Source organism: Calothrix sp. NIES-2098 (genome assembly GCF_963875125.1).
Lineage (GTDB): Bacteria > Cyanobacteriota > Cyanobacteriia > Cyanobacteriales > Nostocaceae > Aulosira.
This window is the reverse complement of record NZ_CAWNKJ010000001.1, coordinates 8,095,970-8,326,655: the sequence shown is the minus strand read 5'-3', so window position 1 is coordinate 8,326,655 and position 230,686 is coordinate 8,095,970. Positions and strand designations below refer to the sequence as shown.

Annotated in this window: 187 protein-coding genes, 1 tRNA gene, 1 other RNA gene and 3 pseudogenes (2 of these 192 cut by a window edge); 103 read left to right on the top strand and 89 right to left on the bottom strand. The window is 41.0% G+C overall.

The window, feature by feature from the left end:
- Nucleotides 1-613 carry the 5' portion of a protein kinase domain-containing protein gene (locus tag AACU33_RS35015; protein ID WP_096594839.1) on the bottom strand. The gene continues 1,424 nt to the left of window position 1, outside the view, so 613 of the gene's 2,037 nt are visible here — the first part of the coding sequence; its start codon is at nucleotides 611-613; its stop codon lies beyond the left edge, outside the window.
- Between the two features lie 499 nt (nucleotides 614-1,112).
- On the opposite strand from AACU33_RS35015, the gene AACU33_RS35010 reads away from it, so the two are divergent.
- Entirely contained in the window at nucleotides 1,113-1,577 is a 465-nt protein-coding gene (locus AACU33_RS35010) for a CYTH domain-containing protein (RefSeq protein ID WP_096594838.1), read from the top strand.
- A 9-nt stretch (nucleotides 1,578-1,586) separates the two neighbouring features.
- Here the strand turns inward: AACU33_RS35010 and AACU33_RS35005 are convergent, their stop codons facing one another.
- The 8 genes from AACU33_RS35005 to AACU33_RS34970 form a co-directional block, all read right to left on the bottom strand.
- Complete coding sequence (locus AACU33_RS35005; protein ID WP_096594837.1) at nucleotides 1,587-3,746, bottom strand: FHA domain-containing protein; 2,160 nt, start codon at nucleotides 3,744-3,746, stop codon at nucleotides 1,587-1,589.
- Nucleotides 3,743-3,946, bottom strand: a complete 204-nt coding sequence (locus AACU33_RS35000) for a DUF6760 family protein (RefSeq protein WP_096594836.1) — start codon at nucleotides 3,944-3,946, stop codon at nucleotides 3,743-3,745. Before AACU33_RS35000 ends, AACU33_RS35005 begins: the two co-directional genes overlap by 4 nt.
- A complete protein-coding gene (locus AACU33_RS34995; protein ID WP_096594835.1) occupies nucleotides 3,889-4,272 on the bottom strand; it encodes a hypothetical protein in 384 nt (127 codons plus the stop codon). The genes AACU33_RS35000 and AACU33_RS34995 overlap by 58 nt, the downstream gene beginning before the upstream one ends.
- Before the next feature lie 88 nt (nucleotides 4,273-4,360).
- Nucleotides 4,361-4,705, bottom strand: a complete 345-nt coding sequence (locus AACU33_RS34990) for a hypothetical protein (RefSeq protein WP_096594834.1) — start codon at nucleotides 4,703-4,705, stop codon at nucleotides 4,361-4,363.
- 11 nt (nucleotides 4,706-4,716) lie between these two features.
- Nucleotides 4,717-5,211 carry a phage tail protein gene (locus AACU33_RS34985; RefSeq protein ID WP_096594833.1) on the bottom strand — a complete coding sequence of 165 codons (495 nt, stop codon included), beginning with the start codon at nucleotides 5,209-5,211 and terminating at the stop codon, nucleotides 4,717-4,719.
- Nucleotides 5,212-5,230: 19 nt separating this feature from the next.
- The gene (locus AACU33_RS34980) at nucleotides 5,231-5,692 is read right to left on the bottom strand and encodes a phage tail protein (protein WP_096594832.1); all 462 of its coding nucleotides are present in this window, start codon (nucleotides 5,690-5,692) and stop codon (nucleotides 5,231-5,233) included.
- A 147-nt stretch (nucleotides 5,693-5,839) separates the two neighbouring features.
- Nucleotides 5,840-7,501: a phage tail sheath family protein gene (locus AACU33_RS34975; RefSeq protein WP_096594831.1), complete on the bottom strand. Its 1,662-nt coding sequence runs from the start codon at nucleotides 7,499-7,501 to the stop codon at nucleotides 5,840-5,842.
- Nucleotides 7,502-7,532: 31 nt separating this feature from the next.
- The gene (locus AACU33_RS34970; RefSeq protein WP_096594830.1) at nucleotides 7,533-8,372 is read right to left on the bottom strand and encodes a Pvc16 family protein; all 840 of its coding nucleotides are present in this window, start codon (nucleotides 8,370-8,372) and stop codon (nucleotides 7,533-7,535) included.
- A gap of 495 nt (nucleotides 8,373-8,867) precedes the next feature.
- Between AACU33_RS34970 and AACU33_RS34965 the strand changes: the two genes are divergently transcribed.
- Both AACU33_RS34965 and modA read left to right on the top strand, forming a co-directional pair.
- Nucleotides 8,868-11,333: a hypothetical protein gene (locus AACU33_RS34965; RefSeq protein WP_096594829.1), complete on the top strand. Its 2,466-nt coding sequence runs from the start codon at nucleotides 8,868-8,870 to the stop codon at nucleotides 11,331-11,333.
- A gap of 294 nt (nucleotides 11,334-11,627) precedes the next feature.
- The gene (gene modA / locus AACU33_RS34960; protein ID WP_096595492.1) at nucleotides 11,628-12,422 is read left to right on the top strand and encodes a molybdate ABC transporter substrate-binding protein; all 795 of its coding nucleotides are present in this window, start codon (nucleotides 11,628-11,630) and stop codon (nucleotides 12,420-12,422) included.
- A 50-nt stretch (nucleotides 12,423-12,472) separates the two neighbouring features.
- Here the strand turns inward: modA and AACU33_RS34955 are convergent, their stop codons facing one another.
- The 5 genes from AACU33_RS34955 to ruvC form a co-directional block, all read right to left on the bottom strand.
- Complete coding sequence (locus tag AACU33_RS34955; protein WP_096594828.1) at nucleotides 12,473-14,212, bottom strand: R3H domain-containing nucleic acid-binding protein; 1,740 nt, start codon at nucleotides 14,210-14,212, stop codon at nucleotides 12,473-12,475.
- 40 nt (nucleotides 14,213-14,252) lie between these two features.
- Nucleotides 14,253-15,407: a circadian clock protein LdpA gene (gene ldpA, locus AACU33_RS34950; protein ID WP_096594827.1), complete on the bottom strand. Its 1,155-nt coding sequence runs from the start codon at nucleotides 15,405-15,407 to the stop codon at nucleotides 14,253-14,255.
- Between the two features lie 292 nt (nucleotides 15,408-15,699).
- A complete protein-coding gene (locus tag AACU33_RS34945; RefSeq protein WP_096595491.1) occupies nucleotides 15,700-17,040 on the bottom strand; it encodes a hybrid sensor histidine kinase/response regulator in 1,341 nt (446 codons plus the stop codon).
- A gap of 210 nt (nucleotides 17,041-17,250) precedes the next feature.
- Entirely contained in the window at nucleotides 17,251-18,594 is a 1,344-nt protein-coding gene (locus AACU33_RS34940) for a DUF3131 domain-containing protein (protein ID WP_096594826.1), read from the bottom strand.
- A gap of 468 nt (nucleotides 18,595-19,062) precedes the next feature.
- Nucleotides 19,063-19,554: a crossover junction endodeoxyribonuclease RuvC gene (ruvC, locus tag AACU33_RS34935; RefSeq protein ID WP_096594825.1), complete on the bottom strand. Its 492-nt coding sequence runs from the start codon at nucleotides 19,552-19,554 to the stop codon at nucleotides 19,063-19,065.
- A gap of 172 nt (nucleotides 19,555-19,726) precedes the next feature.
- Here ruvC and AACU33_RS34930 point away from each other — a divergent pair, with 172 nt between their 5' ends.
- Both AACU33_RS34930 and tsaE read left to right on the top strand, forming a co-directional pair.
- Nucleotides 19,727-21,097 (top strand): gluconeogenesis factor YvcK family protein, encoded by a 1,371-nt coding sequence (locus tag AACU33_RS34930; RefSeq protein ID WP_096594824.1) that lies wholly within the window; start codon nucleotides 19,727-19,729, stop codon nucleotides 21,095-21,097.
- Entirely contained in the window at nucleotides 21,087-21,569 is a 483-nt protein-coding gene (tsaE, locus tag AACU33_RS34925) for a tRNA (adenosine(37)-N6)-threonylcarbamoyltransferase complex ATPase subunit type 1 TsaE (protein WP_096594823.1), read from the top strand. The genes AACU33_RS34930 and tsaE overlap by 11 nt, the downstream gene beginning before the upstream one ends.
- A 1,045-nt stretch (nucleotides 21,570-22,614) precedes the next feature.
- Here tsaE and AACU33_RS34920 read toward each other — a convergent pair.
- Both AACU33_RS34920 and AACU33_RS34915 read right to left on the bottom strand, forming a co-directional pair.
- Entirely contained in the window at nucleotides 22,615-23,796 is a 1,182-nt protein-coding gene (locus tag AACU33_RS34920; RefSeq protein ID WP_096594822.1) for a patatin-like phospholipase family protein, read from the bottom strand.
- Between the two features lie 264 nt (nucleotides 23,797-24,060).
- Complete coding sequence (locus AACU33_RS34915) at nucleotides 24,061-25,380, bottom strand: dihydroorotase (protein ID WP_096594821.1); 1,320 nt, start codon at nucleotides 25,378-25,380, stop codon at nucleotides 24,061-24,063.
- A 243-nt stretch (nucleotides 25,381-25,623) separates the two neighbouring features.
- Between AACU33_RS34915 and lepB the strand changes: the two genes are divergently transcribed.
- The 6 genes from lepB to AACU33_RS34885 all read left to right on the top strand — a co-directional run bounded on the left by lepB (nucleotide 25,624) and on the right by AACU33_RS34885 (nucleotide 34,916).
- Nucleotides 25,624-26,265 (top strand): signal peptidase I, encoded by a 642-nt coding sequence (lepB, locus tag AACU33_RS34910; protein ID WP_096594820.1) that lies wholly within the window; start codon nucleotides 25,624-25,626, stop codon nucleotides 26,263-26,265.
- 167 nt (nucleotides 26,266-26,432) lie between these two features.
- Nucleotides 26,433-27,218: an MOSC domain-containing protein gene (locus AACU33_RS34905; protein WP_096594819.1), complete on the top strand. Its 786-nt coding sequence runs from the start codon at nucleotides 26,433-26,435 to the stop codon at nucleotides 27,216-27,218.
- A gap of 556 nt (nucleotides 27,219-27,774) precedes the next feature.
- Nucleotides 27,775-30,978 (top strand): hybrid sensor histidine kinase/response regulator, encoded by a 3,204-nt coding sequence (locus tag AACU33_RS34900; protein WP_096594818.1) that lies wholly within the window; start codon nucleotides 27,775-27,777, stop codon nucleotides 30,976-30,978.
- Nucleotides 30,975-32,810, top strand: coding sequence for a two-component system response regulator (locus AACU33_RS34895; RefSeq protein WP_096594817.1), 1,836 nt, complete (start codon nucleotides 30,975-30,977; stop codon nucleotides 32,808-32,810). The genes AACU33_RS34900 and AACU33_RS34895 overlap by 4 nt, the downstream gene beginning before the upstream one ends.
- A gap of 653 nt (nucleotides 32,811-33,463) precedes the next feature.
- Nucleotides 33,464-33,985, top strand: a complete 522-nt coding sequence (locus tag AACU33_RS34890) for an HPP family protein (protein ID WP_339376454.1) — start codon at nucleotides 33,464-33,466, stop codon at nucleotides 33,983-33,985.
- 178 nt (nucleotides 33,986-34,163) lie between these two features.
- A complete protein-coding gene (locus AACU33_RS34885; protein ID WP_096594815.1) occupies nucleotides 34,164-34,916 on the top strand; it encodes an N-acetylmuramoyl-L-alanine amidase in 753 nt (250 codons plus the stop codon).
- Nucleotides 34,917-35,631: 715 nt separating this feature from the next.
- On the opposite strand, the gene AACU33_RS34880 is transcribed toward AACU33_RS34885, so the two are convergent.
- Together AACU33_RS34880 and mnmG are read right to left on the bottom strand one after the other, a co-directional pair.
- Nucleotides 35,632-36,933: a hypothetical protein gene (locus tag AACU33_RS34880; protein WP_096594814.1), complete on the bottom strand. Its 1,302-nt coding sequence runs from the start codon at nucleotides 36,931-36,933 to the stop codon at nucleotides 35,632-35,634.
- A 211-nt stretch (nucleotides 36,934-37,144) separates the two neighbouring features.
- Complete coding sequence (gene mnmG / locus AACU33_RS34875) at nucleotides 37,145-39,088, bottom strand: tRNA uridine-5-carboxymethylaminomethyl(34) synthesis enzyme MnmG (protein WP_096594813.1); 1,944 nt, start codon at nucleotides 39,086-39,088, stop codon at nucleotides 37,145-37,147.
- A 200-nt stretch (nucleotides 39,089-39,288) separates the two neighbouring features.
- On the opposite strand from mnmG, the gene AACU33_RS34870 reads away from it, so the two are divergent.
- Nucleotides 39,289-40,194, top strand: a complete 906-nt coding sequence (locus AACU33_RS34870) for a D-alanyl-D-alanine carboxypeptidase family protein (protein WP_096594812.1) — start codon at nucleotides 39,289-39,291, stop codon at nucleotides 40,192-40,194.
- 35 nt (nucleotides 40,195-40,229) lie between these two features.
- Here AACU33_RS34870 and AACU33_RS34865 read toward each other — a convergent pair whose 3' ends face one another.
- Nucleotides 40,230-40,424, bottom strand: a complete 195-nt coding sequence (locus AACU33_RS34865; RefSeq protein ID WP_096594811.1) for a type II toxin-antitoxin system HicB family antitoxin — start codon at nucleotides 40,422-40,424, stop codon at nucleotides 40,230-40,232.
- A gap of 150 nt (nucleotides 40,425-40,574) precedes the next feature.
- Nucleotides 40,575-41,138, bottom strand: a complete 564-nt coding sequence (locus tag AACU33_RS34860; protein WP_096594810.1) for a hypothetical protein — start codon at nucleotides 41,136-41,138, stop codon at nucleotides 40,575-40,577.
- 297 nt (nucleotides 41,139-41,435) lie between these two features.
- On the opposite strand from AACU33_RS34860, the gene AACU33_RS34855 reads away from it, so the two are divergent.
- From AACU33_RS34855 to AACU33_RS34845, 3 genes are all read left to right on the top strand, one after another.
- On the top strand, nucleotides 41,436-42,011 hold the full coding sequence (locus AACU33_RS34855) for a TIGR04376 family protein (protein WP_096594809.1): 576 nt from the start codon (nucleotides 41,436-41,438) through the stop codon (nucleotides 42,009-42,011).
- Between the two features lie 319 nt (nucleotides 42,012-42,330).
- Entirely contained in the window at nucleotides 42,331-42,900 is a 570-nt protein-coding gene (locus AACU33_RS34850; protein ID WP_096594808.1) for a nitrate transporter, read from the top strand.
- A gap of 173 nt (nucleotides 42,901-43,073) precedes the next feature.
- Complete coding sequence (locus tag AACU33_RS34845; RefSeq protein WP_096594807.1) at nucleotides 43,074-45,185, top strand: O-linked N-acetylglucosamine transferase, SPINDLY family protein; 2,112 nt, start codon at nucleotides 43,074-43,076, stop codon at nucleotides 45,183-45,185.
- A 90-nt stretch (nucleotides 45,186-45,275) separates the two neighbouring features.
- Here the strand turns inward: AACU33_RS34845 and AACU33_RS34840 are convergent, their stop codons facing one another.
- Both AACU33_RS34840 and AACU33_RS34835 read right to left on the bottom strand, forming a co-directional pair.
- Nucleotides 45,276-45,470, bottom strand: a complete 195-nt coding sequence (locus AACU33_RS34840; RefSeq protein ID WP_096594806.1) for a heavy-metal-associated domain-containing protein — start codon at nucleotides 45,468-45,470, stop codon at nucleotides 45,276-45,278.
- A gap of 28 nt (nucleotides 45,471-45,498) precedes the next feature.
- Nucleotides 45,499-46,146, bottom strand: coding sequence for a DUF305 domain-containing protein (locus tag AACU33_RS34835; protein ID WP_096594805.1), 648 nt, complete (start codon nucleotides 46,144-46,146; stop codon nucleotides 45,499-45,501).
- A gap of 372 nt (nucleotides 46,147-46,518) precedes the next feature.
- Between AACU33_RS34835 and AACU33_RS34830 the strand changes: the two genes are divergently transcribed.
- From AACU33_RS34830 to AACU33_RS34820, 3 genes are all read left to right on the top strand, one after another.
- Nucleotides 46,519-47,958 (top strand): RtcB family protein, encoded by a 1,440-nt coding sequence (locus AACU33_RS34830; protein ID WP_096594804.1) that lies wholly within the window; start codon nucleotides 46,519-46,521, stop codon nucleotides 47,956-47,958.
- A 363-nt stretch (nucleotides 47,959-48,321) separates the two neighbouring features.
- Nucleotides 48,322-48,621 (top strand): hypothetical protein, encoded by a 300-nt coding sequence (locus AACU33_RS34825; RefSeq protein WP_096594803.1) that lies wholly within the window; start codon nucleotides 48,322-48,324, stop codon nucleotides 48,619-48,621.
- Between the two features lie 34 nt (nucleotides 48,622-48,655).
- On the top strand, nucleotides 48,656-48,799 hold the full coding sequence (locus tag AACU33_RS34820) for a hypothetical protein (RefSeq protein ID WP_339376452.1): 144 nt from the start codon (nucleotides 48,656-48,658) through the stop codon (nucleotides 48,797-48,799).
- Between the two features lie 108 nt (nucleotides 48,800-48,907).
- On the opposite strand, the gene AACU33_RS34815 is transcribed toward AACU33_RS34820, so the two are convergent.
- A complete protein-coding gene (locus AACU33_RS34815) occupies nucleotides 48,908-49,984 on the bottom strand; it encodes a PstS family phosphate ABC transporter substrate-binding protein (RefSeq protein WP_096594802.1) in 1,077 nt (358 codons plus the stop codon).
- Between the two features lie 124 nt (nucleotides 49,985-50,108).
- Entirely contained in the window at nucleotides 50,109-51,305 is a 1,197-nt protein-coding gene (locus tag AACU33_RS34810; RefSeq protein WP_096594801.1) for a serine/threonine-protein kinase, read from the bottom strand.
- 538 nt (nucleotides 51,306-51,843) lie between these two features.
- On the opposite strand from AACU33_RS34810, the gene AACU33_RS34805 reads away from it, so the two are divergent.
- Together AACU33_RS34805 and AACU33_RS34800 are read left to right on the top strand one after the other, a co-directional pair.
- Nucleotides 51,844-52,224 carry a type II toxin-antitoxin system HicB family antitoxin gene (locus AACU33_RS34805; RefSeq protein ID WP_096594800.1) on the top strand — a complete coding sequence of 127 codons (381 nt, stop codon included), beginning with the start codon at nucleotides 51,844-51,846 and terminating at the stop codon, nucleotides 52,222-52,224.
- Entirely contained in the window at nucleotides 52,221-52,646 is a 426-nt protein-coding gene (locus tag AACU33_RS34800) for a type II toxin-antitoxin system VapC family toxin (RefSeq protein ID WP_096594799.1), read from the top strand. Before AACU33_RS34805 ends, AACU33_RS34800 begins: the two co-directional genes overlap by 4 nt.
- Nucleotides 52,647-52,767: 121 nt before the next feature.
- On the opposite strand, the gene AACU33_RS34795 is transcribed toward AACU33_RS34800, so the two are convergent.
- The 3 genes from AACU33_RS34795 to AACU33_RS34785 all read right to left on the bottom strand — a co-directional run bounded on the left by AACU33_RS34795 (nucleotide 52,768) and on the right by AACU33_RS34785 (nucleotide 56,477).
- Entirely contained in the window at nucleotides 52,768-53,391 is a 624-nt protein-coding gene (locus AACU33_RS34795) for a cytochrome c oxidase subunit 3 (protein WP_096594798.1), read from the bottom strand.
- A 117-nt stretch (nucleotides 53,392-53,508) separates the two neighbouring features.
- The gene (gene ctaD, locus AACU33_RS34790) at nucleotides 53,509-55,245 is read right to left on the bottom strand and encodes a cytochrome c oxidase subunit I (protein ID WP_096594797.1); all 1,737 of its coding nucleotides are present in this window, start codon (nucleotides 55,243-55,245) and stop codon (nucleotides 53,509-53,511) included.
- Nucleotides 55,246-55,382: 137 nt separating this feature from the next.
- Nucleotides 55,383-56,477 carry a cytochrome c oxidase subunit II gene (locus AACU33_RS34785; protein WP_096594796.1) on the bottom strand — a complete coding sequence of 365 codons (1,095 nt, stop codon included), beginning with the start codon at nucleotides 56,475-56,477 and terminating at the stop codon, nucleotides 55,383-55,385.
- 418 nt (nucleotides 56,478-56,895) lie between these two features.
- Between AACU33_RS34785 and AACU33_RS34780 the strand changes: the two genes are divergently transcribed.
- The 4 genes from AACU33_RS34780 (at nucleotide 56,896) to AACU33_RS34765 (ending at nucleotide 60,030) form a co-directional block, all read left to right on the top strand.
- Nucleotides 56,896-57,870, top strand: a complete 975-nt coding sequence (locus tag AACU33_RS34780; RefSeq protein WP_096594795.1) for a COX15/CtaA family protein — start codon at nucleotides 56,896-56,898, stop codon at nucleotides 57,868-57,870.
- Nucleotides 57,871-58,067: 197 nt separating this feature from the next.
- A complete protein-coding gene (locus AACU33_RS34775; protein ID WP_096594794.1) occupies nucleotides 58,068-59,027 on the top strand; it encodes a heme o synthase in 960 nt (319 codons plus the stop codon).
- Between the two features lie 599 nt (nucleotides 59,028-59,626).
- On the top strand, nucleotides 59,627-59,869 hold the full coding sequence (locus AACU33_RS34770; protein ID WP_096594792.1) for a type II toxin-antitoxin system HicB family antitoxin: 243 nt from the start codon (nucleotides 59,627-59,629) through the stop codon (nucleotides 59,867-59,869).
- Nucleotides 59,869-60,030, top strand: a complete 162-nt coding sequence (locus AACU33_RS34765; protein WP_339376450.1) for a hypothetical protein — start codon at nucleotides 59,869-59,871, stop codon at nucleotides 60,028-60,030. Before AACU33_RS34770 ends, AACU33_RS34765 begins: the two co-directional genes overlap by 1 nt.
- A 196-nt stretch (nucleotides 60,031-60,226) precedes the next feature.
- Here the strand turns inward: AACU33_RS34765 and AACU33_RS34760 are convergent, their stop codons facing one another.
- Entirely contained in the window at nucleotides 60,227-60,703 is a 477-nt protein-coding gene (locus AACU33_RS34760; RefSeq protein ID WP_096594791.1) for a MarR family winged helix-turn-helix transcriptional regulator, read from the bottom strand.
- Nucleotides 60,704-61,190: 487 nt separating this feature from the next.
- Between AACU33_RS34760 and AACU33_RS34755 the strand changes: the two genes are divergently transcribed.
- Together AACU33_RS34755 and AACU33_RS34750 are read left to right on the top strand one after the other, a co-directional pair.
- Entirely contained in the window at nucleotides 61,191-62,507 is a 1,317-nt protein-coding gene (locus AACU33_RS34755) for an efflux RND transporter periplasmic adaptor subunit (RefSeq protein ID WP_339376449.1), read from the top strand.
- Between the two features lie 142 nt (nucleotides 62,508-62,649).
- On the top strand, nucleotides 62,650-66,003 hold the full coding sequence (locus AACU33_RS34750; RefSeq protein WP_096594789.1) for an efflux RND transporter permease subunit: 3,354 nt from the start codon (nucleotides 62,650-62,652) through the stop codon (nucleotides 66,001-66,003).
- A 189-nt stretch (nucleotides 66,004-66,192) separates the two neighbouring features.
- Here the strand turns inward: AACU33_RS34750 and AACU33_RS34745 are convergent, their stop codons facing one another.
- Entirely contained in the window at nucleotides 66,193-67,704 is a 1,512-nt protein-coding gene (locus AACU33_RS34745; RefSeq protein ID WP_339376448.1) for a serine/threonine-protein kinase, read from the bottom strand.
- Nucleotides 67,705-67,854: 150 nt separating this feature from the next.
- Nucleotides 67,855-68,034: a hypothetical protein gene (locus AACU33_RS34740; protein ID WP_339376537.1), complete on the bottom strand. Its 180-nt coding sequence runs from the start codon at nucleotides 68,032-68,034 to the stop codon at nucleotides 67,855-67,857.
- Between the two features lie 308 nt (nucleotides 68,035-68,342).
- Between AACU33_RS34740 and AACU33_RS34735 the strand changes: the two genes are divergently transcribed.
- Nucleotides 68,343-68,651: a hypothetical protein gene (locus AACU33_RS34735; protein WP_096594787.1), complete on the top strand. Its 309-nt coding sequence runs from the start codon at nucleotides 68,343-68,345 to the stop codon at nucleotides 68,649-68,651.
- 96 nt (nucleotides 68,652-68,747) lie between these two features.
- Here AACU33_RS34735 and AACU33_RS34730 read toward each other — a convergent pair whose 3' ends face one another.
- The 6 genes from AACU33_RS34730 to AACU33_RS34705 form a co-directional block, all read right to left on the bottom strand.
- Entirely contained in the window at nucleotides 68,748-68,960 is a 213-nt protein-coding gene (locus tag AACU33_RS34730) for a type II toxin-antitoxin system HicB family antitoxin (protein WP_096594786.1), read from the bottom strand.
- Nucleotides 68,944-69,210: a toxin HicA gene (locus AACU33_RS34725; protein ID WP_096594785.1), complete on the bottom strand. Its 267-nt coding sequence runs from the start codon at nucleotides 69,208-69,210 to the stop codon at nucleotides 68,944-68,946. Before AACU33_RS34725 ends, AACU33_RS34730 begins: the two co-directional genes overlap by 17 nt.
- A 452-nt stretch (nucleotides 69,211-69,662) precedes the next feature.
- Complete coding sequence (locus tag AACU33_RS34720) at nucleotides 69,663-71,408, bottom strand: NAD+ synthase (RefSeq protein ID WP_096594784.1); 1,746 nt, start codon at nucleotides 71,406-71,408, stop codon at nucleotides 69,663-69,665.
- 100 nt (nucleotides 71,409-71,508) lie between these two features.
- Entirely contained in the window at nucleotides 71,509-72,255 is a 747-nt protein-coding gene (locus AACU33_RS34715; RefSeq protein ID WP_096594783.1) for an NUDIX hydrolase, read from the bottom strand.
- Nucleotides 72,216-72,818: a nicotinate-nucleotide adenylyltransferase gene (locus AACU33_RS34710; RefSeq protein ID WP_096594782.1), complete on the bottom strand. Its 603-nt coding sequence runs from the start codon at nucleotides 72,816-72,818 to the stop codon at nucleotides 72,216-72,218. Before AACU33_RS34710 ends, AACU33_RS34715 begins: the two co-directional genes overlap by 40 nt.
- A gap of 1 nt (nucleotide 72,819) precedes the next feature.
- Nucleotides 72,820-74,235: a nicotinate phosphoribosyltransferase gene (locus AACU33_RS34705; protein ID WP_096594781.1), complete on the bottom strand. Its 1,416-nt coding sequence runs from the start codon at nucleotides 74,233-74,235 to the stop codon at nucleotides 72,820-72,822.
- A 432-nt stretch (nucleotides 74,236-74,667) separates the two neighbouring features.
- Between AACU33_RS34705 and AACU33_RS34700 the strand changes: the two genes are divergently transcribed.
- Nucleotides 74,668-74,820, top strand: a complete 153-nt coding sequence (locus tag AACU33_RS34700; RefSeq protein ID WP_339376447.1) for a hypothetical protein — start codon at nucleotides 74,668-74,670, stop codon at nucleotides 74,818-74,820.
- Between the two features lie 274 nt (nucleotides 74,821-75,094).
- Here AACU33_RS34700 and AACU33_RS34695 read toward each other — a convergent pair whose 3' ends face one another.
- Nucleotides 75,095-76,519 carry an LCP family protein gene (locus tag AACU33_RS34695; protein ID WP_096594780.1) on the bottom strand — a complete coding sequence of 475 codons (1,425 nt, stop codon included), beginning with the start codon at nucleotides 76,517-76,519 and terminating at the stop codon, nucleotides 75,095-75,097.
- Nucleotides 76,520-76,801: 282 nt separating this feature from the next.
- Entirely contained in the window at nucleotides 76,802-77,239 is a 438-nt protein-coding gene (locus tag AACU33_RS34690; protein ID WP_096594779.1) for a hypothetical protein, read from the bottom strand.
- Nucleotides 77,240-77,348: 109 nt separating this feature from the next.
- On the opposite strand from AACU33_RS34690, the gene AACU33_RS34685 reads away from it, so the two are divergent.
- The gene (locus AACU33_RS34685) at nucleotides 77,349-78,527 is read left to right on the top strand and encodes an AI-2E family transporter (protein ID WP_096594778.1); all 1,179 of its coding nucleotides are present in this window, start codon (nucleotides 77,349-77,351) and stop codon (nucleotides 78,525-78,527) included.
- A 135-nt stretch (nucleotides 78,528-78,662) separates the two neighbouring features.
- Here the strand turns inward: AACU33_RS34685 and AACU33_RS34680 are convergent, their stop codons facing one another.
- Both AACU33_RS34680 and AACU33_RS34675 read right to left on the bottom strand, forming a co-directional pair.
- On the bottom strand, nucleotides 78,663-79,991 hold the full coding sequence (locus AACU33_RS34680) for a serpin family protein (protein WP_096594777.1): 1,329 nt from the start codon (nucleotides 79,989-79,991) through the stop codon (nucleotides 78,663-78,665).
- A gap of 596 nt (nucleotides 79,992-80,587) precedes the next feature.
- Nucleotides 80,588-82,204, bottom strand: coding sequence for a S8 family serine peptidase (locus AACU33_RS34675; protein ID WP_096594776.1), 1,617 nt, complete (start codon nucleotides 82,202-82,204; stop codon nucleotides 80,588-80,590).
- A 179-nt stretch (nucleotides 82,205-82,383) separates the two neighbouring features.
- Here AACU33_RS34675 and rpe point away from each other — a divergent pair, with 179 nt between their 5' ends.
- Nucleotides 82,384-83,091 (top strand): ribulose-phosphate 3-epimerase, encoded by a 708-nt coding sequence (gene rpe, locus AACU33_RS34670; protein ID WP_096594775.1) that lies wholly within the window; start codon nucleotides 82,384-82,386, stop codon nucleotides 83,089-83,091.
- Between the two features lie 138 nt (nucleotides 83,092-83,229).
- Here the strand turns inward: rpe and hpsJ-A are convergent, their stop codons facing one another.
- The 7 genes from hpsJ-A to AACU33_RS34635 form a co-directional block, all read right to left on the bottom strand.
- Nucleotides 83,230-83,955, bottom strand: a complete 726-nt coding sequence (gene hpsJ-A, locus AACU33_RS34665; RefSeq protein WP_339376446.1) for an HpsJ-like protein, cyanoexosortase A-associated — start codon at nucleotides 83,953-83,955, stop codon at nucleotides 83,230-83,232.
- Between the two features lie 177 nt (nucleotides 83,956-84,132).
- Nucleotides 84,133-84,345, bottom strand: a complete 213-nt coding sequence (locus tag AACU33_RS34660; protein WP_096594774.1) for a hypothetical protein — start codon at nucleotides 84,343-84,345, stop codon at nucleotides 84,133-84,135.
- Nucleotides 84,346-84,942: 597 nt separating this feature from the next.
- Nucleotides 84,943-85,668 (bottom strand): PEP-CTERM sorting domain-containing protein, encoded by a 726-nt coding sequence (locus AACU33_RS34655; RefSeq protein WP_096594773.1) that lies wholly within the window; start codon nucleotides 85,666-85,668, stop codon nucleotides 84,943-84,945.
- Between the two features lie 646 nt (nucleotides 85,669-86,314).
- Nucleotides 86,315-86,836, bottom strand: a complete 522-nt coding sequence (locus tag AACU33_RS34650; protein ID WP_096594772.1) for a hypothetical protein — start codon at nucleotides 86,834-86,836, stop codon at nucleotides 86,315-86,317.
- A gap of 74 nt (nucleotides 86,837-86,910) precedes the next feature.
- Entirely contained in the window at nucleotides 86,911-87,351 is a 441-nt protein-coding gene (locus AACU33_RS34645; protein ID WP_096594771.1) for a hypothetical protein, read from the bottom strand.
- A gap of 240 nt (nucleotides 87,352-87,591) precedes the next feature.
- Nucleotides 87,592-87,774, bottom strand: a complete 183-nt coding sequence (locus AACU33_RS34640; protein ID WP_096594770.1) for a CsbD family protein — start codon at nucleotides 87,772-87,774, stop codon at nucleotides 87,592-87,594.
- A gap of 420 nt (nucleotides 87,775-88,194) precedes the next feature.
- Nucleotides 88,195-88,665, bottom strand: coding sequence for a hypothetical protein (locus AACU33_RS34635; protein ID WP_096594769.1), 471 nt, complete (start codon nucleotides 88,663-88,665; stop codon nucleotides 88,195-88,197).
- Nucleotides 88,666-88,914: 249 nt separating this feature from the next.
- Between AACU33_RS34635 and uvrB the strand changes: the two genes are divergently transcribed.
- The 4 genes and pseudogenes from uvrB to AACU33_RS34615 all read left to right on the top strand — a co-directional run.
- Nucleotides 88,915-90,912: an excinuclease ABC subunit UvrB gene (gene uvrB, locus AACU33_RS34630; RefSeq protein ID WP_096594768.1), complete on the top strand. Its 1,998-nt coding sequence runs from the start codon at nucleotides 88,915-88,917 to the stop codon at nucleotides 90,910-90,912.
- A 127-nt stretch (nucleotides 90,913-91,039) separates the two neighbouring features.
- On the top strand, nucleotides 91,040-91,270 hold the full coding sequence (gene vapB, locus AACU33_RS34625) for a type II toxin-antitoxin system VapB family antitoxin (protein WP_096594767.1): 231 nt from the start codon (nucleotides 91,040-91,042) through the stop codon (nucleotides 91,268-91,270).
- The gene (locus AACU33_RS34620; RefSeq protein WP_096594766.1) at nucleotides 91,267-91,653 is read left to right on the top strand and encodes a type II toxin-antitoxin system VapC family toxin; all 387 of its coding nucleotides are present in this window, start codon (nucleotides 91,267-91,269) and stop codon (nucleotides 91,651-91,653) included. Before vapB ends, AACU33_RS34620 begins: the two co-directional genes overlap by 4 nt.
- Nucleotides 91,654-91,698: 45 nt before the next feature.
- Nucleotides 91,699-91,908 (top strand): annotated as a pseudogene (locus tag AACU33_RS34615) (Uma2 family endonuclease); the annotation flags it as partial.
- 445 nt (nucleotides 91,909-92,353) lie between these two features.
- Here AACU33_RS34615 and AACU33_RS34610 read toward each other — a convergent pair.
- The 3 genes from AACU33_RS34610 to AACU33_RS34600 all read right to left on the bottom strand — a co-directional run bounded on the left by AACU33_RS34610 (nucleotide 92,354) and on the right by AACU33_RS34600 (nucleotide 94,538).
- Nucleotides 92,354-92,974, bottom strand: coding sequence for a tetratricopeptide repeat protein (locus AACU33_RS34610; RefSeq protein WP_096594765.1), 621 nt, complete (start codon nucleotides 92,972-92,974; stop codon nucleotides 92,354-92,356).
- 198 nt (nucleotides 92,975-93,172) lie between these two features.
- A complete protein-coding gene (locus AACU33_RS34605) occupies nucleotides 93,173-93,868 on the bottom strand; it encodes a Uma2 family endonuclease (protein WP_096594764.1) in 696 nt (231 codons plus the stop codon).
- A gap of 76 nt (nucleotides 93,869-93,944) precedes the next feature.
- The gene (locus AACU33_RS34600; protein WP_096594763.1) at nucleotides 93,945-94,538 is read right to left on the bottom strand and encodes an acyl carrier protein phosphodiesterase; all 594 of its coding nucleotides are present in this window, start codon (nucleotides 94,536-94,538) and stop codon (nucleotides 93,945-93,947) included.
- Nucleotides 94,539-94,785: 247 nt separating this feature from the next.
- On the opposite strand from AACU33_RS34600, the gene AACU33_RS34595 reads away from it, so the two are divergent.
- Nucleotides 94,786-95,499: a rhomboid family intramembrane serine protease gene (locus AACU33_RS34595; RefSeq protein WP_096594762.1), complete on the top strand. Its 714-nt coding sequence runs from the start codon at nucleotides 94,786-94,788 to the stop codon at nucleotides 95,497-95,499.
- A 142-nt stretch (nucleotides 95,500-95,641) separates the two neighbouring features.
- Nucleotides 95,642-96,319, top strand: coding sequence for a rhomboid family intramembrane serine protease (locus AACU33_RS34590; protein WP_096594761.1), 678 nt, complete (start codon nucleotides 95,642-95,644; stop codon nucleotides 96,317-96,319).
- 382 nt (nucleotides 96,320-96,701) lie between these two features.
- Here the strand turns inward: AACU33_RS34590 and AACU33_RS34585 are convergent, their stop codons facing one another.
- Nucleotides 96,702-97,475 carry a hypothetical protein gene (locus tag AACU33_RS34585; protein WP_096594760.1) on the bottom strand — a complete coding sequence of 258 codons (774 nt, stop codon included), beginning with the start codon at nucleotides 97,473-97,475 and terminating at the stop codon, nucleotides 96,702-96,704.
- Between the two features lie 96 nt (nucleotides 97,476-97,571).
- Nucleotides 97,572-97,946: a hypothetical protein gene (locus AACU33_RS34580; protein ID WP_096595489.1), complete on the bottom strand. Its 375-nt coding sequence runs from the start codon at nucleotides 97,944-97,946 to the stop codon at nucleotides 97,572-97,574.
- 195 nt (nucleotides 97,947-98,141) lie between these two features.
- On the opposite strand from AACU33_RS34580, the pseudogene AACU33_RS34575 reads away from it, so the two are divergent.
- Nucleotides 98,142-98,273: pseudogene (locus AACU33_RS34575) on the top strand (SAM-dependent methyltransferase); the annotation flags it as partial.
- 73 nt (nucleotides 98,274-98,346) lie between these two features.
- Here the strand turns inward: AACU33_RS34575 and AACU33_RS34570 are convergent.
- From AACU33_RS34570 to AACU33_RS34560, 3 genes are all read right to left on the bottom strand, one after another.
- The gene (locus AACU33_RS34570; protein WP_096594759.1) at nucleotides 98,347-100,035 is read right to left on the bottom strand and encodes a fasciclin domain-containing protein; all 1,689 of its coding nucleotides are present in this window, start codon (nucleotides 100,033-100,035) and stop codon (nucleotides 98,347-98,349) included.
- Nucleotides 100,036-101,619: 1,584 nt separating this feature from the next.
- Nucleotides 101,620-103,305 (bottom strand): M14 family metallopeptidase, encoded by a 1,686-nt coding sequence (locus AACU33_RS34565; protein WP_096594758.1) that lies wholly within the window; start codon nucleotides 103,303-103,305, stop codon nucleotides 101,620-101,622.
- An 82-nt stretch (nucleotides 103,306-103,387) separates the two neighbouring features.
- Nucleotides 103,388-104,953, bottom strand: coding sequence for a hypothetical protein (locus tag AACU33_RS34560; protein WP_339376445.1), 1,566 nt, complete (start codon nucleotides 104,951-104,953; stop codon nucleotides 103,388-103,390).
- 402 nt (nucleotides 104,954-105,355) lie between these two features.
- Between AACU33_RS34560 and AACU33_RS34555 the strand changes: the two genes are divergently transcribed.
- The 14 genes from AACU33_RS34555 to AACU33_RS34490 all read left to right on the top strand — a co-directional run bounded on the left by AACU33_RS34555 (nucleotide 105,356) and on the right by AACU33_RS34490 (nucleotide 121,548).
- The gene (locus AACU33_RS34555) at nucleotides 105,356-107,005 is read left to right on the top strand and encodes a FecR family protein (protein WP_096594757.1); all 1,650 of its coding nucleotides are present in this window, start codon (nucleotides 105,356-105,358) and stop codon (nucleotides 107,003-107,005) included.
- Between the two features lie 342 nt (nucleotides 107,006-107,347).
- Nucleotides 107,348-108,727 (top strand): glutathione-disulfide reductase, encoded by a 1,380-nt coding sequence (gene gor / locus AACU33_RS34550; RefSeq protein ID WP_096594756.1) that lies wholly within the window; start codon nucleotides 107,348-107,350, stop codon nucleotides 108,725-108,727.
- 70 nt (nucleotides 108,728-108,797) lie between these two features.
- Entirely contained in the window at nucleotides 108,798-109,214 is a 417-nt protein-coding gene (locus AACU33_RS34545) for a hypothetical protein (RefSeq protein ID WP_096595487.1), read from the top strand.
- 202 nt (nucleotides 109,215-109,416) lie between these two features.
- A complete protein-coding gene (locus tag AACU33_RS34540) occupies nucleotides 109,417-109,980 on the top strand; it encodes a 3'-5' exonuclease (protein WP_096594755.1) in 564 nt (187 codons plus the stop codon).
- A 685-nt stretch (nucleotides 109,981-110,665) separates the two neighbouring features.
- A complete protein-coding gene (locus tag AACU33_RS34535; RefSeq protein WP_339376444.1) occupies nucleotides 110,666-112,234 on the top strand; it encodes a PP2C family protein-serine/threonine phosphatase in 1,569 nt (522 codons plus the stop codon).
- Nucleotides 112,227-113,369, top strand: a complete 1,143-nt coding sequence (locus tag AACU33_RS34530; RefSeq protein WP_096594753.1) for an AEC family transporter — start codon at nucleotides 112,227-112,229, stop codon at nucleotides 113,367-113,369. Before AACU33_RS34535 ends, AACU33_RS34530 begins: the two co-directional genes overlap by 8 nt.
- 40 nt (nucleotides 113,370-113,409) lie before the next feature.
- On the top strand, nucleotides 113,410-116,823 hold the full coding sequence (locus tag AACU33_RS34525; protein WP_096594752.1) for a response regulator: 3,414 nt from the start codon (nucleotides 113,410-113,412) through the stop codon (nucleotides 116,821-116,823).
- Nucleotides 116,824-117,636 carry a GAF domain-containing protein gene (locus tag AACU33_RS34520; protein ID WP_096594751.1) on the top strand — a complete coding sequence of 271 codons (813 nt, stop codon included), beginning with the start codon at nucleotides 116,824-116,826 and terminating at the stop codon, nucleotides 117,634-117,636.
- Between the two features lie 18 nt (nucleotides 117,637-117,654).
- Nucleotides 117,655-118,428: a phosphosulfolactate synthase gene (locus AACU33_RS34515; protein ID WP_096594750.1), complete on the top strand. Its 774-nt coding sequence runs from the start codon at nucleotides 117,655-117,657 to the stop codon at nucleotides 118,426-118,428.
- On the top strand, nucleotides 118,425-118,826 hold the full coding sequence (locus AACU33_RS34510; RefSeq protein ID WP_096594749.1) for a VOC family protein: 402 nt from the start codon (nucleotides 118,425-118,427) through the stop codon (nucleotides 118,824-118,826). The genes AACU33_RS34515 and AACU33_RS34510 overlap by 4 nt, the downstream gene beginning before the upstream one ends.
- 176 nt (nucleotides 118,827-119,002) lie before the next feature.
- Nucleotides 119,003-119,392, top strand: a complete 390-nt coding sequence (locus AACU33_RS34505) for a response regulator transcription factor (protein ID WP_096594748.1) — start codon at nucleotides 119,003-119,005, stop codon at nucleotides 119,390-119,392.
- A 176-nt stretch (nucleotides 119,393-119,568) separates the two neighbouring features.
- A complete protein-coding gene (locus AACU33_RS34500; RefSeq protein ID WP_096594747.1) occupies nucleotides 119,569-119,907 on the top strand; it encodes a carbon dioxide-concentrating mechanism protein CcmK in 339 nt (112 codons plus the stop codon).
- 9 nt (nucleotides 119,908-119,916) lie between these two features.
- A complete protein-coding gene (locus AACU33_RS34495; protein WP_096594746.1) occupies nucleotides 119,917-121,086 on the top strand; it encodes a pyridoxal phosphate-dependent aminotransferase in 1,170 nt (389 codons plus the stop codon).
- 24 nt (nucleotides 121,087-121,110) lie between these two features.
- A complete protein-coding gene (locus AACU33_RS34490) occupies nucleotides 121,111-121,548 on the top strand; it encodes a secondary thiamine-phosphate synthase enzyme YjbQ (RefSeq protein ID WP_096594745.1) in 438 nt (145 codons plus the stop codon).
- 69 nt (nucleotides 121,549-121,617) lie between these two features.
- On the opposite strand, the gene AACU33_RS34485 is transcribed toward AACU33_RS34490, so the two are convergent.
- Entirely contained in the window at nucleotides 121,618-122,295 is a 678-nt protein-coding gene (locus AACU33_RS34485; RefSeq protein ID WP_096594744.1) for an SDR family oxidoreductase, read from the bottom strand.
- 1,161 nt (nucleotides 122,296-123,456) lie between these two features.
- Between AACU33_RS34485 and AACU33_RS34480 the strand changes: the two genes are divergently transcribed.
- Nucleotides 123,457-124,374, top strand: a complete 918-nt coding sequence (locus tag AACU33_RS34480) for a UbiA family prenyltransferase (RefSeq protein ID WP_096594743.1) — start codon at nucleotides 123,457-123,459, stop codon at nucleotides 124,372-124,374.
- A 150-nt stretch (nucleotides 124,375-124,524) separates the two neighbouring features.
- The gene (locus tag AACU33_RS34475; RefSeq protein ID WP_096594742.1) at nucleotides 124,525-125,907 is read left to right on the top strand and encodes a cytochrome P450; all 1,383 of its coding nucleotides are present in this window, start codon (nucleotides 124,525-124,527) and stop codon (nucleotides 125,905-125,907) included.
- 119 nt (nucleotides 125,908-126,026) lie between these two features.
- On the opposite strand, the gene AACU33_RS34470 is transcribed toward AACU33_RS34475, so the two are convergent.
- Complete coding sequence (locus AACU33_RS34470; RefSeq protein ID WP_096594741.1) at nucleotides 126,027-131,639, bottom strand: ATP-binding sensor histidine kinase; 5,613 nt, start codon at nucleotides 131,637-131,639, stop codon at nucleotides 126,027-126,029.
- Nucleotides 131,640-132,066: 427 nt separating this feature from the next.
- On the opposite strand from AACU33_RS34470, the gene AACU33_RS34465 reads away from it, so the two are divergent.
- The 7 genes from AACU33_RS34465 (at nucleotide 132,067) to AACU33_RS34435 (ending at nucleotide 142,361) form a co-directional block, all read left to right on the top strand.
- The gene (locus AACU33_RS34465; RefSeq protein ID WP_096594740.1) at nucleotides 132,067-132,465 is read left to right on the top strand and encodes a hypothetical protein; all 399 of its coding nucleotides are present in this window, start codon (nucleotides 132,067-132,069) and stop codon (nucleotides 132,463-132,465) included.
- A 402-nt stretch (nucleotides 132,466-132,867) separates the two neighbouring features.
- Nucleotides 132,868-134,661 (top strand): WD40 repeat domain-containing protein, encoded by a 1,794-nt coding sequence (locus tag AACU33_RS34460; protein ID WP_096594739.1) that lies wholly within the window; start codon nucleotides 132,868-132,870, stop codon nucleotides 134,659-134,661.
- A 619-nt stretch (nucleotides 134,662-135,280) separates the two neighbouring features.
- A complete protein-coding gene (locus tag AACU33_RS34455; protein WP_096594738.1) occupies nucleotides 135,281-135,853 on the top strand; it encodes a PEP-CTERM sorting domain-containing protein in 573 nt (190 codons plus the stop codon).
- A 272-nt stretch (nucleotides 135,854-136,125) separates the two neighbouring features.
- Nucleotides 136,126-136,443 carry a hypothetical protein gene (locus AACU33_RS34450; protein WP_086691328.1) on the top strand — a complete coding sequence of 106 codons (318 nt, stop codon included), beginning with the start codon at nucleotides 136,126-136,128 and terminating at the stop codon, nucleotides 136,441-136,443.
- Between the two features lie 255 nt (nucleotides 136,444-136,698).
- On the top strand, nucleotides 136,699-138,426 hold the full coding sequence (locus AACU33_RS34445; protein ID WP_096594737.1) for a succinate dehydrogenase/fumarate reductase flavoprotein subunit: 1,728 nt from the start codon (nucleotides 136,699-136,701) through the stop codon (nucleotides 138,424-138,426).
- Nucleotides 138,427-138,639: 213 nt separating this feature from the next.
- The gene (locus AACU33_RS34440) at nucleotides 138,640-141,618 is read left to right on the top strand and encodes a PAS domain-containing sensor histidine kinase (RefSeq protein ID WP_096594736.1); all 2,979 of its coding nucleotides are present in this window, start codon (nucleotides 138,640-138,642) and stop codon (nucleotides 141,616-141,618) included.
- A 392-nt stretch (nucleotides 141,619-142,010) separates the two neighbouring features.
- Nucleotides 142,011-142,361, top strand: a complete 351-nt coding sequence (locus tag AACU33_RS34435) for a DUF760 domain-containing protein (protein WP_096594735.1) — start codon at nucleotides 142,011-142,013, stop codon at nucleotides 142,359-142,361.
- A gap of 117 nt (nucleotides 142,362-142,478) precedes the next feature.
- On the opposite strand, the gene AACU33_RS34430 is transcribed toward AACU33_RS34435, so the two are convergent.
- The 4 genes from AACU33_RS34430 to pilM all read right to left on the bottom strand — a co-directional run bounded on the left by AACU33_RS34430 (nucleotide 142,479) and on the right by pilM (nucleotide 147,816).
- A complete protein-coding gene (locus AACU33_RS34430; protein ID WP_096594734.1) occupies nucleotides 142,479-144,923 on the bottom strand; it encodes a type IV pilus secretin family protein in 2,445 nt (814 codons plus the stop codon).
- Nucleotides 144,924-145,179: 256 nt separating this feature from the next.
- Nucleotides 145,180-145,944, bottom strand: coding sequence for a pilus assembly protein PilO (locus AACU33_RS34425; RefSeq protein WP_096594733.1), 765 nt, complete (start codon nucleotides 145,942-145,944; stop codon nucleotides 145,180-145,182).
- Nucleotides 145,941-146,705, bottom strand: coding sequence for a PilN domain-containing protein (locus AACU33_RS34420; RefSeq protein ID WP_096594732.1), 765 nt, complete (start codon nucleotides 146,703-146,705; stop codon nucleotides 145,941-145,943). Before AACU33_RS34420 ends, AACU33_RS34425 begins: the two co-directional genes overlap by 4 nt.
- A 4-nt stretch (nucleotides 146,706-146,709) precedes the next feature.
- Nucleotides 146,710-147,816 carry a type IV pilus assembly protein PilM gene (gene pilM / locus AACU33_RS34415; protein WP_096594731.1) on the bottom strand — a complete coding sequence of 369 codons (1,107 nt, stop codon included), beginning with the start codon at nucleotides 147,814-147,816 and terminating at the stop codon, nucleotides 146,710-146,712.
- 140 nt (nucleotides 147,817-147,956) lie between these two features.
- On the opposite strand from pilM, the gene AACU33_RS34410 reads away from it, so the two are divergent.
- Nucleotides 147,957-149,258: an ABC transporter substrate-binding protein gene (locus tag AACU33_RS34410; RefSeq protein WP_096594730.1), complete on the top strand. Its 1,302-nt coding sequence runs from the start codon at nucleotides 147,957-147,959 to the stop codon at nucleotides 149,256-149,258.
- A gap of 67 nt (nucleotides 149,259-149,325) precedes the next feature.
- Here AACU33_RS34410 and AACU33_RS34405 read toward each other — a convergent pair whose 3' ends face one another.
- The 5 genes from AACU33_RS34405 to AACU33_RS34385 form a co-directional block, all read right to left on the bottom strand.
- Nucleotides 149,326-150,396 (bottom strand): sensor histidine kinase, encoded by a 1,071-nt coding sequence (locus AACU33_RS34405; RefSeq protein ID WP_096594729.1) that lies wholly within the window; start codon nucleotides 150,394-150,396, stop codon nucleotides 149,326-149,328.
- Nucleotides 150,397-150,402: 6 nt separating this feature from the next.
- Nucleotides 150,403-151,569 carry an FIST signal transduction protein gene (locus tag AACU33_RS34400; RefSeq protein ID WP_096594728.1) on the bottom strand — a complete coding sequence of 389 codons (1,167 nt, stop codon included), beginning with the start codon at nucleotides 151,567-151,569 and terminating at the stop codon, nucleotides 150,403-150,405.
- Between the two features lie 375 nt (nucleotides 151,570-151,944).
- Nucleotides 151,945-153,201 carry a bifunctional folylpolyglutamate synthase/dihydrofolate synthase gene (locus AACU33_RS34395; protein WP_096594727.1) on the bottom strand — a complete coding sequence of 419 codons (1,257 nt, stop codon included), beginning with the start codon at nucleotides 153,199-153,201 and terminating at the stop codon, nucleotides 151,945-151,947.
- Nucleotides 153,202-153,329: 128 nt separating this feature from the next.
- The gene (locus tag AACU33_RS34390) at nucleotides 153,330-153,455 is read right to left on the bottom strand and encodes a photosystem II protein Y (protein ID WP_096594726.1); all 126 of its coding nucleotides are present in this window, start codon (nucleotides 153,453-153,455) and stop codon (nucleotides 153,330-153,332) included.
- 201 nt (nucleotides 153,456-153,656) lie between these two features.
- A complete protein-coding gene (locus AACU33_RS34385) occupies nucleotides 153,657-154,193 on the bottom strand; it encodes a gamma carbonic anhydrase family protein (RefSeq protein WP_096594725.1) in 537 nt (178 codons plus the stop codon).
- A 242-nt stretch (nucleotides 154,194-154,435) separates the two neighbouring features.
- Here AACU33_RS34385 and AACU33_RS34380 point away from each other — a divergent pair, with 242 nt between their 5' ends.
- The 7 genes from AACU33_RS34380 (at nucleotide 154,436) to AACU33_RS34350 (ending at nucleotide 162,160) form a co-directional block, all read left to right on the top strand.
- Nucleotides 154,436-154,948 carry a TIGR02652 family protein gene (locus AACU33_RS34380; RefSeq protein ID WP_445291804.1) on the top strand — a complete coding sequence of 171 codons (513 nt, stop codon included), beginning with the start codon at nucleotides 154,436-154,438 and terminating at the stop codon, nucleotides 154,946-154,948.
- A gap of 173 nt (nucleotides 154,949-155,121) precedes the next feature.
- Complete coding sequence (locus AACU33_RS34375) at nucleotides 155,122-155,547, top strand: VOC family protein (RefSeq protein ID WP_096595486.1); 426 nt, start codon at nucleotides 155,122-155,124, stop codon at nucleotides 155,545-155,547.
- Nucleotides 155,548-155,688: 141 nt separating this feature from the next.
- Nucleotides 155,689-158,514, top strand: a complete 2,826-nt coding sequence (locus AACU33_RS34370; protein WP_096594723.1) for a M16 family metallopeptidase — start codon at nucleotides 155,689-155,691, stop codon at nucleotides 158,512-158,514.
- A 71-nt stretch (nucleotides 158,515-158,585) separates the two neighbouring features.
- Complete coding sequence (locus tag AACU33_RS34365; RefSeq protein WP_445291803.1) at nucleotides 158,586-159,005, top strand: cupredoxin domain-containing protein; 420 nt, start codon at nucleotides 158,586-158,588, stop codon at nucleotides 159,003-159,005.
- Nucleotides 159,006-159,243: 238 nt separating this feature from the next.
- A complete protein-coding gene (map, locus tag AACU33_RS34360) occupies nucleotides 159,244-160,071 on the top strand; it encodes a type I methionyl aminopeptidase (protein ID WP_096594721.1) in 828 nt (275 codons plus the stop codon).
- A gap of 387 nt (nucleotides 160,072-160,458) precedes the next feature.
- Nucleotides 160,459-161,115, top strand: coding sequence for a hypothetical protein (locus AACU33_RS34355; RefSeq protein ID WP_096594720.1), 657 nt, complete (start codon nucleotides 160,459-160,461; stop codon nucleotides 161,113-161,115).
- A gap of 301 nt (nucleotides 161,116-161,416) precedes the next feature.
- Nucleotides 161,417-162,160 carry a CpcT/CpeT family chromophore lyase gene (locus AACU33_RS34350; protein WP_339376443.1) on the top strand — a complete coding sequence of 248 codons (744 nt, stop codon included), beginning with the start codon at nucleotides 161,417-161,419 and terminating at the stop codon, nucleotides 162,158-162,160.
- A gap of 143 nt (nucleotides 162,161-162,303) precedes the next feature.
- Here AACU33_RS34350 and AACU33_RS34345 read toward each other — a convergent pair whose 3' ends face one another.
- Together AACU33_RS34345 and AACU33_RS34340 are read right to left on the bottom strand one after the other, a co-directional pair.
- The gene (locus AACU33_RS34345) at nucleotides 162,304-162,642 is read right to left on the bottom strand and encodes a type II toxin-antitoxin system death-on-curing family toxin (protein ID WP_096594718.1); all 339 of its coding nucleotides are present in this window, start codon (nucleotides 162,640-162,642) and stop codon (nucleotides 162,304-162,306) included.
- Nucleotides 162,642-162,839: a DNA-binding protein gene (locus AACU33_RS34340; protein ID WP_096594717.1), complete on the bottom strand. Its 198-nt coding sequence runs from the start codon at nucleotides 162,837-162,839 to the stop codon at nucleotides 162,642-162,644. Before AACU33_RS34340 ends, AACU33_RS34345 begins: the two co-directional genes overlap by 1 nt.
- A gap of 176 nt (nucleotides 162,840-163,015) precedes the next feature.
- Between AACU33_RS34340 and purL the strand changes: the two genes are divergently transcribed.
- Together purL and purF are read left to right on the top strand one after the other, a co-directional pair.
- The gene (gene purL / locus AACU33_RS34335; protein WP_096594716.1) at nucleotides 163,016-165,364 is read left to right on the top strand and encodes a phosphoribosylformylglycinamidine synthase subunit PurL; all 2,349 of its coding nucleotides are present in this window, start codon (nucleotides 163,016-163,018) and stop codon (nucleotides 165,362-165,364) included.
- Nucleotides 165,365-165,619: 255 nt separating this feature from the next.
- Nucleotides 165,620-167,119 carry an amidophosphoribosyltransferase gene (purF, locus tag AACU33_RS34330; protein WP_096594715.1) on the top strand — a complete coding sequence of 500 codons (1,500 nt, stop codon included), beginning with the start codon at nucleotides 165,620-165,622 and terminating at the stop codon, nucleotides 167,117-167,119.
- Nucleotides 167,120-167,182: 63 nt separating this feature from the next.
- Here purF and AACU33_RS34325 read toward each other — a convergent pair.
- Nucleotides 167,183-167,932 (bottom strand): annotated as a pseudogene (locus AACU33_RS34325) (Uma2 family endonuclease).
- A 181-nt stretch (nucleotides 167,933-168,113) separates the two neighbouring features.
- On the opposite strand from AACU33_RS34325, the gene AACU33_RS34320 reads away from it, so the two are divergent.
- From AACU33_RS34320 to AACU33_RS34310, 3 genes are all read left to right on the top strand, one after another.
- Nucleotides 168,114-171,965 carry a PAS domain-containing protein gene (locus AACU33_RS34320; protein WP_096594714.1) on the top strand — a complete coding sequence of 1,284 codons (3,852 nt, stop codon included), beginning with the start codon at nucleotides 168,114-168,116 and terminating at the stop codon, nucleotides 171,963-171,965.
- Nucleotides 171,966-172,118: 153 nt separating this feature from the next.
- On the top strand, nucleotides 172,119-175,295 hold the full coding sequence (locus tag AACU33_RS34315; protein ID WP_096594713.1) for a DEAD/DEAH box helicase: 3,177 nt from the start codon (nucleotides 172,119-172,121) through the stop codon (nucleotides 175,293-175,295).
- Between the two features lie 5 nt (nucleotides 175,296-175,300).
- Nucleotides 175,301-176,140, top strand: a complete 840-nt coding sequence (locus AACU33_RS34310) for an SWIM zinc finger family protein (RefSeq protein WP_096594712.1) — start codon at nucleotides 175,301-175,303, stop codon at nucleotides 176,138-176,140.
- Nucleotides 176,141-176,174: 34 nt separating this feature from the next.
- Here AACU33_RS34310 and AACU33_RS34305 read toward each other — a convergent pair whose 3' ends face one another.
- Nucleotides 176,175-176,732 (bottom strand): Uma2 family endonuclease, encoded by a 558-nt coding sequence (locus AACU33_RS34305; RefSeq protein WP_096594711.1) that lies wholly within the window; start codon nucleotides 176,730-176,732, stop codon nucleotides 176,175-176,177.
- Between the two features lie 153 nt (nucleotides 176,733-176,885).
- On the opposite strand from AACU33_RS34305, the gene AACU33_RS34300 reads away from it, so the two are divergent.
- The 3 genes from AACU33_RS34300 to AACU33_RS34290 all read left to right on the top strand — a co-directional run bounded on the left by AACU33_RS34300 (nucleotide 176,886) and on the right by AACU33_RS34290 (nucleotide 178,148).
- Nucleotides 176,886-177,095: a hypothetical protein gene (locus AACU33_RS34300; RefSeq protein WP_096594710.1), complete on the top strand. Its 210-nt coding sequence runs from the start codon at nucleotides 176,886-176,888 to the stop codon at nucleotides 177,093-177,095.
- Nucleotides 177,092-177,358, top strand: a complete 267-nt coding sequence (locus tag AACU33_RS34295) for a type II toxin-antitoxin system RelE family toxin (RefSeq protein WP_096594709.1) — start codon at nucleotides 177,092-177,094, stop codon at nucleotides 177,356-177,358. The genes AACU33_RS34300 and AACU33_RS34295 overlap by 4 nt, the downstream gene beginning before the upstream one ends.
- Before the next feature lie 403 nt (nucleotides 177,359-177,761).
- Nucleotides 177,762-178,148 carry a cupin domain-containing protein gene (locus AACU33_RS34290; RefSeq protein WP_096594708.1) on the top strand — a complete coding sequence of 129 codons (387 nt, stop codon included), beginning with the start codon at nucleotides 177,762-177,764 and terminating at the stop codon, nucleotides 178,146-178,148.
- A 79-nt stretch (nucleotides 178,149-178,227) separates the two neighbouring features.
- Here the strand turns inward: AACU33_RS34290 and ftsH are convergent, their stop codons facing one another.
- Entirely contained in the window at nucleotides 178,228-180,165 is a 1,938-nt protein-coding gene (gene ftsH, locus AACU33_RS34285) for an ATP-dependent zinc metalloprotease FtsH (protein WP_096594707.1), read from the bottom strand.
- 81 nt (nucleotides 180,166-180,246) lie between these two features.
- A complete protein-coding gene (locus AACU33_RS34280; RefSeq protein ID WP_096594706.1) occupies nucleotides 180,247-180,915 on the bottom strand; it encodes a DUF1614 domain-containing protein in 669 nt (222 codons plus the stop codon).
- A gap of 271 nt (nucleotides 180,916-181,186) precedes the next feature.
- Between AACU33_RS34280 and AACU33_RS34275 the strand changes: the two genes are divergently transcribed.
- A complete protein-coding gene (locus AACU33_RS34275; RefSeq protein WP_096594705.1) occupies nucleotides 181,187-181,378 on the top strand; it encodes a hypothetical protein in 192 nt (63 codons plus the stop codon).
- A 91-nt stretch (nucleotides 181,379-181,469) separates the two neighbouring features.
- Entirely contained in the window at nucleotides 181,470-182,618 is a 1,149-nt protein-coding gene (locus AACU33_RS34270; RefSeq protein WP_096594704.1) for an AI-2E family transporter, read from the top strand.
- A 124-nt stretch (nucleotides 182,619-182,742) separates the two neighbouring features.
- Here AACU33_RS34270 and AACU33_RS34265 read toward each other — a convergent pair whose 3' ends face one another.
- Entirely contained in the window at nucleotides 182,743-184,395 is a 1,653-nt protein-coding gene (locus AACU33_RS34265; RefSeq protein ID WP_096594703.1) for a mechanosensitive ion channel, read from the bottom strand.
- Between the two features lie 266 nt (nucleotides 184,396-184,661).
- On the opposite strand from AACU33_RS34265, the gene AACU33_RS34260 reads away from it, so the two are divergent.
- On the top strand, nucleotides 184,662-185,111 hold the full coding sequence (locus tag AACU33_RS34260) for an SRPBCC family protein (protein WP_096594702.1): 450 nt from the start codon (nucleotides 184,662-184,664) through the stop codon (nucleotides 185,109-185,111).
- A gap of 83 nt (nucleotides 185,112-185,194) precedes the next feature.
- On the opposite strand, the gene AACU33_RS34255 is transcribed toward AACU33_RS34260, so the two are convergent.
- Nucleotides 185,195-186,013 (bottom strand): SirB1 family protein, encoded by an 819-nt coding sequence (locus AACU33_RS34255; protein WP_096594701.1) that lies wholly within the window; start codon nucleotides 186,011-186,013, stop codon nucleotides 185,195-185,197.
- A gap of 874 nt (nucleotides 186,014-186,887) precedes the next feature.
- Here AACU33_RS34255 and AACU33_RS34250 point away from each other — a divergent pair.
- The 5 genes from AACU33_RS34250 to AACU33_RS34230 all read left to right on the top strand — a co-directional run bounded on the left by AACU33_RS34250 (nucleotide 186,888) and on the right by AACU33_RS34230 (nucleotide 194,266).
- Complete coding sequence (locus AACU33_RS34250) at nucleotides 186,888-187,568, top strand: DUF642 domain-containing protein (protein WP_096595485.1); 681 nt, start codon at nucleotides 186,888-186,890, stop codon at nucleotides 187,566-187,568.
- A 248-nt stretch (nucleotides 187,569-187,816) separates the two neighbouring features.
- The gene (gene atpD, locus AACU33_RS34245; RefSeq protein WP_096594700.1) at nucleotides 187,817-189,265 is read left to right on the top strand and encodes a F0F1 ATP synthase subunit beta; all 1,449 of its coding nucleotides are present in this window, start codon (nucleotides 187,817-187,819) and stop codon (nucleotides 189,263-189,265) included.
- Nucleotides 189,266-189,353: 88 nt separating this feature from the next.
- On the top strand, nucleotides 189,354-189,767 hold the full coding sequence (gene atpC, locus AACU33_RS34240; protein WP_096594699.1) for an ATP synthase F1 subunit epsilon: 414 nt from the start codon (nucleotides 189,354-189,356) through the stop codon (nucleotides 189,765-189,767).
- 300 nt (nucleotides 189,768-190,067) lie between these two features.
- The gene (locus AACU33_RS34235) at nucleotides 190,068-192,185 is read left to right on the top strand and encodes an SPFH domain-containing protein (RefSeq protein ID WP_096594698.1); all 2,118 of its coding nucleotides are present in this window, start codon (nucleotides 190,068-190,070) and stop codon (nucleotides 192,183-192,185) included.
- A 287-nt stretch (nucleotides 192,186-192,472) separates the two neighbouring features.
- Entirely contained in the window at nucleotides 192,473-194,266 is a 1,794-nt protein-coding gene (locus tag AACU33_RS34230; RefSeq protein WP_096594697.1) for a serine/threonine-protein kinase, read from the top strand.
- Between the two features lie 10 nt (nucleotides 194,267-194,276).
- Here AACU33_RS34230 and AACU33_RS34225 read toward each other — a convergent pair whose 3' ends face one another.
- Complete coding sequence (locus AACU33_RS34225; RefSeq protein ID WP_045870192.1) at nucleotides 194,277-194,576, bottom strand: 30S ribosomal protein PSRP-3; 300 nt, start codon at nucleotides 194,574-194,576, stop codon at nucleotides 194,277-194,279.
- Nucleotides 194,577-194,720: 144 nt separating this feature from the next.
- On the opposite strand from AACU33_RS34225, the gene AACU33_RS34220 reads away from it, so the two are divergent.
- From AACU33_RS34220 to AACU33_RS34210, 3 genes are all read left to right on the top strand, one after another.
- Nucleotides 194,721-195,515, top strand: a complete 795-nt coding sequence (locus tag AACU33_RS34220; protein WP_096595484.1) for a TIGR01548 family HAD-type hydrolase — start codon at nucleotides 194,721-194,723, stop codon at nucleotides 195,513-195,515.
- 93 nt (nucleotides 195,516-195,608) lie between these two features.
- The gene (locus AACU33_RS34215) at nucleotides 195,609-197,000 is read left to right on the top strand and encodes a cytochrome P450 (protein WP_096594696.1); all 1,392 of its coding nucleotides are present in this window, start codon (nucleotides 195,609-195,611) and stop codon (nucleotides 196,998-197,000) included.
- Between the two features lie 37 nt (nucleotides 197,001-197,037).
- On the top strand, nucleotides 197,038-197,811 hold the full coding sequence (locus tag AACU33_RS34210) for a phytanoyl-CoA dioxygenase family protein (RefSeq protein WP_096594695.1): 774 nt from the start codon (nucleotides 197,038-197,040) through the stop codon (nucleotides 197,809-197,811).
- A 131-nt stretch (nucleotides 197,812-197,942) separates the two neighbouring features.
- Here AACU33_RS34210 and AACU33_RS34205 read toward each other — a convergent pair whose 3' ends face one another.
- From AACU33_RS34205 to ruvB, 3 genes are all read right to left on the bottom strand, one after another.
- Nucleotides 197,943-199,229 carry a glycosyltransferase gene (locus AACU33_RS34205; RefSeq protein WP_096594694.1) on the bottom strand — a complete coding sequence of 429 codons (1,287 nt, stop codon included), beginning with the start codon at nucleotides 199,227-199,229 and terminating at the stop codon, nucleotides 197,943-197,945.
- A gap of 10 nt (nucleotides 199,230-199,239) precedes the next feature.
- Nucleotides 199,240-200,046 (bottom strand): tetratricopeptide repeat protein, encoded by an 807-nt coding sequence (locus AACU33_RS34200; protein ID WP_096594693.1) that lies wholly within the window; start codon nucleotides 200,044-200,046, stop codon nucleotides 199,240-199,242.
- A gap of 144 nt (nucleotides 200,047-200,190) precedes the next feature.
- The gene (gene ruvB / locus AACU33_RS34195) at nucleotides 200,191-201,294 is read right to left on the bottom strand and encodes a Holliday junction branch migration DNA helicase RuvB (RefSeq protein ID WP_096594692.1); all 1,104 of its coding nucleotides are present in this window, start codon (nucleotides 201,292-201,294) and stop codon (nucleotides 200,191-200,193) included.
- Nucleotides 201,295-201,536: 242 nt separating this feature from the next.
- Between ruvB and hisF the strand changes: the two genes are divergently transcribed.
- From hisF to AACU33_RS34180, 3 genes are all read left to right on the top strand, one after another.
- Complete coding sequence (hisF, locus tag AACU33_RS34190) at nucleotides 201,537-202,310, top strand: imidazole glycerol phosphate synthase subunit HisF (RefSeq protein ID WP_096594691.1); 774 nt, start codon at nucleotides 201,537-201,539, stop codon at nucleotides 202,308-202,310.
- A gap of 100 nt (nucleotides 202,311-202,410) precedes the next feature.
- Nucleotides 202,411-202,602 carry a hypothetical protein gene (locus AACU33_RS34185; RefSeq protein ID WP_096594690.1) on the top strand — a complete coding sequence of 64 codons (192 nt, stop codon included), beginning with the start codon at nucleotides 202,411-202,413 and terminating at the stop codon, nucleotides 202,600-202,602.
- A gap of 110 nt (nucleotides 202,603-202,712) precedes the next feature.
- Nucleotides 202,713-202,785, top strand: a tRNA-Ala gene (locus AACU33_RS34180).
- 88 nt (nucleotides 202,786-202,873) lie between these two features.
- Here the strand turns inward: AACU33_RS34180 and AACU33_RS34175 are convergent.
- The gene (locus tag AACU33_RS34175; protein WP_096594689.1) at nucleotides 202,874-204,691 is read right to left on the bottom strand and encodes an N-acetylmuramoyl-L-alanine amidase; all 1,818 of its coding nucleotides are present in this window, start codon (nucleotides 204,689-204,691) and stop codon (nucleotides 202,874-202,876) included.
- A 206-nt stretch (nucleotides 204,692-204,897) separates the two neighbouring features.
- On the opposite strand from AACU33_RS34175, the gene AACU33_RS34170 reads away from it, so the two are divergent.
- Nucleotides 204,898-206,520, top strand: coding sequence for a CTP synthase (locus tag AACU33_RS34170; protein ID WP_096594688.1), 1,623 nt, complete (start codon nucleotides 204,898-204,900; stop codon nucleotides 206,518-206,520).
- A gap of 345 nt (nucleotides 206,521-206,865) precedes the next feature.
- Nucleotides 206,866-207,288 carry a hypothetical protein gene (locus tag AACU33_RS34165; protein ID WP_096594687.1) on the top strand — a complete coding sequence of 141 codons (423 nt, stop codon included), beginning with the start codon at nucleotides 206,866-206,868 and terminating at the stop codon, nucleotides 207,286-207,288.
- A gap of 120 nt (nucleotides 207,289-207,408) precedes the next feature.
- On the opposite strand, the gene AACU33_RS34160 is transcribed toward AACU33_RS34165, so the two are convergent.
- Nucleotides 207,409-207,789, bottom strand: a complete 381-nt coding sequence (locus tag AACU33_RS34160) for a hypothetical protein (RefSeq protein ID WP_096594686.1) — start codon at nucleotides 207,787-207,789, stop codon at nucleotides 207,409-207,411.
- A 223-nt stretch (nucleotides 207,790-208,012) separates the two neighbouring features.
- On the opposite strand from AACU33_RS34160, the gene AACU33_RS34155 reads away from it, so the two are divergent.
- Complete coding sequence (locus tag AACU33_RS34155) at nucleotides 208,013-208,312, top strand: hypothetical protein (RefSeq protein ID WP_096594685.1); 300 nt, start codon at nucleotides 208,013-208,015, stop codon at nucleotides 208,310-208,312.
- Here AACU33_RS34155 and AACU33_RS34150 read toward each other — a convergent pair.
- From AACU33_RS34150 to AACU33_RS34140, 3 genes are all read right to left on the bottom strand, one after another.
- A complete protein-coding gene (locus AACU33_RS34150) occupies nucleotides 208,223-212,962 on the bottom strand; it encodes an NB-ARC domain-containing protein (RefSeq protein ID WP_339376442.1) in 4,740 nt (1,579 codons plus the stop codon). The two genes, AACU33_RS34155 and AACU33_RS34150, sit on opposite strands and share 90 nt — an antisense overlap.
- A gap of 31 nt (nucleotides 212,963-212,993) precedes the next feature.
- A complete protein-coding gene (locus AACU33_RS34145) occupies nucleotides 212,994-213,443 on the bottom strand; it encodes a hypothetical protein (RefSeq protein ID WP_096594684.1) in 450 nt (149 codons plus the stop codon).
- A 185-nt stretch (nucleotides 213,444-213,628) separates the two neighbouring features.
- Nucleotides 213,629-214,177: a 2'-5' RNA ligase family protein gene (locus AACU33_RS34140; protein WP_096594683.1), complete on the bottom strand. Its 549-nt coding sequence runs from the start codon at nucleotides 214,175-214,177 to the stop codon at nucleotides 213,629-213,631.
- 218 nt (nucleotides 214,178-214,395) lie between these two features.
- Between AACU33_RS34140 and AACU33_RS34135 the strand changes: the two genes are divergently transcribed.
- The 5 genes from AACU33_RS34135 to queF all read left to right on the top strand — a co-directional run bounded on the left by AACU33_RS34135 (nucleotide 214,396) and on the right by queF (nucleotide 216,329).
- The gene (locus AACU33_RS34135; RefSeq protein ID WP_096594682.1) at nucleotides 214,396-214,662 is read left to right on the top strand and encodes a YciI family protein; all 267 of its coding nucleotides are present in this window, start codon (nucleotides 214,396-214,398) and stop codon (nucleotides 214,660-214,662) included.
- Between the two features lie 36 nt (nucleotides 214,663-214,698).
- Nucleotides 214,699-214,795, top strand: an RNA gene (gene ffs, locus AACU33_RS34130) — signal recognition particle sRNA small type.
- Between the two features lie 25 nt (nucleotides 214,796-214,820).
- On the top strand, nucleotides 214,821-215,210 hold the full coding sequence (locus tag AACU33_RS34125) for a phasin family protein (RefSeq protein ID WP_096594681.1): 390 nt from the start codon (nucleotides 214,821-214,823) through the stop codon (nucleotides 215,208-215,210).
- Between the two features lie 222 nt (nucleotides 215,211-215,432).
- Nucleotides 215,433-215,828, top strand: a complete 396-nt coding sequence (locus tag AACU33_RS34120) for a hypothetical protein (RefSeq protein ID WP_096594680.1) — start codon at nucleotides 215,433-215,435, stop codon at nucleotides 215,826-215,828.
- Nucleotides 215,829-215,936: 108 nt separating this feature from the next.
- A complete protein-coding gene (gene queF / locus AACU33_RS34115; RefSeq protein WP_096594679.1) occupies nucleotides 215,937-216,329 on the top strand; it encodes a preQ(1) synthase in 393 nt (130 codons plus the stop codon).
- A 39-nt stretch (nucleotides 216,330-216,368) separates the two neighbouring features.
- On the opposite strand, the gene pstS is transcribed toward queF, so the two are convergent.
- The 3 genes from pstS to AACU33_RS34100 all read right to left on the bottom strand — a co-directional run bounded on the left by pstS (nucleotide 216,369) and on the right by AACU33_RS34100 (nucleotide 219,742).
- Complete coding sequence (gene pstS, locus AACU33_RS34110) at nucleotides 216,369-217,421, bottom strand: phosphate ABC transporter substrate-binding protein PstS (protein ID WP_096594678.1); 1,053 nt, start codon at nucleotides 217,419-217,421, stop codon at nucleotides 216,369-216,371.
- A 167-nt stretch (nucleotides 217,422-217,588) separates the two neighbouring features.
- Nucleotides 217,589-218,998 carry a cytochrome c biogenesis protein gene (locus AACU33_RS34105; RefSeq protein ID WP_096594677.1) on the bottom strand — a complete coding sequence of 470 codons (1,410 nt, stop codon included), beginning with the start codon at nucleotides 218,996-218,998 and terminating at the stop codon, nucleotides 217,589-217,591.
- 3 nt (nucleotides 218,999-219,001) lie between these two features.
- Entirely contained in the window at nucleotides 219,002-219,742 is a 741-nt protein-coding gene (locus AACU33_RS34100) for a cytochrome c biogenesis protein CcdA (protein WP_096594676.1), read from the bottom strand.
- Between the two features lie 348 nt (nucleotides 219,743-220,090).
- Here AACU33_RS34100 and AACU33_RS34095 point away from each other — a divergent pair, with 348 nt between their 5' ends.
- Entirely contained in the window at nucleotides 220,091-220,810 is a 720-nt protein-coding gene (locus AACU33_RS34095; protein WP_096594675.1) for a hypothetical protein, read from the top strand.
- 150 nt (nucleotides 220,811-220,960) lie between these two features.
- On the opposite strand, the gene AACU33_RS34090 is transcribed toward AACU33_RS34095, so the two are convergent.
- Both AACU33_RS34090 and AACU33_RS34085 read right to left on the bottom strand, forming a co-directional pair.
- Nucleotides 220,961-221,707, bottom strand: a complete 747-nt coding sequence (locus tag AACU33_RS34090) for a gamma-glutamyl-gamma-aminobutyrate hydrolase family protein (protein WP_096594674.1) — start codon at nucleotides 221,705-221,707, stop codon at nucleotides 220,961-220,963.
- Complete coding sequence (locus AACU33_RS34085) at nucleotides 221,700-225,218, bottom strand: eIF2A-related protein (protein WP_096594673.1); 3,519 nt, start codon at nucleotides 225,216-225,218, stop codon at nucleotides 221,700-221,702. Before AACU33_RS34085 ends, AACU33_RS34090 begins: the two co-directional genes overlap by 8 nt.
- 391 nt (nucleotides 225,219-225,609) lie before the next feature.
- Here AACU33_RS34085 and AACU33_RS34080 point away from each other — a divergent pair, with 391 nt between their 5' ends.
- The 3 genes from AACU33_RS34080 to AACU33_RS34070 all read left to right on the top strand — a co-directional run bounded on the left by AACU33_RS34080 (nucleotide 225,610) and on the right by AACU33_RS34070 (nucleotide 226,920).
- Nucleotides 225,610-225,897 (top strand): hypothetical protein, encoded by a 288-nt coding sequence (locus AACU33_RS34080; RefSeq protein WP_339376440.1) that lies wholly within the window; start codon nucleotides 225,610-225,612, stop codon nucleotides 225,895-225,897.
- 206 nt (nucleotides 225,898-226,103) lie between these two features.
- Nucleotides 226,104-226,340: a hypothetical protein gene (locus AACU33_RS34075; protein WP_096594672.1), complete on the top strand. Its 237-nt coding sequence runs from the start codon at nucleotides 226,104-226,106 to the stop codon at nucleotides 226,338-226,340.
- A 226-nt stretch (nucleotides 226,341-226,566) separates the two neighbouring features.
- Nucleotides 226,567-226,920: a TRADD-N-associated membrane domain-containing protein gene (locus AACU33_RS34070; protein WP_096594671.1), complete on the top strand. Its 354-nt coding sequence runs from the start codon at nucleotides 226,567-226,569 to the stop codon at nucleotides 226,918-226,920.
- Nucleotides 226,921-227,011: 91 nt separating this feature from the next.
- Here AACU33_RS34070 and AACU33_RS34065 read toward each other — a convergent pair whose 3' ends face one another.
- Nucleotides 227,012-228,079 carry a TolB family protein gene (locus AACU33_RS34065; protein WP_096594670.1) on the bottom strand — a complete coding sequence of 356 codons (1,068 nt, stop codon included), beginning with the start codon at nucleotides 228,077-228,079 and terminating at the stop codon, nucleotides 227,012-227,014.
- Nucleotides 228,080-228,851: 772 nt separating this feature from the next.
- Here AACU33_RS34065 and nifJ point away from each other — a divergent pair.
- Nucleotides 228,852-230,686, top strand: the 5' portion of a protein-coding gene (gene nifJ / locus AACU33_RS34060) for a pyruvate:ferredoxin (flavodoxin) oxidoreductase (RefSeq protein ID WP_096594669.1). Its footprint extends 1,732 nt past the window's final position; the window shows 1,835 of its 3,567 coding nt (coding positions 1-1,835); the start codon lies at nucleotides 228,852-228,854; its stop codon lies off the right edge, out of view.

Below are 230,686 nucleotides of genomic sequence, written 5' to 3'. Positions count from 1 at the left end.
AACCAATAGAAGTACCGATTTTATTTTGGACTCTTGCTGTTAATTGCTTTGAGGAGCCAAAATCTATCAAGCATAAGCGTCCATCACTATGACGCCGAATAATATTTTCCGGTTTGAGATCTCGGTGAATGACGCCGCGATCGTGAATAAATTTGAGGATAGGGAGCAAATCAAGTAAAATAGCTTGAATTTCCTTGTCCTTATATGTCTTACGTTGCTGCAACTCGGTTAACAAATTATCCCCATTGATAAACTGCTGCACTAAATATAGGCAGTGATCTTGCTCAAAATAAGCTAAGAGAGTGGGAATTTGCGGATGTTCTCCGAGTTGTTGCAGTCGTTTGGCTTCTTCAGCAAATAACTCCATTGCTTTTTTCTGCGACCAAGTTCCTTGAAACTTTGGAGCTAATTGCTTAATTACACAGCGTTCGTGTAATTTATCTACATCTTGTGATAAATAAGTTCTGCCAAATCCCCCCTCATCGGAAAGCACTCGAATAACACGGAAGCGATTTCTTAAAAGTCCTGTGAGTGGGGTATTACAAGCTTGGCAAACCTTATTTTCATCTGAATTTAGTGGATTTGAGCAATCGGGATTTAAGCAGCAGATCATCATTTGACAGGCGCTACTGCATGACAATTTATGCTAAGTTCAACCCATAATTTCCCTGATAATCGAACTGGCTCTCGCGTACTTTTGGTAGAAAATCCCTGTGTTGGGGAATAGGGGATTACTTAATATAGTCAGCGTTTGTAGATTATAGTCAATTTTCCCCTAATTGAGGAAAATTACAAGAGTCAGTAGTATTAATTCTTGATTATATAATAATCTGCTTTTAATGTCTTGAGGAAATTTGGCTTGTGGTAAATTAGCTGGAATATTATTAATCAATAAATGTTTGAAATTTTACCCAAAATTAGTTAATGTGACTACAAAATTTTTGATTTTTAAATATATGATTTATCTCTAATTTGTAAAATCTATCTAGGAAAGCTAGTGCTTGAACGGTTTCTCAAGAAAATATTTTTGGTCGCTAGACTTTCAGTATAGGATGTTGACATTGTAATTTTTGATAGATTTAAAATATATATGACAATTCATCTAAACTACAATGGCAGCAGAAATAGAGCGCAAATTTTTGGTCAAAGAAGATAGCTGGAGAAAGCTAGCTGAGGGTAGCCGATTTGTTCAAGGATATATTTCTACAGCGAAAGAAGCTACTGTACGTGTTCGTATAGTAGGAAACCAAGGTTACTTAACAATTAAGGGAATCAGCGTCAAATATAGCAGGTCAGAGTTTGAGTACCCAATTCCGCTTGCAGATGCTCAAGAAATGCTTGATACTTTGTGCGATCGCCCTTTAATTGAGAAAGTTCGATATAGGATAGAATCTGGTGATTTGATTTGGGAAATTGATGAATTTGATGGTGTCAATAAAGGACTGATAATAGCAGAAGTAGAACTTAGCGACGAACAACAACAGATTGAACTACCAAGCTGGATAGGTGAGGAAGTTTCAGACAACCCCAAGTATTTCAACAGCAATTTAGTTAAACATCCCTTTTCTCAATGGTAATTCTGATTATTAATGCTCGAATAAATGTTTAATATAATGTACGATCGCCTCTGCGGTTAGTATATTAGTTGCGAGTAGAACTTGGTTAATATTGCAGCTTCTTAACAGCGCTTCTTCATTAGCTTGTCCAGGCTGAGGTACAAGAAAATCTCTGAGGAAAATTACTGCTAAAACTTCTCCTGAGTTTACCAAGGAATTAATTGTTTGATATCCTCCAGAAGTGGCTGCTGGAATTTGTTGACTAATAGTTATTCCTGCCTGTTGGCGTAAGGCTTCACTAATAGATGGCCAAGCCACAGTACTACATTTTGAGAAAAACTCTTGATGCTGAGTCACAAAATCAGCTAGTTCTGATTTTTTGGTTTCGTGAGCGATGAGAACTATATTTTTTTGCACGATATTTTGCTGTGGCTCGCTAACAGGTAATTCTTCGGTAATTTCATCAGTTTCTACTGTTTCTATTCCAAAAATTTCTTCAAGAGTTTGACTAATTGACTCAGGTGTTGAACTAGTTAATTCCGGCATGGTTTCATCTTCTAGTTCTTCAGTCATCGGGCTAGATATAACATCTATTTCTTCTGTTATTTCTACAGATTCGATATTCGTTGACGCTGAAGCTTTATCGACTGTTGAAGGTATAAAGCCAACAGCTTCTACAGTTTCTAAATCTATATTTTCTGCGATCGCGTCTTCCGTATTTGTGGAACTTACATTAACATCTTGATTGCTTAAACCTTCTAATTCTCCGATTTCGTTGATTTCTACAGGTGCTTCAATCGGCAAAGACAGTTCGCTCACATTTTCTGAAGTACTGATATCGACAACTGGATTGTTCACAGATGGCGACACTTCATGCTCTATTTCTGATGGTTCGCTAACTATGTCTTCATGGCTAAACTCTGGAGTAAAGCTATTGAAAAATTCTGGGGCTTCTACGGCTGCAATATCTACTTTGAAAGTATCTACAGCATCAGTGTTAATAGCCTCACTAATTTCGCTTGCTGCTTCCGATTGTTGGCTGACAATATCGCGTGGTTGCACATTAGTGAATTCTTGAAGAATTTCTGCCACATCTGCGGGTACTTCACTCGTTGTTTCTGGTGGCTGGCTAACAATATCCCGTGGTTGCACGTTCGTAAATTCTTGGAGAATTTCCGCATCCCAATCAATGTCTTGCTCATTAATCTCTGCGGGAACCTCACTCACCGCCGGAGATGGTTGGATAACTATCTTACGCGGTTGTACAATCGTAAATTCTTGCGGAATTTCCGCATCCCAATCAATATCTTCCTCGTTAATCTCAGAGGTAACTTCACTCTCCGCTTTTGCTTCGGGGGTAACTAAATCTTGGGGTTGTATGAAGGTCGCTGCTTCTACGGCTGGAGTTTCATTCACCGCTTCTGGTACAGGGCTAATTAAATCCTGAGGTTGTGCGAAGGTGACTTCTTCTGCAACTGGTGTCGCTGCATTTATATCTACATCATCGAGATCTGCGGGAACTTGATTCACCGCCTCTGGTATCGAACTAATTAAATCTTCGGGTTGTACAAAGGTAACTTCTTCTGCAACTGGTGTCGCTGCATTTATACCTACATCATCGAGATCTGGGGAAATTTTGCTAACTGGTTGAGGAGTTTCAATAATATTTTCTAGTATGTTAATTGATTCTTCTAATTCTGCAATTTCTAGTTCGCCTTGAGGTTGACTAAGTTCTTCAGCCGATTCCGAACTAATTTGCTCTGGTGCTTGATTAGTTACATTAATATTATTGACATCTTCATTAATCCGCCAACCAGAAAACAGTGCCGGATCTATAGTTCTAAATACTGTCTCTGGCAATTGTTCTGACAACGGAACCATATCTTCCACAGTCATCACATAATCGCCAATCCGGATTACGTCTTTGTCTTTCAATAAGAATGGTCGATTTTTTTCCGCTAATTTGCCATTAATTATTGAACCATTCCTACTACCAAGGTCGCAGAAATAGTAATTTCCGCTTTGCAGAAAGAATTTGCCGTGTACCCTACTTACATCAGGACTGTCTAATACCAAATCAGAATCAGGAGCACGACCAATAATGCATTCGCCTTTTGGTGTAGTTGCTACCGCTAAATCAAGTTCGTTAACTTCATTGAGTGTTGGTGAGTAGTTAACTTTAATTTTCATAATAATTTTTCATTAATTTTATTAATTTCTGTAACCCAGCGCTGACGGGTTTTATGTTCTAAATTTAAAATATCATTTTGTGACCAGTGGAAATGGTAAGCAATAAAAGCTACCTCCTCATATAAGGTATCAGAGGGGTAGCTTACGACTCCCCCGCTAGTTTTAACTCCACTGAATATTGAGTATTGCAATGGGGACATTGTGTGGGTATTTGTACATTTCCTTGCTGATTAATTCGATTATAAAATTCTCTCAGATAGGCAATATCGTGAAGGAGCAATCCTTCTAGTAAATCAGGACTGACAGAGTTTAAACTACCTAAGCGGGTAATAACACGTGCCAGCATTACCAAGACACTATAAGCAGGATTTTCTTGAACTTTGCGTTCTTGTTGTACCACAATTTCATCTTTAGCAGTAGCTAAACGCATCACACCGTGACGATGAACTCGGTTTTGACTATCAATCAATCCACGAGGAAGAATGAAGGTAAATTCAGTGTTGAGAGTATCTTGCTTGCGACCCATACCAATTTAGATTTTAGATTCTGAGGGGTTAATTGCTGAGATTCCCGACTTCTTGTAGAAGTCGGGAATCTCACCGTTGATCGTTGGTTTAAGAAGCTGAATTTTGCAAGACGTTGGCTGTATTTTCTGATTGGGGAATTGAACTTTCCAAGCCGTTGATTTGACGGTAAAAATCTTGGAGATAATTTAAATCTTGGGAGAAAAAATTTTCCACGATCGCAGGAGTGACTTCCGAGAGAGCACCCAAGCGAGTAATTACCCGTGACAAGATAATAATCGTAGCATAAGCTTCGTTAGCTTTGACTCGTGGGTCGCGCAATGGTGCAATTTCGTCTATCGCTGTCGATAACCGCATGACGCCTTTGCGGTGGAGATTACCTTCTGAGTCTAGATACCCTTTAGGCAATGTAAATTCAAACTCTGTCGGAAACATAATCCTCCTGATTACTTCACGCGCTTAAATTCCTCGAAAGCAATCTCCAGTTCTTCAATATGAAAATCAGTGCTGCGGGCGTTGAAATCAGCCATTTTATAACTAGCTGGCCAAGCACCTGCTAATTCAAATCTCGCTTCTTCTTTATTGGCTTGACTGTAAATAGACAAAGCCATGAGTTTTCGTTGCTTTGCCCATTTACCATTTTGCACTTCTTCAAACCACTTCCAAAAAACTATAGAGTTAGATATCGTACCTCTACGTAGAGTGATATTGCCACTTTTAACATTTCCAGGAAGCTTGGTTCTGACCACTAAACCTTTAGCTGCTGCTGCCCACTTATTAGGAGTGACTTCAGTAATTTCAATCGCATCTTGCGTTCTTTTAAAACCTTGACACTCTAAAAAGTAGCAATCGCTATTATCTTTTTGACCGTCTAACGTCAATCCTAAATAAAAGCGATGGGCTGTCAGAAATTCTGGGAGTTTTTCACCTGCTTGAACCACTTTTTTTCACAGTTAAAACTTAACTAACGCGTTCAACACCCTCATGCACTAATTCGATTGTTTCGTTTGCCATCTCACCACTAGAAGCTGTTAATGTCGGGCCTGTATATTTCACAGGGTAGCAATTAATAATATTCCAACGCGCCACTTCTTTGAGTTGCTGATTGTAAGCAACTACCGAAGCTGATTTACGATTTTGATCCCACTGACGAGGTTTTCCCATATCCTCGTTACACTTTTTGTACCATTGGTAAAGGTCTATATCAGCAGTGGCAATTACCTTAAGTGTAATATTCGTAAATTTGGTGACGGTAGGAGTTGCTTGTCGCCAAATTTTACCGCCTTTTGTAGAGCCATGTACTTCTTGTGCGGGCGTATTTTCTACACCTAAACCGCTAATTTCTTTAATAGATTTCTCTGTAATTCCGTCTGCTTCAAAATAAAACAGACAAGCAGCTAATAACTCAGGTTGACCAGGCATGACTAAACTCCTTATGAATTAATAATTAGTAAGTAGAAGGCAGTGGGCAGAAGGCACAAGGGAAGAAAGTTCTTGGTGATTCTTTATATCAAAACTCAAAAACACTCGCTCAAACTAGATTTATTAGTTTTGAATTTTGAATTGATATTATTCTTCATCTTCAATGCCATTCCATTGGCTAATGCGGAAGATGACAAACTCCGCTGGTCTGACTGGACAAACACCAACTTCGATATACAAACGTCCCAAAATTCTTGTTTCTGGTGGGTTTAATTCCTCATCGCATTTGACATAAAATGCTTGTTCAGGTGAAGCACCAAACAATGCACCTTCACGCCAAATTCGTTCTAAGAAATTACTCACAGTGCGCTTTACTCTTGCCCACAAATCTTCATCGTTGGGTTCAAAAACTACCCATTGAGTACCCAATTCAATTGATTTTTCAATATAACTAATCAACCGCCGCACGCTAATATAACGCCACTCAGTTTTATCTGGTTCAACCAGAGTTCTGGCACCCCAGATGCGGATACCGCGATTGGGAAAGGTGCGAATACAGTTAATTCCGAGGGGGTTTAAAAGTTCCTGTTCGCGGAAGTTGGTTTCATAAGCCAAACCAATTACTCCTCTGGGTACTTCGTTGGCTGGGGCTTTATAAACGCCTCTGGTTTCGTCGGTGCGCGCCCACACACCCATGACGTGACCGCAAGGAGGTATAAGAATTGGATTACCGCGATCGCGTGGATTGGGAACTTTGATCCAAGGATAATATAGAGCCGCAAACATCGAACGGCGGTTAAATCGATTCAACCACTCCACTACTTGTTGGGGCTTAGTATGTTCTGGTGGTGGGTCGATTAACACCATGCGATTGGGTGGATTGGGAATATCACCACTCGCAGAACCTTCACACATACTAATCATCAGTTCCATGATGCCGTGGATTTGATCCAAGTTCATCACTTGCGCTTGATAAGCCCGCATTAAATCGGGACAAGCTAGCATGGTGATTTCATCAATTTCAAAAATCCCTCTTACCCCTGTGCGATCGTCGCGTACCCCTTCAAAATCTTGGGAAAATCTATCGACTGTCTGAGCAACAATCGGTGGCGCTAGTTCATACTGGCCATTAGTCGGACGACGAGATAGAGGCTGTCCAGTTTGAGAAATATCTTCTACGTTGACGTACATCGAATTTCTCAAGGCTGTGACTGCGTAAGTTGCTACCTGGGCAGGAACTTCGCGGTTCATCGTTAAGTTCTCATATTGTTCGAGAATTTCATCTCCCCGGCGAATTTGCACTGTAAAGTATTCGCCTGTATTGGGTGGCGGTTCTCCTTCCGTACCTTCAGGTAAAGCACGAGGGCCGCTATCACTAATCAAAATATTAATCGCACCGCCTGCTGCTTGTTCGGGGCGCAAAGTAAACCGGATCGCTGGACGATTGCCGCGACCGCTAATCCTCAGGGTTGCGGGTTCTTGGCTGGGAGGCTTGGGTGCGCCTGGTAATTGCGTACCAATACTTGTTACCCAGCAGCGACCGCCACCATTCATAAAGTAGCCATAGACCGCAAAGGGTAAATAGGCGTTGAAATCGGTAAAGCCATCCGAGTTAGGACGGGCAAAATAGTTAAGATATTGCGTCCAATTGGTGATTAACATGGGCTTGAATAGTTCAGCCCCATCGCGAATATCTTCGGTAAAGCCGACAAACCCACCAACTGCGGTACTCACACCTTCTATCGGTCGGCTACCTCGATCTATTTCTTCGACATAGACACCAGGTGCAAAGTAATCAAGTCTAGCCATGAAATTCTCTCCAAGTCAGTTAAAAAGTTAATTATTCAGGAGTTAGTAAGATTTCTTTGAAGCTATAACTTTGGCTATCCACCAAGACATTGACATTCTGGGGTAAATAACCAGGACAATTTACTGTCAAAACATAATTACCTATACGAATGTCTTCAAAAAAGAACAGTCCTTCTTTATTGCTGGCTGCTGATTTTGTAGTTCTTTGCACAGTTACTTCTGCTTCAATTAAAGGCAGATTGGTGACTGCGCTTTTCACCATACCTGCGATCGCCACCCGCTTAGTCACAACTGTGCTGTTGCCATTTTCACTCAATTGATTTTGCAAACTGAAAATTCTCTCCCAAACCAGCGGTACGAGGGTAGATTGCGGTTCAACTGGGATCGTGGTTGTAACATACAAAGCCGAACGCAAAGGCACATTCAGCGCACTCCATAACGAACCAATCTCAATTGGCGGATCTATAGCAACTGTTAAAGACAAATTGCCGTAACCTCGCAACTCTGGAACCAAATACTCTTCTTGCAAAGAGCGATGGCGCAGCAGTACAGTTAAGGCTTCGCTGAGTAGATGATGTTCGCCTAAGGCTGTTCTATCCCAAGCTGTTAATAGCATTGAGACATCAAACCAACTAGGCGACCAACTCACAGCTTTTGGTTGCAACCCGCGTGAGGGTTTGCGTTCAACTTGCCTACCGGATTGTTGAAACTGCTTACTCTCACGAATGTCATAGATGTACAAATTGAGAGTTGGCCCTGCACCCTCTTCTCGACGATTACTGGGATGGCTAAAGTCAATTTGCTCTGTACTGGTGAGTGAGGTTCCTCCAGCTAGAATTTCTGCTAAAGTTTGAAGAACGAAGATAAGCATGAAAGTGTGGTGCTGGTAGCGAATCCAGATGTATCTAGACTATCTACACCCACCTGCTGAAGTTAATTAGACTTTTGTCGAGATTTTTTTGAGCGATCGCGTCAGAGATAGTATCTTAATTTTTGGCGATCGCGATCGTGAGTTAATTAAAATCAAGTCCTCTAAACCAAGTTCAGAACTTGACGTATAAAGCAACGCTGATGCAAGTAAGACAGAATAGATAATACCTTAGTCGTGTATTCTCTTCTTAATTACACGCCTTCTCTGTTCTGCTAACAATCATCTTTATTGTCAATTTATTAGCATAAATCAACCAGCAAAATAAATGTATGTAAACTACCATCCGCTAGTTTACTTCTTGCACAAAAGCACGTAAACTTATGTGAATACTGAAACACAGTTCGTCAGTGTGTAGCCCAGATATTTTTAATTATAAATATCATTTTTGGGTAATTATTAAGACCAAGTTATGAGATAATTAACATCTTTAATCTCATGCGTGTAATACTTACTGCTATTTTTACTGTTACGGCTTTTGCTTTACAGGAGTTTCGCTATGCGGCGAAAGCGGCTCCTAAGCAGACTAGCTCGATCGAACAGTCTTCTCAATTGACCGAAAATTTAGAAAGACAAGTTAATACAACCACAGTACCAAGCCCCAACCAGCCAGAACAGGTCGTTAATAAGATAGTTCCAAATTCTACCATTTCTAATAATATTTTTACACCTCATATCCAGGAGATTGCTGTTAGTTTATCACCTGGACAGGTAATGCGTTTACCATCTCATATATTACTCGATGACGACTTACCAGAAGAATCCAGCAAATATAATATTAAAGTTATTAGCTCAACTTCTAAACCCAGCCTCAAAGTTAATATTTTTTCTTGCCAACAACAAAATGATGCTTGCTTAATTGGCATAATTAATGCAGATTTTCTGTTTAATATAGATATAGAAACAGAGTTAAAGCCATATCATAAAATAGCTAAATCTGTTATTTTATCTCATAACATTCAAGGATATTTATTAGAATCGACAGGAAAAAATACTTCATCTAGTTTCTCTCATTTGATCTGGCAACAGGATAATCAAATTTATAAAGTCAGTTTTAGAACAAAATCTCAGCAAGAACTGTTAGCAATAGTTAATTCAATGGTTGAGGCTACACCGATTAGTAGCACAAATAGCTTAAATGAAACCATTGCACAACCGGGTAAGCTACAAGCGCAAATTGAAGACTCGCCAAAGAGTAGTTTAGTGATTCCTAGCCGTCGTCCTGTATTAACTACAGCTGAACAGTTGCGCCAAGGAGAGATTTTAACCACCATTAGACAACGCCGCTTTTTCACCCCTGGAGGCGATCGCGGTGACGGACTGACCGATCAACCTACTATTGGATTTAGTTGGGGTGTCACCGATAATCTAGAACTAACTTTTGATGCACAGACAGTTGATAATTCTGGCCCGATTACTCAAGGTATTTTTAATGCTCAACGAGTTAATCGAGATTTAGTTACTAACAGAAATGCAGGGACAAATTTCTTTCAAGAGTTAACTTTACAGGCTAAACAGCGACTTTGGCAAAATGAAAACGCTACACAAGCCTTAGGCGGTGTAATTGCTGTTTCTATAGGATATGGCGGTCGTCCTTTTCAGTTTTTGAATGCTAATGATGAGGTTGTCGCTTCAGGAAAAAATCAACAAACAGTTTTTTCTCTAGAACTGCCATATACCATTACACCTGATGAAAATTGGCAATTTACTTTATCGCCTAAGGTAGCTTTTTTACCTGAAGATAATGCTTTATATTTAACCAAACCTCCTTTACCAAATTCTGGCTCTTTTGGTACTACATTTGGTCTGGCAGGAGGTGTAAGTTATAAACTAAATTCACGTTTAATATTATGGGGTGATGCCTTTGTACCCTTTACAGGTAATAACACAATTAACCGCGATACAGGCTTACCTAGTCGCACCATTGCCTACAATGCGGGTTTGAGGTATGTCGTTAATCCTCGATTGTCTACAGATTTATTTGTTTCTAATACTTTAGGCAATACAGGCCCTTTGTCTATAGTGGCAGATAAAGAGTACACTGCCATAGGCTTTGGTGTAAATGTGTTACCAGGTATCACTAGCGCCAACCGTCGCTACCCAGCACATTTTGGTTCAACTCAGCAACCACCTCCAACTACATACGCTGGATTTAGTTCTTTAGATGGGGGTACAGTTCCTCAAAATCAATTATTACTAAGTTTACAAGGCGGAGGACAGGGTATATTATCTAGCATTCGCTACGGGATACTAGATGATTTAGAAATTGGTGCTTTTCTAGATTATGTACCAGGTACTATAGATGAGTCTTTATTAGGATTTAGCGGTAAGATTCGCTATTTGCATCAAGCTGATGGCGACCCATTTACATTTAGTATTGCCGGAACGATCGCAAGGGCAAATAATCCTTTTGTAAACTTTACAGAAAATAATCGCAATCGCTTTCAAGAACTAGGATTGCGAAAAGCGGGATTTGCTTTTAGTAATGAAAAATATGAACAAGGAGAATTATTTGTCATTACTCTCTCAACTCCCATACATTACCAATTTGCTGGCGGAAGTGCGACTTGGCTAACTCCGATTTTAGGTTTTGTACAACGTAGGGGATTAGAAATTGCGGGATTTAATGTCGGCGGATCGGTTCCTTTGGCTAAAAATTTGCAGGCGATCGCAGAGTTAGGCTTTGATTTAGCAGGTAAAGGTAACGGTTTTAATGGCGATCGGCGCGAGACAATTATTCCTTGGACTGTAGGTTTGCGTTGGCATCCTGGCTTGTTGTCAGGGCTGCAATTAGAAGCATACCTCACCAATCGACTTGGTTCTAGCCCTTTTGATAGCTTAAGAGTCAAAGCTGACAATGAAACGGCAGTAGGTGTTGGGTTACTGTTACCTATTCAATTTTAGGCGCATGGGGGAGCCAGTGCGTTGCGGAGGACACTGCGTTGGGCGGCTCTGCCGACTTGAAGCAAGTGTCCGTTGGGGTTCCCCACGTTGTAGCAACTGGCGTCATTGGGCATTGGTCATTTGTCTCCCTTGCCTCCCTTGTCCCCTTTCTTCTCACACTCCCCACACTCCCCACACTTCGCCTGTGTCATCATGTTAGGAAACTATTACCAATTTACTTGGTAGATTTGCGGCGATCTTGGTAGGATTTTACCAACCTCAATTTTTGAAAAAATGCGCGATCGCACTTTGGCTATGAACAGAAGACGAATTCTCGCTTTGATTGGTACAGCAATTGCTAGCCTAGTATTGACAATTAGCTTACCAACATTGGCACCCTCGCCAGTAGTCGCACAGTCTAATACCAACCTTCTGGTGTCTGCTGCTGCTAGCTTGAAAGATGCATTAGAAGAAATTAAGCTTCTGTACCAACAAAGTCAGCCAAACGTCAATATTAGTTACAACTTTGGGGCTTCTGGCGCTTTACAGCAACAAATTGAGCAAGGCGCACCCGCAGACATATTTGTTTCTGCGGGTAAAAAGCAGGTTGATGCTTTAGAACAAAAAGGACTTCTGCTTGCAGGTACTCGTACAATTCTGGCAAAAAACCGCCTAGTCTTAGTTGTACCCAAGAGTAGTGTAGGTGTAACTAGCTTCTACAATCTCAAAGACTCTAAAATTAAAAAAATTGCGATCGGCGAACCGAGAAGCGTACCCGCAGGACAATATGGCGAACAAGTGCTTCAGAAGTTGAAACTTTTACCCCAAGTCAAATCGAAATTAGTTTACGCTAACAATGTGCGCCAAGTTTTAGCTGCTGTAGAAAGTGGCAACGCTGATGCAGGTTTAGTTTATATTACAGATGCCAAAATCTCTGACAAAGTAAAAGTCGTAGTCGCTGCTGACGAAAAATATCATTCTGCGATCGTTTATCCCCTAGCCGTACTCAAAGGTAGTAAAAATGCTGCTGCGGCTAAAGATTTTGCTCAGTATTTAACTAGTACTCAGGCCAAGGGTGTACTTCAGAAATTTGGTTTTATTCTGCCTTAACGTCCAAAAATTTACCCCCTCTTGGAAGTAAAGAGGGGGTAAAAGTGAGGTTAAGCCGGATAAATCCTTAAGCGGCGATTTGGTTCTTCACCAAAACTATGGGACTTGAGCCGATAATGTTCTACCAACTCATGTTGCATTTTGCGGACTTGGGGAGAACGGGGCAATAACTCCACTGGTTGTCCTTTAGGAATAACTATCTGTTCTACTGCCAGCCTAGCTTCTTCTAGGGCATCCATTTCGTCATCGCTACCACTGTGTAAAAACAGTTGCAGTTCTCGGTCATCTGCGATTTCTGGGTCGTCAATGTTCAGCAAGCGCCGCAAGCCACGGGTAATTTGCGGAATCGTGCTGGATTTAATCATGTGAATGGGTACATGACGGGCTTTGGCCATTTGCCTTAATTTGGCATGGTTTTTGACGTGCGATCGCAGTGCCAAAATTGCATCAGCACTATCGATATCTTTTGTCAATACCACTGGCAAAGATAGCACGCTGATTACCTGTTCTAGTTGATGGCGGCTAACACCATAGGGGTAAACGTGCAGTGGTAACTCTTCGCCATTTGGGCCTGGATGTTTGCTAGCACTAAAATCAATGGTTTCTGCGTAATTAAAAGACTCATCTAGCAAGCGGTCAAATTCACTACGCCCAGTAACTCTTTCCCTCTCTACAGAAGGCGGTGGTAAGGCTACCATTTGTCCAGATGAACGCCAACCATTAGCCTGTCGAGATCCAGAAAAAGATTCCTCCCCGGCTGCTTGATGTCCGCTACCGCGACCGTTAACTACCGAGAGTTGGCGGGTAATAGAAACCTTGCCATGTTCGTCAACAGTTCTAGTTTGCGGGCTTGGCTGGCGTCCCCTCAGCAGAGTATCTACCGTGTCAGCAACACTTTCGTGTACTACCCAGCGTTGGCGTTCTAACATTTCCACAGCAATCTCAAAGGTAGGAGGAGCTTTGCGTTCCAAAACAGTCTTTTGACTGCCTCGGCGTCTGGCTTCGTCATCTCCTAAAGTCACCGCTTGGATACCCCCCACCAAATCAGACAGCGTGGGGTTTTTAATTAGGTTTTCTATCTGGTTTCCGTGCGCAGTACCTACTAGCTGCACGCCTCGTTCCGCAATGGTACGAGCTGCCAAAGCCTCCAGTTCTGTGCCAATTTCATCAATCACGATGACTTCTGGCATATGATTTTCTACTGCTTCAATCATCACTTGATGCTGAAGCTCTGGATGAGCTACTTGCATTCGTCTGGCGCGACCAATAGCGGGGTGGGCAACATCTCCATCCCCAGCAATTTCATTGGAGGTGTCGATAATTACTACCCGTTTATTGAGTTCATCAGCTAAAACACGAGCAATTTCCCGTAAGGCAGTAGTTTTACCGACTCCTGGCCGCCCCAGCATCAGAATCGATTTACCAGTTTCTACCAAATCGCGAATCATGCCAATGGTGCCGAATACCGCCCGACCGACCCGACAAGTCAGACCAATTATCTTACCGGTGCGGTTGCGGATGGCGCTGATCCGGTGCAAAGTTTGCTCAATTCCTGCCCGATTATCTCCGCCAAAGGTTCCGACTCGCTGAATGCAATCATCTATCTGTTCTTGAGTTACGGGCTGTTCGCTCAGATACTCAGCTTGATTAGGAAAGCGAGCCTCTGGGCGACGACCCAGATCCAAGACTACTTCAACTAAACTGTCTCGTTTAGGATGATCTTCTAATACTTGCCGTAAGTCTTGGGGCAAAATGTCTAACAACTTTTGGAGATCGTCTGTAATCGTCATGCTTTCTATGGTGACGTTTTTAGAGATAACGAACGAGCGATTAGCGCTCCTGTTGTGACTTGAGCTGGGAAACGAGAGAATGGGCAAGCTCTACAGCCTGCCAGAGCAATACATCGTCTTCTTCCAGGCGGATAGTCGCCTTAACATTGGTGTTACTCACCTCCTTATTTTCTAACTGTTCAAGAATCGGTGACAGCAGTACGCGGGCGTAGCTACCGTAGGCCACCCCTGAGATGGAGGCAGAGGGGCAGGGGGCAGGGGGCAAGGGAGAAAGCTCTTCTTGTCTGCTCTCTTGCTCCCCTGCTTCCTTCAGCAATCCCATCGCCTTTAACTTGGCAACGGTGTAGCTATTGGTGCCGCCTGCTAACTGCACATATCCCGGTAACTTAGCTGCCAAAACTTTTTGTCCTAATTTCACCGCTGCTAAAGTTGTGCCGTCGCCTATATCACCACTCATCGGACGGCCATCGGTCTGCCAAATTAAGGCATTAGGACGCGGGTGGATCGAGTCATAGAGTGCATAAAGGTAATCAATCATCCCTTCGCCATCGGGACAGCTAATCGCTACTAATTTTAATCGATCGACCCACGGTGAAATTGCTTGCCATAGTCGCTGAAATTCCGCAAACCGCCCAATTTGTGTATGAATTTCTACAGCATCTACTCCTGTTGACATTACTAATGGTGCGATCGCTCCTGGCGTTGACATATATGAGCTTGTATAAATTATATCATAGGGGCAAACTGGTATGCAACGACCGCAGCCGTAGCACTTTTGTGATACTACACCTGAGTAGTTATCTTTTATACCATTAAACACAATTGCTTGTGCCGGACAAATTTTCTCACAGGGACGAGGGCAGTCTTTTGGGCACTCAGTCGCATTAAACTCTGCTTTGCGAAAATGGGGGTCTTCTCCATCATTGAGGCTGACCATCAAAAATGGTAAGTTTCCTTTATAGCCAAAGCCTCGCTCCTGAGCTTCCTTAGCTAGATTCCTGGCTACTTGCAACGCTGCTTGCGCTGCTGCAATCACTGCGGGATCGGCAGCCACATCTATACAGTCAGCGCCCGCCAAAGTGTAGGCTAATGTTAAACTTCTGACCGCAGGCAGATGTTGGAAACTGGCTCCACAGATGAGCTTGAACCAGTGACCTTCCTTGAGGGATTGTAAAGGGGTAAACAGATCAGTCACTCTTCTATTATGCTTTTATGGGACTGAAAAATGTAGTCTCTTATAGAGAAAAAGTCCGGATTTCCTCATTTCTACTTCTGAGGGATTTTACCCAGCCATTGCAGATTCGGCTGTCAACCCTTGCAAGAAATAGATTTCACTGTTTCTTCAGTATGATGTGTGCCCTTTGGCTTTGATGACGAAATATAAACAAAAAGTATCAATAATACAATATCAAAGCACTCGATCGCAGCGAGTATCAGCGCTACTGAGTGTATTCCCATTCAATGCGTTTAAGCATATTAAGGTATATTTAAGTGTATTCAGGTTGATATACAGGAATTTCCAACACAAACTTAGCTCCTTGTCCTGGGGATGAGGAACAACCAATCTGTCCTTGATGCTTTTGCACGATAATTTGATAGCTAATGGACAATCCTAGCCCGCTGCCTTTGCCTACGGGTTTTGTGGTAAAGAATGGATCGAATAAACGCGATCGCAACGATTCTTCTATACCAGGGCCATTATCTGCGATCGCAATCTTGACTGTATTCGCCGCTGTCACCTCTGTATGAATGTTAATTTGCGGATTTGCTGTTGATACTGTCAAGTTAAAATCATGCTCATCTTGCTGTTTCTCAGTTGTTTTCCAATTCCTCGCCCAGCTATCTAAAGCATCAATCGCATTAGTCAACAAATGCATAAATACTTGGTTTAATTCACTGACGTAACAAGTAACTAAGGGTAAATTTCCGTAATCTTTAACTATCGCAATAGCCGGACGTGACAAAGTTTCCCGCAGTCGATGTTCTAACATCAGCAAAGTGCTATCGATGCCTTCATGGATATTAACTTGCTTCATGACAGCTTCGTCGTGTCTGGAGAAGTTTTGTAGTGCCAGTACAATGTCTGTGATGCGTTCTGCACCTCTATGCATAGCACCCATGAGAGTTTGCAGATCCTGAGTGACAAAATTTAAATCTATATCTTTGACTATTTTTTCAATCTTCGGAGTAGGTTGGGGATATTCTTGTTGATATGCAGCAATAATATTGACTAAATCTTGGATATACTGACCAGCATATTGGAGATTGCCATAGATAAAACTGATCGGGTTATTTACTTCATGGGCAATCCCAGCTACTAATTGCCCTAAGGCTACCATCTTTTCGTTTTGAATTTGTTGAACTTGAGCAGCTTTTAAACTCTCAAGAGCCTCTTCTAATAAAAGATTTTTTTCTTGCAGTTTAATTTGGAACAATCGTAAATTAATTTGATTTTCAATTCGCAAGATAACTTCTGCACCATGAAAAGGTTTAGTAATATAATCAGCACCTCCTACATCAAAAGCTTTGACTTTATCTAGAACATCATCTAAGGCACTTATAAAAATCACAGGCACATCAGCAGTAATTTTGTCGTTTTTAAGTTGCTGACAAACTTGATATCCATCCATCTCTGGCATATTAATATCAAGTAAAATCACATCAGGTAAAACCATACGGCAGGCAGTAAGTGCCAGTTTTCCATTTAAAGCTTTGCGCACTTCATAGCCTTGTGCTGTTAACATTGCTGATAGCAGACGCAAGTTATTTGGTGTATCATCAACCACCAAAATATTGCCTTTATGATTGTTGTTACTATTTAAAGTCATTGGGAAAGAAACTATAACTGGAGAATAAACAACCACGTCCAAAAGGCACATGGTTTTTGGGCATTGCTAACCCTTCTCCATGCCCTATACTGCAAATGGTAAAGCGGCTGTTCTCCTCACTCATGAATGAATGAAGTATCTCGCCGCTGCCAATCAAAGATAAAAAGAGGAAATACATATTTTGACAAATTGTTAAGCCTGTCTTCTCAATTAAGAAGACTTTTTAGCAGCAGGATTTGGTGATTTTACTCCAGCCCAAACAGTAAGTGGCTGTCCAACCTGTTTATAAAGCAAACTCTCAAGAATTAAACCGTTATTATTAGCAGTTAAGGCTTGATTAGGCTGCTTCAAAGACTCATAAAAGCCGTTATACCATCCCTTATCTGACTTGAGATTTGTGAGTACAAAATTAAATAATTGGCGAGTATAAGCAGTGTTATAAAGTACATGCCAGCCGATAGCGACTTTAGTACTGAGGAACCGCAAATTATTGTATTTTGTGTGAGTATCGGTAATTGTCGCCCAAGCTTCACCATTAACAAACAAGCTGTTGTAAACAAAGTAGGGAGGACGATCTAAGCTATCTTGGGTAACAGCTGTTAATTGTTTCGTGGTGAGATAGCGAGCTTCTTGAGCAGCTAAAATGCGATCTGCATAAGCTTTAGGTAAAACTTGAAATCCAGTTTCAATGCCATCAAGAATATAAGGTTCGCTGAGAACGTAGTTATTTGCTCCGGAGTTTTCATAGTTTCGTTGGTCGTAAGGTACACCTTTGCCGTAGAGATTAGCAAAGGCCACATGGGATTGATAATTTAATGCCTGCTTAACATTCAATCCCCACATTTTTAGACCATAAGCAGCATAATTCTCATAACCTAAGCGTCCTTCTTGATGATACTGCTCTTTACCTTTGGTCAAGGTAGTACCATACATTTGTCCGTTGTTTGTCAGACGTTGAACTTGCCAATGCTGCCAGACAGCTTCTATTTTCGATTGCAAGTGTGGATATTTTGCTTCGACAATCTTGAGCCAGATCGCCATTCGTCCTAAATCAATAGCTGACCAGCCAATTTCTGCTTTTGTTTCTAATTGATCGTGATTTATAGGTATTAAAGTTTGAGAATTGTAGACTTTATTAGGCAGTTCCCCCTTATACAAAGGCATAGATGCTAGAGTCTGCAACATTCGACTCATCTTAGCTTCAAATTCTAATGCAGATAGAATTTTGAGTTCTCTAGCACTGACCAAAGCAGCGCAAGCAGCTGCTTGATCCCACATTGTTACAGAAGTAAATCCATCAACCGAGTTTACCAAGCCAGTGGTATCGTTCCAGTTACGCTGGAAGTATAACCAAGCCTGTTGAGCGATCGCATTTTCTTCTGGTGTTAACGAGCCAACTCCAGGTGCAATATAAGCAGTTTTACTGACGATCGCCTGACTAGGAGTAATCGGCGTACCAGGTAAAACCAACGATTGAGCGTCAAGTTTGGCAATTGCGTCTACGGCATTACCAGAGGTATCAGAGTGAGATGTTGAAATTTCCGTTTTTAGCACAGTACCAGTACTATAAAGCAGCTTAGACTAATAATTGAAACTAGCGATAGCGATTATAGCTGTAACTACCCCTTCTACGAAAGCTAGTATAGACTAAGCTTTTAGACGGTGAGTGAATTTCATGATGTCGTTTTGTATATAAGCTTTACGTATTAATTATTACTTTTTGTTAAAATAAGAAATTTCTCTACTATCGCAAGAGAAATGAATACACAGTAGCACTTAAAACTTTAACTGTAACTACCCGAAGACAAAAAGCTATGTGATGCAGTTGCGATCGCACAATGGGTTTGCAGAGTGGTATGTATTATTACTATCGGTAGTATCAGCCAGATGATAAACGGTTAGATAAGCGCAGCAACCTTGCTGGGTCTTCTTTTGTTGCTAATCAAAATCAAATTGTTGTTTGAATCTGTCTTGTTCTGCCTGTGATTCTTTGTTTTGAATTCAGAATTTATTAGCCTGAAATTAAACTTGAAACCACGCGGTTAAAGCTACCGCCAAAGCATCTGCCGCATCATCTGGCTTAGGAATTTCCTCTAAATTTAACTCCCGCGCTACTGCCTCTTGCACTTCATACTTTTCAGCATTACCATATCCCGTTAACGCTTGTTTGATTTGAGCCGGGGTAAACTCCACATAAGGAAGACGACGCTGTGCTAACACTAACATGAGTACACCCCGCGCTTGTGCAACCAGAATAGTACTTGACATACGATAGAAGAATAACTTCTCAATCGCAACCAAGTCAGGTTGTATCTCTTCCATTAGGGTGTGCAAATCGTCAAATAAGGTACATAAGCGTTGTCCCATTTCCGCATCCGCAGGCGTAGTGATGACGCCAAAATCTTGCATCTGAACGGTTGTTTCTTGGATCTTAGCTGGATTTTGTTTGCAGGTAATTACCCCAAATCCTAAAATCGCCAGCCCTGGATCTAATCCTAAAATACGTTTTTCCATTCTATTCGCTTTTACCACACAAGGTATTTTCTGACTGGCAATGCTGGCAACTTTGACGACTTACTCAAAGTCTATGGGAATGAAAAATTGTCATAAGTCTATGCTTGGTGTTTCAACCAGGTAGTGTACATTTTCTGTTAATTATTATTTGTCCTACTGCTCTGAATCAGCCATGTCAATTGTTTTTCTCAGACAAGCCCTCCACGCCCTGCAACAGCAGTCGCGCAGCCGCACTTCCCATCGAGTGAACCAGTGGTTCAAGTGGTTATCTCCTGGATTATCAGTCAAACGTTGGTTACTAATCAGTGTTGGTGGTGTGCTGCTTGCGAGTTTGGGGTTGGCGATTTGGATTAAGCTGACCCCGATTTTTTGGGCAATAGAATTGATTAGGGGGTTTTTAGGATTCATTACTGACATCTTACCCAACTATATCAGCGGCCCCTTAGTACTGCTGTGCGGCTTACTGTTGCTACTTTGGGGGCAAACTCGTACCGTAGGCTCAATTACCAAAGTACTCAGGCCAGAAGGCGAAGAGGAACTGATTGATGTGCTTTTAGCACATCACCGATTGTACCGAGGTCCAAAAATAGTGGTGATTGGTGGTGGTACAGGTCTTTCGACTTTGCTGCGGGGACTGAAAACCTACAGCGCCAATATTACCGCCATTGTAACTGTAGCTGACGATGGTGGATCTTCGGGGCGTTTGCGCCAAGAATTTGGAGTACTACCACCAGGGGATATTCGCAATTGCTTGGCAGCATTAGCAGATGAAGAAAAATTACTTACAGAATTATTTCAATACCGCTTTCGGGCTGGGGATGGTTTAAGCGGCCATAGTTTTGGTAATTTATTTTTAACGGCGATGAGTGATATTACTGGAGATTTGGAACGAGCTGTTGCGGCTAGTTCCAAAGTCTTAGCCGTTAGGGGTCAGGTTTTACCAGCTACCCTCAGCGATGTTCGTTTGTGGGCAGAATTAGCTGATGGTCGCCGCATTGAAGGAGAATCTAGCATTCCCAAGGCTGGCGGTAGAATTGTCAAAATTGGTTGTATTCCTGCTAACCCTCCAGCCTTACCCGCAGCTATTAGAGCAATTAAAGAAGCTGATTATATTATTATTGGCCCTGGTAGCCTTTATACGAGTTTGATTCCTAATTTATTAGTACCAGAAATTGCTGATGCGATCGCTCAAACAGACGCCCTTCGCATTTATGTCTGCAATATTATGACTCAACCAGGGGAAACTGAAGGATATACAGTTGCCGATCATATTAGAGCAATTGATGCAGCTACTGGCAATAGGCGGTTATTTGATGCTGTACTAGTACACAAAAAATCTCCTTCCGCTACCTCACTTATCCGCTACGCGCAACAAAATTCTCACCCCGTATTTTTAGATCGAGAGGATGTAACTCGTTTAGGACGAAGAATTGTCCCTGCTAATGTTTTGTTTGAAGATGAAACAGGTTATGTTCGTCACAATCCTGAGAAACTAGCAAAAGTCTTGTTGCGGTGGTACAGTGGAGCGCATCATGGCAAATAAAATTGTGCTTGCAGATGCAGAAGCTACCTTAAATTTGGGTATTAGTTTGGGGAAATCTCTAAATGCTGGCAGTGTAATTTTACTTGAAGGTGATTTAGGCGCTGGTAAAACTACTTTAGTGCAAGGTATCGGCAAAGGTTTGGGAATTTCTGAACCAATTGTCAGTCCTACTTTTACGATTATTAATGAGTACGCAGAGGGAAGGCTTCCTCTTTACCACTTGGATTTATATCGCTTAGAATCACAAGAGGTTGCTGCTTTAAACTTAGAGAGCTATTGGGAAGGGTTTGAAGTTACGCCAGGAATTGTGGCAATTGAATGGGCAGAACGAATGCCTTACAAACCAGATAGTTATATTAGTATCTATTTGACTTATGGTAATGAAGGCGATCGCCAAGCTCAAATAACTTCATACAATTACTCTATTAGCGAAGTCATTGCCAATATCGCACCCGAAATTAAAGAATACTGAATTGTGACATTGTACAGTAAGATATTTTTGCATAAATTAGGCAGAAGAGAGCATTTTTGTTTTTCCCTTCTGCCTTAATTTTTGAGAATTTTTTGTCTTTTCTATTTAATTCAATTCCAGCAAATAGATAATATAGAATCTATATTTATGCTATCTGCCACTACCACGTTCATCAGAATTATTAGAATCATCAATTAACATATGTGCCTCAATCTCTCCCAAAATCAACAGCATAAGTAAACATCAGAAAAAGGATGCTTGATCGGCATCTACTATTTCTTGGCTGAATTCATGACTAGTACATCAATGCAGAAATTAAACTACCTTGAAGAACAGTGTAAAAGCGCGATTTTTGCATCTTAACTACTGTATTTAGGCGGAATATTTTCTCACTGAGAATGGCAAATTTATTTGCTGAAAGTTGCTAATCTATTGGCAATATGCTTTTTCATTCTGAGATTACCTTGATAATTTGGATGTTTGATTTTGTTGAAATGATTGTTGGGTAATTTCTACTTGAATTTGTTAAGCATTAGTCAGCTATTTAGCTGCATTTGGCAAATACAGCCAATATTTTTTCTAAATGACACAGTTTAAACTCTGTCATTTAAGCATATATAGAGCGATACTTATTTGAAAACAGAGTTTTTACAGAACAGATTCAAATTTATTTATGCAAGCTATGTTTATTTAATGTGTGCCATAAATAGTAAAGTACTTAAATGCCGAAAAAATGCCGATAAAAGTTGAAAATACTTTGATATATTTCAGGGGTATAACTTAGATGTATACCGACTATTTACATAGAAGTCCAATATTTATACAGAAAATATTTATATTATTAAATAGTCGTTATTCTAAAATCAAATTATTATTACTTAAAAATAGAATACTTATTTTATAAATAGATAGAGTTATTACTTATATTTTTATAAAAATTATTTTTTACTTCGTAAAAATACTCGAAAATCTCGTATGTGTACGAGATTTTTCTCAAATTTAATATTTTGCTTTTTATTTCTAAATATCTTTCTAAGTAGATACACTAGTTAATAGCAATAAAAGAGGCGATCGCATCTTTGACATTAGGGCCTACATCATCTCTTGTATAGTAAGTATGTCCTTGATGAATAAATGCCGATGTAGCATCTATCAATTGTTGAATCACCTCTGGGCTGGCGTCATCAATTTCCTCGCTAACTTTTTTGCCTGTGTATTTGTTTTTTCGCTCTTCTGGTCGCAATATAATGCGAGTATCTTTATATGTCTCTCCGGATTTAGCTTTAAATCTCTCATTTAAATCAAACTGAAGGCGTAAATAACGTTGAGATTCATATCCACCCATAATTTGTCGGCAAATAGTGCTATCAATTTCAGAGGAGGGTTCCATAAAAATATCAGTAATATGTTGCGCCCAGTCTAAGGGCTTCCATTTGTGTACTTGCCCAAATTGATATGGTTCGCCAGTTTGTCCTGTTCCAATAGAAAGAATGGCGATGTCTTTCATCTGAAGATTTTCTAATTTATATTTGCGTTTCGTTTCTCTTGAGACAAGTAAATCTGAAGAATTACTAATTCTCATTGCCAAACTCAAAGCTGCTAAAGCAGGATTATTAGCTGATACTCCACCATCGATATGCGGGAACACCCAGTTGCCAAATTTCTGTTTATTGACAGGCTCTAATTTATATGGTGGAAAAAACGTAGGAGCAGATGCAGAAGCAACGCATATCTCCCATAAATAACATTCATCGTACCAACGGTAGCCTAAATCGGGATGACAATTTGTAAAAAACGTTGTGTTGCGATAGAGGGTATCGTAAGCCAGAATCAAAAGCATCGGACTCTCTACATCTTGTATTCGCTTATATCCCAACTTATCTATTAAGACTTTAATCAGCCCTTCATGAGAATATTTGCTTGGTGAAAATGCTTCGAGAATTTGTTGAATAAATGATGGGAATATTTGATAGCGGTTTTTGAATTTGAGTGGAAATATCCGCTTACCTTCATTAATATATAGATCTATCAGTTCTGTACTCGTTTTACCTACAGCAATTCCGGCTGCTAAAATTGACCCAGTAGAAGTACCAGCAATCAGGTCGAAGTATTCATTTAAATTCTGACCTTTCTGCTTTCTAATTTGTTGTTCAACTTCTTGGAGTATGCGTGCTGAAATGACTCCACGCATACCGCCACCATCTAAACTGAGAATTTTGAAAGACATATTTATTCTCCTTATTTGTCCATATAGTAATTTTTTGGATATACTGCTTCAGGCAATTAATTACTACTAAAAATTTTCAGCATGAAAAACTTTGTCGCTTACAGAGAATTTATCGACTGATAAATTCTCTGTAAGCGACAAGTTTATACGCTCAAATAATATCCAGCAATGGCGCTGATATACCTAAAGTTGGTCAGTACTACCAAAACCTTCAGGTATAAGGATTTATAGTTGTACAGTACGTAAGTTGGAAATAAATCTGAGCTACAAGAAAGTTAAAGCTTGACCGCGAACTTCTGTATTTAACTTGCCTTTGTCATAGACAATTTCACTACCAACAATAGTTGTGACAGCCCATCCAGTCAGATCCCAACCTTCAAAGGGACTCCAACCGCATTTAGTTAACAGTTCTTCACGCCGGACTGGGCGGTAAGTATTTAAATCTACAAGTACTAAATCAGCATCATAACCTGGAGCGATCGCACCTTTGTTAGGAATACGATAGGCCTCAGCCACAGCTTTGGACATCCAATTCACAACTTGGGCAACCGTACACTGTCCTTCCATTGCGGCGGTTAACATCAAAGCGAGGGACGTTTCTACCCCAGGCATTCCAGAGGGAGTATTCGGATATTCTTGAGCTTTTTCTGCTAAGGTATGGGGTGCGTGATCTGTGGCGATAAAGTCAATCACACCATCTCGCAAAGCTTGCCACAAAACTTGATTATCATGAGGCGATCGCAAAGGTGGATTCATCTGTGCTAAGGTGCCAATTTTTTCATATGCACTCGTATTTAATAATAGATGCTGTGGTGTTACCTCTGCTGTCACCCAACTTGGTTTATCTTGACGCAGCAAATCCGCTTCTTCGGCGGTTGACATATGCAGAATATGGAGGCGACGCTGATATTTTTTAGAAAGTTTTAATGCTAGCTGAGTTGCCAACAGTGCCGCTTGATTATCCTGAATTTGGGAGTGAATTGCCGGATCGTGAATCCCCGCAAACTCTTGGCGACGTTGGTTAATTCTAGATTGGTCTTCAGCATGAACGGCAATTAAGCGATCGCCTTGAGCAAAGATTGCCTCTAAAGCTGCTTCTTGGTCAACTAATAACTGACCGTGCATTGACCCCATAAAAATCTTAATTCCTGGTGTCGGCTTGGCAGTCAGTAAATCTGGCAGATTCTCTGCTGTAGCCCCAATAAAAAAGCCATAATTAACTAAGCACTTAGTGGAGGCACGTTGTAACTTATCGTCTAAAGTTTGTTGGTTAGTGGTTAACGGACGCGTGTTAGGCATTTCCAGAAAGGAAGTTACGCCTCCTTTGGCGCAAGCACAACTGGCGGTGAACAAATCTTCCTTGTGTTCTAGTCCAGGTTCGCGGAAATGCACTTGCGGATCTATGACTCCTGGCAACAAAGTTAACCCAGCAGCGTCAATTTCTGTAGTAGGCGTTAGTGTTGAGATTTGTGGTGCAACTTCGACTATTTGGCGATCGCGCGTCAGCACATCCCCAACCATAAATTCACCATTAGGTAGAATTATCCGGGCGCGACGAATCAGTAAACTTTTTGGAGATGACATGGAATTAATAATATTGGGATAGAGGACTATGCATAACAGAGAACTATCTTTTTAGGTTAAACTTGGTTGCACTCTTAGTAGTCAATTTTTGCCGCAATTGGGAAAAAAGTTTATTTTTAACTATGTATATTCCTGTAAAAATGGCAACATAACTATAAAAACACGGTTCTCCTACTTAAGTCTCAACAATAATATTCCCTTGGCAAGTTAATTACAGCATCTTATCTTTACTTCAGTAATTTCATGCAAAATCAAGTGCCCGAGCAAAATTCTAGTCAACAACCCGATCATTCTTGGATTGCAGAGCTAGGTAGAACAGTTATATTAAGCATAGTTCTAGCCCTAGGAATTCGTACTTTTGTTGCCGAAGCGCGCTGGATTCCTTCTGGCTCGATGGAACCCACTTTACATGGGACTCCAAACCAGTGGGAGGCAGACAAGATAATTGTAGATAAATTGAAGTACAAGTTTTCCCAACCGCAACGCGGAGACATTGTGGTCTTTTCGCCTACAGACGAGCTAAAAAAAGAACAATACCAGGATGCCTTTATTAAACGTGTTATTGGCTTACCCGGAGAAAAAGTAGAACTCAGAAACGGCAAAGTCTATATCAACAACAAACCCCTCCAAGAAGATAAATACCTGAGCAGCCAACAACGCACATCAATTGATGTTTGCACCTCAGGACAGCAGCCGCCTTTTCTAGAAAAACCCCAGACCATACCCCCAAACTCCTACCTAGTTCTAGGTGATAACCGTAATAGTAGCTACGATAGCCGTTGCTGGGGTGTTGTCCCGGAGCAGAATATTATCGGTCGTGCGGTGCTGCGTTTCTGGCCGCTGAATCACATAGGTGGCATTGATAAATCACCGCTATATCCATAGTTAAAAACAATATATTGATGCGGAAGCTTGGCTATTTGATGGGCAATTGAATAATCTTGCTACATTAGATAAGCAAGAGCAGAGTTGTCAATTGGGGATTTTAGTTTTGAGATTTGCGTCTAAAATCCCAATCCCTCAATTAGCTATCTCCAAATTCATCCTGATTAATGCCGTACCTAGCAAAAATTTTACTCTATCCAATTAAGTCTTTTGATGGCGTAGAGGTTGAGAGCGCAAAAGTTCTCCCTAGTGGTTCGTTAGCATATGACCGTGAATTTGCTCTTGTGGATGAGCGCGGTAATATTGTCAATGGCAAACGCCACGCCAAAATTCATTTGTTGCGAGCAAAATTTGCACTCTTAGATAGAACTATATCTCTGCAAATCCCAGATAGTGAATCACCACAAGTTTTTCATCTCGATCGGGAACAGCAGCTACTAGAGGCAACTTTGAGTGATTTTTTTGGGTTTGCTGTAACATTGCAGCAAAATTCACTCATGGGTTTTCCTGACGATCGCAATTGTTCCGGGCCGACAGTAATTAGTACGGCTACTTTGACGGAAGTAACTTCTTGGTTTCCTGGTATGACGGTGGAACAAATGCGCCGTCGAATGCGTGCCAATATAGAAATCGGCGGTGTACCAGCATTTTGGGAAGATCGGTTATTTAGCAGCCACAGCGATGAGACCGTTTCTTTTCGCGTAGGAAATGTCAGTTTTTTAGGAATTCAGCCTTGTCAACGTTGCGTAGTCCCTACCCGCGATCCCGATTCCGGACAAGCTGAGACCAATTTTCAAAAAATATTTGTGCAACAGCGACAAGCAACCTTTCCAGATTGGGTCGCCTCATCTCGGTTTAATCACTTTTACAGATTAAGCGTCAATACCAGACGATCGGACTTATCATCTGCCAATAGTTTACAAATTGGCGACGAGGTTGCAATATTTCCTTAACGTTATTAATCTTTCTTTAAAAAGAAAATTAAAAAGCAAAAATATCCAAAATTTCTTTACTATTTAACCGCCTATATTATCTAGTAATTTTCCCAGTTTTGTAATTGAATATGTATGATTGTTTGCCACACAGCAGAGTTTTAGAGACTTGATACTCAAGTGCAAAACAATTCAAATTGAACTAAGATTTCTGGTGTCAATTGTGACAGTGAATCTAGAACTGGATACTGTAGTTAATTGGTTAAATTTCAACCAATATGGATGCGAATACCAACGGGTATAAACATAATTTTGCACTTCATCGGAGAAAATCTGCTGATGCATACTAGGAAAAACTCAGTAAATTAGCCTGTTATAACACAAATTCCAGATTGAGGAGGGGAGACACTAAATTATTAAAAAAAATAGATTAAACATATAAGTGCTATTTTTTATACAAAAATCGACAAAATGCTTTAGGGCATTTTTCCAACAAAAGTAGTACTGACCCCGATCCTACTTGTAGCTTATATGGCAACACCCCCTAGCGTAGCAATGGGGACAATATCAACCAAAAATGTTATCTAAACTTCAGACAGTCCAATCTCTCAACCGCTTAGTTGAGAAAGCTTCTATAAATATGATGCCCCTAAAATCTGCTGTGATTGTGCCGATTGTGGTGCAATTTTGTGGATTAGTGGGACTTGTCAGCTATCTGGTGTTGCAAAACGGACAAAAAGCGGTGACAGAAATTGCAACTCAGTTAGCTAGTGAAATCTGCGATCGCATCGAACAACACCTTGATAAATACTTAACGACTCCTCAGCAAATTAATCAAGTTAACTGGGATGTCATGCAGCTAGGTTTGCTCAATCTTAGCGACTTGGAAACCACCAAACATTACCTTTGGAAACAAATGCAGGTTGCGGATATTGGCTATAGTAAGTTTGCCAATCCCAAAGGTGAATTTATCGGGATTGAACGCCTCAATGACGGCACACTATTAATTAAGGAGATTTCTCAAAAAAATGGTATTGGTAAACTTTATGTTTACACTACAGATCGGCAAGGCAATCGCAACGATCTCAAAGAAATTAAAAATTACGATCCGCGTCTAGAAGCTTGGTATATAAATGCAATTAATCTGGGCAAGCCCTTCCGAAATAAAATTTATCAATGGGAGAATAAACCAAAAATTATCTCCCTATCTTCCAGCTATCCACTTTACGATCGCACTCATAAATTAGTTGGAGTCATTGATATCAATTTGCTTTCGTCAAAAATTAGTAACTTTTTAGCTAAATTAAAAGTTGGCAATGGTGGCAGAGCCTTTATATTAGATCGTTCTGGACCGATCGTAGCTTCCTCAACACCAGAACTACCAGACAATATTATTCGAGGCGATCGAGATTCCTTAATCGAATTCACAACTACATATTTACAGCAACGATTTGGTAGCTTAGGGTTTGTAGTTGGCAAACAACAGATTAGCTTTACCACCCAAGGAACACGCTATTTTGTCAAGGTAAAAAATTGGCAGGACGAGTTTGGTCTCGACTGGCTGATTGTGGTGGTAATTTCCGAAGCTGACTTTATCAAACCAATTTACCCAAACAACACTACTATTTTTTTGTATCTAGTCACCTTTTTAATAGTTGCACAATTTGGTATTCTGACTGCGCATTGGTTAATTAAGCTAATTATGCAATTCAATAAATCAGCTAAGTGGAAACGGACAATAGAAAATAACCCTATCGAGGAACAAGCAAAATTAACTAAATTATCTGATATAGAAAATCAACAGCAAGAGTCTACTGCTAGCTTTCAAGCACAACATCCAATCTTAAATCAAGTCTTATCTGAAAATCAGAGTCAACCAACTAAGTTTTTTACAGCTATACCCCTTAGTAGTACGAATGTAGCTGGAAAGCAGCTTGTAGTTAAATATCGCTTACCTGGATTGAAAGCCTCACCAGGGCAAAGCCTGAGAGTTAAAGAGTTAGAAGTTCGCGATTTAGATAAGACGATGCCGATAGAAGCTGTAAGAATTCCTAAATATGACGAATTAGGCAATATTGCTGCTACCATTCCTAACTATTCTGATGTTACCCAACCTCAACAAGCAGATAAATTATTAACACAATACAATCGCCTTTTAGAATTACAAGTCAAAAAACGTACCCAAGAACTCTTAAAAGTTATTCAACAACTACAAAGTACCCAAAAACAGCTGATTCAATCGCAAAAAATTGCAGCTAGAGGCAGATTAGCAGCCGAACGAGCAAACCGTGCCAAAAGCAAATTTCTCGCCAATATGAGCCATGAATTGCGTACTCCCCTCAATGCTATTCTTGGTTTCACCCAGGTGATGAGCAATGATAATTCTTTATCTGCTGACAATAAAGAGAATTTGGCGATTATCAATCGTGCTGGCGAGCATCTCCTCAATTTAATTAACGACATTTTGGAAATGTCTAAAATCGAAGCTGGTAAAACGACTTTTAATGTCAACAGTTTTGACTTAATTCGTCTGTTGAAAAGCTTAGAAGAAATGTTTGGTCTGCGTGCTACTTCTAAAGATTTACAACTAGTATTTGTCTGTGCCCCCGATTTACCTCAATACGTACAAACTGATGAAAGTAAACTGCGGCAAGTTTTGCTAAATCTTCTGGGCAATGCTATTAAGTTTACTCATAAAGGTAAAGTGACACTACAGGTAAGCTGGGAAGCAGGCGAGCAAGACGATCTGCGGCTATTTTTTGCAGTCCAAGATACTGGGCCTGGTATTTCTGCGGAAGAAATTGACATTTTATTTGAAGCTTTTGCCCAAACCGAAACTGGTAGAAATTCTCATCAGGGAACAGGGCTAGGCTTAACTATTAGCCGTAAATATATACAAATGATGGGTGGAGATATTACTGTTAATAGTACTCTAGGTGAGGGAAGTAAATTTATTTTTGATATTCAAATTAGCCCAGCTTCAGCTAGTGAAATTCGGATTCAGCAAGGTCAAAACCAAGTAATTGGGTTAGCACCGGATCAAGAAGAATATCGTATTTTAGTAGTTGACGATGTTAGAGATAGTCGGTTGGTGTTAGTGAAAATGCTGACAGCTATCGGCTTTAGCGTTAAGGAAGCTAGTAACGGTCAAGAAGCGATCGCTCAATATCTGGAATGGCAACCCCACCTGATTTTTATGGATATGCGTATGCCAGTTATGGACGGCTACGAAGCGACGAAAGCGATTAAAAAACAAATAGAGTATCAACAGGACATCTTACCACCCCATCTGGCAACACGCAGAATGGTTGTCGGTCAACAGTTAACAGTGCCAGTATGTACCGCTAGGGAAACCAAACACATCCCGGTGATTATCGCCTTAACTGCCAGCGCTTTTGAGGAAGAACGACAGAAAATATTATCAATCGGTTGCGATGATTTTATTCGCAAGCCATTTACAAAAGAAGTATTACTAGAAAAAGTCAGCGAACATCTGGGCGTAAAATATATCAGCCCAGTAGAGACTGTAAATACAGCTGCTAGTCAACAAACCGAGATATTTCCTAGCGAAGCTGAACTCATCTGGCATTTGTCGCAAATGCCTCCACAGTGGTTAAGAAATATACGTCATGCCGCAGCTAGCTGTAGCGATGACATGATTCTAGAGTTGCTTGAGCAAATTCCCCCAGAAAAAAGTCAACTTTTACGGCTTTTCCGGGATTTAGCAAACAACTATCAGTTTGAAAAAATTATGGAATTGACTAGAACAAACGCAGAATGAACTACGAGCGGTTAGACCCTGAGAAAAAAGATATTTTGCTGATTGACGATATGGCAGATAACCTGCGAGTTTTATCCGCACTGCTTACCAGAGAAGGATATAACGTTCGCAAAGCTTTAAACTGGCAAATGGCTTTAACTGCTTGTCAAACAGTATTACCAGATTTGATTTTACTTGACATTATGATGCCGGAGGTTGATGGCTATGAGGTTTGTCAGCGTTTTAAGGCTTGGGATCTGACTGCTAATATTCCAGTGATTTTTATTAGCGCCTTAGATGATGTTTTTGATAAAATCAAAGCTTTCAAGGTTGGGGGTGTAGATTACATTACCAAACCTTTTGAATTGCAAGAAGTGTTGGTACGCGTCCAAAATCAATTGGCATTGAGAGCCGCACAACAAGAGGTTGTCAAGCTCAACGTCGAACTCGAACAAAGAGTAAAACAGCGCACTGGGGAACTCGAAAAAGCTCTGCAAAAACTCCAGGGAGAAATTAAGAATCGTCAGCAATTGCAAAGTAAATTGTTAGATATAGCGTTGCATGATTCGCTGACTGGTTTACCAAATAGAGCTTTGTTTATCCGGCGTATAGAAAATGCTTTAAATTGTGCTAAACAACAATCTAATCATCAATTTGCTCTACTTTATTTAGATTGCGATCGCTTTAAAGTTGTCAATGATTCTCTAGGACATTTGGTAGGGGATGAATTACTACTAGCCATATCTCATCGGCTACGCACATCTTTAACACCGATGGATACTATAGCTAGATTAGGCGGTGATGAATTCGGCATTTTGATAGAAAACGCCACAGATATTAATATGGTCATTGAGGTTGCCGAACGTATTCTCCAGCAGCTATCAATCCCATTTAAACTCACTCGATACGAGGTATTTATGAATGCCAGTATCGGTATCGCTTGGGGAAATAAAGACTACGAGCGCCCAGAATATTTACTTCGCGATGCTGACACGGCAATGTATCGTGCTAAAGCTTTAGGAAGAGCTAGATATCATGTTTTCGATCCGATAATGTATCAAGAAGCAATCCAGCTTTTAGAGATAGAAAACGATCTGCGCAGAGCTGTAGCACGGCAAGAATTTATTGTTTACTATCAACCAATTGTTTCTTTACTCACAGGCAAAATATCAGGTTTTGAGGCGTTAGTGCGTTGGCAGCATCCACTACGTGGTTTACTTTTGCCAGCAGAATTTATTCCTGTAGCTGAAGAAACAGGTTTAATTAATGCTATTAATACCTGGGTGTTACAGTCAGCTTGCCAACAATTACATTTATGGCAACACGACCCAGCAATACCAGAATCCCTAACTATCAGCGTCAATTTAAGTGCTAGATTATTTTACCAACCAAATTTAATCGCCCAAATTGATGAAATACTTTATGAAACTAAAGTAAATCCAGAAAACTTAGAACTGGAAATTACCGAAAGTGTAATTATGGAAAATAGTCATGCAGTCAAAACTATTCTTCAACAATTACAAGAGCGCAGAATTAAGTTAGTTATGGATGATTTTGGTACGGGTTATTCATCTCTCAGTTACCTGCATAGCTTTCCTTTAAATGCGCTGAAAATTGACAAGTCTTTCGTCAAGCGGATGCAAGAAAATCAAGATGATTTGGGTTTAGTACCCGCGATGATTGGCATTGCAGACTCAATGGGGATGAGAGCGATCGCAGAAGGAGTGGAAACCACAGAACAGTTAGCTCAGTTGCGCAGTTTAAACTGTGAATTCGCTCAAGGATTTCTATTTTCTCGACCGATAGAACAGCAATCGGTTCTGAATTTACTCACAACTGCACCACGATGGTAAAAATTGATATTTAATACAGTTTATTTCAGCATTATTGTTGTAATTTTGGGGCAATGTAGAGACTTGAGAGTACTGTCTCTACATTCGTTTATGGTCTTAACTGAACGTAGTATTTTCTATATCAAAAGATAGATGACTCATGACCAAGTAACAGCTTAAAAAGCTTTTCCAATCTTGCTAATTAGCTATTTATAAGTAATATTTATGAGATAGATGACTTTTTTCTATATGTTAGAACTCTAATTTTACAAATTTAAAGGAATATTAAGTTTAAAATGTTATGTAATCCTGACATTCAATAATAATTAAACAAAGTTCTTAAGTTTGCATTCATGGGTAGAGAGCAATCTTCCCCTAAAAATGCTGATTTATGCAGGATAAGCCTTGTTTTTCGCATTGAGATATAAGGCTAATATTGCATTGCAGATTCAGCATTTATCTAAACTTGAGACATTTTTTCGCCAATAAAGTCGGAGTCATTTCCTTTGTTAATTTCTCAATTTGAGAGTAGGCAAGGGAAGTATTGTGCAGCTAACTTTTCTGAGGTTGCTGCTTTTTAATGTGGTTGTTGATGAAGTTTATAAAAGACTATGCTACCCAAAGAGCGAATTAATTACACATATCTGCCCAAGTTCAATTACAAAAGCGTTTCCTTGAAATGGAAAAACTACTGTGTTAAGCTCTGCGGGAGCAAGCGTTCAGTTCCTTTAGATAGACCCCATCACATACATATTTTCTGGTCTTGGCTTGGTAGTTTTATCGGCATAGCAGCAACTGCTTATCTATCTGTTAAAACTAATTCTCCTTTGCTGATGGCTCCCTTTGGTGCTACCAGCGTTTTAATATTTGGTATACCTGACAGTCCTTTAGCCCAACCTCGGAATGTGATTGGCGGTAATTTTATCGCCGCCCTAGTCAGCCTCACTATTTTGCATCTTTTCGGTTCGGAACCTTGGGCGATGGGAATGGCGGTAGCCACAGCTATCGGGATGATGCAGCTGACTGGTACTTTACACCCGCCTTCGGGAGCAGTTGCATTAGTTGTGATGATGACAAAGGCTCAATGGCAATTTCTATTCACACCAGCACTAGAAGGTTCGATAATTCTGGTACTCTGTGCCGTAGTTTTCAACAATCTGGCACACGAGAGGACTTATCCTAAGTACTGGTTGTAAGCCACCATATCAGATTTTGAGCAGCAATCTCGGTGCTAAAGTTTGCTGCTCCTACAATTAAGACATACCAACTATTTCTTGCCAGTCTTCCGTATTTTAGGCGATCGCTCTTGGATTACTATATGGAATTGTTCTTGTAGACAAATTTCCTTCCCAGCTAGTCACCAGGAGATCGGTTATGAAATTTGGTATTGATATGGGGCACAATTGCCCGCCTGATACAGGAGCATTAGGTATCAAGAAAGAAGATATTTTAACTAAAGAAGTCGGTACGCTGCTCATACAAAAATTAACAGCAGCTGGTCATACTGTGATTGATTGCACTCCTAAAACAGCTAGTACTGTTACCGATTCTCTGCTGCAAAGAGCTAATAAAGCGAATGCCAATAATGTAAATATTTTTGTTTCCATACATTTTAATGCATTCAACAGTAAAGTTAATGGTACGGAAGTTTTCGCTATTAGTAACGCTTCTAAAGGTATAGCTCAATCAGTTCTCAATGAGATTGTGAAACTTGGATTTAATAATAGAGGTGTGAAAAATACCAGTTTATCTGTCTTGAGAAATACCCATATGCCAGCTATTTTAGTGGAGTGCTGCTTTTGTGACTCTCAAACAGATATGGATATCTTTGATGCTGAAAAAATGGCTGAAGCCATCAAAGATGGATTAATTGGTGAATCAAAGGAAGATACAGTCAAAGCTGATAAAGAGCGGGTTTTAGAAATTACAACGTCAACTCTTTTAAAACCATCGACAGATCAATCATCAGATCTACCTAAAGAATCTCTAATTGAGATTCCTCCTGGCAAGTACTCAGTATTAGATGCTCGTTTTGAAGAACATCATTATTGGGTGAAGTGGCCTGATAAAACTAAAGGAAACCGAGATACGCATTTCGTTTTTGCTGGACACTGTAAAATTGTCTAACAAGATGATGCAGCAACTCTAAGAAAAGCTATCAATCTATAGCAGAAGGTTTAATGAATTCGTAGTCAGTAAGTAGGTGGGCGCGAAAATTTATAACTACGTCATTGCAAACGGAGAGAAGCAATCGCAAGGGTTTTGAGAGATTTACATTCCGTTAGATAGTTAGGTTTATTCATGCCTACCTACTTACTTTAGTTAGTGCTTGGTAAATTCAACAATGTTCGCGCAGCTTAACCGTAGGGTAAGCCTGACTACGAATTTATTCTTTTCGCAAAATTAATGCGCCAGACCACTATAAGCAATGCTTCCTTGCGCTCTGCGAGTATACACATATGCGATCGCAATCACTCCCCGATTAGGATATTAATCACCGCACATTTACGCAGAAGTATCTATATTATGAATGCCATCGATTATGTTTAATTACCGAGTTTATTGTGTAATGAGGTGTCATACCCCTGATAACAAATAAGGGAAATTACTGTATTATTAGTCAGATAAGTCAGATGAAAATATTTTCTGGCAACAATAACTAGTAAATACAAGTAGCCGACTAACAAGGTTACAACTTTTGACCGCAGGTTTTCATTTTTACTTAGTGGTATTGTATAGCACGCCATGAGATTAAGTAGGTAAGGCACAAGCCCTACCTATGATGAATCTGCATTTCAATGAATTGTAAAGTTCTAGATTTTTGCCAATAAAAGTAAGCTTTTTACAGCTTCTGTCCCGTGTAAATCGATCGCACTTCGCCATTCCGACGCACGATCGCTTCACCGTTATTCACATCTACTAGCGTCCAACCACTAGAGCCAATGCTTTCACCAATCTGAAAGCGGCGCGTCACGCCATCAATTTTAAATAAAGCCGCAGATTTAGTTCCTAACTCTAGTATGCCTTCTAGAGTATGGCTAGGTGCAGCAGCCTCTGTAACAGTTGATGCTGCCTGTTGTTGAGATGCGGAATACACTGAGGCTGTAGCCGTAGGAAGTTGTGGTGGTGCAGCGCGAAATGGCACAACTGGTAATGTTGGCAATAAATTGGAGGATTGCCCAATTGCAATCGGTGCAGTTCGTACATTCACAGGTTTAAGATCTGTGCGTACCGCAGCAGCAAACATATTGACGTTCACCGGCTTGGCTGGCTTGCGCACTGAACCTAAAGCGTTTTTCACAACACTAGGCTGAGATGCAGTCTTGACTGGTGTTACGAGTTGAGGAATACCAGGAAGCAGCGGTGGTGCATAGCGCATTGGCGAAGGTGCTTGATAAACGGGGATGTATATGCGCTCAACAATGTTTTTTGCGGCTTTCGGGGCTGGTAGTGTATTGTTGGCTGTCAGAGATGTTGGTAAGAGCAGATTTTTTTGCTCGCTAGCCAAAGCTAAGGCTGGTGACTTGGAAGTTTCGCTAATGGCGATTCCTGGGTTGGCGTAGCTTTGATTATTTTTGTTCTGTTGCTGCTCAATGACTGACAATGCACCTAACATATAGTCAACCAATTCCGCTTGGGCATCAACTTTTGGCTGTAACTGGGTTGGTGTTGCCTGAAAATATGCAGCTGTGATTGGCTTGAAGGTTAGGAAAGTTAGCACCTTCGAGTTGAGCAGGTAGATAATACCAGCGATCGCCACGCCGACAATCGTTGTCCCGACAATCAGTAATCTCCCCACAGGACGCCTGGTTTTCTTCAGCTTGCGAGTAACTGCTTTTTTCACAGGCGCATCAACTACAACCTTATTCAATGGTTTTTCCCTAATTTGGGAGACTCCTTGTATGGTTTGGAGTAGTTCATTTGGCAAGACAATCTGCGGGACTTGAATTGTTTGTAGAGGTACATACCCTACATTCACAGTTTGGGAAGCAAAATTCCCACTAGCATCTAGAACATTGTCGATATCGGCAAAGATTTCATCCATCAAGCCATCAGCATAAACATCTATCGTCCAAGGCTCGTTGGCGATCAAGTCTTCTGATGGTTCTGGAATAATCAGATGAGTGCTGGCTTCTTTTAACATAAGGCTTTTGGGTGGTAGCTGCGAGGACGGCTCAATACCGCCTCTACTGCCTGGGAATCAGGATTTTCTGTGAAATGTGCAATCTTCCGTCTTCGTAGACTGGTCGATTGCTCTTTGGTATTAAATTCAACTTAGAATCCAGAGACTGCTGATGATGCCAGTTCTTAATCCATGTCATCTATCATACCCAATCTCTTCCCTACTACTATACTCATGCTTCATGAAGTTTTTTTGAAGCCAACGCTGGAAACTCTGACTGGTTCTTTGTTTTACGTAATTCTAGATATATTAATAAAGCATTAATATCTGCGGGGTTTACGCCACCAATACGTGCTGCTTGACCGATAGTAAGTGGTTTTACTTTACTTAACTTTTCTCTGGCTTCCTTAGAAAGGGTATCAATTTTTGTGTAATCTAAATCCGCAGGTAACTGACGGTGTGCCTGACGGGCAATCTGTTCAATCTGATTTTGTTGTCGCGCCAGATAGCCAGAATACTTGATATCAATTTCTGCACCTTCTTTTTCTACAGCGTTGAGGCTGGGGTTTCCCAGTCCATAGCGATCGAGGTGGACATAATGGAATCCCGGACGCCGCAGCAAGTCAGCTAGAGTAATTGAGCCTTTAATTGCTTGTTGGGTATCAGCTGCGATCGCCACTCCAATTTCATCGTGTTCTTTCACCCTGGTGGCGTGTAGTCGTTCTTTTTCGGCAATAATCTGTGCTTGTTTGCGCGTATATAAATCCCAACGGCGATCGTCAATTAAGCCAATTTCTCGTCCCAACGGTGTTAATCGCTGGTCGGCATTATCAGAACGTAGTATTAAGCGGTACTCAGACCTGCTCGTAAGCATACGGTAAGGCTCGCGTAAATCCTTCGTACACAGGTCATCAACCAAAGTACCTATGTAACTTTGCTCGCGCGGAAACACAATCATCTCCTGACCGCGGGCAAAGCGTGCCGCATTCACACCCGCCACAAATCCTTGGGCAGCTGCTTCTTCATAACCTGTAGTGCCGTTAATCTGTCCCGCACAAAATAGCCCCTCAATCTTTTTCGTCATCAGTGTGGGATAACACTGAGTTGCAGGCAAATAGTCATATTCAACCGCATAAGCCGGACGCAGCATGACACAGCTTTCCAAACCAGGTAGACTCCGTAACATTTGCAGTTGCAAATTTTCCGGCAAACCTGTGGAAAACCCTTGGATGTAAAGTTCGGGAATATCCCTACCTTCTGGTTCAATAAATATTTGATGGCTTTCCTTATCGGCAAAGCGAACAATCTTATCTTCAATACTGGGACAATAACGCGGGCCTTTCGCTTCTACCCAACCACCGTATACAGGCGATAGATGTAAATTTTCTTGAATCAGGCGATGGGTTTCAGGGGTGGTACGGGTGATGTAACAAGGCATTTGCTCTCTTTCTACCCAAACTTCCGGGTCAAAGCTAAACCAATGCAATTCTTCATCCCCTGGTTGGAGAGTCATTTTACTGTAATCTACCGATCGCTTGTCTACCCGTGCTGGTGTACCTGTCTTCAGTCTTCCAGTTTCAAAGCCTAGACGATTTAAAGTCTCAGTTAATCCTTCAGCGGCAAATTCTCCCGCCCTTCCCGCAGCCATTGACTTGTTACCAACCCAAATCTTTCCGCCTAAGAACGTACCTGTTGTTAAGATGACTGCTTTACATTGGAACGCCACACCAAAGTAAGTCTGAACGCCAATGACTTCATCATTAGCGCCTAACACTAAGTCTGTTGCCATCCCTTCGCGGATAATCAAGTTCTCCTGATTTTCCACAATACTCTTCATGACGGCGGCATATTCTCGCTTATCAGTTTGAGCGCGTAATGCCCATACCGCAGGCCCGCGTGAAGAATTGAGGATGCGCTTTTGTAGGTAGGTACGGTCTGCCATCTTCCCAATTTCCCCACCTAAAGCATCAACTTCATGCGTTAATTGGGATTTAGCTGGCCCGCCAACTGCTGGATTGCATGGTTGCCAAGCGATTTTATCTAAGTTCAGCGTCAATAGCAGAGTCCGACAACCGAGGCGGGCAGTAGCAAGGGCTGCTTCACAACCGGAGTGACCTGCACCGACGACAATGACATCAAAAGCGTCTTGAAATTCAATAGAATTGTGCATGGTCATACTTACAAATGGGAAAAGCTGAGAGTTATTTTCAATTTTAACCGATACCGTAGTTTCATGGATGTGCTTTTACAAGTCATAAGTTAATACATTGAAGATGCAAAATTCACAATAAAAACCTAAAAACTACTATTAGGAATTATACTGGCTAGTAACTTTGCGTAAGCTGAATGGGAAGCAGTTAAGTCAGAAAAATATGTATGAAATTATCGAATAAGCGTTCTAGTATTTTAGAAATTATCTTCCAGAAGACACAACGAAATCTGCGTAAGATAACGTTTTTTACTATTCTTTTCTTTATTTCTTTTGCTTTAGTTGCTAGTAATGGGATTTCTCATTACCAATCTGTTATTAATACTGCACAATTCAATAGTTGCTCAAGTGCTAGTTCAATTCCATGTATAGATACTCCCCAACCGCTAATATCACCCACACCAATTACACCATTTACTCCCGATCCACAGTTAAACGAACAGCAGCGTTTTTTGTCTGTTATTGCTAATAAAATACCAACAATTCCCCAGCCTGGTACTTTTGAATATATATTGCTGCGTAAATATGGAGCAGCATTTGTCAATCAAGAGCCAGAAATTAAACTACCTCAAAATGTTATCTTTACTAATGAGCAGGAAACTAAGGAATTTCAATCAACTCTCACCACGATCAAAGTTGATGGGACTAATGATTGTTATTTACAACAATCAGCAGGATTAGCTTTAAATAAAGCGAAAGCAATCCAAAAAATTCCGCTTAAATCAGGTTATGGTAGCGGTGATTGTACTCGCACTTTCACCACTAATTTAAGATTTTGGCAAAAATACGCTAACGATAGAACTTTAGAGAAAGTACGCCAAGGTAAAGAAACAGCAATTCTAGGAGTAGTTGCACCACCGGGAACATCACAACATCTTTGGGGATTAGCGATTGATTTACGCATATCTAGCCAGAAGCAAAGACAAGCTTTACATCAAAATGGCTGGTTTCAAACTGTAGAAAGCGATATTCCCCATTGGACTTATTTGGGTTTAACCGAAGAACAATTACCTCTATTTGGCTTTAAGAAAAAAATTGTGAGAGGAATTACTTATTGGTTAACACCAATCTGAGCGAGTACAATTTAAAGGAGAAAAAGGCAATCAGCTTATCGAATCTCGACATAACGTAACTCTGCATTTTGAGTTAATTCTTCTACAGTTTCTAGATAGGCTTTAATTGCATCTTTGATATTTTCTAAAGCCTCTTCTTCGGTTTCTCCCAAAGTCCAACATCCTGGTAAAGCAGGGCACCAAATAGCATATCCTAACTTTGTTTTATTTAACTTGACTTTGTAACGCATATCTAAATAACCGCTTTTGTCTGTTATTTTATATCGTTAAATTAAACAAAAATCGATCTTTTTATACAGCACAAACTGAAAGTATGAGTTTATGAGAATAGAATTGAGGATTTGTTGACACAAATCCCACTTATAACGAAAAAATCAAGTCTATTGAGATTGATAAGGGGAAGCGACAAATTGCAGAAATTTCAATTGATTGTTTTCCCATTTATAGTAAAAACGCCCAATTCCTTTTTCTCCGTCCTTACCTCCAGCTTGACCAACAATGATGAGTAACTTGCTATTGGCTCGATAGTGTAACCCACCATCTGGTCTAGGAGGACTATATCCAGCACCGCGTTGGTCGTGATAGCCATAAAGTTGAGTGGGTAGATAAACCTGACCCGTTTTGAGATCGACGATCGCAGCTGTATCTACACCACCCATAGCCCGATTGAGATGAGGGGCGATCGCATAATGACCTGCAAAATTCGTACCTTTGTTAACAGTCGCGTTCAGTTGCGGTTCGTAGTCTTTGATTTCTTGCGTACTAACGGCTAGTGCAGCAGGTTTTCCTTGAAATACTGGTTTTGCTGGATAATTCTTAAAATGCGGTTGTTGAACGCGAGACTTTTGCTGCACGGATACTGCCATTATCGATCCACTTTCTTGGACTACAGTTAAGCCCATGACTGTAGCCAAAGCAGCAATAATAAAACTACTTTTTAACATTAAATGCGTACTCTACTAACAATTATAATTAACTTGTTTAGATTAGCTACAAGCTCAAGTTATATAATTCCTAGAAATTATCTTTAGTCTGTTATGATTTTGCAGAGAAATTATAATTTACTTATGTAAATTTCACCTGTATCTTTAGTTATATTTTAGCTAGTTGAAGAGCATATTTCAGGATAAAACCCGATCGAAGGATGAAAGCTACTTTATAGTGAACTGTTACAAGTAGCTTTTCTCCCACGATAATAATTACTACAATAAAGTCACACACCTGACTCTGGAGTTCTAACAGTGGGCTTATTTGATGATTTAAGTCGGTTTCTGGAAAACCGTTTAGAAGAATTCTTGCGTAATAATCCCCATTTGGAATTAGAAGCGCTGTTAGAACAGCTGCGCGAGCAAGAGGAAGATACGTTAAAGCTGGTTGCAGATTTACAATTACAAGAAAAGCGATCGCAAGAGGAAATTCTCTCCACCGCGCAAGAAATTCAGCGTTGGCACATCCGCGTTCAAAAGGCGAAAGCTGCTGGTAGAGATGATTTAGCCATTGCAGCGCAAGAAAGAGAAGCAGCCTTATTGCGCGAGGGAAATCAGCGCTGGGGACATATGCAAGGGTTAAAAGAACGCATTAACCAATCGAAGGAATTATTACACAAAATTCAAGTTCGACGCCAAGAAGTTCAAGCCAAAGCTACTGAGGCGCAAACAGCACGTGCAAAAGCTCAAGCTCAACAGCGCTTAGAAACAAATGGGTGGTCAAAATCAACAAGCAGTTATTCTAGTAATTTTGACGACTTAGAAGAAAAGTTTCGCCGTTGGGAAACTCAGGATGAATTAGAACAAATGAAACGGAATCTTGGGAAATAATTTGTTACCAGTAATCAGTACATAGATTACTGATTACTGGGTAATACTATTCAATTATATTTAATAGAAAATTTTGATTATTTGAGTTATACAAGAAAACGTCATTGTGAGCAAAGCAATCACAAGTATTTATCCAAACTTGATATTACACGCATCTCAAAAGTGAATTATTGAAATTTTATTTAATTTATTAAGTTAGCTTGCAATTTTTGTTAAATTTGACTTAAACAGACTTTTACAACTTCTTCATTGTTTGTTTATTCACCATTTCTTGCAATTGCCGCAGTATTCCCTAGACTTTCCAAATGAGAACTGAGGCATGGAACACAGTATATTCCTAGATATTTTATCTAGCCTGCAAAGATTATTTGTTGGTTACATTCCAGCCGCTATTTTAGGTAGTTTCATCGGCTACGTAATCAGTATAAATAACACAATTTATCAGCTATTTAAGCGGATATTTCAAATCCCTCATAGTATCCCTCCTATAGCCTTACTACCAATTGCGCTCATTTTATTTAAGGATAGTGAAGCCGCAGCCGTGGTTGTAATTTTCATTGGCACACTCTGGTCAATGATTGTGAATACTGCAATAGGAATGCGGCATTTTTACAGACAAAATAATAACTTTCGAGCAGCAATATTTCATATATTTCATGCTTTAAAAGTAGGCATTTGGGTAGCATGGTTTACAGTTATTGCTACAGAAATGTTAATCGGGCCAAAAGGGCTTGGCTTACTAGCCTGGGATGCTTATAAAATTGGCAACACTAATTACATCGTCCAGGCAATACTTTACATTGGTGTTATCGGCAGTTTACTCGATCAGCTTTTAGACATTAGTGGCTATCTTCTGGTGCAAATTGTCTCAGGTAACAGATCTGCTTAACAATTACATAATTATCCATCAAACTATCCCCATATTGGGATAGCTAGATATTCCAGCAAGGTGTTTAGAGTCTGTAGCGCTAGATGATGCTAGTGGCAAGTTTACAAATCAAATAGGAGTGCATATAGTAGTGCCTATATGTAAGGAAACTTACCATTAGTTGTAATAACGCTATGTTAATTAATGAATTAAGAGATATTAATTGTATTATTTTTCCTGACTGGTCTAATTTAGAAACAGCGATCGCAGAAGATTTGATAGATGTTCTCAGAACTCTTTGCGCACATCCAAATAGACAAGATATCACATTACTAATTGATAGTCAAAGTTTATCGACTGAACTACAGGATAGTGCTAACTCCTTGCTTTTTGAGATAGCTCTGAAACTGAGTTTAGAAGAGGCTGTTTTTGAAGATCTGAATGTAGGGCTTACGGGTCAATTAACCACACAAGAATGGTCTGTAATTAAATCGCTAATTAACTTTCGTATTCCTATAAAAAACGAGGATCGCTACATTATCCAGCAACCAGAAATTGCACAAATTCCTCTATGTAATTTGTCAGAAATTTGCCAGCACACTGTTTATGAAGCTGCTCGGCTAGAATCTTGGCGCAGATGGGGTGACTATTTTGCAGATAGTGAATCACCCGACAATGCTATTCCTTATTACACATATTATTTATCCAGTTGTCCGCACCAGATTGACTATTATCTAAAACTCAGTAATGTTTTGTCTAAAACTGGTCAGATACAAGCGGCTATCGAAATATTACAGAATGGAATTACCAATTGTCCTCAAGCAGAAGAAATCTATTTCTGGATGATTATTAGCCTCAAGCAAAGCCACAAGTATTTGGAAGCTCGGAATTTTGCACAGCAGGCTACGGAAAAGTTTCCTGAAAACTATGTATTTAAGATGTTAAGCCATCTGATGTTGCCAGAAATTTATCATACTCCTGAGGAGATTGATACTTATAGGAAAGAGTTTCAGGATAGGCTAGAAAAACTTACTCAAGAACTAACTCTAAATAGCCTTGATGAACAGAAAAAAGCCTTAATAGGAATCAGCCATCATACCAACTTTTTTCTGGCATATCAGGGAAAGAATGATGTATTTCTACAGCAGCAATATGGACAACTAGTTCACAAAACTATGGCGGCAAATTATCCGCATTGGGTTCAAGAGCGTCCGATTTCTGCTATTAGCAATAATCGGCGCATTAAAGTTGGCTATCTTTCCTATTTTTTATGTGGCTGGAGTGGCACAGTTTTATTCTTGAACTGGCTAAAATATGCAGACAATCAAAAATTTGAAATTTATTCCTATCATATAGGTCATCAAATTGATGCGGCTACTCAATTATTTCAGTCCTATAGTGCAAAGTTTTATCATTTGCCAAATAGTTTAGAACAGGTTTGCCAACAAGTTATTGATGACCAACTTGATGTGTTAATTTTTCCAGAAATCGGAATGGATGCTACAACACTATGTATTGCTGGACTGCGTTTAGCACCAATCCAATGTATGGCTTGGGGACAACCTGTTACTTCTGGATTGCCTACCATTGACTACTTTTTATCGAGCGAACTGATGGAACCTATGAATGGGCAAGAGCATTACACAGAAAACCTTGTGCGTTTGCCCGGTGTTGGAATTTCCTATCCTACTATTAAAGTTGACGCAGTTCGCCGCCAGCGATCATTTTTTGGATTGCGAGAAGATGCTATTGTCTACATCTCTAGTCAAGCTGCCTATAAATATTTACCGCAACACGATCGCATTTATGCAGAAATCGCTCGTCAAGTTCCCAATGCTCAGTTTATGTTTCTCCGTCAAGGAATTCCTCAAGAACGCCTCAAACGTGCATTCGCATCTGTTGGCTTAGACAGTCAAGACTATTGTGTATTTTCTCCGGTTTTACCCCGTGAGGATTACTTTGACTTGCTTTCTTTAACAGACATCTATTTAGATACATTAGACTGGGCAGGTGGAAACACAACACTAGATGCGATTGCTTGTCACTTACCGATTGTCACTTGTCCGGGTGAGTTGATGCGTGGGCGTCACTCCTATGGTTTCTTGCAAGCTATCGGTGTCACAGACACAATTGCAGATGATACTCAGCAATATATTCAAATTGCAGTTAGATTAGCGGTAGATTCTGATTGGCGATACTCAGTTCGTCAAGCTCTTAAACGTTCAATCAACGTTCTTTTTGACAATCCTACTGCTACTCAGAACTTAGAAACATTTTTGCAGCAGGCGATCGCTTTAAGAAAATAAAGCAATTTCAACCCCGATTTTCCTGTAATTAAGTTTAAAATTTTGTAGAGACGTTATATTTAACGTCCCTACACTCAGGGCTGTAAAGAATTAGGCAGCGGGATAACCAGCAGCAGCTAACGCTTCCTTAATAACGGTTTCCGAAGCTTGAGTCTCTACACTCACAAGCTTAGTTTTCGGATCTGCCTGAATATTAGCATTGGCATCGACTGCTTTCAGTGCATTGGTAATATTGTTTGCACAAGCCGAACAAGCCATGTTAGGAACTGTGAGTTTAAGTGTCATAAGTTTAAGATATCAAAGGAAAAACCGATCAAGACCAAGCTTGATACCATTGCTGCATTTGCTGAATTTCAGCAGTTTGCGATTTGATGATAGCTTGAGCAAGGTCACGAATTTGTGAGTGAGTAGCTCTATTGAAAGCCATTTGCGACATCATCACAGCTATTTGATGATGGGGAACCATCTGACGGATAAATTCTTTGTCGAAATCAGTGGCATTTTTCAATGACTCCAGATTCATATTCATAGCCATCATGCCTGAATGCATAAACCCCTGTCCCCTACCGTGGTGCATTCCCATTCCCATACCATTCATAGAATTAGCAGGAACATCAGTGCCGTACCACTGTTTGTACCAGGCTTTCATCTGCTCGATTTCTTTGGTCTGATCTGCTTTAATCGCTGCTGCCAATTTTTTAATTTCCGGATGTTTCGCTTTTTGCAAAGCTAGATCCGCCATTTCGACCGCATCTTGATGGTGAGGAATCATCATTTCGATGAAATGCGCATCCATCTCTTGTCTCCCACGCATCTGCTGTGACATGGTGTTGTTCGCACAAGGAGGAGATGTCAATGAAGGTTTTGGTTGAGCGTTGGCGCTATAAATAATCGATCCGCTTGTAATGGCGCTACCAGCAAGTAAACCTAAAAGTCCATAAACTACTGGTTTGCTAATCATATTCTTGCTCCTTTTGCCAAAGGAACGATCGCTGTTGGGGCTTCTCTGTTCAAAATCAGAAAGATTTTTGGCTGAGATTTACCTTAACTTCATCCTAAAATCTCTACCCCACTGGAGAGTCAAGGGTGTATTACAAATTTTTTGCTAAATTTAAAATTTGTTTACAAGCTTTGTCTGGCTGCTATTTTCAGGTAACATCACGTACTACAAAATTCTTGTCAACCGATCAAAAGTTATGTTATGAAGGTTATATCACCTGTTGTTTTCCCCCCAAACCTGGGAAACCACAGCTATTGAGACGCGGCTGCTGAACCCAAGTCTCCTAACCTCTTCAATACCAAAAGTCTTTTTTAAGACTTCTCAGGAATTTTCATGCAGCCAAAAAATCTTCAACGTCTCTTGCGTGCTTTATCGCGTCAAGGTTTGGATGTTAGCTATAGCAATAGAACTTATTCTGTCCGCTTAAATAATTATCCGGATGCACCAGTAGCAGAAGTCCTACTACCTGAAGGCTTCCCTGTAGAAGCTAAAGCACTGAAGCAGTTAGCAAATCTTGCTAGCGTTCGCCATCCAGCTGGGGGATGTGTTTGCCGTGCCTGTGCTACGCCTGACTTTCACCCTGGTGATGCGGGTGTTGCCATTGGTTCAGTTGTGGAAACTGTCGGTCAAGTCATTCCTGGTGCTGTCGGTTCTGATATTAATTGTGGGATGCGTCTCCATGTTGCCGATTTAACTATCGATGAATTTCTCGCCAAACGAGATTTATTTGTCGAACGCATGAAAGGAGATTACTTCTTCGGCACGCGTGATGTGACAATGACAGCTCGTGCAATGCGCGCATTGTTTCAATATGGGGTTCCCGGTTGGTTGGATGTCATGCTGGATAAACCTACGGGGAGTGTAGTTAAATCTGATGTGCAACAACTAGCCGAAGAAAGCGATCGCATCTTCTTAGGTGGTTCAATGGATGGTAACTGGCAACTTGCACCCGCAGAATTAGTTCCCGATGATGGGCTGGTACGCGATGGCGGACTAGCAACTATTGGTTCTGGGAATCATTTTGTTGAAGTACAACGGGTGGATAAAGTTGAAAATCGCGCACTTGCTCATGCTTGGGGTGTGCGTGAAGGACAGTTAGCTTTTATGATTCACTCTGGTTCGCGGAATGTGGGTAAGTACATCGGAGGAATGTGGCGAGATAGAGCAAAAGCAACTTGGCCCAAAGGTTTGAAATATCCCGAATCTCAGATTTTTCCCATTTCTACTGCTTCTCATCCCGAATTAGTCGCCAGTTACTTAGAAGCTGAAGCAACTGCTGCTAACTATGGTTTTATCAACCGGCTACTGTTAGCAGAACTACTACGCCTGCGTTTGCGGGAAGTTTACGGTGATGTGGAAGCACCTCTAGTTTATGACTTACCACATAACATTACTTTGCCCGAAGGTCAGGGTTGGGTAACGCGCAAAGGTGCTTGTCCAGCTTATGCAGAGCAACCTGTGATTATTCCAGGTTCAATGGGTGCTTACTCTTACTTAATGGTAGGGAAAGGCAATCCTGCATTTTGCAATTCTGCATCGCATGGTGCGGGGAGAGTAAAGTCGCGTTTTGACCTCAACCGCAAAGGTGCATCTCAAAGTGAAGCTGAACTGGGATTAACTGGAGTTGACTGCATTACCTTACGAGAAGAACGCCGCATTGAGGAAGCACCAGCCGCCTATAAACCGATTCAATCTGTGATTGATGTTCAGGTTGAGGCCGATATGGTGGGTGTAGTGGCGCGGTTGAGTCCCGTGTTGACTTTTAAAGCATAGACAATCAGTTTTAATGTAGCACTTTTCAACCTATAAACAAAAAGCCCCCAGTAATTACCGGGGGCGTTCATCTTTATTCCCACTAAAGAGGATCGCATTTCTGAGGCTCGGATTAAAGCTCTTTATGCAATTAACGCATCAAAATAACACAATAATTGCATTATATGGATAAATCGGTTAATTGCAATACAACTTTTGCATAGGAAAAAGACAAATAATCCTGAGCGTTAAGTACGGGGAGTAGTACTCGATCGCTAAAGTTGTAGCCCCTGTTTTAGATGGATTCAAGCGAAATCTTATAAGAACTGCTGTGCTAACCACAGCTAAATGTTATGATTTCCCGCAAACGACACTTCATATCGTATGAACGGGATCGGATGTGTGACTCTTTTGCTGCTATTGATACTCAATTTCTCAGTAGCGCTTCCGGCTGCTGCATCTGTATGCCGAAACTACAATGGACATCATGTATGCATTCTCAGCATCCAACGCAGCGCTAAAAATTACTGGGAATACAAAGCTTCTTTTAGTGTTGATGATGTAAAAACACCCATTGAAGTTTATAACTGTCGCTCTAGAGTGAAGATTCAAAAAAATGGGACTGTTGTACCGTTTGGCGACAAAGACCCAGGTGAACTGATATGCAATTTCTTCAAGAAGTAGCTTTCATCTCTTCTGCGCGGTAAACACACCCCAAATGACAAAGACTGTAAAGCCTAAATATGCAGATACAGTGAGCCATTCTTGCCAGTTACTAACTAATCTCAGTGGTGGGGTATCAAATAGAAATATGTTTATCATGAGCGATCGCACACAAAGCTTAACTAGCAATCGATTGTAAAACGTTGGGGGATGGATTTCCCTGGCGTTTGCTGCAATGCGAAAAATACATTAAATAAGGGCGCAAAGCTTTGCACCCCTACATTTTTGTAATCTGTTTATTACAGATCTACTGGCGTACCCCAACGAAACCAGCTTGCTCAATAGCCTGTTGTCCTTGGTCGGTCAATAAAAGATTTGTATAAGCATCACCAGCTTTCTGTTCTTCACCTTTGTTCTGTTTAATAATCACAAACAAATTAGTGGTGATGGGATAGCTACCATTCTTGATCGCTTCAGTATTTATCTGATTGCGTTGACGCGGACACTGTTCAGGTGATACTAAAGGTTCTCGGTATGGAGAAACGAAATCAGTAGCAGTACGACCTAGTGGCAAAGGTTTCACGCTACATTGAGGTACAACTGCACGGGCAGAAGCGTAATATATACCACCGGGAGTTTTGCTGAGTTGGCGTAATGCATCTGTAGTTGAGTAAACATACTTAACATTAGAGCCAAGTGCTTGTTTCTTCAAATCACTATTGCTAGAGAAAATGATTGTGTCTGCATTCTCTGGTCGTTGAGAAAAAGGAGTGATTGGTAGATTTGGCCCCCCTACCTGATTCCAGTTAGTCAAGTGTCCCAAATATATCTGCTGTAATTGGTCAACTGTTAAACCAGGTAGTTTCAGCGATGGATTAACTACAACTGCTATTCCATCAATACCAACCTGACGTTGTGCAAGTGTAAAACCTTGCTGTTTCGCAATAGCTTGTTCTTCATCTGTGAGAGGACGAGAAGACTGAACAAAGTCCAATTTTCCCTCAAGCAACATCCGAATACCTGAGCTAGAACCGGGGCTACTATTAACAGGGTCTAGGTAGCGCAACTTAAGTTCAGGGCGAGCGCTCAGGATTTGCGAATCTACTACTTGTCGAATAGGTGCCCAAGCTGTGCTACCACCATAATTGAATGAGTCGGTTGGAACATCAGCAAGCGACCCAAAGGTGGATGCAGCATTAGAAGTGGGTTTTAAAGCTTGGTTAGAAGAATCAGCGTTATTGCGAGACGCTAACTCAGGCTTGAGCAACCACCAAAGCAGCCCGCCAATCACCATAATTGTTAGGACTTTGCCAATAATTAAACCTCTAAGAAAGATGGCAACGTCTCCCTTAATCAAAGCTTTTCCTTGGTTTGTGTTATCCATATTATGAATGTTTCTGATTTACATTGAGCCTACAAAAATCACTGGTTTGAATAATCAAAGCACCCTGTAATTATTAGTTTATGACTCATACATTGAGATTTAATCTGCTATTTTGTAGTTTTTATTAACCTTTATCAATTACTGGTTTATCCACATAAGTAGAATGTGAGTCAACAAACTTTTCTATAAATGTATTTATTGGAGTAGGTTGATTTGGCGGCGATACACTCATGCGCAAAAATGTATATATTAAAACTAGAATTAATCCACTAGTAATAATTCCCAGACCCATCCCCAGTAGCAAAATAAATTTCTTATAAACTCGTAAAGATTCATGTTCGGCATTGTCATATTTAGCACTAGATTCCGAGTACTGTGGTAACGCCATATCGGGAATCAGTGCTTGCAAAGCTTCTGCTGCGGATTGGTAGCGCTGGTTATGGCGTTCGCGAACCATTTTGTCTAAAACATCTGCTAGGCGATCGCTTACCTGCGCCTTGTCACGCCAGATAACTTCTCCAGTATCGGGATCTTCTTGTAATTGCTCAGGCATTAAACCTGTCAAAGCTTGAATCCCAATCATTCCTACTGCATAAATATCGCTGCTCAGTCTTGGCTTTCCTTTAGCTTGTTCGCTTGGCATATAGCCAGGAGTGCCCACAGAAATTGTCAGGGTAGCTCCCCTAATACCTACTTTTTTAATACTGCCAAAATCAATCAGCACAATCTTGCGATCGGAGTGCCGCCGCATGATATTTTGCGGCTTAATATCGCGGTGAATAATGTTGTGTTGGTGAACGAAGACCAACACTTCCAAGATATCTTTTAATAAATTAAAGACTACTTCTTCTCTTAGAGGTTTACCTCGGACAATTTCTTGAGTTAAGTCATAACCGTCAATAAATTCTTGAACTAAATAGAAATCCCCATCTTCATGAAAATGAGCAAATAATGTCGGAATTTGGTTATGGTTGTTGCCTAGCTCATATAAACTTTCTGCTTCGCGATCGAAGAGGTTTTTGGCAATCGGTACAACAGCAGGATGAGGATGTTTAGGATAAAAATGCTTGACAACACAATGAGGTTGCCCTGGTAAATCTAGATCGATAGCTAAGTATGTATCGCCAGATCCCCCCCTAGCTAGGAGTTTGACAATCTGAAAGCGATTTTTCAATATTTTTTTACTTAAAGGAGATTCCTGATCGCTCAGTGTTTTGTCTGATAGCAAGTAAGTAATACCACCAGATACTCTAGTCTTTAACTTTGACACAGTATCGTAGCGATACCGGAGTGTTTTTTTAATGCGAGGGTACTGACGCATTTGGCGTATCTACCTACTAAATTGCTAACAAGTTATAGTTTTGTTGTAGAGCCTGCTTGAGGTTCTGCCTTATCATCTGCTTAGTTGCTTGATATTTATTTTCTAAAATTTTTCCAAGCTTGGTATTAGTGTTCGCCTAATTCTAAGATTGGTGACATGGTTAAATTATTTGATTTATATAGGTATTTAAACCGAGAAAATGTATGAGGTTATTTTACCAAAAACTTACATCACGATGTAATTTTTTGGACTGATTAATTAATATCTTGGCAAGATTAGAGTTATAAATGCCAAGTTTCAAAAGCTTGTGGCAAACACACTTCCATATAACATACTCCTACACTGCCTTTCAGTGAGGCTGCTTGGGTATGAAGTTAATGCGATCGCATCATCATATTATGTAACTCTTGAGGATGGAGTACGTAGAAGCTATGCTTCTTTGCGGTAGATATTGGCTGGTTCCACAGCTAAATTTCTAGCGGATCGGCAACGGATTTACAATATATCTAGCCACGACAAGACAAAGTAGAGAAATTTGATGACTATTAATTTGCCAAAAAATATAGCTAATGACTCATCCAAACTTAACTATTCAGTATTAGTAGAAGCCAAAGAAGGCGGATATCAAGCAACAGTTTGGGGTTTACCAGACTGTCAGGTATTTGCACCAACGCGCGAAGAAGCGCTATATAATTTGCACGAACTTGTGAATAATCGATTACAAAATGTAGAAATTATTGTTCAAGAAATAGAAGCACCAAAAACCGAGCATCCTTGGATGAAATTTGCAGGTATGTTTAAGGACGATCCAATGTTCGATGAGGTTTTGGCATATATTGATGAATATCGTCGAGAACTTGATGCAGAAATGGCAGAAAATTCTCGCAAATTTGATGCAGAAGAGAGAACAGAAGCGTGAGTTTGTGGATATTGGATACGGATTGTGTCTCGCTTTTTCAAAATGGACACCCTATTGTTAGTAATCGTATTGGTACAACGTCTCCTGAAAACTTAGCCGTGACAATTATTACATTTGAAGAACAGGTTCGTGGAAGATTTAATGTAATTAGGCAAGCTGATTCTTTGGATAAATTGGTAATAGCATACTCCCGGCTGCAAGCGACATATAATTACTTTCTCAGTATTAATTTACTTCCCTTTAGCCAAAAAGCTGCTAATTGCTATGTAGAATTGCTGCGTCAAAAAATCCGTATTGGTACGCAAGATTTAAGAATAGCGTCAATTGCAATTTCTCATGATGCTATTTTGGTAACGCGGAACGATCGCGATTTTTCTTGCGTACCTGGGTTGCGGTTTGAAGATTGGACGCTGGGAAATTAGCGCGATTGCACGAAATTATCTTGGTAACACAAACCGCCTCACTCAGTACTACGGATAAAAAAACCCCCAAGGCGGGGGTCGGGTAGTTATTCGCGTGGAGTGAACAACTACTTACTATTACTTAGAGTAGATACAACAATCCGAAAAGAATAATCCAAATCACGTCCACAAAGTGCCAGTAAATTTCCGCAGCTTCAATACCGAAGTGATGTTCGCTACTATAATGACCCGGACGGCGCGATCGCCACAATACAGCTAGAATCGCCAAAACGCCAAGGGTAACGTGCAAACCGTGAAAGCCAGTCAAAACATAAAATGCACTGGCAAATAAATTGGTAGTTAAACCAAATTCTAGATGGGTGTATTCATATACTTGACCTACCAAGAAAATAGCACCCATTGCGGCAGTAATTGCCAACCAAGTACGGGCACCGCTTGTATTATTCTTTTTGATCGCAGTGTCAGCATTGTGCATGACAAAGCTACTAGCAATTAGATTGACGGTGTTAACTCCAGGTAGTAATAGTTCTAATTCTGGCGTGCCAGCGGGCGGCCATACAGGTAAGGTAGAACGGAAAGCTAAATAAGCTCCGAACAAACCCATAAAAATCATCCCCTCAGCAATTAGGAAGACAATTAGCCCAAACAACCGATGGTCTGGATGTCCTTCATGAGCATGGGCGGCTTCCGCACTGTGGTGATGATTCAGTTCTGTTTGTGCTGTGTCAATAGTTTGACTTTGCATGAATCTTGAGTGTTAGAGGATAGGTGAGAGTTAGGTGTGGGGAGTGTGGGGAGTGTGGGGAGTGTGGGGAGTTTTCTTCCCCATCTCCCGATTTTCCCCATCCCCAATGCCCTACGCTTATTCTTTTTCAGCAGTGATTGATGGATATGGCTCGTCAGGTTCGGCTCTTAATACCGAGTTCACACCAGCAGACAAAACTGGATTGGGGTCTGATAGGGGTACACCTTCTTTAGCCCTTTCCAAGCCGTAGTCATAGGGGCCTGTAGCCAGTACTGGGAGTTCATCAAAATTCTCGATCGCTGGCGGTGAAGTAGTCATCCACTCTAAGGTTAGTCCCCGCCAAGGATTATTACCAGCTTTTTCTCCGTACAACCAACTCCAAATTGCGTTGATGATAAAGGGAAATGTCGAAACTGCAAGTATATAAGCACCGTAAGTGCAGATTTCGTTCAAAAACGTGAATTTAGGGTCATATTGGGCGACACGGCGGTTCATACCCATCATCCCTAACTTATGCATCGGTAAGAACGCCATATTCAAACCGACAATGGTCAAGACAAAATGAACCTTACCCCAAAATTCATTAATCATCCGCCCTGTCATTTTGGGAAACCAGTGGTACATCGCCGCATAAATGCCCAGCACGCTACCACCAAACAGGACGTAATGTAGGTGTGCGACTACAAAATAAGTGTCGTGGACGTGAATATCAAAGGGTACAGCTGCCAACATGACGCCGCTAATCCCGCCAATCACAAAGGTGCCGACAAACCCCATTGCAAACAACATGGCAGTATTGAGTTGGATTTTACCGCCCCACATTGTTCCCAACCAGCTGAAAATCTTAATTCCTGTAGGTACGGCAATGATCATGGTGGTGATCATAAAGAACATCCGCAACCAGCCAGGGATACCGCTGGTAAACATATGGTGCGCCCAAACAATTAGCCCTAAAAAGCTGATAGCTAAACTGGAGTAAGCGATCGCTTTATAGCCAAAAATCGGCTTGCGAGAATGAACCGGGATCACCTCAGAAATTGCCCCGAAGAAAGGCAAAATCATGATATAAACCGCTGGGTGCGAGTAAAACCAGAACATATGCTGGTAGACAACCGGATCGCCACCCCCAGTTGGGTTAAAGAAAGTCGTGCCGGCGAATAAGTCAAAAGCCAGCAGAATTAAACCCGCAGCTAACACTGGCGTTGATACCAACACCAGCGCTGAGGTGGCAAATATTGACCAACAGAACAAGGGCATTTGATGGAAACCCATGCCTGGGGTACGCATTCTGAGGATAGTAACGAGGAAATTAAGTGCGCCCAGAATTGATGATGTCCCTAATACCAAGACACTCATAATCCAAATGCCCTCACCTACTTGACCTGTTACCAAGCTCAAGGGAGGGTAAGAAGTCCAACCTGCATCTGGTGCGTCTCCTACCACTAAACTAGCGATTAGCAGCAAACCAGCAGGCGGGATCATCCAAAAGGCCACAGCATTTAGTTTGGGGAATGCCATATCCTTAGCCCCAATCATGAGGGGAATCAGGTAGTTAGCAAACCCCGTACCAGCTGGCACAATCCACAAGAAAATCATGATTGTGGCGTGCAGCGTAAATAAACTGTTGTAGACTTCCGGCGTCACAAAATCTACTTCTGGGGTACGTAGTTCTGTACGCACTAAGTCAGCTAAAACGCCGCCTATACAGTAAAAAATGAAGGTAGTAACTAGGTATTGAATGCCAATTACCTTATGGTCGGTATTAAAGGTAAAGTAATCTTGCCATTTTCTCTCCCCTGGTTCTTCAATCCGGGCAGGAATATTGGCAGTTTCTTGTATTTGAGCTTGGGTCATAGGGTTTTTTGTCCTTTGTCCTTTGTCATTTGTCCTTTGTCATTTATTTGATGACTAATGACCCTTCGGGTTCACCAGTTGCTCATGGGGGAAACCCCCAAGACCGCACTGGTTCACCAATGACTAATGACCAATGACTAATGATGAGCAGGGTGAACTTGATTGAGTACTTCAGGTTTAATTCCCATATCCTTTGTGTAGGGAGCCAGGAATTCATGAGGGGATAGATCGGCTGGGTTCAGAGCAACGGCTTGATTCAGCGTTTCACGGCTAGCTACTTGCTGCTCTTGCATCCATGTGTCGAAATTTTCTTGGCTTTGTACAACCACTTGTGTTCTCATTGCACCGTGGTAAGGGCCACAAAGTTCAGCACAGATCAGAGCATAATCACCTTCTTTGTTGGGTGTGAAGCGGATCTCGCTCTGTCTACCAGGGATAACATCTTGCTTCAAGCGAAACTCTGGCACCCAGAAAGCGTGGATGACATCATTGGCTGTCATATTGACTTGTACTTCACGCCCAATGGGAACGTGGAGTTCGCCTGTGGTTACGCCTGTTTCTGGATAGGTAAAAATCCAGGCGTACTGAAGACCGGTGACGTTAATTGCCAATGCTGGGGGTTTCCCGGCTTTGTCTGGAGTTCCCCCAATGGTGGGAGAAACAATCCCGATCCCCGGAGCGTTTTGTTTTTGCGGAATTTGGTCAGCATTGCGGACTGCGGCGGTAGCTGGGTCTTGCATCGCCTCATCAGATTTTTGCTGATTGAGATTGGGTTCTGTGCTGGGAGGCGTATCGTTTAATGTTGCGGCAATAGCTGCCCCAGGCATATTCATCGACATATTTTGAGTAATTGGGGCTTCATGTACAGCATGGGGATCGAAGCCACCAATTTCGTTGTAGACATCAAAACTGTATACAGAAATACCAATAACTATAATCGCTGGGATCGCCGTCCAGAGTATTTCTAGAGGTACGTTACCTTCCACCGGTAGCCCGTCTTCATTGTCACCAGGTCGCCGCCGATATTTAATAGCAGCGTAAATCAAAACACCTTCAACAATTAGAAATATGCCTGTGGAGACAATCATCATTGTGTTAAACAAACCATCAACTAAGACGGCTTCATCAGAGGCTGCTGTTGGCAACAGACCGTGATTTTGACCGTACCAAAGGCTGACTAGCGTTAGCACAATGCCAATGAGTAATGTCCAGATCGAACTTGGAATTTTCACGGCTTACTTGAATGAATTTACTACGTTATCTCAAAGCTGCACACTTACTAAGGTAGTGCAGTCCATCAATTCTGGGCTATTAAGGTCTGAAATTTTTATTAATTTTTTAGGCTACATAAATATTTTTGAGTAAAAGAGTTTTATCAGATATTGCCAAGGATAGATGTGAATCATGGGAAAAATTTAAGAATAAATTTAGATAGTAAACTTTATTGCAATCAAATAACTCTCAACAACTTGAAAAATACCTAAAGCTTTTGGCAAAAAGTACCAAGAGCGATCCAAAGTGTAGGTGAAAAGTATAACTGAAAGCTAATCTATCAACTCTAGTCGTATACGCTAGGGTGGAGATGAGTCGTGACTGACAAACTAATAATTTTAAGTAGCTCTACTCAAGAGTGGGCAGAAGGTATCGTTCATGAACGAATTTGTCCTACAACAACAAAATGAAGCAGCAGATTCCAAACCACCAGAAATGATTCGGCGTTTGGTTTGGAAGATCTGCATCGCCACCTTAATTTTGATGGCAATAGGCAGTGCTACGCGAGTGATGAACGCAGGACTTGCTTGCCCAGACTGGCCTTTGTGTTATGGAGAATTAGTGCCAGCCAAGCAAATGAATTTCCAAGTATTTTTGGAATGGTTTCATAGATTGGACGCAGCTTTGATTGGTGTCAGCGCGATCGCACTTGTTGGTCTATCTTGGTGGTATCGTCGTGCTTTACCTCAATGGTTGCCTTGGGCTTCCACATTTGCCCTGTTTTTAATCGTCTTCCAAGGCATCTTGGGAGGTCTCACCGTCACCGAACTGTTACGGTTTGATATTGTCACTGCCCATTTAGGAACAGCGCTGTTATTTTTTATCACCTTACTGATTATCGGTACAGCACTCACCCCTTACCAAGGTACTGGCAACGTTGGCAATTTACCTTGGTTGGGTTTATCAGCCGCTATTTTGGTTTACCTACAAAGTCTACTAGGTGCCTTGGTAGGGTCTCGCTGGGCACTTCACCAGTGTTTGGGTACATCCCAACTTTGTACGGTGATGTACAGCCATATCTTTGGCTTAGTACCCCCCACAGTCGCAACCTTGGCAGTAGTCTTGATATCTTGGCAAAGACCAGCACTGCATCCAGCTTTGCGACGACTGGCAAATATGGCAGGTGGCTTGCTGCTACTGCAAATTCTCTTGGGCGTTGCCACTTTTAAATTACGCCTACAAGTCGAGCCGCTTACCGTCACTCACCAAGCTGTAGGCGCAGCTTTACTCGGTACTTTGGTAGCTTTCACCGTCCTAGCATTACGCGACTGGTTTGCTAGCCGCGAACCCAACACATACCCTGTGGCTGTAACCGTCCCTGCCACCAACACACCAGCGAATGGATCGCATTGAATATTGGGCATAGGGCAAACAAGGAGTGTGGGAGGATAAGGAAAATGGGGGAGAGCTAAGTGGATTCGCTTCTCCCCACACTCCCCACACTCCCCACACTCCCCCCTCTCCCCTCCACCCTCCCTTAGCCTCAGTGGCGATTCGGTATGAGCAAGGGCTGTACATAACTTGTTGAAAAATCAGGAAATAGAGCCAAAATGATTGAGACTAATGTCTCTCGCCACCACGAGACATTTCTACAGGTAATTCAAAGTTACTACCAGCTAACTAAGCCGCGGATTATTCCGTTGCTGTTAATTACCACTGCTGGCAGTATGTGGATTGCTGCTAAGGGACAAGTAGATTTAGTGCTGTTGCTAGTAACTATGACTGGCGGCACTTTGGCTGCTGCTAGTGCCCAAGCAATTAACTGTATCTACGATCGCGATATTGATTATGAAATGGAACGGACGCGCCATCGTCCGATTCCTTCCGGTAAGGTACAGCCCAGAGGCGCTTTGATTTTTGCGATCGCTCTGGCTATGATTTCTTTTACCTTACTGACAGTTTTCGCCAACCTCCTCGCCGCCCTCCTGGCTTTCGCTGGCATAGTGTATTATGTTGTAGTTTATACCCACTGGCTCAAACGCCATACTACCCAGAATATTGTAATTGGTGGGGCAGCTGGGGCAATTCCGGCATTAGTAGGTTGGGCTGCTGTTACAGGTACGTTAAACTGGGGAGCATGGGTTATTTTTGCCAGCGTCTTTCTCTGGACACCGCCTCATTTTTGGGCTTTAGCATTGATGATTCGCGATGACTACGCCAAGGTGGGAATCCCCATGCTGCCTTTGGTTGTAGGCGATCCCGCCACAGTGAAGCAAATTTGGTACTATACTTTGGCAACAGTAGCTACCACACTGTTACTGGTTTATCCGTTACACGACAGTGGCATTGTTTATGGAGCGATCGCTCTTGGTTTAGGTGCTGTATTCATTCACAAAGCTTGGCGCTTACTACAAAACCCAGAGGATCGGACGATTGCCAGACAGCTATTTCTCTATTCCATTTCTTACATGATGCTGTTGTGTCTGGGGATGGTAGTTGATAGCCTCCCGATTACCCATCATCTAATAAATGCCGTAGCAAGTCAGCTGCATTTAATTAGCCAGATGTAGAGATGTAGGACAGAAATTATTGCGATCGCGTTGTCTAGTGTTGAAAGCGCGATCGCCTTAATTTTTAGCCTGAATATTACTACCTTAAGCCTGAATTAGACGATCTTAAGTCTCGATCGGACGGCATTAAGCGTTAATGTTACGCGATCTTGCACGATCGTGACGACACTAAGCGTTAATGTTACGCGATCTTGCATGATAATGAGGGCATTAAGCGTTAATGTTACGCGATCTTGCATGATGATGAGGGCATTAAGCGTTAATGTTACGCGATCTTGCATGATGATGAGGGCATTAAGCGTTAGTGTTACGCGATCTTGCATGATGATGACGACTCATGCCTGAATGTGGTGATCGCTCATTAAACAGTAATCTTCCGTGCGATCGCACCATGAGTCAATCTAATTGATTCCGGCTGTTTTTGATAAAATATTAAACATCTAATAAATTGTGGAAATTGACCGAAAATACCCCCATACAGCGCAATCACCTGTTTATGGAGCTATTTCAACAATTACACGCCGTTTTATAGCTAATAACTCTAAAATTTAACTATTGTAAAGGGAATATAGTAATTATATTCAGTCTCAAAAATAGAAATGTTGACAGATTACATCAATACAGCAATGCACAAAGCAACTTATGAGTTGCTGGAAGATAGAACTTTTTATAGTGAAATTCCTGAGTGTCCAGGTGTGTGGGCAAATGCTGCGACACTAGAAGCTTGCCGGGATGATTTACAAGAGGCTCTGGAAGGGTGGATCGTTTTAGGATTACGTTTGGGTCATACTCTACCGATACTTGACGGAATTAACCTGAATGTCCAGAAAGAGGTTGCCTAATGCCACCTTTTGGAGCAATCAATCGGCAAAATCTAATTCGTTATCTCAAAGATGCAGGATTTGATGGGCCTTATTCAGGTGGGAAACATCAGTACATGCTAAAAGGTGAATTTAAGCTAACAATTCCTAACCCGCATCAGGGAGAGCGCAAGCTTACTTAATAGAATATTACGTCAAGCTAATCTCAGTAGAGAAGATTGGGAAGCACTATAAGTCAACTGCCCCATCCTCGCCTTATAGATGCTATAAATTATCGCGATCGCATTGCCAAGTGTTGAAAGCGCGACCGCATCTAGAAATTTAAGACATCAGTTGCTAAAAATTTTAAATTATCAGATATTTTCAGTTAAAAGCCTACTATTCCGGCATTACCGATTCAAAAGTACTACTCAATACTGTTAAACCTTCTACCACACTCCTCATTTGTTCTTCTGGTAGGTTAGTTAAAACAGAGGCAATTCTGGCACTCGTCAAGGTGCGAATTTGTTGCAGATGATACTTGCCTGCCTCCGTTAAATTAAGTAGCACATGACGACGCTCTTGGGGATTTTCTACTCGACTGACCAAATTTTTGTTTACGAGACGGTCTGTAAGATTTGAAGCTGTAGCTCTAGTTACACCTAAGTGTTCCGCCACTTGGGAAAGAGAAGCGCTTGGGTGACGGTCAAGGAAAGCCAACGCTCGAAATTGCGGTACTGAAAGTGATTCTGGCAGAAAAGCAGCATTGCGCCGCATCTCTGTGCGAAAGAACTTAATGATGGTCGGAATTGTTTCCATCATTTTGGCAGCGCATTGTTCCGGGGTTATTTCGGGAGCTAGTTGTTTGGGAATCATACAATTTTAGATTTGGGATTTTGCGAAGAGTTGAGGCGATCGCGCAACTGAGTACCAAATCCGGTTTAAATATCCCGATTTGCTAAAGTTGTCAGGACAAAGCGGGGTAGTAAATGCGGGTTTGGTAGGAGTTTTTGCGTCAAAACCTTTATTTGTCAGGCTTTGACTCCTCTTACTCAGTCTACCTAAGCGACTCTGTAAAAACCTGATGGTTTATGCATTAGATAGCAGGAAGCTTCTTGTAAGTTTTTGGCAGACTCTACCATAAATGGTTCTAGAGATAGATGTTTGGCTAACAGTTAGCATAGCTAATTAATTTTAGCTAATATTAAGTGTGGGTTTTTCAAACATCTGTTAAACATTTATTCAGAGGCTCTCATTAATGCTGTCGCTGGTCAGTATGAGATATTTATCTCTTAGGTTTAAGACTCGACCTTTTTTAGAAGCTCAAAAGCTCATTTTGCCGAACCATTTGAGCAGGGGAATCGTGCTGTTCAGTTTAATTGTGTTGTGTGGTTGTACGGCTACTGAAGCACAGTCCAATAACCAAAAAGGCAAAAATCAGCAGCGTGCTGTACCTGTTGTAGTAGCGACAGTAACCCGTAAAACTATACCTATGGAGTTACGACAAACAGGAACAGTAGTAGCTTACTCAACTGTCGGCGTAAAGTCGCAAGTTGCAGGGCCGCTGACAGGAGTTTATTTCCAAGAAGGTCAGAATGTTAAAAAAGGTCAACTGCTGTTCAAGATAGATTCTCGACCGCAGCAAGCCGCCTTAATGCAAGCGCAAGCTAATAGAGAAAAAGCGATCGCGCAGGTAAAACAGGCGCAAGCTAATCTTTCTAAAGCGATCGCGCAAGTTAATCAAGCCAAAGCTAATCTCCTCAAAGACCAAACCCAAGCGAAAAACGCCCAAGCCCAAGCACAACGCTATGGTACGCTTTTCACTCAAGGCGCGATTAGCAAAGAGCAAGCAGAACAGTTTAGTACTGCATCTGATGCTCAAAAAGCCACAGTAATCGCAGATAAAGAAGGTATTGCCAACACCATTGCCGCAGTTGATGCTGCAAAAGCCGACTTAAATAATGCCAAAGCCGAAGTTAGCGCAGCCGAAGCCGCAGTTGACAGCGCTAAAATCGCACTTTCTTATAATTCAATTTTTTCCCCAATTAACGGGCGTACAGGCAGCTTGAAGGTGAATCAAGGCAACTTGGTAAAAGAGAATGATACCAACCCCTTAGTCACAATCAGTCAAATTAGCCCAATTTACGTCACCACTTCCCTACCGCAACGCCTACTGCCAGAACTTAACAAATATCGGGCACAAGGAAAAATAGCAGTAGATGCTTACATTCCCAAAGACGAACAGCGTCCCGAACATGGCGAACTGTTCTTTGTAGATAGTGGTGTAGATCCCACAACCGGAACTATTCAACTTAAAAGTAGCTTTGCCAACAGCGATGGACGCTTATCACCAGGTCAATTTGTCAATGTAGTTGTCCGGCTAACACAAGAACCCAACGCCATAGTTGTACCAACCACAGCCATCCAGACAGGACAACAAGGGCAGTTTGTCTATGTATTGAATCCTGCCGACCAAACCGTAGATATGCGTCAAGTTGTCGTCGGTAACGCAGTTGGGAACGAAACAGTGATTCAGCAAGGGCTAAAAGAAGGCGAACAAGTCGTCACTGACGGACAATTTAACCTCAGACCAAAAGCCAAAGTGCAAATTAAACAGCCAGTAGGCACCAGACAGGGGTCAGGAGGCGCTAACCAAGGAAATCAAAACCCCTCACAATAACCTTTAATTTGTAAATATTTATACTTTTTTGTCAGTTGTCCTTTGTCATTGGTCATTTGTTCTTCTCCCCCTTGTCTCCCCACACTCCCCACACTTCCCACCCTCGCTGCTCCCTGCTCCCTGCCCCTCTGCATTCCCCAATATGAACATCTCTGCACTATTCATCCGCCGACCGATCATGACCACACTCGTGATGCTAGCCATCATGCTGTTTGGTTTGATGAGTTATCAATTGCTACCAGTAAGCGACTTACCTACCGTAGATTTCCCGACAATTCAGGTGTCAGCTAGCTTACCGGGAGCTAGTCCTGAGACCGTAGCTTCGTCGGTAGCAACGCCATTAGAGCAGCAATTTTCGAGTATTGCTGGTCTGGATTCAATGAATTCTACGAGTTCTTTAGGTTCGGCACAGATTACGCTGCAATTTAACTTGAGCCGGGATATAGACAGTGCAGCTCAAGATGTGCAATCTGCGATCGCCAAAGCAGCGCGGCAGTTACCAACTAGTATGCCTAACCCGCCATCCTACCGCAAAGTCAACCCCGCAGATTCACCTATATTATATGTAGCTTTAAACTCCACAGCACTGCCATTGTCAGAAGTGGATAAATACGGAGAAACAATGCTAGCCCAGCGTCTTTCAATGGTTGATGGCGTAGCGCAGGTACAAGTTTATGGTTCGCAAAAATACGCCGTGCGGATTTATCTAGACCCCCAATCTTTGAGTGCTAAAGGATTGGGAATTGATGAAGTAGCAGATGCAATTTCTAAAGGCAATTCTAATTTACCTACTGGTAATCTTTACGGACAAAACCAAAACTACACTATTGAATCAAATGGACAATTAAATAACGCCGAAGCTTATAGTTCTTTAGTAGTTGCTTATCGTAACGGTGCGCCAATTCAATTAAGAGAATTGGGTAAAGTATTTGATAGTGTCGAAAACGATAAAGTCGCCAGTTGGTTTAATGGTAAGCGGGCAGTTGTTTTAGCGATTCAACGCCAACCAGGTAGCAATACTGTCGCAGTTGTAGACGCAATTCAGAAAATTTTGCCCAGCTTCCGCGAGCAAATTCCGGCGGCGATAGATATGGAAATTCTCTATGACCGTTCCCAATCTATTCGCGAGTCAGTAAATGATGTCAAATTTACCTTATTCCTCACCATTTGCTTAGTAGTTTTAGTAATTTTTCTATTTTTACGCAACATTTCAGCTACCATCATTCCCAGCTTGGCTGTACCTTTATCGCTAGTAGCAACCTTTGGGGTAATGCTATTACTTGGTTATTCACTGGATAACCTTTCATTGATGGCGCTTACTCTCGCTGTTGGCTTTGTGGTAGATGACGCAGTAGTAATGTTAGAAAACATCGTGCGTCACATGGAAATGGGCGAAAATCGAATGCAAGCAGCCCTGAACGGTTCCAAAGAAATTGGTTTTACCATTTTATCAATGACAATTTCCTTGGTAGCTGTTTTCATTCCTATTATGTTCATGGGTGGTATTTTAGGAAGGCTATTCAGCGAGTTTGCAGTTACTATCAGTGTCTCAATTTTAGTATCTGGATTTATTTCTCTCACCCTGACACCGATGCTTTGCAGTCGTTTTCTGAAGCATGAAGGTGAGCATAAAGATCCAAATCATGGAAATATTAATGGAAGCAATGTCCATGCTTTCTCTAACGACGAGCATTTTCATGAAGGCAATGGCCATGCCATATCTAACAATGGACATTTTGAGAATGATAATGGTCATGAAATATCCAATGATGGACATTTGCAAGCAGAAAATAGCCACGACCTATCCAATGATGGTAACGGACATCAAATAAATAAACCCAAAAAACAGAAAGCTAAAAATTGGAAACGTCGCCTTTATAATGCTTCGGAATGGGTATTTGATACGATGCTGCGGGGTTACGAAGCAACTCTCAAGCTATCAATGAAATATCACCGCACAACGATGATACTTTCGGGCGTAATTTTGGTTGCAACAATATATTTATTTGTTGTTGTTCCCAAAGGCTTCATTCCCAATGATGACACCGGACAGTTAAGCGTCAGCACAGAAGCGGCTCAAGATATTTCCTTTGCTGAGATGGTGAAGCATCAACAAGTCGTAGCCAAAATTGTACGTCGCAACCCCAATGTTGAATCCATTAACTCTAGTGTCGGTGCAGGTGGAGCCAACGCCACAGCTAACTCAGGACGCATATTTGTCAAATTAAAACCCCATTCTCAACGCCACAAAAGCGCCGATGAAGTAGCAGAAGAACTAAGACCGAAACTAACTGGAATACCAGGAATTAGAGCCTTTGTGCAAAACCCGCCATCTATCCGTTTGGGCGGACAACAAACAAAAGCGCTATATCAATTTGGACTCTCTAGCCCAAATTTACAAGAGTTGTATCAATATGCGCCAGCTTTAGAAGCAAAATTGCGACAAATGCCAGAATTGCAAGATGTTAATAGCGACTTGCAAATCAAAAATCCTCAAATTAACGTCCAATTTAATCGCGAACAAGCAGCAACTTTTGGATTAACAGCGAATCAAATTGAAAGCACACTAAATAACGCCTATGGTACTCGTCAGGTTTCCACAATTTATGCATCTGACGGTCAGTATCAAGTAATTATGGGAGTAGACCCACAATATCAACTAAGTCCCAACGATCTTGATTTATTAACAATTCGTTCTAGTAGCGGTCAAGAAGTACCATTAAATGCAGTTGCAACTTTGAGTAAAGGAGTTGGGCCATTAACAGTTAACCATTCTGGACAGCTTTCTGCTGTGACTATTTCCTTTAACCTCAAACCAGGAGTATCCCTTGGTAGCGTTACTGGAACTATTGAAAAGTTAGCTCGTGAAACATTACCTGCAACTATTAGTACCAGCTTCCAAGGTACAGCGCAGGTGTTTCAATCTTCGCTTTCTAGCTTGGGATTTTTGCTGTTAATTGCGATTGCGGTAATTTACCTTGTGTTAGGAATTTTGTATGAAGATTTTATTCACCCAATCACAATTCTTTCTAGTTTACCTTCAGCGGGATTTGGTGCTTTGCTCACCTTGATGCTATTTGGTGTTGATTTAAATATCTACGCTTTTGTGGGCATTATTATGCTAGTTGGTATCGTTAAGAAAAACGGCATTATGATGATTGATTTTGCAATGGATGCCCAACAAAACCAAGGTAAAACGCCGTTTGATGCCATATATGAAGCTTGTGTGGTGCGCTTCCGCCCGATTATGATGACCACAATGGCAGCATTGATGGGTACTTTACCAATCGCACTCGGTTTAGGTGCAGGTGCAGAATCTCGTCGTCCTTTAGGTTTAGCTGTTGTGGGTGGGTTATTATTTTCTCAACTACTAACGCTTTACATTACTCCTGTGTTTTACACCTACATGGAATCCCTGCGGAAGCAGTTGAAGAAAAACGATAAAAAGCAGAAGCAGAAAGTTAGACAGGAGAAAGAAAAGGCTGAAGTATTATAGTCTTGTAAGGTGGGCAATGCCCACCCTACGAAGTACTATAAAGTGCGATCGCACCCTAAGCTAATCTCAAACTTTACAACTACGTTAATCAAATTAAACTGTAGGGTGTGTTATCGCTTTAGCGAAACGCACCATCAGCAATTCTGGCTGTAGACACAATTGAATTGCTTTATTATTCTCTAATCCATATTACTCAGAAAATAAACCAAGTAAACTTATTATTAATGTTATTTTTATCCCACAAGCACCAAAACATGGTAAATGTCCCTTTGGTGCTTTTATGGAGAAGTTAACTTCATCAAACCATAGAGGTGTCTTTTCCTCAAAGAATAAATCTGCATTAAACAATAATATCTTACGTAAAATTTTAGGACGCAACCATCCTACTTGCTCTCCAAAATGACGCAAAGTATTTTCATTTGTCTCCTGTGCTCCTCCAAGATTTTGCCAAATTCTCTGCTGTACACTGAAGCCAAAGTGCTGATTACTATATTTAAGCCAGAGTTCATCAATAGCGCGAATATCTACGTAAGGAAACTTATTAATGTCTTCTATGTATAGTGTACCTTGCTTCTCTCTATTACTTATTTTGAGCATGACATTTAAAGTTTCTTCATTAGCATCTTGCCATCTTCTAGCTATGAGTAAATTTTCGAGTCTTGTATAATCAACTCCGATTGTTGGAATATTAGAGCAAACCTGTACACGATAATAAGGTGGTACTGTTGGCGATGATTTAAAATATTCTGGAGTAGTGTTGATATTTAAAGCTGCTATTACTTGTTCAGCAGATTGATAGCGTTCTTTAACATAATCCTGAAGCATATTGTCTAAAACTTGTACCATAGTAAGAGTAATACTAGTGTTAGGTGGTAAGCGTTCTCTCCATATCCATTGAGCTTTCAAAGCATCATATAGCTCATCATAAATATCTTCTTTAGGCAAACAATTGGTTAACAACCTAATACAAGTCACGCCTAAGCTATAAAGGTCACTTGCTGGAAAAACTTGACCACGTATTTGTTCTAATGGTGCATATCCAGGTGTACCAATTGTAGTTCCTACTTGGCCAAGTATTGTTCGCGTTGCTTGTTTAGAAACACCAAAATCAATTAACATCAATTTGCTATCATATTGACGACGCATGATATTTTCTGGTTTGATATCGCGGTGAATTACTCCTCGTTCATGGATAAATTGAAGAACTGGTAATAAATCAGTCAAAAGTTGAATTATCTTTTGTTCGCTAAAAACTCCCTGCTGTTGCAATTCTTCTAGTAAATTGTGCCCTTCAATAAACTCTTGTACGAGATACAAGCGCTTATCCTGTTCAAAATAAGCAATGAGGCGGGGGATTTGGGGATGCTCGCCCAAATCATACAAACGCTTCGCTTCTTGCTTAAATAATTCCGTTGCTTTCTCTAATGCTGATGTTCCTTGCACTTGTGGAAAAAATTGCTTAATCACGCAAGGTTCATCCATCCTATCTGTATCCCTAGCTTCATAAGTCTTGGCAAATCCACCCTCACCCAAAAGCCTAATCACGTGGAAGCGATTGCGGAATAGTGGTGTAAGTGTTTGTCCACACTGAATGCAAAACTTATTTCCGTCAGGATTAAAGGTATTTGAACAATTAGAATTGGAACAGCAAAGCATATCTGAGAATCTATCAGTAGATTGTGATATTTTCAGTTTTCCCAATTCTGCTTGCTGGATGGGTAGTGTTAATTAACTACTGTCGCCCCAGACAGGAAATTGGCGCTTTCATGCAGGAAACACTGGACAAGGTGCTTGTTCTTGTAAATTCTCTGGTTTACTCCATGTGAAAGGAGCTTTTTGCGCCGCAGACATCTACAAAAACCGCTTGACTCGTGTCATCGCAACGTAAAGTAAACGGTACTGTTCAGCACCTGTACCACAACCCAAATCTAGAATTCTTGTTGGCTGAGACTTAATTGCACTAATTAACTGCTTGCGAATCCAAGTTTCATTTGGTGGAGAAGCAAAAGCTGTCACAGACTCGTAAGTCATCGCTGCTACCGAATTTAAATAATCACCTTCAATCCCGTGAAAATTCTGGCTGCTGTAATAGTTAGGATAAATTAAGTTTGCTTGACGCCAGACATCGCACTCTTTGTCCCAATCGATAGTTTCATACCAGCGTAGTTTTTCATCTCCAACTAGTCGGCGAAGCAGCGACTTGAGAAAAAATCGCCCAATTGGGTTATCAATTATTGAAATAGCAACCTCACTTCTTGCGATCGGTCAAATATAGCAATCTCAAATCATTTGTGGGAAACTACTTAAAAGAATCACAAATCAAATATAATTTCTATATCATGAATTTCCAAGCTATAAAGCAAACAATTTCACCTATTATAAAAGTTATATCTATAGTTTTAATAACTAGTGCGATTGGCTTAGAATTATGGAATATTTATGCGATCGCAAATAATATTTCAGTACCCAGCAGTCTGAATCCAATTTTTTGGATTGAGCGCTTTGCTGTAAGCTGTCATTTAGTTGAGGCTGTTATAGCAGCTTTTTATGCACCTTCCAAAAATAAGTTGCCAATACAATATGCTACTTACACTTTTTTTGTTGGTACGCTTGGGTTATTAGAATTATTTGAGCGACAAGATAAATAAACCAATTTATCATACAGGATTTAAGGTTTCAAATGATTTGAATACACATTTTGTAGGGTGGGCATTGCCCACTCTAATAGTAAAACTTTTCTTCACTTAGGTAGTCACTGAACGTAGTTTAGGGTCAGGAATTTGACGCCCTAATCTTTGAGCAATTTCTAGCCATTCTTGCATAATGATTTGGACATTTTGTAGTGCTGCTTGATAAGTTTCCCCATCAGCAGCACATCCGGGTAGTTCTGGAACTTCGGCAATAAATGCTTGGTCTTCTTCGCTCCAGTAGAGAATTATTTCATAGCGAAGGTTCATTTTTAATTCCTATCTGGTACTTCAGAATGACTGCACGCACTAGTTTCACTTGGTAGGCTTTAGCTTTGCCTTTTTTATGTTGTAGGTTTAAGATTTCTTGGATATCTTTTTTGGTAAAGATATAATTTCCACCACGAATTTGCTCATCAAAGCCTAGTCTGTTTAATAGTTGCCATAGTTGAGCGAAAGGGATTGCTGTATCAGAAGTCCCCGCTAGGATTTTCGCTAAGATTGGGTCTGGTTGACTCACGTGTTTGAGAATGTTTAACTGCTTCTATAGTCTCATATTTATTTGAGAGTGTCTTGCTGTTTTGATAAATGTAATACAATGCTACTTGCAAACACTCAATGTCTCACAAATCTACATTTATTTTTGCAGATGAGTTTGCTTTTTGTAAATTGAACTGAGAGTAGGAGAAGGTAAAGATGAATTTGATATTTAACGCAGCTTAATCACTCCGAAAAAATAAAAATCACATGAGGTTTTGAAGTTGGTATCGCTGTGCATCAGGGAGTGAATTTTTTAAACGCAGAGGAACAGTGAGAAAGGCGCAGAGGTACGCAGAGTATTGATAATGCCAATTTGCTAGTATGACTATTTGACTTTTTACATAAGTTAGAAATTTGGATATTAACCACAGATAAATAAGTTTTTATCTGTGGTTAATTTTTGTCTTGATTCGGGTTTTTGCAAGATGTCTACTATATTCGCAAATTGTCATCTTTGCCATCCCCACCTACTAAGGTTGGAGGAAGGCTGGTTTTAGCTTGGGAGGCATTTTTTAAAGCAGCCCAGCTACTAGCAATTGGCATTCGCCAACCCGTACCAAAAGCGCGATCGGTGATTTTTAAGCCTGGGGGTGCTTGTCGGCGTTTGAATTCGGCACGGGCAAGCATTTGGACAACTCTGTCTACGATTACTGGGTCGTGTCCGGCAGTGACTATTTCGGCTGCTGATTGGTGTTTGTGAATCAGGCGTTCTAAGATGTCATCTAAAATTTCATAGGGTGGGAGAGAATCTTGATCGACTTGGCCTGGTTTGAGTTCAGCGCTGGGTGCTTTGGTAAGGACATTTTGCGGAATGATTTCGCCCTTACGGTTTAACCAATGGCAAATTGAATAAACACGAGTTTTAGGAACGTCTGCAATTACTGCTAACCCGCCATTCATATCACCATAAAGGGTACAGTAACCAACCGCCATTTCTGATTTATTGCCGGTAGATAAAAGCAGATAGCCGAATTTATTAGCGATCGCCATTAATAAGTTACCCCGAATTCGCGATTGCAGATTCTCTTCAGCAATGCCAAACTCTGTGCCAGCAAATAACTCCGCTAAGGTGCGATCGAAGGTTTGCATGGGTTCGGCAATTGGTAAGATAGTAGTTTTTATACCTAAATTTTCCCCTAATGCCAAAGCATCGCTGATGGAATGTTCGGAACTGTAGGGAGAAGGCATCAAGACACCGAAGACATTTTCTTTACCAAGTGCAGCCACAGCGATCGCAGCTACTAATGAGGAATCAATTCCCCCGCTTAAACCCAATACTACTTGAGAAAATCCACACTTACGGGCATAATCGCGCACGCCTAAAACCAAAGCCTGCCAAATCTCTTCGTCTTCAGACTGAAATAAGGGTGCTAATTTACCTGTCTTAAAATCCCGTTGTTTTTCGTCAAATTCAACTATTACTAAGTCTGCTTCAAATCCACGGGCACGAGATACAGTTTCACCTTGGCGATTTAAAGCAAAACTGCAACCATCAAATATCAAGTCGTCATTGCCACCGACTTGGTTAGCATAGAGCATCGGCTGTTGAAAACGTACCGCGCTATGCTTGAGCATGAGTTCTCTAAATCTCTGCTTGCCGACAGTGTAGGGTGAGGCAGACAAATTCACAATCAAATCGACACCCAAAATTGCTAAATCCGCGATCGGGTTGACTGCATAAGTGCGTTTGCCCCAAAATTCCTCATCATTCCATAAGTCTTCGCAAACAGTGACACCAATATGGATATCATCTAAGGTGAAATAGTTAGCTTGTAACCCTGGTTCAAAATAGCGGTATTCGTCAAATACATCATAAGTAGGTAAAAGCCGCTTGTGAAAAACTTGCTTTACCTGTCCGCCAAGCAATAAAGCAATGCTGTTAAATAAAGACTTACCGCCTGTAGAATGGGCTTTGAGATTTTCTTCTACAGTTCCTACCAAAACAGCTAAATTTGGCGGTAAATCTCTCGCCAATTGTTTCAGGGTAGTATTCATCGCCTCTACAAAACTAGGATTTAGTAATAAATCCCTTGGAGGATAGCCGCACAAAGAAAGTTCTGGCGTTAGTAGCAACCGCGCACCAGATGCTACTGCTTTTTGCGCTGCTTGCAGAATTTGTTGGGCATTACCTGTTAAATCACCAATTTTAGGATTAAGTTGAGCGATCGCAATTTTCATAAGTTTAGGGTCAAGGGTCAAGGGTCAAGGGTCAAGGTCAATAGTTAATGGTCAATGGTCAATGATTTTGACTTTTGACTCTGGACTCTTGACTTTGCAGTTAAATAAATACCAAAGGCTTATCCTTAAAGGGTGCAAAAGCTTCGGCGTCAAATTTATACAAACTCGCCGGACGACCAGCACCACGGGATACCTTAATTCCGGTATCGCACAAAAAACCTAACTTGAGTAGACGCGCCCGAAAATTAGAATAATCAGAGAAGTTTTCGCCTAAAACTGTGGTGTATAACTGATATAAATCATTTAAAGTAAACATTTCTGGTAAAACTTCAAAAGCTACCGGACTGTACTCCAATTTGTTGCGCAGCCGTCTGTGTCCGTAAGCTAAAACTTGATTATGGTCGAAAGCTAATTGAGGTAATTGTTTCACAGGATACCAAGCTATACCAGTGACGCCATCGGCAATTAGTTCTGCTTCTTCAAACCGCACTAGGGCAAAATAACTCACCGAGAGATAACGCACGCCATAACTATCAGTGGCTTCTCGCGGATCGCGATTCGGGCCGCCAAAGGTATATAACTGCTCTAAATAGAGATTGTTCACGCGGATTTTTTCAGCCATGATTCGATAGGCAGCATCTTCTAAAGATTCGCCTTGACGAACCAAAGTACCGGGAAGACTCCAAGAATTTAAAAATGGCTCCTGTTGTCGCATCACCAGAAGCACAAGCAATCGATTTTGGGCGGTATCTACAGAAAAAATTACATTATCGACACCAACTTTAAAATCAGCCAAAGGTTGTTGATTTACCGGAGTTGGAAACTTTTTGTGGTTGCGTCCTGGCATTTGTACAAATGCTCTCGATTAATATAAGCGACGATAGAGGGGGTAAGCGCTTGGGAATCTCCATGTTCGCGATAGGCTGTTGAGGAAATATCTAGTCCAGTCAAGCTGGCGATCGCAATTTTCCCGCCTAGCTTTTGCACTCCCTCTAAACTAGACTCATCTATCGCATATCCCGGTCGCGGCACTACTAATAATTGCACTTGCCGCAACAAATCTTCAACTTGATACCAACGGGGTAGTTGACTCAGTAAATCTGAACCAATGACCAAAGTATACTCAGTATCTTCACCCCAACGAACTTTCGCTTTTGCGACTGTCTCTAGGGTGCGGAAACTACTTAGTTCCTGTTCTAAAGCAATATTGTGCTTTGATGTCTGGATATCCGCAATCAACAATTGCAACATTGCTGCCCGATGTCTTAATACTGTTTGATGGTTTTTAAAAGGATTATCCGCCGCCCAAACCGCTACCCAATCGTAACGCTCAGACAACCAACTAAGAATCTCCTGATGTCCAGCAGTTGGTGGATCGGCACTAGTACCAAACAAAGCAATTCTCTTCATCTTACTTCTGTGCCTCTGCGATTCGTTTGTGAGTTTGTTGTGTCAAATCTTGCAACTCAGCAGAAATCTCTACATTTACTGATACAGGACGATCTAATCGCCGTGTTTCTGGCAGTAGACTAGCGACTGAGGCGGCGGTACGGTGGCGAATTGTTGCCAAAGACTCTGGCGGTTGCAGAGGTTTCCCTTGTTTCATCACCAGTTGCAACAAAGGTTCTTCACCCAAAGGCGTTTCTATAGCTAATCCCAATCTATCTACTTTGATTGTGCCTTCAGAGAACGAGCGAAAAATTTGCTTGCGTCCGGGATAGGTAGCTTTGTCACGGGATTCTTTCATGACAGGGATACCATCAATTTCGACAAGTTTGTAAACTCCATTGACAGGCTTACCTGTAACTAGTCGCGTTCCCAATCCATAGCCATCAATTTCTGCACCCTCTGCTTTTAATCTGGCAATTTCCCATTCATCCAAATCGCCACTAGCAAAAATTGTCACATTAGGAAGAAGCGATCGCACTTGTTTGGACAAACTCACCAAATCTCCAGAGTCTAGCCTGACTCCAGTTAAATGCATTTCTCCGGAATTGACTTTTTCGGCTAATTTTTGGGCAGCTGCGATCGTATCGTAAGTATCAATCAACAATGGCGCACCCGGAAAATATCGATGAAAGGCGCTAAAAGCTTGTGCTTCAGTACCTTCCATTGCTGATAGTGCCATAACCAAGGCGTGAGCCATCGTACCACTTGGCTTTTGATTGAGTTGTAGTGCGGCTAACACATTAGAAGTTGAATCCAACCCTCCTGCTAAGGCCGCCCGCGCCGCCCACAACGAACCTTGGGGACTAAATGCCCTTCTCGTACCAAATTCTAAAAGTGTTGCTTGTTCTCCGGCTACATCCCTAATTCTTGCTGCTCTGGTGGCAATTAAGGTTTGATAATTAATCGTATTTAATAAATAGGTTTCTACTAACTGTGCTTGCCAAAGCGGCGCTTCAATCCGCAAGAATGGCTGATTGGCAAACACGGCGGTTCCTTCTGGTACTGCCCAGACATCTCCAGTAAAACACCCTTCGGCTAGCAACGACCAAAAGCGATCGCTTGCATGGCTAAAAATTCCCGTCGCTTGCAAAGCTGCTATTTGTGAGGAACTAAAACGCAATTTTTCTAAATATTCCAAGGCTTGGGTTAGCCCCATCGCAATTAAATAGCCAAAATCTTCTGGTAACTTCCTCACAAATAACTCAAAGCTGGCTGGTTTCTGTTCTACACCTTCACCTGTATAACAAGCAGCCATCGTTAGCTGGTAAAGGTCAGTCAAAAGGCTGTAATCAACAGCCGCAAAATTTAGTTCCTGGTTGGGGTAACTTTGCTGTTGTTGATGGTTTGGATATATCTCCAAGTCCGGGAAAGTAGTCATACCGGAGCGTCCTTACAAGAATGCTTGTTATATTTATGGTAGTTTTTACCATAAATATTGTCAAGTCTTATTTAGCCGCTTCGATTTTTGGGGATAAACGAACAGATTAATCGAATTTTCACACTTTATTTAATATTTTTTAATAGTTATAGTTAACAATATAGAAAGTTACTGGCTAGAAGTATAATGAAATGTAACGATAGATTTTTTTTAAATTAGCAGCATCTTTGTGAGAGCAGTTTAAAAAAATAGGTGTTTACAATTAGAATTAAACGCAGAAGTTGAGCCTGCAAAGAAGCTTAAGTATTGCAAACATATCTGTAAAAGCATTGCAGAGGTTGTTGATATATTGAGGATTTAAGCAAGCGCAGAATAACAGAACTAAAGTATAGACATCAGCAATTAAAGCAACTCTAAAAAGGGGTTAAGATTATGGCTATTTCCAGAATCATCGCTAGCATAACCCAGTTTATTTCTGAAGCTGCAATGCGGATTTTTGGCCCTAATGATGATGCTTATCCTGCGATCGGTGTTCAACCATTTACAGGCGATCCTTACAAAAAAGGTATGGCAGATTATTGGTAAATAATAGATTAGTCATAATGAGATATTTCCAAATTAATAAACTAAAGGCGTGAGTAAAAACTCACGCCTTTTTGTTTAATAATGTAGAGATGCAGTAGGCCAACCCCTTCAGTAAATTCTAAATAGAGAATTACCATAAATTTTGGGGCTTGTATTCTTTTTTGAATTTTACCTAAGTTGAATAGGAACTTAACAAAAGTCAAATTTTAATTTAGGTAGTGCAGCATGATAATTAAAAGCTAATTAGAGTCTCTCATCAGGGCTATAGCAATGTTTAAGGTTGAGTAGACTTTTCTAGCAGAGCTTTTTGTTGCAACCAATCTTTGCCCACTTGGATACTAATATCAGAGGCGAGATTACCGGTGCTTTCCACGCGTACTTCACCAAATCCTAAGGTATCGCGAATGGATGCGGCGCTATTGCCATCACCTTGTTGAGCAACAATATGAGTCACATCGAGAGGTTCGCTCCAAGGCTTAGATACATAAATATTGCGATATCCAGCTTTTTCCAACGATCTGATTAAAGGTCGTAGAGTAGCAGAATCGCTACCTGTGCTATCTTGAATTGCTACACGCACAGAACTTGGTTCAATAGTTTGTTGTTCTTGTGCTTGTTCTGATTCCACGCCATAATGTTTTGCCATTAATTTGGCGATCGCACTTCTATTTGGCAACCAATAGCTAGCATCAAATTCACCTTTCTCGCTAAAGCGACCAGGTACCATTAACATTTGCATATTTGAGCGATTGGTACGCGCCCCAAAACCCACTAGTGCTGCCAACTCTTCAACAGTCAAGTTAGTATCTATGTGTTCTTTAACTACATCAAGCACTTTTGGCAATCTAGCTACAGTTCCCAGATTAAGTGACTGATCCATCAAAGCACGGAGTACCATTTGTTGCCGCTGAATCCGTCCTATATCTCCGAGTTCATCATGGCGAAACCTTAATAATTGCAGTGCTTGATCGCCATTAAGATGTTGTTTACCTGCCTTCAAATTGATGTACAAATGCTGGGAATCATCTTGATACTTCATATCTTTGGGAACGTAGGCTGTCACCCCACCCAGAGCATCAATTAATTTAGCAACTCCCAAAACGTTAATCCGGATATAGCGATCGATTGCTACTCCATTTAAGAGATTGCTGACAGTTTTTGCAGTTAAGGCAGGCCCGCCTTCGAGATTGGCGTGATTAATTTTTTGCATTCCATGCCCTTCTATTTCTGTGCGGGTATCTCTAGGAATAGAAAGCATGATCATTTTTTTTGTCTCTGGATCGAATTTGATCAAGAGCATGACATCGGAAAGACCATCAAAGGAGTTTACCTGAGGCAAGTACTTCAGATTTTTAGTTTCGGCGGGAGGATTTTGAATATCTGGTGGAAGTACGCTCATTCCCATAATTAAAATATTTACAGGACGAGTTAATTCTGAAAATCGCAACCCACCTCCAGAAATGCGATCGCCATCGAATACTGCTTCTTCTTGGGGGCTAAGTTGGGCTTGTTGCAAAGGCGTACTAGTCAAAGAAACTGCTAACAGTGCCCCTGCTGTAGCTGAAACCATCGCAATACCGCTCATACCCACCCAAAACCATAACCAACGTCCTGATTTAGAGTTTTGGGCAATTTTCTTGCTAGCTTTGGAGACCTTTGCTGATGGGTTTTCTTCCGCCGAAGTTCTTTGAGTGGTCACAGATATCCTCACACTTAACGATCGAATTGGTACATTTGCAGACTAATAAATATGCAGACAAATCAAACCATACTAGCTAATTCTTAATTATTAGTGCTAACTTTTTTATTGTTGTGTCAACCACAACACTTATAGCAGTCTTTTTCTGTTTTTTCGATAAATTGGATGATGTGTTATTGCAGTATGACAACAATAAACGACTTTGACCAGATCTCTGAAGATATAATCTTTAAATCTGGCAAAAAATTAAGTAAAACTACTGGCCTAATTATCACCCAGCATTTAAGATAAATACTTGCCAACTACTCGCTCGGCAAAGCGGCTAAACCCTGGCAAACGGCTAGATTTGCCCTGAATAATCCGAAAAATTAACCAAAGACTTATCAAAAAGTACCCAGAAGTCAAAAAGCTATTGAGGATTAACAGTCGCATTCCCAACAATTCTGAATTCTCAGCCCCGGTTGCTAATAACAGATATCCCAAAAACCAGGTAAATGCCAAAGTAATAGACAGGCGACTTGCAGCTAGTTGTTCCCGACTTCCTTGATGGCGATAGAGAGTCCACAAAGAAGGGAAAAAGCCAATCACTGGAATTAGATAGATCAGCAGCTGGGTTTTAGGGGTGGCTGAGTCTAGGAATTGGTCGTGGGGTTGTCCCCCTTCTCCCCAGTCCCCGCGATCGGATGCCGACGAATTGTGATTTGATTGAAAATTTTCCATTTGGTTGATTCTAATCCTAAACTAGGAGGATGAATGAGAGTGATGTAGTTAGAGATAATAAGCTGTAAAGAAGGATTTTTATTTAGTTCTATCCTGTAATCGGCTAAAGATGCAGACACGCAAGCTACTCGACTGGTGGGAAACACTAACACCCATAGCGCGGATCGGAGCGATCGCGTTATTTATTCCGCTGTTAGTACTTAATGGTTGGGCCATTTCGTCAATTTTTAATTATTTCCACTCCTTGATAGTCATTTTAGTCGGAGCCTCAGTGCTAGCATTTCTGCTCAACTACCCCGTTAGCTGGATGGAGCGTCACGGTGCGAGGCGAGAGCCGGTTGCTATTTTAGTGTTTTTATTGGCTTTATCAATTTTATTAGCCTTGGGTGTCACCCTGTTTCCGCTAGCCCTTACCCAAGCACAGCAACTAGTGGCTCGCTTACCGGAGTTAATTGACTCAGGACGTTCCCAGCTGATGCTGTTAAACGAGAAAGCAGAAGTTTTTGGCTTACCGATCAACCTGGATGCGCTAGTCGTGCAAATTAACGATCGCGTCAAGGGACAATTGCAAGCGATCGCCGGACAAGTTCTCAATCTAGCTGTAGTCACAGTCACTAGTTTGCTAGATTTTGTCTTGACGATGATTTTGACTTTCTATCTTTTACAGCATGGCGGTGAACTCTGGCAAAGTTTAGTAGAATGGCTACCCTCAAAATTTCGCGAGCCTTTCTCCCAAACAGTACGCCTGAGCTTTCAAAATTTCTTTATCACCCAGCTGATTTTATCTACCTGTATGGCATCAGCTCTCATTCCGACATTTTTGTGGTTGAAAGTGCCATTTGGTTTGTTATTTGGCTTAACTATTGGCATTATGGCCCTCGTCCCCTTTGGCGGTTCTGTCGGGATTGCCCTAACTACCTTATTAGTGTCGCTGCAAGATTTCTGGATGGGGGCTAGAGTTTTAATGGCAGCAGTTATCGTCCAGCAAATTTTGGAAAATTTAATTGCACCCCGGATTTTAGGGAGTTTTACAGGTTTAAACCCAGCTTTAGTAGTAATTTCAGTTTTAACAGGGGCGAGAATTGGGGGTCTTCTAGGTGTAATTGTCGCAGTACCCACTGCTGTGGTGATTAAAACCGCTATCAGTGTCATACGTCCTGCGGCACTGAATGGCGATGCTGATGAATATGCCAATTCTGGGGAAATAGCTGCAACCGTTGCACCAGAAGCATCCCCAAAAGCTGAAGCGAAAAATCCCCTGAGCGTATCTGAAGCTACATCACCGTAGTGAAAGCAGGGAGTTCTGATGGAAAAGAGGCGAGAAGGGAGACAAGGAAGACAAGGGGGCAGTGGGAGATGAAATACTTGACCTTTGACCTTTGACTTTGGACTCTTGACCAATGACAAATGACTATTGACTTTCCTACTCTGGGTTCATAATTGAACCCATAAACAACACGCTACCTGTTTGATTATCCCGAATAGCACAAAAGAAGGGGCGGTCAACAATCATTTTGAATGGTTCTGGCTTTTGCATAGCAGATGTTGGCACTATTCCTACGGAAGTTGCGGCGGCTGCTTCAGTACCTTCTTCGTTGACTTCCACAAAAGTTTTATGCTTCACCTGGCTAATTGCAAGGTTTTTACCGATACCAGAGAAATTAGCTTTATTGGTAAAAGCCTCTTCCATACCTAAAGCTTTTAATGCATCGTTGAGGGTAACGTCGTAGTCAGTTTTAAACCGAGGTAAACGAATCAATCCTTCCCGCCGCCGGAATTGAGCCATCCATTTTTCCCAGTTCTCAGCATTTAAGTTCTGGTAGAAAGCTTGCAGGTTTGAGTTTTGTTTAGGCAGAAAGATATATAAGCTAACTTTACCATCTTTACCATAAGGTAAGCTTAGTGCCTGAAATTGTTCATTTTCTTGATATCGATAGTCGCCATCTTGCGACATCATCGGGTGTTGTTTTTGCTGTCCAGATGCTAAGTAAAAAGGCAATGTAGCAGTTTGACTTTTATCAAATTCGTTGCTCCATTTTCCCTTAAAGTATATGGCATTAATCAGAAATAGCATTTGATCTGGATCGATTCTATCAACTATTTTGTTGATTTTTCCTTGCGTATTATCTTTGACCCAGTTATTGATAGTATTAGGTGCTGCCGCATCTTGAAAATTTAAATTCGTTACCTGAGCTTTATAGAATTCCTGGTTTCTCTGAAGAAAATCTGGCTGTAAGGTGGCATCTTTATTAGCCCACAGCGAGTTAGCAATAGTCAGTTTGACGTTAGCATCAGGATTTTCTAATAGCTTCTTCAATGCTGTGTAAGATGAGTTAATTTCTGACAAACTCATACCCTGTAATTCTAGGGTTTTCGCCATAGCTTTTTGTGTAGAGCCGCTTGCCCCATTGTAGGTCATGGCTAAGGCGATCGCTACACTCGAAGGCGAAACAAAAATGTTCTTTTCACCACTTTCGTGTTTCAGAACTTCTGAAAATAGTTTGAAGCCAAATTTATTGTTAGCATTAACTAATTTTGTATCCGGGGTAGCGGTTTTTTTTGGCAAGGGTAACTCGGAATTAGGCAAACGAGATTGGGCTAGTGCGCTCGTATCTCCATTAACCTGAGAACAGCCTATTACACCCAAAAGCACAACGCCAGCAGCCGCTAGCACATAACGTCTTCCTAACCGAACACCGTAACGTCTTTGCAGGAAATTTTCTTTCACACCACTAAATTTCTGCTGATTCATTCTGCCACCTCGTTCGCCATAGATTTTTTAGCCGTCTTTTAAGATCGACGCTAATGACGTGTTAATTGTTAACTATGGCATTTACAAAGGCAAAACTAATTGGCGGTTACAGTTTTGGTAACAGTAAATAATTTGCTGAAATTCAACAGAACTACTATCAGCTACTCATAGTTTATTGAATAGTTAAGATAAATAGATGATGATTAATTAGTTCCTAATTTTTAGATAACCGTATTTTAAACTACAAAATAACTCAACGATCGCTTGGCATTGAGTTTGTAGTAATCAATAAATTCTTATAATTTGGTTTTGAATTGTGTGCAAAGCTTATCTAGCTCAAGGTACACTTTGTTGAGAATAAACTTTTGTACATTCTATCCCCCAACAAGTATAAATACTCCTTTCTTATCGCTCAATTTCGCATCGATAAATGCATTTGAAATTCTTGACACATCTAATATTTTACTCATTAGCAGATATTGGCTATAAAAGTATGTTGGGTTAGACCCCTCATTATATTTGAAAGCACTAAAGTACTGAGGCAAAAATCGTGATAGGAGGACAAGGGAGAAATGACTTTTGACCCTTGACTCTATTTATTTTCTCAATTCCCCAATAGAACTAACAGGTACAGTCCACCAAGCTAAAGCATAGGGTTGAGTGGCTTCGTTGACCTGTTGGCGCATTTGGACGCGGATTTTGTAATTTCCATTAGCAGGAACAGGGCAAAAAATGTGTTCTACACTATCAACTGGACTAATGGATGAGCAAACAGTACCAGCATCTGGATTTTGAGCATCAGTTTTGACCAGATAGAGGTCGAGGTTATTTAAACCGCGATCGCGGAATGTATCTCCGATATCATAAAGCTCATTTTTATTTTTATCGTCGAGTTCTACCAAGCGATCCCACGCTAAAGTAATCGCTACAAAACTGCCTTGTTTTAAAGGTTTTGCTAGGGCATATTCTACAGGTGCAAGCGTATCTACTGTCCGGTAATCCCAACCAATAGCAGGTACAGCAGCTGATGGTTGCCATTGACCTGCGCTAAATTGCTGATAAGCGCGAAATGCATTCAAATGACCGGCTCCCATTTGCGCATCTAAGGGAATTTTTGGATCTTGATAAGCATCAGAACCTAGCCAGTCTTGATTTTGTTTATCAACAATTGTTCGGGTCATTCCTAAGCGCAAACCATCACCGCTATCTTTCAACTTGTCTGCGGAATTGAGCAAGACAGCTTTCATAACCTGATGACGGCGAGAATCGATACTCCAGTGAAGTTGTTTAGTGCGCAACTGGCGATCGCCATATTCCTGCAATAAAGCAACGGTTCCTGTAACGTGAGGTGCGGCAAAACTTGTACCCGTAACCTTATTGACTTTGCCATCTGGATTGAGCAAAGGAATATTACTACCAGGTGCAACTAAACTGATAGCACGACGTTCACCAACATTAAATTCCTTTCCCGCTAGCCTACCACCTACTCCCAGGTAAGCGCCTGCGAGATTAGAAACGTCAACTTTATTAAAAATCCCCTCTCGGCGGGATGAAAAAGCCACGTTCACTCCATTAAAATTATCTGTAGGAATAGGAATTCCACCTTTCCCCTGGTTGCCTGCGATCGCATACACGACATCATGAACGCGACTAGACCAATCAATACAGAGGGTAAGCAAAGCATTGCCATCTAAAATAGCTTCAGGACGCGGATCGCGATTTAGCGGTTCGCCAAAACTAAAATTAATGGCACGAATATCACCACCATTTTGTAATGCAATGTGTTGTGCTGATAAACACTCTTCTGGTTGTCCCATGTTTTTGGTAGAGCCAACAGCCGAAGAATACAATCGCGCCTCAGGAGCAACTCCCGGCCAAGCTTTGTCTTTACTGACCATTACACCAGCAACATTATAAGCGTGAGAGTCAACACCACTATTTGATTTAGCTGGGCCATTACGTAAGAAAACTCCTGCTAAGGATACAGCACGATTTTTAGACACTGCTTTATCCCAACCAAACATTCCCGGACGACCAATTTCTACCTGACCAATGGCAATCTTACGACCGCTTAAATTATAAGGAGGTTGATGTAGCCTCAGAGCATCAATACCGTTGGTTCCTAAAGAAGTTTGTAAAGCTGAGGCTAATACTGGCGCACTCAAACAAGAAGCACTCAATCCCCAAAATAGCCAAGTTAGTTTTTTATACATAGTTAAAGTCAATAGTCATTTGTTATTTGTCATTGGTCGTCCTTTTCTTCCTTATCCCTTGCTTTCTACCTCCCTTACTCATCCCTCATCTCTCATAAAACTAAGATCAAATTTATGAGCGATTGCTAAATATTTTGTTACAATGCTTACAGACGAGGATGCTTGAAAACCCACTAACCATGACCCAAAACGTATCTCAAAAGCCCATTGTAATTGCTCCGTCTATCCTATCAGCCGATTTTAGCCGTTTAGGTGATGAAGTTCGCGCTGTTGACGCGGCGGGAGCAGATTGGATTCATGTTGATGTAATGGACGGTCGTTTTGTACCTAATATTACAATAGGTCCTCTGGTTGTGGAGGCGATTCGTCCGGTGACAACGAAGCCATTGGATGTCCACTTAATGATTGTGGAGCCAGAAAAGTATGTAGAAGGCTTCGCTAAAGCAGGTGCTGATATTATCTCAGTACACGCCGAACACAACGCTTCGCCGCACTTACACCGCACACTCGGACAAATCAAAGAACTAGGTAAAAAAGCCGGAGTGGTACTCAATCCTTCCACACCTTTAGATTTTATTGAGTATGTACTGGAACTCTGCGATTTAATCTTAATTATGAGCGTCAACCCCGGTTTTGGCGGACAAAGCTTTATTCCGGCTGTAGTTCCCAAAATTATTAAGTTGCGTCAGATGTGTGATGAACGCGGACTCGATCCTTGGATTGAAGTAGATGGCGGACTGAAAGCCAATAATACTTGGCAGGTTTTAGAAGCTGGAGCTAATGCGATCGTTGCTGGTTCAGCTGTATTTAACGCTCCCGATTATGCCGAGGCAATTACAGCAATTCGCAACAGTAAACGTCCTACACCAGAACTAGCTAAAGTGTAATCCATATTGAATTAATGGCGATACACGAAAATAGGGTGGGCAATGCCCACCCTATTTTTTTACAGAGGCTTGTAATATCTGAATTTTGATAAAAAATTTCTCAAAGATTCAGGCACTGACAAACTTTTTATATTATTATCATCTACTGATTCTTGCCCATGAAGTTGCTTTCCAAAAACTAAAGAATAAAGCTGCGGACACTAAAGCTCCAAGATTCCATTTAACAGAACTCTTGAGTAAGCTTTGACGTTGAGAAGCTTCAGTCGCTTGTGCTTGATTCTTAATTTGTGATTTAGCTTTAGAAACCTCTGACAAAATTTGAGTTTTTACTTCTTGGGTACTTTTACCATCTGATGAACGACCTTGCGATCTCAATAATTGATTGATTTGTTCTGGTGTAGCTTCACTGAGTCTTTGTTCTACCTGTTCCGCTTGGGATAGTTGTTGTTTGGATACATTAGTAATTTGTGCTGCATTTTGTTTACTGAGGCGAACAGTGTTACCAATTCCTAAAGGTACAAGTAACAAAAAGACTATAGCCAACACTAAAGTTAACCAAGATAATAGCTTGACGCTAAGGAATTCCCATTTGTTTCGGGAATGCATTTCGCCATAAAATATCAGCGCTAAACCAATTAAAGGTACGGGTACGCGTTCCACCATTGCGCCAAAAGTTTGAAATTCCCACACTGGATTCATAAATCTTGGCGGAAATAGCATTTCAGCGACATCGAACAATGCTAATAGCAGCAGTCCGTAGCCAAGCATTCGCAAAATTTTGGTTGAGCCTACTTGGCTAAAAGCAAACTCTTGTAATTCTTGTACCAAACCGGGAATGAATTTATCGCTACTTGATTTAGTCATGTTTCTAGCACAATAAAAAAGACAGATCGGAAATCAGGAGAATTTTAGGTTTTGATCGAGGCTTTGCCGTTACTAATTCAAATAAAACTAGAATTTTTGCAAAACATTCCAGTTATAGAAGTTGGCAAGATACCTTTTTAGATACAACCTTTGTATAGCTTTTTCCTCTATATCCTCCTACCTAGGAGGAACAGCATTATAGTCTGCATGAAAACTAGAGACTATGTAAATACGATCTTTAAACGACGCCACAGTATCCGATACGCGCTGAGATTGTTCTGGTTTTGGCTTATTGATACTCGGAGTCAGAAACACCTTCACCAAAACGAAGATGACACCACCTAAAGTCATCGCCAAAACTATGATTCGCAGTTGTTTCCACAGAGTCATCACCTTTACAACCCAGCTATATCCTAAAATTGGTCATTTCCCACCACGCGAGCAGGAAAGGTAGAAAGACACCAAAATCAGCACCGCGATCGCTACTAGTGGAAAAGTATAAAAGCTAATGGTAGTTTTACCCTGGTAAAGCCCTGACAAACATTAATTTTTTATTGCCCCTACTGTCAGCGATAACACTGTATGAACTATCTCATCTTTGTTTCGCCTTGACTGTATTGGTAATTTTCCGTAATTATCCTGAAAAAACCGTAATTATCATTACGTGATAAGTATTTATAATCAAGGATTTTAGCGGGTCTTAATCAAATCTTTAATTTTTTGATATTTTATCAATTTACTGGATTTTAGACTGCAAACCAGATGAAATCAGGATGATTTAAGGAAAGCAGGTTCTCTTTTTGTATAAATTTTGTGTAAATCTATTCTTAAAGTCGTTAAGCTACGTATTCATTGACGCTCAGATTCAGTAATCGCGATCGTCAGTTACTTATAAAGAATGGATGGGAGATGTGATTCTATTATCAAGCACAAACACCTACCCATACTTTATTGGTAAATAAATGCGTACTAGTTGCAGTAGCTCGCTTATACTTTGGCTGTAGCTTTTTGCTGCTGCTTTTGTTTGCGGCGCAAGATTACACCAAAACCTGCGGCTGTCAATGTACCCAAAATAGTTAGAGGTTCGGGTACTGATGGAGTTTTAGCTTTACCAAAAGTAAAATTATCTATTTCTGGATAACCACCATTCACCCCTTTGAAGGCGATCGAGGTAATTGGATTATCAAAAATAAAACCTGCAAAAGTGCGATTTGGATAGTCAGATAACTTCAGAGAGAATGTTTCCCCTGTAGAGAATGATACAAGGAAGTCAGAAGCATAACCCCAAACTGTGGGGGATGTGTAGTTAAAGCTAGATATGTCGCTACCGATTGCTGTAATTCCAGTTGGAAGAGTAGCAGTAATAGCACCACCATTATTTCCTAGCAGCACAGCACCAGATCCCCAGTCATATAATGAGGGAGAATATGCCGGGTCAACTGCGTACAGATAGCTATCCGAACCAGTAAACTTAACCCCTGACTGGGTTAATCCAGTACTACCGTAATTTTTATAATCACCAGCAGGAGCTAATCCTTCAAAGTCAATATTTGTTAGGGAGTCACTGGCTGCGATGAAATCGGCCCGATTAGTAAATTGTTTTATAACCGCAGCTTGAGTAGGAGAAATAGCTGCTAATGTAGCTAGTACTCCGCTGATACCTAAAAAAACTGCTTGGGATGTAGTAAATGTTGTCACAGCAGTACTAGACATCTTATTTAACTTTTTTCTGAGAGCAAGTCTTGTCACGGAGCTAGTTCCTCATTAGTAAACAAAGGTTGATGGTAGATATACCCATGTTTAAGGTTTGCCTGCATTTAACATGGCAAACCAAAGCCTTGCAGCAATTTGAGGTGCCAACCTGTCACAAAAAGAAGTAGCATTCACAATAACTAAAGTTTCTGATATTACTTTTGTCTGTTTATTGCTACTAGCTAACTAGATGTTGTGATTTTTACAAAGAATCAAGCTACTATTAGAGTAATTGCTGATGTTGACAAAAAATTTTTAAGTTTTTTAGGTCAAACTGTTAAAATTACCTAAATGTAGAAAAAACAAGGTTAATTGTGATTTGCTGTTTGCTAGTTTCTACTTAATTATAGATAAAGATTAAATAAATTTACTTTTATAACTCAATAATGCTGTGCGTGTTACGTACATTCTTCTTATAAAGAAAAGACTGGTCTGCTTAAATCTACGTAGATTACAGTATTTTTACTAGCTTACCTCTTCCACTTCATTAGATCAATACAGTGTGGATTCGCTTCCATAACATCGAGTATCGGCATGGGCAAAAAAAGAAAGGTGGCTCTTACCACCTTCTTGTGACTACTTAGCGATCGCTATTGGAAATTAGACCTTACTTGTGTCTACCTAGCCACTTAGCTGCGGCGATGCCGATAATGCCTGCTACAACAGGATTGCTGAGAAACTTAATAATACCTGGTTGCTCTGCCAACACCTCCCGGAAAATATCCGGATGGTTGTGATAGGCGAAGGATGCAAGTTTGCTGACATCATCAGCACTCATCCGACTGGCGTGATGAGTGGAAAGACTTAATTGTTGTTCTAGATGACGTTCATCCAATCCTCTTTCCTTAAGGTGCTTGAAAAAGGCGCGTGCGACATCATCGCGTTCGTTAGGTTTAATTTGGGCGATCGCTTGTTGTAATTCCGGCTCCATTTGACTGGGGGGAATCTTCTCTGGATGTAAAGAGCGACCAAATAACTGACGACGCTGATCTGTTGTAGTGCGTTGAGCAAAATCGTCAAAGTTTTCGTATTCGGTGGTTGTATCGGTGGTCGCATCATTTAAAGATTCGACATTTCCCTCAGCCAAATCTTTCATGATTTGACGTTTGTATTGTTCGCTGCTTGTCACTTTGGTTTTCTCCTTTTCAGGTCAATTTTTGCATCACCTGACATTGACTTTAAGTATTAGTGTCAACTCAGCAACTAGCTATACTGAATTTGGCTGGTTTGAGTGTCGTACTTAGCCGTTAAAATCAGTTTTTTGTCAGGAGCGTATACCAACACTGTTAAATCTTGATTGGGGAAATTCTTGCGAAACCCTTGTACTAAAGATTTTGCTAATGGCCGTACTTCTTGAGGACGCACTTGTGGAGAAATTACAACGCCTAGTTTATTGTTATCGCGGACATAGGCATCTTTAATTAATCCTTGAGAGGTTTGTACCACCCAATTACCAAAATTTTGTCCGCTGGGACTATTACCCCTCTCCAATTGTGTATAGGCTACATCTCGACCAATTGCTGGTGTAGTAGTTGTACGGTCAACTTGTGCTACATTACTACCGCCGCAAGCAGTGGTGATTGTCAGAATCAAAATCAAGATGCCAGTCATCAAGATTTTGCGACTCTGCTGAAGCAGAATCATGTTTTTCCCTCCTAAAAATCGTTAAGGCTATTTGAATTTAAAATTTTGTCTGCCTATCTTTAAAAAGCTCTTCACTGCAATCCCAAAAATCTCCATAAAGAAAGGCTTCAATACCCCTAAAATTCCCCAGCAAAGGAGAAAAATAGGGGTATAAACTGATTAATTATCAGCTATCTTTTTAGTAGATAAAGGTTGGCACCCAGGTGATATATCCTGAATTTACGCAAAAAGATATTGCCTCTAATCAATCTTTTTCTTAACGTTATCTTTCACGTCTTCTATACCGTGGCGGACTTCACTTTCTGCTTGTTTAGCTTTACCTTCAGCTTTATCTTCTGGATCGCCAGTGATGTTTCCTAAAGCTTCTTGAGCTTTACCTTCAATATTTTTACCTGTGGCTTTTGCCCGATCTTCTATGCTCATATCCTACTCCTTTTTTAATAGGGGATTGGTTTCAAAGTTGTGTTAAAACTCCGAAACTTTTTGTTATTACTCTTACAAAGTAACTTAAAACTTTTTGATTAGCCTTCTGTCACAAGATATATTAATCGCCTATGCTAATAGAGAGAGAATAGATAGCATAAATCATATTTTTTGTAATTTTCCAGCCCAAGTCAGCATTAGAAAATTATTCTGGGAATTATAGAACCCTAGTTTGCTTAATTTGAATACTTGTAAAACAAAATGACTTTTCATTAAAAGCTGAAGATTGAATTATTAAAGTATTTATTCTTATTTTTGATAAATATTTGTTATTTGACACCAATATTATTGAATATTACATAAATAAACCCAGTTCTCTAAAGAACTGGGTTGATAAAGTTATGAAGATGATTTTTATATTTAATCTAGAAAACCCATCAGACCATCAGAATCGTCAACCTCATTTGATGCTATCGGACGGTTGCCAAATGTTGAATAGCTTTCAGAAATTACCAATGTACTTGAGCTAACTGGGCGAATACCAGAGAGATTGATACTTTCAACAACTTGGAATGTATTAGCACCAATTGGACGAATACCCATTGCGTTATAGGTTTCAACGACTTCTAAGGTACTGGTGCTAACGGGACGCACCCCAGCAATTGAGAGTTTTTCAGCAACTTCTATGTCGCTAGCGCCAATGGGACGAATTCCAGAGATCGCGAGTGTTCCTTGAGCCTCATTCTGCACTGGTTTATCTGTACCTTGTTCGACTTTATCTGTATTCAAGCTATTACCCTGATTATTTTCTACTTCCACTGTACTTTCTCCTTTTAGCTTGGCACGCCTTTGTCGAGGACTGACTGCTTTGCCAGTGCTGCTGATGCTCATAACTTAACTCCTGTGGTTTGTTAACTGGTTTTTACAATAATTAAACTGAGGTGAAATTTTTTGTATATAAGAGAGTTTAACCTTAAAAAACCTCATATAGGTATAATTATCTTCAAAATGTACACATAAGTAAATGCAATAAGTAAAATTTTATAAATAAAGATTGCCATATATTCGTTTAGCTAATCTGGTGCTACGAGTGCAGAGTGAGATCGCTACTATGGGAGAGGGTATTTCTGGCAAAACTGTATGACAGAATTTAGTCTGCAAGCTCCCTTTAGTCCAACAGGCGATCAACCACACGCGATCGCACAATTAGTAAGTAGTATCCAAACTGGGAACCGTTACCAAACTTTACTGGGTGCTACGGGAACTGGTAAGACATTTTCAGTAGCAGCGGTAATTGAGAAAGTTGGTAAACCTACTTTGGTGTTAGCGCACAATAAAACTCTAGCTGCACAACTTTGTAATGAATTGCGGGAATTCTTTCCTAATAATGCTGTTGAGTATTTCGTGAGTTATTACGATTATTATCAGCCAGAAGCGTATATTCCCGTCACTGATACTTATATAGAAAAAACAGCTTCGATTAATGATGAAATAGATATGTTACGGCATTCAGCGACGCGATCGCTTTTTGAACGCCGTGATGTGATAGTCGTTGCTTCCATCAGCTGTATCTATGGTTTGGGGATTCCTGCGGAATATCTGAAAGCTGCGATTCCCTTAAAAATCGGTATGGAAGTCAACCAACGCCAGATTTTGCGAGATTTAGCATCTGTGCAGTATAGCCGCAACGACTTAGAAATGGGTCGGGGAAAGTTTCGCGTTCGGGGGGATGTGTTAGAAATTGGCCCCGCCTACGAAGACAGAATTATTCGCGTCGAATTTTTTGGCGATGAAATTGACGCGATTCGCTATATTGACCCTGTGACAGGTGAAATTATTAATAGCCTACAAGCTGTAAATATTTACCCAGCACGCCACTTTGTTACGCCCGAAGAACGCTTAGAAATAGCTTGTGATGATATTGCAGCAGAATTAAAACAACAAAAAGCAGATTTAGAAGCAGCAGGGAAATTATTAGAGGCGCAACGCATAGATCAGCGTACCCGCTATGACTTAGAAATGTTGCGCGAAGTTGGTTACTGTAACGGTGTAGAAAATTATTCGCGCCATTTAGCAGGAAGAAAAGCTGGAGAACCACCAGAGTGTTTAATTGATTATTTTCCTAAAGATTGGCTGCTAGTTATTGATGAATCTCACGTTACCGTACCGCAAATTCGCGGGATGTATAATGGCGACCAAGCTAGGAAGAAAGTATTAATTGAACATGGATTTCGCCTTCCTAGCGCTGCTGATAACCGTCCTTTGAAAGCAGAGGAATTTTGGGAAAAAGTAAATCAGTGTATTTTCGTTTCTGCTACCCCAGGTGCTTGGGAATTAGAAGTTTCTGATAGTCATATAGTTGAGCAAGTAATTCGCCCAACTGGCGTCATAGATCCAGAAATTTTTGTGCGTCCGACAGAAGGGCAAATTGATGATTTATTAGGAGAAATTAAAGACAGAGTAGACCGCCACGAAAGAGTTTTAGTGACTACATTAACTAAGCGCATGGCGGAAGATTTAACAGAATATCTGGAAGATAACGGCATTCGCGTGCGCTATTTGCATTCAGAAATTAACTCCATTGAACGTATTGAAATCTTGCAAGATTTGCGTGCAGGTAGCTTTGACGTATTAGTGGGAGTCAACTTACTACGGGAAGGTTTGGATTTACCAGAAGTTTCCCTAGTCGCAATAATGGATGCAGATAAAGAAGGATTCTTACGCGCCGAACGTTCCTTAATTCAAACAATTGGGAGAGCCGCACGTCATATTAAAGGACAAGCAATCATGTATGCTGATAACTTAACAGATAGCATGATTAAAGCCATTGAAGAAACAGATAGACGGCGGGGAATTCAAATGGCATATAACAAAATGCATGGAATTACACCGCAACCAATTGTGAAAAAATCAAGTAATGCGATTTTGTCCTTTTTAGAAGTTTCCCGACGATTAAATGCAACAGATTTGAAAGTAGTAGACGAACATATAGATGAATTACCCTTAGAAGACATTCCCGACTTAATTGTGAAACTTGAAGCACAGATGAAAGAAGCAGCGAAGCAACTAGAATTTGAAGAAGCGGCAAAATTCCGCGATCGCATCAAGCATCTACGGGATAAAATGCTGGGACATTAGTACTTAGTTAGGATAGCGATTAAGAGAACGCTCTTTTTTCGCTATCGCAGATAAAGTTAATTATTCTGCGATCGCTTACAGCTTTAAAGGTTTATGTGAGATAAAATCCCTGCTATCAGAAGAAATCATGGCTATTGATGCAGAAATTTTACAAACACTAGAGCAAATGCCAGAGTCACTTAAACAAGAAATCTTGCATTATGCCAAATATCTACTTGAGAATTATTCAAAAAGTGTTTCTCAGGAAAGCTCAGTACAACAAAAACATCGTTCTGGAATTTTAAAAGGAACTTTTGTTTTACCTTTACCTGATGACTTTGATGAACCTCTTGAAGTCTTTCAGGAATATATGGAATGAGTGCTTTTCTGTTAGATACTCATGCCTTTATCTGGCTCACTGAAAATGACTCTAGTCTTCCATATAATCTGAGAATGACAATCAATAATGCAGATTTCGTTTATCTCAGCATCGCTAGTCTTTGGGAAATTGCCATCAAGTTGAACCTTGGTAAATTATCGTTGCAACGGAGTTATGAAACAATAGGTTCTGCAATTGACGCTTCAGATATCCTCCTACTTCCGATATCTTTTGGTGATACGGTTCAAGTTCGCAATCTCCCGCTACATCATGGCGATCCATTTGACCGGATGTTGATTGCACAGGCTATTAATCACTCTTTAATAATTATTAGCAGGGATAAAAAATTTGATGCTTATTCTGTTCAGAGATTGTGGGAATAGCTATTCTAGAACAGTACATCATTAAATTATTTCCCGATCGCGCCGATGGTTGCTTTACCCGATAGCGAAGCGCTGCTGCGAAACGCAGATCGCATTTTGATGAGTGCAGAAGAATATCTGGTTTGGGAACCCACCCAAGAACAACGTTACGAGTATTGGGATGGGGAAGTAGTGGCAATGAGTGGTGATACACGCAACCATAACCGAGTTTCTGCGAATTTCTTTAAGCTTTTAGATGATGCCTTAGGCGATCGCTAGAGCGCATCTGCGGGATAAATTATTAGAACTTAGCTGAGTCTGATACTTGTTAACGAGGCTTTTATCCTCATTAACCAAGCTCTAATACTCGTCAACGAGGCTTTTATCTTCATTAACCAAGCTCTGATACTCGTCAGCGAGTCTTTTATTCTCGTTAACCAAGCTCTGATACTCGTGAATGAGGCTTTTATCCTCATTAACCAAGCTCTGATACTCGTCAGCGAGGCTTTTATTCTCATTAACCAAGCTCTGATACTCGTCAACGAGTCTTTGAACTCCATTAATGAGGTTTTAATACTCAATAATGAATATCCAATGTTAACTAGATACACAAACTTTTTATTGCGAGTAGAACGTAGACGCAAAGCGACTTCCCGTTAGCTGTCAGCCCTTCCCGCAGGGTAGAGTAGCAATCCCAACCTCAATGATGCCATCAATCAATTTATTGCCATCTGCGCAGATGTTTATGTACTTGCGCCAGGTACCACATATAGTCATCAATTTTGTAATTATCAGCAGCTTTCACTATATATTCTTGAGCTAATTCCAGATTATTCTCAGCTTCGTAATATAATCCTATGTAAAGATGGCTATAAAAATTACCTTTTATTCCTTCTGATTTGCCAACATTCAATACATCATCTGTTGTACAATTTCCCGCGTACAAATCGTAGACGCTACGCATAATTCGTCGGGGGTCATTTTTCACAGTTAATAGGGAATTGCGTGCTGATTCCACATCAGAAAGGCGAGCTATGCAAAGATATCGCCAGACTGTTTCTTCTACATCTTGAGCATTAACTGTCAAATCTATCTCGAACTGTTGAGCGCCTTCAGCAAATCTGTCTGCATAATAATAAGATAATCCTCGTTGCCAAAGATATGGTTTAAGACGTGGATCTAGTTGTTCTGCTTTATCAAAATCTTGAATAGATTCATCAATTTTCGCAAGCTGAAAGTTAACCATACCACGTCGAATGTAAGCATTAGGATTTTGCGGCTGATTGCGAATAATGTCATTCCAACGCTGGAGTTGATTTTCTAAGGAATTGGTAAAAAACATGAGTTGGCTCAATTAGTGTCAACTTTTGACATACTAAATTATTGGGGTTCTATTTTTGCTTGTTTATGACAAATGCGATGGCTTCTCTACCCTGCGGGAACGACTTCGTCGAACGAGACGCTGCGCGAACGCCAACGCCAAGGGCGAACGCCTTTCCTTGACAACAAGAAATCATAATTTGCCCCCATAATCCCAGATTCACAGATTTTCTGGGTCAATTCCCTTAGCTTGCAATCTCGCTAACAAATCTTGATAGCGCTGTCTTTCCTGTTCCAACTCCAATAGTGCTGCTTCCTTCTGTTGACGTTCTTGCTCTCGCTGTCGATCGAGTTCTACAGACGTGAGAAACTTTTGCCCATCAGGACGGTAAATTTCTAAGGTATTGGTTGTGATTTGAAAACAGATACCCATTAGGGGACTTGTCCAACCATTGATTTCTTCAATTACCTCTAATTGCTCTGTTGAACGCAGTAACCCGGTAAATTCTACTGTTTCTGGATCGTATACATAATATTCCTGCACACCGTAACGTTGATAAAACAGTAGTTTATTCATCATCTCTTTAGTGGTGTTTCCAGGAGATAGGATTTCAAATACCACCTGTGGCGGAATATTATTTTCTTCCCACTGTTTGTAGGAACCCCTGTCACCTTTAGATCTACCAAAGACAACCAAAACATCAGGTGCTTGGCGAATTTTATTATTTCCTTGCACGGGATACCAGAGCAAATCGCCTGCAACAAAAACATCATCTCGTGATGCAAATAAAATTTCTAAGTTTTCTTTAATAGTCACAATCCAGCGAAATTGTTTCGTATTGTCTGACATTGGTTGGCCGTCGCTGTCCGGGTAGATAATGTCTGGCGCGGTGTTTGGTGTTAATTCTTGTACCATGCAAGGACTCCAAGTTTGAGGAGTTGCGTTTATAATCTTAGTTTAAAAAATATGGGTTGCTGAAGATTGCGGTCAACTAGGCAACACACCAATTCTGCACGTAAGAAAATAATTGGGGAAAGAATTCTTGAAAGTCATCTTCCAAGTCATCGTAGTGGGCGATGAGTTCATTGATAGCTGGAGTTAAATTAAAAAGTCTGTTGCGTCGCCTTGATAATCGCCTTGATATCCGCAAAAGAGCAATTTCTATACCAGATACATTACGGTAAGAACCCAACCAATCTTCCGCAGCGACGCGAGAAATCACTTCCCTAACTATCGGCGGTATCTGTCCTTGATAAGCGCAAAACGATTCATAAATCTCTGCGGTAAATTCATCAAGAGAAACGTGGGAATATTGCGACCAATTTTTTGCCAGGAAGTGATCGTAAAAAACATCTACCAGTACACCAGCAAATCTTCTGTAGCTTGAATTGAGGCGTTCTTTACTTCGTTGAACAACTATGTGATTGTCTGTAAACTTGTCAATTACTTGATGACAAGCAATTCCGCGCTGGATATGAAAGTTAAATTCTTGACGAGCTGACCCCTTCACAATATCGGCTAGGAGATTACCTAAGCGAATCTCAACGTTTGGTTCAGACAATAACAAGTGGGCTAGCCAGTTCATGATGATGATACTTTTACCTAACTACCAGGCATCTTTGCCCACAGCAGTACAATTAGACTATTTTACTCAATTAGCACTACTGTCACAAAGTAGACACAATGTTAATTAAAAATAGTCAATTTTGAGAAAAATCTGCCCATCCTCCAGAAGCATTAATTATTTGTAATATCCATCCATGAGGTAGAAGCAACTACTAGCAAGAGCCAGTATTGTGAGGCTAGTTGCTTATATATAAGGAAAAGAGCCTGTGGTTCCAATTAGAGATAATAATCCTACACAAATCACACCTTATGTTACTTTTGGGCTAATTGCTGTTAATGTCCTCGCTTTTTTATATGAAGCCAATCTTCCGCCGCGAGCATTAGACGGATTTTTACACTTAGCGGCGGTAGTTCCCAGAGAACTTACCTTAAGTTTTGCTGGTGTATCTGTACATCAGCCTGTACCAGAATGGGCAACTTTAATTACTTCACAATTTTTACACGGTGGCTTATTGCACCTAGCTGGCAATATGTTGTTTCTCTGGATTTTTGGTAACAATGTCGAAGATAAACTAGGTCATGTTAAGTATTTGATATTCTATTTAGCTTGCGGAGTTTTAGCATCATTGAGCCAGTGGTACTTTTCCCAGAATTCTAATATTCCGTCTTTAGGGGCGAGTGGTGCGATCGCAGGTGTTATGGGAGCCTATATTCTGCGCTTTCCCCAAGCCGAAATTCTCGGTGTCATACCTTTAGGGTTTTTCTTCCCCACTTTCCGAGTACCTGCATATTTCTTTTTAGGGTTCTGGTTTCTCCAACAAGCTTTCTATGGTGTCGCCAGTCTAGAAACACCCACAAATATCGGTATGGAAAATGGTGGTATTGCTTACTGGGCCCATGCAGGCGGTTTTTTGTTTGGCGCGATTCTCGGCCCTCTGTTGGGTTTGTTTAGCGACAAGCCTAAACAACAATATTTTTAACTATAGAAAGGAATGGGGAACGGGAAATAGAAAATACCGTTCCTTTTTTCTCAAAATAACAACAAGCAAAATTACCTGTACTTCGCAACATACCAGCCACTCAAGCTATATTGCAATTAATAAGTGATTAGGAAAAACACCTGTGTTTCCTCTCTACGACGAAAATCCAACGCGCATCACCCCGTATGTAACTTATGGGTTGATTGGGATGAACATTTTAGTTTTTTTTCATGAACTTAGCTTGCGTGGTGCAAGATTAGAGCTATTTTTTCAACTATATGCGGTGATACCACGAGAGTTAACTACCAACTTTGCCGGAGAATGGACGACGTTAATTACATCGCAATTCTTACACGGTGGTTGGTGGCATCTGATCTCGAATATGCTCTTTTTGTGGATTTTTGGTAACAATATTGAAGACCGCTTAGGCCATATCAAATATCTGGTTTTTTATTTGATCTGCGGTGCTTTAGCTGCTGCGTGTCAGTGGTTTATTGGGATGAATTCTGGCATTCCTTCTTTGGGTGCAAGTGGTGCGATCGCGGGAGTTTTGGGTGCGTACATTCTGCGTTTCCCGCAAGCTAGAGTAATGACTTTAGTTTTCTTGGGATTTTTTGTCACGACAATCCGAGTGCCAGCAATGATATTGATCGGTTTGTTTGTGATTCAGAATCTTCTCTCTGGTTTTGTAAGTCTGCAAACAGCCGCCAATATGAGTGTGGAAACAGGTGGAGTTGCTTACTGGGCACACATTGGTGGTTTTGCTTTTGGCTTGATCCTTGCTCCTTTGTTTGGGTTGTTTAAACGCGACGGATATTAGGACAATTGCGATCTCAAGGGAGCAGAATCAGGGATAAAAAGCATGGGGGAAAGAAATGCTTTCCCCTTGACAAATCACAAATCAAAAAATTGTAGTCACATATACAGCCAGTGAAGGGTGAGGTACATCTGCACTTTTACGGTTATTGATAGCTAAAATAAAAGCGCCAGTGAATACGGTGTACAAGCTGGCGCTGGTGTTATCGGTATTTGTGAAGCAACATCTTACGCAAAGTGATGATGATGCGCTAGTAGGTAAACCCCCTCAAGGGTTTCTCCCCTAATGAGTGCTTATACTAATTAAGTATTTGCCGCTTTTGAAAAGTGTTATTCTATGGGTTCCTATTAAATGACTGGAGTAATTCTAGTCGGTGAATAGATAATTATGCTGTTTTGAAAAATCTAATAATTTCGCGGACATGATCGAGAAATTGCCCATCTGTAGAAAGTTGCGCGATCGCATTTCTAGCTTCCCTCGATAGGCGTTCGTGTTCGGTTTGATTTGTAGCACGTAATTCTTCTAAATTAGCAGCAATTCTTGCTAAGTCTTTGCGAGTTTCTTCGCTAAACCGTTGTTGATTTGCCGGAATTGAGTAGGGTTGTTCGGCATCGAGTTGTTCTTCTAAGCGCTGTACTTTTTGTTCTAATACAGAAAAGCGATCGCGCAGTTCCATAATATCTTCGCGCGGATATTTCCATTCTTGGCGAATCATCGTTAACCGCGCATACAAGTATTCGTAAGCCCGGATGGCTGGACGGAGGATTGTTAATAATAAGGCTGCACCGGAACTAATATAGCCAACAGTACTAATACCAGTAGCCGCGAGTGTATAAAGACCAATAGCAGAAAATAAATGTAAAGCTAGTGCTACCCAAAGCGATCGCTTTGCCAAAAGCCTGACATACTTTAATTGTTTCTCATCTACAGGAATGCGTTTCTCTATCGACTGCGCCGCTTCTGCTAAAACTTCTTTAGCTTGAAAATGCACATTCCACGGTACGGTGACAATTACCAACAACCACCAAAAACTTGCACCACCAATTACCCAGTCAAGAAAGCTACCCGCAGGTATGTGCAACCATTGTAGTAAACCGAAAGCTGTAAGTACTAAAATTACAATTCCAATAATGGAACTGATGAAAAAGTTAATGTACATCTTCCCTTGCCCCCAGTGAAACCATTACCTCTACAATCGCTTTACCTGGGCATTTATACGGGTATTATGTGATGGTTTGCATAGTTGCACATATCGCTAGAGGATGAGATAGCTATGCCAAATTGGTTGAGTATCTTTGTTTACCCTTTCTGGAAGCAGCAATCGCCAAGTTTTCCCTTCTTGCTGAACTTGCAAATAAATTTCAAACGGTTGTTGCAGTTGCGTCAAGCGTCTTTTTGGCAATTTGATAACTAAATCATAGTTTCCCCGCACCCGAAAAGCTGGCAAACTTTGGATTGTGAGAGGTTTTTGCTCGCTAATTGATAGCTTTTTAATCTCAAAGCCTTGAAAATCTAGATCCAACTTTTGCTGAAGTTGCTGTTGAGTTTGCTCTAGTTGGAGTGCGATCGCCTTTTGTACTAACTGGCTAGTTGGTAGCAGCCCAATACTACCACAAGCTGTCAATAGCATTAATAAGATTGCCGTTAACACCAGTGCAGCTTGGCGCAGATATTTATTTAGTTGAAAAAGACTAAAAAGCTGAATGTTTTCTTTCCTTCTGCCCTCTGCCATCTGCCATCTGCCTTCCACTACTCTCCAGCGATAGTATAGCGGTTGATGAGTCGGATTCGCGATCGCTATGTCAAAACGAACTATTGGTCTTGACGAGTTGCCGAGCCTCAAGTTCAAGATGAGAATACTCAAGCTCTTGGTGGCTTGAATCAGAGGATAACACTTTCTCTAATTCCTATTGGCGATGGATTAACTTTAGCCCTCAAACGACATTCATATAGTTAATCCTATTGTTCTGTAATTCAGTCCGCAAAACTTAATGGGTAAGGAGTCGAATTCCTTACCCATTACTCAACAATTAGAAGTTATAACCAACTCCTATTGTTAGACCTACACTAGTGTCATCAAAAAAGGCTGCATTAACAGCACCTGTAGCTGTAAAACGAGAACCTAAAGGAATGTCTACACCACCAGTTGCCATAAAAGCAATATCGGTATCGCCAGAAGTATCAATAGCTACACCTGCACCAACGAAAGGAGATATTGAGAATGTTTGTCCGCCTACTGGAGCTGCTTGTGAGGCAAAATCTAAAGTCACGGGCACTAGAACTAGTGTCTGATCTCCAAAAATTGCTGATGGACGCACTGAGATATTACGTGTCAGACCAAGTTTACTGATAACGGAGAAGTTACCGACACTCAGAGCGTTCGTACCAGTTAAACCAATGTTACCAGCAACCCCTACATAGCTAGTACCACCAAAAAGACCTCTACGTGGTGTACCTTGTCCAGTAGTTGTTCCTGGGGTAGTCCCTGGTTGCTGGGTAGTTAGGTCAGGTGGAATCAGAACTTGGTTAATTGCATGGATCACACCGTTACTGGCTTGCACGTTCGCCTGAATAACTTGTGCATCGTTGACTGCAATCTGATTGTTGGCTGTATCAACCTTAACGTTTACAGGTTGATCCTCAATTGTCTTGACTTGCCCAGTGGATAATTGACTAGAAGTTAATTGACCAGAAACTACGTGGTATCTCAACAGCTTAATCAATGTTTCTCTGTTTTCTGGTTGCTGTAACTGCTGTAAAGTACCTGGTGGTAAAGCAGCAAATGCTTGATCGGTAGGAGCAAAAACAGTATACGGGCCAGGTTGTTGTAAGATGTCTGTCAACCCTGCGGCTTTTAATAAAGAAGTTAGGGTTGTAAAAGAACTGCTAGATGCAGCTAAGGAAACAATGTCGGTTCCACCAGGTTGGTTAGTGCCAGGTTGAGTAGTACTACCTGCAACAATATAACTAGCTGCGGGAACATTGCTAGCAATCGGTTGTAGTTGTCCCTGTTTTACTAATGCTTGATACAAAAGTGCTGCTGCTTCGGCACGTGTTAGAGTCCTTTGGGGATTAAGTTGTCTAACTTCTGGATAGTTAACAACAATATTGCTTTGGGTTGCAGCTGCAACACTATTCACTGCATAATCTGGCACTGATGTAGCATCTGTGTAATAAGTGCTCAAAATACTAGATGCAGTACCGCTGCTAGTCAAACCCAAGCCACTAGATAAAGCAACTATCGCCTGTACTTTAGGAATTTGTTCATTAGGCAGAAACCGATTACCTGGATAACCTGACATAAATCCTGTTTCGTAGGCTACCCGAATTGCGTCCGCCGCCCAGTAGTTAGCTGGAACATCTGAAAATCCCCCAGAAGGTAACTGTCGAACCGGGTTCTGGTTGAAAGCTTTTTGAATCATGGCGGCGAATTGCGCGCGAGTCACAGGCTGATCTGGCTTAAAAGTGCCATCAGGAAACCCTGCAATTACATTTCTTTGGGCTAAAGCTGTAATGAATGGACTTGCCCAGTAATTTGCAGAAATATCAGACAGGTTAGATGTTGCACCTGGTGTTGTTGTACCCGGTGTTTGAGCAATTTTTTGAGCATTTTGAGCTGAAGCAGGAATAGAAATTACAATAGGAGTTAACGTAGCAGCTAAGACTCCCAAAGCGAGAAAACTGCTTTTTACTAATGAGCTGCGAAACCAACTAAACATGAAAATCTCCTCCACAAACAAGTAGAATTGTTGGTCAATTCAGGGATTGAATCTGAGATAGCGTTGTATGCAAGGTTAATTGGGCACACACATTTGAGATGAAGGTCAGGTTTGCCCTTTGGCTAAAACTACGAATGCGAAATGTTAAATTTTTAAAGCCTAAAAATTTACCACGATAGCCACCTGCCCTTGCATTTCATAACGTCTTGTAAAATGTTTGCCCTCAAGAGCAACCTTAAGTGTGTGATGAGAGTTGAGCTTTTCAAGAAATACAGATAACACTCAGCATCAAAAAGCTACTAAAGCTATCTGAGATTTCTTAACAACCAAGAAAATCTTAGTATAAATTCATGACTTTATCAGTTTTAGTAATGCGCTCGCCCAAAAAATTGATATTTACTAGACGTCTTCACGTCTTGAATAAGCCTAATCACATCAATCTTAAGTTGGATGAGTCTAGGGATAAAAAGACGAGAATCTGCATTATCTACACGATCAATATTTTTCATCTGCCACCATCATTCTACAACTAGCTAAAGGCTAAATTTCTCCAGGGTTTTTTCCCTCTCTAGGTAGTTGACAACATAGATATACCATTAAGCATGAAGGCGAATAGACCAGCTTAGAGCAGCAATTGGCGATCGCACTTTCAAAATTAAACCATAATTAATGGCTAGTACTGACTTGCACAATTCGCTGATTTAAAATTCTAATTTGAAAATGCTGATTCTTTGAGCTACTACGCTTTGTCAGGCTGGTATATTTCTTTTTTATCTGCTATCCTGATATGTTTACATAATTTATTAATTAGATGATTTCTCAGAGTTTTTTACTTTAGCGTTTTCTTGATAATTCTCTAGAGAAAAGAATTTAAGATTTACAACTTCAGCGTCATATAATTGCAATTTTGAAAAACTGACATCCTGCTAAAGTTGGATAAACGCTAGCCTATAAATCCAGAAAATACTGATTGAGGTTATTGGTATATGAATCATAATTACTGAATTATGTAGTTATATATATACTTAACTAAGTATAATAAATTTCAAATGGCAATAAAATTTTTAAGTACAAAATACTTAGTATTTAAGAGTCGAATATTTTTCTAAATATTGAACAAATTATCAGTTGATATCGCATTCAAACACACTTTTTATCTAGAGAAAACTCCCATCAAAAAATATTTGTGACTCGCTCACTTAAATCTCATTATGCCTATATAGCAATCCTATTTGATTTGCTAACATCGAGAGGCTTAGATCCCCGACTTTTTCAAAAAGTCGGGGATATTTTTGTTCGTAACTCATTTAAAACCATATAAAAGGCGATCTTACCTTCTGCCTAAAAATCCTGTTGAGGTTCTGGATTCTGAGAAAGATTTTATTGCCAGATGTAAATCCTAAAGCCCAGCTTCTACTTCTTCCAGGGTAGCTTTGTCCCCATTTCCGTCCATGCGGAGAACACCAGATAGATTACAAGCAAACTAGCACCGATCAAAAAAGCAACAACGTCGTTATTCATTGCCTGTAGAAGCGAATTTTTTTCAACATTACCACTTTTTGGTATCGACAATTATGTCGCTCATCAACCTAATTTCACCTCAGTGCGGACAACTCCCGCACGTTCATGACAGGCTAAAAGTTTAATCGTGCTACCTATGCGTCCGCGTACCACCCATTCTACCTTTGCTCGGTCGTCAGTAGGATCGCTCTGCCTCCTAGTAGGATACGAAGGTTGGTAAGCGCGTCCTTCCAATTGTCCCCATTCTTCACGAATTTTACCCATTACTAAAGTTGCGCTATCAGGTAATTCAATTTCACAGATACAGCCGCTTACTAGCTTTTTTTCCAACGCTTTTTGAGTAACGTAGGTAGGAAGCCAACCTGTATTTTGTACTACTAGCCGCACTCGATACAGATCGTTACCCAAATTACAGACGCTAGCTTCATAAATCTCTAAGCGAGGGGAAATTAACAAATGCCATACTAACCAATCTGGAAAGCGGGCTATCTCCTTTTCTAAAAACTCTGGAGGTGGATTAATCCAGGTATATATGCTATTCCAACCGCCTAATTCTACTTGACCAAGTTGAGGATGATCGAAGGCATACCAGTCCACATATCCCTGACCTGAGAGTTGTTCGTTGTTCCATTGCAACAGTTTCAGTTCATCTTCAAATGGGTGTTCTCGATACCATTCAACGTGTTTATACTCTTTAATTCCGGCTTGGCGTTGCGGACTCCAAACTTCTACTGTCCAAGCAAATACACCACGCTCATCATAAGCCCAATCGTCAAAAGTACCAGAGATATAATCTTTGGGATCGTAACGAAAGTCATGAAAAGCAGAAATAGCTGGATATTCAGTAATTTCAGTGGCTTTTTTACCGATGTATTGATACGTGCGGAGGTCTTCAACAGCAAATTCTTCATCGCTGTGGTAGCTGTAGGGACGGATGAGTACACCACCAAAAGTGTGAAAAGCTACACCCCCAGTAATATTAGAATGTGTGGTAATAAATTGGACAAGCGATCGCACTTCTGTTTCTGATGTGGGATAAGGGCCAGCCCCTGGCTGTTGAAATTCTTGTCGCCACATAACCGGGAAATTGCGGTTCAAGTCTAATCCTTGTTGAGTTGGCTGAATCTTAATCTGGACGCCATCGTAATTTTCTATCCGTCCTTCTGGTAAAAGTCGGTAATATTCACCGCCGATTTCTGTTGGTTCGCGACGCACTAATAAACGCGGTTCTGTAGGGCAGATTTTCCAAGCGCCATTGGGATCGGGGATACGCATGAGTAAAATCCGGCCATCCCCATCAATATCTTCCATAACTAAACCGTCGTTGCTTTCCGTACCTTCAGGATAGGCACGGGTAGCAGAACGAATAAATTTAGGTTTGTCAGCCAAAGCCCACTCCGCTCCATCAGGATTAATACGTGGGCAAATATAGAAGGTGCGGGTGTCTAAACAACGAGTAATATCCGGATGCGTACCGTAGGCGGTAACTAAAGTTTGCAGCAAGTACAGACACACAATTGACGGTGCTAATTCTGTGGCGTGGATATTACCATCAACCCAAAGGGCAGGTTTTTCTTGGTCTAACCCAGTGGCGAAATTAGTCACAGTCAACAGCCAGATGTCACGTTCTTCATAACTCTTGCCAATGCTTTTTATGCGTACTAGGTGAGGGAATTCCTCAGCATAACTATGCAAGATGTTTGTCAGTTCTTCGTAACGATAGTACCGATCGAATCGTACATCTGGCATATTTAGCCTCTCATGCGCCAGGGAGAACATCCTCTACGATACCATTGGGCAGGCGATCGCTCTTACTGCTACTGGATAGCCTTTAAAATTGACCTAAATCCCAGCTGTAATTCAGACTAAAGAACCAACCATCAAAATTAATGTTGGGCGCACTAGAACCACCAAAAGTCAAACCACCTTGAAGATTAAGATAGCTGGAGTCTGATACTCGATAATTTAAGCTACCAAATAAGCGATGGAAATCATCTTCTCTAGAGTCGGGGCGATCTGTAAAGTTTGATAAGTTGAACTGGTAGTTGATCCCAACTTGCAGAGGTTGTTTTAAGTAGTAGTTCAAAGATACCCATAAAGAATTAACTATGCGACTCCGACTTGCAGGATCGGCTAAATTCAGACTCAGTTCATAAAAACTATCAAGAAATAATTTGGAACTGAGGGGATCTCTTCTTCCTAAAGACAATCGAAGCGAATTTTCGTTCAAAAAGCGATCGCCTGCCTTAAAGGTATCACTGTTGTTCATGTAGAACAACAGTTGATTGCTCCAAGCGATTTGCCCATACATTCGGCGTGATAGTTGCCGATACAAACCCACATTGAATCTCAACTGATTGTAATTATAGATTGATTGATCTATATAACGAATTTGGTTGCCATCAATGGAAGCATTAATGTAAGTTTTAGAATTTAATGGCAAATATGCAGAGGCTAATGTTAGCCCATAAAAAACTAAGCTATCGTCTATGGGGTCAAGATTAGCAGAAAAAATATTAGTTGAATAAAAGTAACCTACACGAGCTTGTAAAAAGCCTACAGGTGTAAACTGCACCACAGGTTTTTCTATCGGTGTAGGTGGCTGTTGTTCTAAGGGCGGTACTTTTGGTAATGTTCTTGCTCTTACTCGCAATCCCAGTTCCCAATTGCTATTTGCAGGTGACGACTGTGCATTTTCTTGCAATACCCGTCTGAGCATCTCTAGCCTTTGGGAGTAATCGATCTGTGGACTTTCTAAGAGTTGCTCTATTTTTTCTGGAGAAGAGTTAGGGATCGTTCCAGGCTGACCTTCTAAAGGAGGGGGATCTTTTTGCTTTTCTAATTCTCTAGGAGTTTCCGGTGTTGCGATACTTGGAGGAGAATTAGGGGTTTCTGATGTAGCTGGAGTCGTTGCTTGTGCTAGCGGTATGGAATTACTTAGTCTTTGTAAGGGTACGCTCCTCACATCAATTGATGTTTTACACAAATTCTTGTCACACTCACCAGTAAATTTAGAATTTTCAATAGCCAATCCATCAAAACAACTCACCACTTTATGCAAGTTCGCGATGTCAATCTGCTTAAAGGAAGAGATATTTTGATTGGGTTTTGAAAACTGCTGATTCTTCTCTATATTTGCTAACTTAGTCGCTTCTAAATTTAGCAATTGATGATTATTTTTATATAGCTGAGGCTGCTTACATAGCTGATGAGTTAGTTCTGTATTTGGTAAAGATGTTTCTTTTAATGCTACATTTTTGGAAGTACCAGGTACGCTTGGTGACTCCAGATCGGAGTTTTCAGCCCATGCTTTATCTATAGCAATGCAAACTGGTATTGCACCATTAGTACTTAACAAAACCGCAAACAAAAAATTTTTCCAGCCCTTGGGTTGCATTTTTGATGGCGTTAATCGCGTTTGCCAAAGGTAGATTCACAAGCTGCTTGGGAAATTCCTTATATAAATCTCAAATTTCCAATTAACTTGTCCCCGATTTTTACTTCTCTTGTCGAAAATTCGATCTCAAGATTAAAGATTACTATATCTGATATTTGTGCTTCTTCAACCAAAAACTTGGAAATATTAAATTTTATCATGTATAAAGATATTAATGTATTAAGTTTAAAATAAATATGATATTATCCATACTCACTTTATTAAAATTAGCTAATTAATACTTAGGCGCACAACGTACTTTAATAAAAAGTATAAATTATAACAAAATAATAGACTTTACAAAACAGAATTTATCTTGAACCACGGATCGGTATTAGTTAAATCTTCTGAGTCATCAAAACTATGCTTCGGAAATTGTTACCACTTTTAGTGATTAGTGTATGGGGAGCGATCGCATTACCTCTTTCAGAACGGGCAAGTGCAACTACTCCTTTAACACGAGCTCAGATTCAGGATCTGCGCAACTTGGTGCAGCTAATTCCTAGAAATAGCCCGAAAAAGCGTCCAGCACGCAAATTAGATGCAATGATTCCTGGGGATGGGTTAACTACTGGTCGAGCATCTCTTGCCGATTTACGCTTCAACGACGGATCTTTAGCCAGAGTTGGGGAACAAGCTGTCTTCCAGTTTTTACCTAAAACTCGCAACTTTAGGCTATCAAATGGAACAGTATTGCTGCTCATTCCACCAGGTAGAGGTCAAACACGTATACAAACACCGAATGCAGCAGCAGCAATCCGTGGTTCTGCATTATTTGTTCGTTATGACGAAAAAACAGATACTACAATTGTGGGTGCGCTCACAGATAGTGGTATTGAAGTCTCCAATAAACAAGCTTCTCAAAGTCAGGTGCTAGAAGCAGGGCAACTGATGGTTATTGTTAAAGGTAGATTTCAAGGTTTATACGATTTTGATTTAAGAAATTTTTATCAAACCAGCGATTTAGTTAGAGGTCTAGATTTAACTAGACAGAATGTTACACCAACACCAGATCCGGCGATCGCCAGCGTTCAAGCTGAAACCGCAGCATCCGTAGCTGCACAGACGCCAATTAAAGGTGAGGGAGTAGTAGAAAATCCATCATTCTTACAGCTAACTGCTAGTTCCTCAAGTTCTACCAGCAACGAACAAAAGAATGAGGAAAATAAGGATGAGGAAACTAATAATACTAATAACAACAATTCTTCAGTAGACAGCAAAGACACAACAGTCAAAGATAATGTCTCCGTAGATACCTTGGTAGAGACAGGACAAGTCCAATCTGGACAACCGGAGAATAATACTACCAATAACACTGGTGATGGTACTACCCAAACTTTACCAAAACCAGATAACGAAAAACCAAAACCGGACAACGAAAAACCGAAACCGGATAACGAAAAACCAAAACCGGATAACGAAAAACCGAAACCGGACAACGAAAAACCAAAACCGGATAACGAAAAACCGAAACCGGACAACGAAAAACCGAAACCGGATAACGAAAAACCAAAACCGGATAATAATCCACCGCCGAAAGTCGACCCACCGCCACCGAAACCGGATAATAATCCACCGCCGAAAGTCGACCCACCGCCGCCAAAACCGGATAACAATCCGCCGCCGAAAGTCGACCCACCGCCAAAACCGGATAACAATCCGCCGCCGAAAGTCGACCCACCGCCACCGAAACCGGATAACAATCCACCGCCGAAAGTCGACCCACCGCCAAAACCGGATAACAATCCACCGCCGAAAGTCGACCCACCGCCAAAACCGGATAACAATCCACCGCCGAAAGTCGACCCACCGCCACCGAAAGTGGAGAATCCCCCACCTCAAGTGAACATTGAACCGCCGAAAGTGGAGAATCCCCCACCTCAAGTGAACATTGAACCGCCGAAAGTGGAGAATCCTCCACCTCAAGTGAACATTGAGCCACCGAAAGTGGAGAATCCTCCACCTCAAGTGAACATTGAGCCACCGAAAGCTGGCGATATACCAACTCCATAAAATAGTTAATGAACCCTTACAAGGGTCAAAGGCTAGCGGTCTATCGCAAAAATCTTGATAGTTTTGTAGTTAGTTAGCGCTGTGGGAGGTTTCTCTCACAGCGCTACTGTCAACGCAGGATTGCTTCCAGTTGCGATCGCTCGTTGTAGGTGCTAGCTTCCCTTGAAGAAAGGACAGGCTGATCGGCTGAGATAGCTATCTCCTGACTCCAAAGCCTCAGCTAACGCTAAATTAAATCAAGGGTAGGACTTACGCTGGATCTGTGGATATCTTTGAGGTTAATTCACCTTCTTTGTGTAATATCCCGTAAGCTAAATTGTTGCAAAAGAGACATATAAAATTATGACATTTGATTATGACCTGTTTGTAATTGGTGCTGGTTCTGGGGGTTTGGCGGCTTCCAAGCGAGCAGCTAGCTACGGGGCAAAAGTGGCGATCGCAGAAAATGATTTGGTTGGTGGGACTTGTGTAATTCGCGGTTGTGTCCCCAAAAAACTGATGGTCTACGGCTCGCATTTTCCAGCACTGTTCGATCACGCCGCAGGCTATGGCTGGAAAATTGGTGATGCGGAACTAGACTGGGAACATTTCATTACATCTATAGATAAGGAAGTCCGGCGGCTGTCCCAACTACATATCAGCTTTTTAGAAAAAGCTGGAGTCACACTGATTCCCGGTCGTGCTACTTTAGTAGACCCCCATACTGTAGAAGTTAACGAACGCAAAATTACCGCCGACAAAATTTTAATTGCTGTTGGGGGGCGACCTGTTAAACCAGATTTACCTGGTATGGAATATGCTATTACCTCCAATGAAATCTTTCATCTCAAAGAACAACCAAAGCACATAGCTATTATTGGTGCTGGTTATATAGGTTCGGAATTTGCTTCGATTATGCGCGGTTTAGGTTCCCAAGTAACCCAGATTATTCGCAAAGACCTGATTTTGAAGGGCTTTGATGAAGATATCCGGACTGGAATTCAAGAAGGAATGATCAACCACGGTATTCGTATCATTCAGAATAACGTGGTGACAGCAGTTGAGCAGGTGCCAGAAGGATTGAAGTTGTCTTTATCGGGGGAAAATACCGAACCAGTGATTGCTGATGTGTTTCTTGTCGCTACAGGTCGAATACCCAATGTAGATGGACTGGGTTTAGAAAATGCTGGGGTTGATGTTGTCGCTAGTTCGATTGAAGGGCCGGGATACAGTACTGCAAGTGCGATCGCTGTCAATGAATATAGTCAAACTAGTCAACCTAATATTTTTGCTGTCGGTGATGTCACGGATAGGTTGAATTTGACACCAGTAGCCATTGGTGAAGGCCGAGCCTTTGCTGATAGCGAATTTGGCAACAACCGTCGAGAATTTAGTCATCAGAATGTCCCAACCGCAATCTTTTCCAATCCCGAAGCGGCTACAGTTGGTTTGACGGAAGCTGAGGCTAAAGCCAAACTTGGCGATGATGGAGTTAAAATCTTTCGTACCCGCTTCCGTCCTATGTATTACAGTTTAACGGGTGCCCAAGAAAGAACCATGATGAAGTTGGTAGTCGATGCTAACAGCGATCGAGTTCTCGGCGCGCATATGGTGGGAGACAGCGCAGCTGAAATTATTCAAGGGATAGCGATCGCTGTGAAAATGGGCGCAACTAAAAAAGACTTTGACGCCACTGTCGGGATACATCCCTCAGCCGCAGAAGAATTTGTCACAATGCGATAAACACTTACAACTACTGAGTACTAATTTCCAGCCATACCCAATTGTGAATAGAATTTTCGAGCCTCAAATCATGGCAGAACGCCTAGAATCGCTGAAAGCCGGAATAATTGGAGGTATTTCCGTATTTTTAGCCTTTGCGATCGCTACTGGTGTCAATACTCTCGTACTGAGCCAGTATTTTCCGATACTGGGAAGTCAAGATTTCTGGCTGAGTGGGGCGATCGCTTTTTTCTCTGGCTTGCTGTTTGGCGTCACCTACCGCTATATCATCCGCCTAGATAATAATCCCCAACTCAAAGCTGGTGGCGTGTTTGCTTTTGGCTTAGTACGAGGTTTAACTCAGATAGAAGTCGGCTGGAATTCTCATCATCCAGTCTTACCCGATTTGGTATTGGCTGGAGAAAGTGTATTGTGGTTTGCGATCGCGACGATCGCACTGGATACTGCTATGCAAATTGGCTGGCTGAAACCTTTTTCTCCAACCTAATTCTGCTGCAATTAACTACTGCTTGGAACCTAGGAGTGAAAATTAGTTAGGCAAAATTTATGAATTATGCCTACCAATAATTTCGCTCGTTGACTTCAAGAGATTATTTATGTAGTATATGTATTATAAAGAAAATTTCTGGTATCACTGGATTACCAATTCGTAATGCAGTCAGCCAAATCCCATATTTTTAATTATTTATATGAAAACTAAAAATTACCAATATTATCTAATAGTAGATTTGGAAGCTACTTGTTGTGATGAAGGTACAGTTCCCCGGCATGAAATGGAAATCATCGAGATTGGTGCAGTCATGCTAAATAGTACAACATGGGAAATTGATTCAGAGTTTCAGCAATTCATCCAGCCTGTAAGACATCCCCAATTAACAAAATTTTGTACAAAGTTAACTAGTATTCGGCAGCAAGATGTCGAGCAAGCACCAAAATTCCGAGATGCGATCGCTAGCTTTAAAGAATGGATGAAATCATTTCCAGATTACATTTTCTGTTCCTGGGGCAACTACGATAAAAATCAATTTATTCAAGACTGTAAATATCATCATATTCCTTATCCTTTTGCTAGCGAGCATAAAAATATTAAAGAGGAATTCTCACAACATCTTGGGGTTTCTAGAAGATTTGGTATGGCACAGGCTCTCGAACATTTAGGTTTAGAGTTGCAAGGCACACACCATCGAGGTATTGATGATGCTCGTAATATTGCGGCTATCTATAGATATATTCAGACCCAAGCACAAAGTTAAATCAATGGCAAGAGAAAAAAGATAAGCTGCATATTTAACACAGGCAGTCATCTTTAATTGACGGCTATTGGGCGTTCTGGATGGCGATCGCATACATTGATAAATTGAGATTCTTTGTCAAACGATATGCGGCCGATCGGTTATCAAGCATCATTGCGAGTGCGATAAAGTAGTTTCTCACAGCATAGCAATCAAAAAAGTCTCTTCAGTCGGTGAAGCAAGCTACTAGCAGCATCTCCGTTTAGAGAAGGCTTGACACTTCCCTCGCAATAATCAGTATTGAGCCGAACATGATACAACACTACTATTTGCTGGATGTAAAACTACAGCAACAGCAATGACTTGGGCATTATATTGCACTCATCACCAGTCGGATCTCCTGGATGCATACCTTGTTGACACCGGCAGACGATTTCATTGCGTAACAATCTGCTAATTACAACTTTATCTTTATTTGTAGTTATTTTAAAAATTCTCAGTACATGGTGCGGTATACAAGCAAATGTGTGTTTGAGCTTTAACTACCAAGACAATGGTATTCGAGTTAATTAAAGCTTAAACGATCTCATCTGTCGTAATATTACCGATTACTAAATTAATTATTAGCAGTTATACAGATAATATCTCTATAAAAAAAATCGATATGATTCAAATCAGCCTAAAAAAGCTTCTTGCGAAAGAAACCGTGGCTGCTATTGTTAAAAGTACTATCAATATTTTAGATCGACCTACAGCAATTTTGGATAGTTCTGGCAAATTATTGCTGGGAGAAATCAGCGCCAATTCCACATTTTCATATCCTGTAGAAGTTAGAGAAGAATTGATTGGCGCAGTAAATGGTAGTGAAAATGCTGCTATGGTAGCGTCTCTGCTCGTTCATTTAGCAAATCAAGAGATTGAGAAAAAATCTCTTGCATCTGAACTTTTGGATAAATATCGAGAAATTAGCCTTCTTTATAACCTTTCTGAAGAACTATCTGGAAGCTTAGATATTCAACATATCGCCAAGTTAGTATTTGAAGAAGCACAAAAACTGATCGAGGCTACAGATGGCTCACTAATATTACTGAATCAAGATACAAAGTATTTAGATGTAGTTTTCACATTTGGCACTCGTTATCAACCACAAAAAAGCGTCAAGTCTGAAGAGGACATTGTGGGTAGCGTCGTGCATACAGGAAGGGCAGAAATCGTTAATAATGTATTGTCAGATCCTAGATATCTTGAGAGAGAAACTCCAATTAATTCTTTAATTTGCGCACCTTTAAAAATCAGAAATGAGGTAATTGGTGCAATCGAACTGAGCAGTAAAAAATTTCTTGAATATACCTCAGAAGATCTTAAACTACTTACGACCTTAGCCTCACAAGCTGCTGCTGCAATTGAAAATGCGATTCGGCATAAAAATAAGATTAAAGAAGCGATCGCTCGTAGTGAAATGCTAAAAGGTCAGCAAATGCAGAAAGATTTTTTACCAGAGCGATTACCAGAAATTACCGGATGGAATTTAGCAGCAGTTTTTGCTCCGGCTCGTCAAGTTGCAGGTGATTTTTATGACGCTTTTTTACTGCCTAATAACCACTTGGGTTTAGTAATTGCTGATGTTTGCGATAAAGGTGTGGGTTCGGCACTTTTTATGGCGCTATTCCGTAGCCTAATTCGGATATTTTCTGGTCAAACATATCTCAGTAAAGATTGTCATCCTTATCAAGAGACAACAACTAATTTAACCTTAGATTCTCATCAGCATTTAGCTAACAAACATGAGATTGGCAATCCTTTAAAAACTGTGGAGATGACTAACAATTATGTGGCTCATAATCATAGTAATTTAAATATGTTTGCCACCCTATTTTTTGGGGTATTAGACATTAATACAGGACTCTTAAATTATGTTAATGGCGGACACGAACCTCTATTAATTATTGATGCAAAAGGAGTAAAACAATATCTAAAACCAACTGGGCCAGCAGTTGGTATGATGCCGAATATGCAATTTAAAATGGAGCAGATTTACCTGGAAGCAGGTGATATTCTGTTTGGTTATACAGATGGGGTGACAGATGCCCGCAATCCTCAAGGAAAATTTTTCAGTCAAGATAGATTGTTATCTATATTAGATAGACCAGAACTACAATTTACTAACTTACTAGACAAAATTCAAGGCAATTTAATGGCTCATATTGATGAAGTAGATCAATTTGATGACATTACAATGCTAGCAATACACAGAGAATATTTAGCTAATGAATGATTTGGGCTTGCAAAAAGCATTTCCCTTACTATTATTAATTGCTGCTGGCTATTGTCTGCAAAAAAAGTTTCAAGAAGCGGCTGCTGTTGGAGCTTTAAAAACATTTATTGTCAATGCTGCATTGCCAGGAATGATTTTTTTATCAATTCTGGATATTGATACTAAAATTTCTTTATTATATTTAGCATTATTAGCATTATTAATTAATATTTATTTCTTAGCGGTCAGCTTTGGATTAGCACGTCTGATTATCTCTAATAAAGACCAACGCAAAGCTCGTTCGTTAATTTTGATGTTTCCATCTTTAGGCACTGGATTAACAACTTATCCATTTGTAGAAGAATTTTTAGGAAAAACCAGCCTAGCAGAAGTAGCAGTAGCAGATATTGGAAACAAAATGTTTGTGCTGATTGGACTTTACGCTTTAGCAATGTATTGGTTTTATCAAAGAACGGCTGCATCTATAAAAAAACCAACTCAATGGCACAAAGTAATGTTGGGTTTATTAAACGAACCAATGAACATAGCGATTATTTTAGGATTGTTCTTGGTGATGTTTAATCTCAAAACAGCGGTGCCAATAATAGCTTTAGATGCGGTAAAAAAATTAGCAGCTTGTAGTACGCCACTGATTCTATTTTTTGTGGGTGTTTCCCTAAATATTCAGGGGTTGGAATTAAAAACGATCGGTACTGTCTTGTTGCTGCGATCGTCATTGGGATTTTGGTTTAGTGCAGCAGCGATCGCATTGATTCACCCCAGTTCGGGAATTAACTTCTTACTCATCGCCATCTTACCTCAAGCTGGTTTAAGCGTTTGGCCTCTAATTTATGCTTCTCAAATCAATACCCAAGAAATTCAGCAAATGCAAGGCGAAAATCTCCGTCGTCCAACAACTTTTGATACAGAATTTGCCTTGGGGTTATTAGCGATATCAATTCCCTTTTCGATTTGCATGATTTTATTTGTTTTATGTCAAGGTAGTTTCTTTACTACTCCACAACATTTATTTTTGATTGGGAGTTTAATTTTACTAACTGCGGGATTATGGCAATTTGGTTGTGAATTTTTTAAATCAAAATTTCTGATTTTTGAGCCTAAGAATATATTAAAAACTGACGCCAGTGATAGTTAATTTTTAGCTTTTAATTTTAGATAAAAAAGGTATCACAATTATGTCTAATTGGTGCAAACTAAATTTCTGGCGGCATAAATATAAATACCCGTGGCAGTCTCGCCGTAATGTTTCCTTTTTATTAATCGCTGGCATGATCTTAGTAGTAGGAACAACTGCTGTAGCCAGCTATTGGTTTGTCAGGAACCTGATATTAAAAGGGTTACAGGAAAATGCCCTGTTGCGGGTACAGCAGGCGGGATATGAAATCGATCAGTGGTTGGCGACGCTGTTAGCACAAGTGGAAGTTGTAGCTAATAATCAAGCAGTACGCAGTTTAAACTGGTCGCAGGCAGAACCTTACCTGCAACTGGAAGTTAATCATTTGCCAGATATAAATTCATTTTTGCTGGCTTTACCAAATGGCTCTTACTACACTACTAAAGCTGGTTTTGTTAAGGATCGAAATATTAGCGATCGCCGCCATTTTCAGCAAGCAATCATCGGCAATACTCTTGTAGACGATCCGGTTGTTTCTCGCTCTACAGGTATCCGCCATGTCAACATTGCCGTACCGATTTGGTCAGTGTCACCTTTACGACACGTTTCACTGGATGCTGAAGCGGCTCAAGTTCGTGCCCGTAGTTTACAAGCATTAGGTATTGCCACTAATGCTGACCAAAAGCCCAAACCCATTGGCGAACTCTCCGGTCAAGTAGCTGTAAACCGAATTTCGGAAGTCATTGCAAAGACCCGCTTCAGCCAAGGAAGTTACGCCTTTGCCCTCGATTCTCAAGGATTTCCGATCGCGCATCAGGATACAACTATCGACCAGAAAAAAAGTTTCTTTAATGCACCAGATCCAGTGTTAGCCAAAATTGCCCAGAACATGGTTAATGGCAAGCACGGAACTCAATTAGTGCAGTTTCAAGGACAGAAAAGCTCGGTTTACGTAGCTTATACTCCTCTCAAATATGCCAAGTGGTCAGTGGCATTGGTGATTCCCCGTGAGAAGCTAGAAGAAAATCTTTATGCTCTTAATCTGCTGGCGGTGGTGGTAGGAGGTTTGTTGGTATTAGCCACCATTACAGCCATACGCCAAATCAAAGCCTTTGAGCGTACCCGTGCCCAAGCCGAGCAAGAGGGGCTGGTGAATCGCATCACAGCTCGCATTCGGGAGTCTTTGGATCTGCAAACCACCTTGCAAACTACGGTGAATGAAGTTGCCAATCTCCTCGATCTCAACCGCGTCATGTTCGGTTGGTATCACCCAGAAAATCGCAGTCTAGAAGTCACTTGCGAGCATCGGTTGCCAAATCTGGATGCGATCGCTGGAATTTTGAATTTGGAATACTTTGGTGACTTGGCCGATCGCTTGGGGCAAAAGCAGATTGTACGTTGCAACGAAGTCAAGGCGAACGCTGCCAGTCAGCAAGCCCAAATCGGTAGTTGTATAGCTTTACCTGTCTTAATTCCTGGCAATCGAGATCCTGGTTATCTGATATGCTCTCGCTCCCATGCTTGGGTGTGGCAAGAATGGGAAGTTGAACTGTTGGAAGTTGTAGCCGATCAAGTAGCGATCGCCATCAAACAGGCACAACTTTATACCCAAACCCAAGAACAGTTTGAGATTGTCAGCAATCAAGCCGAGCAATTAACAGCTACCACCACCCAATTACAAGATACCTTGGGGTACGTCAGTGCCATTATCAAGAGTTTGGGCGATGCTTTGCTAGTCGTAGATCCCGATGGCAAGATTGCTCAATACAACCCAGCGCTTACCAGCTTTTTGGAGCTAGCAGACGAGAATTTTGTCGGTATGGATGCACAAACGCTATTTAATGGTGCGATCGCTAAACTCGTAGCTCTAACTAGCAGTAACTGTCAGGAAATGTTCGCTGCTGAGGTAGAACTGGCTCAAGGACGCATTGGTAAAGCTGTAGCTACAGCCATGCTGAAAGACTCCCAACAAAATGGTGATATCAGCTACATTGGCTCAGTAATTTTAATCCGGGATATTACTTTTGAAAAAGAAGTAGATCGGATGAAGACAGACTTTATTTCTACTGTCTCCCATGAATTGAGAACTCCCCTTACCTCTGTGATTGGCTTTGCCAAATTAATTAAGAAAAAACTCGACGAAACTTTATTTCCCTTATTATCTACCGATGATAAAAAGATACAGCGTTCCATGCGGCAGGTATCAGAAAATGTCAGCATCATCATTTCCGAAGGTGAGCGACTAAAAGCTCTGATTAACGACATCCTCGACTTGGCAAAAATTGAGGCGGGGAAGGTGCAGTGGAATATGCAACCTCTCTGTGTCCCAAAGATGCTAGAACAAGCATTTGCTGCTACTACTGCTCTATTTGAACAAAAAAGTCTACAGCTAATTCCAGAGATAGAACCAGAATTACCAGAAATCATTGGCGATCGCGAACGTCTGATTCAAGTCATCATTAATCTCATCTCTAATGCCGTCAAATTTACAGCTACAGGTTCGATTACTTGCCAAGCAAAAGTTATAGATAAAGAAATAATTATCAGTATTATTGATAGCGGTATTGGTATTGCTCAAGAAGACCAAAACAAGGTTTTTGAAAAATTTAAACAAGTAGGTGACACCCTCACTGATAAACCTCAAGGTACTGGTTTAGGGCTGCCAATTTCTAAAGAAATTATCGAACATCACAATGGGCGCATTTGGGTTGAAAGCGAACTGGGTAAAGGTAGTAATTTTTCTTTCAGCTTACCTATTCCCCAGGAACCAATCAAGGGTGTCAAAACCATTGATATCGAAAGTTTAATTCAGCAATTAAATTTCCCTACTCCTCTACCTCAAGACGTTGCTGAGAATGAGCAGAAAACTATTCTAATTGTAGATGATGAAGCTGCAATGCGAGAACTGGCTAAACAATATCTCAGTTCCGAAGGCTACAAAATTATCGAAGCTAAAGATGGTTTAGAGGCTATTGAATTAGTAAAAAAAGAGCTTCCAGATTTGATATTGCTTGATGTAATGATGCCCAGGATGAACGGATTTGACACAGCCGCAGTCCTCAAAAACGATCCGCATACTATGCATATTCCCATTATTATTTTGTCAGTTGTAGAAGACGAAAATCGTGGTTATGCACTGGGGGTAGACCGATTTTTAAATAAGCCGATTAATTCTGAAGAACTACTGAAAGAAGTAGCCACCTTGATGTCTTTTGGACGCTCGCAAAAACGAGTGCTAATCGTAGATGAAAATGTTCCTACTAGCAAAACTTTAGCTGAAGCATTACGGACGAAAGGTTTCAGCATTGTAGAAGCTTTCAACTATCAAGATTCTATTGAAAAAGCTATGTCTGACAGACCCGATCTAATTATTGTAGATTCCTTAGTTTCTTCTCGTCATAGTCTAGTCAAAACCTTACGATTTGAGAAGGGTTTAGAAAACTTATTTTTTATACTTTTGGAGGATAAAAAGTAAATGAAGACTTTGAATTTGAGAAAATTACTAGCTCAACCAGAAGTATTGTCAATCATCCAAGAGATGTTAAATATTATTGGTAATAATATTGGTATCTATGATAGTCATGAAAAACTTTTAATAGGGCAAGAGCAAGAAAAATTTTCCATATCAGTACCCATTCAAATAGAAGGTTTAGTAATTGGTTGGATTCGAGGAGATTCTACAGCTACGGCAATTGCATCGCTGCTAAACTATTTAACAAATCGGGAATTAGAAAGGAAAAAGCTTGCTCAAGAAGCACTGGATAAATATCAAGAGATTAATCTCATCTATACTATTTCGGATAAACTAACTGCTAATTTAAAATTACAAGAAGTTACCAAAATCCTCATTGAAGAAATTAAAAAAAGAATTGCTGCGACTAGTGGAGCAATTATGCTCCTCGATCCCGATAAGCGACAATTAGAAATTATTTCTGCATTCGGTCAGCAATATCACCACAAATCAAATTTAATACCAATTACTGGAATTATCGGTCATGTACTCCTTGAAGGTAGAGGCGAAATTGTTAATGATGTCCTTACAGATCCGAGATTTATGCGTGCAACTGACCCGCTTAACTCGCTCATTTGTGTACCACTTCTGAGTAAAGATAAAGCGATTGGTATTATTAGTATTAGCAGTGAAGATTCTACTTTTTATAAAGCAGCAGACCTTAAGATTATCAAGGCTTTGGCTACTCAAGTAACATCAGCGATCGCTAATGCTATTCTCCATGAAAAGATGCTGCGAGAACAGCAAGTTATTAGCAAAATGGAACGATATTTTTAAATTAAGGTAGATTTTCAGATGAATATTTTTCTTGATCTCCCATTACGCACAAAAAAGAAGAGACAAGCTGGATTAACAGTTTTAATTGATAATGGTGTGCCCACTGGATATTTTACTGATGTAATTAATAGTCATAGAGACTTCATTGATATTGTTAAATTTGGCTGGTGTAGTTCCTTAATTACAAAAGATATTTATCAAAAAATTGAATGTCTGCAATTAAATGGGGTGCAATTTTATTTTGGCGGAACTTTCTTTGAAAAATGTCTTCTCCAGGGTAAGCTGAATGATTTCTATGATTATCATAAGGCTTTTGGCTGCACTCATATGGAGATTTCTAACGGCACTATCGACCTCAGCAACCGGGAAAAGGCTAAATATATTGCGGAGTTCTCCTTAGAGTTCACAATCTTGAGTGAAGTGGGTTACAAAGATTCAGAAAAATCTCAAGAATTATCTGCAAATAATTGGGTGGAATATATTTGGCAAGACTTAGAAGCAGGCGCAACTAAAGTAATTACCGAAGCGAGAGAAAGTGGTAGATCTGGTATATGCCAAAAAAATGGAGAATTGCGTTATGGAATTATCTCCGAAATTCTTAATTCTGGAATTAACCCAGACAACCTAATTTTTGAAGCGCCAACGAAAGATTTACAAACATACTTTATTACTGAAGTGGGAGCTAATGTCAACTTAGCAAATATCAGCTTCGATCATGTTCTGAGTTTAGAAAGTCTGAGATTAGGATTGAGATCGGATACTTTACTTTTGTTTGAAGGCGCTTTAGTATGAGAAGTTCAGAAAATGTCTTTCATTTAGCGATTCCCTGTAAAGAACTTGAGGAAACAGTAGATTTTTATGTAAATAAACTCGATTGTCAATTAGCTCGTAAGTATGCAGACCGCGCCACTTTTAATTTTTTTGGCGACCAGCTAGTTTGTCATTTGGCTCCCGAAAAGATAGACTTAAATCCCGAAATTTATCCTCGGCATTTTGGTATTACTTTTAAATATAAAAGCGATTTTGACTATCTGTTTAGTTTGGTTGAGCAGCGGCAAATTCAATTCTTCCAAAAACTGATGGTCAGGTTTGCTGGAAAACCAGAAGAACACATGACTTTTTTCTTAAAAGACCCTTCTAATAATTTATTGGAATTTAAATATTATTTAAATTCCGAGATGATGTATTGACAAAATAATAGCTAAAATGCCATAGTATTAGCCTAATTTGGTTTTTTGAAAGATAAAAATGCCAGCCAAATTTTTAGATATTTTAGCAATATTGGCATATTTATCTGTTTTATGTGTTGCCGATAAACGATAAAATAATTGAAATAATATATTTACAGAAAAAATCAGGGGTAATTATGAGTAAAAAAATTTTAATTGTAGATGATGAAGTACATATCCGATTGTTGTTAGAGCAAACCCTAGAAGAATTGGAAGACGCAGGAGTAGAGTTACTAGTTGCTGATAATGGTGAGAGTGGCTTAGAAAAAATTAAATCTGAACAACCAAACCTCGTATTTTTAGATGTAATGATGCCCAAACTCAGTGGATTTGATGTGTGTAATGAAGTAAAAAATGTCCTGGGCATGAAAGATATTTACATCATTATGCTGACGGCTAAAGGACAGGAGTTTGACCAAAAAAAAGGAAAAGAAGTCGGAGCAGATCTATACTTAACTAAGCCGTTTGACCCCGATGAAGTGTTGGAAAAGTCGCAAGAAGTTCTCGGTCTGGTATACGAACTATAATTAAAGTAAAATATCTGCAAAACTTAATACATTTCTCGATTTGATCGTCACTTCATTTAGCCGTTATTTGCTCTTTGTAAATACAATGACAGTCTGAACTATAGAATATAGAACTTGGGCGCATATTAGCTTAACCAACAGGTGATAGGATTTGGATTGTATTACTTGTTAGCAGTATGACACTGGCACTTGGCATGATTGAAGTTTATGGCGTTCCCGCAGCTGTGGAAGCGGGAGATGCTATGTGTAAAGCTGCCCGCGTCACTCTTGTAGGATATGAAAATACCGATCTGGGACGGATTACAGTGTTAATTCGGGGGGAAGTGGGAGAAGTAAATGTTGCGGTAGCTGTAGGATTAGAGGCGGTAGGACGAGTTAATGGTGGTGAAGTGCTTTCTCATCATATTATTCCGCGTCCCCACGAAAATCTAGAATATGTGTTACCGATTCATCGCAGTGTCAATGTTGAACAGTTCAGTGCCGATATCCGGTTTCCCCCGCCCCTATCAGCGTAAAAAACTCCTATGGAATCCCTAACATCACGTATGCAGGCGGTACAATCGCCAATCATTCCCGTGGTTGGGGAACTGATTCAAAACACTCCTGGAACCATTTCTTTAGGACAAGGTGTGGTTTCTTACAGTCCACCACCCCAAGCAGTAGAGTTTTTAGCTAAGTTTTTGGCTGAACCAACGAATAATTTATATAAAGCAGTTGAAGGAATTCCACCATTAGTAGCAGCATTAGCTGCCAAGTTAGAAGCTTTTAATGGTATTGAAATTAACAAAGAAAACTGCATAGTTGTCACGGCTGGAAGCAACATGGGTTTTATGAATGCCATTCTGGCAATTACCAGCCCAGGCGATGAAATTATTTTGAATAAGCCCTACTATTTCAATCATGAAATGGCCATTACAATGGCGGGTTGTCGTCCAGTATTAGTAGAGACGGATGAAAATTACCAACTGCGTCCAGAAGCGATCGCCCAAGCAATTACGCCAAAAACACGTGCTATAGTTACAATTTCTCCGAATAATCCTACAGGAGTGGTGTATTCAGAAGCGGCATTAAGGGAAGTTAATCAATTATGTGGCACTCGCAGCATTTATCATATTAGCGATGAAGCCTATGAATACTTTACCTATAACGGAGTAAAACACATTTCTCCTGCGGCTTTTGCTGGTAGTAGCGACTACACCATTTCCCTATACAGCCTGTCTAAAGCCTATGGTTTTGCTAGCTGGCGTATAGGTTACATGGTGATTCCGCAACACCTGCTAGTTGCTGTCAAAAAAGTTCAAGATACAATTTTGATTTGTGCGCCAGTTATTTCTCAATATGCAGCTTTGGGAGCATTGCAAGCAAAAGATGAATATTTTAAAGAAAATATTGGTGCGATCGCCAAAGTGCGAAAATTAGTACTGGAATCTCTCAATCGTTTACAAGGCTTGTGTACTATTACTCCTGCTGATGGTGCTTTCTACTTTTTTATCAAAGTTCATACCCAAATCAATGCTTTTGAGTTAGTTAAAAGATTAATCAAGGAACATCAAGTAGCAGTTATTCCCGGTACAACCTTTGGCATGGAAGATAGATGTTATCTGCGTGTAGCTTACGGTGCGTTGCAGCAAGAAACAGCAAAAGCAGGTATAGAAAGATTAGTTCAAGGTTTGCAAAAAATATTAGGGAATTAGTCAAGATAATTTGTAATTAAAGATATGGCAATCGTTAATCAGCTAATTGAAATTCCAACTGAACAAGGGATAAATATTCATAACATTACCCCACAAATTCAAGATTTAATTAATGCGACATTTATTCAAAATGGGCAAGCTTTAGTTTTTTCTCGACATACCACAACAGCTTTAGCTATTAATGAAAATGAAGAACGCTTATTAGAAGACGTGAAAGTCTTTCTAGGGAAATTAGCACCTGAATCGGAGCGATATTTACATAACGATCTGCATTTAAGGGTTGTACCAGAAGACGAACCGATGAATGCTCATTCTCATTTAATGGCTATGATGCTAAACACTAGCGAAGTTATTCCGATTGTTAATGGCAAATTAGCTTTGGGAACTTGGCAATCAGTATTATTTTTTGAGTTAGATGGCCCGCGTAAACGTACAGTATTTGTCCAAATTTCTGGTGAGTAAAGGTGATGATGATTTCACGAGAAATGCGATCGCCAGATTACTTGGTTAAGCTAGTATCGCACTGAAAAACTAATCTAAGCTGAACTCCACAAACTCTGGTTGCCCAAACAACTGGTTTTTATCTACTGCCGATAAAATTTTATTATTAGCGCGATCGGAATTTAAAGCACGGACAACTAACTGCGCTACATCTGCACGATGGATACTACCAACAACACGTGAATCTTCAGTTAAAACTCCATTGCCAGTTGCAGGTTCAGACTTTAGTCCACCAGGACGGATAATCGTATACGTGAGTCCACTAGCAATTAAGTATTGTTCAGCCTTGTCTTTTTCAACCAAAACTTCTCTCAAGGCTTCCAAAGCTTGAGGAGACAAAGCGCCAATACTATTCCCAGTGCCAATAGAAGTAACAAGAATAAATTTTTGTATTCCAGCTTTGACTGCTGCATCAATTAGATTTTTATTACCAAGATAATCGGGACGTTCAGTATTACCAGGTAAACCACCTATGGTACTGATAACAGTATCGACGGGTTCGCCTGTCAGGATTGCCTGTTCTACATCACCTACGTTCAAAGCATCTCCAATAACTACCGGAATACCTAATGCTTCTAGTTCAGCAGCCGCAGTTTCCTTTCTCAGCAGTGCTTTAACTTTTAGCTGTTGTGCTTTGAGGCATTTGGCAATTTCCCTCCCAACACCACGGCTTGCCCCTGCGAGAAAAATATAAGATGTCTTTGTCATAACTGACTGTGATTTCTCTTGAATGACTGAATTGCTGACACTCCCAGGATTTTATCAAAGGAGAGACATAATTTAGCAAATACGTAAGTATCTGGAATACTTTTGAAATACGTAATAGCATTGCTGCAACATATTATTGTTACAGTCTGCTGTATTAGATATTTGTTTACTGGTGGAATTTACTACTCAAGCTAGATGCTTTTATATATTTTTTTTATACGAGCATAGATAATACTGCTTCAGTTCCTAGATTCACTTCTGCTGAAGTGCGTCCAGCACTTAGGCTGTTAACACAAAACCTTAGTTTATTTACACGATCAACTTAAATATCAAAGAGACATGACATTTAAGCATTAATATGTAAGTATAAAAGTCATTTAAATAACTATCAAATATTTGTTTAACTTATATTTAAACGCCTGCAAATAATTAAAAGTTTATATTTTTGTATGTTCAGATACATTATCTTAAATAAATATAAGCAAAATTTCTCCTCCAAGCTTGATGAGAACTTACATATATAGCTTTTTAACCTAAAAGTTATAGAAAATTTAAGGCTGACAAAGCATTGTACTTATTATTACAAAGTATTTAATAGATTTAATTATACTTAGGAATTACAGGCAAATACGGATACTTTTTTTAATCAAAAATTAAAAAATAAACCTACAGATAAATTTTTGGAATTTTAAATTACGCATATTAAATCACCTCTAAAAGTAGAAGTAAATATTATTTACTAACTGCTATGAGGGTAATAAAGAGTTTAATTTTTCCAAAAAAAACCTTGATGCCTTAATAGAAATCAAGGTGCTATGTGCGACTGAAATTATTTTTACAAGGGTGTGTATCTACCTCACAGCCATTAATGTGTAACTAGTTTTATTGGCTGAGAATTGGCTGTTTATGTTAAGTATATGTTCGTGTTCTAGAAACATATACTGAATTATTGATGCTTCACTTCAACTTCTAGAACAAAATTCAAAATATAGGGCTAATATTTGAATTTTTGAATTTAAGTATTGCTATAGCATTACTATTTGATTTCTGAAATATACGTAGGGTTGGCATTGCCAATCCTTATAGAAATTCATGAGATAAATCTGACAAATGCTAGAGAGTCTACTGTAAGTGAACCCTACTGTGATTCGAGAGATATAAATGATGAATACACAAATAAAAGCCTTAAGTTTACCGCTATTTCTGCTAATACGCATTTATCAAAGTTTGCTGAAAGAAGTAGCTCTAATGTGGCAATTCATACGGCGTGATTACTCAAGCGGCTTACTACCTGGATTACTATTTTTAATAGCTGCTTGGAAAGTAAACTTATTGCCTTTAAATGGATTACCTTTGCAAATAGGCCGCGGCATTATTTATTTTTGGTTGTACATTTTGTCATTTTGTATTGCCAACCAAATGGTTGGCATAGAAGAGGATAAAATTAATAAACCCAATCGCCCTCTTGTTACAGGCGTTGTCTCTGTTCATGGAGCTTTTGTCAGATGGGTTTTAAGCATGATTTTATTTTCGCTTGTAGGATGGTGGTTTGGGGTTTTAGAGTGGGCACTACTCTGGCAAGTCTGCATTATTATGAATAACTTTGGCAGCTGGGACAAGCACTGGATTACCAAAAACATCATTATGGGAGTTGGCACAGTTGCTCAACTTGCGGCAGCTTATCAATTAGTAGCACCTTTGTCTTCTGTTGCATGGCGTTGGATTTTAATGTTGGGTGGTGTATGGCTAACTATATCAGCTGTTCAGGATTTGCGAGATATTGAAGGCGATCGCGCTATTGGTAGAAACACATTGCCAATTGCTTTTGGAGAAACTGCAAGTCGAGCCATACTGAGTTTAGGTTTTGCATTATTACCATTCGCAACTCATTTATTATTAATGATGCCGATAGCAACAACAGTAGAAGTATTACTTTACGATATAGGTCTTGCCGTTTTGAGTTTGATAGTTGCAGTACGGATTGTATTTTATCGTTCTTCACAAGCAGATCATCGTACTTATATGCTGTTTACTTACTGGTTTTGCCTAACTCTAGCTAGTGCGATCTTTATTTGGTAAACTTACAACATTAGCAGTAATCAATCACATCCAACTAACAAAATATCCCATATTATTGAGGACAAGATAGCAAGAAAGAAGATTCAGAAATTGGGATATTTTATTTTTTGGAGTTCTCTAAAACTTCAACAATGAACGATAACTAATTACATGGAACTACCTAATCGTCTCAAAACTCCCTCTTTTCTACAAAAGCTTCAATGGGTTGCCGATCCTGTAACATATATGGACAATGCTGTCCAAAAGTATCCTGATATTTTTACTGCTGATATTGTTGGTTTCGGAAATACTATCGTATTCGTACACCATCCTCAAGGAATTCAGGAGATTTTATCGAATGACAAAAATAAGCTTGCTGCCCTCAGCGAACCTAACAGGATTTTGCAACCTTTAGTAGGTGAAGATTCATTCTTTTTATTAGATCAAACTCATCATAAACAGCGCCGACAAATATTAATGCCTCCTTTTCATGGAGAACGGATGCGAGGTTATGGTCAGCTAATTTGTAATCTCACAGAAAATGTTTTAAAAAATTTACCTAAAAATGAGCCTTTTTCAGCTCATACTGTCATGCAGGAGATTTCCCTGCAAGTAATTTTAGAGGCGATTTTTGGTTTATATGAGGGAGAATGTTGTCAAAAACTCAAACATCTGTTTCCATTGCTTTTGAGTATTTTTCACTCACCATTGACTTCTAGCTTTTTTTTCTTTCCTTTTTTACAAAAAGATTTCTCTTGGAGTCCTTGGGGAAAATTTTTACAGCAAAAGCAAAAAATTGATGAAATACTTTATGCAGAAATTGCTGAACGAAGAGAAAACATTAGTTTGGATCGTATAGATATTCTATCCTTGCTAATGTCAGCACAAGATGATCAAGGTAAACAGATGAGTGATAAGGAATTGCGGGATGATTTAATCACTTTGATATTTGCTGGACATGAAACAACAGCAACATCAATAGCTTGGGGAATATACTGGATTCATAAAACACCAAAAGTTCTTGAAAAACTTCTTGATGAAATTGATGGTCTTGGCGATCATCCCGATCCTATGAGTATTGCTCGGCTACCTTATCTCACAGCAGTCTGTAATGAAATTTTGCGAATTACTCCTGTTGCAATATTTACCCTCCCAAGAATTGTGCAGGAAACTATTCAAGTTCTAGAGCATCAGTTAGAACCTGGTACAGTAGTAGTAGGCTGCATTTATCTTACACATAAGCGTCAAGATTTATACCCCGAACCAATGGAATTTAAGCCAGAACGATTTCTGGAAAACCAATTCTCTCCTTATGAATTTATACCTTTTGGTGGCGGTTCGCGTGGCTGTATTGGCCAAGCTTTTGCATTATTTGAAATGAAATTAGTATTGGCAACTGCTCTCTCTAACTATAAACTGGCGCTAGCAGATCAGCCGCTAGAGCGACCTCAACGCCGAGGAGTGACACTTGCACCAGCCAATGGAGTTAAGGTAGTAATTACAGGGCAGCGTAAGCCCTGTAAACCTTATGTGGCTATGACAAATGACAAATAGATAGATTTTAAAGGCATTTAGCTGAGATCAAGATATAAGTTTGTCCTACAAATTATTGATATTTTGAGGCTGATATGAAGACACAGAGAAACACTTTCTCATGTCTTCAATGTCTCTTACTATTGCATGGGAATTTCTATTACAAACTCAGTTCCCTCTCCTGGTGTAGACTCACAGAACAACTTTCCTTTGTGTTTATCTACAACAATTTGATAGCTAATAGACAATCCTAGCCCTGTGCCACTCCCAACTGGTTTAGTGGTAAAAAATGGGTCAAATATTTTTTGTTGCACTTCAGGATTGATACCAAGACCATTATCTGCAATCCGAATCCTAACAGTATTTTTGTTTGCTAACTCAGTTAGAATAAAAATTTTGGGAACTTTTAATTGCTGGTTGTTTCCATTTCCCAGAGTCCAGTTTATATTTTTATCATCTAACGCATCGATCGCATTAGTCAGGATATTCATAAACATTTGATTTAACTGACCAGCATAACAAGTCACCTCTGGTAGATCGCCATATTCTTTAATGACTTCTATCTCAGGACGGTCATTATTTTCTTGAAGTTTGTGCTGCAAGATCATCAGAGTATTGTCTATGCCCTCATGAATATTTACAAGTTTCATGTCAGCTTCATCTAGGCGAGAGAAGTTGCGTAAACCCAAAACAATATTGCGGATACGCGATGTTCCTATATTCATAGAATCCAGAACTTTTGGCAAGTCTTGCACTAAGAAATCTAAGTCTATTTCTTCAGACTTTTCAGCAACTTGAGCAGAAGGATTGGGATATTCTTGCTGATAAATAGCTATCAACTCTAATAGATCTTGTACGTACTCTTGTGTATGAGTAATATTGCCATGAATAAAGCCGATGGGGTTATTAATTTCATGGGCAATCCCTGCTACCATCTGCCCCAAACTAGACATTTTCTCACTTTGAATCAGTTGGGTTTGGGCATTTTGCAAATCCAGTATTAATTGTTTTAATCGCTGATTATTTTCATTGAGTTCCTGTGTTCTGCGTTCAACTTTTTCTTCTAATGTATGACTATATTCCTCTAAACGTTCTTTTGCTTGTGCTAAATCCTTGTAGAGGGCAGCATTCTCTAGAGAGATTGCTGCTTGAGTAGTAATTATTTGTAAAATTTCTAAGCGATCTCCCGTAAAAGCTCTTGTTGTCAGATTATTTTCTAGATATAATATGCCAATAAGTTTTCCCTGATTGAGAATCGGAATACACAACAGACTTTTTGGTCGTTCACGAATAATATAGGGATCGTTTACTATAAATTCTTCCAATTTGGCATCATCAACTACAAATCTCTCTTTTGTGCGTTTGACATAATTAATCAACGCAATTGGAAAGTCAGAGCTACAAGAAAGCTTGATTCCAGGGAATTGTGTAGAAATGGATACCAAAGAGGAATTTGAACTAATAGCAGTAACTGTTAAGTCTAAATTATCACCAGAATTCAGCATTAAAGCACATTTAGAAGCTCCGGCATTTTCCATTACTACTTTCATTAAAGTAGATAACAACTGCTCCAGTTCAATTTCTCCAGAAAGCGCTTGTGATGCTCTAATCACAGATGTCAAATCTAAAGAATCAGAAACACTAGTGTAAGCACTAAATAAAGTTTGGTGGCTGCTTTGAGTAGATAAAGTTGTATGCGAAGAAAAAGTACTTTTTTCAACTGAGGAAAAACTCAATTGGTCTGGCTTAAAAATAGGAGTTAGCAATTGAGGATAAGATTTTGCCAAATCTTCAACTTTGGCTTTTGCTCCCCAGCGCAAATAACAATAATATGCATCAGTGAGGTAAGCTTGAGCTATCTTATCTTTACCCCATTGTATATAGAATCGAGCAGCGAGTTCGTTAGCAAGAGCTTCTTCATTAATGTACTCATTTTCTTTAGCAAGAGTGATGGCGCGATCGTAATCATCCATCGCTTTAAGGTATTCACCTTTCACCCTATGCTGCTCTGCCTCTACTAGATAGTGCTTATGCAAGAAATTCATTGGGGCATGGTGTGCCCAAATCTGTATTTTTTCCTGATTAACTTTAACTTTATCTAGAATTTGCTGTTGCCGAGCTTCTTCGACATTCAGGTATAAAGCTAACTGTGCTAAAGAATCATAGAAATGAAACTGAGAAATAAGTAAACTTCCCATTCCACTATTTAAGTACTTTTCTGCTTTAACTGAATTTTGAACTGCTTGTGTAAATTCTTGAAATAAGTAACACAAATATAATTTGTTTATATAGAAATTTAAAAGTCCTACTCCATCATTAGCTTCTAGATTAAGTAGTTGTAATTTCTCTTCTTCATATACTTCGCCAGTTAAGATGTGGGGATTTTCCTTGGCTTCAATCAAGTTTGAAACGCACTGCCAATAAATAGCATTCCAGTTAAAAGTTCTTTCCTGCTTAATTTTACTAATGGCATAGCTGTAATTTGCTATTTCTCTTTCTAATTCTATAAGTTCACTCCCAATAAAATATGAATACTGACAATAAAAACCAAGCGAATAAGCTGCAAATTCTAAATCTCCCGTCTCCAGTGCTGTTGAATAGTTTTCTAATAAAGGTTTTAATGTTTCTTTAATATGCTCCTTCCAACAACGCAAGATGGCATTCATTGTAAATACCACCTTAGCCTTAACTTCTTTTACATTTAATTTAGCTACCAAGTTTTTAGCTAGTTTGCCAAATTTATAGCCAGAATCAATATCTCCTAATGTCCCACAGAGTATCATGCCGTAAGTTATATAGGCATAAGCAGATAAAGGAGCATGACCATATTTTAGTGATAAGTCGATTTGTTTAAGAATAATCAGTGGGAATAAATTAGGAACAGCTTGATACACAACAGGAATTGCACTACCAAGAATCTGCATGATAGCTAGCGTTTCATGTTCTGCCATTTCTGGTAAATTAATTATTTCATCGCTGCTGAATTGAGCTAGATTTGAAGTAGTTTTTTCTATCGCAAATTGGATCTCTAATTGGCTGGGATTTTTAGAAAGCTCTAATCCCAATAAAGACAATACTCGTAGTGCAGTATTGACTGCCTCAATGAGTTTGTTCTGTGCTCCTAAAGCTTTAATAATTACCTCATAAACTTTCACTTTTTCCAAGTTAGTTTTAGCTTGTGCTACAACTATCTGGGTAAGCTGCTCCATTTGTTCAAATTCGCCAGCTAGGTATGCTGCTTCTGCTCCTGTCTCATACAAAGCTAGGGTTAACTCATATTTATTATCCCAACTATCATCAGCAAGTAATTCGATTCCAGTCTTTAAATACTTGAGTGCAGATAAATAAGCAGTTGATGCTAATGCTTTACGCCCAGCAGTCAAATTCATCTCAGCCAGATGATCGCGTTTAGACTGGTGAGTAATTAACTCTAATGCAATATTTAACTGGTTAACAAGCTCAAAAATCTTCTCTTCTCGTTCTGCAATTGGAGTATTACTTAATAACAAAAGTCCAATTTTTAAATGTATTGGCTTCTTTTGCTCTACAGGGATTAAAGAATAGGCGGCTTGCTGTACCCTGTCATGTACAAATTTATATTTGGGAAATTGAAAATCTGAGATTTGTAAATGCTGCGCTTGTTGATGAACAGTCATTACTGAATCATGCTCATCTTGAAATAACTTATAAGTATCATTTTGAGCTAAAACTAACCCCTCACGTAATGCTGGTAATAAATCTAATGATGTATCAAGGGTAGATTTTTCATGGACGATCGCCAGAGTTTGTAAGTCAAACTCATTACCGATACAGGCTGATAATATCAAGACTTTTTGAGTATGTATCGGTAATTTTTCTATTTGAATTGCCATGAATTTAACAACATCATCTGTGAGAGATAATGCTTCTATCTCTACAAGATCGTACTGCCAAAATCCACCATTGAAGTTAAATTTAATTACATTTTCATCATGCAGAGTATTGAGAAATTGATTGCTAAAGAAAGGATTACCTTTAGTTTTAGCAAACATCATTTGAGTAAGAGGCGCTGCAACAGATTCTTGACAATTTAGAGTGTCAGCAATCAATCTATTTAAATCTTCTTGAGTTAAAGGTAAAAGATTAATAGTATTAATTGTTACTCCCATTTTCTCAATCTCTTTTAGCTTCAAATACAGTGGATGGACATTTGAAACTTCGTTATCTCGATAGGCACCAATCAGCAGCATTCCTCCACTTTCTGCTTTATTCGCATACTCACCTACAAGATGAGAAGCTGTTTTTTCACTTATTAATAGTTGAATGAATTTTAAAGAAGTTACATCCGCCCATTGCAAGTCATCTAAAAAAATTACCAGAGGATGTTCTTTTGTAGCGAATACTTGGATAAATCTCTGAAATAATAAATTGAAGCGATTTTGGGCAGCGTTACTAGAGAGTTCTGTCACCTCAGGTTGCTTACCAATAATTAGTTCTAGTTCAGGTATGACATCAGTAATTACTCTACTTTGTTCGCCCAATGCTGACAGAAGCTTAGTTTTCCACTGTTGAATTTGGTCATCAGTTTCACTGAGTAATTGCCCAATTAAATCCCGAAAGGCTTGCACTAATCCTGATAAGGGAATATCGCGTTGAAATTGATCGAATTTTCCTTTGATGAAGTAACTATGATGCCGCACAATCGGTTTGTGTACTTCGTTAACTACAGCAGTTTTGCCAATCCCAGATGAACCTGTGACTAACATGATTTCTGTTGCGCCACCTGTTACTCTTTCAAAAGCATTGAGCAAGCTTTCTACTTCTTGTCGGCGACCGTAGAGTTTTTCGGGGATGAGGAAATGGTCTGAAAAGTCGCGTACTCCCAACTCAAAAGTGGGGATATTTTTTGTGTCTTGCCACAAACAGCGACACTTTTCTAAGTCATGCTTAAGTCCATGTGTACTCTGATAGCGGTCTTCTGCATTTTTTGCTAACAGCTTATTGATGATTTCAGATAACATTACCGGAATGTCAGCATTAATCTTGCAGGCTTTTGGCGGTTCTTTAGCAATGTGGCAATAAACTAACTCCATTGGGTCAGTGGTAGTGAAGGGTAACTGTCCGGTGAGAAGTTCAAAGAAAGTGACACCCAAGGAATAAAAATCGGTACGATAGTCGATACCTCGGTTCATCCTTCCCGTTTGTTCGGGAGAAATGTATGCTAAGGTGCCTTCTAAGACGTTGGGATTGGTCAGGAATTGAATTTCTCTTGGTAGGAGAGTAGCAAGACTGAAGTCAATGATTTTTATTTCGCCTGTAGTTGGATGTATCAGAATATTGGCGGGTTTGATATCTTTATGTATGATGCGATCGCGATGTAATTCTTCCAAGATTGATGTAATTTCGATGGCTATAGAAAAAAACTCTTCCAGAGAAACAGAATTTTTACCCGTTCTCTGATTAGCCAATTGCCAATCTTTGAGAGAAATACCGCCACAGTCTTCCATAACTAAGGCATAGCCATTACGATAGTTTTCTAAGCCAAAGGGTTTGACTATGCCAGGAATTTCAAGGTTTTTGGTGATATTGTATTGATTGCGGAATTGGGTAATTTCAGTGAAGGTAGGATACTCACTCCGCATCAGTTTGATAATCACTGATTTTTGGTCTTGTTCTCTAATAGCCCGATAAACGAGGGTTTTACTACCTGAGTAAAGTTTTTCTGTAATCCGATAGCCTGCAATATTATTTAAGGAATTAACTAAAACTGACATTTTACTTTAGGTGAATAGTCTTGGTGCTATTTAGTATTCCCATTTAAAAATTTCTACTATCATCTTATTTTATTTTAATTGTATATAAATACACACATTTATTTAAATCAGTAAATACCGTATCTTATATATAGAAATCTGAAAATATTTCTTTTATTAGATTGATTTTGTAATTCAAAGGACATTTTATTTAACCTCCCTATAAATATAGATCTTCGATTGCAGAGTGGCAGAGCTTGGTCGCTCGTTATTTTTGAGCTACTGTTAAAATTTAATGTTGCACTTGTTACTCAATGTGGTTACTAATTTTCAGAGATAGTTTCAGTATGCGATCGCCTAGATAAAGTAAATAAACTTAACCCAAACGTAGGAGGTATTTTTACAGGCGATCGTGCGAACCTAGAAATAATTCATCTAGGATAAATTTATGGCGAAAGAATCACAAAACAGCCTAGAGTCATCCCACGATGTTAGAGTCGCTGCTACCTCAAAAATCTGGGGAACGACAGTAGGAATCCTAGCGTTATGCATTCCGCTTTCAGCTGTAACCCGAAGTGGTGCTATTCTGCCTTTAGCTGCTATTGGTGGTGCAGCAGCTGGTACAGTGGCTGTCTGGCGTGCTGATGATAAAAAATCCAAACCTAACTATCTGCAACAGCAGCAGATAGAACTTTTAGAAACAAGAATAGCGAATTTAGAAACGATTATTAGTAGCAGTGACTTTGATTTACATATGAAAATTCAAAAATTAGAGGCGAGCAATGTCCAGGAACAGGATGCTAGTCGCTTAGATACTCAACAGACACTTCCCGAACAGCAAGCTTAAAATTTAACCGAAATCCTAATTTATACACATCTGATATTGCTCTCTTATGAGCAAGGGAAATCAGATGTTTTGACATAGCTATTGATAGGATAGCACTGTTGCTCCCATTTTTGTCAGCCTTTAATCGCACTATTCTTTGCTGCTAGAACTGTTTCCATAGAAACAATATATTGTGCTGTATTTTAGTTACAATGATTTGACATCAATTAACTCTCTATACCTCAGATATATCAGTTAATGATATGTTTGGGCGCTATCTAGGTGTATCTCTACTGTGAACTCATGCTTAAGCTTGTGTTCTATTTGACTGCTAAAATTACTGAATTTTAATCAATAACGATTATAAACTTGAGTAATTTTTTGGTATAGCTTACCTTAGGTATGCAATAGTGTTCCCCTCTCATGCAGATGGATTGGATTAGCTTACTCAAAGCTCAACAAGCTGATTTTCTACAACGTGTCAAAAAGCTGAAAACACATGACTTATCTTTAATGAAAAGCCAAATTAAAGGTTGTCACAGTGAAATTATGACCTTTTGGGGTGAGCCATTGGCAAAACTCATGGAATTGTCTTGCCAACAAGCAGAAATTCTAGCTAAAAATCCACCTCCGACACCACCTGAATATCCAGAACCGCCTGATTGGACGATACCCTTTGACCAGCACTTTCAACAGCAGGCGCAAGATTATATTTTGCGCGAACAAATTGTCGATCGAGTCATAGTGGAACGCCTAAGTAAGTTGGTGAAAAAAGTGCCGCAAGACACTGTAAAAAATATGGTTTTAGATGATGAGGGAAATTTGCGCAGTCATAGTAAATTTTCTTATGTTCTCACAGCTAACCAAAAATTGAGTATTCTAGTTTACGCCGCTGATGGTGAGAGTTTTAATGGAATAAAGAAGAATAAAATTAAGTGGTCAGTTACTCAAGAGGATTTGCAAAAACATCAAGTATTAATTTTTCTCGCTTTATTTTATCCAGAGCATAGTAAATTAGGATACGAGAAAAAAGTAGCAATCGCAGGATTTTTACCTAGCGAACAAGTAGAATTTACCGAACAAAAAATTTCCCTTACTCCTAGTAACTTGTTGTATGCAGGTGGATTAAGTTGGTATTTAGAATCACTAGGAAATAACAAAGATATGGTACTGGTGGTTGATGGAAGAGCGATCGCAGAAACAGTTGTGACTGTACCACCAGAACATCCGCTAAAAAAGATCGTTGGTGACTGGGAATACTGGCAAACCTTGAAAGGGCATACTAGAGGAATTAATTGCCTTGCCTATTCTGCAAGAACGCATACGACTAACATCGATCGGTGTAGTCTAAGTACAAGGCCGCCGATATTAGCCAGCGGGAGTCTTGGCGAAACCAAACTATGGGATTTAACTAGGGGCGAATTAATCGATACATTATCAGAATCGCCTTGGGTTGTATCTGGACTAGTAGATGAAGTCAATTCCTTAGCTTTTAGTTCCGATGGACAAACTTTAGCAAGTGTGGGTGCAGATTCCACAATTAAAATTTGGCACGTAGGTGCCTTAGATTTGATAGATATCTTGCACAAGCATAATGGGGTAGTTAGATGCGTTGCTTTTACCCCTGATGGCAGAATGTTAGCTACTGGTGGAGATGATCGCAAAATTCTGTTTTGGGATTTAATGAAGCGTCAGGTAGCGATCGCACTTTCTTTAGATGATACCGCAGCCCATTCTATGGTTTTGAGCCAAGATGGTCAAACTCTCGTCACCGGTAGCTACCGCAAAATCAAAGTCTGGTGTACATCCCATCTAGGAGGTGTTACAGATTTAAAAGATGTGCAGCCTCTATACACCCTCAATGGTCATTCTCACATCGTTCGTTCTCTGGCTATCAGTGCCGATGCTAAATTACTCGTCAGTGGTAGTCGCGATCAAACAATTAAAGTTTGGCATTTGGAAACTGGGGAATTAATTCGTACCCTAAAAGGACATCAGGATGAAGTTTGTACAATTACCCTCAGTCCTGACGAACAAATTATTGCTAGTGGTAGTGCGGATAAAACTATCAAATTGTGGCATTTAGCAACCGGGGAAGTACTAGGTACTTTTACAGGGCATACTGACACGGTGACAGCAGTCGCATTTACTACTTCTGGCGAAATGTTGGTAAGTGGAAGCTTGGATAAGACTATTAAAATTTGGCAGCGGAGTTGAATGTCTTCAGAGATACTGGGATAATTGGTTTGCAATAGAGTGATCGTAGATTCTTCGCCTTCTCCTTCCTAATATTCGCAATAGTTTCAACACTTTGTAAGTTAGTGAATAGGGAGAATTTGACTTTGGTGAACCCTTCCTACCCGTTTAAGATCACTTATATTAAAAATCACCTACTTTACTAAAAATTTATAAAGTATATAAGGTGTATAGTTTTTGACTACTCCGTAAACATCTGTCCTTTGGGATATTTAAATATTTCAAACATACTTATTTAAATATGTTTTTTCTGTAAAGCCTCAGTATAAAGTTGTTTTTTTTACTGATATTTCGTAAATTAAGTAAGTTCCGAAAGAGCAAATAATTTATACCTAAGTTATCTGCGCGCCAAACAGCTAATTTAAAGGCTGAGATTGTCTTGGAACATAACATTTGGTGCAAGGTGTGCAGCTACTCATATTTTTTCAATTGTCCAACTGATAGGTCATTTGGCAATTCATCTGTCTAATTATTTTTTTGCAGGTATGCACTACGTATTGGATTGCATATATACGCAATTATACGTAATTTCTACATACCTGATTTTCAACAACAATTAGTTTTTTCAGGAATAAATTCTATGAGGCTTCTTCCAGTATTTGGGTTTACAGCTGCAATTATTTGTGCATCTACTTCCGTTACACAAGCAGCGGTTATCAATGGAGGATTTGAGACAGGAGATTTTACAGGATGGACTCAGTCCGGGAATACTGGTTTCACGGGTGTCAATAGTGCTGATGTCAATAGTGGTAATTACTCTGCCTTTTTAGGCCCAGTAGGATCGCTTGGTTTCCTATCACAGTTAATTTCTACAACAATTGGTCAATCATACCAACTTAGTTACTTTCTGAAGAGTGATGGTAGAATAACCAACCAATTTCAGACTTTTGTTGATGGAAATAAGCTCTTTGACCAAGAGAATATCAAAGCTCAGGATTATACTAAATACGTATACAACTTTGTAGCAACAGCAGTGTCTACAGAGTTGAAATTCGGTTTCCGAAACGATCCTGGTTATTTGCGCTTGGACAATGTTAGTATCAGTCCCCAATCAGTTCCTGAACCCCTAACTCTAGGTGGCACAGCACTAGCTGGTGGTCTCGGCTTCCTAATGAAGAAGAGAAAAGCAGCTTCTCAGCAGGCTAAAGCTTAACTATACTCATCTGATTTCAACGATCGGTACTAGACAGAAATTTTGTGGTCAGATAAACATCTTGCACAAAGAAGCCAAGATACAAAAGTTTTTTTGTGTCTTGGTTTTTTAGCACAATTGGAAATTTACTATAGATAGCAATCTCATAGCTTGAATCAAAAAAAGCTGTTTATAAAGTAATATTACAAACCTTGGAAAAATATTGAGAAATTGGCTGCTAGCCAAACCTGGCTCTAAGGTAGAACCTATAGGAGAGACTTGAGGCGAATGTGATGAACATGAATAATATTCAAAACTATCGGTTTGTCTGTACGTTGACCTTTGGTGATATCTACGGTCAAATTATTGTTTGGTTAATTACAATTACCATTAGTTTGGCGTCAGCATTGGCACTGATGGGTGCCAGACGACCAGTTTATGCTTTAGCTACCGTTGGCCTCGTAGTACTGCTATCGTTGCCGTTCTTGTTATTTGCGTTCGTAACTACATTGTTAAATCATATTGAATTAACTGCTGTAGAGCCAGGAACAAAGACCGAACCCATACCAGGTAATGTTTCCCAGCAAAAACCCGTACAAGCAACCAGCTGAACAGATTTTCAAATTGGAGATTTGCGTTTTGGGATTGAGTCGTCATCTAATCGACGAATTGCCTAATTTATGCGAAATCTCAAATCACAATCCAAAATCGCAATCATCTCCCTGTCCTGTGGCAGGGAATTTCTTTGTTAGGACTAAAGTCAAAAGTCAAAAGTCCAATGACTACTAGAGTTCTTGGAAAATATTTGAGAATAAGGGCAAAGGGATAGTTTTTTATTCATAATTCACGGATTAGTAAAAACTCATATGCTAGAACATGATGTAATTATTGTTGGGGGTGGCTTGGCTGGATGCCGTGCGGCTGTGGAAATTGCCCGCATTAACCCCAGTTTAAATATTGCTGTGGTTGCCAAAACTCACCCCATTCGTTCGCACTCGGTAGCTGCTCAAGGTGGTATGGCAGCATCGTTGAAAAATGTCGATCCAGAAGATAGCTGGGAAGCGCACGCATTTGATACTGTCAAAGGTTCTGATTACTTAGCAGACCAAGACGCTGTCGCAATTCTCGCCCAAGAAGCGCCAGATGTGGTAATTGACTTGGAACACATGGGTGTTTTGTTCTCACGCTTGCCAGATGGTCGCATTGCTCAACGGGCTTTTGGTGGACATTCCCGCAACCGTACTTGCTACGCTGCTGATAAGACTGGTCACGCAATTTTGCACGAATTGGTAAATAATTTACGTCGTTATGGCGTCCAAGTTTACCAAGAATGGTACGTAATGCGCCTGATTTTAGAAGAAGGTCAGGCGAAGGGTGTGGTGATGTATCATCTCTTAGATGGGCATATAGAGGTACTACGGGCTAAAGCAGTGATGTTTGCCACCGGAGGCTATGGTCGCGTTTATAACACCACATCCAATGATTACGCTTCTACTGGTGACGGTTTAGCTATGACTGCGATCGCAGGTTTACCCTTAGAAGATATGGAGTTTGTGCAATTCCATCCCACAGGCTTATATCCGGTAGGAGTGCTGATTTCCGAAGCAGTGCGGGGAGAAGGTGCCTATCTCATCAACTCTCTTGGCGATCGCTTTATGGCAAACTACGCACCTAGCCGCATGGAACTGGCTCCTCGCGATATTACCTCAAGAGCGATCGCTTACGAAATTCGTGCTGGACGTGGTATTCATCCTGATGGCAGTGCGGGTGGGCCCTTTGTTTATCTGGACTTGCGCCACATGGGCAAAGAAAAAATTATGAGTCGCGTTCCCTTCTGTTGGGAAGAAGCCCATCGCTTAGTGGGCGTTGATGCTGTGACTCAACCCATGCCTGTACGTCCGACGATTCATTATTGTATGGGTGGTATCCCAGTTAACACTGATGGTCGAGTCCGTAGCAGTGGTGATGATTTCGTAGAAGGCTTTTTTGCGGCTGGGGAAACATCTTGTGTTTCCGTACACGGTGCCAATCGCCTTGGGAGTAATTCCTTACTCGAATGTGTAGTTTATGGCAAGCGAACCGGGGCGGCGATCGCGCAATACGTGCAAAACCGCAAATTACCCACAGTAGACGAACAACGTTACATCAAAGAAGCCCAGCAACAAATCCAAGCCTTACTAGAACAGCCGGGAACATACCGAATTAACCAAATTCGTCAAGCCTTTCAAGATTGCATGACTCAATACTGCGGTGTTTTCCGCACTGAAGAATTAATGCGAGAAGGGTTGCAAAAACTTGCAGAATTACAACAGCAATATCCCCAAATATATTTAGACGATAAAGGCAATTCTTGGAATACAGAAATTGTCGAAGCCTTGGAATTGCGGAGTTTAATGGTAGTCGGACAGACAATTCTCGCATCCGCACTCAATCGTCAAGAAAGCCGTGGCGCACATTTCCGCGAAGATTATCCCCAAAGAGATGATGAAAAATTCCTCCAACATACAATGGCTTACTATTCACCAGCTGGCATGGATATCCAGTATCGCCCTGTAGCGATTACCATGTTTCAGCCCCAGGAAAGGAAATATTAAATTGGGTAATTAAGAAAATCTTCGTTAGCGATCGCATTCCCAAAATTACAAGAGTGCGATCGCTTTTTTCTGTTAAGTGTTTCATCAAGCATCGCTATTAGAAGTAATTTGGCAAAATGAAGCAATTTTTGTTTACCCGAACTCTGACAAGGGAACTCTAAATAAAGTCAACCTAGAGCAGTCAGAAAAGTAATACGCTACGGTTACAAAGATATGACTCAGCTTTCTCCCACCCACAAAGAAATGTCCACAGAAAAAATACTTCTGGAAACCGAGAGCGATGAAACTCTAAAGCAAGAATTAATTACTCTCCGGCAGAGGGTGGTGCAATTAGAGCAAGAGTTGGCAAATTTGCCACAGCCAAATTCAGATCCAGAGGCTGAGAACTTCTTAAAGCTAGCAAGGGAAGAACGCCAAGCTTTGATGACAATTCTCGAAGCCAGCGCTGATTTTATTGGTATTGCATCAATGGAGGGAAAACCTTTCTACCTCAACCCAGCAGGAATGAAGTTGGTGGGACTCAAAGATATAGAGGAAACAAAAAACATACATATCAGTGAATTGATAGTACATGAAGATCGGGAACTATTCCATCAAAGCATTTTACCAACTGCGATTCAGAAGGGATATTGGCAAAGTGAATTTCGCTTACGCCATCTGATTACTGGAGAGTCGATTCCAATTGACTATACCCTGTTTGTTGTCAAAGATCCCCTGACAAACCAGCCCATTGGTTTAGCAACCATTAGCCGGGATATTCGCGATCGCAAATCCACCGAACAGCGACTTTTACAACAAACGCAGCTTTTACAAAGTGTGTGGCAGGGTGTAGATTATGGCATCTTTGTCTTGGATGTTCTCGATGATGGTGCAGAATTCCGCTTTGTAGATTACAACCCAGCGATGGCCCGTACCAGCGCTGTGCCGATGACAAGTCTCTTGGGCAAAACTTTAACAGAATTTTTCTCACAAGACATGGCAAACCTCTACCGTCAGCGCTATGCTGCGGCTGTTCGTACTGGCAAGACTAACTTTTTTGAAGAGCATTTCTGTGCCAACGGTCAAGAAACTTGGTGGTCTTTAAGTGTCACACCCTTAAGAGATGCTAGTTCGCGCATCCATCAAATTGTAGTGACTGCAACTGACATCACAGAACGCAAACAAGCCGAAAAAGCACTAGAGCAACAAGAAATCCTTTACCGCAGTATTTTTGAAAATGTCAGCGATGGTATAAATATTGTCGATTTGGAAACGGGAGAACTTGTCGCAGCTAATCCTGCTGCTTGTCAGATGCATGGCTATTCTCAGGAAGAATTTATGAGACTTCAGCCTCCAGAATTTATTCATCCAGATAGTCTGCCCAAGTTTGCAGAGTTTATTCGCAAAATTCAAGCAAGTAGTAAATTTCACGATCGCGCGGTAGACGTGCGTAAAGATGGCACGCTAATGGATGTTGAAGTGACCGCAACTCCTTGCTTTCTCAACAATAAAATCCATGCATTAGCCGTCATTCGAGATATTAGCGAACGCCAACGTGCCGAAGCCGCACTGGCTGAAAGCGAAGCTAAGTTTCGCAACCTTGTAGAAGGTGCTAACGATATGCTATGGGTTTGCACGCTGGATGGAGTTCTCACCTATCTTTCTCCGCAATTCCAAGTCATGTTCGGCTTCAAATCATCCGATTGGCTAGGGCAATCTCTGGTACCTTTGGTTCATCCAGATGATTTAGCAACAGCACTAGCTTTGTTCCATCAAGTTCTAGAGACTGGTGAGAAAGGAGCAGGAGTAGAATTTCGGCACAAATGCCTAGATGAAAGCTGGCGGTGGGTCAATTCTAATGCTTCCCCTGTTAAGAATGCTGAGGGGCAAATAATCGGCTTTCAGGGAATTATGCGGGACATTAGCGATCGCAAACAAATAGAAACCATCCTTGCCGAAAGTGAGTGTAAATTCCGTCGGTTTGTGGAAGATGCCAATGATGTGATTTGGTCGTCTCAATTAGATAGTACTCTCACTTATATTTCTCCCAAGTTTCAGGATATTTTCGGCTATGAAGTTTCTGAATGGTTAAATCGCTCGTTTGTTCCTTTGATTCACCCCGATGATTTAGACCATGTTACAGACTTTCTCAACCAAATCATTGAAACAGGTCAGAGTGGTGCAGGTATGGAGTTTCGCCATCCTAAAAAAGATGGAACTTGGGGATGGGTGACATCGAATGCCTCACCAATCAAAGACACTGATGGTAAAGTTATCGGCTTACAAGGCATTTTGCGAGATCTGAGCGATCGCAAACAAGCGGAAATTGAACTCCAGCAAAAAACTAAGGAACTGGAACAAACTCTGCAAGAACTTAAACAAACTCAACTCCAAATGATCCAAAGCGAAAAAATGTCCAGTCTGGGTCAAATGGTCGCAGGTGTCGCCCATGAAATTAATAACCCAGTTAACTTTATTCATGGCAATCTTACCCATATTAGTGAATATACTCAAGACTTATTAAATCTTGTAGAACTTTATCAGCAGCATTATCCTGAACCACCACAGGAAATTGCAGATGCGATTGAGTTGATAGATGTGGAATTTCTAATTGAAGACTTAACTAAAGCCCTCCAATCCATGCGCATAGGCACTCAACGGATTCGAGAGATTGTGCTTTCTTTGCGGAACTTCTCGCGCTTAGACGAAGCCGAAGTTAAAGATGTCAATATCCACGATGGCATCGATAGCACAATAACCATCTTGCACAACCGTTTGAAAGCACATTTGGAACGCCCAGAGATTCAAATTATTAAAGAATATGGAAACTTACCGCTAGTAGAATGCCATGCGGGACAATTAAATCAAGTATTTATGAACATTATCAGTAATGCAATTGATGCACTTGAAGAATACGATCGGCAGCGAGTCAACACAAGTACGATCTCAATTCAGACAAAAGTCATCCAGAACAACTGGGTGCGAATTTGTATTGCTGACAATGGCCCGGGGATGAAAGAAGAAGTTCGCCAACGTTTGTTCGATCCCTTCTTTACGACAAAGCCAGTTGGTAAAGGTACTGGCTTGGGTTTATCTATCAGCTATCAAATTGTCACTGAAAAGCATGGTGGTAAGTTCTGGTGTGAGTCTACACTCGGTCAGGGAACAAAATTTATCATTGAAATTCCCATAATTTATACAAATTTGAAATAGTTATTTATTAAAAGTCAAAAGTCCAGATTCAAGATTGTCCCCATACTCTTCTGTCCTGATTAGACAGAGTATTTTTTGATAGGCAGCATTAGCTCAAATAAACTTAAAAGTGCGATCGCACTCACCACCAGAGGATCTACGTAAAGATGCGATCGCCTAAATATTTTGACTGATGAAAAGCCGCTACATTTTTGATCGCAAATTATTTTTTAGAACCAAAATGTTAAATTTAATGCTGAAATTATTTAAATAACTAAATTTTCGAGCGTGCAGATTGTCTCAACAGGTTTGTAGAACAAACCACTCATTTAAGGTTCGGTTTCGCTGACTTTGCTGCCATCAATAAACCGATAAATTGATTGATAAGTAAAGCACGACTTGAGATAAAAGCCATGAGTAACCTTTCTCATTACAACCCAGATAACTTTGAATCTGAATTAACTAGCAACAATAATTTCTGGCAATACATACAATCTCTTACTCCCGAAACTGTTGGTCAACTATCCAAGCCTTCTTCCCCGGAAGTATTGCAGTTAATTCAACGCGCCATTGTGGGAATATTAGGTAACTTACCCCATGACAGATATCAGTCAGTTATCACTACCAACCGGGATGAACTTGGCAGACTTTTAGGTTCTGCGATGGTAGATGGCTATTTCTTACGCAATGTCGAACAGCGGCTAGAAATGGAAAAAACATTACAACTGATAGATGTTAAATCCCAAGACACCGAACAGTCGTAATGCTGCAACTATTATTGATTTACAGAAGTCACACCTCAAAAGTTGAATTAGAGATGAGAGAGCCAATAAGTCCCCCATCTCCCTAATTCTCTTAATTTTCGTAATGACGAATTTGTATTACCGCTTGTTAGAAGGCTGCCAACCGCGACGCTCAAGCATTTGCCGCACCTCTGGGCTGGGATTATAGTTATAGCCATAAGAAGAGCGTTCTGAGTCATCCATAATTTGAGGTGTGAGCATGACAATTACCTCTCTGCGTTCATTGCTTCTGTTGGTCTTTCTAAACAGCGAACCAATTAAAGGAAGATCGCCTAAGATGGGAATTTTAGAGACACTTGTCCGGTCTTGGTCTTGAATAATACCGGAGAGAATCAGCGTTTGACCATCTCGCAAACGAATCATCCCCGAAGTCAGAGAGCGTTCAGAGACTAAAATAATTTGTCCATTTCCTGTATTTTCTGCTGCTGTAGGCGCGCTGACAGTTGGAGCAACGGATAGAGAAACAAAACCATTGTCATCAATCCGGTCAATTTTCACATTCAAGGTCAAGCCAACTTTTTGTTTATCTATTGTTCTCTCAGTTCTAGAGCCACCAGAAGTATCAGTTGTTTGAATAGTTATGTTCCCGACTACTTCCTGAGTCAAGTTAACAAGAGCTTGTTGACCTTCTTGCACAATTAGAGTTGGGTCAGTCAAAATCTTGGCGTTGCCATTTGTCACCTGAGCCTGCAAACTAGCGAGTAAGCGTTTGGGGAATTGGTATAAAGAGGGAAGAGATGCAACAGCTGTACCAAGAGTACCGCGTGATACAGTCGATGTACCATCAGCATTCCGGGTCACAATGGTATCCGTTGCAGGAGTGATATTAGAAAAACCTGGTTGTAGCGGATTACTATTGGTAGGAGGAATAGGTTGATAAAAGGTTCCACTTCCCGGATTTTGGGTTACGGTGCTTGTTCCATCTGGATTTACCACTACAACACCTGGGGTGGTTCCTGGAATACTGACGCTGCTATTTGGATCGAGAAAAGGCGAACCTGAAATTGGGTTTGTAATAACTGGTGTACTATTCACACTATTGGCTGCTTCAGTAGCAGTAGCAGGTCTAGAGCCACCAAAATTCAACGATGCTGCACCACCATCATTAGCAAAGAAGTTGTTCCCCACCCCAAAGGAGAAACTGGTATTGTAATCTTGGGTTCCCGTAAGATTCACATCAACAATTTTGACGTTAACTACCACTTGACGACGGCGGACATCAAGCTGAGTTAGCTGTGCCATCGCAATATCAATCAGCCTAGGAGAGCCAATTAAAGTAACGGAATTAGTGCGCTCATCTCCTAATGCCTGTAAACCTCTAAGTAAGGGGTTAGAGTCTTTAAAATCAACCCGTTGAGTTTCTAATTTAGTTTCTGTGGTTGTTTGAGTTTGGGTAACTGCGGCAGCTGAATTACCTACAGGTACAGCACTAACGCTAGTAACCAGTCGTTCGCGGCTAATGGCACTTTCTGCTCCTAAACCAACTAAAAAGTTAAGGGCAACTCCCACTGTCACCTGATTGAGCCTCAGGCTACGCATCACTGTATCACGGGTAGAAGTAGGTAGTTTCGATCCCACAAAAACGGTGCGACCGCTACGATTAGCTTCTAAACCACTCAAGCGCAAGACGTAATTAAACACATCTTGTACTGGTTCGTTTTCTATATCTAGGGAGATAGTTTGAGAGATTGCTTGTCCATTAGCAGCAGTACCACCTCCTGCACCCTCTCCTCCTACATAAGCCAAGTTAAGACCAGCAGCACGAGCTAGTAGTGATAAAACCTCCCGCACTGGAGCATCTCGCAGTACTAATCGAGGTACGCGTTCCTGAGTTGCTAGGTCAATGGTACTAGGAGAGGCATCAGTATTAGAGATAGCAATATCCCCTACTGGTGGAGCGACAGCTCTAGGTAAGAAGGGTGGCCCTTGGTTTGGCGGTTGGCCTGGGCCAGCTGGTAGTGCAGGTTTTCCATCAATTGTGACTTCTGGGTTAGGAACAAGAACATCTGGTTTTGTATTAGGTTGGGATGGAGCCGGAGTCGATGGGGTTGTTGCTATGGGTGTTGTTGGTATTGGTATAGGTGCTGTCGGTGTTGGTGTTGATGCCGTGGTACCTGTGGATGGGCTAAAACCGAGAGTAATACCATTTTGCTGTCGCACGACAGGTTGATTGCTAGGGGCATTATTGCTTCCAGTTACCACCACCCGGACGCTATTGGCATCAAGCTGAATAACTTCAACTGAGGCAATTCCTGAAGTGGGGTTGTCTTTGCGGAAATTATTGCCTTGTGGTAAACGTAGTTGAGTATTAATAACATCTGTAACTAAAGCATTACCTCTTTTAGTGGTGAAAACTTGCGGACGCGAGCCTGAAGACGTTTTCAAAACAACATTAATTCCACCATTAACTGGATTTAGCTGTACGTCAGTAATCTGGGTAGTGTCTGCCCAAACTGGTTGAGCTGCCAAAAAGATAAAAGCAGCAGTACCCAATAATAAATTATTACCGTGAAGCTGTTTCACAGTTCATTCCTCACCTGATAAAATCTTGTTGACAAATAATTTTTGAGTAGATACCTTGCCAGATAGTGAGTGAGCAACTTGTATGCCCAAAACTCAATTGATAGGGCTAGTAACTGAAGTCTACTCAGGTAGACTCTTAAGACGACTTTCGCTATGCAGACCTACCTAGATTGACAACGCTGAAGGTTGTTAAGACTGGTGTAAGATCTATTTAGAAGTGTTCTTCTTAGTACCCATAAATCAGCACTAGTTGCTGTTATTTTTTAGTAGCAGCGGCAGCAGCAGCAGCGGCTATTTCTTCGGGGCTAAGTGGTATTAATGCCTGTAACTGAAAAGTTGTACTAATAGATGCAGGGCCAAGCTGCTGAACTTTTTTGCCTGTTAACGGGTCAACTGGTGCTTTAACCAATGTCGATTGATAATCTTTAACTATCAATAAAGGCTGTAAACGCTCAATGTTACGAAGAATTGATTGCGTTTGTTCATAAGTACCCTCAATTGCAACATTGATATTACTGCGTTTCAACTTGCCATCGACTTGTGTTCCCAGACTGCCATCATTAATCGCTTGCGGTTTCTGCGGATCTGGCACAAACTTTTTCAGTTCTCCTCTGGCTGCGTTAGCAGGAATTTGAGCATTACTAGTTTCAACCAAGCGATTTAGATCCAGTAGCAAGGTATCCAAGGTTTTTTCATTAGAAAATAAACTTAAAACCTGTACTTGTTGAAGTTTTGCTTGTTCTAGCTCGGCTTTGACCTGATCGATCTTTTTGATACTAGCTGTCTTTTGATCGACTTGTCCTTGCAGTTCGCTCACTTTTGCTTGCTTTTGTTGATAGGTATCCCAAGCTGGCATTAACATATTTAGGCCTATATACACGGCTCCAGCCAGACCTAAAACCCCTACCACAGCACCAATGATTTTGGGTGTAAAGCTAATCCCTAACAGTACAGGATAGGCGGGAGATTCGCCAAATTCTCCACTGTTGTCTGCAAAATTTAAATCCTCACTCAGCGTCATTTTGAAATGACTCCTGTTTGTTGCATACTACGAATTCGAGCTACTAATCCTACAGTGCCTTTTTGCTCTAGCTCCCGGATTAATTCAGAAGCTGGAACATCGCTGAGACTTGATTGAATAGTGTATTTGACAACTTGAATTGGTGGAATTTTTACTTCCTCTTTGGCAGTACCTTCTGGTAATGGTGCATCGATCAACTCTGCTGTAATAATTTTGCTTTCTGACGACTTTAAAAATCGAGACTGTTGCAGAGAGAGCAAGAAATCGTTGACATCGTTAAAAGAGCGAGCCATTCCAGAGATTTCTATTCCGCCCGCTGGATTGCCTGGTGGTTGTCCTGGGGCTGGGGGAAGCGGTGGAATTTGCTTGACATTCTCAATTTGCACTTTTGCAGGGATGCGATCGCGCAAATCTTGCAACATAGCTGACCAAGGACGAATCTGGTCAAACACAGTAACTAAGGCTTGTGTTTCTCCTTTAACTTTGTTGGTCTGTTCTTTAATTTTGTTAATATTTCCGATTTCTGTGTCTAACCTCTTGTTTTCCTGATCTAGCTGTGCTATTTTTTGCTCTAATTCAACATTTTTACCTTCTAACAACCACCAAGCGCCGCCCGCAGCTGCTGGTAAACATATACCAATGGCTACTCCCAGATAAATTGGTGTTAAGTTCCCAACAGGAAGTTTCACTCCTCCTTGTTTAATAGACTTTTTCTGGAAATTTGGACGATCCTTAAGAAAGTTAATATCCAGACTGTACATTCTGTTACACCTCCCTCATTCCTAGACCCAGTACTGTCGCTAAACCAGCGCGTTGTACTACAGGGTATTTCTCTTCGTTAACTTCTAAGGACAAAGCTGCTATGGGATCGATTTGGGCGGTCGGCAAGCTCAATCTTTGGGTGAAGAACTCATCTAGCTGTTGTAGCCCACCTCCGGGACCAGCTAGGAAGATTTGCGCTACTTCCAAATTTTCACTCTGATTGAGGTAAAAATCGATAGAACGACGCAGTTCATCAGTGAGTTCTCCCAATACCCTTAATAGGGCTGCCATCCCAGGATTAATGTCGGTGAGACCAGTTTTTCCCCCATCTACAGGAGTGGTCATAATCGTCATTCCCTGCAACAATTCCATATCTCGTGATGTCGGTAAACTCATGGCTTTCGACAGGGCTTGTTGCATTTGATAAGTGCCTATCGGCACAGTGCGCGAAAATTGTGGAACTCCGTTAACAATGATGGCAATTTCTGAACTGTCAAACTCTATATCCACTAGTACTGCTGCTTCTTGTGGCCCAAATTGCCGCAGTTGGTCGCGAATTGTCCGAATCAGCGCAAAACTGTTAATCTCTAAAACATCAATTTGCAATCCTGCCTGCTCAAATGTACTGATATATGCGTCTGTCACCTCCTTACGTGTAGCTACTAAAAGTACTTGTACTTTTTCAATACCATCCTCATCTACAAAGTACCCAAGTTTTTGATAATCTACATCAGCTTCTTCGCGAGGATAAGGTAAATACAAAGCTGCTTCATGGTTTAGTACCATCTCCCGCAGTTCTTTATCATCTAACTCTGCTGGTACAGGTATTAAACGTACAATTGAATCTCTTCCTGGTACAGCAGTAGCAACCCGAGAAGCTTTAATCTTGCTATCAGTTAGCGCCTGCTGAATTAATTGCGCTATTGCTGGAGGGTCAGCGATCTGACCATCGGTAATTAGTCCTTCGGGAACTGCTACTGATGTTAAGGCTTCTATTTTAAAGCCTTGACGCTGTTTGCGTAGTTGAACTATACTCACCCGTTCTGGTGCTAGTTCAATACCGACTCCTTTATTAGATTTGCCAAACAGACTATTGAAGCTTTTCACCACTTTTTTGCCCGTCGCACTGCTAAATTGAAAAGTTAAATGATACTAAAAACGTTCTTGGTACTAGGTAATGGATTTAGCCTATAATCTCGACAATTCTGCATAAGCTTTTGACTGTAAGCAAGCGTAAATATACTAGTAAAATGTTTAAAATTCACAAATTCAAACGATTGTCTGTATTTGTACTGCTCGGCTTATTAACCAGCTGGATTGTGAGTTGCAGCACAGGTAATGTTGGCACAGTCACAAAACAGAATCCTTCAGAAACAGCAAAGATTGAGTTTTGGACTATGCAACTCCAACCTCAATTTACTGGCTACTTCCAAAACCTAATTGCAACTTTTGAGTCGCAAAATAAAGGTATAAAGATTAACTGGGTTGATATACCTTGGGCTGCGATGGAGAACAAAATCTTAACAGCTGTCTCAGCAAAAACGCCACCTGATGTTGTCAACCTCAATCCGGATTTCGCATCTCAACTTGCAGGACGAAATGCCTGGCTTGATGTAGATACGAAAGTTCCAAATGAAGTACGTTCCTCCTATTTGCCCAATATTTGGAAAGCAAGCACACTCAATGGTAAGAGTTTTGGCATTCCTTGGTACCTCACCACACGGCTAACCATTTATAACACTGATTTATTAAAACAGGCAGGTATCAACAAATCGCCAAGTACTTACGTAGAATTAGCACAAGCGGCACAACAAATTAAAGATAAAACTGGGAAATATGCCTTTTTTGTAACATTTGTACCGCAAGATTCCGGTGAAGTTTTAGAATCCTTTGTGCAAATGGGAGTCACCTTAGTAGATACCGAAGGTAAAGCAGCCTTTAATTCTCCTCAAGGCAAAGCAGCGTTTCAGTATTGGGTAGATTTATATAAAAAAGGTTTATTACCTAAAGAGGTATTAACCCAAGGACATCGCCATGCTATTGATTTATACCAAGCTGGAGAAACGGCTTTTCTTGCTTCTGGCCCGGAATTCTTGAAAACGATCGCCAATAATGCGCCAAAAATTGCTCAAGCTTCCGCGATCGCACCACAAATTACGGGTGAAACAGGTAAGAAAAACGTCGCTGTCATGAATGTAGTCATCCCCAAAGAGAGTAAAAATCCGGATGCGGCTGTTAAATTTGCTTTATTTCTTACCAATGATGAGAATCAATTAGCTTTTGCTAAAGCTGCTAATGTGTTGCCATCTACTATCAAAGCACTATCTGATAGCTACTTTAAAGATGTTCCTGCTACTGCTACAACAGTAGAAAAAGCGCGAGTTGTTAGTGCCCAACAACTACAACAAGCAGAGGTATTAACACCTACTTTGAAAGATTTCAATAAATTGCAAAAGGCAGTTTATGAGAACTTACAAGCGGCAATGTTAGACCAAAAGACGGTCGATAAAGCTGTAGAAGATGCGGCGCAACAGTGGAATAATCGAACATAGGAGAGAGAAATTTTAGTTTAGGGTGCGATCGCCAAGTAAGGCACCCTAAACTAATTACTAATTGAGACTACTGTATTGGGATTTGAATGACAAATTCGGCTCCTGCTCCAAGTTTTGAATAGCAATCCAATTTTCCACCATGTAGTTCGTTAATAATTTGGTAACTGATTGATAAACCTAACCCCGTACCTTTACCCACTGCTTTAGTTGTAAAGAAAGGATCGAATAGTTTTGTGCGCACCTGCTCATCCATTCCCAACCCATTATCAGCAATCCGAATCTCTACCCAATTGTTATCAATAATCTCAGTGTTTATTTGAATTTGTGGCTGCTTAGTTATCGAGTGTTCGGTATCAGTTGTCAGTTTGCTTAAGAATAATTCTTCTAAAGCATCAATTGCATTGTCGATAATATTCATAAATACCTGATTGATGTGCCCGGCGTAACACTTGATTAATGGTAATTTTCCATAATTTTTAATAACTCTAATTTCTTGATAATTTTTTGCTGCTACTTTAAAACGATTGTTTAAAATCACTAAAGTGCTGTCGATGCCCTCATGAATATCAACTGCTTTAAATTCTGCCTCATCTAAACGAGAAAAAGTCCGCAGAGATTTGACAATTTCACCAATTCTCTCTGCACCTACAGTCATAGAACGAAATAGTTTTTCTGAGTCTTGTTTGATAAAGTTCAGTTCAATTGCTTCTATTTCTTGTTCAATTGCTACTACTGGTTCAGGGTAATACTCTTGATAAAGCGTAATTAGCCTCAGTAAATCTTGAAAATATGTCTGAGCATAATTTAAATTCCCGTAGATAAAGTTGACTGGGTTATTAATTTCGTGAGCAATTCCCGCTACCATAACTCCCAGAGCAGACATTTTCTCAGATTCTACGAGTTTCATTTGTAAAAGTTTGAGATTTTTGAGAGCATTCTCTAGCTCATCACCCCGATTTCTTAAGGCTATTTGCGACTCCTCTAACTCGCAAATTACATTTTTTAAGACCATTTCTCGGCGTTCGCTGACGTTTTCAAGTTGGTGTCTATCGGCTTCTGAACGCTCTAGTTTTTTTGTGAGAATGCGCACATTTTTCTCTAATTCTTTTAGCTTGCTTTCATATTCTTGATGTTCCATAAGCCTTTACTTTGTCCCTAAGAGCAGAGTCACAAAAGTTTCTTGATGATAGTAAGAATAACCATCAGGTTCTAAGGGAGCAAATTCACCGTAAGTATAGAATCCACAAATGGGTATTTCAGAAGAGAGTGCATTTTTAACGAGTTGATATTCTTCTTTTGTTCTCGTACCTAAAAACCAACGGCGACAGCAACAAGAGAATAACAAAACGGCTTCTGGTTCGGTTCCAGGATAATTTGCTAGAGCATTGTGCAAAGAAGTTTCAGCCGCAGCAATCACCTCGTCTCTGCTAATGTCTGTGACTTGAACTATGGCTTGCTCCGGAATATTACCGAGAAAATTGATAGTACCAGTTTCAATGTTGTAAGTGTTAGGCACTCGCATATAGTAGCGATCGCTATCTCCTTCGTATACTGCTAATGGATGCTCCGCAGTTGGTGGGCGATCGCCTAAATACCGTTGATAATATTCCAATGCCGATTTACCATCAATTTCGTGAAGGACAGTTCCCTGAGACTTGGTAACAATGCTTTTACGTCCAATGGGTTGCCAACCACAGGCAATTCCATAGGAAAATTGGATATCTCCAGAAAATATCAGAACTGGTAGAGAATCAGTTAGCACTTCATTACGGTAAAATTGATAGGTTTTTTGAAATCTAAATTGATCTCCCGCTGTACCACCTAAAATTGGAATCTGAGGATCTAAAGCCAGTTTTAGTCCTTGAAGAATTAATTCTCCATTAGTTGTTGAACCATTTTCTGTATAGCTAGCTGGTAAAGTAACACATAATTTCGCACTATTATTGCTTTTCGCCGTTGCTTGTTGCACAGCTTGGTGAGCAGCTGCAAAAGGATTTTCTCTTACTTGATAGCCGACACCAGCATGAATTTCTACAGTGTCAGAGCTAAAAAGCATGAGCGTCAAAGAATCTTGTTGGAATCCTAAAACTGAAGAGGCTTCGCCATCGGTGGTGCAACCAATCAAATCAATATCGGGAAAAATTTGATGAATTTCTTTGAGGATTAACTGATGATCGAAGTCAATAGCAGCGAATAAAATACCTGCCTGAGGTATGAAACCTGCTAAATCGTTAACACACTGTTCTAAAATTTCTGTAATTGCACTTTGAGAATCTGGGTCTTCGCTGTGACCAACAACTACTTTTAGCATTTTTCTCTCCTATTAACTAGAAATTACTACAGCACCATCGCTTCAACGATTGTCTGCAACATCATTTCTCAGTTAATTTTGCCCATTGAAGTCTTGCTAATCACACATATCACTGAATTTATATAATAAGTTTAAATACTTAGCATAAGCTTTAAAAGTAAGAGAAGTGCAATCCCCAACTCTGATATTTGATAGATGAAGATATCAGAATGCCAAAATCCTGATATTTACAATATTTTGTAGAGCGATCGCCGCATTGAAAGTGTTAATTAATCGCGTAGGTATGTTGAAATAAATTGATAAATATTACGCACATAAAAGATTAATTTATAATATAAGTATTGGGGAAAATTATCTAAACTAAAAATCAACTTTTTATGATTTATGTTCTGCTAAAAAGTTTCCTATTAAATATAAAGAACCGCACAAAACAACTAAATTCTCAGTACCAGTAAAAGCAGCTTCCAGGGCTGAAGATAAATCTGGATAAGATTGGCAAAAATCTAAGCTTGGGCAAACATTAACAGCTAACTTTGCTAATTCATCAGGAACGGCTGAAGAAGTATCTGGTACTGGTACGAGAAATAATCTATCTCCCTGGCGTAACAAGGCTTGGAAAATATCAGCATGGTCTTTATTTGCCATCATTCCCATAACCCAAGTGACTGTGGGAGTCTTCAATGTATCCACATAATCGCGTAATACTTGAGCGCCAGCAGGGTTATGAGCACCATCGAGTAATAATTTATGCTTTTTCCAAGTAACCCATTGAATACGCCCAGGCCATTTAGTTTTTGCCATCCCATTAATTATGGCCGATTGCGAAATTTGCCATTTCTGTTTTTGGAGAATTTCTATAGCAGCTAAAGCTAAGGCAGAATTTGTTAATTGAATTTGTCCCTGTAAAGGCAAAGGATATTGAATTAATTTGGAATTTTCTAGAGTTTGGTATTCAGCCCATCCTGAAGATATGGGACGCGCAGGCTGAGGCGTAAATATTGGGCATTGTAATTCTTGAATGCGCGATCGCACAACTTCTTGGGCATCTTTAGGTAATAGCCCTACAACAACCGGACATCCACTTTTGAGAATCCCAGCTTTTTCTCTAGCAATATCCGCAACAGTAGGGCCTAGTTGTTGCCAGTGTTCTCTGCTGATGGAGGTAATGATTGTCACCAAAGGTTGTTCGCACACATTAGTTGCATCTAAGCGTCCTCCCAATCCAACTTCTACCACCGCCACATCAACTTGCTGTTGGGCAAAATACAACCAAGCAGCGGCGGTAATGACTTCAAACTGAGTTGGAGATTCATCCTCAGGCGCGTTCGCTGCTTGCACTTCTTGTAATAATTTGTACAATTCCTCTGAAGAAATTGGCTGTTCGTTTAGACAGATACGTTCTGTCCAATCAACTAAATGAGGAGAAATATAACGTCCTGTACGATAACCAGCTTCAGTCAGAATGGATGAAAGATAAGCACAGACAGAACCTTTGCCGTTCGTACCCGCGACATGAATTACCGGGACTTGGTGATGCGGATTCCCAAGATTTGCCAATAGCTTCAGAATGCGTGAGAGTCCGAGATTGATACCAAAAGGTTGAAACGATTTTAGTAGAGAGTCAATATCCACGATTGGGGGAAGAGAGAGTTTGTAGAGAAATTGGACAAGAGAGAAATCAAAAATGCCCTAAGACCAATGAACCGACTGTTCCTGCAAAAAGAAACAGTCGGTTAAATAATGTTAATTCTTATTTGAGTTTAGGCTTCTCTGTTTAAAAAGTTTTGAACTTGTTGTATTGCAGCCGCACCAATATTAAATAAAGCCCAACCAGCAGCAATGGCAACAGGTGCTAAAACGATTGCTACACGAAAATCAATGTCCATATTCAGAACCCCTCTGTTAAATAAATTAAAGTTTTGTCAACTGCTCTCATTTTTATTGTTAGCTTAAGTGGGCAATTTTTCCAGCCCCATATGTAAAGAATATTTACAATTTTGTCATTTGTTATTGGTTATTGGTCATTCGTCAAAAGTCAAGAGGCAAAATTTATTAGTTATTTCTTCCCGATCTTCCTTGCGGCCTCATCACCCTGACTGCGGCTTGGGAAATCCGAGATCGGTTCCCTTACCAGCATGAACTAAAGCTAACTTTTGGTAACGTTCAGCGTGTTCGAGAAGTTCTGTAACTTCGGTGTCTGAGATTTGGCGAATCACTTTGCCAGGAACGCCCACAACTAAGGAAAATGGTGGTATATCCTTAGTTACTACAGCACCAGCACCAATAATGCTACCAGTACCTACCCTGACTCCGTCTAAAACGATCGCGCCAATCCCAATCAAACTACCTCGTTCAATATAGGCAGAATGTATCACAGCGCGATGTCCTACAGTGACACGATCTTCTAAGATGGTAGGAAAACCAGGGTCGCAGTGTAGGATAGCGCCATCTTGTATATTCGTGCATTCGCCAATATCGATGCGTTCTACATCTCCCCTGACCACTGCTCCATACCAAATACTTACCCCTGCCTTTATGTTTACCGAACCGATAACAATCGCATTAGCTGCAACAAAGGCAGCTTGAGAAAAATCAGGAGATGGCCAGTAAGAAGCTGTAGACACGATAGAATATGAATATGGTACCCAGGAACACTGGAGAAACTCCAACATTTGAGGCTGGTTGCAAAACCAGAATATCACAGGGTCAAGCTTCTATGCTGAGGAAGACACTAGTGAATCCTGTTACTGCAACAAGTCAGTGACTTTGTAGCGGTAAACGGGTAAACCAAAGTGGTGGAGCCGAAGTGTAAAATCCAAACCACTGGTGCTGGTGAAGACAAAACTATGTTTCTACGCACTTCATGATGAATCCAGGCTTGCAGTACCCAATATTTGGCCCCGAAATTCAGTGTCCCCACTGTCGCCAAACGATTCCGGCGCTGACACTGACAGATACCTATTTGTGTCCGCGTCATGGGGCGTTTGAGGCTAATCCTAAAACTGGTGAATTAATCCATTTACAGTCGGGGCGACATTGGCGAAAGTGGAATAGTGAATGGTATCGACAACATACCCATCCTGACGGTATTAGGTTTGAAATTCACGAAGCTCTAGATAAGCTATATACCCAAGGTTATCGAGCAACGCGGGTGATTATTGCTCGTCGATATCAAGAATTGATGAGTGGCTATTTAGAACGCAGTACTCCTTGGCGTTCTGGACAACAGCCAGAAAATACATCAGCGCGGCTTTACGGTTTACCTGTGGAGTTTAGTCCCGATCCCGCAGACGAACCCTGCTGGGAAGTGATTAATTTCGATCTGGAAAAAGAGCCTGGTGTCCCTGTACGCTATCCTTATTTCCGATTATTTGAGTAAATAGTTGTTAGTCATTAGTCAAGAGTCAATAGTCATTGTTGAGTAGCATAGTGACTATTGATGAAAGAACAAATGGCAAAGTCCAAAATCTGAGCGTCGGCAGCCCACGCTCAGAACTTTGTAAGAAAGGGACAAATGACTAATGACTGATGACTAATGACGAATGGCAAATTATGCACCACGCTTCGATTCGGACTGCAAATATTCATCAGGCGATCGCCTTCTATGAGCAGTTGGGGTTTACAGTTTGCGAACGCTTCACTACAGGCTACACCCTAGCTTGTTGGATGGAAGGATTGGGTGGCAGAATTGAACTCATCCAAATTCCCGAACCTAAACCAGCCCCAGATGCTTTTGCAGACGAACATTATGTGGGCTACTATCATCTCTCATTCGATTTAACAGAGCTAACTGCTGATTTGCCTAGTTGGTTAAATAGTTTACAAGAAAGATTGGTAGCAGCAGACCTACAACCGCTAAAAGTGCTTTTAGAACCTACACAACAGCAAATAGGCGATCGCATCTTTGAGGTAGCTTTCATTGCAGATACTGATGGCTTACCCCTGGAATTCATTCGGATTTTGGCAAAACTCAACTAATTTTACTTTTATATTGATTATTTCTCCTGGTAGAATAGCTGATCTCAGTAGTTTTGCCTAGGTGATAAAGGATCGCAAGGATTAGACTATAGTCATCACTCCAAAATATGTAACTTAGTTTACAGAGTATCTGCAAAATCAATGTCTCTGTTTTCCACCTTATATCGATATCGTTTTCCATTATTGCTGTTAAGTTTATGGATAATTGCAGTGTTTTTATTTGGTGGTAAACCTGCTGATAGCCAACACATGGTAGTGTCTAAGCAAATACATACTCAATCAACAGTACATGCACAAAAAATCATACCCCAAACAGTGACAGAAAACGTCCACAAGACATTGTTAGAGAATGGTCTCACGGTACTAACAAAAGAAGTGCATACTGCGCCAGTAGTAACTGTACAAGTTTGGTACAAGGTAGGTTCGCGCAACGAAGAACCCGGAGTAAATGGTATTGCTCACCAATTGGAACACATGATGTTTAAAGGCACACAAAATCGTCCAGTGCAATTTGGGCGATTGTTTAGTGCTTTAGGCAGCGACTCAAATGCTCTCACCAGCTACGATCAAACAGCATATTACAACACCGCAGAACGGAATAAGCTCAAAGCGCTTCTCATCTTAGAAGCAGATCGGATGCACAATTCACTCATCGATCCCGAACAATTAGCTAGTGAAAAGCGTGTAGTCATTTCTGAGTTACAAGGTTATGAAAATAGCCCGGAATACCGCCTTAACCGTGCTGTCATGCGAGCAGCTTTTCCCGATCACGCTTATGGGTTGCCTGTAGGGGGTACAAAAGCTGATGTAGAGAATTTTACAGTGGAGCAGGTACAGCAGTATTATCGCAAGTATTACAGCCCCGACAATGCCATTTTAGCGATCGTTGGAGATTTCCAAACTGCGCCAACTCTAGAAGCAGTTCAAGAAATATTTGGGAAATTACCGAAGAGTCAACAGTCCAAAGTCAACAGTCCAAAGTCAACAGTCAACAGTCAACAGTTAACAGTATCCTCCTCACCCATTATCCTGAGAGAAGCAGGAGCAGAGAAAATGTTGCAAGCGGTCTATCCCCTACCGGATGTGAATCATCCAGATATGCCTGCTTTGCAAGTGATGGATTACATTCTGACAGAAGGACGTAGTTCTAGACTTTATCAGGCATTGGTAGAATCAGGTTTAGCTAGCGAGGTCGCTGCTTCTGTGGCTAGCTTGCGAGAATTTGGTTGGTACGAACTTTTAGTGACAGCTGCTCCTAATCAAAATTTAACCAAAATCGACTCCGTGCTGAAAAAAGCGATCGCCAATGTTAGCAAAACCGGAGTCACAGCAGAAGAAGTAAATCGAGCTAAGGCGCAATTAGAAGCGACGGTAATTTTAGCTAACCGTGACATCACTGACCAAGCAATGCAATTGGGTAATGATGAGACAACTACTGGCGATTATCGGCATACAGAAAGCTTCTTAGCCAATGTCCGCCAGGTGAGTTCGGCTGATGTTGTGGCTGTAGTCAACAAATACCTCAAACCAGAAGCGCGTGTAGTCGGTTTGTTTGAACCCAGCCAAAAACAGGCAAAAGCAGCTACAGCTAAACCACACTCTACACCAACTACAGAAAATTTCTCTTTAGGAGCACCTGTAGCCTCTACTGAGCTATTAAAGTACCTGCCTCCTGTTGATGAAGCAATGGAGATTGGTAAGCGACAGTTACCACAACAAATTACCTTTGGCAATGGTTTGCGCTTATTGCTACTGCCCGATCGCAGTACTCCCACAGTCACCCTCAGCGGTCACATCAACGCAGGTATGGAATTTGACCCAGAGGATAAAGCTGGATTAGCATCTCTGGTAGCAGATAACTTAATGAATGGAACTAAAACCAAAGATTTTTTAACAATTGCTAAAACCTTGGAAGAACGAGGGGCTAGTTTAGAGTTTAGAGCCTACCGCGAAGGCGTGCGGATTGAAGGTGATAGTTTAGCTGCTGACTTACCTGTATTGTTGAAAACTTTGGCAGATGTAGTTAAAAATAGTACGTTTCCCGCTAAAGAGTTGGAACTGGATCGCAAACAAGCCATAACTTCTCTCAAAGTAGACTTGGACGATCCAGATGAAGTCGCAAATAGAACCTTTATTCAGTCTATTTATCCGAAAAAGCATCCCTTGCATACTTTCCCTACAGAGAAGAGTCTCAAGCGAATTAAGCGTGAGGATGCGATCGCTTTTAAGAAAAAACATTATCGTCCAGATACAACAGTGTTAGCACTGGTAGGAGATTTTGATCCGGCTAAAGTGCGATCGCTGATTCAAAGTGAGTTTGGTGACTGGCAAGTTAGCGGTCAACCACCAAAATTACAATATCCTCAAGTATCTTTACCAGAAGGAGTGGTGCGTGTAAACTCGATCGTTCCAGGTAAATCTCAAGCTAGTACTTACATGGGTTATAAGGGGATTAACCGTCAAGATCCCCGATATTATGCAGCCTCAGTATTGAATGAGATTTTAGGCGGCGATACCCTTTCCAGTAGACTTGGGGCAGAAATTCGCGATCGCCAAGGTCTGACCTATGGAATTTATAGCTATTTCCAAGTCGGAAAGAATACTGGGACATTTTGGATTGAAATTCAAACCAGTCCCGAAGATACCAATAAAGCGATCGCCAGCACTCACAAACTCTTAAAACAAATTCATCAGCAAGGCGTAACTGCATCAGAAGTTGAAGCAGCTAAACAAACTCTGATCGGTGACTACAATGTTTCTCTAGCCAACCCAGAGGAATTAACCAAACATATTTTGATGAATCAGGTGTATGGACTTGATGAAGTTGAACTGCGCTCTTTTACAGAAAAGATTCAGCAAGTCACCCTGGCTCAAGTCAATCAAGCTGCGCGTGAGTTACTTCATCCAGATAAAATTGTGGTAGTGACTGCTGGCCCTGCTGTCTTAGCAGAGCAAAAAATTCAATAAAAATTCTGGAATTTACATACTTATTTCCTCAAATGCAAGCAATCAAGCGGATTTACATTATCCTGTTATTAATGCTGTGCTTTGGTATAAGCAATATTAATTCGGCCTTAGCAGCAAATGTATCTGGCGATCTACTCAAACAAGCTGCTGTTGAAATTCCAGTTAGCTTAGGAAACGCAGCTAACGAACTGAAATTTGAGCCAAGCAGCTTGGAATTTGTGACTGGTAAACGCTATAATCTCCGGCTCTCCAATCACAGCCAACTCAAGCACTATTTTACTGCCAAAGATTTTGCTGATGGCATCTGGACGCAAAAAGTTGAAGCAGGTAAAGCAGAAATTAAAGGAGCCATCCACGAAATAGAACTAAAACCAGGTGCTACAGCCGAATGGGTATTTGTGCCGTTAAAACCAGGAAAATATAACCTACGTTGCTCAGTACCAGGACACACAGAAGCAGGGATGACTGGCGAAATTACCGTCAGCAATTAAAAACTCCCCAGTAAACATTATTTGATTAAAGCAGACGAAGTGGCGCGAACAATATTGATGTTTCCTAGTTGCATCTAATTTGCGCCATCTCTCAAATTTTATGCTGGGTGGCTTAGTTACTGTCAGTAGCAAATTCGTAAGTAAAAAATAAGTTAATTTAAATATAGATATTATTTCTCAACTAACCTAGACAAAATTTCACTTTCAGCCTTCCAGCGCCCATTACTTTTAATTCCTCATGAACATCCTCAGTAACTTACTTGCTCAAACAACTCAGCCACCATCGCCGAAAAAACAACGCCGAGGTATCGAAATCAAATCGCCGCGAGAAATTGAAATTATGCGGCAATCAGCAAAAATTGTAGCAACTGTACTCAAAGAAATTTCTGAGTTAGTGCAACCAGGAATGACTACGGCTGATTTGGATGCTCATGCGGAAAAACGTATCCGAGAAATGGGTGCAACGCCAAGTTTTAAGGGATATCACGGTTTTCCTGGTTCGATTTGCTCCAGTATTAATAATGAAGTCGTACATGGAATTCCTAGCCCCAAAAAAGTAATTCGCACAGGGGATGTATTAAAAGTAGATACGGGTGCTTATTACCAAGGTTTTCATGGCGATTCTTGCATTACAATTGCTGTTGGTGAAGTTACCCCAGAAGCCACTAAACTGATTCGCGTAGCCGAGGAAGCTCTATATAAGGGTATTGAACAAGTAAAAGCAGGTGCATACTTGCTGGATCTTGCCGGAGCAATTGAAGACCATGTAAAAGCTAACGGTTTTACAGTAGTCGAAGAATTTACCGGACACGGCGTAGGACGTAACCTGCACGAAGAACCTTCGGTATTCAACTTCCGCACCAGAGAAATGCCAAATGTCAAACTTCGTGCGGGAATGACCTTGGCAATTGAACCAATTTTAAATGCAGGTTCCAAGCATACGCGCACTTTAGCCGATCGCTGGACAGCAGTGACAGTAGATAATGCTTTGTCCGCCCAGTTTGAGCATACCGTGTTGGTGACAGAAACGGGCTATGAGATTTTGACCGATCGCTCAAAAGTTTAACAGTTAAACGATTTTAGATTGAGATATCATCTCAAATCTGAAATTAGCACGCTCAAAAGCCTGAGTTTTATTTACCTTGAGCTTTGGACTCTTGACTAAAAACAAAAAGCCGACAGCCTTAAAAAAAAGACTGTCGGCAAATATTGTGTTCCCTATTAATGACTCGGCTAGAGTTCAGTTATAAGGCATTATTGCAGTTTGCCACTTGTACAGAGACGATCTTAATCATGGGCATCTGTGATTGTTATCACTGGATGGTCATAGCCCAACTGTATTTTATAAAGGAATTTCTCGATATTAAGAGAAAAATACACATCTTAAAGAGAGGAACTGTAACTTAAGCTACAAAGTCTTTTTATCTGTAAATACTAATATATCTTCGGTAAAATGCATCTTCATCCTGTAAATGTCATGAGTGGGGCAATTCTGCTTTTAGCATCCTTGGGTTGCGCCGCACCATTCCAGACTCAACTCTCTCCAGGTAATAGTTTTACAGCTACCCCTACAGCCATCCAAACCAGTTATAACTCAAAAAGTAATCAACCAACCACTAAAACTGACACTATTACTGTTGAGGGAGAAAAAATTCCTATTACCTTAAAACTTTATGACCAATACAGTAATTTATTTACCACATACTTTCCCGATGGAGAATTTATTGCTGAAGGCGGTAGTTCTGGGGAAGGTACCGGAGTGAGGTTTATTGCTAATTTTGGAGGTAACAAAAATGAAAATGCCTATGTCCACGTTGCTTTTCTGAATAATGTCAAAACTCTAGAACAGGTAAAAAGCTTTGTGAATGGCAAGAATGGTTTAATTGCATCCAATAAATGGCGCGTTGTTGACCGGAGTCAAAAAGTTCCTTATCCTTGGGCAAAAGAAAAGATTGTCTTCAGTAAAGGCAAGAACATAGTGGGAACTATTTATCTCGGTCAACAAAAGGGCAAAGTTTTCTATGTAATTACCCATTTCCCAGTAGAATATGGCGATGGATTTCCACCTAGAGCCGATTTGATACTCAAAAATATCCAAGTGAGTGGTTAATATTGCAATTAATACACATATATTTGGAAATTAAAGTTAATAAGTGCGATTGGTGGTGTTTCAACAGCGATCGCACTTTTATTTTTGCCAATCGATCGCGCAGCCGATCTAAGAGTAGTTTCTAGACTTAATTGCTAACCAACTATATTTACATAAAATTATCATCAGACGCAGCCTTAATGATTTGAGAGTTCATTGATTAATAAATCTAACTCTGAGTAGTAGATTTTAAATGTACATACCTTTAAAATTTTACTCATTTAATCAAAATATTGGTGATATTAGTTTAAGTTGCAAATCGATGATGAATCAACTGAAAGCTTACACCTTAGCGTTTTTATTGACGGGATTTGTTTTTCCACAACAGAGCCAAGCGGCTGAATTAGCATCTGTCTCAGGACAGGTTCAAGAAGTAGTACGGTGGTTTACAGGCAAATTTGATAATGTTACCCAAGTCGCTAGCAATCCTTCAGTGCCATTAATTACAATGACTAATTGCCAAGTGCAATTAGATGGTGCTAGTGGCACAGATGGAACGCAAAATGTTTATTTAGAGCAGCATAGTGCAGCTTTTAATCGAGTACGCTTTTATTCCTTCGGTAGTGGTAGTGGTGTTATAGACCTAGGTATTCGTAGCTTTATCAATTCAAGCAGTTTAAGTGGACTTTGCGATCGCCCTATTTCACAGAGAATTATTAGCCAGAATAATCTTGCAGCTGCTGTTTGTAGTCTGAATATAACCTATGAACCGAATCGCTATGTTGGTAATAATGCACCAACAGGTTGTCCTACAAGTACTGGTGGTAAGGCGGTATCTAGCGTTTCAATTGAAGCCAACAGCATTTATTCGTTAGATCAGATTTTTAGCAGCAGTGGTCAATTGCTAGTAAATACCCCAATTGAGTTTCAGAGGATCATCGCAACAGTTCCGGAATCTTCGCCTTTAGCTGGATTAGCACTTGCGGGTACTGGCTTAATATTTTTGCGAAGGAGAAAGCAAGCGGGAGTGTTGATGAGGAAATCAATTAACAGTAGGCGCTCATGATAAATATCAGGGTGCTGATGCACTCTGATATTTTTGGATATTTGATTAAATGAGAAAATAGCGATCGTTTTTCAGGAAAATAGTTTTGAAGAAAAACCAGGTCTAGGAGTTATATGACTGCGAAGCCATTTAGTAAATTCATCTCATCCTAACTCGCCAGATGCTACTTGCAAAATTATCTTTTCTTGTTCGTTTACGGAGGCATTAATCTCAAAACCATTCAACACCAAGAACACTTCCATTGCGGCGTGACCGATGCGTTTGTTGCCATCTATAAAAGGATGATTTTTAATGAGTGAAAAACTTAGAGCCGTAGCCTTTTCAACTATGGTTGGATAAAGTTCTTCTCCACCAAATGTCATTTTGGGTTGAGCTAAAGCTGATTCCAAAGCACCGAGGTTAGCAATACCCGCAGAACCACCCGACTGCTCGATAATGCGATTGTAGAGTTCCAACACCTCTTGAAAAGTCAGATAGCGCATTATGCCAGCCGCTTGTACAGTTCAGCATTTTTGTTGAGTACGTAATCCATTGCATCTTGAAACGATGTTTCTGGCTGATTTAGCAATTCTTCAACACCCATTAATACTAATTCTTCTATTGATATACCAAGACTAGTAGCTTTTTGTTGCAACTTCAGCAAATGCTCATCCGTAATTTTGATTGTAATGGTATTCATAATGCGATCGCAGACTTGAAGGGCTTGAAGACATTATCACTTTAGCACTGGCGATGTGGTGGAATCTTGAACAGAGGCGATCGCCTTTAAGATGAACTTGACAATTGTTCTGACTGTAACCCGAATCGGTAAGAAACCGATAGAATAATGCTCTGTCCTTTTGGTGCATTATTTCCATGACCGCCAAATCCTCTGCCCCCTTTTCACCTAAAGAAATCGCCGCTGAAGGTTTGAAACCAGAAGAATATGAAGAAATTGTCCGACGGCTAGGGCGACATCCCAACAAAGCTGAACTAGGAATGTTTGGGGTGATGTGGTCAGAGCATTGTTGTTATAAGAATTCTCGCCCTTTACTCAAACAGTTTCCTACTACAGGTCCTCGCATTTTGGTAGGGCCTGGTGAAAATGCTGGCGTTGTAGATTTAGGTGATGGGCTGCAACTAGCTTTTAAAATTGAATCCCATAACCACCCCTCAGCAGTTGAACCCTTCCAAGGAGCAGCCACGGGAGTAGGAGGTATCCTAAGGGATATCTTTACAATGGGTGCGCGTCCCATAGCTTTATTAAATTCCTTGCGCTTTGGTTCTCTAGAAGATGCCAAAACTCAAAGGCTGTTCCAAGGTGTTGTGGCTGGGATTAGCCACTATGGTAATTGTGTTGGAGTACCTACCGTAGGTGGCGAAGTTTACTTTGACCCCGCTTATTCTGGAAATCCCTTAGTGAATGTTATGGCTTTGGGATTGATGGAAACCCCAGAAATCGTCAAATCTGGCGCATCGGGGATAGGAAATCCCGTGCTGTATGTTGGTTCCACCACGGGACGCGATGGTATGGGAGGGGCAAGTTTTGCTAGTGCAGAATTAAGTGATGAATCTATAGATGACCGTCCGGCTGTGCAAGTAGGCGACCCATTTCTAGAAAAGTCGTTAATTGAAGCGTGTCTGGAAGCATTTAAAACAGGTGCAGTTGTCGCCGCCCAAGATATGGGTGCGGCGGGTATCACCTGTTCGACATCGGAAATGGCAGCTAAAGGCGGTGTCGGTATTGAATTAGATTTAGATAAAATTCCTGTGCGGGAATTGGGCATGGTGCCCTATGAATACCTGCTTTCGGAATCTCAAGAACGAATGTTGTTTGTTGCCCACAAGGGACGGGAACAGGAATTAATCGATATTTTTCACCGTTGGGGACTTCATGCTGTTGTCGCTGGTACAGTAATTGCTGAACCAATTGTGCGAATTCTGTTTGAGGGTGGAGTAGCAGCAGAAATTCCGGCGGATGCTTTGGCAGAAAACACACCGCTATATCATCGGGAATTGTTGACAGAACCTCCAGAATATGCACGCCAAGCTTGGGAATGGAAAGCTGATTCATTACCTCTGTGCACGAATGCTGGCATTGAAATTCAAGGCAGTTTGCAAACTTGGAATGATATTTTGTTAACTTTGCTTGATACTCCGACCATTGCTTCTAAAAGTTGGGTGTATCGTCAGTATGACCATCAGGTACAAAACAACACTGTAGTCTTTCCTGGTGGTGCTGATGCTGCTGTGGTGCGCTTACGTCCTTTAGAACCTCCCGGAAACACAGAAGCTAACAAAGCTGTAGCAGCTACGGTAGATTGTAATCCTCGCTACGTGTATCTTGATCCCTATGAAGGTGCTAAGGCAGTGGTTGCAGAAGCAGCGCGCAATCTCAGTTGCGTAGGTGCTGAACCTTTAGCTGTGACAGATAACCTCAATTTCGGCAGCCCTGAAAAACCAATTGGTTACTGGCAGTTAGCAGAAGCTTGTCGCGGTTTGGCGGAAGGCTGTCGGGAATTGGCTACGCCTGTCACTGGTGGGAATGTTTCTCTTTATAATGAAACTCTTGATTCTCAAGGTAATCCCCAACCCATCTATCCTACGCCTGTGGTTGGTATGGTGGGATTAATCCCAGATATCAGCAAAATTTGTGGTCAAGCTTGGCAGGCTGCGGGTGATGGAATTTATCTTTTAGGTTCATTGCCTACATCTGACGAAAGTTTGGGAGCTTCAGAGTATTTAGCCACAATTCACAGTACTGTTGCTGGCAGACCGCCCAAGGTAAATTTTGACTGGGAACGTCGCGTACAGCGAGTTTGCCGTGAGGGTATTCGTGCAGGCTGGATACAATCTGCTCATGATTGTGCTGAGGGTGGATTAGCAATTGCTTTAGCTGAATGTTGTATTGCTGGTAAACTTGGTACGCAAATTACGTTAGAAATTCCAGCAACACGCTTAGATACAGTTCTGTTTGGCGAAACTAGCGGACAAATTTTAGTATCTGTGGCGTCAGAACAACAAGGAATTTGGGAATCCTACTTACAGGAACATCTCGGCCAACAATGGCAAAAACTGGGTACAGTAGCTAATTCTGACTTGGGTTTGGGGGTCTTAACCTCTGATAACCAAACCTTAATAAACGTTAGTATCAACGATATGATGGATCGCTATTCCTACGCGATCGCTAGACGTTTAGCAATTCAAATTACTCCCTCTAATTAATTCGTAAAATCCCCCCTATGCGAATCGCTAACGTCAATTAGCATAATTACGGTACTGTTTTAATGGACGGTTAAAGTTTTATTAAGAGAACTGTAACTATCCACTCATACGCAATTTTGGATTTTAGGTTGTAAAAACGTTATCTGTCTTTACAATCCATCTTGATTCTCCATAAATCTTAATCAGTTGGAGCGATCCAAATTTGATATCGCCTAATCCCAGTGACTTGACACCACCACCAGGAGCAAAGCTAGCATGATTCCCCAAGATTCCGTCAGTTTGGATGACTACCCGCAACACTCAAACAACCCAATCAATAGTTATGAAAATCGTCCCGACAAGCCAGAAGAAGCTTGTGGTGTTTTCGGCGTCTACGCACCGGGAGAAGATGTTGCTAAACTAACCTACTTTGGATTGTATGCACTGCAACACCGGGGTCAAGAATCAGCTGGCATTGCCACCTTTGAGGGTACAAAAGTACACCTACACAAAGATATGGGCTTGGTGTCTCAAGTCTTTAATGAATCTGTTCTGAGTGAGTTACCAGGTAGTCTAGCCATTGGGCACACTCGTTACTCAACTACAGGTTCTAGCCGCAAAGTTAATGCCCAGCCTGCTGTGGTCGAAAGCCGCTTAGGTACATTAGCTCTAGCACATAATGGTAATTTAGTCAATACAGTACGGCTGCGCGAAGAGTTGCTGAAGAGCCAATGCAACTTAGTGACAACGACAGACTCAGAAATGATTGCCTTTGCGATCGCACAAGAGGTTAATGCTGGTGCAAGTTGGCTGGATGGCTGTATTAGAGCATTTAATCGCTGTCAAGGAGCCTTTAGTTTAGTCATTGGCACTCCTGTGGGGATTATGGGTGTGCGCGATCCTAATGGCATTCGTCCCTTAGTAATTGGTACTTTAGCTGGTGAGCCAGACCGTTATGTTCTAGCTTCTGAAACCTGCGGCTTAGATATTATTGGTGCGGATTACTTGCGCGATGTAGAACCAGGAGAATTGGTGTGGATTGACGAAGAAGGTCTAACTTCCGTTCGCTGGCATCAACAGCCGCAGAAGAAGTTGTGTATCTTTGAGATGATTTACTTTGCCCGTCCTGATAGCCTCATGCATGAGGAGAGTTTGTACAGTTACCGAATGCGGTTAGGAAGGCAACTAGCAGCAGAATCTGCGGTTGATGCCGATATTGTTTTTGGTGTTCCCGATTCTGGTATACCAGCCGCCATTGGATTTTCTCAAGCTTCTGGTGTCGCTTACGGTGAAGGACTAATTAAAAATCGCTATGTCGGACGCACCTTCATTCAGCCAACCCAAACCATGCGCGAATCGGGCATTCGCATGAAACTCAATCCCCTCAAAGATGTACTAGTAGGGAAGCGAGTCATTATTGTCGATGATTCGATTGTGCGGGGAACCACTAGCAGAAAACTAGTGAAAACCTTGCGTGAGGCTGGTGCAGCGGAAGTACATATGCGAATTTCTTCTCCTCCTGTGACTCATCCTTGCTTTTATGGCATTGATACCGACACCCAAGATCAGCTAATTGCTGCTACCAAGTCGGTGGAAGAAATTGCCAAGCAGTTGGGAGTTGACACCCTCGCTTATCTGAGTTGGAAGGGAATGTTAGAAGCTACAGGCGAAGACACTAATAATTTCTGTTCCGCCTGCTTTACCGGAGATTACCCCGTTCCTATTCCTGAGCAAGTGAAGCGTTCTAAGTTGATCTTAGAAAAGGTAGTCGTGTAGGGCTAAACATGTGCGATCGCTTCTTAGTTTAAATATTGAGCAAGCGATCGCATCACATCAAGCTCAAGTTTCTGGTTCAATTCCCAAAGCCCTTAACTGTTCTGCTAATCTTTCGGCTCGCTGATGTTCCTGTTCGGCACGTTAGCGTTCCTGTTCTGCCTGTTGACGTTCTTTGGTGGCTAACTCTCCTCCCCATAGTAATAATTCGCCTTGCTCATCCCACCAACGCAACCAATAGCCTGTACGATTTTCTCGGATTCCTTGCCAAACACCTAAAAATAAGTTCATTTCCGCAATCCAGTAACGGTTATTTGCATCTGGCGATTGCAGTTGATAACGTCCTGAGTTATCTCGTTGATAAACTTCTAAAACTCCCGCATCTGGTTCAAAAATGGCATAGTTTGGTATTTGTAAGACTTGCTCGTAATAGAACCATTTACCAGGGGGATAGGTTGGTTTACTAGAATACTCTCCACCTTCGGTATCTGAGATAAACTCCATCACAATTACTGGTAGATCGCCTTGCAACCGTGGGGTATAACTGCGCTTGACTTCGGCTCGTGGTACGCGAATAGAAGGCACATATCCCCAATCTGGAGCTTTGACTACGAACTGACGGTTCAAGGTAGCACAAATGCCATAGTTAGTGATGGTTAAGGCGTTGGCTGGTAATCTCCCTGACAGTTCCAAGCTTTCAGTTAGAGCCGCAGCTAGGGGAGGCTGATTAATGTTATCCACTGGCTCATCATCTAAAACAAAATCTTCTGGTAATTTTTCCCAGGTCACTTCATAGGTGGCTGCATTGGCTAGCATGGTGAGAGTGCCTCGTTAGCGCAATCAATTTTAAGTCTATGGTATCGTTACACTTGTTGAAATCACCCAAGCGATCGCGTGCTGTGTTGAGTATTTAACTTCAGTTGAGAGTACTCCAAAGCTTTATTACTCAAGCAAGTTGCCCGCGGTAAAATAAGAATCTATCTCATCCAAAAGTAGTATGTTAAGAGTCCAGCGTTCACAGATGCAACGCTATGGTATTTCTATTTTGTCAGTCCTACTGGCGTTGCTGCTGGGTCTAGTGTTGGAACGACTGCTACAAATAAACGTTTCATCACTGTTTTTCGCTGCTGTAGTCTTTAGTAGTTGGTACGGTGGCTTTCCTGCTGGTTTGGTGGCGACAATCTTATCAATCTTAGCTAATAACTATTTTTTTACACTACCTATATACGTCCTTACACTGAGGAATGGCTCCGATCTTTTAGAGCTAGTTATATTTAGCTCGATAGCGCTTTTAATTAGTTCGTTAAATGCAGAACTACGTAATGCCAAACAGGCATCAGAGGCAAAGCTAGCAAAGCTACAGGTAAGTTATCGTCGGTTGCTAGAAACAGCCAATGAAGGTATCTGGATATTGGACAGCAGAGGACAGACAGAATATGTGAATCAGCGTTTAGCTCAAATGCTTGGCTACAGCATGGAAGAGATGATTGGTTGCCCAATTTTTGACTTTATGGAAAGTCAAGCTCAAATTGAAGTAGAGCAATTGTTTAACCAACAGAAGCAGAGCATTCAAGAGATAAAACGGCAATTTGACTTACGTTTACGCTGCAAAGATGGATCGGATATTTGGGCAATTGTCTCCACTAGCCCCATCTTGAATAACAAAGGTGAATTTTCGAGTGCGATCGCTATGCTCACAGATATCAGCGAACGCAAACAAACAGAAGCAGCTCTAAGAGAAAGCGAACAGCGGTATCGTTCTTTGGTAGTGGCAATTTCTCAGATAGTTTGGACAACCGATCCTGATGGGCAGGTAGTTGATGTACCAGAGTGGCGGGCTTACACTGGGCAAAGTCCAGAAGAAGTCAAAGGTTGGGGTTGGTTAGCTGCATTGCACCCAGAAGATCGGGAACGAACTGCCCAAGTTTGGATGCAAGCTGTTCGGCAAAAAAGTATCTATGAAACTGAATATCGCCTACTTGGTAGAGATGGAATTTATCGTGATTTTGCTGCACGTGGTGTACCAGTTGTCACAAAATCCGGTAGCATTCGGGAGTGGGTTGGTATTTGTACTGATATAACTTCTAGTAAGCGAATAGCAGAAAATCTGCGACAAAAGCAAGAGAGGTTAGATTTAGCACAAGCTGTTGCCAAAAGTGGCAGCTTTGAGTGGAATATTCAAACTAATATTAATATTTGGTCAAAAGAGTTAGAAGCTCTCTACGGACTAGAACCTGGTGAATTTGGGGGTAGTTATGAAGAGTGGGCAAGATGGGTTCATCCCAATGATTTAGCGAAGGCAGAAGCAGATGTAATTGCTTCATTGCAAACAGGTGAATTGTTTACCGATTGGCGAGTCATCTGGAAGGATGGCAGTATTCATTGGATGCACGCCAGAGCGAAAGTGTTTTACGATGATGCGGGCAAACCTTTACGCATGGTCGGAATCAATGTTGATATTAGCGATCGCAAGCAAGTAGAATTCGCCTTGCAAGAAAGTGAAGCGATCGCTAAAGCACGGGCACAAGAACTAGAAACCTTCATGGAAACAGTTCCTGCCGCTGTCTGGATTGCTCACGATCCGCACTGCCATCACATGAGCGTCAACCGAGCTGCCTATGAATTGATGCGGCTACAACCAGGATCGGTGTTAACAGCTACTCCTGCTGATGGACAGTTTCCATTTAAGTTCAAGATTCAAAAAAATGGGCAAGATATCCCACCCCAAGAATTACCAATGCAACTGGCTGGGAGTACTGGCAAGCCTGTTGAGTTGGAATTTGAATTTGTCTTTAGTGACGGAGATGTGCGATCGATCTATGGCAAAGCGGTACCATTGCGAGATGAATCTGATGCTGTCCGCGGTGTGATTGGGGCATTTTTAGACGTGACTGAACGCAAACAGGTAGAGAATGCATTGCGGGAAAACCAAGAACGTCTAACTTTAGCACTTGATGCTGCCAGGATGGGATCGTGGGATTGGGATCTTCAAACCGATCGGTCGATCTGGACTCCTTACCATGAAATGATTTTTGGGTATGAGCCGGGAAACCCACAACGAACTTATCAGGAATGGTCTAGCTTAGTTCATCCAGAGGATTTACCTCGCGTTGAGGTAAAGGTTCAAACGGCGATGGCAAAGCAGCAAGATTACGAAGACGAATATCGAGTGATTTGGGCAGATGGTAGCCTACATTGGGTATCAGCTTTCGGACGCTTCCAGTACAACCAACAAGGCCAGCCTGTTCGGATGTTGGGAATGCTTTTCGAGATTACCGATCGCAAGCAAGCAGAAGTAGCGCTGCGTCAAAGTGAATTAGTCTTTCGCACGTTAGCGGATACAATGCCGCAAATGTTTTGGATCACACAACCAGATGGCTATCATGAATATTTTAATCAACGTTGGTATGACTACACGGGAAAAACCTTAGAACAAACACGTGGTGAAGGATGGCAAAAAATTTTGCATCCTGATGATGTACAACGCACAATAGAAGTTTGGCAAAATTCCCTGAGTTCCGGTAAAACTTATGATATCGAGTACCGTCTTCTGCGTGCTAGTAATGGCGAATACCGCTGGCATTTAGGAAGAGCATTTCCATTACGACAAGAAGGCCAAATTGTTAAATGGTTTGGCTCTTGTACAGATATTCACGATCAAAAATTAGCCATTGAGGAACGTGCCCAGGCTTTAGAACGAGAACGCGCTGCTCGCATAGAGCTAGAAAAAGCTAGCCGCATGAAAGATGATTTTTTGGCGATTGTTTCCCATGAACTACGTTCTCCACTTAATCCGATTTTAGGTTGGTCAACACTTCTGCTCAAGCGCCAATTAAATGCAGAAAAGACAACTCAAGCACTAGAAATCATCGAGCGCAATGCCAAATTACAAACACAATTAATTGACGATTTGTTAGATGTGTCCCGCATTCTTCGTGGCAAACTCAGTCTAAATATTTGTGTAGTCGATCTGGTTGCGACTATTGAAGCAGCACTAGAAACCGTGCGGCTAGCGGCTGAAGCTAAATCGATTCAAATTAAGACCCAGCTTGACACCGTTGTGGGTACAGTAGAAGGCGATCCTAACCGCTTGCAACAAGTAATAATGAATCTACTGACAAATGCTGTCAAGTTTACACCACCAGACGGTCAAGTGGAAATCTCTCTCCAGCAGATGGGAGCAAATGCCCAAATCCAAGTCACAGATACAGGTAAAGGAATTACTCCCGACTTTCTACCCTACGTATTTGAACGCTTTCGACAAGCAGACGATGTAACAACCAGAAAATTTGGGGGTTTAGGATTAGGGTTAGCAATTGTTCGGCACATTGTCGAACTCCACGGTGGCTCTGTACAAGTTGCCAGTCCCGGAGAAGGTTTAGGCGCAACTTTTACAGTCAACCTACCTGTGATGACGCTTGTCTCTGCCAAACATGAGGATAAACAGTTACCCAATGATTCCCCAAATCTTCAAGGTTTGCGGATAGTTGCAGTGGATGATGATGTTGATAGCCTGGATTTAATCACTTTTATCTTAGAGCAATATGGCGTTGAAGTCACAGCAGTTGCTTCAGCTAGTCAAGCACTGAAAGCGATCGCCAAAATTCAACCAGATTTATTAATCAGCGATATCGCTATGCCAGAAATCGACGGTTATACACTGATCCGTCAAGTTAGAGCCTTAAAAGCATCAGGTGTAGAGAGAGTCCCGGCGATCGCGCTGACAGCATTTGCTGGCGAAGCTAACAATCAAAAAATTCTCGCCGCAGGTTTCCAAAGACACATTACTAAGCCTGTCGATCCAGACGAATTAGCAATAGCGATCGAGCAGGAAGTCAAAAGTCAATAGTCAACAGTCAGATGGCGGCGCGATCGCGCACTGGTGTTACGAAGATTTGATAATTTATTTTTTTATTTCCTAATCATTGACGATGTAACACTCTACTTTGGTAAAGTAATTCTAAACACATAGAATTACTAGAAAATCCAGAGCATCGCAACTATGAAAGTTATTCATGGCACCTGGATACCAAATGCAGCATCTGACTTTATTCAGCCAGGCTCTTTTTATTTGTGGATAGAAACCCCAATAATAAAAAAAAGCCGTGCTAATCAGCAAAATATTCATCCCGGACATCTACAGAAAGCCGAGTTAATCGTGTTTTTGACGCAAGCTTTGGGATTAAAAGAAACAGCAAATCAATTAAGTCAACGCGTATCATCAAAATACTTTGCTCTACCAACTGCCAATAATCAACCATTACCTTCACCAGAATTAATTAAGTATCTGGAAGTAGAAATCTCAGAAGATTATGATGATTTTCAATATTGGCAGGTAGATTGTTATGGAACTGTAACATCTGCTAAGACAGCAAAAGTAAATAATGTTATCAAACTTCTCAACGATATACATTTTTTAGCGCTACACAATGCCGATGAAGTGCAACTTGGTTCTGATTTATTGTTTTGGTATCACTACACCCAAGCTTTTAAGCAAATAATCCTGAAAGACCAATATATTCCAGCGTTAAAATATCGACAGTTAGAATCAGTCACAACTAAGAAAAAAGGCAAGTCATCAATTCTACAACCTTTTGAAATTTACGCTACTTGGGAAATTATTTCTCCTAGCTACGAAGAAAATATTAAAAAGTATATTGATTATATGCCGCTGATTTGTGTGGCAGGTGCGGCAACACCAAGCGATAAAATTGAGTTTTTCGATAGAGCAACATTATTGCGTCACTTTTCTGAGTCTATTCTGACAGATATAGTGACGCATACACCCTCTACAGCAGCTTTTGATAAACAAATTGCCGATTCTTTAGTTGAATATTGTCTTTATCCCTATCGACATAATCCCTTAAAAACAAATCAAGCTTTTGCAGAATATCAGCAATGGTTAGCATGGAAAACTAAAATCAACCGTACTCAAGCTGATGCTGTTTTTCATCTTTGCTTCCAATTGTATTCTCCTACTGCTGAAGAGATAGACAATTGGCAAATGCAATTTTTGGTAGCCAGTAAACAAGACCCTTCCCTGAAGTTGGATTTGTCAGAATACTGGAGGATGAATAAAACAGGTAAAGCTGGTGTACATAAACAATTTGGCAAAGATTTTGAAACGCATTTATTGCTGAATTTAGGTTATGCAGCGAGGATGTATCCTAAATTATGGCAGGGATTGGAAACCGATCAACCTACAGGAATGCAATTAACTTTAGAAGAAGCATTTGCTTTTCTGCAAGAAAGTGCTTGGGTGTTAGAAGACGCAGGTTTTAAAGTAATTGTACCTGCTTGGTATACTCCCGCAGGTCGCCGTCGTGCCAAAATTCGCCTCAAAGCTTCCGGTAAAAAATTAACACCAACAAAAGGTGAAACCAAAAGCTATTTCGGCTTAAATTCTCTAGTACAGTATGAATATGAATTGGCAATTGGTGAGCAAATTGTCACACCCCAAGAATGGGAACAATTAATTAATGCTAAGGCTCCTTTAGTGCATTTTCGCGGTCAATGGATGGAATTAGACCGAGATAAAATGCAGCAATTGTTGGAATTTTGGCAATCTCACGGTAACGAAAAGCCAGAGATGAATTTGCTGGAATTTCTGCAACGCAGTGCGGAAGCTGGGGACGAGTGGGAAATTGAACATGATGAAGTTTTAGCGGAAATGATGGCGAAGCTGCAAGATAAAACCCAGCTTGAACCAATTTCTGAAAAATTAAATTTGCAAGGGAATTTGCGCGAGTACCAAAAGCGTGGTGTTTCTTGGTTGCAATATTTAGAAAGATTGGGATTAAATGGCTGTCTTGCAGACGACATGGGTTTAGGTAAATCCGTGCAGGTAATAGCGAGGCTAGTACAGGAGAAGGAAGGACAAGGGAGTGATTTACCGCCTACATTATTAATCGCGCCTACTTCCGTTGTCGGAAACTGGCAAAAAGAAATTGCCAAATTTGCGCCACACTTAAAAAGTATGGTGCATCATGGAGGCGATCGCACGCAAAATTCCGCAGACTTTAAAGCCGCTTGTCTTCAGCACGATGTCGTGATTACTTCCTTTACGCTGGCTCGCAAAGATGAGAAACTACTCAACAGTGTGGAATGGCAACGTCTGGTTTTAGATGAAGCGCAAAATATCAAAAATCCCAAAGCAGCGCAAACTAAAGCGATTCTTAAACTCTCCGCCAAACATCGCCTAGCTTTGACAGGAACTCCGGTAGAAAACCGTTTACTAGATTTATGGTCGATTTTTAATTTTCTCAATCCTGGTTACTTGGGTAAAGAAGCACAATTTCGCAAGTCTTTTGAAATTCCCATTCAAAAGGATAACGATCGCGTCAAATCAGTTACCCTGAAGAAATTAGTTGAACCTTTAATTTTACGTCGGGTAAAAACTGACCAATCCATCATCAACGATTTACCCGATAAAGTTGAACAAATACTCTACACCAACTTAACCAAAGAACAAGCCTCACTTTACGAAGTGGTGGTAAAAGATGTTGAGGAACAATTGCAAAAGGCTGAAGGAATCCAACGCAAAGGTTTAATTCTTTCTACCTTAATGAAATTGAAACAGATTTGTAACCATCCAGCCCAATTCTTACAGGATAACAGCGAATTTGCCCCAGAGCGATCGCACAAACTCAGCCGATTATCAGAAATGGTAGAAGAAGCGATTTCCGAAGGTGAAAGTTTACTGATATTTAGCCAATTTACGGAAGCTTGCGAAAACATTGAAAAGCATCTCAAACACAACTTACACTGCAATACTTATTACTTACATGGTGGGACAAACCGCAAACGTCGAGAACAAATGATTAGCGAATTTCAAGAACCCGATACAGAACCATCTGTGTTTATTCTTTCCCTCAAAGCAGGTGGTGTCGGGATTACACTCACCAAAGCCAATCATGTATTCCATTTTGATAGATGGTGGAACCCAGCAGTTGAGAATCAAGCAACAGATAGAGCTTTTAGAATTGGTCAAAAAAAGAATGTTTTTGTGCATAAATTTGTTGCCATTGGCACTCTTGAAGAGAAAATTAACCAAATGATTGAAGACAAGAAAAAACTCTCGGCTGCTGTTGTGGGGAGTGATGAATCGTGGTTGACAGAATTAGATAACGATGCCTTTAAACAACTCATCGCCTTAAATAAGAGCGCAATTTTGGAGTAAATCTCATGTCTAAATTTAGCAGAACTTGGTGGGGCGATCGCTTTATTCAAGCATTAGAGCAATTCACCGATGAAGGAAGGCTACAACGCGGACGTTCCTATGCTCGTAATGGTAAAGTTTTAAATTTTGAAGTAGAGAAAAATCAAATTACTGCTAAAGTCAAAGGCTCAATCAATCCCTACTTTGGAGTTTACAAAGAACCAACTTATAACATATCAATTGAAATTACACCCATTGCCAAAAATCGCTGGAGTGAAGCAATTCAAAAGCTTTCTTCAAAAGCCAGTATTGTTTCGCGGTTGCTAATTAACGAAGTCCCAGAAAATATTGAAGATACTTTTGCTGACTTGGGATTACATTTATTACCCCACAGCAGCAAGGATTTTAAAACCAAATGTTCTTGTCCAGATTACGCCAATCCTTGCAAGCATATCGCGGGAGTTTATTATTTAGTAGCTTCACAGTTAGATGAAAACCCATTTCTTTTATTTGAACTCCGGGGATTATCCAAAACAGAACTGCAAGCAAAGTTGGCTGAGTCAAATTTAGGTAAAGCGCTATCAGAAGAACTGAATACGAAGGAAATTCCCTTAGAATTATCAACTTCACTATATACAAAATTAGAAAAGCAAGCTATTGCACAAAAGCCAAGTGTGAGGGAATTTTGGTTAGGAACGAAGCGATTACCCCAAACAATTGAAGTAGGTAGTCAAAGCGGAGTGTCAGCAATTTTAGTGAAGAAACAAGGAGATTTTCCAGCTTTTTGGAGAAAGGATAATTCTTTTATTGAAACGATGGAGGAGTTATATCAGCGAGTGAAGACGAAAAATCAGAATATTATCTGAAGAAAGTTTCATACAGAAGTATAAATAATCAAATTTAACGATTAAATTTCAGCCAACCAAAAACTTGGTCAACTGTCAAATCTAGGTTTAAAAAATTGGGTATTGGTAGAGATTCGCTACCTGTTAACTCTAAAGGTTCTTGTCCAGGAATAAAAGCTAAAATTAATCGCTCCTCTGGGTCAATTAACCATCCAAGTTGAGTACCATATTTGAGACAGTGCAAAATATTGCTAATAACTTTAGTTGCTTTTTGGTCAGGTGAAAGAATTTCTACTGTCCAATCAGGATAAATCTCAAATGTGTTTGGTACTTCACCATCTGCATCAAAGGGAATTCTCTCCCAGCAAAACACAGTAGCATCGGGAACTATGGAACGTCCGCCAAAGGTACAGCGCAATTCGGGAAAGGCTAAAGCAATTTGCGGCGTTTCTGCAATTTGATTCACAACGTCACAAAATTTAAATTGCAGACGCGAATGTTTCCCTTGAGGCATAGGTTTTTGGTATATGCGACCATGAATATATTCACTAGCTGGCTTAGTTTCTGGAAGTTTGAGAAATTCGCCGAGAGTCAAGGCTGGTGCTGTTGTCATACGCCAACTGTTTTGGATTACTTTTATTTTATCGAGTTGCGATCGCTTTTGTTATGTCATGAAGGGTATGTGTGAGAATGAAATCAAATTATATCCATAATCCATCCCTAATGGGGATGTTAAGATTATTGCAACAGGGATTAAAGGAATAATATGACAGAACTTAACTTTGACGAAGAGAAAATTAAGCAACTATTTAAAAGCGCTCTCATTGAAGTAATTCAAGAACAGAAAGAAGTATTTTCTGATTTGTTAGCAGAAATTATCGAAGATATCGCTCTTGAAAAAGCAATTAAAGAAGGTGAAGATACAGAATTAGTCAGCCGAGATGCAATTTTTAAGATTTTGGGAAATAAAGGATGATTGTTGAGTTCCGCAAAAGCTTTGAAAAGGATTTGAGCAAAATTAAAGACGAAGCCATATTGCAACGAATACAAAAAGTAATCGAAGAAGTAGAAAATGCTGAAAATATTGGAGAATTAAGTAATTTTAAAAAACTCAAGACTGATGGTGATTATTATCGGATTAGAGTTGGAGATTACAGAATAGGATTAAAAATTTCTGATAATATATTTGTTTTTATACGAGCGTTACCAAGAAAAGATATTTACAGGTATTTTCCTTAATTATTAGAAGCTTTTTTACAAGTTAAGCTAAAAAAGCGATCGCTTTTTTATTGTAGACGCGAGTGTTTATCTTGAGGCATAGGCTTTTCTCTATACGCTTCATGAGATAAACCACAAACTCTTCTATCTTAGCTTGTGCGTTCTAGTTACTTCAGCCACATTTTGAAATAACATCAGAGTTTATCAAATATCAGCAACATGATGCCTAAAGACTGAGTTTTATCGGCTCTTGTGAGAGCTATTATATAGCTAATAAAATAGATTAATTATTCAACGGACTCAGCTAGGAATCTATCTATTTTCTATAATTAACGGCTGGTTCAACCAACATTTATCATCTGAGTATTAAGTGTGATCAATGAGCTATGCCGTTTTTAAATGAGAGTAACAGGAGAACGGCAAAATGATTACTCAAGCAAACACAGCCTCGATAAAAAACTTCGCACAGTTCAAATCTGAGATACTTTTTGGAGCTACTATCACTCGATTACTATCTCAGCAACAGCTGCCCTATGTGGGATTCGACCATGTAAGGATTGCCAGAGGTTCTTCACTCCAACCCCACATTCATGAAGCTTCTGAATCTTTTATATACATCATAGAAGGAAGTGCTATTGTCACTTTAGAAGGTGAAGATTATTTGGTAGGAGTAGGTGATACTATTTATATTCCTCAAGGTATTAGCCACGGCTTTAGTACACCTAATGAAGATGTGGTTTTGCTTTCGGTACAGTCCCCAGCTATATATCCAGAGGATACTGCCCCAGATATCAAATTCAGCAGTAATTAATAGGTATTTCTCAATAGAACAATAAAAAAGCGATCGCTCTTTTAGGGGGCGATCGCTTTTTTAATTCAATCTCAAATCCTTAAACCAAAAGTGTCTGCAACAAAGGCTTATCTTCCGATAACTTACCTGTGCGCAACCATTCACTTAATTCTTCTGGTGCTACGGCTTGCTGGAGACGTTCCCGCAAAGCTACACCTTCTAAAATTTCTTGTTGCAACAGTTCTTGTGCAGTCTCTTCTAACAATGTCCGGTTATGTTGCAGAATACTCAAAGCGATGTGGTGAGCATTATCTACTATTTGCTTCACTTCGCGGTCAATTTCTTCTGCAACTTGCGGACTGATAGAACGGCGGGGATTACCGTAGCCTTCGATAAATTGCTGTTGAATCTTCTCAAATGCTACTGGCCCCAGTTTATCGCTCATACCATAAATGGTAATTGCCCGTTCTGCCATATCAGTAGCTTTTTGGATATCGTCAGACGCACCAGTAGAAACCTTACCAAAGACAACTTCCTCAGCCGAACGTCCACCCAATAAAGTTGCAATCCGTCCGCGAATTTCGTCTTCCACCATCAAAAAGCGGTCTTCTTCTGGCATTTGGATTGTGTAACCCAATGCACCTACACCACGAGGCACAACGGAGATTTTTTCAACTTTACCAGCACCAGGCATCAACGCCCCAATAATCGCATGACCAACTTCGTGATAAGCTACGGTCTTCTTCTCGGTTTCATTTAACACGCGAGAGCGTTTTTCTAACCCAGCCACCAAGCGCTCAATAGCTTCGTTGAAATCAGCCATAATTACCGCTTGCCGATTTTGACGGGCTGCTAGTAGTGCGGCTTCGTTCACTAGGTTGGCTAAATCTGCGCCAGCAAATCCTGGAGTACGGATAGCAATGGTAGCTAAATTAACATCTTCAGCTAATTTGACGTTTCTCGCATGAACCTTCAGAATAGCTTCTCGACCGATTTTATCAGGGCGATCGACTACAACTTGGCGGTCAAAACGTCCGGGACGACGCAATGCGGGGTCGAGGACTTCAGGACGGTTGGTAGCAGCGATGATAATTACACCTGTATTGGCATCAAAGCCATCCATTTCGGTGAGTAATTGGTTGAGGGTTTGCTCGCGTTCATCATTACCACCCACAAATCCCCCAGCACCACCGCGAGATTTACCCAGTGCGTCCAATTCATCAATAAAAACAATACAGGGAGCTTGTTTTTTAGCTTGATCGAATAAATCGCGGACACGTGCAGCACCAACACCAACGAACAGTTCGATAAATTCGGAACCAGAAATACTGAAGAAAGGAACACCAGCTTCACCCGCGATCGCTCTTGCTAGTAATGTCTTACCTGTTCCGGGAGGCCCTACCAACAATGCACCTTTCGGAATTTTCGCTCCCAAGCGGGTGTATTTATCCGCATTTTTCAAGAAATCAACAATTTCTTCTAATTCAACTTTGGCTTCATCAACACCAGCCACATCAGTAAATTTCACACCTGTGCTGCCATCAGATGAAATCCGCGCCTTGCTTTTACCTACCGTCAGCGCTGCGGGGCCGCCGCCTTGACGATTCATTAAAAAGCCCCAAATGCCAAAGAAAATTAACGGTGGAGCCACCCAACTAAGTAAAGTACCCAGCCAGCCATTTTGATTTGGTGCTGGTGCAGCAAACTCTACATTATTTTCGCGAAGAATCTTTGGTAAATCGAGATCCAGCGCGACTGGTGTAGTAGTTAATACTTGTTCGGCTGGTTTGCCATCGGGGGTTTGAGTTTTCAGGACATACTCAATGCGATCGCCACCTACCATTGCCCGTTCGACTTTACCAGCTTGCACCTGAACAATAAAGTCGCTATAAGGAACTTGTGGCAATCTTGTCCCAAAAAAACTGGGAACAATTAAGTTAAGCAGCAATAAGAAAGTTAGCAATATTAAAAAGCTGCCACCAAATTGCCGCCATCTCGAAGGTTTCAATTGATTTTTGTTATTAGTTTCAACAGGCATTTTGATGTACCCTCAGTTATATTTTTCATTAGTCATTAGTCATTTGTTACTGGTGTTTACAAATGATTAATAACTAATTTTTCAAGTTAATAGCAAAGCAAATAAACCGCATAAAGCTATGCCATCAAACACTCCTGCACCACCGATACTTAAAACACCAGCACTCATTGCTTGAATATCTTTAAGATGCAGCAAATCGGCACCAATTACAGTTCCGAGAACGCCACCAGCAAAGGCTACAGGAGCCGCATGGGGAGATGCAAATAACATTGCAGATAAAGCAGCAGTCAGGGGAGCTAGCAACGGATTCATCTGAATACCAATTCCCGGTACTACCCGTGCTGCATAGTAGCTAACAACAGTAACAATAGCTGTAACTATTAATATTGCTAAAGCATTTCCCTGAGTAAATTGGTAAAGTGCCAATGCTACAGGAATTAATCCACCACCCACATTTAGCGCTACTACAGTAGAGCGTTCCACTTTCCTTAAAGGAATTCCCCAAAATTCTCTCAACCACAGAGCAGCGAAGTCATCTGTGAGATTTACAGGTGCTTCTAAGCGGTATAGAGGAATATTAATAGTGCTTGTAAGAATCACCAGCACCAGTAATAGAAAAGCAATATTAGGAGCAAATCCTAATTTAGCGACTGCAATTTCCACTACATCTACTGCTACAGCAAACCAAATAAAAGGTAGCAGCAGCAATAAAACCAGAAATAGGAGTAATGAAACTGGCAGATAGATCATGGGAATTGGCAGATGAGGATGATGTTGCAACTCAGCCAAAGCACACCTAGAAATGTCACATTGAGTCTTGGACAAGACTTAAGAAATTAGTGAATCAGATGCTTTCTCTGCATATTTGCAGGTAATAAATACGGCTTTTAGGCGATCGTGACAGTTGCAAGTGCGGAACGTGAATTGCAAAGTTTTGTATCTGTTAGGTCTATTCTAGAAACTAGATGGCGTAAACCAAATTCGTGTATACCCCACAGAACAATGCGTATTGCCGAACTTTATGGAAAATAAGCTGGGATTGATTGTGAAAGTTTTTCTACTCTCAATTGTGCTGTCGCTCTTGATTAAGTACGCAGCACCGAGTCTGATGATTCCGGGGACAGATGCAGTTGCCTTAATTATGGTGCTGTCACCGGCGATTATTATGGCGATCGCGCTGTTTTGGCGATTTCAAGCACAAAGACAAAATTAGCTGATAATCCCATAGGCGGAAGTTGGTACAATCAGCTAACCTAGCTGCATTATCTTGACAATGCAGCTTGCCAACTGCCGGGAGTCAGCCTGTGAACCTAGGTCAATGGATTGGCTTAATCGCCATAGTTCTTTCTTTATATATCTTGTGGCAAATCAAAGAAGTGTTGTTGCTAATGTTTGCCGCAGTTGTATTAGCTTCAACCTTAAATCGCCTAGCGCTATGGTTCCAACGCTGGAAAATAAAGCGTGGTATTGCTGTAATTATCGCGGTGGGCATATTTTTTGCTTTGATTGTAGGTTTTTTCTGGCTGATTGTGCCGCCTTTTGCCGCGCAGTTTCACGAACTCACCTATCGAGTTCCCCAAGGTTTAGAACGTGTCAATAATTGGGTTAACGCCTTAAAAACACAGGTTCCCAATCAACTAGTACCTTATATTCCCGATCTAGACAGCCTCATCCAACAAGCGCAGCCATTCATCAATCGTCTAGTAGGAAACTCTTTTGCCTTTGTCTCTGGTTCTTTAGAAGCAGTCTTGAAAATTCTGCTGGTGCTGGTTTTAACAGGAATGTTATTAGCTAATCCCGAAGCTTACCGTAAAGTCTTTGTGCGTCTTTTCCCCTCATTTTATCGGCGGCGAGTCAATGGGATTTTAGATAAGTGCGAAACTTCACTAGAGGGATGGGTAATAGGCGCACTCATTGCGATGGGCGTAGTCGGATTGATGAGTGTCATCGGTTTGTCAGCTTTAGGTGTAAAGGCGGCATTAGCTTTAGGAGTTTTGGCAGGATTTTTAAACTTGATTCCCAACCTCGGGCCGACAATGAGTGTAGTTCCAGCAATGGCGATCGCACTTTTGGACGCGCCTTGGAAAGCTGTTGCTGTCTTAATTCTCTACTTTTTCATTCAGCAAGCTGAAAGTAATTTTATTACACCAGTTGTTATGGCTCATCAAGTTTCATTACTACCAGCTGTGACGTTAATTTCCCAACTATTTTTTGTGACTTTCTTTGGCTTTTTAGGATTATTTTTGGCTCTACCTCTGACTGTTGTCGCTAAGATTTGGTTACAAGAAGTTTTAGTTAAAGATGTCTTAGATCGATGGGGTTCTAGTTCTCAACAAGAGGCTGAGTTAGTCATAGTTTCTAACTCTTCTGGATTAGACGATCCTTGGGAAGTAGATAGTCCAGTTAGTCATAGAGAAAAGCCTATTGATAATACAGTGCACCCAGAAGATTAGACTAAAAATCTTTGTGCCTTTGTATTGAAAAAATCATTTTTGCAACACAGAGGTACAAAGACACTAATAAAAGCTTATTTTCGTGATTTTACACCTCGATCGGTGCGCTATCAAACATCAACTTTTACCCTTTACTTTTAAAAGAGTCAAGCCACTCTCGGACTTGTTCGCGGGCAATATCGCGTCCACCAAGGCCAAAAGCTAAGGCAATAGCCACAGCGATCGCCCCTAGTAAAAGTCCAAATGCTAAATTCACAATATCGCTGGCTACGCCAATCTGTCGCAGCGCCATTGCTGATACTAAGGTAATAATGGCAATCCGCGCCACCTGTCCCAAAATCCTCGCTTGGGGACTTTCAGAACTGGCAATTATGCTAAAAGCTAGATTTGCCAAAAACAAACCAATACCAAATACTACTAATCCGGCAAGAATACGCCCGAATATCACCAAAATACCGGATATCAAGGCCGTTAGTGCTGCAATATTGAGAATATTTACTGCTGCAACCGTCGCAAACAGCATAATACCAACGAAGGCAATAATCCCAGCTATTTCTGATGGCGTGCGAGTTGGAGTAGATATTGGTGCGCCAGCTTCTGTGTATACGGCTGTTTGTCTCGGTGATGGCAGACCCAGGACAGCAAAAATATTGTTAAAGCCCAAACTAGTCAGGATACTCGTCACCAAATCTGAAACAAACCGCCCCACAAAATAGCCAATAATCAGAATTGCTATAGCTGTAAAGATTGCAGGTAAAGCATTGAGAATCTGTTGCAGCATTGCGATCGCAGGGACAGAAATCGCCTCAATTTTTAAAGCATTGAGCGCAGCGATCGCGACTGGAATCAAAATCAAAATATAGACCAGCGTGCCGAGAATATTCGATAGTGGTTGCACACCCACACTAGGGGAGATGCCAACTCGACTACCTAAATGGTCGATTCCAGTTGCAATCAACAAATTAGTCACAACTCGCCGGATGATATTAGCTATAAACCAGCCAACAGCAGCAATTAATGTTGCGGCTAAGATATTCGGCAGAATGGACAGAATTTCTGTAATTAAGGTTTTTACTGGTTGTAACGCCTCCCTTAGCCCTAACGCATCGAGAACAGGGGCGAGAAATAGTAAAAAGATAAACCAATACAGGGCATTGCCAATAGTTTCACTCAGAGATAACTGAGGCACTCCTGGCGTACCATCTTGTGTTTCTTGGCTCAAACGCTCATCCAACCTTAAAATTTGGAGTCCGCGTACTGTAATAATCTTGACAACCGTAGCTAATAACCAAGCAACACCCAAAAGAATTGCTACACCAACCAACTTTGGTAAAAAACCTACAAGTTGATCGACAAAATTATTGAGTGGTCGAGAGGCTACTTCCAGATTCAAAGCTTGTAATACAGCTACCGCTGTCAACAGGATGATACTCCAAAAAACTAAGCCGGAGATTAACTGCTCCACCTGAGGAACATCCTCTCGACCTGTTATTCCTGAAGCAATGCGGTTATCTATGTTTGTGCGATTGAGAACTTTTCGCGTTGCTAGAGCAACAAACTTAGCCAGTAGCCAACCAATTAACAAAATTGCCGCTGCTCCCAGCAAGCGGGGTGTAAACAGAATTATCTGGTCAATAATACCTTGGAGATCGGTAGTTCCTTGCCTAAGGGCGGGTGGTTCCGGTGGTAGACTTGGCGATTGTGCCAAAAATGGCTGCACCCTCATCGACAAACCAATTTCTATTACCTGGGTTATTCCTAGCCAAGTTGCATTCATGGTTTTTCGGAATTAAAAGTTAATTGTTAAGCCAGAACACGTAAGTAATTCTGGCGTGGATTGTGCATTACAATCCGACATCCCCGTAAGTTTACGAGCATTTTGCTTAACAATTTACCAGTAAAAACATCTATGAAATTCGGATCGTGAGTAATTTTTAACTAAATCCGCAAAGCGCTATTTACTTCCTTACGATCGCGAACTCTTAGCTATGAATAGTCAATTTTGAGTTACTCTAAGTGCAGCAGCCGCATCAAAAATCTAGAATGTCGCAAGTTTTAGAACAATCAATTCAAATTAACGCACCAGCCACGGTAGTAGAGCATTGCATTACCGATCTAACTCTAATGCACCGATGGCTTAATCCAGTTTTACGTTGCGAACCTGTGGGCAAAGTCTGGAGTACGGATGTAGGTAGTCAAAGTCGCTTTATCATTCAAATTCCCATAATTCAACCAACCTTGAACACTGTTGTTGTAGAACGACAACCAGGTTTAGTTGTTTGGGGATTCAAAGGATTTTTTCAAGGACGCGATCGCTGGGAATGTCAACCAATACCCAAGGGAACGAATCTCTTAAACCGTTTTGAATTTGATATTCCCAACCCCCTTGTAAGTTGGGGCTTCAATACTTTTGCCGCATCTTGGACAAAAAATGATATGCAAGCTCAATTACTTCGGCTCAAACAAGTAGCTGAAGGTTTACAACAAATTTAGCCATTTGTCATTGGTAATTGGACATTGAGTATTTCTTCCCACACTCCCCACACTCCCCACACTCCCTCATCTCCCATGCCTCTTCACCTTCCCAACTCAGCCAGCAACCGTCGAATTGCGACTGAATCCTCGGCGTCAGGAACTTTGGCTAGATAAGTTTGCAAGTCGTCAGCAGCTTGGGGATAGTAACCGAGTTGATAGTAGATGAGGCCGCGATCGCGTAATTCTATGCTCACACCCGGAAACAACAATAAAATTCTCTCCACCGCAGCTAAACTTTTTTCTAACTCTTGCTTTTTGAGGTAGATAAATTTTAAATTCGTCAGCATCCGTGCCAACAATTGTCGGTTGCTTACGGGGGCTAAAAATTCTGGCTGTAACTGCACAGGTTGCTGAAACATTTGCGATAGCCGTTCTTCGCAATCTTGAGCAAATAACACTTCACCCCGATGGAAGGCATCCACAAAAATTTCCATATCTGTAATATCTGGGCGGATCAGGAAATGTCCGGGCATTCCTATACCCACCATTGGAAAATCAATCCGTCGGGATATTTCCATATAGACTAGTGCTAAGGTAATGGGAATACCCAATCTCCGATCGATGACATCATTTAAAAAGCTATTGCGAGGATCGTAGTAGTCTGCTTTATTGCCCGCAAATCCCAAGTCATCATATAAATACTGATTGATACTTTGAATCACGCGCAGCGGATACCGTGAGTCAGGTAAGCGTTCTTGCAGTTCCGTTGCCATTGTCTCGAAGCCATTGAGGTATTCTTCAGAGTCTAGGTGAGGATATTCTTCCTGTGCAATATATAAAGCTGCCTTTACCAGGTCGATATGCTCATCAGATTGCTGAATCTCCTGATAAAAATATTGTCGCGCTGACGAAAAATTCATAAGCGATCGCTCGGTGGACGTATGAGGTTGAAGCGGGTCAACTGATAGCAGTTTTCCTTACCTACCTTTATCTTAAAGATATTCAGAATATTTAGAAAATTTAATTTTTGCAGAAATATAAGGCAGTGAATGTATCTCAGGTATGACGAATATTTCATCAGTTGTTCCAGATAACCTATCAGCTAGAAAAATTTCCCAGTCCTGAGTTACTAGCGAGTCAATAGCCAAGAATGATTAATATTTCTACTTGACTTCCTTATTCCTTTTTTTTACATATTTCAATGTATGCAGTTCAGCAAAACTGCTTTATATATTTACATCCAGCACAACGAGATGCTTATTACATTGATATTACTAACTTGCATTGTGGAAACTTGGATTACATATTTATAAATGAAATACCATGCAGAGAATCATGACAACTAATAATTAATTATAAACTTGTGATGAATAAATCAAGTGATTTTACAAAATTTTGTCTCAGTATTTACTGCATAATTGCCGTAGCTCCCTATCAAATCATATTTGATGCCTTGTTAAGCTAATTAAAAATTTAATGCTTATGTAAATTTACGGAAAGATACTAGCTAACAATTTATTTTAATAGTAAGCTTCTTAAATAAGCTAGAAAAAATACTTTCTGAGCTTTTCATCTCTCATACTTCATCAATTGAAAATAGAAATTACCAAACGAAGTATAGATAGACGTTGAATTTAATAAATTTCTTCTGTCAACTATATATTTTGTTGAATAAATGCACTTTATCAGAATAAATATTTACTGCTCTTGAAGAGTTTAACTTCAAATATGAGCTTGCTTTTTATGTAAATTTTTCTGATTTTAACAATTACTTCGTGGGATAAATTAAGTAACATGCTTATTCTTAACAATAAAATTGCTTCTACGCTTACTACAGTATTTGCTCTAAGTGTTTTATCTTTGGCTGTTGCTAATAAATCAGCAGTAGCAGCAAATATTGTTACCAATGGTAGCTTTGAAAGCCCAGATATACCTACTCCCAGCTTCAAAATTTTTCCTTCAATTCCAGGCTGGAGTTTATCACCAGGTTCTAAAGGTATTGGTATTGAAGTGCAGGATAATATAGCTGGTAAACCATTTGAAGGAAATCAATTTGTTGAATTAGATAGCAATGGCGTTACTGGCATATTTCAAGATTTGGCAACAGTAATAGGTCAAAAGTACAAATTAGAATTCGCTTTTGCCCCACGTCAAGGAGTAGCAGACAATAGATTGAATATCTTCTGGGGAGACAACCTGGTTGATAGTCTCAGTGCCAATGGAGCGGGAGCCGCTAAAACAAAGTGGCAGACTTTTGCATACGAGCTAGTTGCAACAAGCACAACCACTCGTCTAAGTTTTAACGATTTAGATGAAGTCTCTAATAACGCAGGTGCATACCTAGATGATGTGAAGGTAACTGCTATTCCTGAAGCTACTAAAGTTCCTGAGCCTGCTACAGTTTTAGGACTATTGGCTATAGGTATGGTTGGCGCTACCTCACTGCGTAAACAGCATCAGAAACCTACGTATTAAAAGTACAAAAAATCACATTAAATTGAACAAAAGCTGTGTCTGCCATTGCTAGACATAGCTTTTTCGATGTCGACGGGGATTTTAGACTATTTGACAAACTACCCTAATTTTGATCCCCAGACCCAGTCTTAAGAATCAATTTATGGCGGAGAATGGGGTCGTTCAGTGTTAATCTGAAAAGTGACATTACTTCATATTATGTCGTCTACGACCCTATCTGAAAAATAGCTTCAATCATTAGGCTCAGCATGGTCACCACCGCAGAAAAAACAAACATCGGTTACATTACCCAAATCATCGGTCCTGTTGTAGACGTTAAATTTCCCGGCGGGAAATTGCCGCAAATCTACAACGCTTTGACCATCAAAGGCTCCAACGAAGCTGGACAAGAAATCAACCTGACCGTCGAAGTACAGCAATTGCTGGGCGACAACCAGGTGCGGGCTGTTGCTATGAGCTCCACCGATGGCTTAGTGCGTGGTCTGGAAGTAGTAGATACTGGCGCTCCCATTAACGTGCCAGTTGGTAAAGCCACCTTGGGTCGAATTTTCAACGTCCTGGGCGAACCTGTAGATAATCAAGGGCCTGTAAGTGCTGAGGCAACATTGCCTATCCACCGCGAGGCTCCCAAATTCACCGATCTGGAAACCAAACCTTCAGTGTTTGAGACCGGAATTAAAGTTGTCGATCTACTGACTCCTTACCGACGTGGCGGTAAGATTGGTCTATTTGGCGGTGCGGGTGTTGGTAAGACCGTGATCATGATGGAGTTGATCAACAACATCGCTACTCAGCACGGTGGCGTATCCGTTTTCGCTGGCGTGGGTGAGCGCACTCGCGAAGGTAATGACCTCTACAATGAAATGATTGAATCTGGGGTAATCAACAAAGATAACCTCAACGAATCAAAAATTGCTCTAGTGTACGGTCAGATGAACGAACCACCTGGAGCAAGAATGCGGGTAGGTCTGTCTGGCTTGACAATGGCCGAATATTTCCGCGACGTTAACAAACAAGACGTATTGCTGTTTGTTGACAACATCTTCCGGTTCGTACAAGCAGGTTCTGAAGTATCTGCGCTGTTGGGACGGATGCCTTCTGCGGTAGGATATCAGCCTACTTTGGGTACTGACGTAGGTGCATTACAAGAGCGGATTACCTCAACTACAGAAGGTTCTATTACCTCTATTCAAGCTGTATATGTACCTGCGGACGACTTAACTGACCCCGCACCTGCAACCACTTTTGCTCACTTGGATGGAACAACAGTACTGTCTCGTGGTTTGGCAGCTAAGGGTATTTATCCTGCTGTAGACCCCTTAGGCTCTACTTCTACCATGCTTCAGCCCGAAATTGTTGGGGATGAACATTACAGCACAGCTCGTGCAGTCCAAGCAACATTGCAGCGTTATAAAGAACTGCAAGACATCATCGCCATTCTCGGTTTGGATGAATTGTCTGAGGAAGACCGTCTGACTGTAGCACGCGCCCGGAAGGTTGAGCGCTTCTTATCTCAGCCATTCTTCGTAGCAGAAGTATTTACTGGTTCTCCTGGTAAGTATGTGAAGTTGGAAGATACCATCAAAGGGTTCCAGAAGATTCTTTCTGGCGAATTGGACGATCTGCCAGAACAAGCCTTCTACTTGGTGGGCGACATTAACGAAGCGATCGCAAAAGCTGAAAAGCTCAAAGGTTAGTCATTGGTCATTGGTCATTAGTCATTAGCGTCAGTCCTAGTGACTAATGGCAAATTACGCAAGACAACAGACAAAGGACAACAGACAAATGACATTAACCGTTCGTGTAATTTCCCCAGATAAAACTGTGTGGGATGCCGAAGCTGAAGAAGTAATTCTACCCAGCACCACTGGTCAGCTAGGTATCTTGAGTGGACACGCACCGCTTTTGACCGCCCTGGATACAGGCGTAATGCGTGTACGTGCTAACAAAAATCAAGATTGGCAAGCGATCGCCCTTTTGGGTGGCTTTGCCGAAGTTGAAGAAAATGAAGTCACCATTCTGGTAAATGGTGCTGAACGTGGCAACGCTATTAACCTAGATGAAGCCCGGACTGCTTATAATGAAGCACAAACCAAGCTGAATCAGGTAACAGCAGGCGATCGCCAAGCTCAAATTCAAGCAACCCAAGCCTTTAAACGCGCCCGCGCTCGGTTTCAAGCGGCTGGCGGCTTGGTCTAAAATTTTACTCAGCAATTTAGCAACAATTAAGGGTGGGCTATTAGTCCACCCTTAACTGTATCTTCACAGCTGGCAACATTCTGATTCAGGCTAAGTTAAGCACTATACAAGGGAAAATCAAAATTTGAGCCACTGAGAAATAGTGTTTACATAACAAATATTTCTGAGTTTAGTGCTAGCAGCGAACTCATCAAAATGTATATTTATTTTGCTAAAAAAATTACACCAAGTTTAAGAAATTTCGCCCCGTCCCAGTGAAGTGATACTTTAGATAATTAGTTGCCCAGAAGGGCACACATTATGAACAGCTTTCAATCTTCTTTTGGTAAGCGGAAACAAAATAAATTAGCTCGTTTTGCTGGATCTGTTGTCGCATCGTTAGCGATCGCTGGCAGTGTGAATTATGCCAATATTGCTAAGGCAACACCCACAAAAACATTTACAACCAACGATATCGCCTCAGTTTCAGTCAACCCGACACAGCAACAACCTATCGTTGCCCAGTTACCGAGTAGCAATACTCAATACCAGGCAATGCAAATGTTACCTGGGGGACTCATCCCCATTATTGTTTTGGGAGGTGTGATTGTCTTTGTCCCCTTGTTCTTTGGTGGCTTGGTGGTGATTGGCGAACGGGAAGTTGGCATTGTCGTCAGGAAGTTTACCTTATCTGGGCGTGGACTCCCCGCAGGGCGGTTAATTGCCCTCAATGGTGAAGCTGGTTTACAGGCAGATACCCTAGCTCCTGGTTGGCATTGGGGTTACTGGCCTTGGCAATATTCTGTGCGGAAAGAATCGGTGGTAGTTGTACCTCAAGGTGAAATCGCCTTGATTGTAGCGGCAGATGGTGCATCTAACCCACCAGAACGTATCTTAGGTAAAATTGTCGATTGCGATAACTTTCAAGATGCGCGGAAATTCCTCACCCACGGTGGTGAAAAAGGTCGTCAAATGGGCTTTTTGACCGCAGGTACTTACCGCATCAACACCGCTTTGTTTAAAGTGATCATGGCATCGAACGCTTCTGCTCATGGCATGAATCCCGAACATTTGCGGGTGTACAGTGTGTCATCTGATAAAGTTGGCATCGTCACCACTCTAGATGGTTTACCAATTGCTGGTGGAGAAATAGCAGGGCCAACAATTGCGGGACACGATAACTTCCAGAATGGGCAGAAATTCATTGATGCAGGTGGACGCAGAGGCTTGCAGGAGCAGATTCTGCTTTCTGGTTCGTGGAACTTGAATCCTTGGTTTGTGCAAGTTGAACAAGTACCAATGACGGAAATTCCCATCGGCTATGTGGGCGTGGTAATTTCTTTCGTAGGTCAAGCTCAAGAAGACGTGAGTGGTGCAGCCTTTACCCACGGGAACTTGGTGAACCAGGGACATAAAGGTGTGTGGGTTGAACCACTTTATCCTGGTAAGCACCCCCTCAATTCCCGCATCATGAAGATTGAGCTGGTACCCACAACCAACATTGTTTTAAACTGGTCAGGTCGCACCGAACGCCATAGCTATGATGCTAAACTAGCTTCCCTGACTGTGCGATCGCGTGATGGGTTTGCCTTCGATTTAGAAGTAGCGCAAATTATCCACGTTGGTGCTTTAGATGCGCCTAAGGTAATTTCCCGCGTTGGTTCCATGCAAAATCTTGTAGACCATGTTTTGGAACCCACTATCGGTAACTATTTCCGTAACTCTGCTCAAAACTGTACAGTCCTTGACTTTCTGACTGCGAGAAGTGAACGTCAAGCCGAAGCTGCTGAGTATATTAAAGTAGCAATTCGCGCTTATGACGTGCAGGCCATAGACACCTTAATTGGTGATATTCAGCCGCCAGCAACCTTAATGCAAACTCAGACAGACCGGAAAATTGCCGAAGAACAGCGCAAGACCTACGAAGTGCAGCAAGCAGCGCAAACCCAAAGACAACAACTCGTCCGGGAAACAGCACTCGCTGATATCCAACAAGAAATGGTGAAATCAGAGCAGAGTGTCCACATTGCCGATTTGAAAGCGCAAGCGCAAATTAAGCAAGCTAATGGTGAAGCCGAGGGTACAAAACTCCGCGCAATGGCTGACGCTGAAGGTATCCGCGCTACAGGTAATGCGAAAGCCGAAACCTACCGTTCTGGCGTGGAAGCATTGGGGCCACAAGGTTATACAGCCATGCAGCTGATGCAAATTATTGGCGATCGCAATGTCCGCTTAATTCCAGATATCCTGGTTGGTGGTAGTAATGGCAGTACCAACGGTTTAGTTGATGGTTTACTCTCACTGATTTTGTGGAACCAAACTGCCAAGCCAGGTGAAGCTTTGCCAACTCCATTGCATCCACAACCAATAGTTAAACCCCAACCAAACGGACAAAGCACTATTCCGCCCATAGTTGTTGATTTTACTGGAGATAAGTAACATCAATAAAACTTCAAAACTTAATTAATTTGTAATTATTCAGCACTTTAGCAATCCAAAGACTCTAAAGTGCTGATTTTATAGTAAAGAAAATAATTTGGTGGAAATTTCTACTATTTATATATTTCAAATAAGCTGCTTAATCTAACTCTGTTTTGAAGGATTACCATAGATACATAAATTAACAGGAACTAGTGCAAAGATGAGAACGCACTGTTTTTATCTTGAATTAGTATTACTAAATTTATGTTAAATCTATTCTGGCTGATAAATCTGGCAGGGAAATTTTGCTGATTCAAAACCGTTATCGTATACTCCAGCTAATTGGTAAAGGGGGATTCTGCAAAACCTACCTTGCTGTAGATGAGAATCAAGTTCCTCCAGTTCCTTGTGTTATTCAACAACTATCCAGGCAAAATCAAACAGCAGAAAGCTTTGTAAAAAAAGCACAACAAATAAAGCTACTAGGACAGCATCCTCAAATTCCGGCTTTACTAGCACACTTCCAAGATGAACAACACTTTTACTTAGTACAAGAGTTTATCGCAGGCATTAATTTAGCTACTCTGCTAGAAGAAGAAGGTGCTTTTAGTGAAAATCAAATTTGGCAACTTTTAGTAAAGATATTACCAGTTCTAAAATTTATTCACGATCGCAACATTATCCATTGCGATATAAAACCAGAAAATATAATTCGTACAGCCTCTGGAGAATTAGTCTTAGTTGATTATGCTGCGGCTCAAATTGTTACTAAAATCGACCAGTTTATCGGTAAAGATTGCATTGGTAGCCCAGAATTTATTGCACCAGAACAAGCAAAGGGAAAAGCTGTTTTTGCCAGCGATCTTTACAGTTTAGGTGTTACTTGCATTTACTTACTAACCGAGATTCAACCCTTTGATTTATATGATGTGGCGAATGATTGCTGGGTTTGGCAACAATATCTTAGCACCAAGATAAGCGATCGCCTCACACAAATCCTCAACAAACTGCTGGAAAAATCCCTCAACCAACGCTTTAAATCAGCTGATGAAGTCATGCTAGTTATGGGAATTGTAGCTAAGTCCGATCGTCAGCATTTATCAGTATCCATTGGCAGTTCAAAATTTCCCACTCCTTTATGGCAATGCATACATACATTAAGCGGGCTTCCTAGTTTATCTGCTGGAATCAACTGTGTTAGTTTCAGCCCTAATGGCAAAACATTAGCTAGTGGTGATGACAAAATCATCAGATTGTGGGATTTAAATACTCAAAAAGTCTTAGCTACCTTATCAGGACATTCCCAAGCAGTGAAATCAGTAGCCTACAGTCCTGATGGCAAAATATTGGCAACGGCTAGCGACGATCGCATCATTAAATTGTGGGATATTAATCAACTCCAAGAAATCTGCACTTTAGTTGGACACTCCCACGCCGTAAAATCAGTAGCTTTCAGTCCCGATGGGCACATTCTCGCTAGTGGTAGTTGGGATAAGACAGTCAAACTTTGGGATGTAAATACTGGCAAAGAAATTTCTACTCTTACCGGACACCAATTACAGGTGAGTTCAGTAGCATTTAGCCCTCAAGGACAACTTTTAGCCAGCGCAAGTTTTGACCGCACTATTTGCTTGTGGCAGTTACCTACTACAGAGATGTTATTGAAAGATCGGCAAGCAATAGGAGAATTTAAAAACCGCCCAGATTGCACCTTGGTAGGAAACCTTTCCGGTCATGCATGGGCGGTTCTAACAGTCGCTTTTAGTCCCGATGGGAAAATTTTGGCGACGGGTAGCGACGATAACACTATTAAATTATGGGAGGTAAACACTGGTCAGGTAATTACCACACTGTTGGGCCATTCTTGGTCAGTTGTAGCAGTGGCTTTCACGCCTGATGGCACAACGCTAATTAGTGCCAGTCGCGATCGCACTGTTAAACTTTGGAAAGTTAGCACAGCAGAAGAAATAGCTACTCTCTCAGGCCATGCAGACTCTGTATCTACCGTTGCTGTCAGCCCTGATGCCCAACTTATTGCTAGTGGCAGCAGGGACAAGACCATCAAATTGTGGCAACTTGTAGAACAGCAGGGAGACTAATTGAGAAAATTCAGGCGCTACCTGTAAAGGCAACTTCCGGAAATTTCAACTGCGCTTCTGCCATTGGACGGTTTCTGCCTTCCTCTTGCCAGTAGTTAATCACTTCTGTGGCTTTATTGAGTAATTCAACCCGATCCAAATCGCTAATCCAGTGTTTAGACTCCAGTTCCTTCTTTAACTCTTCCCAAGCATCGTTTCTGGGCCAGAAGAAGTACTTGGTTAAAGGACTTGTGCCTTTACCTACAACTTGATCGACAGCAAGAGCAACGTTCTCGTCCAACCAAAGAATTTTTAAAATAAACTTGGTCAATCAAACCTCCGGGGAATATCCAAGCATTACTTACTAAGTTCGCGATCGCTTATTTTAACGCAATACCATACCAGATGGCTAAACAGTTATTGGCAATGGGGCATGAGGTATAATGCCCAATGCCCTGTGCCCAATGCCCATCCTATGACACAAGAACTTTCACCAAAAGCGATCGCAGTTTTTGATATTGATGGTGTGATTCGTGATGTTAGTGGTTCTTATCGTCGCGCGATCGCAGATACTGTTGAGTATTTTACCGATCGAGCTTATCGTCCTACACCATTAGATATTGACCAGTTGAAATCTGAAGGTATTTGGAATAATGATTGGGAAGCCTCTCAAGAATTAATTTACCGTTACTTCCAATCTCAAGGACAGCCCCGCGAGCAATTACAACTTGATTACAACACCATTGTTGCTTTTTTTCAATCCCGTTACCGAGGTACAGACCCCGAAAATTTCAATGGGTATATCTGTGATGAACCTTTATTATTGCAACCTAGCTATTTAGAACAACTAACACAAGCTAGTATTGCTTGGGGATTTTTTAGCGGTGCAACTCGTGGTTCTGCTAACTATATCTTAGAAAAACGTCTAGGCTTGCAGTCTCCCGTGTTAATTGCAATGGAAGATGCACCAGGTAAACCAGACCCCACAGGACTTTTTGCTACTGTGCAAATCTTAGAGAATGGCTGCGAAAATTTACCTCCTGTCTTCTATGTGGGAGATACGGTAGCTGATATGTATACAGTTGAAAAAGCGCGAAATTTGCACCCGCAGCGTACTTGGATTGGTGTAGGCGTTTTACCACCCCACGTACAAGAAATAGTAGCGCGTCGTGATGCTTATGCTGAAACACTAAGGAATGCGGGGGCAGCATTAGTATTAAATAATGTGCAAGAATTAAACGCAGAACAGATTCAGGAATTGTTAAGTTGATGACTGCAATTCATGTTCTAAGATTTTAGATGTACGTGAATTACTGCCTTGCTAATACCAGTCTGACTTCAATTGATTGGGAGAGTAATTAAAATGTCTGCAATGAAACTGCCTGACGGGCCTAAGAATCATCCTTGGCTACAGACTTTCCAGTGGTTGGTGAGACCTTTAGAATACATGGAAGAATGTCAAAAACGCTATGGTGATATCTTCGCTCTCCAGCTTGGGCAATTTGCTCCTCAAGTATTTATTAGCAACCCCCAGGCTATTCAGCAGATTTTTAGCACCGATCCAAAACAGTTAGACTCTGGTGAAGCAGCAGGTGTGAGATCTCCTTTATTGGGACAACAATCTTTACTAGCGCTAGATGGAAAGCCTCACCAACGGCAAAGAAAGCTATTGACACCTCCGTTACATGGAGAAAGGATGCTGGCTTACGGTCAGTTAATACGTGATATTACTGAACAAGTAACTAGTCAATGGCAGCTTGGAGAACCTTTTACAGTTCTGCCGTTCATGCAAGCTATCTCTTTCCAAGTAATTTTGAAAGCTGTATTTGGTCTGGAAGATGGCTCTCGCTACGAGAAACTTAAGGAACTCTTGATTGCAATCCTAAATCCCAAAATACCTATCTTAAGAACAATTCTGTTGATTTTCCCATCATTGCGGCAAGATTTAGGAGCGTGGAGTCCTTGGGGAAAGTATGTGCGTCTACGCCAGGAAATTGACGAACTGATCTACGCTGAAATTCGGGAACGCCGAGAGAAACCCGATCCGTCTCGGACTGATATTTTATCTTTGATGATGGCGGCTCGTGATGAATCAGGAGAGCCAATGACAGATTTGGAATTACGCGATGAGCTAATGACCTTATTGGTAGCAGGTCACGAAACCACTGCGACTTCCTTATCATGGTCACTGTACTGGATTCACCATCTACCCCAGGTGCGTGAGAAACTGCTGCAAGAACTAAATAACCTGGGCGAACACCCTGATACTAATGCAATTTTGCGATCGCCATATTTAAATGCTGTGTGTTCGGAAACTCTGCGTATTTACCCGGTAACAATGTCCGCATTAAATCGAGTCGTCAAATCACCGCTACAAATTGGCGGCTACACCTTTGAGCCGGGAACGCTGTTAATTCCCTCTGTTTATTTAACCCATCATCGAGAAGATTTATATCCGGAACCAAAGCAATTTAAACCAGAGCGTTTTCTAGAACGTCAATTTACTCCTTATGAGTACATACCTTTTGGTGGTGGTAATCGCCGCTGTATTGGTATGGCATTTGCCTTGTTTGAGATGAAACTGGTTTTAGTCACGATACTTTCTCGTTGGCAAATGGAACTAGCTGATAACAAACCTGTACAGCCAGTGCGTAAGGGTTTGTTGTTTAGCCCAAAAGGTGGATTGAGGATGGTGGTGAAGGGAAAGCGTCCTCAAAATCAGCCTGTTTTGCAGACAAGTTCTAGTTCAGTTTGATGAATTTTAGAATGCTATTGCTAGGGAAGTATCCACCATGAACGACGTTGTGAGTGTAGTAGAAAAAATCATTGATGGAAAAGGTTATGTCCTTATTCCTGAATTATTAACTCGAACACAGGCTGAAAAAGCGCGATCGCTTGTTCTTGAAATTAGCGAGAAAGAAAAGCCGCTAGGAAAAGTTTTGCTTGACGAACAAAGAGAGCGAATATACGGCTTGGTCTATAAAGGCGAAATTTTCGAGTTAATGGTGCAGCACCCAACGGTTATTGAGGTCATTGAAAACATTTTGGGACATGATATGACTCTCGGCACTTTCTCTGCTCACATCCTTAACCCTGGTGCAAAAAACATGGGGGTACATGTTGACTATCCCTATTGGACAATGAAACCACCGTTCCCAGCTTATCCTGTGCTGGAAATCCAAGTAATTTGGATGGTTGAAGATTTTACACAGGAGAATGGTGCTCCTGTTTTTGCGCCTGGTAGCCAGAAGCTTTGCAACTCCCCTGACTTAGTACACTTTTCACAAATTGCTGAGAAAGTCACTGGAAAAGCTGGCTCAGTGATTATCTCACACGGCCTTTGTTGGCACGATACCTCTGTTAATTCTGCCGATCAGCCCAGAGTATCCATTCTTGGTAACTACGCTCCTAAGTTTGTGCGTCCCCTCCAAGATCCATCACATGATATGCAGCAAGAAGTTATAGATCGTGCCAGCCCTAAGCTAAAACAGCTACTTGGATACGAATTTAAATCAGCCCTTTATAAGGATGTCCAAAGAATTCGCTCGGGCAATTGGAGCCGATAGTCAAAAAAGAAAAAGCTCAAACCTTTTTTATTCAGACATCCTTGGTAATTGCTATTAGTTACTAGCTGCAATTTCTTCTTGAGCCGTTAATATTCCAACTCTGCAACCAAAGTTCATAATAAGCTTTGCCTTCATTGCTGTATTTGAGCCAAAACAGGCTTACCTGTAGCAACAACTTGCTCAATAATATCAGCGGCTCGACTTACTCCCCCTGCACGGTGAGTAGCTTCTTGTAACCTGAGCGCATTCTGTTTATAAGATTCCTGTGTCAATACCTGTTTAACAGCATTTCGCAACCTGGGAACATTCAATTTATTGAGAGGAATAAACTCACCTGCCCCTGTCCAAGCGATACGTGCTGCTACTCCCGGTTGGTCATTAGCAACAGGAATGGCTACCATTGGTACTCCCTTTTTCACACATTCCATTGTTGTATTCATTCCCGCATGAGTAATCATTAGGGTTGCTTTTTCTAAGACTTCCAATTGAGGTGCGTATTCAACTACCAAAGGATTTCCGGGCAAATTTGGTAGTGATTCTGGTTTAGCAGAACCTCCCAAAGAAATTACTAACTGAGCATCTAATCCCTCACAGGCTGAAGCAATAGTTTCAAAAACCCAAGTCAGACGATTTTGCAATGTTCCCATCGAAGCGTAAATTAAGGGTTTCCCGTTCAATTTTTCATAGGGGAAAGGAACAGGTGCCCGATTGGCTGAAGTATGGAAGCTTCCTGTGAAATGGAACCAAGGAGGCAATTCCTGCCTAGGATATTCAAACTCAGCAGGTGCATTACTTATTTGAGCTAGTTGAGAGTAGCCATAATTATTTTGAAAGTACAAAGGCAATTTCCATTCTTGGCGATACTCATCTATTAATTCTTTCAGTGGTTTGGCAATGCGATTAAGTAATGTGTAACCCGCTTGATTACGTAAACGTGCCCACAAAGCTGGGCTATATTTCCAAGTTGTACAAAAAGGAGGAATAGTAGGTTCTGGATTAAGTACTACAGCACTGCATACAGTGACGAAAGGAATACCAAGGAAATCAGCAATTGTTCCACCTTCTATTGAACTTTGGTTAACTAGTAATGCTTCTAAGCCTGCTGCTTTCATTGCTGGTGGAGCATCTCGGAGCGTTACAGCCGAGACTTGCTTAATCAACTCAATAGTATATTGTAATGCAGCTAGTCCCCGCAGTTGCCCTAATTTGGCGAGAACTTCTGCTGATGAGCCGACTCGAAAATCTTGTTCTCCAATTGGCGAGAATTCTATTCCCGCTGCTAATACTTTGGCTTGAGTGTCAAGATTTCCGAAGAGAGTGACGCGATGACCACGCCGTTGAAGTTCTTGCCCCAATGGAAGCATCGTGTTTAGCGGGCCTGTTGCTGCACCAGGACTGAGAATGCCAAAATGAGTCATAGCCAATACCCTACTGAAGTTTTAAGAACTTATCCAAAGCTGTCACCATGCTAGGCGGCCAGCGACGAGTATTTGTTACCCAATTGATATCTTTGTAGCGGCTATCCAGTCCGACGGCTGCTACCCAATTACTTTCGGCTTCACCTTGTTGTCCTGTCACCCAATAAGCTGCTGTGAGTGCAGCACGCATATCGGCAAATTTAGGATATTTACGCACAATATTTCGCATTTCGCGAATAGCTGGCTCGATTTGTCCGGTTTGATAAAGCGCTAGGGCATAGTTAGCACGAGCAAAGGCGAAATTAGGGGCTATTTCAACTGATTTTTTATAGTCTGCGATCGCATCTTCCCATTTTCCTAAACCAGCTTTGGCATTGCCGCGATTGTTATATGCCATCGCATCTTTGGGATCGAGTTCTAGGACAAGATTGTAGTCTGCGATCGCCTCTTCCCATTTGCCCAAACCTTCTAACGCTGCACCCCGATTTAAATAAGGATCGGTAACGTTTGGCGCAAGTTCTATAGCTTTGTTGTAATCTGTCAGTGCTGCTTGTAATTTATTCTGGCTTACCCTTGAGTTACCGCGATTACTCCATGCACCTGCATTAGTGGGAAATTGCTCAATTATCTGTGTCCAATAACTTTCAGCCGTGGCAAAATCACCTTGATTAGTAGCCGCAAAGGCTTTATTCGCCAACTCATCTCCTTGTTGTAACTGCTCTTGAGTCAAACTAGAAGGTTGGGATAGTGCCATGACTGGTGTACCCCAGCCAAACACAAGCAACAGACTGAGAAAAATACTAATTAACTGAATCATCTGGCTTTATTTGTAATGGGGATTTGGTATAGGGCAAGGGGGACAAGGGAGCAGAAACGAAATAACTAATGACTCTAGACTATTGCCTATTGCCTTCTTCACCAATGCCCCATGCCCCATACCCTTAACTCTTATCTAAAATCATTACAGCAAAGACATCTGTTCGTTAGGTGGCTTGAAGCCTAAATGCTTATATGCTGCGGTTGTCGCTATTCTCCCACGGGGAGTCCGGCTAAGATAGCCAATTTGCATCAAATAAGGTTCGTATACTTCTTCAATGGTTTGGGTATCTTCACCTGTGGCGGCGGCAATTGTTTCTAATCCCACTGGCCCACCATTAAATTGTTCAATGATTACACTCAGCATCTTGCGGTCTGTCCAATCCAAACCGCAGGGATCTACTTGGAATAGTTGCAATGCCTCGCCTGCAATACTTTCAGTTATCTCTCCCGATGTTTTTACTTCAGCATAATCACGTACCCGCTTAAGTAACCTATTTGCTATCCGTGGCGTTCCCCGCGATCGCCGAGCAATTTCTGTGGCACCATCTTCTGTAATTGGAGTTTGCAGCAATTGAGCAGTGCGCAGGACAATCTGGCTAAGTTCGGGGACTTCGTAAAATCGCAGTTTTTGGACTAAGCCAAAGCGATCGCGTAATGGTGAAGTTAAAGCACCTACCCTAGTTGTGGCTCCCACTAGCGTAAATTTTGACAGAGGTAAACTCCGAATGCGAGCGCTGGAACCTTTACCGATGGTAATATCCAGGCGATAATCTTCCATTGCGGGATAGAGAATTTCTTCTGTCATCCGCGATAGGCGATGAATTTCATCCACAAATAGAATATCTCCTGGTTTTAAGTTCACCAGTAGCCCTACAATATCCCGTGGACGTTCTAGTGCTGGCGCACTAGTAATTTTGTAGTTTACCCCCATCTCCGATGCTAAAATCATTGCCATTGTGGTTTTACCCAATCCCGGCGGCCCGTATAGTAGCAAATGATCCAGCACTTCACCTCTTGACTTGGCAGCTTTGATGGCAATATCTAGCACATCCTTTAAGTCTTTCTGCCCAATGTAATCGGCAAATCGCTGTGGACGGATGCTTTCTTCTTGCTTACCTTGTTCATCAATCGCAGCTTCGGCTTGCAAAAGTTCTTGAGGAGAAGAAGCTTTCGCTGACTCCTGCTGGGACTTTTTTGGTTGTCCATTGGGGTCTTGAGGCTGTTTTTTCGAGGAGATAATCGCCATAATTCAGCTATCAACTTTGACTTGGGGACTGTTTGAACGCCATTGTGGTGAGTGAGTCCAGTCGGCGGTGTCGGTTTCCGTCCCGTCGAACTGGCGAACCCGTAGGGTAGCGACGCAGGAGCGTCACCCGAAGGGCTACAAAACTAGGCATAAACAAGGCATACAAAGATTTTCGCTTGAGAATACGCACGCCCATTTAAAATTTAAATTCCGGACAATTACCCAGGAGTAGAAAAAATATTATGTTATCTAAAAGAATCTTACCGTGCTTAGATGTGAAGGCGGGACGGGTTGTAAAAGGAGTTAACTTTGTTAACCTGCAAGATGCGGGCGATCCGGTAGAACTGGCAAAGGTTTACAATGATGCCGGTGCAGATGAGTTAGTGTTTCTGGATATTACCGCGACTCATGAAGACCGCGACACGATTATTGATGTAGTTTACCGGACTGCCGAACAGGTCTTTATTCCGTTAACTGTGGGTGGTGGGATTCAAACCTTAGAAAATGTTAAAGGTTTGTTACGTGCAGGAGCAGACAAGGTTAGTATTAATTCTGCGGCAGTACGCGACCCAGACTTGATTAATCGGGCAAGCGATCGCTTTGGTAATCAGTGCATAGTTGTTGCTATTGATGCTAGACGTAGATTAGACCCCAAAAACCCAGGTTGGGATGTGTATGTGCGAGGTGGTAGAGAAAATACAGGCAAAGATGCCTTACTTTGGGCACAAGAAGTCGAAAAGCGCGGAGCTGGAGAACTACTAGTGACAAGTATGGATGCTGATGGTACTCAAGCTGGTTACGACCTGGAATTGACAAAATCTATCGCTAATGCCGTACAGATTCCCGTAATTGCTTCTGGTGGTGCTGGCAATTGCGAACATATTCATGCGGCACTAACTGAGGGGAAAGCAGAAGCTGCACTGCTCGCATCACTTTTACATTATGGGCAATTGAGTGTAGAACAAATCAAAAATTATTTGCGCGATCGCTCTGTCCCAGTAAGAATGCTTACCTAAATTATGATTTATCCTTATATGCACATCTATCCTAGGTCGGAGACGCCGCCCAAAAACAGTGTTAATATAAATTAACTAGTATGAATAAATATTAATAAATATGTTGATTCCTATTTTGTTATTTGATGTGGCGCTAGTGGCTTGGTCGCTGCACCTAATGGAAAGAGCTTTTGAGAGTAAAGAATTCTCTTTAATGTTAGCTGGCACCTTAGTAGCTCTCGCTGCTGCCGCTATGTTAGTAGTTTACTTCCTAATGGGGCACTGTATGAGCTACTTGCTACAAGTATCTTAATAAAGTGCTGAGTGTTTAGCTCTAAGCTACAGCAGTCATGCTTTACGTTAATCATATATTTCTAATTGACAAACATCATCCGGTTAGGCATAATAGATAACGCATCTTAAGGGGTTATAGCTCAGTTGGTAGAGCACTTCAATGGCATTGAAGGGGTCAGCGGTTCGAATCCGCTTAGCTCCATTTGTACATTAAATATTTTAAGTCTTGCGTTGAGGATGCGTAGGCGTAGCCCGTCGTAGCCATCGCATCTTCCCCTTCTTGCCAAATCCTACTGCGCTTTCTTAAACCATTCGCTAATTCCATCAGCTAGTACTTTTGCCATTTTCTTCTGGTGTTCTGGGTTCACCACCTGCTCAAATTCATTGGGATTACTCATAAAACCCAATTCCAGCAACACTGATGGTGCAGCAGCGGGACGTGTCAGCGCCAGATTATCCCAAAAAACGCCATAGGAAGGTTGCCCTAGGTTTTTGACGACATAGTTATGCAAAAATAATGCTAAACTGTGGGCTTGGGTGTTATACCAAAAAGCTGCAAACCCCTTGATTTTCTCTGCATCACCATCATCGGGTAGCGAGTTGTGATGAATAGAAAGAGCGATCGCGGGTTCTTCTTTATTAATAATTGCCTGCCTTTCTACTAAAGATACATCTCGATCGTCTTCTCGCGTTAGTACCACCGTTGCACCACGCTTCACCAACTCATCGCGCAGCAACTTAGATACAACCAAGTTGACATCTTTTTCTAAATAGCCAGTTGGGCCACTGGCACCCGATTCTTTACCCCCATGTCCGGGATCTAGTAAAATCCTGATACCGGATAGAGGTTTGCGTGTTTTGTCTTTGATTGTAGGCGGATGACGCAAAGTTAAAACAAGGCTTGTACCTTCGTATCTCAACTTATATCCCCACTGTTGAGATTTTTTGAGATTAAAGGTGTATTGTACCTGTCCGGGAGCTACTTGTTGCCAGTCTAGGCGAGAAATTAGGGGACTATCATCCGTGCGAACAATATCTGTTTGGGCGGTGGTGTTGTAAAGTGTGAGGCTGAAAGCGCGATCGCTTTGTTGTACGCTTACAGGAACGGGAGCTTCTAGCGGAAACACAATCTCTGTGGCGCTAGGAAGTTTTCGATAACCGACACTGCGAATGATTGTGCGTGGTGAGATAGCACCTGCTAAAACTTGGGTTTCTTTACTATTAATCCAAGCACCATAATCTAGTCGCAACCATTCACCTTCTTTCCCTGTGACTGTAGCGCGCGTTCCTTTGGGTAGTGGTGTGAGTCTTGAATGGTCAGTACTCGGGCCAGTGCGCGCAACGCCTGAGTCGGCTGTGACTTCTACAACTGGCAAATTTGCTCTTGTGAGAATTTGGATTTTGCCAGTACCAGACTGAGTTACAGTCTGACCGTTAAGTGTCAGTCTAAATTCTGGTGTACCCAAATCGATATTTTTGCCGGAATCGGGAATAGTACCACCGGAATTTATATTAGTACTGTTAGTTTGGGAATCAAGCTGTTGAGCTATGGTGCAACCCTCATACCTTCCTGCGATAGACTGGTTAGCAGGTTGATTTTTCCCCGTTAAGGCCGCCAAATTACTTGGTAGTTGTGCCTTGATGGGTTGGGGTGCAAGGGCAATAGTTTGATTAGCCAGGTTAACAGCAACACTGGCGTTAGAGGGTGCTATAGCGCTAAAACAAATCAGTTCCCCCGGTAGTCTGGCAATGTCGGCTGCTGGTGTTAGAGAATCTTTGGCAAAGGCTAAACCTTGTGGTAGCTGAGGCTGAGTTGTAAGTCTTGTCACCTTAATCTGAAGCTCTTGATTTTGGTGACGCACAGTAAACAAATTATCTCCCAATTGCAAGGGGAAACTTGGTGCAAAATGACCAGCCTTGCTGCGGGTAACTGGCTTACCATTAATCAGCACCTGACCGCCGGATGGTGCAGTACCAAGAAAAAAGATTTTTTCTGCACTTGTTTGGTAGTTTGTCTTGGGAAAAACAACTACAACAGATGAATCAGCCAATGCTACTGAGGAGGTGACAACAAGGCTTAATATTACTAGTCCTACAAGTTTTTTCACAGCAAGATCACAGAAGATTTCACAATTGTTACTGTGGCACAATGACCAAGAAAGTATGAAGGCTAAAGGCTAAAGAATGAAGGTTAAGGAATATTTGCCCTTGATATTCCCACAGGGTAGGCTTAAATTTCATACATTTGAGACTTCATACTTCATATTTCAGATGACGGGATGTATTTTTAGAGTGGCCGGAAATTCAAATTAGTATGACTAAGTTTATTTTTGTAACTGGGGGCGTTGTTTCCAGTATCGGCAAAGGCATTGTAGCAGCAAGTTTAGGGCGATTGCTCAAGTCGCGCAACTATTCTGTGTCGATTCTGAAACTTGACCCTTACCTCAATGTCGATCCAGGTACGATGAGTCCCTTTCAACATGGGGAAGTTTTTGTTACCCAAGATGGTGCAGAAACCGATTTGGATTTGGGTCACTACGAACGCTTCACCGATACCTCAATGTCACGCCTTAACAGTGTGACGACTGGCTCAATTTACCAAGCAGTAATCAACAGAGAACGTCGCGGTGATTACAATGGCGGTACTGTGCAGGTAATACCCCACATCACTAATGAAATTAAAGACCGCATTCTAAAAGTCGCCCAAAATACAAATCCCGATGTGGTGATTACAGAGATAGGCGGTACGGTAGGCGATATTGAATCCCTGCCGTTTTTAGAAGCAATTCGCCAGTTTCGCAAGGAAGTAGGCAGACAGAATGTGCTGTATATGCACGTTACTCTATTACCTTGGATTGCCTCAGCTGGGGAAATGAAAACCAAGCCAACACAGCATTCTGTGAAGGAACTGAGATCGATTGGCATTCAACCAGATATTTTAGTTTGCCGTTGCGATCGCCCTCTACCTGTAGGATTAAAACGCAAATTATCCGAATTTTGCGATGTTGCCGAAGAATGCGTCATTACTTCCCAAGATGCGAAAAGTATCTACGAAGTACCGTTGATGCTAGAACGCGAAGGCATGGCAGAGCAAGTTTTAGATTTGCTGCAAATGGAACAACGCAAACCAGATCTCGTACAGTGGCAAAACTTGGTGCAACATTTGCACAGTCCTAAACACGAGATCGAAATTGCGATTGTTGGTAAGTATGTGCGCTTAGGCGATGCTTACATATCAGTAGTTGAAGCCTTGCAACACGCTGCTATCTCTACCTATGGGCGGCTGCGCCTGCGTTGGGTCAACTCAGAAGATTTAGAAAATGAACCAGTCGAAAATCAGCTAGAAGGCGTCGATGGCGTTCTTGTACCCGGAGGTTTCGGCGTTCGGGGTGTGGATGGTAAGATTGCCGCAATTAAATATGCCCGCGATCGCCAAATTCCCTTCTTAGGTTTATGCTTGGGAATGCAATGTGCTGTCATTGAGTGGGCGAGGAATGTTGAAGGCTTAAAAGATGCCAACAGTGCTGAGTTTAATCCTTATACTAGTGCCCCAGTCATTAACCTATTGCCAGATCAGCACGATGTCGTCGATTTAGGCGGGACGATGCGCTTAGGAGTTTACCCTTGTCACGTTCTCCCCAATACTTTGGCGTTCAAACTCTATCAAGAAGATGTGATTTACGAACGGCATCGCCATCGCTACGAGTTTAATAATAATTACCGCAGCCTGTTATTAGAGTCAGGCTATGTGATTAGCGGTACTTCTCCTGATGGTCGCTTAGTGGAAATTGTCGAATTACCAAAACATCCATTCTTTTTGGCTTGCCAATTCCATCCAGAGTTTCAATCGCGTCCTAGCAATCCTCATCCATTATTCCAAGGATTTATCCAAGCTGCGATCGCTCATTCACTTCCCCCTCTGGTACAACAGCACTAGTACCATAGTGAATTCAAAATGAATAAAGCGTAAGCGTTTCGTTTAATTTAGAATGGATGGTTTCTTGACGCCGTGCTTTACTAACATCGCTGTGTTGCATTGAAAATTGCCAAAGCCGATCGTTGGGGATTCTTGTCGATCTAAAATACCGATGACGGTGGCAGTAACTTGAGAAAATGGCTGACACTGAACTCCTAAGGTATGGCATCTTTATTCCCACCGTGCTGTACTAGTGTAAGCTGACAACAGTAATTTAAAATTCACAATTAACAGGAGCTTTTTTGCGATTTGAATTGTGAATTTTTATAAAGGAACAGCGACATCACGGGGACTTGAGGAGATTTTGTGGCGTACTGGGTGACAATCCTTTACGAGAGGAAAAAATACGTAGTCAATTTTGACCGTATTAATGCCTTTTGTTATGAACAAAACGGCAGAGTTACCTTTTGGCTACCGGATTCTGCTATTCCGATTGTGATTAACCCACAAAGCAACCCACAAGATTATCAAAAGATTTTGAAATACATAGAACGCGTGACAGGTTTGGAACTAGAAGATGCTTATTGGGTGAAAATTATTTATGACAACAGCGAATACGTAATTAACCTCAACTGCATTAGTTCCTTTTGCCAAGAATCCAACGGCAGGATAACTTTCTGGCTGCCTGATGGTACTATTCCCATCGTGATCAATCCCGTGAGTAATCCAGAGTCTTATCAAAAAGTTCTGCAATATGTTCAGAAAGCAACAGGATATTCGTTGTCTTAAAGGTTAAGGCAGAAGGATGAGGAAGTGTGGGGAGTGTGAGGAGAAATGACTCTTGCCTATTGGCTTTTGACCTTTGACTTTGGACTATTCTCTATTGATAAATGCCCAATGCCCCATACCTTAAGTATTTTTTGATTCTTCTGTACCAGCTTTTAAGCGGCTAACAGTGCTTTTGCGGACGCGTTCGCTTTTTCGCACGCCACCCGCTTTTTCATATTCGTGACTATCTTTGCCGTATGTATGGGCAACTCCCAATAGCATTTTATCGGAGAGGTCGGCTAAGATTTTTTCTAATTCTTCAATCTCGCTTTTATAAGAGTCGATGTTGAATAGAGCAGTGTTATAAGCATCAATTTTACTGCGTAACTTATCCATAATTTGTATCATATTTACTAAACTGCGCTCTCCCCCGTAATCCATATTCGGATCGACGGCTTTAAGTCCAGAGGTTCTGAGTTCAGCTTTTTCTAAAACGCGGGATGTACGTTTTTGGCGGGTCATAGATGTTTACCTTGCCTAATATTCTAGAGCTAGCTTGCCTTAATAAAGCTACATTTTGGTTCAGCAATATACACAAATAATTGCAATTTTTATAACATTTGATTTAAGTTATTTTACGGCTGTCTATGGAACTTAAGGGCGTGAGGTAACAATAAAACTTGTTGTCCTAACGTCAGAGGTCGCGGAAGTAACGTCAGAGGTTGCGGAAGTAACGTCAGAGGTTATGGAAGTAACGTCAGAGGTTATGGAAGTAACGTCAGAAGTTATGGAAGTAACGTCAGAGGTCGCGGAAGTAACGTCAGAGGTTGCGGAAGTAACGTCAGCTTCTTTAGAAGTTCGTAGACGCAAAGCAGCTTGTCCTATTTCTCCCCACACTCCCCACACTCCTCACACTTCCCACACTCCCCACACTCCCCACACTCCCTACGTCCTGTTATCGCCACCATCGCCCCACATCTACAATCCCACGAGCCACTTCTACTGTTGCGGCGTCACCACCCAATGCAAAGATAACGGGAAATAATGCCTTGATACTGTGCAACAAGATAGGGCGAGTACGAAGCGATAGCTTGTAAAGAGTATCCCCCCAAACAGAGAAAAGCTGCGCAGATGGTATTGGTGATAAACCGGAAGCTAATGCACTCAGAACAGGGGCGCGATACTGCTCATCTTCAATTGCCTCAGCGGCTGTGAGTGCTTCTGCTAACAACTCTGGTGGTAATTTCTTGGCCAATGCACTCAGGGTTTGGGCGCGATACTGCTCATACTGAATCTCCCTGACAGTAGAGAGTGCTTCTGGCAACAGTTCTGGTAGTTGCTCGGCTAATGCACTCAAGGCTTGAGCGCGATACTCCTCATAGTCAATCTTTCTAGCAGCAGTGAGTGCTTCTTGTAATAACTCTGGCAGATTCTGGGCTAATGCTATCAAAACTTGGGCACTATACTCCTGATTCTGAATTCCTCTAGCGACGGTGAGTAATTCTTTTAATAATTCTGGTGCTAAATTCTGGGCTAATGCAATCAGGACTTGGGCACGATACTGTTCAGACTCTAGCATCCTAGCGGCTGTGAGTGCTTCTGTCACCAACTCTGGTGGTAAATTCTGGGCTAATGCAATCAGGACTTGGGCGCGATACTCCTCAGACTCAATCGCTGTAGCAGCGGTGAGTGCTTGTGTTAACAACTCTAGTGGTAGATTCGGGGCTAATGCACTTAGGACTTCGGCGCGCAGCCACTCATCATCAATCGTCATAGCGATGGTGAGTGCTTCTTTTAATAACTCTGGTAGTTTTTCAGCTAATGCACTCAGGACTTTGGCACGATAATAATTTACTTCCATTTCTCTAGCAACGGTGAGAGCTTCTGGCAGTAATTCGGGTGGTAGACTGTGGACTAATGCACTCAGGGTTTCGGCGCGATAATGCTCATTCTCAATCGCCACAGCGGTAGTGAGTGCTTCTGGTAATAACTCTGGTAGTTTTTCAGCTAATGCCCTCAGGGCTTCGGTGCGGTACTCCTGATGCTGAATGGCTCTAGCAGCGCTCAGTGCTTCAGGTAACAACTCTGGTGGTAGTTTTTGGACTAATGCACTTAGGGTTTTGGCGCGATCGTACTCATTCTCAATTGCCCTAGTGGCAGATAGTGCTTCTGGTAACAACTCTGGTAGTTTTTCAGCTAATGCACTCAAAGCTTCGGCGCGATACTCTTCATTCTGAATGGCTCTAGCAGCAGTGAGTGCTACTTGTAACAACTCTGGTGGTAGTTTCTCGGCTAATGCTCTGAAGACTGGAGCGCGATCGCTTTTATATTCAATCGCCCTAGTGAGAGTGAGAGCTTCTAGTAACAAATCAGGTGGCAGTTTCTGGGCTAATGCACTCAAGATTTTGGCACGATACTCCTCATCCTGAATTGCTTTCAAGTCAGAGAGTGCTTCCGGCAACAACTCAGGTGGCAGTTTCTCAGCTAATGCCCTGAGGACTGGAGTGCGATCGCTATCATACTCAATCGTCCTAGCGACAGTCAGAGCTTCTAACAAAAACTCTGGTCGTTTTTGAGCTAATTTACTTAGGACATCAATGCGATAGTTTTTATTTTCAATTGCTTTAACAGCAGACAGTGCTTCAGTCAACAATTCTGGGAGATGCTGGGCTAATGCACTCAGGACAGGGGCAAGATAGCTCTTATTTTCAATTGCCCTAGCGGCAGATAGTGCTTCTGGTAACAACTCAGGTGGTAGATTCTCAGCTAATACTCTCAGAAGTGAGGCACGAGAATACTCATCCTGAATTGCCAGAGCCGTAGTAAGAGTTTCTTTTAATAACTCTGGTGGTAGTTTGTAAGCTAATGCACTCAGGGCTTCGGCACAATACCACTCCAATTCCATCGAGTTTACGGCGGAGAGTGCTTCAGGCAACAACTCTAAGGGAAATTTCTCGGCTAATGCACTCAGGGTTTCAACGCGATATTGCTTATCCTTAATTGCTTTAGCAGAGGTGAGTGCTTTGATTAACAAATCTGCTGGTAGTTTCTCGACTAAGGCGATCGCGCTAGAGACACGATACCTCTCCTCCTCAATCGCCGTCCAGATAGCGATCGCTTTTGGAGGCCAAGATGATGGTAGTCGGGAGTGGGGTCTTGCATATAGGGGAAGGGAGGTGTAGTATATGTTCTCCTCAATCGCCCTGAAGATAGCGATCGCTTCAGGCAACAACTCTGATAATTTCTCAGCTAATGCTATCAGAGTACAGGCACGATACTGCTCATCCTCAATCGCCTTAGCGGCGGAGACTGCTTTTGCTAACAACTCTGGTGGTAGTTTCTCAGCTAATGTGATTAGAGCTGGAGCGCGACACCGTTCATCCTGAATTGCCATAGCAATGGAGAGTGCTTCAGGCAACAACTGTGGCGGTAGATTCTCGACTAATGTTATCAAGATAGAGGCGCGATCGCTCTCATACTCAATCGCCCTCACAGCAGAGAGTACTTCTGGTAACAACTCTGGTAGTTTCTCGGCTAATGCTATCAGGGCTTGGGTGCGATATCTCTCATCCTCAATTGCCCTAGCGGTGGAGAGTGCTTCTGGTAACAACTCTGGTAATTTCTCGGCTAATGCACTCAGAACTTCGGCACGATATAACTCATACTCAATCGCCCTAGCAGCCGAGAGTACTTCTGGCGATATCTCTTGTCGTTTCCCGGCTAATGCTATAAGGAAATCGGCGCAATACCTCTCATCCTGAATCGCCCTAGCAATGGTGAGTGCTTCTTTCTCAGCGATTTTCTCTAAATTTGCTGGTAAATAGTTAATTAACTCAACAACAGCTTCGACTTTCTGCTTTGGTTCTGGTTTTTGCAGCGCGTAAGCTAGTCCTTGTTCGGGAGTCCAGACTTTATTTTTCACTAATGCCACCAGCAGTTTTGCTGGTAAATTAGCTGCCAAACTATTTAGGGAAGCTGTAATTAAAGCATAGCGACATTGCAAACCTACCACTTGGGGTAAGGTGGATTCATCCCAATTTGCTTCGGCTAATTGCCAAGCACGAGAAATATCTGTGATGTAACCCCCAGTTTGTCCTACTTTCTCTCGCGCTTCATGCCAACCATTGTTTCCCGTTACCGACTCCTCCCGCAATAAGGAGTGAATTTCTTCTACTCGTTGAGCCTTTTCTAAATGCCAAACTAAATTTTGATGAATGTAACCATCATTAGCTAAGGTATGCCAGAGATTGTTTTGCGTCTTTTGTTGATAGCGTTCTAGCAGTTGGCTGTGCGCAGCGTGTAAATCCAAACCCATCCCTGTAGGCGGAGATTTAGTTAAGCGACTACGAGCAACATCATGTAATAAGTCATGCAACCTGTAGCCTTTCCACTCCACACCACCGACAAATACAGGTGCATCAGACTGAAGTAAGGCATCATTCCACAGTAGCTCTAAACACTCATTAGCTGCATCTTGGGATTCCATCTCCCATAATGTCGCGGCCATTGGTGCGGCTATTGTGACATCCTCTGGTAACACTCCCAACCAAATAAAATTTTCCCAGGCTTGTTGGTCGTAGTCTTGTAAAGCTTTCAGGCTTAAATTGAAAGTTGCTTCTAAAGAGTTTTCTTGACGCGGCCCGTATAAGACTTTTAAATTTGCCACCTCTTGCTTCAAAGCTGCTTCCAACTTCTCCCATGCGATTCCCCATTTAACTCTGGCTGCTACCAAATTCAGAGCAATGGGTAAGTATCCCACAGTCTCGGCTACTCGCAAAGCCTCTGGTTTTTCTATTTCTGTGATTTCTCGTTCTAAAGACTTAGAAAGTAATTCCAGCGATTCTGCTGGTGTCATCAAATTCAATTTTTGCAAATAAGCACCCACAGCATCAGCCACATCAGCCCGCCGCGAAGTAATTAATAGTTGGGATTGGGAACTGGCTACCATAAAGGGTTTAACTTTATCTGGTTCCCAAGCATCATCAACTACTAATAAAACAGCGCGATCGTGGAGTAAACTGCGTAAATGGGCTGAAGTTCCTTCTACATTCACCGCCCGAAATTCGTAGTCTCCCAAAGCTTGCACCCAACTACTTAACAGGGTGAGAATATCTGGTTCTTGCCCTAAAGTTGCCCAAAGCACGCCACCAGAGAAACGCTTTTGGATATCTTCATCATGGGCAAGGGCTGTAATTAAAGTTGTCTTACCTATACCACCTAAACCGTGAATTGCACTGATGAGCAACGCACCAGCAGCAGATGTATTTGCCAATAGACGAGCTTTAATTTCTAGAGTAACTTGGGGGCGATCGACAAAATTAGCAGGTAAACTCGGTGCTTGAAAAGGTCTGTCGATTGGGCGACGATAATTAATAGTCAGACTGCCTTCTACCCGACCGACAATAATGTTGTTGTCACCCTTGATATTTTGCACAACATTGTCGTTACCGGAAATTGTTTGTTCTGTATGTGCAACCTGAACCGGAATATGGGGATCTAAACTAGTGACAGAAGCTTTATCTTTTTCTGCTTTGCTGGAAATTGGTGGTTCAACCTGAGATGGAATCTGCGTATTTAATCTGAGTAAATCTCGCCTACGTTTTAATCTGCGACGCTTCCCTTTCAAAAAGCCAGCTAACTTAGATAAAAAAAGTATTATCCGCTTCCATAACCTTCTCAGGCTGCTTCTCCCCACTGTTTTAGCTCCCTATACTCTGGCTTTGTGACTAATTGATAGTTGCATTACCTCCCACTGTGCCGATCGCCTTGTTACCATTGCCTGCCATATTCTGAACTAGGTTGTTATTGCCGGATATTGTTTGATTAAAGCTATTCACAACTTTAGAAATTGTGTCTGCATCTTCCTGCATTAAACGAGCAATTTCCGTCGCTAAATTTTGATCTTCATCGAGTAATTTCTTGAGTTGCTTCTGGAGTGTTTCTTTGGCATCTGCATCATCAGGAGAACTTGCCAACTCTTCGGCTGCACCTTTCGCCATTGGTTTGGCTTCTACCTTTGGTTGCAGCTTACTCCACAAAGATTTAGCCTTGTCCCAGCCATTAGCGCCCAAACTTTCACCCAGTTTCTTACCAGCTTCTTCGGCTGCTGTCTGCCCTACTTTGAGCAAGTAGGGTAAAAATGGGGTTAAGAAAGTAGTTAAAGTTACTATATCCATTTGTTCGCTCCGATTGTCAAGATGTAGAATACTAGTCAATTACCACAAATGACTCTGTATTAACATTTTAAGAATCAGGGGTCAAACTCAGGGAAAATACTTGTATCGAGATGCAATTGGTATCGCTCCTTGCGATCGCTATCTATGTCACGTCACAGTAAATGCGATCGCCTTATCTCTACCTCTTACTCACTAGCTAACAAACCGAACTCTGATTTGATATTCCAGCGCCTACCGTCGTGAATTAATAACGTCAACTTGTCGGCAATAAACTCAAAATGTAATTGTCGATGTTCAAACTCTGGCCAAGCTGCTTTAAAGTTCTGCCGCGTTAAGTCCCGAAATGCTACCGTCATGTGGGGTGCAAAGGGGCGAGTTTTACCAACTTTATCTACAATGCCTAAATTTGCTTCTACATACCCCATTAACTCGGCTTGCAGAGTCAACAGTTCTTGGCTTCTCACCACATCTATATATATGACGCGGGGTGCAAATGCAGCAAACCCACTGAGTGTAATGGGTAGTGGCTGTTGTCCAGTCGCAAACTCTCTAAGTGATGCTTCTAGGCGCGACACATCGCTATCTACCCATTCAAAGGGCGGTTGTAGCGTAATGTGAGGCGGTGACTTTTGCGCGTGATTACTGGTGTAGTTATCCGCGAAGTACTGCTTGATTTCATTAGCGTAATCTTGAATGTCTTGCGGTGGTAGTAGGGCGATAAAAAAGCGACTCATTTAATTTTAAATAGAAGGCAGACGGCAGAGGGCAGAAGGCAGAAGAAAAGCAGGAGAGACAAGGGAGTGTGGGGGGAAATGAGACAAATGACCAATGACAACCCTCACGAGTAAATATACAACTCTAAATGCGTAACACCTTAACTATTGAGCAGCGAAGACTTATTGGAAGATATTACAACTAGATGACGATACAAAATTCAAGAGGTTACAAGTAAATGCCTTGGTTTGTGAAGATTGAAGCAGGCAAAGTCGATAAACCGACCTTTGACCAATACGTACCTGCCCATAAAGCTTACGTTCACGACTTAATTGCCAAAGGACACAAAGCGAAAACGGGATATTGGGCAGAATTCGGAGGCGGGATGATGCTGTTTGAGGCAGAATCGATGGACGAAGCCCAAGCAATTGTAGCCCTTGACCCATTGGTACAAAATGGCTGTGTGAATTACCAACTGCACGAATGGCGAATTGTAGTGGAATAACACCAATTACTGAATTTTAGTGTTATTCTATTAATAGACCTGGACCTATGCGACTTCAACGCCCAAATCTTGTCAGGACCGGAAGGTAGCAGCAATACGGGATGCTTGTGGTAGGCGTAGAATCCGGGTCGCCCTATTTGTAGGAGCGTTCAGCAGCAATGCCTGGTTTTGGAGATATTGTTCAAAAAGCTTTTTACCTCGGTGTTGGGTTAGCTTCTTACGCGGGTGAGAAAGCAGGGGGAAAATTAGCGGAACTGCGATCGCAAGTCCAAAAACTGGCAGATGAAATGGTGGCAAAAGGCGAAATGACCACAGATGAAGCCCGTCGCTTTGTCGAAGATATGATGAAGCAAGCTCAACAGCCTCCATCATCTGATGCAGCTACAGAAAAAACTCCGCCTGCTGAACCGCGCCGCATCGAAATTTTAGAGGACGATGAAGAGCCAACGGTTAAAGATTCTCCCACAGCAACCGATGATGTAGATGGGTTGCGTGCCCAAGTATTAGAACTGCAAGAAGAGTTAAAAAGGCTGCAACGCGATGAGTAGCCACTAGCAGCAATTGAGTAATAGCAGAAAATACATTAAATATTGAATATACTTTATCTAGGATCTACCTAGAATATCGGGCGTTGAAATCAAATTACTATTAAAACAGCCTAAAAGCCCAGAATATAATTCTTTTGACTTTTATTTTGACTTCCGCGCAAAGGTACTTCCAGCCAGGTCACACTGAGCGCTCTATTTATAGCCAGTAAAGGCGTCAACTTTATGGACAAGTGGCAGAAAGATTTGATTGACATCATTGAGACCGTGGCTGTTGAAGTCGAACACTTTTTCCTCGGAATGAGTGACATGGTAGAAGCTTTTTTGGAACTAACCGAAGAAATTACCGAACAAGTACAAACTACAATTGCCACTGAAGTTGACCAGTATTTACACGACCTAGCCGAACCAATGATGGAGGTTTACTGGGAACTAGAAGATGTAGTAGCAGATGTAGATCCGGGTTTTCCTTATCCAGTAGAAGCTACGCCAGAAAAAAACTCCGCCTGTGTTGGTTGCGCTCACTACCACGGTCAAGTGTATGGTGGTAATTTGTTAGTTTGTGCCATGCATCCCCACGGCTGGGATGATAGTAATTGTCCTGACTGGGAACAGGAGTGAAGAGGCAGAGGGGCACAGGGTGCAGGGGGACAAGGGAGACAAGGTGGAAATAACTATTATTGCCTTTTGACTCTTCACAAATAATAAATGACTACTGATAAATGACTAATGACAACTGACACCACAGAAATGAAATATGGCGAACGCGAGATTGCGGAAGGACAACTAATTACCTTTCCAAATCCGCGTGTAGGTAGGCGATATGACATTAGCATTACTTTGCCGGAGTTTACCTGCAAATGTCCGTTTTCCGGCTATCCTGATTTTGCGACAATTTATATTAGCTACGTTCCTGATGAGCGTGTAGTGGAATTAAAGGCACTCAAGCTATACATTAACAGTTACCGCGATCGCTATATTTCCCACGAGGAGTCTGCCAATCAAATTCTCGATGATTTTGTCGCTGCTTGCGATCCTTTAGAAGCAACGGTAAAAGCAGATTTTACGCCCCGTGGTAACGTGCATACAGTAGTGGAAGTGCGGCATCAGAAGCCATCATAATTCGTATTTGCTAATTCGGATTCAATTAGGAATTACGAATTATTTGTCAATATTCTTCGCCGCAGACTGTACCTGAACCACAACTTTTTTAGACAAAGGAATATATCCTAGTTCCTTACTTGATATTTGTCCTTCAGTCACAGCCCAGTTAACAAAGTTTTTTAATGCTTGGGCTTTGACTGAATTTTGATATTGTTTATAGGTTAGCAGCCAAGTGTAAGTGACAATTGGATAGGAATTAGCATTTTTAGGATCGGCAATAAAAGCAATCAAGCTATTATTTGGTAATTTGACGGCTTCTAAAGTTTGAGCTACTGACTCTAGTGTGGGGATGATGTAATTACCAGATTTATTTTCTAAGGCAGCTACAGGTAACTTGTTGTTAGTAGCGTAGACGTATTCTACATAGCCAATAGCCCCTGGAATCTGTTGAATTTGGGCGGTAACACCTTCATTACCTTTAGCACCAATTCCCGCTGGCCATTGTATATATCTACCAGCCCCGACTTTACTTTTCCATTCTGGATTGATAGCACTTAGATGTTGAGTTAAGACGCTGGTTGTACCGCTACCATCGGATCTATGTACAACTTTAATTGCTAAATTAGGTAACTTTACACCTCGATTGGTTAAAGCTATTTGAGGATCGTTCCAATTCGTAATTTTTCCTAAAAAGATACCTGTGTAGGCTTGGCGTGATAGCTTGAGAACAGTTGTTATCTCAGGAAGATTGTAAGCTAGCACGACCGAGCCAGCAGTCATGGGTAAAGCGATAACTCCCCTTTTTACCTTCGCTGCTTGTTCGCGTGTAATTCCTATATCGCTAGCGGCAAAATCTACAGTACCATCGATGAGTTGTTGTACGCCGACACTGCTTCCTAGAGATTGATAGTTAATTTCTACGTTGGGATTTCGTTGGTTGTAATCTGCAATCCAGCGCTGGTATAAAGGTGCTGGAAAACTTGCTCCAGCACCAATCAGAGAAACTGTCTTGGTACTTCTAGAATCAGCAGTGCAGGAAGCAATACTCAACGAGACAGCAATTAGCGGTAGAAAGCAAGCCCATCGCTTAAATTGAAGTTGAGCAAACATCAAAATCTTTCGTTCCAACTTTTAATTGATAGCCCTGGCAATTCTCCAGGCTGATATGTCTACTTATGTAAAATGCAAGTATTTTGAAAGCAACGAAAATCGCGATCGCAAGAGTTTTAAAAGTTGTTATCAATTGAGATTATTAACACAAATTCGACTACTAGAGTTCATGAATTGGAAGCCAAAGATTGTGTAGGGTTAATTCCCTTGTTATCTTCTGAACTGTTACTTAAGCGATCTAAAATCTCCAAAACTTGTTGTTCAAAAGCAACTTGGGCGCGATTAGTTTTACCACCAACATACAGGCGATCGCCTTTTTGTAATGCCCAAATTTGTGAGTGAGAAAAGTAACTCATCACTACACCCAACATCAATAAAGCGAATCCCGTGTACACAATCGGAATACCTGGATCGACTTTAATTTGTAAGCCAGTACTACCAATTAGTTCAACAATTTTCAGCCTTACCCCATTCACTTGGGTAGACATTCCTGCACGTACAGTATTAATTAACTTACCTGTGCCATCGTAAATTAATACCATACCTTGTAAGTCTTTGGCTATTAAAGAAACGCCTTCGCTTAGATCTGGTTTTGTCGGAATCCATGTACCCCAGATACGTCCTTGGCCGTTAGTGTCCAATTGTGCCATTGGTAATTGGAAAATCGGGCTGTTATTAAATTGAACGCGAACGCCGGAAATTCCCCAATCAGTTTGATAGAAAGTTACGCCCTGATAACGCAGAGGTTGATTAACAAAAATCTTTTTACGGTCAACTTCCTGTCCTCGATTATTTAAGACAGACATATCTGAATAAAACTGATCGATTCCACCAGCAGGAGTATAGTCAATCCAAAATCGATTAACTCTGACAGACCAATCTTTAGGAACTTGAGATAACGCTAAAGGCCCTGCATCAATAATATTCTTCACTTGAAATGTATCGCCACTGGGAACCATTTCTTGGGCGACAAAACCCGTGATTGCTCCCCAAATTCCTCCTAAGAGAATTGTGACAATGCCGATATGAACTATAATCGGGCCGATGCGTCCGATTATTCCCTTACGGGCATAGAGAATATCGTCTTTTTCTTGAAAAATTTTATAACGTTGGTTTTTTAAAATTTGGGTAAGGGTATTCAAGGAACCTTTATCTAGTTCCGCACTCAAAGCTAATTTTTGAAATTGTCGCGGTTCGTCGTAATATTTCCAGCGTTGGGCAGCTTTTAAAGCTGGAAGTTGGCGAGTAAAAGTACAAGCAGTCAAGCTAGTACCAAAAAAGACCAACAAACTCAGAAACCACCAAGTCCGATATACATGGTCTAATCCGACTACTTGAATCACCTTCCAACTCAGAAAGCCAAATAGGGCGGGGTGTTCTGGGTAGTTGGCTTGGTAAAATGCAGGTGATTGACCTTGTTCGATGACCGTACCGCTAACGCTAAATAAAGCGATTAATAGTAAAAGTGCGATCGCTAATCGTAAATCTGTCAGTACAGGTAAAAACTCTCGTCGCAAGAAGTGCCCTAGTAATGACCACCAACTTGATTCTGTGGTCGTTGAATTTTCTGTTGTCATTGCTTAAAAACTTCCAAAGGGAATCCGCGAAATTAAAGAAAACACACCAAAGCCTACCAATAACACACCGCTAACTGGGTTAATCCAACCAGACCAGCGACGCAATTCCAACAGCTTTTTAATTGCAGCCGTAAAAGTACCTGCCAAAATCAAGGGGGCTACATAGCCTGCTGTGTAAGTAATAAGCAACGCAGCGCCTAAAATTAAGTCTTGGGTATTCGCCACCCAACCCAGCAAGCTAGCTAAAACTGGGGTACTACAAGGTGACGCCACTAAACCGAAAGTCAAGCCAATAGAGTAAGAACGCACTCCAGGCGGTAAATCTTGCGAAATCCAATTCGTTTCGCCCAAGGAAGGAAATTGTAGAGGTAAGGCTTCCAGTAAGTTCAGCCCCATAAGAATGGCGATAATGCTGACAATAATCGGTAAACCCATTCCCACTTGGCCGTAAACTTTGCCCACAAAAGCTGCGATTATTCCCAATCCTGCGAGTGTGGTTGCTAATCCCAGCGCGAACCAGGTAGATTGGGCTGCTGCTTGCAGACGGCTTTTTGCTTCATAGCCGCCGATATAACCAATGGTAATAGGCAGCATAGACAGCATACAAGGCGTCAGGCTGGTAAGAAGACCAGCCACGAAAATAATGCCAATACTCACCACGCTGAGGTGTCCCAGTTGATTAGAGACAAGGGCATTGGCAAATTGTTCTAGTTTGTAAAGTTGGATTTGCAAAGTCTCAAGCATGGGGCATTATGAGCAAGAAATGCTTACTATGCTTGAATTTTAGCTTAGTTTGGGACTTTGGGTGGCAGCAGACAGGAAGGCGATGCCTGAGGGAAACGCTTTTTCAAGTCCAAAAAATGGCAAAGTTCTCGATCTTTTCAGCTTTATCTTTATTACTATTTGCTCGCAATATAAGTTTAAGCTTTTGGATATTTTCAACAAAAATCTTTGATGTAACTATTATGAAAATATTTTCTATAAATAAAAATTGAAAATAAGAATATCATGAAAAATTATAAATTAACATCCTAACAAATATTATTTTTTGTAGAATCTATGGCATAGACTTTCCTATTATTTTTATTACTTATGCAAACTCAAAATGCTGAACAGGTATTTCAGGAAGTTTTAGATGATATCTATGATAAATATCTACCATCAAAACATTCCTTTTTCTCGCGTTTAGCTCTATCGCCACCAGAAAAACTTTGTTCTCCAGATTTACTAGGACAAATCTACTTAAGATACCAAGCTGCTTGCCATGCAACTCGTGTGATGGTGTACTTTGTACCTTATCTTGATAGCCCAGCATTACGAGTGCGAAAGCTCAGAATTATTAGTGATGATGATAGCTTACAAGGTGGTGATACTCATCACTATCAACTCAGTCGAGCTTTTGCGAATATGGGAGCAAAATTTATTATCCAAGATGAAGAATTTGGCAGTCTGGATGAATTACAAAAAATCCTCGACCCTACCACTGCTAATTTTGTATCTTTAGTTGAGAAGATTTATCCTCAGTCTTTAGGGCCTTGGTGCGTAATTGAAATGTTTGCTCATGATTGGATGCAAGCATTAATGAATTCCCTGGCAAATTGTTTTCCCTTTATTCAACAAGAGCAATACTTTGCTGAATGTTTTGAGCAGGGTGTGGAAGAAAGACACGCCGAGGAAGCAAAAGAATTAACAAATATAATTCTGCATAATTCACCAAGATTACTGGAACCAACAATCGCAGGCGCAAAAATGATGGCTATTGAATTAGATAAATTTTGGTCGGGATTAGAAGAATTATTACAAGAGAAGTAAGTTGACTCGTAAAAATTTCAGGTCTTGTCTCTGTGTCTCAGTGTCTCAGTGTCTCTGTGGTTCAAAATTTCTATCACAAAGGCACAAAGACACAAAGATTAAAATGATTACAAATGCAGAATATTAATAAAGCAAGCATTTAATGTTAATTCAAGCTGTTAGTAAACTTTGTTTAGTATATGTTGCTTGAACAAAAGCCTGAAAAATTCTTTGATGATTGGGATCGTTAGCAGCTGAAAGTTCTGGATGCCATTGTACGCCTATAGCCCAAGGATGATGCTCGTGTTCCACAGCTTCAATGACTTCATCTTCTAAAGCATGGGCAACAACACGCCATCCAGATGGTACTTGGTGTACTGCTTGGTGATGCCAAGAAACTACAGAAATTTGAGTATTTTGTACGCAGTCAGCTAAACGGCTGGCGGCATTGATTTTCACCATGTGTTCTGTTGGTAAGCGCCTTCCTGGTTCGGGATCTAGACGATGCAATACTGAATTACCGTATACTTCTGGGACGTGGGGAATGAGAGTTCCGCCAGAAGCGACGATGAGAATTTGCAAACCCCGACAGATACCAAATACAGGTAAATGATGCTCAAGGGCAAACTTAGCTAGTTGCAGTTCAAAAGCATCGCGATCGCCATCTACAGAATAAATGCTAGGGTGGTCGCAACCGTTATACCAAACAGGATGAATATCTCCACCACCGGAGATGATCAATCCATCTAGCGGTTCTAAAAGCCTTGCCGGCTCAGTTTCTCCTGGCGGTAATAATATGGGAGTACCACCTGCGGCGCGGACAGCATCAATGTAAGCACTTGGCAAAGAAAATGGTATTGCGTCTTTGCGTCCATAAGTTGTAATCCCAATCAAAGCATTTCGCGATTTTCTACTCATTGTTTTTCTTTGCTCCTAAGGTTTTTAAAGTTTTGATTTGGGCTTCTGTGAGATTCACCACATCTGTTATATCCATACCTTCATAAAGTCGGGGAGATTTCAGTTCTTTCTTCAACTCTCCGGTTTCGGCGTGCCAAAGCATAATCGTGCCATCTTCGCTACTACTAGCAAGAGTTTGACCATCAGCACTAAAGATAACAGACCAGATTCTTTCTTGATGTCCGGTCAAAGTTTGGTAGAGTTTGGCGGTTTTGATATCCCAAATTTCCACGATTGGGTTTCCTCCTGCACTCGCGACAAAACGACCTTGAGGACTAAAAGCCACAGTCCGCACCCAACCAGTTTGTCCTTCCAAGGTATGGATACACTTACCTGTAGTTATATCCCAGAGCTTTACGGTGTGGTCTTCACTACCACTAACTAGGGTATTACCGTCGGGGCTAAAACGCACAGACCGCACCCATCCATTATGCCCAGAGAGAGTATTTAGGCATTTACCTGTATCTACGTCCCACAATTTGATCGTGCAATCTTCGCTACCACTAGCTAAGATGCTGCTATCTGGACTAAAAGTTACAGACCAAAGCCAGTTTTTATGATTCTCTTGAGTTTGGCGGTATTCACCTGTATGAATATTCCAGATTCTTAAGATTTTGTCATCGCCACCACTGGCTAAATAACGACCATCGGGACTAAAAGCTACTGTCAAAATGCGATCGCAATGATCTACTAAAGTTTTGCGGTGTTGACCAGTTTGAGCATCCCACAATCTGATGGTTTGGTCGTCGCTACCACTGGCAATTATGCTACTGTCAGGACTTAATGCTACGGCGCGGATTCTATTGGTATGCCCTGCTAAGGATTTAGGTTCACCAGTATCTAAGTTCCAGAGTTTAATGGTTTTATCGTCATTACCACTAATTAAGATGTGACTACTGGGATGAAAAACTAAAGACCAAGCCCAATCTGTGTAACCTTGAAGAGTTTTAAGACATTCACCTGTGTGAGCATCCCAAATTTTCACAGTTTTGTCATCGCTACTACTAATTAAAGTTTTACCTTCAGGATCGGTAAAAGTTACAGACCAAACTTTTTCTGTGTGTTCTGATAAAGTCCGGTGGCGTCTGTTGTTGTAAATATCCCACAAAATTACTTTATGGTCTTCACTGGCACTAGCCAAAATGCGAGAATTGGGTTCGGGGCTAAAAGCTAGCGATCGCACTCTTTGGGTATGTCCTTGCAATGTTGTGAGATAGTTACCGCTACGAATATCCCACAGTCTAATTGTATGGTCATCGCTACCACTAGCTAAAATCTTACCATCAGCACTAAAGGCAACTGTACGTACTCGTCCTGTATGTTGTCCTTCTAGAGTTTTTAGATATTTTCCCGTATGCGCATCCCATAAAATTACTGTCCTGTCACTACTACCACTAGCTAAAATTTTGCCATCAGGACTAAAAGCAACTCCCCGCACCCAATGAGTATGTTTTTGGAGAATATTCCAACATTCACCAGTATGAGCATTCCATAATCTAACTGTTTTATCTTCGCTACTACTAGCTACAGTTTTACCATCAGGGCTAAATGCAACTGACCAAACTCTTTCTGTATGTCCCTCTAATATTTTTAAACATTGACCAGTTTTGGTGTTCCATAACATCAGGGTTTTGTCATCGCTACCGCTAACTAAAATTTCCCCATCAGGGCTAAAAGCTACCGATCTAATCCAATTTGTATGCCCTTCTAAAGTTAGCAGTTGATGACCATTGGCATCTCGAAGCCGAATTTTACTTTTAGTATCGCCCAAAGCAATTATCGATTTTTTAGGGTTATATGCTACCGCCAACACAATCCCAAAAGCTTCTGTAAATCGAGATTTGTTTAAATCTGCACCAATAAATTTCACATTGCGTAAATCTGCACCTCGTAGATATGCTTGCCATACCGTTAAATATGACAAATCGAGTCCAGATAAATTGTAGTTGTAATAACGTAATAAATTTAAGATATTGCCTACTGCATAACCTTTAGTTAAACTCCTAATTGTCTTATTGTCTTTTTCTAGGAATTTAACTAATTGTTTCTCTATATCGCTAATATTTTTGGCAATGGGTTTTAAGATTAATTGTGTTTGGCAACTCCTGACGTAATCTTTAGCAGTGGCTTTAATTAAAGCGTATTGATTAAAAATGTGAAATTTTGCCGAGTTTAATTCTTCAGTCACCTGTCGTACTAGAATACCAGTCATGTATTCCATCACGACATTTTGCAGAGTGAATCTGCCGTCAATAGCTTCGATAAGCGAACAGCGTTTCAGGTTTTCTAAAGCATTAATGACATCCAAATATATCGGTTTCTCGGCAATATCTTCAAATAATTCATTGACTGAGACTGGTTCGCGATTAATTGCTAACCAGTACATAATTTGTTTTTCTAATTCTGCCAAACGATCGAATTGCTTATCTAATAAAGTTTCTATGCCAACGAAAGGTGTCAGAGCAATTTCTTGGGATAAAAATTCCGAAACGTTACCGCTAAATAAATCTTGAATAAAAGTAGAAACTATTTTTAAAGCTAAGGGATTACCACTATATAATCCGATTAATTTTTGCATTTCTGCATATGTACCAAAAAGTCTTTTATCTTCCAAGACTTTCATAGCTTCTAAATTATTTAAGCCTTGCAGCGACAAAGAACGAATTGGTAAATTCTCGCCTTCTTGAACGGCTATTTCTTGAGGTTTGATGCGACTGGTTAACACTAAACAACTTTGATGATGTAACTCGCCAATCCGTTGAATTAAGTTACTATATTCTTGGTATTCATCATGGTAATGTTCTTGATGAGTTCCATCGACCAGAATTGATTCAAAATTATCTAATATTAATAAACAACGGTCAGCCCGCAAATGTTCCAGCAGACGGGTGATTTTGACATTCACATCGCCTGTCGTATTGATTTCTTCTTGATTGGATAAGAATTTAATTATGCTATCGAGTAGCGTACTCAGCTTAGGCGTCTCTCGCAGACTGCGCCAGATAATGTAATCAAACTCTGACTTTAATGTCTGGGCTAATTTTACAGATAAAGCGGTTTTTCCCAGTCCACCCATTCCCAGCAACGCAATCATCCGACAATGCTCGTTGATTATCCATTGTCTGAGAGTTTCTAATTCCTGGGTGCGTCCGTAAAATGTGACAGTATCGGGTGCTTCTCCTAAATCCTGTTTGCTCTCGGTGTTTGTTATCTGGGTTACTGGTTCTGTATTGTTAGTTTCACTGATAAATTCTGGTTTGTGTTTAGCAAACAAAGTTACTAACTCAGATTTTTTACTGACTTCAAACGCACGGTAGAGCCTTTCTAAGTATTTTCTGACTGTTGCTGGCTTAATGTCTAGAACTTGGGCGATCGCATCATCGTCTAACTCCCCAGCCAAGACTAGACGCAATACCTCTTGGCGTCGTGGCGTTAGTTTATCAAAGGTTTCGTTCAACTGTTGTTGATTCATCTGGTTTGGTGGCTTGACACCCAACGTAGGATTTCGTGACTGACAATAGCTTACAGCTTAAAATAGGTTTGTGACACCTGTCACTTATACGGAGATTTTGATTTTTCTTTTTTTGATACTAAATTAATTGCCGGGAAATTGGCAGAGTACAAGTAAAATTTCTATGGTATTCCTACTTGACATCTGAGAAATACCCATGAGATGATTGTCACACAATACGACACTTAGTTGTAGGGAAAAGATAATTAAATTTTTTCCGCAAAGTTAAGTAAAGCAAATACCCCGGCAGATTCTCACTCACAAAAGTGACAGCCTTCTTTAATTGAACGCTTGACACATTTTTAATTTCTGATTGAGGGTCTAGCACTGGCTTACCATAAGGTTCCATACTATGCCCGGAGAAACTAGCCAAGCGAACGAAGTTGACAAAATAGTGACTCGGCTGCTGGTAATTCTTCTTAGTTGTTGGCATGACACTGGCTACGGTCACATAGAAATCAAAAGCGAACGAATCAAACGCGATCTAATAGCAGTGACCATTATGGGTTCTACCCATTATCGATTTGTCATCAGTAAAGAGGATTTACAAAATTGGTGGAGAGAGGAGGAAGAATCGAGTCACGGCACAACTGAATATGAAATATTCACACAATTGAATAATCACTTCACAATTGAATAATTATCTGTCTTTCCTAAAAGAATGAGGCATAGTTGTGATGATTAGCCAAGGGAAAGATCGAGAAAAAAACTCAGCAATTTTTTATCCCTAGCCCTGATAAATTGTGATTTTTTACAAGGCAGGAAAAGTTAGTTAATTAACTTTTTCTGTCTGATTTTTTAGGGCTATGTTCTCGGTAAAAGCAGTAATTGATTGGAGTAAAAGCTATGAAAACTCAAGAGAATAATAATTTCTTATTTCGGTTAGCTTCAAGAATTTTGAAGTACCTTTTACTGTTTATATCAGGCTTGGCGATCGCTTTGGTAATGTCCACTAGTTTTGGAGCATCCCATCTGATTATGATGCTGCTACCTTTGATTGGACAATGGTTAGGGCGATTAGCACTCATCTTACTAGGCTTGTTCGCCGCAGCAATGATCGTAGAGTCTGTAGTTCAAAAATAAACTAACAGATATCTAGATTACACTGCCATTTCTGGTTGGGAAATAAATATGCTTTCCTCCTAAAGAAAATCTCACTGCTAGGGAGGGAAGCATTATTTCTAAAGCCTACAGAAAGCAGGAATCAATATTTTTAACGCTACCCGCTTGGTTCTCTCACCTTCCAAACAGGTAGCGATCGCAGTTACACAACTCTTGGCAAGTCGTATTACACTCTTACTTTCAGTTTATGACAAACATTAACCCAAAAACCGGCTCCCGCAAAAATAATTCTCGTGCCAACGCTGCCAAACCCAATTCCTACGACGAGATGGAATGGAAAACCTATCACGAACATTGCTACCAAGCTCGTTTGAGCTACATTTTATCTTGTGTTGCGATCGCAGCTTCGATTGTGATGAGTTTATTAGCAGCGTTCCTGATGCTTTTTGACAATGCAACTCAAGCAAATGTGACAGCTGTCACAGGATTAATCTCTACAGGATTGTATATTCCACTGTCTAGGGATGCGAATAAAAAAATTGAGCGCCTGACAAAATTGACTAAAGACTACAGGTTACTGCGTCCCTCAGATGAAATCTAGCAGAAGTGGCTATTGCTTTATTACTTTGATTGACTGTAAGATTCCCGACTTTTCTAAAAAGTCGGGAATCTAAACTTTTTGCGTAAAAAACTTAGATTTTCAGCCGACAAATATGCGATTGTCCATTTTGAAAGCACTCATAAGCTATTTGTTTACCATCAGGCGACCAAACTGGACGTGAATCTCTACTTTTATTGGTAGTTAATCTAATTTCACTAGAACCATCAGCGTTCATTACATAAATATCTGAATTCTCATCCCGATTAGATTCAAAGACAATTCGTTTACCATCGGGAGACCAAGCTGGGTTTTGAGAGATCCCTTTATTTGTCAGCTGAGTGTTACCAGAACCATCAGCATTAATTACATAAATGTAACCATTGTTATTGAAAGGTTCAGGACTAGAATGATAAGCAATCTTCTTACTATCTGGAGACCAAACTGCGCCTGCATTATTATTTGGATCTTTAGTTAATCGAGTTTGGTTAGAAGCATCAGCATTCATCACATAGATTTCTTCGTTCCCATCACGTCCAGAAAGAAAGGCAATTTTTTTACCATCTGGCGACCAAGAAAGCACAGAATCATAACCAGGATTTTTGGTGATTCTCTTAATATTAGAGCCATCAGAATCGATCGCGTATATTTCATAATCATTATTTTCCCGACGAGAACCAAAGGCAATTTTTTTGCCATCTGGCGACCAAACATAAGGATAATCACCAGCAGGATTTTTAGTTAAATTGGTTTGTCTAGAACCATCAGCATTCATCACATAAACTTCAGGATTGCCATCACGTCCCGAAAGAAAAGCAATTTTCTTACTATCTGGCGACCAAACAGGAGAGCGATCCTTGATTTTATTTTTGGTAAGATTCTTTAAATTTGAACCATCAGCATTCATCACATAAATTTCTTCATTACCAGGATTGTCCAAGCTCATAAAAGCAATTTGCTTGCCATCTGGCGACCACTGCGGTTCTTCAGCAAGCTTAATTTTGGGAGTTAAATCGATTACTTTGCGCTGGACAATAGAAGATTTTTGAGCAGTAATTTCAGCTTTAGCTGCTGTGAAATTCTTGCTAGCACAGCTAGTAAGGCTAAGTAGAATTCCTAAGAATAAAGTACAGATGACAGGGCGGTTATTTAATGTAAGCATTATTAGTCACTACAATTATTGTATAGATGATTTTATTTATCAACTAAATTAGCTTGACTATTGAAAGTTCAATTTTGTTCGCGATTTTCTAAGATTACTGATAAATATTAGGGTGGGCAATGCCCACCCTACATATACTCAATAATTAAATCGGATTGCTATAGTAAACTCAACAATAGGGAATAGGTGATAATTCTTCAAGCTGTTACTTTAAACTTATAACTACAAGCTGTAAGTAAGTGATTCCGCAGTCTTATCAATAAATTTTTAGTTAGGATTTTACTCCTAATGAGTTAGGATAGCTAAAAAATTACAACACGAGTAAGATGACGGTAAATCCTATATAATTAATTCTCGAACCTCTACCCCCAAATCATCAATAATTTCCCTAAAATGCATAGACCAAGGGTTTAAGTTCGCTTGAGTACAAGAGTAATATATATAAATTTATATAGAATAGACTGTGAGATAATGATACGGGAATTAGAGATAAATATAGAACTAAAATCTGCCAATAATGTGTAATTTGAATTTGTGCAGAAGACAGTTCTTTAAAAAAGAATATTTAGAAAAACTATGGACTGGAATTGGCTAACTCTAATTCATCTAACCATGCATTCCCTTAATTTTGAGTAGCAGGCAGTTATAAATAAAACCTAGTTGTCAATGGCTGGAAAAAAGAGTCCAAATTTGGACTCTTGACGTTTATTTATGCCCTTCTACTGAGCAATGTGGATATTTTCGCATCTGGCTAACAAGGCAGGAGTAAATGATGAACAAAACCTTTGCTACTATTGACGGGAATGAGGCTGTTTCCCGGATTGCTTACAAATTAAATGAAGTAATTGCCATTTATCCCATCACCCCCTCCTCAACAATGGGTGAATGGGCGGATGCTTGGGCGGCTGAAAATCGCCCTAACCTCTGGGGTACAGTTCCCAGCGTAGTGCAAATGCAAAGTGAAGGCGGCGCGGCTGGTGCGGTACATGGGGCGTTGCAAACAGGTTCCCTGAGTACCACTTTCACCGCATCTCAGGGATTATTGTTAATGATTCCCAATCTCTACAAAATCGCTGGGGAATTAACCAGTGCGACAATTCACGTTGCTGCACGTTCTTTAGCTACCCACGCTTTGTCTATTTTCGGCGATCATAGTGATGTGATGGCAGCCCGTGCAACAGGCTTTGCGCTGCTATGTTCGGCTTCGGTGCAGGAAAATCTTGATTTTGCCCTCATCGCCTATGCTGCAACTTTAGAGGCGCGAGTCCCGTTTATGCACTTCTTTGATGGTTTCCGCACCTCCCATGAAGTGCAGAAAGTAAAATTACTTGCTGATGATGATTTGCGATCGCTCATCGACGACAACCTCATATTAGCTCACCGCAACCGCGCCCTTACCCCCGACCGCCCAGTATTGCGGGGTACAGCCCAAAACCCCGATATCTACTTCCAAGCCCGTGAAGGTGCTAACCCTTATTACAGCGCCACCCCCGCAATTGTCCAACGCCTCATGAATGAATTTGGCGATCGCACTGGCAGGTATTATCAAATCTATGAATACCACGGCGCACCGGATGCCGAACGGGTAATTGTAATTATGGGTTCAGGTTGCGAAACCGTTCATGAAACCGTAAATTACCTCAACAACCAAGGGGAAAAAGTCGGTGTCGTCAAAGTTAGGCTATTCCGCCCCTTTGATGTCGAAAGATTTATCGCAGCATTACCTAATACTGTAAAAGCGATCGCAGTCCTCGACCGCACCAAAGAACCCGGTAGCGCCGGCGAACCACTTTATTTAGATGTGGTAGCTGCAATTCATGAAAGCAATCCAAAATCCAAAATCCAAAATCTAAAATCAATTGTTGGTGGTCGCTATGGTTTATCTTCAAAAGAATTTACCCCGGCGATGGTGAAGGGCGTTTTTGATAACCTGGCTTTACCTACGCCGAAAAATCACTTTACTATTGGGATTAATGACGATGTTAGCCATACATCTCTAAGCTTTGACTCGAACTTCTCCACGGAAGCAGATAATGTTGTGCGGGCAATGTTTTACGGCTTAGGTTCCGATGGTACAGTGGGGGCAAACAAAAACTCAATTAAGATTATTGGGGAAGAAACCGACAACTACGCCCAAGGCTACTTTGTCTATGATTCCAAGAAATCTGGCTCAATGACGGTTTCTCATCTACGCTTTGGCCCGCAGCCTATTCGGTCAACTTACCTCATCGACAAAGCCAACTTTATTGGTTGCCACCACTGGGGATTTTTAGAAAATATTGACATTCTCAAAGCAGCGATTCCTGGGGCGACGATTTTAGTTAATAGTCCGTATGATGCGGATACTGTTTGGCAATATTTACCCGTAAAGGTACAGCAGCAAATTATCGATAAGCACCTGAAATTATATGTAATTAATGCTAATCAAGTCGCCCGTAGTAGCGGCATGGGTGGGAGAATTAACACCATTATGCAGGTGTGCTTCTTTGCCTTAGCTAATGTTTTATCCCAAGAAGAAGCGATCGCTAAAATTAAGCAAGCAATTGAGAAAACCTACGGTAAAAAAGGCGCGGAAGTTGTCCGCATGAATTTACAAGCTGTAGACAA

Coding starts and splice junctions, on each gene's coding strand:
- AACU33_RS35010 (WP_096594838.1), top strand. CDS start 1,113: ATGGCAGCAGAAATAGAGCGCAAATTTTTGGTCAAAGAAGATAGCTGG.
- AACU33_RS35005 (WP_096594837.1), bottom strand. CDS start 3,746: ATGAAAATTAAAGTTAACTACTCACCAACACTCAATGAAGTTAACGAA.
- AACU33_RS35000 (WP_096594836.1), bottom strand. CDS start 3,946: ATGTCCCCATTGCAATACTCAATATTCAGTGGAGTTAAAACTAGCGGG.
- AACU33_RS34995 (WP_096594835.1), bottom strand. CDS start 4,272: ATGGGTCGCAAGCAAGATACTCTCAACACTGAATTTACCTTCATTCTT.
- AACU33_RS34990 (WP_096594834.1), bottom strand. CDS start 4,705: ATGTTTCCGACAGAGTTTGAATTTACATTGCCTAAAGGGTATCTAGAC.
- AACU33_RS34980 (WP_096594832.1), bottom strand. CDS start 5,692: ATGCCTGGTCAACCTGAGTTATTAGCTGCTTGTCTGTTTTATTTTGAA.
- AACU33_RS34975 (WP_096594831.1), bottom strand. CDS start 7,501: ATGGCTAGACTTGATTACTTTGCACCTGGTGTCTATGTCGAAGAAATA.
- AACU33_RS34970 (WP_096594830.1), bottom strand. CDS start 8,372: ATGCTTATCTTCGTTCTTCAAACTTTAGCAGAAATTCTAGCTGGAGGA.
- AACU33_RS34965 (WP_096594829.1), top strand. CDS start 8,868: ATGCGTGTAATACTTACTGCTATTTTTACTGTTACGGCTTTTGCTTTA.
- modA (WP_096595492.1), top strand. CDS start 11,628: ATGAACAGAAGACGAATTCTCGCTTTGATTGGTACAGCAATTGCTAGC.
- AACU33_RS34955 (WP_096594828.1), bottom strand. CDS start 14,212: ATGACGATTACAGACGATCTCCAAAAGTTGTTAGACATTTTGCCCCAA.
- AACU33_RS34945 (WP_096595491.1), bottom strand. CDS start 17,040: ATGACTTTAAATAGTAACAACAATCATAAAGGCAATATTTTGGTGGTT.
- ruvC (WP_096594825.1), bottom strand. CDS start 19,554: ATGGAAAAACGTATTTTAGGATTAGATCCAGGGCTGGCGATTTTAGGA.
- AACU33_RS34930 (WP_096594824.1), top strand. CDS start 19,727: ATGTCAATTGTTTTTCTCAGACAAGCCCTCCACGCCCTGCAACAGCAG.
- tsaE (WP_096594823.1), top strand. CDS start 21,087: ATGGCAAATAAAATTGTGCTTGCAGATGCAGAAGCTACCTTAAATTTG.
- AACU33_RS34920 (WP_096594822.1), bottom strand. CDS start 23,796: ATGTCTTTCAAAATTCTCAGTTTAGATGGTGGCGGTATGCGTGGAGTC.
- AACU33_RS34915 (WP_096594821.1), bottom strand. CDS start 25,380: ATGTCATCTCCAAAAAGTTTACTGATTCGTCGCGCCCGGATAATTCTA.
- lepB (WP_096594820.1), top strand. CDS start 25,624: ATGCAAAATCAAGTGCCCGAGCAAAATTCTAGTCAACAACCCGATCAT.
- AACU33_RS34905 (WP_096594819.1), top strand. CDS start 26,433: ATGCCGTACCTAGCAAAAATTTTACTCTATCCAATTAAGTCTTTTGAT.
- AACU33_RS34900 (WP_096594818.1), top strand. CDS start 27,775: ATGTTATCTAAACTTCAGACAGTCCAATCTCTCAACCGCTTAGTTGAG.
- AACU33_RS34895 (WP_096594817.1), top strand. CDS start 30,975: ATGAACTACGAGCGGTTAGACCCTGAGAAAAAAGATATTTTGCTGATT.
- AACU33_RS34885 (WP_096594815.1), top strand. CDS start 34,164: ATGAAATTTGGTATTGATATGGGGCACAATTGCCCGCCTGATACAGGA.
- AACU33_RS34880 (WP_096594814.1), bottom strand. CDS start 36,933: ATGTTAAAAGAAGCCAGCACTCATCTGATTATTCCAGAACCATCAGAA.
- mnmG (WP_096594813.1), bottom strand. CDS start 39,088: ATGACCATGCACAATTCTATTGAATTTCAAGACGCTTTTGATGTCATT.
- AACU33_RS34870 (WP_096594812.1), top strand. CDS start 39,289: ATGAAATTATCGAATAAGCGTTCTAGTATTTTAGAAATTATCTTCCAG.
- AACU33_RS34865 (WP_096594811.1), bottom strand. CDS start 40,424: ATGCGTTACAAAGTCAAGTTAAATAAAACAAAGTTAGGATATGCTATT.
- AACU33_RS34860 (WP_096594810.1), bottom strand. CDS start 41,138: ATGTTAAAAAGTAGTTTTATTATTGCTGCTTTGGCTACAGTCATGGGC.
- AACU33_RS34850 (WP_096594808.1), top strand. CDS start 42,331: ATGGAACACAGTATATTCCTAGATATTTTATCTAGCCTGCAAAGATTA.
- AACU33_RS34845 (WP_096594807.1), top strand. CDS start 43,074: ATGTTAATTAATGAATTAAGAGATATTAATTGTATTATTTTTCCTGAC.
- AACU33_RS34840 (WP_096594806.1), bottom strand. CDS start 45,470: ATGACACTTAAACTCACAGTTCCTAACATGGCTTGTTCGGCTTGTGCA.
- AACU33_RS34835 (WP_096594805.1), bottom strand. CDS start 46,146: ATGATTAGCAAACCAGTAGTTTATGGACTTTTAGGTTTACTTGCTGGT.
- AACU33_RS34830 (WP_096594804.1), top strand. CDS start 46,519: ATGCAGCCAAAAAATCTTCAACGTCTCTTGCGTGCTTTATCGCGTCAA.
- AACU33_RS34825 (WP_096594803.1), top strand. CDS start 48,322: ATGAACGGGATCGGATGTGTGACTCTTTTGCTGCTATTGATACTCAAT.
- AACU33_RS34820 (WP_339376452.1), top strand. CDS start 48,656: ATGACAAAGACTGTAAAGCCTAAATATGCAGATACAGTGAGCCATTCT.
- AACU33_RS34815 (WP_096594802.1), bottom strand. CDS start 49,984: ATGGATAACACAAACCAAGGAAAAGCTTTGATTAAGGGAGACGTTGCC.
- AACU33_RS34810 (WP_096594801.1), bottom strand. CDS start 51,305: ATGCGTCAGTACCCTCGCATTAAAAAAACACTCCGGTATCGCTACGAT.
- AACU33_RS34805 (WP_096594800.1), top strand. CDS start 51,844: ATGACTATTAATTTGCCAAAAAATATAGCTAATGACTCATCCAAACTT.
- AACU33_RS34795 (WP_096594798.1), bottom strand. CDS start 53,391: ATGCAAAGTCAAACTATTGACACAGCACAAACAGAACTGAATCATCAC.
- ctaD (WP_096594797.1), bottom strand. CDS start 55,245: ATGACCCAAGCTCAAATACAAGAAACTGCCAATATTCCTGCCCGGATT.
- AACU33_RS34780 (WP_096594795.1), top strand. CDS start 56,896: ATGAACGAATTTGTCCTACAACAACAAAATGAAGCAGCAGATTCCAAA.
- AACU33_RS34775 (WP_096594794.1), top strand. CDS start 58,068: ATGATTGAGACTAATGTCTCTCGCCACCACGAGACATTTCTACAGGTA.
- AACU33_RS34770 (WP_096594792.1), top strand. CDS start 59,627: ATGTTGACAGATTACATCAATACAGCAATGCACAAAGCAACTTATGAG.
- AACU33_RS34765 (WP_339376450.1), top strand. CDS start 59,869: ATGCCACCTTTTGGAGCAATCAATCGGCAAAATCTAATTCGTTATCTC.
- AACU33_RS34760 (WP_096594791.1), bottom strand. CDS start 60,703: ATGATTCCCAAACAACTAGCTCCCGAAATAACCCCGGAACAATGCGCT.
- AACU33_RS34750 (WP_096594789.1), top strand. CDS start 62,650: ATGAACATCTCTGCACTATTCATCCGCCGACCGATCATGACCACACTC.
- AACU33_RS34740 (WP_339376537.1), bottom strand. CDS start 68,034: ATGACTTACGAGTCTGTGACAGCTTTTGCTTCTCCACCAAATGAAACT.
- AACU33_RS34735 (WP_096594787.1), top strand. CDS start 68,343: ATGAATTTCCAAGCTATAAAGCAAACAATTTCACCTATTATAAAAGTT.
- AACU33_RS34730 (WP_096594786.1), bottom strand. CDS start 68,960: ATGAACCTTCGCTATGAAATAATTCTCTACTGGAGCGAAGAAGACCAA.
- AACU33_RS34720 (WP_096594784.1), bottom strand. CDS start 71,408: ATGAAAATTGCGATCGCTCAACTTAATCCTAAAATTGGTGATTTAACA.
- AACU33_RS34715 (WP_096594783.1), bottom strand. CDS start 72,255: ATGCCAGGACGCAACCACAAAAAGTTTCCAACTCCGGTAAATCAACAA.
- AACU33_RS34710 (WP_096594782.1), bottom strand. CDS start 72,818: ATGAAGAGAATTGCTTTGTTTGGTACTAGTGCCGATCCACCAACTGCT.
- AACU33_RS34705 (WP_096594781.1), bottom strand. CDS start 74,235: ATGACTACTTTCCCGGACTTGGAGATATATCCAAACCATCAACAACAG.
- AACU33_RS34700 (WP_339376447.1), top strand. CDS start 74,668: ATGGCTATTTCCAGAATCATCGCTAGCATAACCCAGTTTATTTCTGAA.
- AACU33_RS34690 (WP_096594779.1), bottom strand. CDS start 77,239: ATGGAAAATTTTCAATCAAATCACAATTCGTCGGCATCCGATCGCGGG.
- AACU33_RS34685 (WP_096594778.1), top strand. CDS start 77,349: ATGCAGACACGCAAGCTACTCGACTGGTGGGAAACACTAACACCCATA.
- AACU33_RS34680 (WP_096594777.1), bottom strand. CDS start 79,991: ATGAATCAGCAGAAATTTAGTGGTGTGAAAGAAAATTTCCTGCAAAGA.
- AACU33_RS34675 (WP_096594776.1), bottom strand. CDS start 82,204: ATGTATAAAAAACTAACTTGGCTATTTTGGGGATTGAGTGCTTCTTGT.
- rpe (WP_096594775.1), top strand. CDS start 82,384: ATGACCCAAAACGTATCTCAAAAGCCCATTGTAATTGCTCCGTCTATC.
- hpsJ-A (WP_339376446.1), bottom strand. CDS start 83,955: ATGACTAAATCAAGTAGCGATAAATTCATTCCCGGTTTGGTACAAGAA.
- AACU33_RS34660 (WP_096594774.1), bottom strand. CDS start 84,345: ATGACTCTGTGGAAACAACTGCGAATCATAGTTTTGGCGATGACTTTA.
- AACU33_RS34655 (WP_096594773.1), bottom strand. CDS start 85,668: ATGTCTAGTACTGCTGTGACAACATTTACTACATCCCAAGCAGTTTTT.
- AACU33_RS34645 (WP_096594771.1), bottom strand. CDS start 87,351: ATGATTCTGCTTCAGCAGAGTCGCAAAATCTTGATGACTGGCATCTTG.
- AACU33_RS34640 (WP_096594770.1), bottom strand. CDS start 87,774: ATGAGCATAGAAGATCGGGCAAAAGCCACAGGTAAAAATATTGAAGGT.
- AACU33_RS34635 (WP_096594769.1), bottom strand. CDS start 88,665: ATGAGCATCAGCAGCACTGGCAAAGCAGTCAGTCCTCGACAAAGGCGT.
- uvrB (WP_096594768.1), top strand. CDS start 88,915: ATGACAGAATTTAGTCTGCAAGCTCCCTTTAGTCCAACAGGCGATCAA.
- vapB (WP_096594767.1), top strand. CDS start 91,040: ATGGCTATTGATGCAGAAATTTTACAAACACTAGAGCAAATGCCAGAG.
- AACU33_RS34620 (WP_096594766.1), top strand. CDS start 91,267: ATGAGTGCTTTTCTGTTAGATACTCATGCCTTTATCTGGCTCACTGAA.
- AACU33_RS34610 (WP_096594765.1), bottom strand. CDS start 92,974: ATGTTTTTTACCAATTCCTTAGAAAATCAACTCCAGCGTTGGAATGAC.
- AACU33_RS34605 (WP_096594764.1), bottom strand. CDS start 93,868: ATGGTACAAGAATTAACACCAAACACCGCGCCAGACATTATCTACCCG.
- AACU33_RS34600 (WP_096594763.1), bottom strand. CDS start 94,538: ATGAACTGGCTAGCCCACTTGTTATTGTCTGAACCAAACGTTGAGATT.
- AACU33_RS34585 (WP_096594760.1), bottom strand. CDS start 97,475: ATGTACATTAACTTTTTCATCAGTTCCATTATTGGAATTGTAATTTTA.
- AACU33_RS34580 (WP_096595489.1), bottom strand. CDS start 97,946: ATGCTATTGACAGCTTGTGGTAGTATTGGGCTGCTACCAACTAGCCAG.
- AACU33_RS34570 (WP_096594759.1), bottom strand. CDS start 100,035: ATGTTTAGTTGGTTTCGCAGCTCATTAGTAAAAAGCAGTTTTCTCGCT.
- AACU33_RS34565 (WP_096594758.1), bottom strand. CDS start 103,305: ATGCCAGATGTACGATTCGATCGGTACTATCGTTACGAAGAACTGACA.
- AACU33_RS34560 (WP_339376445.1), bottom strand. CDS start 104,953: ATGCAACCCAAGGGCTGGAAAAATTTTTTGTTTGCGGTTTTGTTAAGT.
- AACU33_RS34555 (WP_096594757.1), top strand. CDS start 105,356: ATGCTTCGGAAATTGTTACCACTTTTAGTGATTAGTGTATGGGGAGCG.
- gor (WP_096594756.1), top strand. CDS start 107,348: ATGACATTTGATTATGACCTGTTTGTAATTGGTGCTGGTTCTGGGGGT.
- AACU33_RS34545 (WP_096595487.1), top strand. CDS start 108,798: ATGGCAGAACGCCTAGAATCGCTGAAAGCCGGAATAATTGGAGGTATT.
- AACU33_RS34540 (WP_096594755.1), top strand. CDS start 109,417: ATGAAAACTAAAAATTACCAATATTATCTAATAGTAGATTTGGAAGCT.
- AACU33_RS34530 (WP_096594753.1), top strand. CDS start 112,227: ATGAATGATTTGGGCTTGCAAAAAGCATTTCCCTTACTATTATTAATT.
- AACU33_RS34525 (WP_096594752.1), top strand. CDS start 113,410: ATGTCTAATTGGTGCAAACTAAATTTCTGGCGGCATAAATATAAATAC.
- AACU33_RS34520 (WP_096594751.1), top strand. CDS start 116,824: ATGAAGACTTTGAATTTGAGAAAATTACTAGCTCAACCAGAAGTATTG.
- AACU33_RS34515 (WP_096594750.1), top strand. CDS start 117,655: ATGAATATTTTTCTTGATCTCCCATTACGCACAAAAAAGAAGAGACAA.
- AACU33_RS34510 (WP_096594749.1), top strand. CDS start 118,425: ATGAGAAGTTCAGAAAATGTCTTTCATTTAGCGATTCCCTGTAAAGAA.
- AACU33_RS34505 (WP_096594748.1), top strand. CDS start 119,003: ATGAGTAAAAAAATTTTAATTGTAGATGATGAAGTACATATCCGATTG.
- AACU33_RS34500 (WP_096594747.1), top strand. CDS start 119,569: ATGACACTGGCACTTGGCATGATTGAAGTTTATGGCGTTCCCGCAGCT.
- AACU33_RS34495 (WP_096594746.1), top strand. CDS start 119,917: ATGGAATCCCTAACATCACGTATGCAGGCGGTACAATCGCCAATCATT.
- AACU33_RS34490 (WP_096594745.1), top strand. CDS start 121,111: ATGGCAATCGTTAATCAGCTAATTGAAATTCCAACTGAACAAGGGATA.
- AACU33_RS34485 (WP_096594744.1), bottom strand. CDS start 122,295: ATGACAAAGACATCTTATATTTTTCTCGCAGGGGCAAGCCGTGGTGTT.
- AACU33_RS34480 (WP_096594743.1), top strand. CDS start 123,457: ATGATGAATACACAAATAAAAGCCTTAAGTTTACCGCTATTTCTGCTA.
- AACU33_RS34475 (WP_096594742.1), top strand. CDS start 124,525: ATGGAACTACCTAATCGTCTCAAAACTCCCTCTTTTCTACAAAAGCTT.
- AACU33_RS34470 (WP_096594741.1), bottom strand. CDS start 131,639: ATGTCAGTTTTAGTTAATTCCTTAAATAATATTGCAGGCTATCGGATT.
- AACU33_RS34465 (WP_096594740.1), top strand. CDS start 132,067: ATGGCGAAAGAATCACAAAACAGCCTAGAGTCATCCCACGATGTTAGA.
- AACU33_RS34460 (WP_096594739.1), top strand. CDS start 132,868: ATGCAGATGGATTGGATTAGCTTACTCAAAGCTCAACAAGCTGATTTT.
- AACU33_RS34455 (WP_096594738.1), top strand. CDS start 135,281: ATGAGGCTTCTTCCAGTATTTGGGTTTACAGCTGCAATTATTTGTGCA.
- AACU33_RS34450 (WP_086691328.1), top strand. CDS start 136,126: ATGAACATGAATAATATTCAAAACTATCGGTTTGTCTGTACGTTGACC.
- AACU33_RS34445 (WP_096594737.1), top strand. CDS start 136,699: ATGCTAGAACATGATGTAATTATTGTTGGGGGTGGCTTGGCTGGATGC.
- AACU33_RS34440 (WP_096594736.1), top strand. CDS start 138,640: ATGACTCAGCTTTCTCCCACCCACAAAGAAATGTCCACAGAAAAAATA.
- AACU33_RS34435 (WP_096594735.1), top strand. CDS start 142,011: ATGAGTAACCTTTCTCATTACAACCCAGATAACTTTGAATCTGAATTA.
- AACU33_RS34425 (WP_096594733.1), bottom strand. CDS start 145,944: ATGACGCTGAGTGAGGATTTAAATTTTGCAGACAACAGTGGAGAATTT.
- AACU33_RS34420 (WP_096594732.1), bottom strand. CDS start 146,705: ATGTACAGTCTGGATATTAACTTTCTTAAGGATCGTCCAAATTTCCAG.
- AACU33_RS34410 (WP_096594730.1), top strand. CDS start 147,957: ATGTTTAAAATTCACAAATTCAAACGATTGTCTGTATTTGTACTGCTC.
- AACU33_RS34405 (WP_096594729.1), bottom strand. CDS start 150,396: ATGGAACATCAAGAATATGAAAGCAAGCTAAAAGAATTAGAGAAAAAT.
- AACU33_RS34400 (WP_096594728.1), bottom strand. CDS start 151,569: ATGCTAAAAGTAGTTGTTGGTCACAGCGAAGACCCAGATTCTCAAAGT.
- AACU33_RS34390 (WP_096594726.1), bottom strand. CDS start 153,455: ATGGACATTGATTTTCGTGTAGCAATCGTTTTAGCACCTGTTGCCATT.
- AACU33_RS34380 (WP_445291804.1), top strand. CDS start 154,436: ATGAATCCAGGCTTGCAGTACCCAATATTTGGCCCCGAAATTCAGTGT.
- AACU33_RS34375 (WP_096595486.1), top strand. CDS start 155,122: ATGCACCACGCTTCGATTCGGACTGCAAATATTCATCAGGCGATCGCC.
- AACU33_RS34370 (WP_096594723.1), top strand. CDS start 155,689: ATGTCTCTGTTTTCCACCTTATATCGATATCGTTTTCCATTATTGCTG.
- AACU33_RS34365 (WP_445291803.1), top strand. CDS start 158,586: ATGCTGTGCTTTGGTATAAGCAATATTAATTCGGCCTTAGCAGCAAAT.
- map (WP_096594721.1), top strand. CDS start 159,244: ATGAACATCCTCAGTAACTTACTTGCTCAAACAACTCAGCCACCATCG.
- AACU33_RS34355 (WP_096594720.1), top strand. CDS start 160,459: ATGCATCTTCATCCTGTAAATGTCATGAGTGGGGCAATTCTGCTTTTA.
- AACU33_RS34350 (WP_339376443.1), top strand. CDS start 161,417: ATGATGAATCAACTGAAAGCTTACACCTTAGCGTTTTTATTGACGGGA.
- AACU33_RS34345 (WP_096594718.1), bottom strand. CDS start 162,642: ATGCGCTATCTGACTTTTCAAGAGGTGTTGGAACTCTACAATCGCATT.
- AACU33_RS34340 (WP_096594717.1), bottom strand. CDS start 162,839: ATGAATACCATTACAATCAAAATTACGGATGAGCATTTGCTGAAGTTG.
- purL (WP_096594716.1), top strand. CDS start 163,016: ATGACCGCCAAATCCTCTGCCCCCTTTTCACCTAAAGAAATCGCCGCT.
- purF (WP_096594715.1), top strand. CDS start 165,620: ATGATTCCCCAAGATTCCGTCAGTTTGGATGACTACCCGCAACACTCA.
- AACU33_RS34320 (WP_096594714.1), top strand. CDS start 168,114: ATGTTAAGAGTCCAGCGTTCACAGATGCAACGCTATGGTATTTCTATT.
- AACU33_RS34315 (WP_096594713.1), top strand. CDS start 172,119: ATGAAAGTTATTCATGGCACCTGGATACCAAATGCAGCATCTGACTTT.
- AACU33_RS34310 (WP_096594712.1), top strand. CDS start 175,301: ATGTCTAAATTTAGCAGAACTTGGTGGGGCGATCGCTTTATTCAAGCA.
- AACU33_RS34305 (WP_096594711.1), bottom strand. CDS start 176,732: ATGACAACAGCACCAGCCTTGACTCTCGGCGAATTTCTCAAACTTCCA.
- AACU33_RS34300 (WP_096594710.1), top strand. CDS start 176,886: ATGACAGAACTTAACTTTGACGAAGAGAAAATTAAGCAACTATTTAAA.
- AACU33_RS34295 (WP_096594709.1), top strand. CDS start 177,092: ATGATTGTTGAGTTCCGCAAAAGCTTTGAAAAGGATTTGAGCAAAATT.
- AACU33_RS34290 (WP_096594708.1), top strand. CDS start 177,762: ATGATTACTCAAGCAAACACAGCCTCGATAAAAAACTTCGCACAGTTC.
- ftsH (WP_096594707.1), bottom strand. CDS start 180,165: ATGCCTGTTGAAACTAATAACAAAAATCAATTGAAACCTTCGAGATGG.
- AACU33_RS34280 (WP_096594706.1), bottom strand. CDS start 180,915: ATGATCTATCTGCCAGTTTCATTACTCCTATTTCTGGTTTTATTGCTG.
- AACU33_RS34275 (WP_096594705.1), top strand. CDS start 181,187: ATGGAAAATAAGCTGGGATTGATTGTGAAAGTTTTTCTACTCTCAATT.
- AACU33_RS34265 (WP_096594703.1), bottom strand. CDS start 184,395: ATGAATGCAACTTGGCTAGGAATAACCCAGGTAATAGAAATTGGTTTG.
- AACU33_RS34260 (WP_096594702.1), top strand. CDS start 184,662: ATGTCGCAAGTTTTAGAACAATCAATTCAAATTAACGCACCAGCCACG.
- AACU33_RS34255 (WP_096594701.1), bottom strand. CDS start 186,013: ATGAATTTTTCGTCAGCGCGACAATATTTTTATCAGGAGATTCAGCAA.
- AACU33_RS34250 (WP_096595485.1), top strand. CDS start 186,888: ATGCTTATTCTTAACAATAAAATTGCTTCTACGCTTACTACAGTATTT.
- atpD (WP_096594700.1), top strand. CDS start 187,817: ATGGTCACCACCGCAGAAAAAACAAACATCGGTTACATTACCCAAATC.
- atpC (WP_096594699.1), top strand. CDS start 189,354: ATGACATTAACCGTTCGTGTAATTTCCCCAGATAAAACTGTGTGGGAT.
- AACU33_RS34235 (WP_096594698.1), top strand. CDS start 190,068: ATGAACAGCTTTCAATCTTCTTTTGGTAAGCGGAAACAAAATAAATTA.
- AACU33_RS34220 (WP_096595484.1), top strand. CDS start 194,721: ATGACACAAGAACTTTCACCAAAAGCGATCGCAGTTTTTGATATTGAT.
- AACU33_RS34215 (WP_096594696.1), top strand. CDS start 195,609: ATGTCTGCAATGAAACTGCCTGACGGGCCTAAGAATCATCCTTGGCTA.
- AACU33_RS34210 (WP_096594695.1), top strand. CDS start 197,038: ATGAACGACGTTGTGAGTGTAGTAGAAAAAATCATTGATGGAAAAGGT.
- AACU33_RS34205 (WP_096594694.1), bottom strand. CDS start 199,229: ATGACTCATTTTGGCATTCTCAGTCCTGGTGCAGCAACAGGCCCGCTA.
- AACU33_RS34200 (WP_096594693.1), bottom strand. CDS start 200,046: ATGATTCAGTTAATTAGTATTTTTCTCAGTCTGTTGCTTGTGTTTGGC.
- ruvB (WP_096594692.1), bottom strand. CDS start 201,294: ATGGCGATTATCTCCTCGAAAAAACAGCCTCAAGACCCCAATGGACAA.
- hisF (WP_096594691.1), top strand. CDS start 201,537: ATGTTATCTAAAAGAATCTTACCGTGCTTAGATGTGAAGGCGGGACGG.
- AACU33_RS34185 (WP_096594690.1), top strand. CDS start 202,411: ATGTTGATTCCTATTTTGTTATTTGATGTGGCGCTAGTGGCTTGGTCG.
- AACU33_RS34170 (WP_096594688.1), top strand. CDS start 204,898: ATGACTAAGTTTATTTTTGTAACTGGGGGCGTTGTTTCCAGTATCGGC.
- AACU33_RS34160 (WP_096594686.1), bottom strand. CDS start 207,789: ATGACCCGCCAAAAACGTACATCCCGCGTTTTAGAAAAAGCTGAACTC.
- AACU33_RS34155 (WP_096594685.1), top strand. CDS start 208,013: ATGGAAGTAACGTCAGAGGTTATGGAAGTAACGTCAGAAGTTATGGAA.
- AACU33_RS34145 (WP_096594684.1), bottom strand. CDS start 213,443: ATGGATATAGTAACTTTAACTACTTTCTTAACCCCATTTTTACCCTAC.
- AACU33_RS34140 (WP_096594683.1), bottom strand. CDS start 214,177: ATGAGTCGCTTTTTTATCGCCCTACTACCACCGCAAGACATTCAAGAT.
- AACU33_RS34135 (WP_096594682.1), top strand. CDS start 214,396: ATGCCTTGGTTTGTGAAGATTGAAGCAGGCAAAGTCGATAAACCGACC.
- AACU33_RS34125 (WP_096594681.1), top strand. CDS start 214,821: ATGCCTGGTTTTGGAGATATTGTTCAAAAAGCTTTTTACCTCGGTGTT.
- AACU33_RS34120 (WP_096594680.1), top strand. CDS start 215,433: ATGGACAAGTGGCAGAAAGATTTGATTGACATCATTGAGACCGTGGCT.
- queF (WP_096594679.1), top strand. CDS start 215,937: ATGACAACTGACACCACAGAAATGAAATATGGCGAACGCGAGATTGCG.
- pstS (WP_096594678.1), bottom strand. CDS start 217,421: ATGTTTGCTCAACTTCAATTTAAGCGATGGGCTTGCTTTCTACCGCTA.
- AACU33_RS34105 (WP_096594677.1), bottom strand. CDS start 218,998: ATGACAACAGAAAATTCAACGACCACAGAATCAAGTTGGTGGTCATTA.
- AACU33_RS34100 (WP_096594676.1), bottom strand. CDS start 219,742: ATGCTTGAGACTTTGCAAATCCAACTTTACAAACTAGAACAATTTGCC.
- AACU33_RS34095 (WP_096594675.1), top strand. CDS start 220,091: ATGCAAACTCAAAATGCTGAACAGGTATTTCAGGAAGTTTTAGATGAT.
- AACU33_RS34090 (WP_096594674.1), bottom strand. CDS start 221,707: ATGAGTAGAAAATCGCGAAATGCTTTGATTGGGATTACAACTTATGGA.
- AACU33_RS34085 (WP_096594673.1), bottom strand. CDS start 225,218: ATGAATCAACAACAGTTGAACGAAACCTTTGATAAACTAACGCCACGA.
- AACU33_RS34080 (WP_339376440.1), top strand. CDS start 225,610: ATGCCCGGAGAAACTAGCCAAGCGAACGAAGTTGACAAAATAGTGACT.
- AACU33_RS34075 (WP_096594672.1), top strand. CDS start 226,104: ATGAAAACTCAAGAGAATAATAATTTCTTATTTCGGTTAGCTTCAAGA.
- AACU33_RS34070 (WP_096594671.1), top strand. CDS start 226,567: ATGACAAACATTAACCCAAAAACCGGCTCCCGCAAAAATAATTCTCGT.
- AACU33_RS34065 (WP_096594670.1), bottom strand. CDS start 228,079: ATGCTTACATTAAATAACCGCCCTGTCATCTGTACTTTATTCTTAGGA.